This is a genomic window from Streptomyces sp. NPDC059247, from assembly GCF_042754005.1.
Classification (GTDB): Bacteria; Actinomycetota; Actinomycetes; order Streptomycetales; family Streptomycetaceae; genus Streptomyces.
On sequence record NZ_JBHYZW010000003.1, the window covers coordinates 112,154 to 341,714 of the forward strand.

The window sequence follows — 229,561 nt, forward strand, 5'->3', positions numbered from 1 at the left end:
CGGTCAGCCCCTCGACGAGCTCCTGGAGTTCCTCCAGGTCGCCGTCCGCGTCGAGCTGGGCGGCGATGGTGTCGATCGCCAGCCAGAAGACCATCGACTCCGGCGGCGCGGGCACGTCGGCCGCGCCGTGCTCGGCGAGCCAGACCCGGGCCAGGCCACCGAGTTCGGCGTCGTCCAGGACCTCCCGTACGGCGGGCTCCGCCTCGGGGCCGACCAGGGACAGCGTCTGCTGGCAGTGCAGGCGGCGCAGCGGCGATCCGGCGTCCGCGCCACGGGCGGCGTGCAGCAGCTCGCGGGCGGCGGTGAGCGCGTCCCGGCCGACCAGCCAGGCGGCGGTCTCCTCGGCCGCGGCGGCCTCCGGGTAGCTGGCGATCCCGTCGAGGAGCGCGTCGGCGCCCTTGTCGGCGAGGTCGCCGACGGCGGGCGCGTCGACCCCGGCGTCCAGCATCCGGGCCCGGACGCCGTAGAGGCCGAGCGGGGTGAGGCGGACCATGCCGTAGCGGGTGACGTCCTCGTCGTCGACGGGCGGCGCGGGCTCCTCGCCCTCCTCGGCCATCAGCGCCTCGTCGACGGGCTGGTACTCGACGAGCCCGATGGGTTCGAGCAGCTGGAACTGCTCGTCCAGCCGCATCATCGCGTCGGAGACCTGCTCCAGGACGTCGTCGGTGGGCTCGCCCATGTCGTCGGGGACGACCATCGAGGCGGCGAGGGCGGGCAGCGGCACGGGGCCGTCGTCGGGCGCGGCCTCGCTGACGGTGAGGAGGTAGAGGTTGCCGAGGACGCCCTCCAGGAACTCGGCCTCGCTCTCGGGGTCCCAGTCGAGGGCCTCGATGTCGATCTCGCCGTCCTCGCCGACGAGTGCGTCGAGGTCGTCGATGACGGGGGCGACGGCGTCGCCGAAGACCGCGTCGAAGCCGTCCAGCCAGAGCGCGAGCACGTCCTGGGGCGAGCCGCCGGTGACGACGGCGAGGTTCTCGCCGGGCGCGGCGGTGCCGGGGGTGTCGCCGTCCTCCCCCTCGGTGCCGTCCCTGACCTCCACGAGACCGGTGTCGACGGCGAGCCGCCAGGCGTCGCCCGCCGCCAGTTCGCCGTCCTCGTCGGGGGTGAGGCCGAGCAGCGCGGCGGCCTCGGGGAGCTGCTCGTCGACGAGTTCGCCGCCCGCGTCGACCCGGGTGCCGGGCCCGGCCCAGCGGGCGAGCCGCACCGCGCGCGCGAGAAGGGGTGCGGCCAGGGCGTCCCGCGCCAGCTCCGCGTCCGCACGGAGCCGAACGGGGGGAAGGGTGGGGTGCTCCGCTGACATGTGGGGGCTCCTCGACGGGGACGTACGGGGGTGGAAGGACGAAGGGGGCTCGGGGGACGGGCCCTGAGCGCCTCTCTCAGCGTAGACGCATCCGGGAGGGCGTCCGCCGGTTCATGTGCCCGTCAGCCTTCGTACACCCGTCGACCCTTGACAAGTCGGTGCCTCTGCAAAGAGATTGACGCGCGTAGATGATTCTGCCGTTCCTCCAAGCACCCCCGGAGCCCCCTGATGCCTTCCTCCATACCGAGAGCTGCCGGCCGTACCGTCGCGCGGTCCGCCGCGGTCTCCGCCGTCGTCGCCTCCGCCCTCGCCGCCGGTCTGCTCGGCGGTTCGTCGAGCGCCGCGGCGGACACCGCCGCCGGTGTCCGCGTCCACGACATCCAGGGCACGACCCGCACCTCCCCGCTCGTCGGCCAGCAGGTCACCGGGGTGACGGGCATCGTCACCGGTGTCCGGACCTACGGTTCGCGCGGCTTCTGGATCCAGGACCCGCAGGCGGACGACGACCCGGCGACCAGCGAGGGCGTCTTCGTCTTCACCAGCTCCGTCCCGACGGTCGCGGTCGGCGACGCGGTCAGTGTGAACGGCACGGTCACCGAGTACGTCCCCGGCGGTCTGGCCTCGGGCAACCAGTCGCTCACCCAGCTGTCGCGGCCGGTCGTCACGGTGCTGTCGAAGGACAACCCGGTGCCCGCCCCGGTGACGATCTCCGCCTGGTCGGTGCCGGACCGGTACGCCCCCGAGGGCGACCCGGCGGCGGGCGGCTCGGTCAACGGCCTGACCCTGAACCCGAAGAAGTACGCCCTGGACTACTACGAGTCCCTGGAGGGCACCAACGTCCGGATCGGCTCCTCGCGCGTGGTCGGCGCCACCGACCCGTACGCGGAGCTGTGGGTGACGGTGAAGCCGTGGGAGAACCGCAACGTGCGCGGCGGCACGGTCTACGGCTCGTACGACTCCCAGAACACCGGGCGGCTCCAGATCCAGTCGCTGACCCCGCTCGCCCAGCAGCCGTTCCCGGTGGCGAACGTCGGTGACCGGCTGACCGGCACCACCGAGGGCCCGCTGGACTTCAACCAGTTCGGCGGCTACACCCTGACGGCCCGCACCCTCGGCACGGTCGTCGACCGGGGTCTGGAGCGCGAGACCACGGCGAAGCAGCACCGCAACGAGCTGGCCGTCGCCACGTACAACGTGGAGAACCTGGACCCGGGCGACCCGCAGACGAAGTTCGACGCGCTCGCGAAGGCGGTCGTGGAGAACCTGTCCGCGCCCGACATCATCGCCCTGGAGGAGATCCAGGACGACAACGGCGCCAAGAACGACGGCACGGTCTCCGCCGAGCAGACGGTCAAGAAGTTCACGGACGCGATCGTCGCGGCGGGCGGTCCGGCGTACGCGTGGCGCTCGATCGCCCCGGAGAACAACAAGGACGGCGGCGAGCCCGGCGGCAACATCCGTCAGGTCTTCCTCTTCAACCCCGAGCGGGTCTCCTTCACGGACCGCGCGGGCGGCGACGCGACCACCCCCACCGGGGTGACCGGCACCAAGGGCCGGGCCGCGCTGACCCTCTCCCCCGGCCGTGTCGACCCGGCGAACACCGCCTGGGAGTCCAGCCGCAAGCCGCTCGCGGGCGAGTTCGTCTTCCGTGGCCGGACGGTCTTCGTGATCGCCAACCACTTCGGCTCGAAGGGCGGCGACGAGTCCATCGTCTCGCACCACCAGCCGCCGAACCGCTCCTCCGAGGCGAAGCGCCTCCTCCAGGCGCAGGCCGTCAACACCTTCGTGAAGCAGATCGTCGCGGTCGAGAAGCAGGCGGACGTCCTCGTCCTCGGCGACATCAACGACTTCGAGTTCTCCGGCACGACGAAGGCGCTGACCGACGGCGGCGTGCTGTACCCGGCCGTGAAGTCGCTGCCGCGCGGTGAGCGCTACTCGTACGTGTACCAGGGCAACAGCCAGGTCCTCGACCAGATCCTGACCAGTCCGGGCGTGCGTCACTTCACGTACGACAGCGTCCACATCAACGCGGAGTTCGCCGACCAGAACAGCGACCACGACCCGCAGGTCCTGCGCTTCCGCCCGTAAGGCCGGGCCGTAAGACCCGCGAGTCCCGCAAAGGCCCGTACGGCCCATCAGCACCGCCGATCATCACCGATCACCGCTGATTCTTCAGTGGTGCTTACGCCCCGGACAAAGAAGATCTAAGTAGACCTTCAGCGTCCGGGGCGCCCAGACTTTCCGGATGGACACCGCACGCCCCTTCGGCCGCGCCCTGTGCGCGATGATCACCCCGTTCACGCCCGACGGCGGGCTCGACCTCGACCGGGCGGGTGAGCTGGCCGTCCGGCTCGTCGCCGAGGGCTGTGACGGCCTGGTCCTCAACGGCACCACCGGCGAGTCCCCCACCACCACCGACGCCGAGAAGACCGCCCTGGTCCGCGCCGTCCGGGCGGCCGTCGGCCCCGGCCCGCACGTCGTCGCGGGCGTCGGCACCGCCGACACCCGGCACACCGTCGCGCTCGCCCGCGCGGCGGAGGAGGCGGGCGCCGACGGACTCCTCGTCGTCACCCCGTACTACAGCCGACCGCCCCGGCAGGCCGTCGAGGCGCACTTCCTGAAGGTCGCCGACGCCACCGGACTACCGGTGATGGTCTACGACATCCCGGGCCGCACCGGCACCCGGGTCGCGCCGGAGAGCCTGCGGCGGCTCGCCGCCCACCCCAGGATCGTGGCGGTCAAGGACTGCGCGTACGACCTGCTCGGCTCGGCCCGGCTGATCGCGGAGACCCCGCTCGCCTACTACTCGGGCTGCGAGGAGCTGAACCTGCCCCTGTACGCGGTCGGCGGCGCCGGATACGTCAGTACGGTGGCCAATGTGGCGCCCCGCCTGCTGCGGGCGGTCCTGGACGCCTTCGACGCGGGCGACACCGCGACGGCCGCCCGGCTCCACGCCCGGCTCCTGCCGCTGGCCGAGGCGATGATGGCCGCCGGGCTGCCCGGCACCGTGACGGTGAAGGCGCTGCTCGGCGGGGCGCCCCGGGAACCGCTGCTGCCCGCCGACCGGGAGACGGCCGACGGGCTGCGCGCCGCGCTCGAAGCGCTGCTCCGCGAGGATCAGGCGGAGTCGGTGGTGTCGGTCCTGCCGAGGATCGCGGCGTGTTCGAGGACGTCCTCCATCGGGTCGTCGATCTGACCGGTGGAGATCAGGGCGATGTTCGGCCCGTTGTGCGAGTTGTGGTGCGTCTCGTCCGCCGCGGCGGTCCCGGCGGGCCAGAGCACCGCCGCCATCGTGAGCACTCCGGCGACCGTGGGCTTCCTCGTCATGTCGACTCCTCGCTCGTCCACTTGCTGGGAACACTGTGCTCCGCCCTGTTAACGGCGGGTCCTCCCTTCGGTACCGTGCGCCACAGGAGTTTCACGACGTCCCCTCCGTTACTCCAAACGGATGACCGCCCCGCCGGGCCTCCGAGAGGAGTCCGACAGGGCGGTCAGGGAATCGCCGTGGATCAGTTGTGGCTGTGCAGGACCTCGTTGAGACCGCCCCAGACCGCGTTGTTCGGGCGGGCCTCGACGGCGCCGCTGACCGAGTTGCGGCGGAAGAGGATGTTCGAGGCGCCGGAGAGCTCGCGCGCCTTCACGATCTGGCCGTCCGGCAGCGTCACCCGGGTGCCCGCGGTGACGTACAGACCGGCCTCGACGACGCACTCGTCACCGAGGGCGATGCCGACGCCCGCCTCGGCGCCGACCAGGCAGCGCTCGCCGATCGAGATGACGACGTTGCCGCCGCCCGAGAGTGTGCCCATGGTGGAGGCCCCGCCACCGATGTCGGAGCCGTCACCGACGACGACCCCGGCGGAGATCCGGCCCTCGACCATGGAGGTGCCGAGGGTGCCCGCGTTGAAGTTGACGAAGCCCTCGTGCATGACGGTGGTGCCCGCGGCCAGGTGGGCGCCGAGGCGGACCCGGTCGGCGTCGGCGACGCGGACTCCGGCGGGCACGACGTAGTCGGTCATCCGGGGGAACTTGTCGATCGAGGTCACCTGGAGGTGCAGGCCCTCGGCGCGCGCGTTGAGCCGGACCTTCTCGATGTCGTCGACGGCGACCGGGCCGAGCGAGGTCCAGGCGACGTTGGCGAGCAGCCCGAAGACGCCGTCGAGGCTCTGGCCGTGCGGCTTGACCAGCCGGTGGCTGAGCAGGTGCAGGCGCAGATAGGCGTCGTGGGCGTCGAGCGGCTTCTCGTCGAGCGAGGCGATGACGGTACGGACGGCGACCACCTCGACGCCCCGGCGGGCGTCCACGCCGAGGGCCTTGACGGCGCCCTCTCCGAGGGCGTTGAGGGCCTCGTCGGGCGAGAGCAGCACGGTGCCGGCCGGGCCGGATCCGTCCGTCAGCCCGGGGGCGGGGAACCAGGTGTCGAGAACGGTGCCGTCTCCGGCGATGGTGGCGAGGCCTGCGGCGACGGCGCCGGTGGTGCGAGGAGCAGTGGTCATGACGGAAAACCTAACCGGCGGGGCCCCGCGCGGGCCAACCGGTCTCAGGTGCCGGTCGACCGGACGGGCTCGGGCACCGGTCGGACCGGGCGGCCCGGACGGGCTCGGGCGCCGGTCGGGCGCAGCACCCGGGCGAGCATCTCCCGCGCGTACTCCTCGTCGTACGCGCCGCCGGTCAGCAGGACCTGGAGGCAGACGCCGTCCATGAGCGCGACGAGGGCGCGGGCGGTGGCGGGGTCGGTGCGGGGGGCGAGGACGGCCGCGACGGTCTCGGCCCATTCGGCGGCGACGGGCCGGAGCGCGGGGCGGCGCAGGGCGGCGAGGTACAGCTCGTACTCCAGCTCCACGCGCACGCGGGAGCCGTCCAGCCACTCCCCCAGGAGGCGGGCGAGGGCCCCGGCGAGGTCGGTGCCGGGCGCGGTGAGGGCGGGGCTGTCGCGGAGCAGCCGCCCGAAGCCCTCGTTGGCCTTGCGGAGGGCGGCGACGAGGAGTTCGTCGAGGGAGGCGAAGTGGTAGGTGGTGGAGCCGAGCGGCACGTCCGCCTCGGCGGCCACGGTGCGGTGGCTGAGGCCCGCGATGCCGGAGCGCCCGGCGACCGCGAGGGCCGCGTCGACGATCCGTTCGCGGCGCTCGGGGTCGTGGCGGCGGGCGCGGGCCATCAGTGCGCGCCGCCCGTGTTGAGGACGACGACCCCGGCGACGATCAGGACGATCCCGGCGACCTTGGCGAGGCTGAGGGTCTCGCCGAGGAAGAGGACGCCGATGGTGGCGACGGCGGCGGTGCCGATGCCGGACCAGATGGCGTAGGCGGTGCCGACCTGGAGGGTCTTGAGCGCCTGGGCGAGCAGCGCGAAGGCGATGACGTATCCGGCGCCGGTGACGAGGGAGGGCCAGAGCTTGGTGAAGCCCTCGCTGTACTTCATGGAGGTGGTGGCGAGTATCTCCGCGACGATGGCGCCCGCGAGCAGTCCGTAACCCATGCGTACGAGCGTACACAACGCCGCCGGGCACCGGGTCCCCCATGACCGTTCCCCCGGGACCCGTACGGCTACGGCCGTCGTGCCGCCGCCCCCACCGCCGAAGCCCGGCGTGACACCCCTGGCACCGCCCGGTTCCAGCACGGTCCCGGTGACCGGCCCGCTCCACGGGGACCAGCGCCTCCGCGAGGAGAACCCGGCCGTCGGCCCGGCCATCGCGGCGTGACCTTCCTGACGGGCCGGTCCGGTCCGGACCGGCCCGTCAGGAAGGTCCCGGCCCCGGTCCGGGACGCGAGAACGGCCGTGCCCGCTGGGGGCACGGCCGTTCTCGGATGATCGTGGCTCAGACGTTGAAGCCGAGCGCGCGCAGCTGCTCGCGCCCGTCGTCCGTGATCTTGTCCGGACCCCACGGCGGCATCCAGACCCAGTTGATCTTCAGCTCGCTGACGATGCCGTCCGTCGCGGAACGGGCCTGGTCCTCGATCACGTCGGTCAGCGGGCAGGCCGCCGACGTCAGCGTCATGTCCAGCGTCGCGACGTTCGAGTCGTCGATGTGGATGCCGTAGATCAGGCCCAGGTTGACGACGTCGATGCCCAGCTCGGGGTCGACGACGTCGTACAGCGCCTCACGGACTTCTTCCTCGGAGGCCGGCTTCATGGTGGCCTCGGCGTTCTCGGTCATGCCGACTTCCTCACAGACTTCTGATCGTCCCCCAGTGCCTGGGCGGTCGCGTCCTTCCACGCCATCCAGCTGAGCAGCGCGCACTTCACCCGGGCCGGGTACTTGGACACCCCGGCGAACGCGACCGCGTCCTCCAGGATCTCCTCCATGGCCTCGTCCGGCTCGATCTGCCCCTTGGACTGCATCAGCTCCAGGAACGCGCCCTGGATCTTCCGCGCCTCGGCCAGCTCCTTGCCGACGAGCAGCTCGTTGAGCACGGAGGCCGAGGCCTGGCTGATGGAGCAGCCCTGGCCCTCGTACGAGACGTCCTCGACGCGCGAGCCGTCGTACTTCACCCGGAGCGTGATCTCGTCACCGCACGTCGGGTTGACGTGGTGCACCTCGGCGTCGCCGTCCCGCAGACCGCGCCCGTGGGGGTGCTTGTAGTGGTCCAGGATGACGTCCTGGTACATCGAATCCAGCTTCACGAACCCGTCCCTCAGCCGAAGAAGTTCCGGACGTGCTCCAGACCCTCGACCAGGGCGTCGACCTCGGCCGGAGTGGAGTACAGATAGAACGACGCCCGCGTGGTCGCGGGAATTCCGTACCGCAGGCAGACCGGCCGCGCGCAGTGGTGGCCGACCCGGACCGCGATGCCCTGCTCGTCGAGGACCTGGCCCACGTCGTGCGGGTGGATGTCGCCGAGCGTGAAGGAGATCGCCGCGCCCCGGTCCTCGGCCGTGGTGGGGCCGATGATCCGCAGGTCGGGGACCTCCTGGAGGCGCCGGACGGCGTACTCGGTGATCGCGTGCTCATGGCGCGCGATGTTCTCCATGCCGATCGCCGAGAGGTAGTCCACGGCCGCGCCGAGGCCGACGGCCTGGGCGATCGGGGGCGTACCCGCCTCGAACTTGTGCGGGGCCGGGGCGTACGTCGAGGAGTGCATCGAGACGGTCTCGATCATCTCGCCGCCGCCGAGGAACGGCGGCAGGTCCTCGAGGAGCTCCTGCCGTCCCCACAGCACGCCGATGCCGGTCGGGCCGCACATCTTGTGGCCGGTGAAGGCCACGAAGTCGGCCTGGAGCGCCTGGACGTCCAGCACCATGTGCGGGGCCGCCTGGGAGGCGTCGATGCAGACCAGCGCACCGACCTCCTGGGCGCGGCGGATGATCGTCTCCACCGGGTTGACCGTGCCGAGCAGGTTGGAGACCAGCGTGAACGAGACGATCTTGGTCTTCTCGGTGATGACCTCCTCGATGTTCGAGAGGTCGAGACGTCCGTCGTCGGTGAGGCCGAACCACTTCAGCTTCGCGCCCGTGCGCTGCGAGAGCAGCTGCCACGGCACGATGTTGGAGTGGTGCTCCATCTCCGTGATGGCGATCTCGGTCTCGTGGTCCACGCGGTAGGGCTCGTCGGCCCAGCCCAGCATGTTGGCCACGAGGTTGAGCGACTCCGAGGCGTTCTTGGTGAAGATCACCTCGTTGCGGCTCGGCGCGTTGATGAAGGCCGCGACCTTGTCACGGGCGCCCTCGTACAGCGCCGTCGCCTCCTCGGCGACCAGGTAGACGCCCCGGTGGACGTTGGCGTTGTGACGCTCGTAGTACGTGGTGAGCGCGTCGAGGACCTGCCGCGGCTTCTGCGAGGTCGCCGCCGAGTCGAGGTACACGATCTTCTTGCCGTCGTGGACCACGCGGTCCAGGAGCGGGAAGTCCTTGCGGATCGCCTCGGTGTCGAGGAGGCCGGAGAGCCCCTGATGGGCAGAAGTCACGCGGACGCGCCACCCTTCACGTACTTGTCGTAGCCCTCGTTCTCCAGCACGTCGGCCAGCTCGGCGCCGCCGGACTCGGCGATGCGGCCGTTCGCGAAGACGTGCACGAAGTCGGGCTTGATGTAGCGGAGGATGCGCGTGTAGTGCGTGATCAGCAGGGTGCCGACCTCACCGGTCTCGCGGACGCGGTTGACGCCCTCGGAGACGACGCGCAGGGCGTCGACGTCGAGGCCGGAGTCGGTCTCGTCGAGGATCGCGATCTTCGGCTTCAGCAGTTCGAGCTGGAGGATCTCGTGGCGCTTCTTCTCGCCGCCGGAGAAGCCCTCGTTGACGTTGCGCTCGGCGAAGGCCGGGTCCATCTGGAGCTGCTCCATCGCGGACCTGACCTCCTTCACCCAGGTGCGCAGCTTGGGCGCCTCGCCGCGGACGGCGGTGGCGGAGGTGCGCAGGAAGTTGGAGACCGAGACGCCGGGGACCTCGACGGGGTACTGCATGGCGAGGAAGACGCCGGCGCGGGCGCGCTCGTCGACCGACATCTCCAGGACGTCCTCACCGTCGAGGGTGACGGTGCCGCCGGTGATCGTGTACTTCGGGTGCCCGGCGAGGGAGTAGGCCAGGGTCGACTTGCCGGAGCCGTTGGGGCCCATGACGGCGTGGGTCTCGCCCTGCTTGATGGTCAGGTCGACGCCCTTGAGGATCTCGCGGGGGCCGTTCTCCGCGTCGACGGAGACGTGCAGGTCGTGGATTTCGAGCGTTGCCATGGGTGACTCAGGACTCCTGGGTGACGGAGACGAGCACATCGTCCCCTTCGATCTTTACGGGGTATACGGGGACGGGGCGCGTCGCGGGAAGACCGGAGGGCTTGCCGGTGCGCAGGTCGAAGCTGGAGCCGTGCAGCCAGCACTCGATCGCGCAGTCCTCGACCTCGCCCTCCGAGAGGGAGACGTTCGCGTGCGAGCAGATGTCGTTGATCGCGAACACCTCGCCCTCGGTGTGCACGACCGACACCGGCGTGCCGTCGACCTCGACCCGCTTGGGGGTGTCGGCCTCCAGCTCGCTCAGCGCGCAGACTCGGACGAAGGGCATCAGACGGAGGCCTCCAGCTCGGCCTCGATCTTGGCGAGGAGGCGCTCCTGGACGTCCGGCAGACCGATCTGCTGGACCAGTTCCGCGAAGAAGCCGCGGACGACGAGGCGGCGGGCCTCGGTCTCCGGGATGCCCCGGGACATCAGGTAGAAGAGCTGCTCGTCGTCGAAGCGGCCGGTGGCGGAGGCGTGACCCGCGCCGGCGATCTCGCCGGTCTCGATCTCCAGGTTCGGCACGGAGTCGACCCGGGCGCCGTCCGTGAGGACCAGGTTCCGGTTGAGCTCGTAGCTGTCGGTGCCCTCGGCGGCGGCCTGGATGAGCACGTCACCGATCCAGACGGCGTGCGCGCCCTGGCCCTGCAGTGCGCCCTTGTAGGCCACGTTGGACTTGCAGTGCGGGGTGTTGTGGTCGACCAGGAGGCGGTGCTCCTGGTGCTGTCCGGCGTCGGTGAAGTACAGGCCGAACAGCTCGGCCTCGCCGCCGGGGGCCGCGTACGCCACCCGGGGGTGGATGCGGACGAGGTCGCCGCCGAAGGTGACGACGACGGACTTGAAGGAGGCGTCGCGGCCGACCAGCGCGTTGTGCTGGGCGACGTGGACGGCCTTCTCGTCCCAGTCCTGGACGGAGACGACGGTCAGCCTGGCGCCGTCGCCGAGGAGGTAGTCGACGTTGGCGGCGAGCACCGCGTCACCGGTGTGGTCGATGACCACGACGGCTTCGGCGAAGGCGCCGAGCTCGATGACCTGGTGGCCGAAGGCGACGCCGCCCTGGCCGTGCACGGCGATGCGGATCGGTTCGGCGAGGACCGCGTCCTTGGCGACGGTGACGACCGAGGCCTTCTCGAAGGAGGAGTAGGCCTGGGCGGCGACGCGGTCGACGGGCACTCCGGCCTTGCGCAGGCGCTCGTCCTCGCGGCCGACGGTCTCCACGGTGACGCCCTCGGGGGCGTCGATCTCGACCTTGACGCCCTCGCCGGAGGCGACGGCGGTGCCGTCGTGGAGTCCGCGGAGCCGGGCGAGCGGGGTGAAGCGCCACTCCTCCTCGCGGCCGTGCGGGACGGGGAAGTCCGCGACGTCGAAGGACGGGGGGGCGCTCATGCGCGTGGCGACGGTGGACTCGGCGGCCACCGCGATCGAGCCGGCGGTGGTGGAGCCCGCCGCCGGGATGTTCTGCTGAGCCTCAGCCATGGCTGTCGTGTTGCTCTCTTCCTGCGTACGTGTGAGTCGGTCGCTGCGGGGGTGGGCGGCGGTCAGCCGACCGACCCCTCCATCTGCAGCTCGATCAGCCGGTTGAGCTCCAGGGCGTACTCCATCGGGAGTTCCTTGGCGATGGGCTCGACGAAGCCGCGGACGATCATCGCCATGGCCTCGAACTCGGTGAGGCCGCGGCTCATCAGGTAGAAGAGCTGGTCCTCGGAGACCTTGGAGACGGTGGCCTCGTGGCCCATGGAGACGTCGTCCTCGCGCACGTCCACGTAGGGGTACGTGTCCGAGCGGGAGATGGTGTCCACGAGCAGCGCGTCGCAGAGCACGTTGGACTTGGAGCCCGGGGCGCCTTCGCCGATCTCGATGAGACCGCGGTAGGAGGTGCGCCCGCCGCCTCGCGCCACCGACTTGGAGACGATGTTGGAGGAGGTGTTCGGGGCCATGTGGACCATCTTGGCGCCGGCGTCCTGGTGCTGGCCCTCGCCCGCGAAGGCGATGGAGAGGGTCTCGCCCTTGGCGTGCTCGCCCATCAGGTAGACGGCCGGGTACTTCATGGTGACCTTGGAGCCGATGTTGCCGTCGACCCACTCCATGGTGGCGCCCTCGTAGGCGACGGCGCGCTTGGTCACCAGGTTGTAGACGTTGTTCGACCAGTTCTGGATGGTCGTGTAGCGGCAGCGGCCGCCCTTCTTGACGATGATCTCGACGACGGCGCTGTGCAGCGAGTCGGAGGAGTAGATCGGGGCGGTGCAGCCCTCGACGTAGTGGACGTAGGCGTCCTCGTCGACGATGATCAGCGTCCGCTCGAACTGGCCCATGTTCTCCGTGTTGATGCGGAAGTAGGCCTGGAGCGGGATCTCGACGTGCACGCCCTTCGGCACGTAGATGAACGATCCGCCGGACCAGACGGCGGTGTTCAGGGAGGCGAACTTGTTGTCGCCGACGGGGATGACGGTGCCGAAGTACTCGCGGAAGAGTTCCTCGTGCTCCTTCAGCGCGGTGTCGGTGTCGACGAAGATGACGCCCTGCTCCTCCAGGTCCTCGCGGATCTGGTGGTAGACGACCTCGGACTCGTACTGGGCGGCGACACCGGCGACGAGGCGCTGCTTCTCGGCCTCGGGGATGCCGAGCCGGTCGTAGGTGTTCTTGATGTCCTCCGGCAGGTCCTCCCAGGACTCGGCCTGCTTCTCGGTGGACCGCACGAAGTACTTGATGTTGTCGAAGTCGATGCCGGAGAGGTCGGAGCCCCAGGTCGGCATGGGCTTCTTGCCGAAGAGGCGCAGACCCTTGAGCCGCAGCTTCAGCATCCACTCGGGCTCGTTCTTCTTCGAGGAGATGTCGCGGACGACGTCCTCGTTGAGACCGCGCTTGGCGGTGGCACCGGCGGTGTCGGAGTCGGCCCAGCCGTACTCGTACCGACCCAGGCCCTCGAGCTCGGGGTGGCTGATCTCGGTGGTCATGCGGGGTTCCTCCCGGCCGTGCTTACGGATGCTGATTCGGTGGTCTGCGGGGTGCCGTGCGGGATGAACGTGGTGCAGACGCCGTCACCATGCGCGATGGTGGCCAGGCGCTGGACGTGCGTTCCCAGGAGGCGGGAGAAGAATTCCGTCTCCGCCTCGCACAGCTGTGGGTACTGCTCGGCGACGTGGGCGACCGGGCAGTGGTGCTGGCAGAGCTGCTCGCCGACCGGCGCGTTCCGCGCAGTGGCAGCGTACCCGTCCGCCGTCAGGGCCTTGGCCAGGGCCTCGGCCCGTCGCGCGGGCTCGGCCGCCTCGACGGCCTCGCGGTAGGCGCCCGCCTGGGACTCGATCCGGTCGCGGGCGAAGGCGGCCACGGCCGCCTCCCCGCCCGCGTTCCGCTCGATCCAGCGGAGGGCCTCGACGGCCAGGGAGTCGTACGACTGGTCCAGGGCGTCCCGGCCGCAGTCGGTGAGCGCGAAGACCTTCGCGGGGCGTCCCCGGGTGCGGGCCCCGTAGACGCGCTGCTCGCGGGCCTCCACCACGTTCTCCCCGACCAGCGAGTCGAGGTGGCGGCGGACCGCCGCCTGGGTGAGGCCGACCCGTCCGGCGAGGTCCGCGACGGTCGAGGGACCGTGGTCCAGGATCGACCGCACGACCCGGTTGCGCGTCGAACGCTCCCGGGTCGCGAGTTCCTCCACCGGAGCCGCGCCAACGTTTTTCACAACGCCATTGTTGCGTAATTAATCTCGGCCTGACAACCCGCGCCGGACACGGCCACGGTGCCGTGCATCACTCAGGTAAGCCTTACCTGACCTGCGAAAATGATCATTCGTAGGACGAATCAGGAGTCCCGGCCGTCCTCCCCCGGCACCCTTTCCGGCCGCCCCGTGAACCAGTACGCGCAGGCCACAAGGGCTCCGCCGACCATGTTGCCCGGCACGGTGAACAGCAGATTGCGCCCCAGATCGCCGAAGCCGGCCGTCCCGTCGAGGATCGCCAGCGAGAAGAGCGCCATGTTCGCCACACAGTGCTCGAAACCCACCGCCACGAACACCAGCACCGGCAGCCACAGCACGAGGATCTTCGCCGCGTCGCCCCTCGCCCGGGAGAACATCCACACCCCGAGACACACCAGCAGGTTGCAGAGCACCGCCCGCCAGAACAGCTGCTCGCCCGCGAGGGCCTCCTTGCCCGCCACCAGCTCCGCGAGCAGCGCCTTGGCCGACGGCCCCGACAGCACCCCCGAGGCGTGCGCCATCGCCCCGAAGGCGAAGGTCCCCACCAGGTTCCCGGCCAGCGACAGCGACCAGCTCGCCACCAGGTCCCGCACCCCCGTGCGCCCCGCCAGGGCGCCGACCAGCATCACCAGCACATTGCTGGTGAACAGCTGCGCCCCGGCGAACATCACGACCGTCAGCGCGATCGGGAACACCGCCCCCTCCAGGAGCCGCGTCACCGCCGCGTGCTCGACCGCGAACGGCGACACCGCGACCAGCAGCAGCACCTCGCCGATGCCTATGTACGCCCCCGCCAGCACCGCCGACACCGCGTAGCGGCCGGGACGCCGCAGGTCCCGCGCCTTGTGCGCCGCCTGACCGGCCGTCTCCCGCAAGTTCTCCGCCACAGTGTTCACACGACGACGCTATGCCCGCCGGGCGCGGCGGAGCGCAAGGAAAAGTCCCGATTCCAGTGACCCGGGCCCCCCGCCGGGAGGACCTTCGGCCCCTCTCTAGACTTCCCCCATGCGCGGGACCCAGACCCAGAACAACGAGTCCGCCGTCCAGGTACGCGGCCTGGTCAAGCGGTACGGAAGCAAGACCGCGGTCGACGGCCTCGACCTGGACGTGCGGACCGCCACCGTCACCGCCGTCCTCGGCCCCAACGGGGCGGGCAAGACCACCACCGTCGAGACCTGCGAGGGCTACCGCAGGCCCGACGGCGGCACCGTCCGCGTCCTCGGCCTCGACCCGATCGCCGACGCGGCGGCCCTGCGCCCCCGGATCGGCGTGATGCTCCAGTCCGGCGGCGTCTACTCCGGCGCCCGCGCCGACGAGATGCTCCGCCACACCGCGAAGCTCCACGCGCATCCGCTGGACGTCGACGCCCTCGTCGAACGCCTCGGCCTCGGCTCCTGCGGTCGCACCACCTACCGGCGCCTCTCCGGCGGCCAGCAGCAGCGCCTCGCGCTCGCCATGGCGATCGTCGGCCGCCCCGAACTGGTCTTCCTCGACGAACCGACCGCCGGACTCGACCCGCAGGCCCGCCGCGCCACCTGGGACCTCGTCCGCGAGCTGCGCGCCGACGGCGTCACCGTGGTCCTCACCACCCACCTCATGCAGGAGGCCGAGGAACTCGCCGACGAGGTCGCCATCGTCGACGCGGGCCGGGTCGTCGCCCAGGGCAGCCCCGAGACCCTGTGCCGGGGCGGCGCCGAGAACACCCTGCGCTTCACCGGACGCCCCGCGCTCGACCTGGGCTCCCTGCTCAAGGCGCTCCCCGACGGCTCGGCCGCCGCCGAACCGCTGCCGGGCACGTACCGGATCACCGGTGCCATCGACCCGCAGCTCCTCGCCACGGTCACCAGCTGGTGCGCCCAGCACGGCGTCATGCCCGACGGCATCGCCGTCGAACGCCACACCCTCGAAGACGTCTTTCTGGAACTGACGGGCAAGGAACTGCGGTCGTGAGCACTGGTACGTACGCGCCGAGGCCCGGCGCCGCCCCCCTCGGCCGGATGATCGCGGCGCAGACGGCGCTGGAGACCCGGATGCTGCTGCGCAACGGCGAGCAGCTGCTGCTGACCGTGATCATCCCCTCGCTGCTGCTGGTGCTCTTCTCGACGGTCGACATCGTCGACACCGGCACCGGCGAGGCGGTCGACTTCCTCGCCCCGGGCGTCCTCGCGCTCGCCGTCCTGTCGACCGCGTTCACCGGCCAGGCCATCGCCACCGGCTTCGAGCGGCGGTACGGGGTGCTCAAGCTCCTCGGCGCCTCACCGCTGCCCCGCTGGGCGCTGATGACCGCCAAGACGCTCTCCGTGCTGGTCACCGAGATCCTCCAGATCGTCCTCCTGACGGCCATCGCGCTGGGCCTGGGCTGGTCCCCGCAGGGCAACCCCCTCGCCGTCCTGCTGCTCCTGGTCCTGGGCACCGCCGCCTTCTCCGGCCTCGGGCTGCTGATGGCGGGCACCCTCCGGGCGGAGGCCACCCTGGCCGCCGCCAACCTGGTCTTCCTGCTGCTCCTGGTGGGCGGCGGGGTGATCGTCCCGCTGGACAAGTTCCCGGACGCGGCCCGCTCGGTCCTGGAGCTGCTGCCGATCTCCGCCCTCTCCGACGGGCTGCGGGCGGTCCTCCGGGACGGCGCCGCGCTGCCCTGGGGCGACGCGGGGACCCTCGCGGTGTGGGCCGTCCTCGGGCTCGGAGCGGCGGCGAAGTTCTTCCGCTGGGAGTAGCGGACACACCCCAGAGGGTGACGTTTCCCGACAAGGCACCCCTCGTGAAAGCGTGCACAAGCACCGGCCTACGATAGGGCCCGTGCTGACCCCCCTCGCCTCCCTCGCCAGGCGCTGGACCCCGTCCCCCAGGACGCTCCGGCGCGCCGCGCTCTCCGCCGTCGTGATGAGCGTGGTCATCATCGTCACGGGCGGCGCGGTCCGGCTGACCGGTTCCGGCCTCGGCTGCGACACCTGGCCCAAGTGCACCGACGACAGCCTGTTCGTGACGCCCGAGCAGGGCTACCGCGGCGCGATCGAGTTCGGCAACCGGATGCTGACGTACGTCCTGTCGGCCGCGGTCGGCTGGGCGATCGTCTCGGCCCGGTGCACCAAGCCGTGGCGGCGCGGGCTGACCCGTACCGCCTGGGCCCAGTTCTGGATCGTGATGAGCAACGCCGTCCTCGGCGGCATCACGGTGTGGATGGGCCTCAACCCGTGGACCGTCGCGGGCCACTTCCTCGCCGCGAACGCCCTGCTCACGGTCGCCGTCATCACCTGGCACCGGACCGGCGAGGGCGACGCCCCGCCGCGTCCGCGCGCACCGCGCCCGGTGCGCGGGCTGTCCTGGGCGATCACGCTGGTCTCCGCGCTGCTGATCGTGCTGGGCACGACGGTCACCGGCTCGGGCAAGCACGCCGGCGACAGCAGCGACGTACCGCGGATGCCGTGGGACTGGACGAACGCCGCGCACCTCCACGCCGTCGCCGCCTGGGTCGTCTGCGCCCTCGCGGTCGCGATGTGGCTGGTGCTCCGGGTGGTCGACGCCCCGCCGGACACCCGGGCCCGCGCCCGCGACCTGCTGATCGTGCTGCTCCTCCAGGGCGGGGTGGGCTACGTCCAGTACTTCATGGGCGTCCCCGAGATCCTGGTCGGCCTCCACATGCTCGGCTCGTCCCTGATGTGGATCGCGGTGCTGCGGCTCGCCCTGAGTATGCGCGAGCGCACGGTGGCCACCGCCGGCATCCCGGCCCAGACGGACGCGGAGCTGACGCGGGCCTGACCTTCCCGCCCTCCGGAACGCGGAACGCGGGGGGGGGGGGCCCCCCCGGGACCGACACCGGGGGGGCCCCGTCCCCGGGGTCGGCGGGGGGGGGCCCCGGGCCGCTCCCGGCGGGGGGGCCCCCGGCCGCGCGTTCCGGCGTCGTGGGGGCCGTCGCCGCCTCAGCGGTCGGAGGGGCCGCCGATCTGGATCCCGGCCATCCGGGTCCACTCGTACGGTCCGGTGACGACCTTGGCGGCGAACTCTCCGTCGAACTCCTCGTGGAGGGTCAGTCCGGCCTTCTCGGCGGCCTGCCGGGCGATCTCGTACGTCGGGGCGACCAGGTCGCCCCAGCCGCCGTCGGTGCCGACGAGCACGATCCGGGTGCCCGCCCGGCCGATGTGCGCGAGGTGCCCCTCGGAGCCGCCGTGCTGCGCGGAGAAGGCGCGGATCTCCTTGGCGAGCCGGGTCGCCCGGCGCTCTGCCTGCTTCGTTTCTGCCATGACAGCGATGCTACCGACGCGTAGATCCACTGACGACGGCCGGGCCACGTGGTGTGTCCCACGTGGCCCGGCCGTCGGCCGGACCGCTCGTACGAGCGTGTGTCCCGGTGCGTACCGGGGTGTCCCGGTGGTGTCGGACTAGCGGAGGAAGGGGTCCACCGCGACCGCCACGAAGAGCAGCGACACATAGGTGATGGACCAGTGGAAGAGGCGCATCTCCTTGAGCTTCGCGCCGCTCACCTCGGCCTTGGCCCGGTTCAGCAGCCCGTGCGCCTCCCAGAGCCACCAGCCGCCGGTGAGCAGGGCGACGGTCGTGTAGAACCAGCCCGTGTAGCCCAGCGGGGTGAGCAGCAGCGAGACGGCGACCATCACCCAGCTGTAGGCGACGATCTGCTTGGCGACGACCTTGTTGGAGGCGAGCACCGGCAGCATGGGCACGCCCGCGCGGGCGTAGTCGTCCTTCACCTTCATCGACAGCGGCCAGTAGTGCGGCGGCGTCCAGAAGAAGATGACGAGGAAGAGGATGACCGCGGCCCAGGACATCGAGTCGGTCACGGCGGACCAGCCGATGAGGACCGGGAGGCAGCCGGCGATGCCGCCCCAGACGATGTTCTGCGCGGTGCGCCGCTTCAGGATCATCGTGTAGACCACGACGTAGAAGAGGAGCGCGCCCAGCGACAGCGCGGCGGACAGCCAGTTGACGAGCAGCCCGAACCAGAGCGTGGAGACCGCGGCGAGGGTGAGGCCGAAGATCAGCGCCGCGCGCGGCGTGAGGACTCCGGTCACCAGCGGGCGCTGCGAGGTCCGGTCCATCAGCGCGTCGATGTCGCGGTCGATGTACATGTTGAGCGCGTTGGCGCCGCCCGCCGACAGATAGCCGCCGAAGCAGGTGGCGAGCACCAGCCACAGGTCCGGCACGCCCTGCTCGGCGAGGAACATCACCGGGACGGTGGTGATGAGCAGCAACTCGATGATCCGCGGCTTGGTCAGCGCCACGAATGCCTTGACGCGGACCCCGAACGGCCGATGGCCTCCCGGGCTGGGAGTCAAGACGACCCCTGCGGGTCGGGACTCGACGGCCGTCACGCACACCCCTGACAGAGAAATTCCCAGCAAGCCACCCGGATGAGAACGGGGTGAGGCTTGCGCGTACCACGCCACTGTAGACGTTGCCCAGACACCGATCTTCGCGGGGGTGGGGTCGTGTTGAGGGGGTGTGTCCCGGGGCGTGGACACGGTTCGGGAGGCGAACTCACACGGTCGGCGGCAGTCTTGCCGTATCCGCTCATATGAGGGGCATGAACACGGAAAGAGGGGCGTCCGGCGGGGGTAGGCTCGACAACGCCGGTACACCCTCAGTCACCGGCTTCCGACATGTGGAGAGGAGCCCTGACCAGGGTGAGCATTAAGCCGACCACCACAGACCTCGAGTGGACCGAGTTGGACCAGCGCGCCGTCGACACGGCCCGCGTCCTGGCCGCGGACGCCGTACAGAAGGTCGGCAACGGCCATCCCGGTACGGCCATGAGCCTCGCGCCCGCCGCGTACACCCTCTTCCAGAAGGTGATGCGGCACGACCCGGCCGACCCCGAGTGGGTCGGACGGGACCGGTTCGTCCTCTCCGCCGGCCACTCGTCCCTGACCCTCTACACCCAGCTGTACCTGGGTGGCTTCGGTCTCGAACTGGACGATCTGAAGGCCTTCCGCACCTGGGGCTCGAAGACCCCCGGCCACCCGGAGTACGGCCACACCGCCGGCGTCGAGACCACCACGGGCCCGCTGGGCCAGGGTGTGGCCAACGCCGTGGGCATGGCGATGGCCGCCCGTTACGAGCGCGGTCTGTTCGACCCCGAGGCCGCCGTCGGCGCCTCCCCGTTCGACCACCGGATCTACGCGATCGCGGGCGACGGCTGCCTCCAGGAGGGCATCTCCGCGGAGGCGTCCTCGCTCGCCGGTCACCAGAAGCTCGGCAACCTGATCCTGCTGTGGGACGACAACCACATCTCGATCGAGGGCGACACCGAGACCGCCGTGTCCGAGGACACGATGAAGCGGTACGAGGCGTACGGCTGGCACGTGCAGCGGGTCGAGCCGCAGGCCAACGGCGACCTGGACCCGGCCGCGCTGTACGCGGCGGTCAGGGCGGCGGAGGCGGAGACGGAGCGCCCGTCGTTCATCGCGATGCGCTCGATCATCGCCTGGCCCGCGCCGAACGCGCAGAACACCGAGGCCTCGCACGGCTCGGCGCTCGGCGACGAGGAGATCGCGGCCACCAAGCGCGTCCTGGGCTTCGACCCGGAGCAGACCTTCGAGGTCTCCGACGAGGTCATCGCGCACACCCGGACGCTCGGCGACCGTGGCCGTGAGGCCCGTGCCGCCTGGGAGAAGTCGCTCGCCGAGTGGCGCACGGCCAACCCGGAGCGGGCCGCCACGTTCGACCGGATCGAGGCGAACGAGCTGCCGGCCGGCTGGGCCGAGAAGCTCCCGGTCTTCGAGGCGGGCAAGAGCGTCGCGACCCGTGCCGCCTCCGGCAAGGTCCTCCAGGCGCTGGGCGCGGTCCTCCCGGAGCTGTGGGGCGGCTCGGCCGACCTCGCGGGCTCCAACAACACGACGATCGACAAGGACTCGTCGTTCCTGCCCGAGGGCAACCCGCTGCCGGAGGCCGACCCGTACGGCCGCACGATCCACTTCGGCATCCGCGAGCACTCGATGGCCGCCGAGATGAACGGCATCGCCCTGCACGGCAACACGCGCGTCTACGGCGGCACCTTCCTGGTGTTCTCCGACTACATGCGCAACGCGGTGCGGCTCTCCGCGCTGATGCACCTGCCGGTGACGTACGTGTGGACCCACGACTCGATCGGTCTGGGCGAGGACGGTCCGACCCACCAGCCGGTGGAGCACCTGGCCGCGCTGCGCGCGATCCCCGGTCTGAACGTGGTCCGTCCGGCCGACGCCAACGAGACGTCGATCGCCTGGCGCGAGATCACCCGGCGGCACACCAAGGTCTTCGGCGAGGGCGCCCCGCACGGTCTGGCGCTGACCCGCCAGGGCGTGCCGACGTACGCGCCGAACGAGGACACCGTCAAGGGCGGCTACGTGCTCTTCGACGCCGAGGGCGGCGCCCCCGAGGTCGTGCTGATCGGCACGGGCTCCGAGGTGCACCTGGCCGTCGAGGCGCGCGAGCGGCTCCAGGCGGAGGGCGTCCCGACCCGGGTCGTCTCGATGCCGTCCGTGGAGTGGTTCGAGGAGCAGGACCAGGAGTACAAGGACGCGGTCCTGCCGCCTTCGGTCACCGCGCGCGTGGCGGTCGAGGCGGGCATCGGTCTGACCTGGCACCGGTACGTCGGTGACGCGGGCCGGATCGTGTCGCTGGAGCACTTCGGCGCCTCCGCCGACGCCAAGGTCCTCTTCCGGGAGTTCGGTTTCACGCCGGAGGCGGTCGTCGCCGCCGCCCGGGAATCGATCGCCGCCGCCACGCGCTGACGCGCATACGTACGACTCATTGGAGATGCAATTCCCATGACAGACGCTCTCAAGCGCCTCTCCGACGAAGGCGTCGCGATCTGGCTGGACGACCTGTCGCGCAAGCGGATCACGTCCGGCAACCTGGCCGAGCTCATCGACCAGAGCCATGTGGTCGGTGTGACGACGAACCCGTCGATCTTCCAGAAGGCGATCTCCTCCGGCGACGGCTACGGGCAGCAGCTCGCCGAGCTGGCGGCCCGCAAGGTCACCGTCGACGAGGCCATCCGCATGATCACGACGGCGGACGTCCGTGACGCCGCCGACATCCTGCGGCCGGTCTTCGACGCGACGGACGGCCAGGACGGCCGGGTGTCCATCGAGGTGGACCCGCGGCTGGCCCACGAGACGGTCGCCACCGTCGCCGAGGCCAAGCAGCTGGCCTGGCTGGTGGACCGCCCCAACACCCTCATCAAGATCCCGGCCACCCGGGCGGGTCTGCCGGCGATCACCGAGGTCATCGGCCTCGGGATCAGCGTCAACGTGACGCTGATCTTCTCGCTGGAGCGCTACCGCGCGGTCATGGACGCCTACCTGGCGGGTCTGGAGAAGGCCCGCGAGCGCGGCCTGGACCTGTCGAAGATCCACTCGGTGGCGTCGTTCTTCGTGTCCCGGGTGGACACCGAGATCGACAAGCGTCTGGACGGCATCGGCACCGACGAGGCCAAGGCCCTCAAGGGCAAGGCCGCGCTGGCCAACGCGCGGCTGGCCTACGAGGCGTACGAGGAGGTCTTCTCCTCGGAGCGCTGGGCCGCCCTCGACTCGGCGCAGGCCAACAAGCAGCGTCCGCTGTGGGCCTCGACCGGCGTCAAGGACCCCGCGTACAAGGACACCCTGTACGTGGTGGACCTGGTCGCCCCCGGCACGGTCAACACCATGCCGGAGTCCACCCTGGAGGCCACCGCCGACCACGGCGTGGTCTCCGGCGACACCGTGCGCGGCACCTACGAGCAGTCGCGCGCCGAGCTGGCCGCCGTCGAGAAGCTGGGCATCGGCTACGACGAGGTCGTGCAGCTCCTGGAGGACGAGGGCGTCGAGAAGTTCGCGGCGTCCTGGAACGATCTGCTCGAGTCCACCGAGGCGGAGCTCCGGCGCCTCGCACCCCCGGAGGCGTAAGCACAGTGAGCGCAGTCCACGGAGCCAACCCGCTCCGTGACGCCGCAGACCGACGGCTCCCGCGCATCGCGGGGCCGTCGGGCCTGGTGATCTTCGGCGTCACGGGCGATTTGTCCCGTAAGAAGCTGATGCCTGCCGTCTACGACCTGGCCAACCGCGGCCTGCTGCCGCCGGGCTTCTCGCTCATCGGCTTCGCGCGCCGCGAGTGGCAGGACGAGGACTTCGCGCAGGAGGTCCACGACGCCGTCGAGCAGCACGCGCGCACCCCGTTCCGCGAGGAGGTGTGGCAGCAGCTGATCCAGGGGATGCGGTTCGTCCAGGGCGACTTCGACGACGACGACGCCTTCGAGCAGCTCAAGTCCACCATCGAGGAGCTGGACAAGGCGCAGGGCACCGGAGGCAACTTCGCCTTCTACCTGTCGGTCCCGCCGAAGTTCTTCCCCAAGGTCGTCCAGCAGCTCAAGAAGCACGGGCTCGCCGACCAGAAGGACGGGTCCTGGCGCCGCGCGGTCATCGAGAAGCCCTTCGGGCACGACCTGGTCTCCGCCAAGGAGCTCAACGAGGTCGTCCACGAGGTCTTCCCGCCGCACGAGGTCTTCCGGATCGACCACTACCTCGGCAAGGAGACCGTCCAGAACATCCTGGCGCTCCGCTTCGCCAACACCCTCTTCGAGCCGATCTGGAACCGGTCGTACGTCGACCACGTGCAGATCACCATGGCCGAGGACATCGGCATCGGCGGCCGGGCCGGATACTACGACGGCATCGGCGCCGCCCGTGACGTCATCCAGAACCACCTGCTCCAGCTGCTGGCGCTGACCGCGATGGAGGAGCCCGGCTCCTTCGACGCCGACGCGCTGGCCGCCGAGAAGACCAAGGTCCTCGGCGCGGTGAAGCTGCCCAAGGACCTGGGCGAGTCCACGGTCCGCGCCCAGTACGCGGCCGGGTGGCAGGGCGGCGAGAAGGCCGTCGGCTACCTCCAGGAAGACGGCATCGACCCCAAGTCGAAGACCGACACCTACGCCGCCGTGAAGCTGGAGATCGACAACCGCCGCTGGGCGGGCGTGCCGTTCTACCTGCGGACCGGCAAGCGCCTCGGCCGTCGCGTCACCGAGATCGCGGTCGTCTTCCAGCGGGCCCCGCACTCCCCCTTCGACCACACCGCGACCGAGGAGCTCGGCCGCAACGCCATCGTCATCCGGGTCCAGCCGGACGAGGGCGTCACGGTGCGGTTCGGCTCCAAGGTGCCCGGCACCCAGATGGAGATCCGGGACGTGTCGATGGACTTCGCGTACGGCGAATCCTTCACGGAGTCCAGCCCGGAGGCGTACGAGCGGCTCATCCTCGACGTCCTGCTCGGCGACTCGAACCTCTTCCCGCGCGTCGAGGAGGTCGAGCTGTCCTGGAAGATCCTCGACCCGATCGAGCAGTTCTGGGACAAGCACGGCAAGCCCGCGCAGTACCAGTCCGGCACCTGGGGCCCGGTCGAGGCGGACGAGATGCTCGCACGAGACGGACGGAGCTGGCGCAGGCCATGAAGACCGACCTGACGGACACCACGTCCTCCAAGATCAACAAGGCGCTGGTGCTCGGGCGGCGGGCGATCGGCACCCCGGCCGTCGGCATGGTGCTCACCCTCGTCATCGTCACCGACGAGGAGAACGCCTACGACGCGCTGAAGGCAGCGAACGACGCGTCCCGCGAGCACCCCTCGCGGACCCTCGTCGTCATCAAAAGGGTCTCGCGCTCCCCGCGCGACCGGTCCAAGGCACGACTCGACGCCGAGGTCCGCCTCGGCGCCGACGCCAGCACCGGCGAGACGGTCGTCCTCCGGCTCTACGGCGAGGTCGTCGACCACGCCCAGTCGGTCGTCCTGCCGCTGCTGCTCCCGGACGCCCCCGTCGTCGTCTGGTGGCCGGTGAACGCGCCGACCGACCCGGCGAACGACCCGCTGGGCGCCCTCGCCCAGCGGCGGGTGACCGACACGTACTCCGCCGAGGAACCCATCCGGGAACTGACCGCGCGCGCGGACGCCTACACCCCCGGCGACACGGACCTCTCGTGGACCCGGATCACCCCGTGGCGCTCGATGCTGGCCGCCGCGCTCGACCAGGTCGTGTGCGAGGTCACCGCCGCGGAGGTGGAGGGCGAGGACTTCAACCCCAGTGTCGAACTGCTCGCCATGTGGCTGGCCGACCGGCTGAAGGTGCCGGTGCGGCGCTCGAAGTCGGCCGGTCCCGGCCTCACCTCCGTACGCCTGCGGACCAGCTCCGGGCCGATCGTCCTCGACCGGCCGGACGGCTCGCTCGCGACGCTCTCCATCCAGGGCCAGCCCGACCGTGCCGTGGCGCTCAAGCGCCGCGAGACGGCCGAGCTGATCGCGGAGGAGCTGCGCCGTCTCGACCCGGACGACACCTACGCGGCGGCGCTCAGGTTCGGTCTCGAACGGCTCGACGAGGAAGCGGCCGTACCCGCCGCCGAACCGGAGCAGGCCCCGGAGTCCGCGCCGGAGCCGGAGGCCGTCCCGGCGGCGAAGCCCGCCGCGAAGAAGGCCGCCAGGAAGGCGGCGGCCGGGTGAGCACCCCTCAGCTGGTCGTCCACCGCGACAAGGAACTGATGGCCGAGGCAGCCGCCGCCCGGCTGATCACGAAGATCGTCGACGCCCAGGCCTCCCGGGGCTCCGCCTCGGTGGTGCTCACCGGCGGACGCAACGGCAACGGTCTGCTCGCGGCGCTCGGCACCGCTCCCGCCCGGGACGCGGTCGACTGGGCGCGGCTCGACCTGTGGTGGGGCGACGAGCGTTTCCTGCCCGAGGGCGACCCCGAGCGGAACGTCACCCAGGCCCGCGCGGCACTGCTCGACCGGGTGCCGCTCGACCCCGCGCGGGTGCACGCCATGCCCGCGTCGGACGGCCCGTACGGCGGCGACGTCGAGGCCGCCGCGGCCGGGTACGCGGCGGAGCTGGCAGCCGCCGCCGCGCCCGGCGACCACGGCGGGGTCCCGTCCTTCGACGTGCTGATGCTGGGCGTCGGCCCGGACACCCATGTGGCCTCGCTCTTCCCCGAGCTGCCCGCGGTCCGCGAGACCGAGCGGACCGTGGTCGGCGTGCGCGGCGCGCCCAAGCCGCCGCCGCTCCGGGTCTCGATGACCCTTCCGGCGATCCGGGCGGCCAAGGAGGTCTGGCTGCTCGCGGCCGGTGCCGACAAGGCGAGGGCGGCGGCCATCGCGCTGTCGGGCGCGGGCGAGGTGCAGGCCCCGGCGGCGGGCGCCCGCGGTCGCTCGCGGACCTTGTGGCTGCTGGACGCGGCGGCGGCCTCGGAGCTGCCGAGGGACCTCTACCCGCCCGCTTCGGCCTGATCCCACCCCCCGGAGGCCCGGTTCACCCCTCGGTGGACCGGGCCTCCGGCATGGGTACGGCCTCCAGGAAGGGCGCCAGCAGTTCCGGTACGGCCTCGGCGGCGAAGGTCAGGCCCTGGTTCTGGCCCGCGTCGAGGACGGCGTACGCCCCCGCCCCGGCGGCCGTCGTGGCGGTGAGCGTCAGGAGCCCGGCGCGCCGCTGGAAGTACGACTGCTTGACCGTCCAGCCGATGACCCCGGAGCGCTGGAGGACGACGGTGGCCCGCCGGACCGTACCCGAACGGGTCACCAGCCAGGGGCCGCTGACGGTGTGCCCGAGGCCCCGGTAGGCGTCGAGGGCCAGCAGCACGGCGGCCGGGACGCCGACGACCGCGCAGCCCGCCGCCACGTACAGCAGGACCGGGGTGAGGAACGCTCCGAGCAGGGCCAGCAGCGCGACCGGGCCGAGGACGCTCCACAGCGCCCAGCGGACCCTGCGGGCGCGGGCCGCCCTCGGGTGGGCCGCGAGGCGCGCCCCGGTGGGCGGCACCGGCTCGCGCAGCACCTCGGCGGCGACCCGGTCGGCGACGGAGCGCTCCACCGGGGGCAGCAGGTTCTTGAGGTCGGCGTGCTTGTCGCCGTCGTTCTGGGCGAGTCCGGTGGCGACCGCGTCGACCCGGGCGGCCCCGAAGAGCCGGACGCCGAGCGGCTGGACCAGTTCGATGCCCCGCAGCCGCCGCTCCTCCAGGGAGACCGAGCGGGCGGTGAACAGGCCCCGGGAGACCCGGAGGGTGCCGCCCGGTTCGCGCTCCAGGCGGTAGTTCCACCACATCTCGACCCAGAGCCCGAGGGCGCCGACCGCTCCGGCGACGGTGGCGAGGAGTGCCAGGTCGACGATCATCCAGATGAGGGAGACGTCCTGGAACCGGTCCCCTATCCAGGAGATGACCCGCTCCTGGGCGCCGAACCAGTCGCTGGCCTGCATGACCGCCCCGGCGGCGGCGACACCGAGGGCGGGGGCGACGAAGGAGACCGGGGCGTAGCGGATCCAGCGGGGGTCGAGGGCGGCGAGGGTGCCGTCCGGGTCCGCGCTCCCGGTGGGCGCGGCGGCGCGGGCGAGGAGTTCGCGGCGGAGCCTCTCGCCCTCGGCCCGGGTGACCAGGTCGAGTTCGAGGGTGGATTCACCGGCGGTGTGCTCGCCGGTGCCGACGCGGACCTTGACGAGGCCGAAGAGGCGCTGGAGCAGGTTGGCGCTCAGGTCGGCGCTGCGGACGCGCTCGCGGGCGAGCGAGCGGCGCTGGACGACGAGCAGTCCGGTGTGCAGCTCGACCCGGTCGGCGCCGACCCGGTAGCGGGTGCGGCGGACCCGTACGGTCTCGGCGACGAAGGTGGCGGCGAGGGCGAGCAGGAAGCCCCCGGCGACCCAGGCGACGGCCTGTCCCAGCGGGCGCGGGCCCGCCAGGGCGAGGGCGAGGGGCACGGCGGCGCCGAAGAGGACCCCGGAGAAGAGGGCGACCCTGACGAGGACGGTCCGCGGGTCGAGCCGCAGCCAGTCGGGGCCGTACGGGGCGGTGACGGGCTCCTCGCTCATGTGGCGTCCCCGGGGGTGGCCTGGGTGATGGCGGTCAGCCGCTCGGCGAGCCCGGCCGCCGCTTCGTGGTCGAGCCCCTCGATGCGGATCGCGCCGTGGGAGGAGGCCGTGGTCACGATGACGGTGGCGAGCCGGAAGCCCTGTTCCAGCGGGCCGCGCGAGGTGTCGACGGTCTGGATGCGGGACATCGGGGCGATCCGCCACTCCTGCCAGAGGGCGCCGGTGCGGACGTAGACGGCGTCCTCGGTGACCTCCCAGCGGTGGACGCGGTACCACCACGGGGGGAGGAACGCGGTGCAGGCGAGGCCCACGGCCGCCAGGATCCCGGCCGCCAGGAGCAGCCAGAACCGGGCGGGTCCGATCAGCAGACCGAGGACGACGAGGACCAGCACCGGTACGGCGGTGGTCGTCAGGAGTCTGGTCCGCCACCAGGTGACGGCCCGCTTCTCCACCGGGTTCCTGGGCGGCCTGAGCCGCACCGCGCTCTCCCCCCTCATGCCCCTACCGTCCGCGCAGCGAGCGGTAGGCGGCGACGAGTCCGGCGGTCGAGCTGTCGAGCCGCCCGGCGTCCTCGCCGTCGGTCAGGACGGGCTCGATCCGCTTGGCGAGGACCTTGCCGAGTTCGACGCCCCACTGGTCGAAGGAGTCGATGTCCCAGATCGCGCCCTGGACGAAGACCTTGTGCTCGTACAGCGCGATGAGCTGGCCGAGGACGGAGGGGGTGAGCGCGTCGGCGAGGATCGTGGTGGTGGGGTGGTCGCCCCGGAAGGTCTTGTGCGGGACCAGGTGCTCGGGGACGCCCTCGGCGCGTACCTCCTCGGGCGTCTTGCCGAAGGCCAGGGCCTGCGTCTGGGCGAAGAAGTTGGCCATGAGCAGGTCGTGCTGGGCGACCAGACCGGGCTGGAGGTCGTCGACGGGCCGGGCGAAGCCGATGAAGTCGGCGGGGATGACCTTGGTGCCCTGGTGGATCAGCTGGTAGTAGGCGTGCTGGCCGTTGGTGCCGGGGGTGCCCCAGACGACGGGGCCGGTCTGCCAGTCGACCGGCCTGCCCTGGCGGTCCACCGACTTGCCGTTGGACTCCATGTCGAGCTGCTGGAGGTAGGCGGTGAACCTGGACAGGTAGTGCGAGTACGGCAGGACCGCGTGCGACTGGGCGTCGAAGAACGCGCCGTACCAGACGCCGAGGAGGCCGAGGAGCAGCGGTGCGTTCTCCTCGGGCGGGGCGGTGCGGAAGTGCTCGTCGACGAGGTGGAAGCCGTCGAGCATCTCGCGGAAGCGGTCCGGGCCGATGGCGGTCATCAGGGAGAGGCCGATGGCGGAGTCGTAGGAGTAGCGTCCGCCGACCCAGTCCCAGAACTCGAACATGTTCGCGGTGTCGATGCCGAACTCCTCGACCTTCCCGGCGTTGGTCGAGAGGGCCACGAAGTGCCGGGCGACGGCCTCCGGTCCGGCGCGCAGACCGGTGAGGAGCCAGTTCCGGGCGGAGGTGGCGTTGGTGAGGGTCTCGATGGTGGTGAAGGTCTTCGAGGCGACGATGAACAGCGTCTCCTCGGGGTCGAGGTCCCGGACGGCCTCGTGGAGGTCGGCGCCGTCCACGTTGGAGACGAAACGGAACGTCAGGTCCCGGCGGGTGAAGGAGCGCAGGACCTCGTAGGCCATGGCGGGGCCGAGGTCGGAGCCGCCGATGCCGATGTTGACGATGTTCTTGACGGGCCTGCCGGTGTGGCCGGTCCACTCGCCCGCGCGGACCTTGTCGGCGAAGGCCGCCATCTTGTCGAGGACGGCGTGCACCGCGGGGACGACGTTCTCCCCGTCGACCTCGATCACGGCGTCCCGGGGGGCGCGCAGGGCGGTGTGGAGGACCGCCCGGTCCTCGGTGGTGTTGATCTTCTCGCCGCGGAACATCGCGTCGCGCAGTCCGGCCACGTCGGTGGCGGCGGCGAGCTCGCGCAGCAGGGTCAGCGTCTCGTCGGTGACGAGGTGCTTGGAGTAGTCCAGATAGAGGTCGCCGACGCGCAGGGCGTAGCCGGTGCCGCGCTCCGGGTCGGCGTCGAACAGGTCGCGCAGATGGGGGTCGCCCAGCTGCTCACGGTGCTTGCCGAGGGCCGCCCACTCGGGCAGCCGGTTGAGCCTGGTGCGGCCTTCGCTGTTCATCTCGGACATCGCCCACTTCTTCTCGTACCGTTTGTCTGCCCCGCTGCGTCTCCCAACTTAATTGATCAGGGGGACGAGCGAGACGACGGCGAGCGCGGACGGCGCCGCCGCCGGGGGGACCGGGGTGAGGGGTCCCTGGGCCGGGGCCGCCGCGCCGCCGGGAGGGCCCCGCGACCGGGGGGTGTCCTCGGGGGTGCGCTCCCGCGCGAGGGCCGTGCGCCGGCCGTCGCCCACCGTCGGCGGGTGGGCGACGGTGGGGAACGGCGCCCTGCCGGGCCGGGACAGGGGGCGGTGGAAAGCCGAACGGGCCTTGCCCGCGAACCAGGTTCGCGGGCAAGGCCCGTTCGTCACACCGTCACACCGTGCTCAGATCTCGCCGCGCAGTTTCGCCAGCGCCTCGGCGAGGATCGCCTCGCCGTCGGCGTCGCTGCGACGCTCGCGCACATAGGCGAGATGGGTCTTGTACGGCTCCGTGCGCGGCGGGTCCGGCGGGTTGTCCCGGTCCTGACCTGCCGGGAAGCCGCAGCGCGGGCAGTCCCAGGTCTCCGGGACCTGCGCGTCGCTGGCGAAGCTCGGCTGGGTCTCGTGCCCGTTCGAGCACCAGAAGGAGATGCGGAGGCGCGGTGCCGACTCGCCCCGCTCGGCCTCACCCATCGGCCCCGCCCCGACCCGGCTTCCCCGGATCGCGTTGCCACTTGCCACGGTCGTAACTCCCTGCGTGATGGTGCTCGAAGATGCCCCAGTCTACGTAAGGCCCAACGCGCGTCCAGTGTTCGGAGTTACCCGTCCAACTTCATCAGCAGGCCGAGCACCACAATGCAGGCGAACCAGAGCAGACCCACCACGACGGTGATCCGGTCCAGATTGCGCTCGGCGACCGAGGAGCCTCCCACGGAGGACTGCATTCCGCCACCGAACATGTCGGAGAGGCCGCCGCCCTTCCCCTTGTGCATCAGCACGAGCAGCATCAGCAGCCCGCTGAAGACGATCAGGGCGATCGAGAACCCCATAACCACGGCTGAACCAACTTCCTCGGACTTATACGGACGGGGGCCGGGCACCTGCCCGACCCCCGCAAGGGTACGACGTAACTCCGCTACCGCATACTCACTGGTCGCGGAAGCGCACGATCTTGACGAACTCGTCGGTGTCCAGCGCCGCGCCGCCGACGAGGGCCCCGTCGACGTCCGGCTGCGCCATGATCGCGGCGACGTTGCCGGACTTGACCGAGCCGCCGTACTGGATGCGGACCTTGTCGGCCAGCTCCTGGGAGTACAGCTCGGCGAGACGGCCGCGGATCGCTCCGCAGACCTCCTGCGCGTCCTCCGGGGTGGCGACCTCGCCGGTGCCGATGGCCCACACCGGCTCGTACGCGATCACGATCGTCTCGGCCTGCTCGGCCGGGACGTCCTTCAGACCGCCGTCGAGCTGGGCGAGGGTGTACTCGACCTGCTTGCCGGACTTGCGGACGTCCAGGCCCTCGCCGACGCAGAGGATCGGGGTCACGCCGTGCCTGAACGCGGCCTTCACCTTGGCGTTGCAGACCTCGTCGTTCTCGGCGTGGTACTGACGGCGCTCGGAGTGGCCGACGGCCACGTAGGCGCACTTCAGCTTGGCCAGCATCAGGCCCGAGATCTCGCCGGTGTAGGCGCCGGAGTCGTGCTCCGAGATGTCCTGGGCACCGTACTTGATCTTGAGCTTGTCGCCGTCGACGAGGGTCTGCACCGAACGGAGGTCGGTGAAGGGCGCCAGGACGGCGACCTCGACCTCGTCGTGGTCCTTGTCGGTCAGCGCGAAGGCGAGCTTCTGGACGTGGGCGATGGCCTCGAGGTGGTTGAGGTTCATCTTCCAGTTGCCCGCCATCAGCGGGGTGCGGGTGCTCATAAAGGGGTCAGTCCTCCAGTGCGGCGAGGCCGGGAAGCGTCTTGCCCTCGAGGTATTCGAGGGAGGCGCCACCGCCGGTCGAGATGTGGCCGAACGCGTTCTCGTCGAAGCCCAGGATGCGGACGGCCGCGGCGGAGTCGCCACCGCCGACGACCGTGAAGGCCGGGGAGTCGACGAGCGCCTGGGCGACGGCCTTGGTGCCCTCGGCGAAGTCGGGGTGCTCGAAGACGCCCATCGGACCGTTCCAGAAGACGGTGGCCGCGTCGGCGAGCTTCGAGGCGTAGAGCTTACGGGTCTCCGGACCGATGTCCAGGCCCTCCTGGTCGGCCGGGATGGCGTCCGCGGCGACCGTGGTGGGGTGGGCCGGAGCCTTGGTCTTGAGGTCGGGGAACTCGGGCGAGACCAGGACGTCGACGGGGAGCACGAACTCCACTCCGCGCGCGTCCGCCCGCTTCAGGTACTCCTGGACCACCGGGACCTGGTCCTCCTGGAGCAGCGAGATGCCGACCTCGTGGCCCTGGGCCTTGAGGAAGGTGTACGCCATGCCGCCGCCGATGAGGATGCGGTCGGCCTTCTCCAGGAGGTGGTCGATCACCCCGAGCTTGTCGGAGACCTTGGCGCCGCCGAGCACGACCGCGTACGGCCGCCGGACGTCGTCCGTGAGCTTCTTCAGGACGCCGACCTCGGTGGCGATCAGGTAGCCCGCGGCGTGCGGGAGGCGCGCCGGGAGGTCGAAGACCGAGGCGTGCTTGCGGTGGACGGCGCCGAAGCCGTCGCCGACGTAGAGGTCGGCGAGGGCGGCGAGCCGGTCCGCGAAGGCGCCGCGCTCGGCGTCGTCCTTGGACGTCTCGCCCGCGTTGAAGCGCAGGTTCTCGATGACGGCGACCCCGCCGTCGGTGAGGGCGGCGACGGTGGCGGTGGCGGACTCGCCGACCGTGTCCGTCGCGAAGGCCACCGGGGCGCCGAGCAGTTCGCCCAGCCGGGCGGCGGCCGGGGCGAGGGAGAACGCCGGGTCCGGGGCGCCCTTGGGACGGCCCAGGTGGGAGGCGACGACGACCCGGGCGCCCGCGTCGGCGAGCGCCTTGACGGTGGGCACGACGGCGCGGATGCGGCCGTCGTCGGTGATGCTGGTGCCGTCGAGCGGCACGTTGAGGTCGGCGCGGACGAACACCCGCTTGCCGGAGACGCCTTCGGCGAGAAGCTCGTCGATCGTCTTCATCTGTCACAGACTCCTTGGTACGCGGTGGAGCACACAAACAGGGCTCGCACAGCGCGGCGTTGCGCTGCCCGAGCCCTGCTCACATCGAAAGCCTGTCCTGAAGCTTAGAGCTGACCGCCGACGAAGACGGTGAGGTCGACGAGGCGGTTGGAGTAGCCCCACTCGTTGTCGTACCAGCCGAGGATCTTCACCGTCGAGCCGTCCTGGACCATGGTCAGGGAGGCGTCGAAGGTGCAGGAGGCCGGGTCGCTCACGATGTCCGAGGACACGATCGGGTCCTCGGTGTAGAAGAGGAAGCCCTTGAGGTCGCCGTCTTCGGCGGCCTTCTTGAACGCGGCGTTGACCTCGTCCTTGGTGACCTCGCGGTCGAGGGTGACGACCAGGTCCGTGGCGGAGCCGGTGGGGACCGGGACGCGCATGGCGATGCCGTCCAGCTTGCCCTTGAGCTGCGGGAGGACCAGAGCGGTGGCCTTGGCGGCACCGGTCGTGGTCGGGATGATGTTCTCCGCGGCGGCGCGGGCGCGGCGCAGGTCCTTGTGCGGGAAGTCCAGGATGCGCTGGTCGTTGGTGTACGCGTGGACCGTGGTCATCAGACCCTTGACGATGCCGAAGTTCTCGTCGAGGACCTTGGCCATCGGGGCGACGCAGTTGGTCGTGCAGGAGGCGTTCGAGATGACGTCGTGCTTCGCCGGCTCGTACTTGTCCTGGTTGACGCCCATGACGATGGTGATGTCCTCGTCGGTGGCCGGAGCCGAGATGAGGACCTTCTTGGCGCCGCCCGCGAGGTGCTTCGCGGCGTCGGCGCGCTTGGTGAAGATGCCGGTCGACTCGATGACGACGTCGACGCCCAGCTGGCCCCACGGGATGTCGGCGGGGTCACGCTCGGAGAGCACCTTGATGGTGCGGCCGTCCACCGTGATGGTGTCGGCGGTGTGGGTCACCTCGGCCTTGAGGCGGCCCAGGATGGTGTCGTACTTCAGCAGGTGCGCCGTGGTCGCGGTGTCGCCCAGGTCGTTGACGGCCACGATCTCGATGTCCGCACCCTGCTCAAGGAGCGCACGGAAGTAGTTTCGGCCGATGCGGCCGAACCCGTTGATGCCTACGCGGATCGTCACGAACCGATCTCCTCGTCAGGTACGCCGGCGTGCTCGACGCCGACGAGATTTTTGTTTTTTGGGATGTCCCCGACCGCTTACGACCCTACCGCCCCGGGGGCCCGGGGGTGACATCGAGCGCATCCGTACGAGCTCGGAAAGTGAGCGGAAAAGGCCGACGGCCCGTACCTGCCAACGGGTACGGGCCGTCGTGGGACCTTTGTCCCCACTACTCTCCGTCAGCGGCGGAGCACCCCGAGGGCGCGTCCGAGGAGCTTGGCGCGCTCCCTCGCGCCGGGCACGTGCTCCAGGCCGAAGCCGAGGAGGACGGTGTCCCGGGTGGTGACCGCGGCCTGGGAGTGGAAGAGCGCGGCGGAGCGCGTCCAGTCCGAGGTGTTGCCGGGGCTTCCGGCGGGCGCGCCGGGCACGGTCCAGGCGCCGAAGGAGGTCTCGAAGCCCTCGGTGTCGGTGGTGGACCCGGTGACGAGGCGGACGTCGTCGACGAAGGCGCCGGTCTCACCGGTGCCGGGGTCGGAGACGTACGACACCGAGAGTTCGACCTTCTTGCCCGCCCAGGCGCTCAGGTCGACGGAGGCCTGCCGCCAGCCGTTGGAGGGGCCGGTGAAGGCGTGCCAGGCGCCGGTGGTGCCGGTGGTGGCGCAGCCGTCCTCGCCGACGGTGAGGTAGTGGGCGAGGAAGGGGTGGCCCTTGAGGTAGAAGCCCTCGCCGCAGTCGGCGGGGGCTTCGTCCGTGGTGCCGCCGTTGGTGTCGGGCAGGGTGGTCCAGTCGTCCTGGCCGACGGTGTGGGCCTCGACGACGAGGTTGTCGTAGCCGGGCTCGGTGTCGTAGCTGACCTGGAAGTCCAGGCGCGGTGCGGCCGTCGCGGCGACGCCGGTGAGGTCGACGGTCCTGCTGAGCCGGGCCCAGGTGTCGTCCGTGTGCTTGACGGCGGCGAAGGTGCTGCCCTCGGCGGGCTCGAAGGGGGTGCGGATGCCCGGGTAGTCACCGGCGGAGGAGCTGTCGGCGAACTGCGGGAAGTCCTTCGGCTTCAGGGTGTCCGAGGTGACGGTGTAGGCGCCCGCGTTGTCCAGCGGGTTGTCGGCGGTGGCGGCGAGACCGGCGCCGATGCCCTTGAAGGCGCCGGTTCCGGCGAAGGCGGGCGGGTTCTGGAGTCCGGCCCGGTGGTAGGCGCCGAGGTAGTACTGGGCGAAGTCGTTGGACTCGGCCTGGCCGATCCGGGTGAGGCCGCCGGTCTTCTCACCGGCGTTGACGAGCTTGCCGCCTTCGTTGAGGTAGGCGCGGACGGCGAGCTGGGTGGTCCCGGAGGGCCGCTCGGCGCCGGTGTACCAGACGACGGTGCGGAAGTGGGAGAGCACGCCGAGCGCGTCCGGGGTGCCCTGGGTGGCGACGTCCCAGACGGCGGCCTCGCGGCCGTTGTCGGCGAGCGCCTTCACATAGGCGGCGGTGTGCCGGGCGGCGGTGGTGCCGCCCTCCTCGGCGAGGACGAGGACGTCGCACCTGGGGCGCTCGGCCACCCGGTAGGTGAAGGGGGCGGCGGAGGTGGCCCGGCCCTCGCGGGTGCGGGCGGTGAACCAGACCTCGACGGAGTCGCCGGGCCGGGCGTCCTCGACCTCGGCGCGGTACTCGTCGAAGTAGACGTTGTCCTCGCCGCCGAAGGTCTCCCCGCCCTTCCAGGCGTCGAGCCGCTCGCTGTGGGTCCGGCCGCCGTTGATCCGGTACTTCAGGGTCTTGTCGCGCAGGGACTTGCGCGCGGTGACCGCGATCTCCTGGTCCCCGCCCCGGGCGTAGGAGGTGGTGAAGACCTTCGGGGTGAAGTCGGGGGCCTCGATGCCGACCGGGGAGACGGGCCGGTCGGGGTGGCCCGCGGTCTCGGCGACGGCGAGCGCGAAGGGGATGTTCTTGGCGAACTCGGCCTGGATCAGCTTCTCGTCGTCCGGGAAGGTGAAGACGGAGGCGCAGTCGGCCGGGTTCCAGGCGTCGTTCGGGTCCACCCGGGAGGCGGTGGCGCAGGTCGACATCTCCGGGGTGAACATCTGCATCCCGTTGACGTTGGCGGCGTGTCCGTCCGCCTCGCCGTTGGTGATGTACAGCTCCGAGGAGACCTGCGGCCGGTAGCCGGGGACGGCCGATTTCTGCGGGGTGCCCGCGAGGGCCTTGAGGGCCACGTCGTCGGGCGTGTCGGTGGCGATCTGCCAGCCCACGCCGTACAGCAGGAGCTGGGCGGCCGAGTGGTAGTTGACGCCGTACGTGAAGCCGATGCGCTTCTGGAAGGCGTCGAGGGCCCTGGTCTCGGGCTCCGACATGGGGCCCTTGCCCCGGAAGGTCTCGTCGGTCGGGTCGGGGGACGAGCCCTCGTTGTCGTAGCCCCACTTGTAGGAGAAGTTGCGGTTGAGGTCGACGCCGTCGGCGGACGTGATCCGCCCGTCGCCGTCGTTGTCCCGGATGTTCTTGCGCCACTGCCGGTTGCTGGGGTCGGCGTGCGTGTAGTCGTAGCCGTCGGGGTTGGCGGAGAGCACGAACCACAGCTCGGTGGAGTCGACGATCCGGGTGATCCGCTCGTCCTTGCCGTAGTTCTCCAGGTAGTGGTGGAGCAGCCGCCGGGTCATCTCGGGGGTGATCCACTCACGGGCGTGCTGGTTCGACATGTACAGCGTGGCGGGCTTCGAGCCGTCCTTGGTGCGCTGGGCGCCCCTGGTCAGCTTCAGGGCGAGGATGTCCTGGCCCTTGACCGTCTTGCCGAGGGAGACGACCTTGGTGAGACCGGGGTGGGCCCGCGCGGTGTCCAGGATCTCCTGCTTGAGGCCGTTCGGACCGCCGTACGGGCGGAAGACGCCGTCCCCGGCGGCGGCCACCCGCTTCTCGGCCTGGGCGGACAGGCTGTGCTCGGCGAGCCGGACGCCCCGGCCGCGCAGCTGTCCCGCCTGCGCGCCGGTGAGGAAGAGCTCGACCGTGGCGGAGCCCTCGGCGGGCACCCGTTCGGTCAGTTCGTGGGCGTCGGCACCGGCTTCCAGGAGCAGGGGCACCTGCGCGGCGGTGACCTGGGCGCGCCATACGGAGAGGGCGTCACCGCCGTCCCGGTCGTCCGGCTGCGCTCCGGCGACGGGTGCCGCCGCCATTCCCGCGATCAGCAGTGAAGCCGCGGCGAGGATCGATCTCGCTCTGCGTCTCATGAGCCCCCCTTGCTGTTGTCTGCCTCGAAGATGAACAGACGCCAGGCTCATGGGCACCCATGGGGCTGTCAAGGGTGCCGCACCGGGGGTACGGGAAACCGCCGGTGCCCGGGAAGGGCACCGGCGGTTTCGGGCCGACCGTTCCGTACGGGTCAGCCGACGAGGCTGTCGTCCAGTTCCTCGGTGAGGTTGGACTCGGTCCCGGGGATGCCCAGGTCCTGGGCCCTCTTGTCGGCCATCGCGAGGAGCCTGCGGATGCGCCCGGCCACCGCGTCCTTGGTCAGCGGCGGGTCGGCGAGCGCGCCCAGTTCCTCCAGGGAGGCCTGCTTGTGCTCCATGCGGAGCCGTCCGGCCGCCGCGAGGTGCTCGGGCACCTCCTCGCCGAGGATCTCCAGGGCCCGCTGCACCCGGGCCCCGGCCGCCACGGCGGCGCGGGCGGAGCGGCGCAGGTTGGCGTCGTCGAAGTTGGCCAGCCGGTTGGCGGTGGCGCGGACCTCGCGCCGCATCCGCCGCTCCTCCCAGGCCAGCACCGACTCATGGGCGCCGAGCCGGGTGAGCAGGGCGCCGATCGCGTCGCCGTCGCGGACGACGACCCGGTCCACGCCCCGGACCTCACGGGCCTTCGCCGCGATGGAGAGCCTGCGCGCGGCGCCGACCAGGGCGAGCGCGGCCTCCGGGCCCGGGCAGGTGACCTCCAGGGAGGAGGAGCGGCCGGGCTCGGTCAGCGAGCCGTGGGCGAGGAAGGCGCCCCGCCAGGCCGCCTCCGCGTCGCAGGTGGCCCCGGAGACCACCTGCGGGGGGAGGCCCCGGATGGGGCGGCCCCGGCCGTCGACCAGGCCCGTCTGCCGGGCGAGCTGGTCACCGCCCGCGACCACCCGCACCACGAAGCGCGAGCCGCGCCGCAGCCCGCCGGGGGCCATCACGATCAGCTCCGAGCTGTGCCCGAAGATCTCCAGGATGTCCCGCTTGAGGCGGCGGGCCGCCATCGCGGTGTCCAGCTCCGCCTCGATCACGATGCGGCCGCTCACCAGGTGCAGCCCGCCCGCGAACCGCAGGATCGACGAGACCTCTGCCTTCCTGCAGCAGGTCCGGGTGACGGGAAGCCGGGAGATCTCGTCCTTCACCGCTGCCGTCATCGCCATGGGCCGATCCTTCCATGCATCCGAAAAATACGGTCGTACGCGGCGGCCAACAGCTCCGGGTCGTGCTTCGCGGAGCCGTCGGGCCCGGCCACCGGCGCCAGCTCGACCGCGGCGCCGAGCCGCTTGGCGGCATCGGCGAGGGACTCTCGGTCGGGCACGGCGGCCTCGTCGGCGAGCACCACGTCCAGGGCGAGTTTAGGGGCGTGTCGTCCCAAAACCTCCAAATGACGCTGCGGTGAGAACCCCTCGGTTTCTCCGGGCTGCGGCGCGAGGTTCAGCGAGAGGACCTTCCGGGCCTTCGTCTCGGCCAGCGCGTCGAGCAGTTCGGGGACGAGCAGGTGCGGGATCACGGAGGAGAACCAGGAGCCGGGGCCGAGGACCACCCAGTCGGCGTCCAGGACGGCCGCCACCGCCTCGGGCGCCGCGGGCGGGTCGTGCGGCACGAGGTGCACGGACTGCACGTCACCGGGGGTGAGCGCCACGGTCGCCTGGCCCCGTACGGTGTCCACCTCGTCCGGGCGCTCCGGGTCGTGGCCCTTGACCAGGGCCTGGAGCTCCAGGGGCACGGCGGACATGGGCAGCACCCGGCCCTGGGCGCCGAGCAGTCTGCCCACCAGGTCGAGGGCCTGCACGGGGTCGCCGAGCTGCTCCCAGAGGGCGACGATCAGCAGGTTGCCGACGGCGTGCCCGTTGATCTCGCCCTTGGACTGGAAGCGGTGCTGGATCACCCGGGCCCAGGTCTGGCCCCAGTCGTCGTCGCCGCAGAGGGCGGCGAGCGCCTTGCGGAGGTCGCCCGGGGGCAGGACGCCCAGCTCCTCCCGGAGCCGGCCGCTGGAGCCGCCGTCGTCGGCGACGGTGACGACGGCGGTGAGGTCGCCGGTGATCCGGCGCAGGGCGGCGAGGGAGGCCGAGAGGCCCATGCCGCCGCCCAGGGCGACCACCTTCGGCTGGGCGCCGCGCCTGCGGAGCGTGCGCCGTGCCGTGAGGGTGGAGGCGCGTCGGCGGGTCGGCCTCACTCGCGCCCCATGTCCCGGTGCACGACGACGGTCTCGACCCCTTCGGCGGCGATGCGGGCGGCGAGCCGCTCGGCGGTGGCCACGGAGCGGTGCTTGCCGCCGGTGCAGCCCACGGCGATGGTCACGTACCGCTTGCCCTCGCGGCGGTAGCCCGCGGCGATGAGCTGGAGCAGTTCGGTGTAGCGGTCGAGGAACTCCTTGGCGCCGGGCTGGTTGTAGACGTAGTTCGACACCTCCTCGTTGAGGCCGGTGAAGGGGCGCAGTTCGGGGACCCAGTGCGGGTTGGGCAGGAAGCGCATGTCGACGACGAGGTCGGCGTCGACCGGCAGGCCGTACTTGAAGCCGAAGGACATGACGGTGGCCCGCAGCTCGGGCTCCTCGTCGCCCGCGAACTGGGCGTCCATCTTGGCGCGCAGTTCGTGGACGTTGAGGCTGGAGGTGTCGATGACCAGGTCGGCGTCGCCGCGCAGTTCGCGGAGCAGGTCCCGCTCGGCGGCGATGCCGTCGGTGATGCGGCCGTCGCCCTGGAGGGGGTGGGGCCTGCGGACCGATTCGAACCGCCGGACCAGGGCGTCGTCGGACGACTCCAGGAAGACGATCCGGCGGGTGACCCGCTTGGCGTCGAGGTCGGCGAGGGATTCGCGGAGGTTGTCGAAGAACTGCCGGCCGCGGACGTCGACGACGACGGCGATCCGGGCGACATTGCCCTGGGAGCGGGCGCCGAGCTCCACCATGGTGGGGATCAGCGCGGGCGGCAGGTTGTCCACGACGAACCAGCCGAGGTCCTCCAGGCACTTCGCCGCGGTGGACCGGCCCGCTCCGGACATGCCGGAGATGATCACCAGCTCGGGAATGGCCGCCTCGGCGCCGTCGTCGCCGGGGGATTCCTTCGTGCCCGTACTCACGTGTCCTGCTCCGTCTTCTCGGTCGTGCTCGTCGTGCGGGTGGTGCGCGGGCTGCCGCGCGGACACGGTCATGCCGTGCCGTCCCCGTCGTCTTCCATGATCTCTCCTGTCGCCGTGTTCACGGCGGGTGCGGCGGGGGCCGTCCGGGCGAGGGCCACGACGACCGCCTCCGCGGTCTTCCGGCCCATGCCGGGGACCTCGCAGATCTGGTCGATTGTCGCCTGCCGGAGCCGCTTGACCGAGCCGAAATGCTTGATGAGTGCTTGTTTCCGGGTGTCGCCGAGGCCGGGGACGCCGTCGAGGGGGCTGCTCCGGAGGCGTTTGGTCCGCTTGGACCGCTGGTAGCGGATGGCGAAGTCGTGGGCGGTGTCACGGACCCGCTGGAGCAGATAGAGGCCCTCGCTGGAGCGGGGCAGGACCACCGGGTCGTCCTCGCCGGGCAGCCAGACCTCCTCCAGGCGCTTGGCGAGGCCGCAGACGGCGATGTCGTCGATGCCCAGTTCGTCGAGGGCCCGCCGGGCCGCGGCGACCTGCGGCTGCCCGCCGTCGACGACGACGAGCTGCGGCGGGTACGCGAAGCGCCTGGGGCGCCCGCTCTCCTCCGGGTCCTCGAAGGGGCTCCCGGGGCCCGGCGGGGCGTCCCCGGGGCCGGTCGCGCCGGTCCCGGAGCCGGGTACGGCGTCCCGGAGGTCCCGGCCGAGGCCTTCGGGGCCGCCCGTGCCGTCCTCGGGGCCGGTCCCGTCGCCCTCGGGGCCGGTCGTGCCGGTCCCGGCCGGCGGGGCCCACTCCCCCGCCCGGTCCTTCTCCGCGAGGTAGCGGCGGAAGCGGCGGCCGATCACCTCGTGCATGGACCGGACGTCGTCCTGGCCCTCGAAGCCCTTGATCTGGAAGCGGCGGTACTCGCTCTTGCGGGGCAGCCCGTCCTCGAAGACCACCATCGAGGCGACCACGTCCTCGCCCTGGAGGTGCGAGATGTCGAAGCACTCGATCCGCAGCGGCGCCGAGGCCAGGTCCAGGGCCTCGGCGATCTCCTCCAGGGCCCGGGAACGGGTGGTCAGGTCGCTGGCGCGCTTCGTCTTGTGCAGGACGAGCGCCTGCTGCGCGTTCCGCGCGACGGTCTCCATCAGGTCCTTCTTGTCGCCGCGCTGCGGGACCCGCAGCGAGACCTGGGAGCCCCGGCGGCCGGACAGCCAGGCGGCCACGGACGCCGCGTCCTCGGGGAGCGCCGGGACGAGGACCTCCTTGGGGACCGCGTCGCCGCTCTCCTCGCCGTACAGCTGCTGGAGGGCGTGCTCGACGAGTCCGGCCGTGTCGACGGCCTCGACCTTGTCGGTGACCCAGCCGCGCTGGCCCCGGACGCGCCCGCCGCGCACGTGGAAGATCTGCACCGCGGCTTCCAGCTCGTCCTCGGCGAGGGCGATCAGGTCGGCGTCGGTGGCGTCGGCGAGGACCACCGCGCTCTTCTCCATGGCGCGGCGCAGGGCCTCTATGTCGTCGCGGAGGCGGGCCGCCCGCTCGTACTCCATGTCCTCGGCCGCCAGCGTCATCCGCTTCTCCAGCCTGCGGATGTACGCGCCGGTGCGGCCGGCCATGAAGTCGCTGAACTCCTCGGCCAGTTCCCGGTGCTCCTCGGGGGTGACCCGGCCGACGCAGGGCGCCGAGCACTTGCCGATGTAGCCGAGGAGGCAGGGGCGGCCCGCCGACGCCGCGTTCCTGAAGACGCCCGCCGAGCAGGTGCGGACGGGGAAGACCCGCAGCATCAGGTCGACGGTCTCGCGGATCGCCCACGCGTGCGCGTACGGCCCGAAGTAGCGCACGCCCTTCTTCTTCTGGCCGCGCATGACCTGGACGCGCGGGAACTCCTCGTTCATCGTCACCGCGAGGTACGGATAGCTCTTGTCGTCCCGGTACTTGACGTTGAACCGGGGGTCGTACTCCTTGATCCAGGAGTACTCCAGCTGGAGCGCCTCGACCTCGGTGGAGACCACGGTCCACTCCACGGAGGCGGCCGTGGTCACCATCGTCGCCGTGCGCGGGTGCAGGCTCGCGAGCGGCTGGAAGTAGTTCGCGAGGCGCTGGCGCAGTGACTTCGCCTTGCCGACGTAGATCACCCGGCGGTGCTCGTCGCGGAACTTGTAGACCCCCGGGGAGTCGGGGATCTGACCCGGCTTGGGGCGGTAGCTGGAGGGGTCTGCCATGCTCCCCACCCTACTGGCGGGGGCCGACACTCCGGCTCCGCCGACGGGTCGGCGGAACGGCGGCGCCCCGGGCGGGAAAGGGGTTCCCGCCCGGGGTTCGGGCCTGGTCCGGGAGGGGAGGGCCCGGGGTCAGGCCTGGTCGGTCCCGGAGGCCGCGCGGCGGCGGCGCACCACCACCGCGCCCGCCAGGGCGAGGGCCAGTGCCGCGCCCGCGCCCGCCGTGGCGGTGGTGACGGCCGTGTCACCGCCGGTGTCCGCCGCGTGGGAGACCGGCGCGGCGGCCGGGGCCCGCACCTGTGCCCGCGCCTCGGGTCCGGCCGGTGGCTGTGCCTTCGGGTCGTAGCCGCCCGCCGCGCCCTTCTTCGCGTAGGCCGAGCCGGGGAGCTTGTCGCCGTACGCCTGGGCGACCCGCTTCCCGTACGCGGCCAGCGTCGTCCCGTTGCGGCCGACGGCCCGCACCGCGTCCTCGTCCAGCGGGAGGACCTTGGTGCCCTTCTGGACGTACCACGCGTCGATCTGCGGCTCGCGGAAGACGAGCCCGCCGGGCAGCAGGCGCCCGCCCTGCTCGGCGTAGCGGATCTCGTCGTCGCCGGTGGCTATGTTCACCACCTGCCAGCCGCTCGCCTGCCGCACGGTCCACAGCGAGGCCTTCCGGCCGTCCGGGGCGACCGCCCGGGTGGCGCGGAACTCGACGCGGGCGACCGGCGCCCCCGCCTTCCCCGCGACGAAGTCCGGGGAGAGGAAGCTCACCGGCACGGAGCCGTCCTCGACGCGCGGGGCGGCTGCCGTGCGGGCGGCGGCCCCGTTCCCCGCGTCCGTCTTCGCGCCCGCCCGGCTCTGGGCGAAGAACCGGGACAGGGTGTCCACGGTCCCGGGCGCGGAGGCGGCGAGCTCCGGGGTGGGCGCGGACGGCGGCGGCGCGGCGGACGCCGCGGACGGGAACGCCCCCAGGAGGAGGAGCGCGGCGGCGCCGAGGACTCCGGCGCCCGTGGCACGTGCGTTCATGGGGTTCACGCCGTCACGCCCCGATCCGGTAGAGCGAGTGGGTCCAGGAGAACGAGTTGTTGTTGGTGTACCAGGCGTGCGAGGCCCAGCTGTACCGGTCGCTGGAGGGCCAGGGGTCGCCCCAGTAGACCCAGCTGTTCGTGTCGTCGTAGCCGTAGATCACATGCATGTGGCCGCCGCCGCTGGACCACTGGATACGGGTCTCGACGGGCCGGTCCGCGTTGATCTCGGCCTGCACGGTGGGGTACCGCAGCCAGCCGGTCACGTACGAGCCGGGGCTGATCCCGGCCCAGCTCAGGCCGGTCTGGACGTTGCCGAGGGTGGCCTGGTTGTTGGGGCAGTCGTAGCCCTGCTGGCGGTTGAAGGCGGCGTTGCAGAACTGGTTCTGGCTGTAGTTGCGGCCGTACCAGGTGGCGATGGTGTTGCCGGCCGCGGCCCAGCACCAGTTGGTCTTCAACTGGGCCTGCATGGTGATGTTCAGGCGCTTGGTGGCGAGGGCCGCCGCGGGGGCGGACTCGCCGGAGGCGGTACCCGGCGAGGCGGACGCCGAGGTGGTGGGGACGAGGAAGAGGGCAGCCGCGGCGAGTGCCGCGAGGTTCAGCATTCTTCTGCGCATCGCGTTCCTCCCTGGAGCGGGGGGTGTGGGGATGGAGGATCGCGTCCGGACGCTGGTCAGGAGCATGTTCCGTTGTCCTGAGCCGGTCAACACGCTTCAATGCGGGGTGACATCGGACTGTGAACGGTGTGACCCGGGTGTGAACGGACACCCTCGGTCCACCTGCCCGCCCACCCCTCGCGGTGCGACGGTCCGTACCACCGCCGTGAACGTTCACTGAGGAGTCCTCGTGAGCCACACCGAGGCCGATCTGGTGCAGCTCCTGCACACCGGTCCTTTCCATCTGGCCCTGCGCACCGCGTTCGCCGTGCGCGGGCTGCCGCTCCAGCGGGTCCAGCACCATCTGGCGCACCGGGGGATCAGGGTCGGCGTGACGAGCCTGAGCTACTGGCAGCAGGGCGCCCGCCGCCCGCAGCGGCCGGAGTCCCTGAAAGCGGTCCGCGCCCTGGAGGAGGTGCTCCAGCTGCCGGGGAACTCCCTGCTGCGGCTGCTCTCGGAGGACGCCGTCGCACGGTCGGAGGTGGAGCGTCCGGCGGGCCGGTCGTACCGCTCGCTCGTGGAGGCGTCCGGCTCGGTGGAGGAGCTGCTCGCGGACCTCGAATCACCGGCGGACGGCGGTCTGCACACGGTCGGACACCACGAACGGGTGCGGATCGGGCCGGGCCGGGAGCTGCTGGGGCGCGAGTCGCAGCACGTGGTGCGGGCGCACCGGGACGGGGTGGACCGCTATCTGGCGATCCACCACGGGGACCGGGGCTGCGATCCGTCGCGGGTGGCGGTGCGCGCCCTGGAGAACTGCCGGACCGGGCGGGTGCGGTGGCACGCGGAGACGGGGGTGGTGGTCGCCGAGCTGCTCTTCGACGCACGGCTGCGGGGCGGGGACACGTACCTCTTCTCGTACGGCTTCGAGGACGGTACGGCGGGGGCGAGCGGGGAGTACGTGCGCGGGTTCAGCTTCGCGGGCGGGCAGTACGTGCTTCAGGTGCGCTTCGACGAGACGGCGCTGCCGGTGCGGTGCCGGAGGTTCGCCCAGGTCTCGGCGGGTGCCCCGCGCGGCGGGCGCGCGGAGCTGACCCTGAGCGGCAGGCACCGCACGGTGCACGTCGTGGAGCAGGGCGTGCGCCCGGGGATCCTGGGCGTGGACTGGGACTGGGCGTAGGGCGGAGCCCCACGGGGGGGCGGGCCGGGCGCCGGGGTGGGGGCCGGCCCGTCCGGGGTCAGGCCTTGGGCGCGGTCTCGGGGCCCGCGATCAGTTCGCCGTTCACGACGCGGACCGGGATCTCGGGGAGCGGGACGGTGGCCGGGCCCTTGAGCGCCTTGCCGGTCGTGGTGTCGAAGCGGCTGCCGTGGCAGGGGCAGTTGCCCTCGTTCTCCTCGATCTTGTCGAGGACGCAGCCCGCGTGGGTGCACTGGGCGCTGAAGGCCTTGTACTGGCCCTTGGCGGGGCAGCTCACGAGGAGGCGCTGCTCGCGGTAGAGCTTGGAGCCGCCGACGGGGATCTCGTCGGGGGAACCGAGCGGGACCGGGGCGGTCGGGGTGGGCACCTGGGCGTGGCCGAGCTTGGAGTCGGTGGAGCAGGCGGCGACTCCCAGTCCGGCGGCACCGGCGAGGGCGGCGCCTTTCAGGACGGTGCGACGGCTGGACTGGCCGGACATGTGCGCTCCACGGTGAGATCGGGGACAAGCCCCCCAGGCGGTGACCGAACCGACGATACCGGCGCCCGCCGCCCCTCCGACGAGGGGGCCCACCCGAGGCCCCTGGAGCCGGGACGGGAGGCCCCGGGGCCCTCTCCCGGGGCCGGTGGCTCTCCGGACCGTGGCACGGGTTTCGCGGCGCCGCCCCGGTCCGCCACGCGGCTTACGCGGCGGGCGCCGGAGCCCTACGGCCCGGGAGCCGAGCCTGTGCGTACGGCACGTGGCGCCTCTCCTCCGGGCCGTCACGAGCGGGAAGCCGCCGGACTTCGCCGCACGGGGGCTGCGAGGCCTTGCGGAGGCCGCTCCCGGGCTCGCGGGCGCCTGTGGGGGGGCGGGGGGGTCTCTGGGCTCCTCGCCCGAGGCCGGTCCAGGGCCCTTGGGAGCGGGCCGGGACCCGTAGAGCCAGGGACGCCACCCCTGGGCTTCCTCGCCCGAAGGGGGCGACCCCCAGGCGCCCTGAAGCCGGGCCCGTAGAAGCCGGGGCCCACCGTCTCCGGACGTCCCGCCCGGGGACAGCGGCCACCACTGGCCCCCGGAGGCCGGAGCAGGACCTGTAGAAGGTGGGGGCGCCGCCCCGGACTCCTCGCCCGGAGAGGGCAACCCCGGGCCCCTTGAGACCGGGCCCGTAGAAGCCGGGGCCCACCGTCTCCGGACGTCTCGCCCGGGGACGGCTACCGGGTCAGGCCCCTTGAAGGCCGGGCCCGCCCGCCCCGGGTCCGTACACCTGGGGTGTCGCCCCCGGCGTCCGGGCCCGGACGCCGGGGCCGTACGCCCGTCTCAGGCCTTGCGGGATCTCGCCGTGGCCTTCTTCGCCGTGGTCCCGGTGGCCTTCTTCGCGGCCGTCTTCCGCGCCGGAGCCTCGGCTACGGTCCCGGCGGCGGACTTCCTGGCCGTCGCCTTCGTGGCGGGCGCCTTCTTGGCGGCGGTCTTCGCGGGGGTCTTCTTCGCCGCCGCCGTCTTCTTGACCGCCGTCTTCTTCGCACCGCGCGGCGCGGGCTCCGCGTCGCTGATCCGGTCCGCGCCGAGGACCTCGCGGAGGAACTTGCCGGTGTGGCTGGCCGGGACCGCCGCGACCTCCTCCGGGGTGCCCTCGGCGACGACCAGACCGCCGCCGTTGCCGCCCTCGGGGCCCATGTCGACGACCCAGTCGGCGGTCTTGATGACATCCAGGTTGTGCTCGATGACGATCACCGTGTTGCCCTTGTCGACAAGGCCGGACAGGACCGTGATCAGCTTCGAGATGTCCTCGAAGTGCAGACCGGTGGTGGGCTCGTCCAGGACGTAGACCGTGCGGCCCGTCGAACGCTTCTGGAGCTCGGAGGCCAGCTTCACGCGCTGCGCCTCGCCGCCGGAGAGCGTCGGCGCGGACTGGCCGAGCCGGACGTATCCGAGGCCGACCTCGTTGAGCGTGCGCAGATGGCGCGAGATCGTCGGGACGGCCTCGAAGAAGTCGAGGGCCTCCTCGATCGGCATGTTCAGGACTTCGGCGATGGACTTGCCCTTGTAGTGGACCTCCAGGGTCTCCCGGTTGTACCGGTCGCCGTGGCAGACCTCGCACGGGACGTACACGTCCGGGAGGAAGTTCATCTCGATCTTGATCGTGCCGTCGCCGGAGCAGTTCTCGCAGCGCCCGCCCTTCACGTTGAAGGAGAACCGGCCGGGCAGATAGCCCCTGACCTTCGCCTCCATCGTCTCCGCGAAGAGCCTGCGGACGTGGTCGAAGACACCGGTGTACGTCGCCGGGTTCGACCGGGGGGTACGGCCGATGGGCGACTGGTCGACGTGCACGACCTTGTCGACGAGGTCGTCGCCGTCCACCCGGGTGTGGCGTCCCGGCACCGACTTGGCGCCGTTCAGCTCGCGCGCCAGATGGGTGTAGAGGATGTCGTTGACCAGGGTCGACTTGCCCGATCCCGAGACGCCGGTGACGGCGGTGAGGACGCCCAGCGGGAAGGAGACGTCGATGTCCCGCAGGTTGTTCTCACGGGCCCCGTGCACGGTGAGCGCCCTGTCGGGGTCGACCGGGCGGCGGATCTCCGGTGTGGGGATGCTCCGGCGGCCGGACAGGTACTGCCCGGTCATCGACTCCTCGTTGGCGAGGAGCCCCTTCATGGTGCCGGAGTGGACGACCTTGCCGCCGTGCTCCCCGGCGCCGGGGCCGATGTCGACGATCCAGTCGGCGATCTTGATCGTGTCCTCGTCGTGCTCGACGACGATGAGCGTGTTGCCCATGTCCCGGAGCCTGACCAGGGTCTCGATGAGCCGGTGGTTGTCGCGCTGGTGGAGACCGATGGACGGCTCGTCCAGCACGTACAGCACACCGACCAGACCGGAGCCGATCTGGGTGGCGAGCCGGATGCGCTGGGCCTCGCCGCCGGAGAGGGTGCCCGCGGCGCGGTTGAGCGAGAGGTAGTCGAGGCCGACGTCGACGAGGAAGCGCAGCCGCTCGTTGACCTCCTTGAGGACCCGCTCGGCGATCTGCTTGTCCCGGGCGTTGAGCGTGAGCCGGGAGAGGAACTCGGCGCAGTCGCTGATGGACATCGCGGAGACCTCGGCGATGGACCGGTCCATGACCGTGACCGCCAGGACGATCGGCTTCAGCCGGGTGCCCTCGCAGGTGGGGCAGGGCACCTCGCGCATGTACCCCTCGAAGCGCTCGCGGCTGGAGTCGCTCTCGGCCTCGGTGTGCCGCCGCTTGACGAAGGAGACGGCGCCCTCGAAGGCGGGGGTGGTGTACGCCCGCTCCCGTCCGTACCGGTTGCGGTAGCGGACCTCGACCTGGGTCTTGTGCCCGTACATCAGGGCCTTCTTGGCGCGCTGCGGCAGTCCCGCGTACGGGATGTCCGTGCGGAAGCCGAGGGCCTGGGAGAGGCCGCCGATGAGCCGGCCGAAGTACTCCTTGGTGTGGCCGTGCGACCAGGGGTGGATGGCGCCCTCGTCGAGCGACTTGTCCTCGTCGGGGACGATCAGCTCCGGGTCGACCTCCATCCGGGTGCCGATGCCGGTGCAGTCGGGGCAGGCGCCGAAGGGGGAGTTGAAGGAGAAGGAGCGGGGCTCCAGCTCCTCGAAGGACAGGTCGTCGTACGGGCAGTAGAGGTGCTCCGAGTACATCCGCTCGCGCTCGGGGTCGTCCTCGGGGAGGTCGACGAAGTCGAGCACGACCATGCCGCCGGAGAGGCCGAGGGCGGTCTCGACGGAGTCGGTGAGGCGGCGCTTGGCGCTGTCCTTGACGGTGAGGCGGTCGATGACCACCTCGATCGTGTGCTTCTCCTGCTTCTTCAGCGTCGGCGGTTCGCTGAGCTGCACCGTCAGGCCGTCGACCCTGGCGCGGCTGTAGCCCTTGGTCTGGAGGTCCGCGAAGAGGTCGACGAACTCGCCCTTGCGCTCGCGCACGAGCGGGGAGAGCACCTGGAAGCGGCTGCCCTCGGGGAGCTCCAGGACCCGGTCGACGATGGCCTGCGGCGACTGGCGGGAGATCGGGCGGTGGCACTCGGGGCAGTGCGGCTTGCCGATGCGGGCGAAGAGGAGGCGGAGGTAGTCGTAGACCTCGGTGATGGTGCCGACCGTCGAGCGCGGGTTGCGCGAGGTCGACTTCTGGTCGATGGAGACGGCGGGCGACAGACCTTCGATGAAGTCGACGTCCGGCTTGTCCATCTGGCCGAGGAACTGCCGTGCGTAGGAGGAGAGCGACTCGACGTAGCGGCGCTGCCCCTCGGCGAAGATCGTGTCGAACGCGAGGGAGGACTTGCCCGATCCCGAGAGCCCGGTGAAGACGATCAGGGAGTCACGCGGGAGGTCGAGCGAGACGTTCTTGAGGTTGTGCTCACGAGCGCCACGGACGATGAGACGGTCGGCCACGCCGGTCCGCACCTTTCTTCAGAGAGCGGATGTGCCAGTACATCCAACGCTTCAACCATGCCGGATGCTTCCATCGAGCCTATAGCACGCACATTCGATTTCCGGCCTCCCGGAGACCTCTTCACCCGAACGAGTGGTGGCCCCCCGGTGGCGCTAGGGTCGGCGCCATGATCGACCACGAGAGTGACCTCGCCCACGTCCACCGGGCCACCGAGAAGCTGCTCGCCTCGGCCGCCTCCCTCGACGACGCCGCGGTGGCCGGGCCGTCACGGCTGCCCGGCTGGACCCGGGGCCATGTGCTCGCCCATGTCGCCCGTAACGCCGACGCCCTGGTGAACGTCCTCCGGGGCCTCCCCATGTACCCCGACGCGGCGACCCGTGACGCCGACATCGAGCGGGACGCCGGCCGTCCGCTCGACGCCCAGCTCGCCGATGTGCGCGCGAGCGCCGAACGGCTCCGGGCCGTCGCCGCCGGGCCCGCCGACTGGAGCCGTACCGTCGAGCTCCGCAACGGCGTCACCGACAGCGCCTCCCGCGTCCCCTTCCGCCGCTGGGTGGAGGTCGAGCTGCACCACGTCGACCTGGGCGTCGGCTACGACCTGGAAGATCTCTCCGAGGAGTTCACCGACCGCGAGACCGCGTTCCTCGCCGACCGCTTCACCGGTCTGGACGGGGTCCCCGCGACGACCCTCCGCTCCCCCGACGGCCGGACCCGGACGACCGGCGGCGGAAAGGGCGGGGTCGTCGTCACGGGCCCCGCGCCCGACCTGCTCGGCTGGCTCGCCGGGCGCCGCGACGGCACGGTCCTGAAGACGGAGGGCGGCCCGCTGCCGACCCTCCCGCCGCTCTAGGGCCTGTCGTCACCTTCCCGTCGTCGCCCGGAGGACGGCCCGCCCTCCGGCCGGTCCGCCGCTCCGGGGAAAGGGCCCTCGCCCCCGGGTCGCCGGGGGCCGGGCGCGATCAGGAAGGGACGGCCTAGTCTGGGCCCATGACGTACAGCGGAGTGGTGAAGGTCGGCGGACCTGCGGACGTGCACGAGCTGACGGACCTGATGATCTCGAAGGTCGCGGTCGGTCCGATGGACAACAACGCGTATCTGCTGCGCTGCCGGGCCACCGGCGAGCAGCTGCTGATCGACGCCGCCAACGACGCGGCGACGCTCCTCACCCTGATCGGCGACGACGGCGTCGGGGCCGTCGTCACCACCCACCGGCACGGCGACCACTGGCAGGCACTCGCCGAGGTGGTCGCCGCCACCGGCGCGGTGACGTACGCGGGCGCGTACGACGTGGAGGGCGTCCCGGTCCCGACCGACGTGCCCGTCGAGGACGGCGACACGATCCGGGTGGGCCGCGTGGAGCTGACCGCGCGCCGACTGGTCGGACACACCCCGGGCTCGATCGCCCTGGTCTACGACGACCCGCACGGCCACCCCCACGTCTTCACCGGCGACTGCCTGTTCCCCGGCGGCGTGGGCAACACCTGGGAGAACCCGGAGGCCTTCGCGAGCCTGATCCACGACGTGGAGACCAAGCTCTTCGCGGCCCTCCCCGACGAGACCTGGGTCTACCCGGGCCACGGCCGGGACACCACGCTCGGTGACGAGCGCCCGTCCCTCGCGGAGTGGCGCGAACGCGGCTGGTGAACCCCACGGCACCGGGAGCGCGCGGCTCAGCGGGCGCGCGCTCCCACACGCCCCCGTAACCCGGACGGCCGCGGGGTAGTTGGCGCGACATGTGTCCCAGTCACTCTCCGTCGCAGTCCGCGCCACCGGCACCACCACCGCCCACGCCCCCCTCGATGGGACGGCTCGCCACCGCCTCGCTCGTCGGCACCGCCATCGAGTTCTTCGACTTCTTCGTCTACGGGACGGCCGCCGCCCTCGTCCTCGGGCCGCTCTTCTTCCCGACCTTCTCCCCGCTCGCCGGGACCCTCGCCGCCCTCGGCACCTTCGCCGTCGGCTTCGTGTCCCGGCCGCTGGGCTCGGTCCTCTTCGGCCATGTGGGCGACCGCTACGGCAGGCGCCCGGTCCTCTTCGCCTCGCTGCTCCTGACCGGCTGCGCCACCGTCGCGGTCGGCTGCGTCCCCTCGTACGCCACGATCGGCATCGCCGCGCCCGTGCTGCTGCTGGTGCTCCGCTTCCTCCAGGGCCTGGGCCTCGGCGGCGAGTGGGGCGGGGCGGTCCTGCTGACCGCGGAGCACGCCCCCGCGCACCGGCGGGCGCTGTGGGCCAGCTTCCCGCAGATCGGCCCGGCGGTCGGCTTCCTGCTGGCGAACGGGGTGATGCTGGCCCTCTCGGCCGGGCTGAGCGACGCCGAGTTCCGCTCCTGGGGCTGGCGGGTGCCGTTCTGGGCCGCCGGACTGCTCGCGGCGGGCGGGCTGCTGCTGCGCTCCTCGCTGGCGGAGACCCCGCAGTTCGAGGAACTGTCCGCGTCCGGGCGACGGGCGGGCGCTCCCCTGGCCGAGGTGGCCCGCGACCACTGGCGGCTCGTCCTGCTGACCGCCGGGGCGCTCGCCGTCGGCTACGCCACCTTCTACGCGGTCTCCGTCTGGGCCCTGGCGTACGGCACCGAGCGTCTCGGGGTGAGCAGCACCGTGATGCTGACGTGCGTGATGGCGGCGGTGGCGATCAAGGGGGCGGTGACGCCCTTCGTGGCGCTCCTGGCGGACCGCTGGGGCCGTCGCCCGCTGTGTCTGGCGGGGTGCGCGGCCTCGGCGCTGTGGATGTTCCCGATGGTGGCCCTGCTGCACACGGCCCGGCCGCCGCTGATGTTCCTCGGCTTCCTGGGCGCGCTGCTGGCCTTCATCACGATGTTCGCCGTGGTGGCCGCGTATCTGCCGGAGCTGTACGAGCCCCGGATCCGCTGCACGGGCGCCGCGGTCGGCTACAACCTCGCGGGGGTCCTGGGCGGCGCCCTGACGCCGCTCGTCGCCACGACCCTGTCCCAGGGCGGCTCGGGCCCGCCCTGGGGTGTCGCGGCCTATCTGACGGTGGTCGCGCTCGTCAGCCTGGGCTGTTTCGCGCTGCTCCCGGAGACGCTGCCGAAGCGGGCCGAGGAGCCCGTGCCCGAGCCCGCCGCCGTCTGAGGCCCTCCGGGAACGGCGACGGCCGGCCGGGAGTGGGGTCCCCTGGCCGGCCGCTGCCGTGTGTGCCTCGTCAGGCGCCGATGCTGTCCTTCTCGGCGCCGTCGGAGTCCACGCTCTCGGCTGCAGCTCGCTCGGACTGCTTCTTGGAGGCGATCAGGCTGGTGATCGTGGTGATGACCAGAACACCGCAGATGACCGCGAGCGAGAACGGGATGGAGATCTCCGGGACGTGCACCCCGGACTCGTGCAGTGCGTGCAGCACCAGCTTCACACCGATGAAGCCGAGGATCACCGACAGGCCGTAGCTGAGGTGGACCAGCTTCTTGAGCAGGCCACCGATCAGGAAGTACAGCTGACGCAGACCCATCAGGGCGAAGGCGTTGGCGGTGAAGACGATGTACGGGTCCTGGGTCAGGCCGAAGATCGCCGGGATGGAGTCGAGGGCGAAGAGGACGTCGGTGGTGCCGATGGCGAGCATGACGATCATGAGCGGGGTCATGATGCGCTTGCCGTTTTGCCGGATGAACAGCTTCGTGCCGTGGTACTGGTCGGCGACGCCGAACTTCTTCTCGACCGACTTCAGGAGACGGTTCTCCTCGAAGTCGTCCTCGTCCTCTCCGGAGCGCGCCTCCTGGATGAGCTTCCAGGCGGTGTAGATCAGGAACGCGCCGAAGATGTAGAAGACCCAGGAGAAGTTCGCGATGATCGCGGCGCCCGCGGCGATGAAGATCGCGCGGAGCACCAGGGCGATCAGCACACCGATCAGCAGCACGCGCTGCTGGAGGTGCGAGGGGACCGCGAACTTCGCCATGATCAGGACGAAGACGAAGAGGTTGTCTACGCTGAGCGACTTCTCGGTGATGTAACCGGCGAAGAACTCGCCGGACGCCTGGCTGTTGCCGAAGACCAGCAGGCCGACTCCGAAGAGCACGGCGAGCACGATCCAGACGACGGTCCAGATTCCGGCTTCCTTGACCGACACGTCATGGGGCTTGCGCCCGATGAAGAAGTCGGCTCCGATGAGGGCGCCCAGACCAAGAATGGTCAGCACCCACAGGGTCATTGAAACGTCCACTGCGCCTCCGGCGTCGTACGGCTACTGATCAGCGTCGTCGCTGCCGGAGGTCTCTTCCACCCGAGCGACGATGTCGCCGGGCCGACGCCCCGGGATCGGATCCTCGTGGATCCGTCCGTATTGACGGGTACGCCGCGCATGGGGAGTACTCCCCTCCGCACCGAGAAGATTACCTGAAAGCCCAAGAGAAGGTAAAGGCCAGGGTAAAGAGGGTCCAAAATGCCAGGTCAGGGCTGATTCTCCGGTCGGCCGGCCGCCACCCGGGCGAGGACCTGCCGGAGGACACCGCTGCCCGGGGGAAGCACCGGCGGCTCGTACGACCAGGAGTGACCGACCCAGGGGTCGGCGAGGTGGTCGTCGGGCACGGGCGTCAGCCGCAGCAGCGAACGCCACAGCGGGTCGAGCAGCGGTCCGTACGCCGACGCGTCCTCCCGCGACGCCACCATCAGCAGGTGTACGCCGACCGAGGGCCCCTCGTCGGCCAGGTACCGCAGCCGGGTGACGGCCCGGTCGTCGAAGCCGTGCGGGAAGTCGTGCACGAGCAGCAGCTGCCGGGACGTGTCCAGACCCGGCGGCAGCGCGTCCGCCGCTCCGTTGCGCAGCGCCATCTGCACCAGGTCGACCCGCTCGGTGAGCTGCTCCAGGACGGCGGAGACCCCGGCCGCGCCCCGGGCGGGCGGGGCCGCGAGGACACCGCTGTCCACCAGGGGGGCGAGTGCGGCGGCACCCGCGCCCGCCGGGTCCACGACGTGGAGGGCGAAGCCGCCCGCCGGGTGCGCCGCGAGCAGCCGGGCCGCGTGCGCGACCGCGCTCTCCAGGGCCAGCCGCCGCAGCTCCGTCTCGTCGAGGAGGGCGGCGGCCTCGGAACGGCCCCGGTCGCCCGAGTCCACCCAGAGGCCGCGCTCCAGCGGCAGCCGGACCAGCATGGGGATGCGCAGCTCGGGGCGCTCGGGCAGGTGCAGATCGCCGAGGCGGACGGCCATCGGCTCCTCGGCCGGGACGCGGTAGGCGTGCCAGACGGGGTGGTCCCAGCGGGCGTACGCGGCGGGCAGGGCCGGTTCGACGACCTCGGACTCGGCCATGAGCTGCGCGAGGTCCCGGTCGAGGGCCTCCCGGGCCCGTGCGACCAGTTCGTCGTGCCGGGCGCGGGCGGTCGCGCGGGCCGCGTCGTTGGCGCTCCCGACCCGGGAGCGGTAGTCGGAGAGGGACTGGTCCAGCTCGCGGTCGAGGCGGGACTCCGCGAAGTCGCGGGCGCTGCGGTAGGCGGCGGTGGTCCGGGACAGGTCCTCGAACATGCCCCAGACCTGGTTGTAGAGGCGTTCGTCCATGGACCAGCCGGAGGCGTCCCCGGCGACCGGTGCGGGCGGGGTCCGGGCGGGGTCGGGAGCGGCGGCGGGCTCACGGCGACGGCGGGGGTGGGAGTAGTCGACGGGACCGCCGGACCCGATTCCGGCGGCCGGGGCGGGCGGCGGGGTCGTCGACGCGGGCGCGGCCGGGAACCGTGCCGGTGGCGGGGACGGCACCGGGGTCCCGACCGGGGTCGCCGTCGGGTCCGGGGACAGCGGCGCCGGGTGCGCGGTCCGCCCGGTCCCGGGGGTGCGCGGCGGCGCGGCGGCCTGGGCCGGTACGGTCCCGGCCGCCGCCTCCAGGATCGACGCGGCCAGGTCGGCGGGGCGGTCCAGACCCTGGTCGCCGAGGAGTTCGGCGAGCCCGCCCTCGTACCCCTGGCCCATGGCGCGGACCTTCCAGGTGCCCTGGCGGCGGTAGAGCTCCAGGGCGACGACGGCGGACTCCCGGTCGAGGCCGGTGATCGTGTAGGTGGCGATCTCGGTGCCGTCGGGGTCGGTGACGGCGACGAAGGGGGCGGCGACGGCTCCGAAGCGGGTGGCTCCGCCGGTCCGGGGGCCGGGCAGTGCCAGGAGGACGGAGAGGCGGTGGACGGTGCCGGGGACCGCGTCCAGATCGACGCCGAGGCGGTGGTCGGCGGCGGCCGGGCCGGGTACGTCGACGCCGGGACGGGAGGGGGCGCCGGGGTGGGCGATCCACTCCGCGCCGGTGACCCGGCCGCGCTCGTCGCCGAAGGTGGCGCCGAGGAGGACGGGGTGGCCTGCCGACACGCGGATCTCCAGGCGGGTGTCGGGCAGGGGGTGGTTCTGCCCCCGGACCAGCTCGGCCGTCATCGACTCTGTCCCCTCGGTGTTTCCCGGCGTGGTGCGAACGGTTCAAGGCGTGGTGCGAACGGAATGGTCGTGGTTCACGCGGACAGCTCCCGGGGCCTGCCGCCGCCGGGAGCTGTGGGTGCCGCGCGGGTCCGCCCGGTCGTCTCCCGCGCCCCGGTCGGTCTGACCGACGGGGCGCGGGAGACGGCCCGGACGGCCTAGAGGTGCGGCAGGATCGAGGGGATCAGGTCCTTGAACGTGCGGCCGTTGGCCGGGTTCCCCAGGGCGGTCATCTGCCAGCCGCCGCCGACCCGGTGCACCTTCGCCATGAGCTGCGCGGTGTAGTTGCCGCCGCCGTCCAGGGTGTAGCGCGCGAGTTCCTGCCCGGTCGTCTCGTCGACGATGCGGCAGAACGCGTTCTGCACCTCCTGGAACGTCTGGCCGGTGAAGGAGTTCACCGTGAAGACGATCTGGTCGATGTGGACCGGGACCCGCTCCAGGTCGACCAGGATCGCCTCGTCGTCGCCGCCCTGTCCGGCGCCGCCCACGAGGTTGTCACCGGTGTGCTTGACCGAGCCGTCGTCGCTGACCAGGTGCTGGAAGAAGACCACGTCGACCGGCTGCTTCTCGGCGAAGAGGACGGCGGAGGCGTCCAGGTCGACCTCCCGGGTGCGCGAGCCGAAGAGTCCGCGGCGCGGCGCGGCGCGCCAGCCGAGGCCCATCCGCACCTGGCTGAGGCTGCCTCCGCCCTTCTTCTCCAGGCTGATGGCCTGACCCTTGGTCATGTTGACCGACACGCGTCTGCCCCTCTCGTTGGCGTTCTCCGCGACCGCTGCTGTGCTGTGTGCGGTTGTCCAGCACCCTACGCAGCGGCACCGACACCGCGCCGGTACGGTCCGGTTTCGTGTCGGTCTTGCAACACACCGGACCTTCTGTCCCGCTCAGGACCGCCCCTTCAGGCGAGTCCCGCCTCCTTCATCTGGCGCAGCTCCTTCTTCAGCTCCCCCACCTCGTCGCGGAGCCGGGCGGCCACCTCGAACTGGAGGTCGGCGGCGGCGGCGCGCATCCGCTCGGTCATCTGCTCGATGATCGAGGCCAGTTCGGCGGCGGGCCGGTCGCCGAGCTGGACGGCGGAGTCCGTCCCGCCGCCCTTGCCCCTGCCCTTGCCCTTGACGCCGTGGGTGGCGAGCGCGGGGACGGGCGCCTTGGCCCCCTTGCCCTCCTTGGCCTGGCGGTAGCCGGTGCCGAGCAGTTCCTCGGTGTCGACCTCCTCGCGCGCGAGGCTGACGACGATGTCGTTGATCTTCTTGCGGAGCGGCTGGGGGTCGATGCCGTGCTCGGTGTTGTACGCGACCTGCTTCTCGCGGCGCCGGTTGGTCTCGTCGATGGCCTGCTCCATCGCGGGCGTGATCCGGTCCGCGTACATGTGGACCTGTCCCGAGACGTTGCGCGCGGCGCGGCCGATGGTCTGGATGAGGGAGGTCCCGGAGCGCAGGAAGCCCTGCTTGTCGGCGTCGAGGATGGCGACGAGCGACACCTCGGGGAGGTCGAGGCCCTCGCGGAGGAGGTTGATGCCGACGAGCACGTCGTACTCCCCGGCGCGCAGTTCGCGGAGGAGTTCGATGCGGCGCAGGGTGTCGACGTCGCTGTGCAGATAGCGCACCTGGATGCCCAGCTCCAGGAAGTAGTCGGTGAGGTCCTCGGCCATCTTCTTGGTGAGGGTGGTGACGAGGACCCGCTCGTCGCGCTCGGTGCGCAGCCGGATCTCGTGGACCAGGTCGTCGATCTGCCCCTCGGTGGGCTTGACCACGATCTCGGGGTCGACGAGGCCGGTGGGGCGGATGATCTGCTCGACGAAGCCGTCGCCGCGGGACAGCTCGTACGTCCCCGGGGTCGCGGAGAGGTAGACGGTCTGGCCGATGCGCTTCTGGAACTCCTCCCACTTCAGCGGGCGGTTGTCGAGCGCGGACGGCAGCCGGAAGCCGTGGTCGACCAGGGTCCGCTTGCGGGAGGCGTCGCCCTCGTACATGGCGCCGATCTGCGGCACGGTGACGTGGGACTCGTCGATGACGAGGAGGAAGTCCTCGGGGAAGTAGTCGAGGAGGGTGTTGGGCGCGGAGCCGGGCTCGCGTCCGTCGAAGTGCATCGAGTAGTTCTCGATGCCGGAGCAGGAGCCGATCTGGCGCATCATCTCGATGTCGTACGTGGTCCGCATCCGCAGGCGCTGGGACTCCAGGTGCTTGCCCTGCTTGTCGAGCTCGGCGAGGCGGCCCTCCAGCTCCCGCTCGATGTCGTTGACCGCGCGCTCCATGCGCTCGGGACCCGCCACGTAGTGGCTGGCGGGGAACACGTACAGCTCGCGGTCCTCGCTGATGACCTCGCCGGTGAGCGGGTGGAGGGTGGAGAGCGCCTCGATCTCGTCCCCGAACATCTCGATGCGGACGGCGAGCTCCTCGTACACCGGGAAGATCTCGATGGTGTCGCCCCGGACGCGGAAGGTGCCCCGGGTGAACGCCAGGTCGTTGCGCGTGTACTGGATGTCGACGAAGCGGCGCAGGAGCTGGTCCCGGTCCATCTCCTCGCCCACCTTGAGCGGGACCATCCGGTCCACGTACTCCTGGGGGGTGCCGAGGCCGTAGATGCAGGAGACGGAGGCGACCACGATGACGTCCCTGCGGGTGAGCAGGGAGTTCGTCGCGGAGTGGCGGAGCCGCTCCACCTCCTCGTTGATGGAGGAGTCCTTCTCGATGTAGGTGTCCGACTGCGGGACGTACGCCTCGGGCTGGTAGTAGTCGTAGTACGAGACGAAGTACTCCACCGCGTTGTTCGGCAGGAGCTCGCGGAACTCGTTCGCCAGCTGGGCGGCGAGCGTCTTGTTCGGCGCCATCACCAGGGTGGGGCGCTGGAGCTTCTCGATCATCCAGGCGGTGGTCGCCGACTTTCCGGTGCCGGTGGCGCCGAGGAGCACGACGTCCTTCTCGCCCGCGCGGACACGCCGCTCCAGGTCGGCGATGGCCGTCGGCTGGTCGCCGCTGGGCTGGTAGTCGCTGACGACCTCGAAGGGCGCCATCGAGCGTTCGATCTTGGAAACGGGCCGCATGTGACCACCGTACGACCCGGCACCGACAGTCGGCCGCCGATCACCAGTCCTGGGAGCGGTGGATCCCCCGGGGGACGCTCCCGCGCGGGCTCCGGCCACCGGGGCGGGCGGGCCGGTACGACGGCCGCCCGTAGGACGGGACGTGGCGCGGGGCGGGTATGCCGGGCCGGTGCACGATCCGGGCGGCGGACCGCTGCCGGTCCGGGTCGCCCATGACGAGCAGCGGGTCGAACATGACGACGACGGCGGCGAGGATGAGGAAGACCGCCGGGCCGATCAGCATCGGCAGCAGCAGCGAGGCGGCGGGGTCGCCGGTGCCGGGGCCCGCGCCGATGGCGTGCAGATGGACGCTGACGGCGGACATGGCGGTGTAGTGCATACCACTGACGGCCACGCCCATCACCAGGCTGGCGCCGAGACTGGCCAGAAATCCATGCACGGAGACGGCCGCCCAGAGGGCCGCGGTGGCGGCGACCACGGCGATCACCACGGAGAGGGCGACGGTGAGCGTGTCGTACTCGACGCGCCCCCGCAGCCGGATCCCGGCCATGCCCAGGTAGTGCATGGTGGCGATGCCGAGGCCGGTGACGGTACCGCCGGTGACCAGGGTGAGCGCGGTGGCGCCCCGGTAGCCGACGATGAGGATGCCGACGCCGACCATGAGGACGGCGACGGCCAGGCTGGCGAAGGTGATGGGGCGGTCGTAGGCGACGGGCGCCTGCTCGACGGAGAAACCCATCATCGCGATGAAGTGCATGGTCCAGACGCCCGCGCCGATCGAGGTGGCGCCGAGGACGAGCCAGCCCGCCTTGAAGCTGTCGCCGTGGCGGAGCGAGCGGGTGGTGCACCGCAGGCCGAGGGCTCCGCCGAGGCAGGCCATGAGGAAGGCGGCTATGGGTGTCACGAGCCCGTAGTTGAATCCGTCGATCGTGCCCTGCATGTGTGCGCCCTCCACCCCTGGTGCCACGTCGTCCGAAAACAGTCGGCACCGCTGGGTAGTACTACCGGGGCGAGATTATGGCGCGCGGCGAGTTCCACGACCATGTGACCGGGGATTTTTCAGTCGTGAGACCTGAGCGAGACCGCTCCGTGATCTCGCGGGCGGTCCGGCCCCGCGTACGGGCCTGCGGGCCGCTCGTGGCCGGAGTGCCCGTGGCGGGCCGGAGTGTCGGTGGTGGCCCGTACCGTGGGCGGCATGGACATCGAGACGGGGGCGACGGACGGCGGGCGGGCCGTACCGGCGGAGTGGACGGTCATGGCGAGCGACATCGGACCGCTCTTCCTCGCCGCGACCCCGAGGGGACTGGTGCGGGTCGAGTTCCATGCCGATACGGCGCGGCGCGCGCGAATGCTCGCCCGTCTGGCGGGGCAGCTCGGGGCGGAGCCGGTGGAGTGCGCCTCGGGGCTGCTCGCCGGGGCGATACGCCGGTTCGACCGGTACTTCGCGGGCGAGCCCGGCCCGATCGACCTGCCCCTGGACTGGAGCCTGACGGCCGGGTTCAACCGGCGGGTGCTGCGCGAGCTGGCGACCGGCGTCCCGTACGGCACGGTGGTCGGGTACGGCGAGCTGGCGCGGCGCGTGGGGCAGCCGGGGGCGGCGCAGGCGGTGGGCGTGGCGATGGGCTCCAATCCGCTGCCGGTGGTCGTGCCGTGCCACCGGGTGGTGGAGAGCGACGGCGGTCTCGGCGGCTTCGGGGGCGGTCTGGAGACCAAGCGGCGACTGCTCGCCCTGGAGGGCGTCTTTCCCGCGCCGTTGTTCTGAGGGGCGGGGACCCAGCGCCATGGGCCGTTCGGTGTGCCGAGGGGTCCGGTGGACGGAGGAGGGCCGGTGCGCCGATGGGGCCCGGTCTGCTGAGAGGGGGCCGGTCCACTGGAGGCGTCCGGGGCGCTGGGAGGGCCGGGGCGCGCCGCCTCGCGGAGGTGCGGACGTTCCGTGGGGCCAGCCCGTCCGACCGGGGCGGGCGGGCGGTGGCGCTCCGGCGGGCTTCTTCCGTGCGGGATACAGGCATTCCCCTCCGATGGGACGGCTGGCACACTCACGTAAGTGACCCACACCCCCGGCGCCCCTGACGCCACCCTGTCCGAGCGGCTCGCCGCCCCCGTCGGCGCGGCCGAACTGCCCGCGCTGCGCCGACGCGTCCAGGCCGTACTGATCACCACGCAGATACTCGGGGGCCTCGGCATAGCCATCGGTGTCGCGCTCGCCGCCGTGCTCGCCCGGGACGTCAGCGGTTCCGAAGCCCTGTCCGGTCTGGCGTCGACGGCGACGGTGGCCGGACCCGCGCTGCTCGCCATGCCGCTCGCCGCCCTGATGGCCTCGCGGGGCCGCCGGGCCGGACTCGTCCTCGCCTATCTGATCGGGGCGGTCGGCGCCGGGGTCGCGGTGCTCGGCGCGGTCGCCGACAGCTTCGTCCTGCTGCTCCTCGGGCTCGTCGGCTTCGGCGCCGGTTCCTCGGCGAACCTCGCGGCCCGGTTCGCCGCCGCCGACCTCGCCGAGCCGGACCGCAGGGCGCGGGCCATCTCCACCGTCGTCTGGGCCACCACGATCGGTGCGGTGCTCGGCCCCAACATCGCCGCCCCAGCCGGGGAGAGCGTCTCGGGCCTCGGCATCCCCGCCACGGCGGGCCCCTTCGTCTGGGCCGCCGGTGTCTTCGTGATCGCCGCGCTCGTCGTGTCCTTCCTGCTGCGGCCCGACCCGCTGCTCACCGCGCGGGCCCTGGCCGACGCCGGAACGCCGGGCGGGTCGGCCGCCGAGGGGCGCTCCCTGCGCGCCGGGATGCGGGCCGTCCGGGAGTCCCCCCGGGCCAGGCTCGCCCTGGTCACCGTCGCGGGCTCGCACACCGCCATGGTGTCGATCATGTCGATGACCCCGGTGGCGCTCACCCACCACGGCGCCGACATCCGGATGGTCGGACTCGTGATCAGCGGCCACATCGCGGGCATGTACGCCTTCTCGCCGCTGATGGGCTGGCTGTCCGACCGGCTGGGGCGGCTGTCCGTGATCGGGCTCGCGGTCGGGCTGATCGGCCTGGCGGCGCTCATCGCGGGCACGGCCGGGGCGAGCCACGGCCAGACCGCCCTGGGCCTCTTCGTCCTCGGACTCGGCTGGTCGGCGGGGCTCGTGTCCGGCTCCGCGCTGCTCACGGACTCGGTGCCGCAGGCCGCGCGGGCGGCGGTGCAGGGGCTCTCGGACTTCGTCATGAACACCGCCGCCGGGGTCGGTGGTCTCGCGGCCGGTCTGATCGTCGCCGAGGCGGGCTACGGGCCGCTGAACGCCCTCGCCGCCTGTCTGCTGCTGCCGATGGCGGCGCTGGCGCTCCGGGGCTCGTTCCGCAAGGACTGAGCGGGACGCGGTCCGGGGACAGTCGGGCCCTTGAGTACGGACCGGGGGGACGGGCGGACCGAACGGACCGCCCGGAACCCGGACCGCCCGGACCGCCCCCGGTAGCGGGCCATGGTTCAGGACGGGCGCGGGCCGGTCACGACCGTCGGGGACGAAGCCGCGGGGGCCAGCAGGCGCGGGGCGCCCGTACCGTCCGCGGGCACCGACCAGACCTCTCCCCCGTACCCGTACGCCAGGCTCCCCCCGTCCGTCCACAACGCCTGGTCGTCGATGCCGCGCCGCTCGCCGACCGGGTGTTCGCGGCCGGTGGCCAGCTCGTACACGTACAGCCGCCACGGCTCGCGCGGTCCGTCGGAGACCCGCTTCTTGAACGCGATCAGCCTGCCGTCCGGGGAGAGCGAGGGGCACTCGACGTTCTCGCGGAGGGCCCGCGCCGACCACTTGCCCATGTCCCCCTCGACGAGACGGGTGCGCCCGCCGGTCGAGACGGTGGCGTAGAACCGGTTGTCGTCGGCGGCGAAGCTGACACCCCAGTAGTTGACGTCGGGGGCGTAGTGGCGCTTGCCGTCGAGGGTCAGCGGGATCTGCTCCATGTTCTTCACCAGGTACCCGGTGCGCAGGTCGAGGATCGAGGTACGGGTGGAGAAGGACGAACGGGCGTACGAGTCGCCGGTCGCGAACATCGTCCAGGCCAGCATGTTCCCCGAGGCGGAGACCCGGGCTCGGCTGGGGATGCCCGGCATTCCCATGCGGCGCACCTCGCGCAGCCGCCGGTCGAGCACGATCACGTACGAGCGCGCCGGGACGCCGGGCCTGCGCTGGAGGCAGAGGGCGGTGCCCCCGGCGGCGTGGAAGCGGTCGCAGGCCGGGCCGCCCGCCACCCGGCCGCCGGGCGCGGACGGGTCCACGCGCGCGACGCGCCCGGTCGCGGTGTCCCGGGCGTAGAGGGTGCCGGGGCCGCTGTCGAGGGTGAAGCCGGGGTCGGCGGTGCCGGTGGCCGCGGCCTCGCGGCCGGAGGCCGCCCGCAGGGTGTAGGCGGTGGCCCCGCCGCCGAGCAGCAGGAGCGCGAGGACGATGATCCACACCCGGGTGCGGGTGGAGGTGCCGGTCAGGACGGGCATGGGTCAGTCGGTCCTCTCGGAGGGCTCGGGGACGGTGGGCCCGGCGGGGGCGGCGGCGCCCTCGGGGAGCAGGCGGGCGGAGCAGCCCACGGCGACGGCGAGCGCGACGAGGGCCGCGACGAGGGCGGTCTCCGGGCCGGTCGCGGTCCAGACGGCGCCGAACGCGACGGCGGCGCCGAGCCGGGCGAGCGCCTGCGCGGTCTGGACGAGGGCGAGGCCGCCCGCCTGCCGTCCCTCGGTCAGGAAGGGGCCGGTGAGGGCCATGAGGACGCCGTCGGTGGCGGCGTAGAAGAGGCCGAGCAGGGCGAGGACGCCCAGCAGGACCACCGTGTCGGGCAGCGGGGTCAGGAGCAGTCCGTAGGCGAGGAACAGGGCGCCGTGCCCGTACAGGAGGGGGCCGCGCCGTCCGAGGCGGTCGGCGAGCCGTCCGGCGGGGACGGCGAGCAGCAGGAAGACCGCCGCGGCGCCGAGCGGCAGGAACGGGAACCAGGTGGCGTCGAAGTCGAGCCTGCGCTGGAGCAGCAGGTAGAGGAAGGAGTCGCCGATGGTGGCGGCTCCGAGGAGCCCGGCGCAGAGCACGATCCGCCGGTACCCGGGCGAGCGCATCGCGGCGAAGAGCCCGCCGCGCGCGCGTGGCGCCGCCGGGACGGGCCGCGCTGCGAGGGCTTCGCGGGTACGGCCCGGGGCCGGAGTTCCTGGTGCGCGGCCGGGGGCCGGTACGGCGGGCTTCTCGCGGGTACGGCCGGGGACCAGCAGCAGCCACAGCAGGACGCCGAAGGCCCCGACGCAGAAGCTGACGGCGAAGACGGCGTCGTACGCGTCGGCCGTGGCCCACAGCAGGGCGAAGGCGGCCAGCGGTCCGAGGAGGGCGCCGGTGGTGTCCATGGCGCGGTGTGCGCCGAAGGCGCGGCCCAGGTCCTCGGGCGGGCTGTGCAGGGTGATGAGGGCGTCGCGCGGGGCGGTCCGGACGCCTTTGCCGAGGCGGTCGGCGGCGATGGCTCCGGCGATCCAGCCGGTGGCGCCGCCGGCGAGGAGGAGGCCGAGGCGGGAGGCGGCGGAGAGGGCGTAGCCGAGTCCGCCGACGGTCTTGTGGCGCCCGCCCCGGTCGGCGGTGGCGCCGCCGAGGAGCCGCACGAGGGCGGTGGCGCCGTTCGAGAGTCCGTCGAGCAGCCCGAACTGGAGGGGGGAGAGACCGAGTCCGAGGACCAGGTAGAGCGGCAGGACGGCGGTCACCATCTCCGAGGAGACGTCGGTGACGAGGCTGACGGTGCCGAGTGCGAGGACGGTGCCGGAGACGCGCCGCCGGAGCCCCGGGGGGCCGGGCGGCGCGTCCGGGCGACCGGTGGTCGCCAGGTACATCAGTGGCAGGTGTAGGTCGGGGCGGAGTCCTTGACCTGGTCGTCGGTGCCGACGTACTGCCAGGTGTAGGTGGTGTCGGTGAGGTCCAGCTTCAGAACGCCGTACGGGCCGCTGATCCGCTTCTGGCTGTTGGGCTGGACGGTCTCGATGGCGTAGGGCTCGGCGCCGCCCATGCCGCCGACGATCTCGACCATGCCGTCGGCGGTGGCCTTCCCGTTGGGGTCCTGCGGGGCGAAGCGCTCGTAGTGGTGGTCGTGGCCGTTGAGCACGAGGTCGGCCTTGGCCCCGTACAGGATCTGCCAGACGGGCTTGGAGACCGGGTCGTTGCCGTGGCCGCCGGAGGAGTACAGCGGGTGGTGGAAGTAGGCGGCGACGCAGCCCTTGGTGTTGCGCGCGAGGTCGTCCTTGAGCCACTGGATCTGCGCGGCGTCGTCGAAGGAGTTGGAGTCCAGGGCGACGAAGTGCCAGTTGCCCTGGTCGTAGCTGTAGTACGACTTGCCCTGCGGGTAGGCGATGGAGCCGAAGTACGCCTTGTAGCCCGCGAGCGCCCCGGCCGGGTCGTAGGTCTCGTGGTTGCCGGGGATGGGCCGGGTCTTGGCCTTGAAGGCGCCCCAGCTCTTGTCGTAGTAGTTGCGGAAGTCGGAGATCCGGGCGTCGTCGTACTGGTTGTCACCCATCGTCAGATAGAACGACGGGTTGATCCGCTGGGCGAGGGCCGCGGTCTTGGGGTGGGCGCAGGAGCTGCTGGAGGAGGTGCACTGGGCGGCGATGTCACCGGCGGCGACGACCGTGAAGGCGCCGGTGGGCGGGGTGGTCGTGCCGGTGGTGCCGTAGACCTCGGCGGTGTAGAGCGAGTAGCCGTACGAGGTGCCCCGGGCGGTCCCGTACACGCGGAGGTAGCGGCCCTGGCCGGTGAGTCCGGTCCAGTCGTCGGTGGCCCCGTTCCCGGCGGTCTCGGTGGCAAGGCGGGTCCAGGTGGTGCCGTCGGTGGAGATCTCGACGCGGTAGGCCTTGGCGTAGGCGGCCTCCCAGACGAGTTTGACGCGGGAGACGGTGGCCGAGGGGCCGAGGTCCACCTGGATCCATTGCGGGTCGACGCCCTCGGCGCTGGCCCAGCGGGTGGTGGAGACGCCGTCGAAGGCCTTCTCCGGTCCGAAGGTGCCGTCCTCCATGGAGGACGCGGTGGCCGGACGGCCCTGGGAGATCAGGGAGTCGGCGGCGGCGCCGGCCCGGTCCGGGAGGGCGAGGAGGAGTCCGCCGACGAGCAGCAGCACGGCGGCGAGGACGAGGGACAGAGGGGTGGTGGTGCGGCGAGGTGGGGCGGAGGCGAACAGGCGCATACCTGGGCTCCCTGGCCTGAGGGGTGGCGAGAGCTGGACAACCGGTACGGCGCACCACGGCACGGCTCGGCCCCGTCAGCACGGGCCGGACCGCCCGTGCCGAACGGTACGGGCACGGACGCCCGACCGCGTGGCGTCGTCTGGGGCACCGCGCGGCCGGGTGGTGCTCGGCGGCCGGGTCAGAGCTCTCACTGAGCGCGTCACGCCCGGGGAGAACGGGGCGCCGCGCCAAGCCGCTGCCCGGGATGCTATCGGACAGGAAGGTTTCCTACCAGACTCCGAACGGGCGAGGAGACCGGGGGTACCCGACGGTTCCTCACCGGCCTCCCGAGGGCCTTTCGCCGGTGGCCCGGCGGACATCTGAGGGCCGGTTCGGCGGGCGCTCGACGGGCCTCGGGGGGCGGTTCGGTGGCCGTTCTACGGGCGCTCGGGTGGCCGTTCGACGTGCGCTCGGCGGGCGCTCGGCGGGCATTCGACCGGGGGTGCCGGACCAGAAAGCCGGACCAGAAAGCCGGACCCGGAAGGCCGGACCCGGGGGCGGCTCACCCCGCCGAGCCTCCCCTCCGCGTCCCCGGGGCGTCAGAGGCTGATGTGGTACGCCTTGCGGAGGGTCTCGTGGACGGTCCAGGTCGTCCGGTCGCCCTCGCGCAGCACACAGGCGTCGCCGGGGCCGATCTCCAGGGTCCCGCCGCCCTCGACGGCGACGGTCGCCCGTCCGGAGACCACCACGAACAGCTCGTCGGCCTCGGTGTCGGTCACGACGCCGGGGGTGATCTGCCAGATGCCGCGCACCTGCTTGCCGTCGGCCGACTCCCACAGCACCTTGCCCGTCACCTCGGGCGTGCCGGAGACGATCTGGGAGGGGTCGAGGGGCTCCGCCTCCAGCTCGGCGTCGGGGATGTGCACGGCGAAGGAAGGCTGCTCATGTGTCGTCATGGGCGGTGACTGTAGCGGGGGTCCAGGACCCCTCCGAGACCGGGACCCACTGGACGCGAGGACTCCGTTTCGCCTCCCACCAGGCGCGATGCCAGAACGAGCCGGGCACGACGAAATCCGCAGGGCCCCTCCGAAGCGGTGCCCGGCGGGCCGTACCGGTCCCGGAGGACGCCGGGCCGGGTGGCCGGGGACGGATTCCGTAGGGGTGGGCGCCGGGTGGCAGGAGGTCGCCATGGAGGTTTGCGGGGTCCGTGACCGCGCCAGGAATGGGGCATGTCCACACAGGTGTCCGAAGAGGTACGGGAAGCGCTGCACGAGGGGCGTCCCGTCGTCGCGCTCGAATCGACGATCATCGCCCACGGTCTGCCGCGCCCGCGCAACCTGGCCGTGGCCCTGGAACTGGAGGAGGCGGTACGCGCCGGGGGCGCCGTTCCCGCCACGATCGCCGTGGTCGACGGCACGGCCAGAGTGGGCCTGGACCGCTCGGCGCTGACCCGCATCGCCGAGGACCCCTCGGTGCGCAAACTGGGCCATCGCGACCTCGCCCCGGCCCTGGCCGCCGGGGTGACCGGCGCGACGACCGTCTCGGCGACGGCGTGGCTCGCGGACGCCACGGGCATACGGGTGTTCGCCACCGGCGGCCTCGGCGGGGTGCACCGGGGATGGACCGAGACCCAGGACGAGTCCGCCGACCTGCGTCTGCTCGCCCGGGTCGGCATCACCGTGGTGTGCGCCGGGGTCAAGTCGATCCTCGACGTGCCCGCCACGCTCCAGCGCCTGGAGACGCTGGGGGTGACGGTCGTCGGGTACGGCACCGGGCACTTCCCCGGCTTCTATCTGGCGTCCTCGGGCGAGCCCGTCGACTGGACCCTGCGGAGTCCCGGGGAGGTGGCCGAGGTGATACGGGCGCGGGACCGGCTCGGCGGCGCCCGGGAGGCCCTGGTGGTGGCCCGTCCGGTTCCGGTGGCGGAGCAGTTGGACCCCGCGCTGCACGACCGGGTCCTGGCGGACGCCCTGGCGGCGGCGGAGGAGAAGGGAGTCACGGGCCAGGCGGTGACACCGTTCCTGCTGGAGTACCTGACGGTGCACACAGAGGGCGCCTCCCTGGAGGCCAACCTGGCGGCGGTCCGGGGGAACGTACGACTGGCGGCGGACATCGCGGTGGCGTACGGGAAGGGACTCCCGGACGGTTCGGGCGGCCGGTGAGTCCGGCGGCGGGTGCTCTGCTCGTCGTCGGGGACGTCGTCACGGACGTCGTCGCCCTGCACCGGACCCCGCTCGCCCCCGCCACGGACACGGCGGCGGAGATACGGACCCTGCCGGGTGGCGCCGGGGCCAACGCGGCCTGCTGGGCGGCCCGTTCCGGAGGCGGCGAGGTGCGGCTGCTGGCCCGGGTGGGCACGGACCCGGACAGCACCGGCTGGCACGAGCGGGCGCTGCGGCGCGCGGGCGTGCGCCCCCTGCTCGTCCCCGACCCCGAGGCGGCGACGGCCACCGTGATCGCGCTGGTGGACGCGTCGGCCGAGCGCACGTTCCTCACCGACAGCGGCGCGGCCCTGCGCCTCTCCCCCGGCGACTGGTCCGCCCGCCTCCTCGACGGTGTGGCCCGGCTGCACCTCTCCGGCTATCTGTACTTCTCCGCGCCGAGCCGCGCGACGGCCCTGCGGGCGCTGCGGGACGCCGTGGCGGCCGGGGTCCCGGTGAGCGTGGACCCGGCCTCGGCGGGGTTCCTGGCCGAGTCGGGGGCCGAACGGTTCCTGACGGCCGCGGAGGGCGCCGAGGTCCTGCTGCCCAACGCGGACGAGGCCCGGCTGCTCACCGGCCGGACCGCGCCGGAGCGGGCGGCGGAGGAGTTGAGCCGCCGTTTCCCCTGGGTGGTGGTCACGCTCGGGGCGACCGGGGCCCTGGTCGCCCAGGACGGCGTGGTGACGGCGCGCGTGACGGCGCCCGAGGCGCGGCCGGTGGACTCGACGGGGGCGGGGGACGCGTTCACCGGGGCGTTCCTGGCGGCGCGGCTCGCGGGCGCGGACCCGGTGGAAGCCGCGGAGGCGGGCTGCCGGGCGGGGGCCGAGGCGGTCACCCTGGTGGGCGGCAGACCTCCGGAGCGGGAGGAGCCGGGGGACGACGTCTGACGGTACGGGCTCCGCCCCGGTGCGCCCGTCACGCCGGACCGGACCGAGGGCGGGCCCGCGCGGGGCCGTCCGGGCGGGAGATCCGCCGCGGGAGATCCGTACCAGGAGATCCGTACGGCAGTCCGGGCTGTGGGCCCGCTACCCCGCCAGGCCCGTCCACGCCGGGTGGCGCGGGTCGTCGGTGCGGACGACGACATCGGCGGTCGCGGTGGGATCGACCTCCGTCTCGTAGCGGGCGAAGGCGGGCAGGGTCCAGGACTCCTCGGTGCGGCGGGCGAGGGCCCCGGGCGAGAGGCGCAGATGGACGCTGAGGTCGAAGGGGAACCAGTGACCGAGCAGGAAGGGGCCGTGCAGGACGAGGACCCCGCCCGGCGGCAGCGTCACGTACGGGCTGCGGGTCGCCCTGTCCCGCACCGGGTCCCACAGATCGGGCAGCACCCGCCCGGTGCCACCGGGGTCGAGCGGGCCGATGACCTCGCGCCACAGGGCCCCGGTGTCCGTCCACCCCTCGTAGTACGCGTCGGGGTCGCGCTTCCCGTGCTCGTACCGCAGCGACGCGGACCGCAGGAAGCCCGAGGTCCCGACGACCTGGACCGCGCGTCCGCGCGCCCGCAGCTCCTCGGCGAGCAGTCCGGCCAGCGCCGCGCCGGGCGCGGCGGGCGGCCCGTCGAGACCGACCCTGAGCCATGTACCGTCCCGGTCCGGCCCGGGGGCCGTCGCGGCGGCGTCGAGGTGCCCGGCGAGCGCCCCCGCCAGCCGTTCCCAGGTGATCGCCTCGTACCGTGTCCCGCTCACTCCGTACATCGCCTTCCGCTCGCTCCACCGGCCCGGCCCCAGGCGCCCCCTCATCCTGCCCTGCCCGACGACCCGCCACCGGACCCTCGCCGCCCGGCCCGCGCACGGGCTCCGCCGGTCCTAGCCGGGCGACGGGCGGACGGGCCTGACGGGCACTCACCCCGTCGTACGTCACCGCTTGACCTTGTCACTGGCGTCACTGTTCGAGCATCGATTCCATGAACACCACGGGCACCACGGGCACCACGGGGGCCACCGCCGCCCCGGGCGAGGACACCAGCGCGGCCACCAGGGTCGTCGTCGTCACCGGAGCGGGCACCGGTATCGGCCGGGCCACCGCCCGCGCCTTCGCCGGGCAGGGGGCGGCCGTCATCGCCGTCGGCCGCCGGGAGGCGCCGCTGCGGGAGACCGCCGAGGGCCACCCAGGCATCCACCCGCTGTCCGCCGACGTCACGGCGGAGGGCGCGGCCGAGGAGATCGTCCGCGCCGCCGTGAACGGGCACGGACGTCTCGACGTACTCGTCAACAACGCGGGCATCGCCACCGGGGGCCCGCTCGGCACTCTCGACCGCGCGGTGATCGGCCCGCTCCTGGAGACCAATCTGGTCGCCCCCGTCCTGCTGACCCGGGCGGCCCTCCCCGCGCTCCGGAAGTCCCGGGGCGTCGTGGTGAACGTGACGACGACGATCGGGCAGCGCGGCTGGCCGGACAACTCCCTCTACCCGGCGACCAAGAGCGCCCTGGAAACCCTGACCCGCTGCTGGGCGGTGGAGCTGGCGTCCGACGGCGTCCGGGTGGTGGCGGTCGCGCCGGGCCCGATCGAGACCCCGATCGCGGAGCACCTGGGACTCTCCGCCGAGCGGCTGGCGGCGCTGCGCGCGTGGCAGCTCGCGCACACTCCGCTGGGGCGGCTCGGCAGGCCCGAAGAGGTGGCCTGGGCCATCACCGCGCTCGCCGGGCCCGCCGCCGGATTCCTCACCGGCACGGTACTGCCCGTCGACGGAGGCGCGTTGGTCACCTGATAGGACTGTGCGCGGAGGTGACGCCTTGCGCATCGGTGAGCTGTCGCGGCGGACGGGGGCGACGCCCCGGGCGCTGCGGCACTACGAGTCGAGCGGGCTGATCGCGTCGGCCCGTGCGGCCAACGGATACCGGGTGTACGGGGAGGACGCCGTCGCCCGCGTGGCGAACATCCGGTACCTCCTCCACGCGGGGCTGGTCCTGGAGGACGTGTCGGCCTTCCGTGACTGTCTCGACGGGGACCTGTCCTCGGTGACGCCGTCCGGGCGGGGGCTGGAGATCGCCCGTGAACGGCTCGCCGTCCTCGACGCCCGGATCGCGGCGCAGACCGAGGCCCGCGACCGGCCGGCCCACGCCCTGTCCGCCCGCGCGGACTCCGTCTGACGTCCGCTCGCCCCCACGGGGTCGGCACCGTGGGCCAGCCCCGGAGAAGACCGGGCGGCGGCGAGACACCGGCCGGAAGCCCCGACGGCACCGGGAGGCCGTCCCGGTCGGCGCGCTCGCCGACGACGAGGCCCACTCCAGAACGACGGAAAGCCCACCCCGGCCAAGAGCATCCCCAGGGCCCCACAGCCCCACAGCCCCACCGGTCAGTGTGCCCCCTCCGCCCCCTCCGCCCCCTCCATCCCCGCCATCCCCACCGGCCCGTCCAGTACCGCCCGTCCCGACGCGACCGCCTCGCCGAGGGTCAGTTCACCGGCCGCGAGGGCCCGGCAGGTCGCCGTGTCCGTCCGCAGGCGCGCGTCGGGAGCCTCCGCCGCCCCGTCCCCGTACGCCACACCGCCGTCCGCGCCCACCCGTACGTGGAACTCGCCCTCGTCCAAGGTCACCTGGACGACCCCCGCGCCGAGTCCGGCGAGTTCGCCGAGCAGCGGGATCGCGTACCAGTGCGCGCGGACCGCGTCGGTGGGCCGGGGTTCGCCCAGGTCCGGCGCCCCCCAGGCGGCGAGCGCGCGCAGGACGGGCTGCAGTTCACGGCCGCGCGCGGTGAGTTCGTAGACGGACGCCGAGGCGGGCGGGGGCAGTCGGCGGCGGGTGGCCAGACCGGCGGACTCCATGTCCTTGAGGCGCCCGGCCAGCATGTCGGTGCTGACGCCGGGGAGGTCGGCGTGGAGGTCGGTGTAGCGGCGCGGCCCCGCGAGGAGTTCGCGGACGACGAGCAGGGTCCAGCGGTCGCCGACGAGGTCGAGGGCGCGCGCTGCGGCGCAGTGCTGGTCGTAGCTGCGGCGGCGTGGCTGACGTGGCATACGGCGCAGTCTAGACATGTTGTTGGACTTTCCAAGCTCGAACTTGGTAAAACCAAGCAACACTGATTCCGGGGACCAGGGGAGGTCGGACATGGAGTTCCGGCAGTCGAGCAAGCTGAACGAGGTCTGTTACGAGATCCGTGGGCCGGTCATCGAACACGCCAACGCCCTGGAGGAGGCGGGCCACAGCGTCCTGCGCCTCAACACCGGCAATCCCGCGCTCTTCGGCTTCGAGGCGCCGGAGGAGATCGTCCAGGACATGATCCGGATGCTCCCCAAGGCCCATGGCTACACCGATTCCCGGGGCATCCTCTCCGCCCGCCGCGCCGTGGCCCAGCGCTATCAGGCCATGGGGCTGCCCGAGGTCGACGTCGACGACGTGTTCCTCGGCAACGGGGTGTCGGAACTGGTCTCCATGGCCGTGCAGGCCCTCCTGGAGGACGGCGACGAAGTCCTGATCCCCGCCCCCGACTTCCCGCTGTGGACGGCGGTCACCACCCTCGCGGGCGGCAAGGCGGTGCACTACCTCTGCGACGAGTCGTCCGACTGGAACCCGGACCTCGACGACATGGCGTCGAAGATCACCGACCGCACCCGTGCCGTCGTCCTCATCAACCCCAACAACCCCACCGGCGCGGTCTATCCGAAGGAGATCGTCGAGGGCGTCCTCGACCTCGCCCGCCGCCACGGCCTGATGGTCTTCGCCGACGAGATCTACGACCAGATCGTCTACGACGAGGCCGTCCACCACCCGGCCGCGTCCCTCGCCCCCGACCTGGTCGTCCTCACCTTCGGCGGTCTCTCCAAGACCTACCGGGTGGCGGGCTTCCGCTCCGGCTGGCTGGTCGTCACCGGTCCACGCCAGCGGGCCCGGAGCTATCTGGAGGGCCTGACCATGCTCGCCTCCATGCGCCTCTGCCCCAACGCCCCCGCCCAGTACGCCATCCAGGCGGCCCTCGGCGGCCGGCAGTCCATCCAGGAGCTGACCGCCCCCGGCGGCAGGCTGCGCGAACAGCGCGACCGGGCCTGGGAGAAGCTCAACGAGATCCCCGGCGTCTCCTGTGTGAAACCGAAGGGCGCGCTCTACGCGTTCCCGCGCCTCGACCCCGCCGTGCACAAGATCCACGACGACGAGAGGTTCGTCCTCGACCTGCTGCTGCGCGAGAAGATCCAGGTCGTCCAGGGGACCGGCTTCAACTGGCCGCGACCCGACCACTTCCGCATCTTGACCCTGCCGTACGCCGACGACCTCGACGCCGCGATCAGCCGCATCGGGCGTTTCCTCAGCAGCTACCGGCAGTGACGTCCGCGCCTCCCGGCTGTCATGATCTGGGGGTCGGGAAGGCCGAGGAGAACGGGAGGGCGACCGGTCGTGGATGTGGCGCTGATAGCCGTGGCGGGAACCCTGTTGGGCGTCGTCTTCACCCACTGGTTCCAGGGGCGGGCCACCGAACGCACCGCCGCCCTCGCCCGTACCGAACAGCTCCGGCAGGAGCGGATCGCGACCTACAGCGCCTTCGCCGGTGCGGTCGTCGACTACCGGCACAGCCAGAACGACCGCTGGTTCCGGGCGGCCGAGGAGCCCGGCTCGGAGGAGGCCGAGGAGTCCCGGTACGCCTCCTACCGGCAGCGCACCGCCGCCCGCCAGGCCCTCTTCCGGGTCCAGTTGGTGTGCGACGACTCCGAGACCCGGCGTCTGGCCGAGGCCGCCTTCGAGGAGACCCACTGTATGCACGAGGCGGTGGGCTTCGAGGACCGGACCCACCGCTCGGACCGGGCGAAGCAGGCGCTGGCCCTGTTCATCACCGCCGCCGCTCCCGGCGTCCGCTGACGAGGGGGTGCCCGTGGACCTGGTCGCGCCGGTCGTCGTCGAGCCGCTCAGGCGCCGTCGCTGCTCGGAGTGCGGACAGGGGCCGCTGGAACGGATGATCGTCGAGTTCGACGCACCGGTCTGTCTCCACTGCGCCGACCTCGGACATCTGGTCTTCCTGCGGCGGGGCGACACGGCGCTCACCCGCCGGGCCCGTGAGAACAGCGAACTGTGGGCCGTCGTCGTACGGCACAACCGGCGCCGCACCCGGTACGAACGGCAGGGCCTGCTCGTCGAGGAGACGGCACTCGCCGAGGCGGAACGGTCCTGTCTGGCGGACGCGGAGGCGCGCTCCCGGCGGCGGGCCCGGGACGCGGTGCGCCGAGCCGCGCTCGACGCCGGGGTCACCGAGACCCTCCGGGCGGAGATCCTGCGGCTCTTCCCGTCCTGCCCGGCGGACCGGGCCACGGAGATCGCCGTCCACGCCTCGGCGAAGGGCAGTGGACGGGTGGGGCGCACGGCGGCGGGCCGCTCGCTCGACCGGGGTGCCGTCAGCGCCGCGGTACGGGCCTCCGTACGGCATGTGGACACGCCGTACGACACCCTGCTGATGCGAGGAGTTCCTCGGCACCAGGCCCGGACGAGGGTCGCCCCCGCCATCGAGGCGGTGCTCCGGGCCTGGCGTCGCGGCGGCGGTTGCGCCCCCGGCCGGGGGCACGGCTGACGGCTCGGGCGTCAGCCCGTGTCGGCCGGGCCGCGTGGACGGGACCTCAGGCCCCGTCTCCCGCACGGCGCGCGCGACGGTACAGCAGGGCCCCGCCGAGCAGCAGCGCGGCACTGGCGGACGCGGCGTAGCCCATGGCGTCCGAGCCGGTGGAGGCCAGCGCGGCGGAGCTGGACCCGCCCTGCGGCGCGGGCGCCGGGGCGGGCGGCTGGGACTCCGTCTGCGGAACCGGCACGTTCGGCACGACGGGGGGCTTCGGACGCGGGGTCGGCTTCTCGATCGGCTGCTGGGGCTTGCCCGGACCGTTGACCGAGGTGTTGCCGAAGACCGGGTTGAGCACCCCGACCACGCTGACCGAGTTCCCGCTGAGGTTCACGGGGAGGTCGACGGGCAGCTGCAGGCCGTTCCCCGAGATGACGCCCGGGGAACCGGCGGCATGGCTCTCGGCCGTGGCACCACCGCCGTTGGAGGAGCCGCCGTGGGAGCCGCCCGCCTGCTCGCCGCCGCGCGGGGTGCCCGGCAGGTCCTTGTGGGCCCGGCCGCCGCCCTCGGAGCCGTAGCCCTCGGGCTCGGTCCGGGGCTGGGAGGAGCGGTTGGCACAGGTGTTGCCGAAGGCCGGGTTGAGCAGCCCGACGACACTGACCGTGTTCCCGCAGACGTTGACCGGCACGTGCACCGGCAGCTGAACCGTGTTGCCGGAGCCGACGCCCGGTGAGCCGACCGCGGCGCCCTGTGCGCCGGAGTCCGCGTGTGCGGCGCCCGCGGAGAGCGCGAGCGCCCCACCCGTGACCAACAGTGTGGCCAGACCACTTCGGCGAATCTGCCTCATGGCTTCCTGCCTTCCGGAGTTGTGCACGGGCGGATGCCCGTACCGGAATCAACGCGACAAACGTATGCGCCGGATCCGCCCGTTGAAGGGTTTCACTCCATCGAGTGGAGCGGCGTTCGAGTGTCGTGTCAGCGGCCGAGGAGGCCGGTGAGGGTGCCGACCGGGTCCGGGTCGGGGGCGCCGCGCGGCCACCAGTCCTCGCGGCCGGCGTCCGACTCGTAGCCGTACCAGAGGCCGTCCCGGCCGAGCCGGAGCTGGAGGGAGCGGGTGGAGAGCCGGTTGCGCCAGGGGCGGAACGCGGGGAGGTCGGCGGCGATCAGCGCGGGTCTGGCCCGGTCGAACGGGCCCGCGGGCGGGTCCCAGGGCTCCTCCAGTACGGCGAGACCGGCGGCGCCGCCCTGCCGCCAGGCGGCGACGGCCCGCGCGAGGTCCGTCGGGGTGCGGTCGAGCGCCTGCGCCAGGTCGCGGTAGAGCGCCCGGGTGGAGGCGGTGAGTCCGGAGCCGGGGTGCGCGGCGGCCAGCCGGACGGCGTCCTGCCAGGGGGTGAGGGCGGCGACCGGGTCGTGTCCCGTGGCGAGGAACGTGTGGGCGCGGACGGCCGCTTCGGAGGCGAGGAGGTCCAGGGAGAGCGGGTCAGGGGCGGCGGGGTCGGGCGGGAACACGGCGGGGCGGCCCGGCCGGTCGGGGACCGGCAGCGGCGGGGGCGGCGGCGGTACGGGCCCGGTCGCGGCGAGCACGGCGCGGGCCGGGACGGTGGGCATGGAGGGCGCCGCGGCGGTGGTCTCGGCGGCGGACCTGGCCGCGTTGCGCCGGGTGAGTTCGGCGAGGAGTTCCTGTTCGCCCCGGCCGCGCATCAGGAAGAGGACGAAGGGGTCCGCGTCGAGCAGCCGGGCGGCCTGGTAGCAGAGGGCGGCGGCGTGCTTGCAGGGGTAACCGTCGTCCGGGCAGGAGCAGTCGGGGAGGAGGTCGCCCGGCGCGGGCAGCAGTCCGGTGACCGCTTCCAGGGCGTGCGGCACGTCCTTGTCGAGCAGGGCGGCGATGTGTTCGGGGCGGGCGGTGGCCTCGTCGAGGAACCGTTCCCAGCCCTCGTCGCGGAGGGTCCGCATCCTGATCTCGGTGCGGTAGGGGCGGGTCCGGCTGCCGTGGACGTACGCGACGACCCGGCCGGGGGTGACGGTGATCGCGTCGACGTTGCCCCGGCGCGCGTACGCCTTGCCACGGGCCAGCCGTGCCGGGTCGAGGGCGGTGTCCTCCAGGGCGTCCACCCACGCGTTCCCCCACCAGGTGGCGGCGAACCGGCCGTCGGGGGCTTCGCGGGGCGCGACCTGCGGGAAGGAGCGGCGGCGGTCGTCGTGGCGGGGCACCGCTCCGCGCGCGGCGCGTGCGCTGTTCACGAGGCCCTCCTCAGGGACACCAGGTCGGCCAGCTCCCGGTCGGTCAGTTCGGTGAGGGCGGCCTCGCCGGTGCCGAGGACGGCGTCGGCGAGGGCCCGCTTGGAGCGCAGCATCTCGGCGATGCGGTCCTCGACGGTGCCCTCGGCGACGAGCCGGTGGACCTGCACCGGCTGGGTCTGGCCGATGCGGTAGGCGCGGTCCGTGGCCTGCTCCTCCACGGCCGGGTTCCACCAGCGGTCGTAGTGCACCACGTGCCCGGCCCGGGTCAGGTTGAGGCCGGTGCCCGCCGCCTTCAGGGAGAGCAGGAAGACGGGCACCTCGCCGTCCTGGAAGCGGTCGACCATCCGTTCCCGCTCGGCCACCGGCGTGCCGCCGTGCAGGAGTTGGGCGGTGACGCCGCGCGCGGCCAGATGGTCGGCGAGCAGCCGCGCCATCGACACGTACTGGGTGAAGACGAGGACCGATCCGTCCTCGGCGAGGATCGTGTCGAGGAGTTCGTCGAGCAGCGCGAGCTTTCCGGAGCGCCCGGCGAGCCGTGCGGTGCCGCTGCCGCGCGGCGCCTCCTCCTTGAGGTACTGCGCGGGGTGGTTGCAGATCTGTTTGAGGGAGGTCAGCAGCTTCATGACGAGGCCGCGCCGGGCCATGCCCTCCGCCTCCTCGATCCGCCCCATGGTCTCCCGGACGACCGCCTCGTACAGCGAGGCCTGCTCTCGGGTGAGGGAGACGGGATGGTCGGACTCCGTCTTGGGCGGCAGCTCGGGGACGATGCCGGGGTCGGACTTGCGGCGGCGCAGCAGGAAGGGCCGGACGAGCCGGGCGAGCCGCTCGACGGCCTCGGCGTGCTCGATCTCCTCGTTGTTCTCGACGGCGCGGGCGTGGCGCGAGCGGAAGGCCTTGAGGGGGCCGAGGAGACCGGGGGTGGTCCAGTCGAGGATCGCCCACAGCTCGGAGAGGTTGTTCTCGACGGGGGTGCCGGTGAGGGCGACCCGGGCGGGCGCGGGGATCTCGCGCAGCGCCCGCGCGGTCGCGGAGAACGGGTTCTTGACGTGCTGGGCCTCGTCGGCGACGACCATCCCCCACGGGCGCGCGGCGAGTTCGGCGGCGCTGGTGCGCAGGGTGCCGTAGGTGGTGAGGACGATGCCTCCGTCGGCGCCCCCCAGGTCGCGCTCCGCGCCGTGGAAGCGGCGCACGGGCACGCCGGGGGCGAACCTGCCGACCTCCCGCTGCCAGTTGCCCAGCAAGGAGGCGGGGCAGACGACGAGGGTGGGGGCGCTGCGGGCGCGGCGCAGATGGAGGGCGATGAGGGTGACGGTCTTGCCGAGGCCCATGTCGTCGGCGAGGCAGCCGCCGAGGCCGAGGGAGGTCATCAGGTCGAGCCAGGCGAGGCCGCGCAGCTGGTAGTCGCGGAGGGTGGCGGTCAGGCCGGGCGGGGCCGGTACGTCCTCGGGTCCCGCGAGCAGCCGGTCCCGGAGCGCGGCGAGCGCGCCGACCGGCACGGCGGGCACGGTCTCGCCGTCCACCTCGGCGCTGCCGGTGAGGGCGGCGGCGAGGGCGTCGACCGGTTCGAGCAGGCCGAGCTCCCGCTTGCGCGCCTTGCGGACGAGGGCGGGATCGACGACGACCCACTGGTCGCGGAGCCGTACGACGGGCCGGTGGGCCTCGGCCAGCAGGTCCATCTCGCGCTCGGTGAGCGGGTCGCCGTCGAGGGCGAGCTGCCAGTCGAACCGGAGGAGTTCCCCGGTGTCGAGGAAGGAGGTGCCGTCGGTCGCGGAGCCGGGTGCCATGCGGGCGGGGCGGACGACGGCGGAGGCGCTGAGCGAGCGGGCCAGTTCGCGCGGCCAGTGGACGGCGACCCCGGCGTCGGCGAGGCGGGCCGCGGCGGGCCCGAGCAGTTCGTACAGCTCGTCCTCGGTGACGGCGAGGACGTCGGGCACCTCCCGCTCCAGGAGCCGGGTGAGCGGGGGCCAGACCCGGGCCGCCCGGCGCAGGGCGAGGACGGCGTCGACGCGGGCACGGGGGCCGAAGTGCTCGCCGTCCCCGGCCCACAGGGCGGCGGCGTCGATGACGAGGGTGGGGTCGGCGAGGCTGTGGACCTGGAGGAGCGCGCCCGCGGCGTGCCGCTCACCGGGCGGTACGTCCGGCTCGGGGGTCCCGGCGTCCGCGTCGAAGAGGTCGGACGCCGACAGGTCGAGGCGGAGCGAGACGCGGACGCCCGCGTCCATTCCGGCCGCCGCCTCGGCGGCCCAGGCACGCGCGCGGGGCAGGTGCTGGGGTGCGCGGGCCGCGAACGGGGCCCCGACGGCGTGGGCGGCGGCCGGGGAGCGGGGCAGGGTGTCGGCGACCGCGTCGAGGAAGGCCCGCACCAGGGCCTCCGGGTCGGGCAGCCGCAGCGGTCCCGGACCGGGGACGGGCACGGCGTGCGCCTCGTACGGCAGGGCGGCGGCGACGGCCCGCAGATGGGCGATGTCGTCGGCGTCCAGGGGCCCGGCCCGCCAGGCGTCCAGGTCCTCCGAGGTGAGCCCCGGCAGGAGTCGGCCCCGGGCCACCAGGTGCAGGGCGTGCAGCGCGGCGGCGCCCCAGCCCACGGCGGCGGGGTGGGCGGCCGGATGGTGGCGGGCGGCCACCAGGTGGGGCAGGGCGGCGTCGACGGGGAGGGCCAGCGCGGGCACCGTGCGCCTCCGGGTGCCGCTGCCGTGCAGCCGGGCGACGGTCAGCTCGACGCGCTCGGCGCCGTCGCCCGCGGGGTCGGGCAGGGGCGCGCCGTCGGGGCGCCAGAAGGCGACCCGGCCCTCGCGGGGCAGGGCGGCGGGCAGGAAGACGGCGGCGCTGCCGACCCAGCTCCGTGTCACGGCTCCGCTCCTTCCCACCGGACGGGTGCGACGGTGTGCCGGACATCCTCGGGACGGATCTCCGACCGGACCTCCGACCTTACGGGTGGGGTCTGACAACGGCCGCCGCGCCCGTTCCCCCGGGCGGCCCAGCCCCGGATGACAGGGGGTCCGGGAGCGGCGAGGGTGACGAACAGCGCAACGACCACGACAGAAGAGGTTCCGCCATGTCCGTTCGCCGGCGTCTCACGACCGCCACCGGGGCCGTGCTGCTCGCCCTCGCCGTGGCGGGGTGCTCGGGTCTGGGCCGTACGGCCGTGGGCACGCTCTCGTACGAGACGCAGCGGGAGGTGTCGCTGCGGGTGACGAGCCCTCCGGTGAAGGGCTGCCACCGGCTGGCGCCGAGCGGGGTGACCCACATCAGGAACGACACCCTGGTCGACTTCGTGATGTACACGACGCGCGATTGCCGTGGCAAGCACTCCGTCTACGTCCCGACCAGCAGCAGCAACCTGACCCCGCCGGGCACCCTGCCGTGGCGCAGTTACCGCATCATCCACTGACGCTCCCCGGGCCGGGCGCCGGTTCCCTTTCCGTCCCCCCGGGTCCATCCTGGGAAGTGTCCCCGGAGGACCCCACGGGAGACGGTGGTCGTCATGCGCAGCGGGAACGAGCCGGTGAACGCGCGCAGCGCGCTGCGCCTGCGGTTCTGGCTGAGCCTGTGGGGTCTGGTGTGGGCGGTGTTCGGCACGGCCGTGTTCGCGCTGCTCGGCAGCCCCGGCTGGGCGGCGGCCTGCGGTGCGCTGGTCCTGGTGATCCTGGTGGACCTGACAATGGTGGTGCGCCACGTCCACCAGGGCGCCCACTGGCAGCCGGACCGGACCGTTCCGCCGTACGAACCGGATCACCGCGACGGGACCGGGGGGCGCTGAGCGTCCGGTCCGCGCTCCGTCCGGCGCGGGCGGCCACCCGGGGCCGGGTGTCCGGCCGCCGCTCCGGCCCGGGTCGCGCACAGGTCTCCGGACGCCCCTGCGGACCGGGGCACGGCGGTGCGTCCGGCCGCCGCTCCCGGGGTCGTCGCCGTCCCGTCCTCGGCCCTCGCCGTGGTTCCGGGCATCGTTCCGGCTCCGGCTACTGCTGCTCCGTGTCGAAGCCCGCCGCACGGAGGTACTCGGGCTTCGGGTCGAGGGCCGCCGCGAGACGGAAGTGCCGGGTGGCCCGGTCGGTGAGGCCGGACCGCTCGAAGGTCCGGGCCAGTGCGAAGTGCGCGAAGGCGTTGTCCGGTTCGCGCTCCAGGACGAGCTCGAACTCCAGTTGCGCGGGACGAAGCTGCGCGGCGGCGAAGAACGCGCGGGCACGCAGCAGACGTGCCGCCGTGTTCTCGGGATGGGCGGCGATCACCGAGTCCAGCAGCTTGACCGCGCCACGGGGGTCGCGCGCGGCCAGCAGGTGTTCTGCGGCACGGAAGTCGATGACGTGCGTTTCCGGGTTTCTGTCGGCCACCCTGGCATCCTTCCCCTCGATCCGGTGGTTGAACACCGGACCCGGCGCCCGCATTCCGCGACCGCCGTCGCCGAGGGGCCCTTACGCGCGCTCGGCGGCCCGGCGCGCCAGGTCCTCCCAGAGCTTCCGCACCTGCGGTGCGAGCGCGTCGAGCGGACCGTCGTTGTCGATCACCACGTCCGCCACCGCGAGCCGCGCCGGGCGGGTGGCCTGGGCCGCCATCCGGGCGCGCGCCTCGGACTCGGCCATGCCCCGGAGCCGTACGAGCCGGTCCAGCTGGGTCTCGGGGGACGCGTCCACGACCACGACCAGGTCGTACAGCGGCGCCAGGCCGTTCTCGGCGAGCAGCGGCACGTCGTGGACGACGACGTCCCCGGCGCCCGCGTGGCTCTCCAGCTCCGCCGACCGGGCCCCGACCAGGGGGTGGACGATGGCGTTGAGCGTGGCCAGGCGTTCGGCGTCGGCGAAGACGACGGAGCCCAGCTTCGGCCTGTCGAGCGTGCCCCCATCGGTGAGGACGTCCTCCCCGAACGCCTCCACGACGGCCGCGAGCCCCGGGGTCCCGGGTTCGACGACCTCGCGGGCGATCCGGTCCGCGTCGATCAGCACGGCCCCGTACGAGACGAGCAGCCGTGACACTTCGCTCTTGCCGGCGCCGATCCCGCCGGTCAGGCCCACCTTCAGCATGAGCGGCAGCCTAGGGCCCGGCCCCGGCGGGTCAGGACTCGCCCTCCCGCTCCGCGAGGAAGCGCTCGAACTCGCGCCCCAGCTCGTCCGCCGACGGCAGGTCGACCGGTTCGGCGACCAGGCTGCCCCGGGTGTCCGCCCCGGCCGCCGCGTCGTACTGGTGCTCGAGGCCCTGGACGAGCGCGACCAGTTCCTCGTCACCCTCGCCGATCTGCCGGTCGATCTCGGTCTGGGTGCGGCGGGCCTCGGTCCGCAGCGAGTGGGCCACGCTCGGCAGGACCAGACCGGTGGCCGCGGTGACGGCCTCCAGGGTGGTCAGCGCCGCGTCCGGATAGGGCGAGCGGGCCACGTAGTGCGGTACGTGCGCGGCGACCCCGAGGGTGTCGTGGCCCGCCTCGGTCAGCCGGTACTCGACCAGCGACTCGGCGCTGCCGGGCACCTGCGCCTCGTCGAAGGGGCTGCGGTGGCCGGGCATGAGGTCCGTGCGGTTGCCGTGCGGGGTCAGTCCGACGGGCCGGGTGTGCGGGACGCCCATGGGGATGCCGTGGAAGTTCACCGCGAGGCGCACGCCGAGCCGCTCGACGATCTGCCGGACGGCGGCGGCGAACCGCTCCCACTCCACGTCCGGCTCGGGGCCGGACAGCACGAGGAAGGGGGCGCCGGTGGCGTCCTGCACCAGCCGGACCTCGATGGACGGCGTCTCGTACGCGGTCCACCGGTCGCGCCGGAAGGTGAGCAGGGGGCGGCGGGCCCGGTAGTCCACGAGCCGGTCGTGGTCGAAACGGGCCACGAGCTGGTGCGGGAGGGTGTCGAGCAGCCGGTCGACGATCTGCTCGCCGGTCTCGCCCGCGTCGATGTAACCCTCGAAGTGGTAGAGCATGACCAGCCCGGCCGACTCCTGCGCCAGGGCCAGGTCGACGACCGCCAGGCCCTTCGCGTCCCATTCGTACAAATCCTGGGGATCAAGCACGGCTACCGCTCCTCCTCGTGTTCTCTCTGGGAACACCACGCACGGCACACCCATTCCCGGGGCGCGCCACCTTCCCGCGAGGAGTCGTACGAACTCCGGCCACTGGTCCAGACCTTGACACGCCAGATGCCGCTCCCTACCGTCTCGGGACAGCTCCGCGTTCAGCATCACGTCCCTCGTGCACATACAGGAACACTCCCCCACTCCGCACGGAAGGCATCCCTCATGCGCACCCGAACGCCGCTCCTCACGCTGCTCCCCGCCCTCCTCGCCGTCCCCCTCGTCACCACCACCCCCGCCGCCGCCGCGACCGTCGAGGTGACGACCGCCGCCCAGCTGAAGACCGCCCTCGCCGCCGCCCGCCCCGGTGACACGATCACACTCGCGGACGGCACGTACACCGGCAATTTCAAGGCCACGGTCCCGGGCACCGCTTCGGCGCGGATCACCCTGACCGGTTCCTCGCGCGCGGTGCTGACCGCGGGCGGCGGCTACGGGCTGCATCTCAACGGCGCCTCGTACTGGACCGTGCGGGGCGTCACGATCACCGGCGGCCAGAAGGGGATCATGGCCGACAGCGCGGAGAGCGTGGTGATCGACGGGGTGACCGTGCACGGGCTGGACATGGAGGGGGTCCACTTCCGCAAGTCCAGCAAGAACGGGGTCCTGAGGAACTCGCGGATCTACGACACGGGGAACGACGGCAGGGGCATGGGCGAGGGCGTGTACGTCGGCACCGCCAACGACCTCACCGACCGCAGCGACAACGCGCAGATCCTCGACAACGTCATCGGTCCGGACGTGCGCGGCGAGGGCATCGACATCAAGGAGGGGACCACCGGGGCGCGGATCGTCGGCAACTCCTTCGACGGACGCGGGCTGACCGGCGTCCACTTCGACGATTCCTGGGTGGACGTGAAGGGCAACGACGTCCTGGTCGAGAACAACACCGGGGTGAACACGACGAACAACGGCTACGAGACCCACACCCAGCAGAGCGGCTGGGGCTGCGGCACCGTGTTCCGGGGCAACCGTTCGAATCTGACGGGCGCGACCGGGGCCCAGCGGCTCGCGATCAACGTCACCAACCGGAGTGCCTCGTGTCCGACCACGGTCCACGCGTCGAACACGGTGACCGGCGGGAACGGTCTGACGAACATCCCCGTCACGCCCTGACCGGGCAGGACGGCAGCAGGGCGGCAACGGGGCGGGGCGCGCCGGGCGGGCGCCCGGTCGGGAAACGGACCGAGGCCCGCTCCCCCGGAGGGGAACGGGCCTCGGTTCGCTAGCGGCTAGCGCTCAGCGGAGAGCCTGTTCAGCTCTGGCCGCCGGCCAGCTTCTCGCGCAGGGCGGCGAGCGCCTCGTCCGACGCCAGGGCGCCGGAGGTGTCGTCCGACTCCGAGGAGTACGAACCACCCGAGATGCCCGCACCGGCGTTGCCACCGGCGGCCGGGGCGGCAGCGCCCTCGGCAGCGGCGGCCTCGTCGGCCTCGCGGGACTTGATGACCTGAGCCTGGTGCTGCTCGAAGCGGGACTGCGCCTCGGCGTACTGGGTCTCCCACACCTCGCGCTGGGTCTCGAAGCCCTCGAGCCAGTCGTTGGTCTCGGGGTCGAAGCCCTCGGGGTAGATGTAGTTGCCCTGGTCGTCGTAGGACGCGGCCATGCCGTACAGGGTCGGGTCGAACTCGACCGAGGCCGGGTCGGCACCGAAGGACTCGTTGGCCTGCTTCAGCGAGAGGCTGATGCGACGACGCTCGAGGTCGATGTCGATGACCTTGACGAAGATCTCGTCGTTGACCTGGACGACCTGCTCCGGGATCTCCACGTGGCGCTCGGCCAGCTCGGAGATGTGGACCAGACCCTCGATGCCCTCGTCCACGCGGACGAACGCACCGAACGGAACCAGCTTGGTGACCTTACCCGGGACGACCTGACCGATCTGGTGCGTCCGGGCGAACTGCTGCCACGGGTCCTCCTGCGTCGCCTTCAGCGACAGGGAGACGCGCTCGCGGTCCATGTCCACGTCGAGAACCTCGACGGTGACCTCCTGGCCGACCTCGACAACCTCGGAGGGGTGGTCGATGTGCTTCCAGGACAGCTCGGAGACGTGCACGAGGCCGTCGACGCCACCCAGGTCCACGAAGGCACCGAAGTTGACGATCGAGGACACGACGCCGGAGCGGACCTGACCCTTCTGGAGGGTCGTGAGGAACGTCTGGCGGACCTCGGACTGGGTCTGCTCCAGCCAGGCACGGCGGGACAGGACCACGTTGTTGCGGTTCTTGTCCAGCTCGATGATCTTCGCCTCGAGCTCCTTGCCCACGTAGGGCTGGAGGTCGCGGACGCGACGCATCTCGACCAGGGAGGCCGGGAGGAAGCCGCGGAGGCCGATGTCGAGGATGAGACCACCCTTGACGACCTCGATGACGGTACCGGTGACGATGCCGTCTTCTTCCTTGATCTTCTCGATGGTGCCCCAGGCGCGCTCGTACTGGGCGCGCTTCTTCGAGAGGATCAGGCGGCCTTCCTTGTCCTCCTTCTGGAGAACCAGGGCCTCGATCTCGTCGCCGACCTTGACGACCTCGTTCGGGTCGACATCGTGCTTGATCGAGAGTTCGCGGCTCGGGATGACGCCTTCGGTCTTGTAACCGATGTCGAGCAGGACCTCGTCCCGGTCGACCTTCACGATGACGCCGTCGACGATGTCGCCGTCGTTGAAGTACTTGATCGTCTCGTCGATCGCGGCGAGGAAGGCTTCCTCGTTACCGATGTCGTTGACCGCAACCTGCGGGGTGGTGCTGGTGGCGGTGGTCTCGGTGCTGCTCGTCATGTGGGAAAGGGCTCCGGTTACGGACAGAAAGTCGTAGGTACTGCTACGCCGAGAGCCCGTATCGCACCAAGAAGCCGGACAGCCAATGAGGCACCTTTCCCGCGGACGGGTGGAGCCTCGAAAACCGAGGGGACATACAACAGGTACGAGCGCGGCCTGCTCCGTCTGAGGCGCGCAGGCCCGCAGCGCAACCTTTAGCATACGGGGGCGGCCGGACAGGGTCAATGCGCGAAGCGCACACCCGGGGCAGATCGCCTCAACTCCGGCACCAACTCGAGTCCTTCCACGCCTCATCGGCGGGATCCGCGCACAGCGGTACTGAGCGCAAACTACATCGGCGGGCGAGATGAACCAAGAGCACGAGCACGAAGTCCCCTCCGGCCCGGCCGAGGAGGAGGGTGAGGCCACCCGGCGTGACGCGGGGGAGACGGAGAGCAGCCGGGCGAACCGGGGCTGGTGGGACAGGAACGCCGACGAGTACCAGAGCGACCACGGGTCGTTCCTCGGCGACGACCGTTTCGTCTGGGGTCCCGAGGGGCTCGACGAGGCGGACGCCGGACTGCTCGGGCCCGTCTCCGGGCTCAAGGGCCTGGACGTCCTGGAGATCGGCGCGGGCGCCGCGCAGTGCTCGCGGTGGCTGGCGGCGGTGGGGGCCCGGCCGGTGGCCCTCGACCTCTCGCACCGGCAGTTGCAGCACGCGCTGCGGATCGGTGGCGGGGTACCGCTGGTGGAGGCCGACGCGGGGGCGCTGCCGTTCCGGGACGGCGCCTTCGACCTGGCGTGCTCGGCGTACGGGGCGGTGCCTTTCGTGGCCGACCCGGTGAAGGTGTTCCGCGAGGTCCGGCGGGTGCTGCGGCCCGGCGGCAGGTGGGTGTTCTCGGTGACGCACCCGATCCGCTGGGCGTTCCCCGACGAGCCCGGACCCGAGGGTCTGTCGGTCGCCGCCTCCTATTTCGACCGCACTCCCTACGTCGAGCAGGACGAGCGGGGGCGGGCCGTGTACGTGGAGCACCACCGCACGATCGGCGACCGGGTGCGGGATGTGGTGGCCGGCGGGTTCCGTCTGGTCGACCTGGTCGAGCCGGAGTGGCCCGCGTGGAACGGACAGGAGTGGGGCGGCTGGTCCCCGCTGCGGGGGAACCTGATCCCGGGAACGGCGATCTTCGTCTGCGAACGCGCGGAGTAGCGGAGTAGCGGAGTAGGAGACGCGGAGCGGGGACAGAGGGACGGGCGGGACAGAGGGGGAGCGAGGGGAGCCGCTGGTCGGTCGCGCCGGTGGTCCCCGGCCCTGGTGGGCCCCGCCCGGTCGTGTGCGGTCCGTCCTCGTGGACCGCGTACGGTCCGTGCTCGGCCGTACGTGTGGACCGCGCTCCCGGTCACATCCAGTCGTACTTATACGGCCGGTCCGGTCGTACTTATAGGTGGGTCCTGTGGACGACGGGATCCACCTTCCTCGGCTCTCGTACGAGACTGAGTGCGTGATCCGAAACGACGCACTCGACCGTCTCCCCGTCCGTCATGCCGTGCCCGAGCTGCTGGACGCGCTCGACCGGCGCGGCACGGCCGTGCTGTCCGCGCCTCCCGGCACGGGCAAGACGACCCTGGTGCCGCTGGCGCTCGCGGGGCTCATAGGGGACGGGCCGGGACGGCGGGTCCTGGTGGCCGAGCCGCGCCGGATGGCGGTGCGGGCGGCGGCCCGGCGGATGGCGTGGCTGCTCGGCGAGGAGGTCGGCGGCACGGTCGGCTTCTCCGTGCGCGGGGAGCGGCGGACCGGTCCGGCGACCCGGGTCGAGGTGGTGACCACGGGCATTCTGCTCCAGCGGCTCCAGCGCGATCCCGAGCTGGCGGGGGTGGACGTGGTGCTGCTCGACGAGTGCCACGAGCGGCATCTCGACGCCGACACCGCGATGGCGTTCCTGGTGGACGTGCGGGCCACCCTGCGGCCGGAGCTGGGGCTGATCGCCGCCTCGGCCACCGGGGACACCGCCGCGTGGGCCGACCTGCTGACGGTGCTGGAGGGTTCGGGGCCCGCGCCGGTGGTGTGCAGCAAGGGCGAGGGGTACGGCTGCCGGGTCCGCTACGCGGCTCCTCCCCCGGACGTCCGGCCGTCCCACGGCACCTGGGTGGACCCCGCGCTGCTGCGGCACGTGGCCGCGACCGTCCGGCTGGCGATGGAACGGCACGAGGGGGACGTCCTCTGCTTCCTTCCCGGTACGGGGGAGATCGCGCGGACGGCCGGACTCCTCTCCGATGTCGACGCGGAGGTCCTCCAGCTCCACGGGCGGGCTCCGGCGGCCGTGCAGGACGCGGTGCTGCGGGGCACGGAGCCCGGCGGGCGGCGCAGGGTGGTGCTGGCGACCTCGGTGGCCGAGTCCAGTCTGACCGTGCCCGGGGTGCGGATCGTCGTGGACTCGGGGCTCGCGCGGGAGCCGCGCACGGACCACGCCAGGGGGCTGGGCTCGCTGGCGACGGTGACGGTCTCGGAGGCGACCGCGACCCAGCGCCTGGGCCGGGCGGGCCGGGAGGCCTCCGGCCATGTGTACCGCTGCTGGCCGGAGGCCGGTGACGGGGGCAGGCCACGCTTCCCGTCCCCCGAGATCAAGGTCGCGGACCTGGCGGACTTCGCGCTGCGCATGGCCTGCTGGGGCGACCCCACGGCGGAGGGGCTCGCCCTGCTCGACCCGCCGCCCGCCGGGGCGCTGGCGGCGGCCCGCTCGGTCCTCGGGTCGATCGGTGCCGTGGACGAGGCGGGCCGGGCCACCGCGCGCGGGGTGCGCCTGTCCCGGCTGGGGCTCCACCCCCGGCTGGGCCGCGCCCTCCTGGACGGCGCGCCGGAGGTCGGGGCGCGGCGGGCGGCGGAGGTGGTGGCGCTGCTCAGCGAGGAGCCGCCGCGCGGGTACGGGGACGATCTGGTGGAGGCCTGGCGTGCGGCCCGGCGGGGCTCCGACGGGTACGGCGCCCGCTGGCGGACGGAGGCCCGTCGCCTGGAGCGCCTGGTGGGCGAGGCGGGCGGCGCCGGTACGGGGAAGGGGGCCGAGGTGGCACGGGCGGCGGCCGGGGTCGGCGGGCTGAACGCGGTCGGCGGGGCGGGTGGCGCCAACAGGATGGGGGGTGCCAGCAGGGCACGTGGTGCTGGTGACGGTGGTGGGGGTGGAGGTGGTGAGGACCTGGTGGCCGGGCTGGTGACCGCGTTGGCCTTTCCCGAGCGGTTGGCGCGGGCCCGGGAGCAGGGCGGTCTTCTGATGGTGTCGGGAAGCGGGGCGCGCCTTGCCGAGGGGTCGCGGCTGCGGTCCGGTCCGTGGCTGGCCGTGGCGGTGGCGGACCGTACGGCGCGGGACGCGACGGCGCGGGTGCGGCTGGCGGCCGTGGTCGACGAGGAGGTGGCGCTGCGGGCGGCCGGGCATCTGCGGGCGGCCGGGGAGGAGGTCCGCTGGGAGGACGGGGACGTGGTCGCGCGCTCGGTGGACCGGCTGGGCGCGGTCGAGCTGACGGTCCGGCCGCTCGGGACGAGGGCGGAGCCCGCGTCGGTGCGGGCGGCGCTGCTCGACGGTCTGCGGCGGGAGGGGCTGGGGCTGCTGCGGTGGAGCCGGGAGGCCGGGGAGTTGCGGGAGCGGCTGGCGTTCCTGCACCGGGAGGTGGGCGGGCCCTGGCCGGACGTGGCGGACGACGGGGCGCTTCTGGACCGGGCCGACGAGTGGCTGGAGCCCGAGCTGTCCCGGGCCTCGCGACGGGCCGATCTGGGGCGGATCGACGCGGGCGAGGCACTGCGGAGGCTGCTGCCGTGGGCGTCGGGCGAGGCGGGCCGGCTGGGGGAGCTGGCGCCGGAGCGGATCGAGGTGCCGAGCGGTTCGCGGATCCGGGTCGAGTACGGCGGTGGGCGGCCGGTGCTCGCGGTGAAGCTCCAGGAGATGTTCGGGCTCGCGGAGACGCCCAGGGTGGCGGGGGTGCCGGTGCTGGTGCACCTGCTGTCCCCCGCCGGGCGTCCGGCGGCGGTGACCGCCGATCTGGCGTCGTTCTGGCGGGACGGCTACCGGGCCGTGCGGGCGGAGCTGCGGGGGCGGTATCCGAAGCATCCGTGGCCGGAGGACCCGGCGACGGCGCCGCCGACACGGCACACGAGCGCGCGGCTCAGACGGGAGGGCTGACGGGGGCGGGGGCCACGGGCCGGGCCGCCGGGCGGCGGGAGCGGGCCTCCAGCCAGAGCGAGAGGGAGAGGAGGAGCAGGGCGAGGAGGGTGAGGCTCCAGGGGAGGTAGGAGACGAGCATCAGCACCATGAGGCGGTTGGAGGCGACCATCTCGCCGATGCTTTCCAGGTAGTCCTCGCGCATCTTCACGTGTCCCTCGAAGACCGTGACGGTGTCCCGGCCCATGAGGGCCTTGGCGTTGCGGAGTTCTTCCTTGTGGATCTCCTCGCCGTTGACCGGGGCTCCGGTGACGGGCTCGACCCAGAACATGCGCTTGGTGGTGTACCAGCGGGTGAGGCCCGAGTCGGTGAGGATCTGCGGGGTGATGCCCTTGACCGGCATGGTCTTGGGCATGGGGACCTTGGTCCAGGGGACGGTCTGCTCGAAGTAGTAGACCTCCGTGCCGCGGAAGGTGCGGGTGCCCGCGTAGTGGATGGGGGCCGAGGTACGGGTCTGGGCGTCGAAGTACTGGTAGTCGCGCTTCTCGGTCAGGAAGGGGAACTTGAACTCGATGCCGTCGCGCCGGACGGGGTCGCCGTCGACGGATTCGCCGGTGGCGTGGACGGGTTCCTGGGTGTGGGCGTCGAAGATGTACCGCTCGGGGATCTTGGAGACCATCTTCCCGTCGGGCCCCGCGACGTAGGAGAGCGCGTCCCAGACGACGACGTCCCGTCCGGCGTCGCGTTCGATGCGACGGGACTCCTCGACATTGCCCTTGAGGGTCTGGACGATCGTGATCTTGTCGACCTTCTCCGCCTTGAGGGTGGAGTAGTCGAGGAGGGTGGCGGGCCGTGCCTCCAGGACGGTCTCCTGGTACTGGTTCGCCGGGATCTTCGCCAGGCGGGGGAAGGCGTACCAGCGCAGGGTCGGGGCCAGCGCGGCGCAGAAGACGGCGAGGGAGAGCAGGACGAGACTGGCTCGGCGGCGCACGGTCGGCCCCTCCTTACTTCTTGGGGCCGGGATCGGCGGTCAGCAGGGGTCTGGGCGAGGTGGGGCCGTCGGGCGGCAGATCGGCCACGGAGAGGACGAGGAGGAGAAGGAGGACTGGGGCGAGTCCGATGGCGGCGGCGACGAGGGCGCGCATGGTCGGCCTCCCGGGTGCGATCTGATGAGTCGTCAGGGCGGGGGCACCGTAGCAACGCGACCGCGAGATGAGAACAGGTCGCACCGCCGGGAAGCCCCCCGACCGGTCGGGGATCACACCCGACCGAGACGCCTCCCGGGACGGTGCCGGGGGGAACGCACCACCGAGACGCCTGCCGGACGGTTCCGGGACCCGCGCGGGCGAGACGCTTCCCGCACGGTTCCGGAAGCGCGCCGCTGAGACACCTCCCCTACGGTTCCGGGGCCCGCGCCGCGAGTCGCCCCCGTCAGTGGCGCCCTGCGGGCGCCGCACTACCGGGCCTTCTCTCCGTATCCCTCCCGGGATCGGGCACCGCCGAGACGACTCCCGGGCGGTTCCGGGTCCCGCCACCGCGCCGCTTGGCGGAACAACTCCGGGCGCACGCACGGCCGAGACGCCTCTCGCCTGGTTCCGGGAGCGCGCGCCGCGAGCCGCCGCGCCGGTGGCGTCCTGCGGGCGCCTCACCACCAGGCCTTCCCCCGTATCCCTCCCGGGGGGCACCGCCGAGACGGCTCCCGGACGGTTCCGGGGTCGCGCCACCGCGCCGCCTGACGAACAGTTCCCGGCGCACGCACGGCCGAGACGCCTCTCGCCTGGTTCCGGGGGCCCGCGCCGCGAGCCGCCGCGCCGGTGGCGTCCTGCGGGCGGCTCACCACTGGGCCTTCCCCCCGTACCCCTCCCGGGATCACGCCCCCAAATACGGCTCCCGGAGGGTTCCGAGGTCCGCGCCCTCGCGCCGTCTGGCGGACGGTTCTGGGGCCGTTCGGCGGGTTCCCACGCCAGGCGGTTCGGGGATCACGCGTCGGCCGCTTCTCTAACGGTCCCGGGGGCGCGGGCCGCGAGTCGCCGTTCCGGTGGCTTCCGGTGGGTGGGGACCGTCGCTTCTTCTCTCCGGTTGCTCCTCGGGGGGCACACTCCGCCGAGGAGCAACCCGGGCCGCGCCGGGAGTGCGTCGTGCGTCGGCTTCGCGGTCGGTTCGGTCGCGGGCGAGGGGGGAAACGCGGAGCGCCGCCCCGACGCCTGGTGGGCGGTGGGGCGGCGCGGTGGGAACGCGGGGAGTGGTCCGGTCAGGCCGAAGGGGAGGGGGAGGCGGAACCGGAGGCCGACGCCGAGGCGGAGGGCGAGGCCGAAGGCGAGGTGCTGCCGGAAGGCGTCGGGTCCGGGGTGGACGGCGTGGTGGGCGCCGCCGTGACCGTCAGCCCGACCTCCACGCTGCCGCCGCCGGGCGAGGTCAGGCGGAGCACGTACGTGCCCGCCTCGGCGCCCGCGAACAGTTCGGGGAGGGAGATCAGACCGTTCTCGTCGGTGGTGAGGACGAGGGTCCGCAGCGGGGCGCCCGCCGCGTCCTTGAAGTACGGCCCGGCGGCGCTCTCCTCGGTGCCCGAGGGAGAGTCGACGATCTTGGCGGTGACGAGGACGCCGGGGGCGAGCACGCCCTTGTCGGTGGCCTTCACCTGGACGCGCTGGGTGTAGGCGGCGCCGGTGGCGGCCGTCAGGGGGTCTCCGGCGACCCGGGCGAGGGTGTCGGCCCGGCGTTCGGTGACGGTCGCGGTGAACCGGACCCCGTCCAGGGTGCGGCCGACGACGGTGGCCGTGATCGTGAACGGGCCGGTCTTCTCGCCCGCCCGCAGCGCGGGGGCCGTCGCGATGCCCGCCGAACCCGTGGTGACGGTCGCGGAGGTGCCGCCCCCGGTGAAACGGGCGTCGGTGCCGCCGGTGATCTCGAAACGGACGGCGACACCGGCGACCGGGCCGCCGGACGCGTCGAGCGCGGCGACCGCCGGGGACTTGGCGAAGGCGCTGCCGGTGGTCGTGGTGAGCTCCCCGGTCGCCACCGTGGTGAGGCGCGTGACCTTGGCGGTCGGGGGGACGGTCGGCTTCTCCGGCGGGGTCACCGGAGGCTTGACCGGGGGCTTCGGCACCGTCGGGGGCTTGGTGGCACCCGGCGTCGGCTTCGGCTTCGGCGCGGGGGGCGTCGGGGAGGGGACGAGCGGGGAGGTGGGCGGGCGGTTGCCCTGGCCCCGGCCGTCGCTGCGGTCGGCCGGCAGCACGCCCGTGCCGTCCGGGACCTGGTGGGTACCGCGCTGGTAGTACTCGAACCAGGACAGGACCGTGTTCAGGTACTCCCGGGAGCGGTTGTAGCTGAGGATCGCCCGGTCGAGGTCGGCCTTGAGGGCCAGATCGCGGTCGTTGGCGCAGAGGTAGAGACCGGCGGCCTGCGCCGCGTCGTAGATGTTGTTCGGGTCCTTCTTCCCGTCGCCGTTGGCGTCCTGGCCCCAGACGGCCCAGGTGGACGGGATGAACTGCATCGGGCCGACGGCACGGTCGTGGGTGCTGTCACCGTCGTAGGCGCCGCCGTCGGTGTCGGAGATGTTGGCGAACCCGACGCCGTTGAGGACCGGGCCGAGGATCGGCGAGAGCGTGGTCCCGTCGGCGTCGACCCGGCCGCCGCGCGCCTGCCCGGACTCGACCTTGCCGATGCCCGCGAGCAGCTGCCAGGGCAGCTTGCAGCCGGGGTCGGTCGAGCGGATCGACTGCTCGGCACGCTGGTAGGCGGCGAAGACGGAAGCGGGGATGCCCGCCTCGGCGGAGCCGGTCGTCACGGGCAGGTTGGGCGTGGGCGCCCCGGGCTTGTTCGGGGTGTTGAGCGGCGGCAGGTCCGTGTAGTACGGCGAGTCGCCGGTGGCCGAGCCACCGCCGGAGCCGGAGGGGGACGCGGTGTCCCCGGCGCCTATGCTGCGGTCGCCGCCCGCGTTGTCCGTGGGCGGGGCGACCGTCTCCGGAGCCTGTGAGGCGGCGAGCGCGGCGACCGCCGCCGCCACCACCGCGCCGCTGGTGGCTCCCCTGCGCAGCCTGCGGCCCAAGTGCGCTGACATGTCCGTGGTCCCCTCCCCCTCGACTCCGGCCCCGCGCTCCCCGCGCGAGACCTCTGGCGACCCTATGCCACCTCGCACCCGCCGGGCACCGGCCCCCGACCGTGTTTCACGGTTTCGTCACCTCACGGCCGCTTCCCGGGACGGGAACCCCGAGGCCCGCCCGGACATCCTGGGCGGTGACCGCCCGCGTACCGTGGCCGACATCACCGCGAGCTGGGGGAACTCCGTTGCCTTTCACACTGAGCCATGCCGCCGCCGTCCTGCCCGTACTGCGGCGGGACGGGACCGCGCGCGGGCCGCTGGTCGCCTCCGCGCTCGTCGCGGGCTCCTTCGCCCCCGACATGACCTACTTCGCCGCCACGGCCGTCCCCGGGGCGATGACCTTCGGGGACCTCACCCACGCCCCCGTCGGGATCCTCACGGCCGATGTGCTGATCACCGCCGTGCTCGTCGGTCTGTGGCTGACCGTGCGCGAGCCGCTCGCGGCGCTGCTGCCCTCCCGGTGGCGCGGGCGCGTGTACGGGCTGCTGCGGGGCCGTCCGTGGCGGGAGCGGCGCCCGGTCGCGCTCGCGGGCTGGTTCGGGCTGTCCGCCGTGCTCGGCTCGACGACGCACGTGGTGTGGGACGCCTTCACGCACCACGACCGCTGGGGCACCCGCGCGATCCCCTTCCTCGGCGAGGTCGTGGCCGGGTTCCCGGTCTACCAGTACGCGCAGTACGGGGGTTCGGCGCTGGCCCTGGCCCTGCTCTGCTGGTGTCTCGCACGGGCGCTGCGCACGGCCGGTCCGGGCGCGGAACTGCCGCAGGGGGTGCCCGTCCCGGACCGCGGGGGACGGTTCCTGGCCCTCGGGCTGATCGGCGGCTGCGTCCTCGCCGGGATCGCCCACCGGGTGCTGCGCTGGATCTCGTCCACGGGCTGGGAACGGATCGAGACGCCCCTGGACATCATCCCGACCGCCTGTTTCGGGGCGGGCGCGGGGCTCGCCCTCGGGCTCGTGCTGTACGGGACGGGGGCGCGGCTGTTCGCCGGGGCGCGGCGTCCGGGCGGTCCGGCGCGTCCGGGCGGTCCGGCTCCGGAGGAACCGGGGCGGGCTCCGCTGCCGGAGCATTCCCGTCAGGGGTCTCGCTGATCCGCTCCGGCGGGGTGGGACTCCGGTCGGCGGCGGCCTCGGAGAGCCCCCGGCGGACGGCGAGGGCGACGCCCTCCGGGCTGCGGACGCCGTGGCGCGGGGTGGGCTCGTCGTGACGGAGGAGCGCGATCCGGTAGGCGGCCACGGGCGGGCGCACCGGCCCCTGTTCCCGCGCCCGCGTCGCCGACCGTACGACCGGCTCCGCGCTCCTCCCCCGTCCGTACGAACGCCTCCGAGCCCTTCCCTCCCCTCGGTACGACCGCCCCCGCGCCCTCCCCTGTCCGTACGGCACCCCCCCGGCGGGGTTCTTCGGTGCCGGGGGGCGGGTGGTGGGCCATGCCAACGCGGTGGACGCGCCGGGCGTGGACGGTGCGGGACAGCCAGCCGTCCCCGGGCGCGCCTCGACCGTACGGGGAACGTCGTGGTGACTCCCGGGGGCTGGTCCCGGACGGCCTGGCCCATCGGTCTCAGGGCCTCGGCGCGTCGGGACAGGGCGGCGAGCAGGGCCAGTTGGTCCCGCGCGGTGGTACGGAGGAGGCCCCCGTAGCGGACGGGTGTCCTGGGACGGTGTCCCTGGCCCCGGAGTCCCGGAGCGCCCGGTTCAGGCGGGCGCGGGAGGGTCCCGCCTTCGTCCGCCGGGATTCCTGCGCGGTGGGATTCCTGCGCGGGGACTCTTGAGAGCGGGGCGGCCGGGGCGGGTTCCCGGGCGGAGGTGCGGAGCGCGGAGCGCCCGGTGCGCGGGCAGAGATGCGGAGCGCGGAGGCCCCGTGAACGAGCGGAGGTGCGGAGTGCCCCGTGTGCGGGTGGTGCCGACGGCCCCGACGAGGGCACCGAGGTCGGCCCGGACCCGGGAACGACGGCTCGTGATCATGCTCCCCGATCCCTAGGCGGAGCTGCTCCCCGGTCCCGGGGAGGGGCCGCACGGCGGAGAGCCGCACGGGCCGGGCCCGCGACCGGTGGGGGTCGCGGGCCCGGCCCGTGGGAGTGGCGTCAGTGCGCGGCGGAGTCCCAGTCGCGGCCCACGCCGACGGAGACGTCGAGCGGGGCGCGCAGGTCGGCGGCGGCCGACATCTGCTCGCGGACCAGGGTCTCGACGCGCTCCCGCTCACCGGGGGCGATCTCCAGGACGATTTCGTCATGGACCTGGAGGAGCATCCGGGAGGCGAGGCCCGCCTCGGTCAGCGCCCGGTCCACGTTCAGCATGGCGACCTTCACGATGTCGGCGGCCGTGCCCTGGATCGGGGCGTTGAGCGCCATCCGCTCGGCGGCCTCGCGGCGCTGGCGGTTGTCGCTGTTGAGGTCGGGCAGATAGCGGCGGCGGCCGAGCATGGTCTCGGTGTACCCGGTGGCGCGGGCCTCCTCGACGACCCGGTGCAGATAGTCCCGGACGCCGCCGAAGCGCTCGAAGTAGGTGTCCATCAGGACGCGGGCCTCGCCCGGGTCGATGTTCAGCTGCTGTGCGAGACCGAAGGCCGACAGTCCGTAGGCGAGGCCGTAGGACATGGCCTTGATCTTGCGGCGCATCTCGGCGTCGACGGCGGACCGCTCGACGCCGAAGACCTGGGAGGCGACGGTGGTGTGCAGGTCCTCGCCGGAGGCGAAGGCCTCGATGAGCCCCGCGTCCTCGGAGAGGTGGGCCATGACGCGCAGCTCGATCTGGCTGTAGTCGGCGGTCATGAGGGACTCGAAGCCCTCGCCGACGACGAAGCCGTGCCGGATGGCGCGGCCCTCGTCCGTCCGCACCGGCACGTTCTGCAGGTTGGGGTCGGTGGAGGAGAGACGGCCGGTGGCGGCGGTGGTCTGGCTGAAGGTGGTGTGGATGCGGCCGTCGGCGGCGACGGTCTTGATCAGGCCCTCGACGGTGGAGCGCAGCCGGGCCTGCTCGCGGTGGCGGAGCATGATGACGGGCAGTTCGTGCTCGGTCTGCGCGGCCAGCCAGGCGAGGGCGTCGGCGTCGGTGGTGTAGCCGGTCTTGGTCTTCTTGGTCTTCGGCAGGTTCAGCTCGCCGAAGAAGACCTCCTGGAGCTGCTTGGGCGAGCCGAGGTTGAACTCGTGGCCGACGGAGGAGTGCGCCTCCTTGACGGCCTGCTGCACGGCGGCGGCGAACTGCTGCTCCATGGCCTCCAGATGGTCCCGGTCGGCGGCGATGCCGTGCCGTTCCAGCCGGGCGAGCAGAATGGAGGTGGGCAGCTCGACCTCGTGCAGCAGCTCACGGGCGCCGACTTCGCCGAGGCGCTCCTCGAAGGCTCCGGCGAGGTCGAGGACGGCCCGTGCCTGGGTCATGAGGGCGTCGGCCTCGGCGGTCTCGTCGGCGCCGAAGGCGAGCTGCCCGTCGGCGGCGGCGGCCGGGGCCAGCTCGCGGCCGAGGTACTCCACGGAGAGCGCGTCGAGCGCGAAGGAGCGCCGTCCGGGCTTGACGAGGTAGGCCGCGAGGGCGGTGTCCATGGTGACGCCCGCGACGCTCCAGCCGTGCTCGGGGAAGACCCGCATGGCGCCCTTGGCGTTGTGCAGGACCTTGGGGCGGTCGGCGTCGGAGATCCACTCGGCCCAGGCCAGTTCGTCGGCCCCGTCGAGGGTGCTGGGGTCGAACCAGGCGGCGGCCCCTCCGGCCGTGGCGAGGGCGATCTCGCTGACGTTCCCCGTGCCGAGGGCCCAGCTGTCGACGGTGGCGACGCCGAGGGGCCCGGTGCCGTGCTCGGCGAGCCAGGGGGCCAGCTCTCCGGCGCCGATGACGGTGCCGTCGATCTCGACGCCCTCGGCGGGCGCGGGGGCCGCTTCCTCGGCGGCGCCGGGGTCGACGGCGAGGAGCCGCTCGCGCAGCGAGGGGTTGCGGATCTCCAGGGTGTCGAGGACGAGGGCGACGGCCGCCCGGTCGTACGGCTCGCGGGCCAGCTCCGTCACGGTCCTCGGCAGCTCGACGTCCCGGACCATCTCGGTCAGGACGCGGTTGAGCTTGACGGACTCCAGGTGGTCGCGGAAGTTCTGTCCGGCCTTGCCCTTGACCTCCTCGGCGCGCTCGACCAGTTCGGCGAAGGAGCCGAACTGGTTGATCCACTTGGCGGCGGTCTTCTCGCCGACGCCGGGGATGCCGGGGAGGTTGTCCGACGGGTCGCCGCGCAGGGCCGCGAAGTCGGGGTACTGCGAGGGCGTGAGGCCGTACTTCTCCTGGACCTTCTCCGGGGTGAAGCGGGTCAGCTCGGAGACGCCCTTGGTGGGGTAGAGCACGGTGGTGCGGTCGGTGACCAGCTGGAAGGAGTCCCGGTCGCCGGTGACGATGAGGACGTCGAAGCCCTCGGCCTCGGCCTGGGTGGCGAGGGTTGCGATGACGTCGTCCGCCTCGAAGCCCTCGACGGCGAAGCGCGGCGCGTGCATCGCGTCGAGCAGCTCGCCGATCAGCTCGACCTGTCCCTTGAACTCGTCGGGGGTCTTGGAGCGGTTCGCCTTGTACTCGGGGAACTCGTCGGAGCGCCAGGTCTTGCGGGACACGTCGAAGGCGACGGCGAAGTGCGTGGGTGCCTCGTCGCGCAGCGTGTTCGCCAGCATCGAGGCGAATCCGTAGATCGCGTTCGTCGGCTGCCCGGTCGCGGTGGTGAAGTTCTCCGCGGGCAGCGCGAAGAACGCCCGGTACGCGAGCGAGTGCCCGTCCATGAGGAGCAGGCGGGGGCGGGTGTCTGCGGGGTTCTTCGATGCTGTCTCGGCCACACGACGATCCTGCCACGGACCACTGACATTCCGGTCCACACCGGCGGGGTGCCCCGTTGTCGGTGCCGCGTGACAGGATCGGATGTGTACGCCGCAGGATTACCGCTCAAGGGAGAGCGCGATGGTCAGCAAGCCTCCGGCCGGTGACCCGGTCCAGGACGCACCGCAGGTCACGCCGCCGCAGCACGCCGCCGCCGGGCTGCCGGCCGTCGGGCACACCCTGCGGATGGCACGGGAGCAGATGGGTGCGGTGCGTACCGCGCGGACCCTGCTCAAGGTCAACCAGAAGGACGGTTTCGACTGTCCCGGCTGCGCCTGGCCGGAGGCGGACAAGCGGCATGTCGCGGAGTTCTGCGAGAACGGGGCGAAGGCGGTCGCCGAGGAGGCGACGCTGCGCCGGGTGACCCCGGAGTTCTTCGCGGCGCATCCGGTGGCGGAGCTGGCGGAGCGCAGCGGGTACTGGCTGGGGCAGCAGGGCCGGATCACGGAGCCGGTGTATCTGCCGGAGGGCGGCGACCGGTACGAGCCGGTGAGCTGGGAGCGTGCCTTCGCGATCCTGGCGGAGGAGCTGCGGGCGCTGGCCTCCCCGGACGAGGCGCTCTTCTACACCTCGGGGCGGACGAGCAACGAGGCGGCGTTCCTGCTCCAGCTCTTCGCCCGGGAGTTCGGCACGAACAATCTGCCGGACTGTTCCAACATGTGTCACGAGTCGTCGGGTTCGGCGCTCACGGAGACCATCGGCGTCGGCAAGGGCAGTGTGTCCCTGGAGGACCTGCACCGGGCGGACCTGATCGTGGTGGCCGGGCAGAATCCGGGGACGAACCATCCCCGGATGCTGTCGGCCCTGGAGAAGGCGAAGGCGGCGGGGGCGCGGATCATCTCGGTGAATCCGCTGCCGGAGGCGGGGCTGGAGCGTTTCAAGAACCCGCAGACCCCGCAGGGCATGTTGCGGGGCGCCGCGCTCACCGATCTCTTCCTGCAGATCCGGATCGGCGGCGACCAGGCCCTGTTCCGGTTGCTCAACAGGCTGGTCCTGGAGACGCCGGGGGCGGTCGACGAGGAGTTCGTGCGCGAGCACACCCACGGGTACGAGGAGTTCGCGGCGGCGGCGCTCACGGCGGACTGGGACGAGACGCTCGCGGCGACGGGGCTCGGGCGGGCCGAGATCGAGCGGGCCCTGGAGATGGTGCTGGCCTCGGAGCGGACGGTGGTCTGCTGGGCGATGGGCCTGACGCAGCACAAGCACGCGGTGCCGACCATCCGCGAGGTGGTCAACTTCCTGCTGCTGCGGGGGAACATCGGGCGGCCGGGGGCCGGGGTGTGCCCGGTGCGCGGCCATTCGAACGTGCAGGGCGACCGCACGATGGGGATCTTCGAGCGGCCGTCGTCCGCGTTCCTGGACGCCCTGGACAAGGAGTTCGGGATCGTCTCGCCGCGTCACCACGGTTTCGACGTGGTGCGGTCGATCCAGGCGCTGCGCGACGGCGAGGCGAAGGTGTTCTTCGCGATGGGCGGGAACTTCGTGGCGGCGACGCCCGACACGGAGGTGACGGAGGCGGCGATGCGCCGGGCCCGTCTGACGGTGCACGTGTCGACGAAGCTGAACCGTTCGCACGCGGTCACGGGCACGCGCGCGCTGATCCTGCCGACGCTCGGCCGCACCGACCGGGACACGCAGCGCGGTGGCAGGCAGTTCGTGACGGTCGAGGACTCGATGAGCCAGGTGCACGCCTCGCGGGGCAATCTGCCGCCCGCGAGCCCGCACCTGCTGTCGGAGCCGGCGATCGTGGCACGGCTCGCGCGGGCCGTGCTCGGTGCCGGATCGGCCACGCCCTGGGAGGAGTTCGAGGCGGACTACGGGACGATCAGGGACCGGATCGGGCGGGTGGTGCCCGGTTTCGAGGACTTCAACGCGCGTCTGGCGGCGAACCCCGGGGGCTTCACGCTGCCGCACGGTCCGCGCGACGAGCGGCGGTTCCCGACGCGGACGGGGAAGGCCAACTTCACGGCGGCGCCGGTGGAGTTCCCCCGGGTGCCCGAGGGGCGGCTGCTGTTGCAGACGCTGCGCTCGCACGACCAGTACAACACCACGATCTACGGTCTGGACGACCGCTACCGGGGCATCAAGGGGGGCCGCCGGGTGGTGCTCGTCCATCCGGAGGACGCGGAGGCGCTGGGCTTCGCGGACGGCTCGTACGCGGATCTGGTGAGCGAGTGGACCGACGGCAGCGAGCGGCGGGCGCCCGGTTTCCGGGTGGTGCACTATCCGACGCCCCGGGGGTGCGCGGCGGCGTACTACCCGGAGACGAACGTGCTGGTGCCGCTGGAGTCGACGGCCGATGTCAGCAACACCCCCGCGAGCAAGTCGGTGGTCGTCCGTCTGGAACAATCGCCCTCCGTCTAAGCGTTTGCTCAGGCGATCGAAGAGCCGTCAGGACGAACGGAGCCGGGCCATGGGTGAGCAGCAGCACGTGAAGTTCCCGCAGGAGGTCATCGAGGAGTACGCGGCGCTGGGCGTGGACCTCCCGGCGCTGTTCTCCGCCGGGCACCTGGGGAACCGGATGGGCGTCCAGATCCTGGAGGCCTCCGCCGAGCGGGTCGTCGGCACGATGCCGGTGGAGGGGAACACCCAGCCGTACGGTCTGCTGCACGGCGGCGCCTCGGCGGTGCTCGCGGAGACCCTGGGCTCGGTCGGCGCGATGCTGCACGGCGGGGTCTCCCGGATCGCGGTGGGCGTGGACCTGAACTGCACCCACCACCGGGGGGTGCGAAGCGGTCTGGTGACCGGGGTGGCGACGCCGGTGCACCGGGGGCGTTCGACGGCCACGTACGAGATCGTGATCAGCGACGAGCAGGACCGGCGGGTCTGCTCGGCGCGGCTGACCTGTCTGCTGCGCGAGGTGACCGGCAAGGACGCGGGAAATCCGCCGGAGGCGGGTGCGCCCGGGGCGGGCGCGGGCGTCTGATCGACGTCTGACCAGCGGCGGGTCCGCTGTGGATCATGGAGGGGGCGGCACCTGCGGGTGTCGCCCCCTCCGGCGTTCCCACCCCGGCGTCCGTCACTCTGCGTCACACCGGCGGGAGGGTGGACGACGGGAAGCGGAGGGGCCGGTTCGTCCGCTCAGCTTTCTGCCCCCGTCCGGTATCCGGAGAGTCCGCTCAGCGGACCGTCAGTACCAAGAATCGCTCAAGCCCCTTAGCGGAACTGCGTGTTCTCACTATGTGAACACCGCATTACAGCCCTCTATGCCCCGGTTTCACCTGCCGCCGCGCACCCACATTCCGCATCGGCATAACAAGACAGTCACATCCTGTCCTCGGCGCTCCCCGACCCTCCCCACCTGCGCTTAGAGTCACCGCCAGTCACCGCGCCGCCGGGCGCGTCCTACGGCACGGCCCTGTACCCACACCCATGTACGGCCCGGCGTTCACCACGGCACTCCTCGTTCCACAGCTCCACGGCACCACCTCGTCCGAGGGGGCCGCGCCAGGGAAAGGACCCTTCGTGCGAAACCGTTCGATGCTCATACTCACCACCGCGGTCACCGCGGGAGCACTCACCCTCACCGCCTGTGGTTCGCGCGACGACAAGGGCGGCCCCGCCGAGGGAGGCGACGGTGGCGGCGTCACCGTGACCATCGGTCTCGACGCCCCCCTGACGGGCGAGCTGTCGGCCCTCGGCCTCGGCATCAAGAACTCGGCCGACCTGGCGGTCAAGACGGCCAACAAGAAGGCCTACGTCAAGGGCGTGACCTTCAAGCTGGAGTCCCTGGACGACCAGGCCCAGCCCTCCGCCGGCCAGCAGAACGCCACCAAGTTCGTCGCCGACAAGGGCGTCCTCGGTGTCGTCGGTCCGCTGAACTCCTCCGTCGCCGAGTCGATGCAGAAGGTCTTCGACGACGCGAAACTGGCGCAGGTCTCCCCGGCCAACACCAACCCGTCCCTGAGCCAGGGCGTCAACTGGGCCTCCGGCGACAAGAAGCGCGGCTACAAGTCGTACTTCCGTACCGCCACCACGGACGCCATCCAGGGCCCGTTCGCCGCCCAGTACGTCTACAACGAGGCCAAGAAGACCAAGGCCTTCATCATCGACGACAAGAAGACCTACGGCGCGGGCCTCGCGGGCACCTTCAAGGGCGAGTTCGAGAAGCTCGGCGGCAAGGTCCTCGGCACCGAGCACATCAACCCGGACACCAAGGACTTCTCCGCGGTCGCGACCAAGGTGAAGAGCTCCGGCGCCGACGTCGTCTACTACGGTGGCGAGTACCCGGCCGCCGGTCCGCTGGCCAAGCAGATCAAGGAGGCCGGCGCGAAGGTCACCGTCGTCGGCGGTGACGCGCTCTACAGCCCCGAGTACGTGAAGCTCGCGGGTGCCGCCGCGGCCAACGGCGACATCGCCACCTCCGTCGGCGCGCCGATCGAGTCCCTCGCCTCCGCCAAGGAGTTCCTGGCCGACTACAAGACGGGTGGCTACAAGGAGGCGTACGAGGCCTACGGCGGTTACGCCTACGACTCCACCTGGTCGATCATCGAGGCCGTCAAGAAGGTCGTCGACGGCAACAGCGGCAAGCTCCCCGAGGACGCCCGCGCCAAGGTCGTCGAGGCCCTGCAGGGCGTCTCCTTCGAGGGCGTGACCGGCAAGGTCTCCTTCGACGAGTTCGGTGACACCACCAACAAGCAGCTGACGGTCTACAAGGTCGAGGGCGGCGCGTTCAAGCCGGTCAAGTCCGACACCTTCGGCGGCTGATCTCCGCACACCCCACTCAGCACCACCTCACCGCGCGGGGGGCCGCACCTGGCTCCCCGCGCGGTGTCACATCCGTCGAAAGTCTCGGAGGACAATGCGGTGAACGAACTGCCGCAGCAGCTGGTCAACGGCCTGCTACTGGGATCCATGTACGGGCTGGTCGCCGTCGGCTACACGATGGTCTACGGCATCGTCCAGCTCATCAACTTCGCCCACGGCGAGATCTTCATGACCGGCGGCTTCGGGGCCCTCACGGTCTGGCTCATCCTGCCCGGCGGCACCAGCATGTGGGTGGCGCTACCCCTCATGATCATCGGTGCCGTGCTCGTCGCCACGACCATAGCCGTCGGGGCGGAACGGTTCGCCTACCGTCCGCTCCGTGGCGGGCCACGGCTCGCCCCGCTCATCACGGCCATCGGCCTCTCGCTCGCCCTGCAGTACGCCGTATGGGTCTGGTACCCGGAGGCGAAGTCCGCGCGGCCCTTCCCGCAGATCCCCGGCGGCCCGATCGAACTGGGCCCGATCACCATCCAGACCGGTGACGTCTTCCTCCTGGTCGCGGCCCCCATCTGCATGGCCTTCCTCGCCTTCTTCGTGATGCGCACCCGGACCGGGCGCGGTATGCAGGCCACCTCGCAGGACCCGGACACCGCGAAGCTGATGGGCGTCAACACCGACCGGATCATCGTGATCGCGTTCGCCCTCGGTGCCGCGTTCGCCGCCGTCGGAGCGGTCGCCTACGGCCTCAAGTACGGCGTCGTCGACTACAAGATGGGCTTCCTGCTCGGGCTCAAGGCGTTCACCGCCGCGGTCCTCGGCGGCATCGGCAACATCTACGGAGCCATGCTGGGCGGTGTCGTCCTCGGAGTCGCCGAGACCATGGCCACGGCCTACATCAGCCACATCCCCGGTATGCAGCAGCTCGGCGGCCAGTCCTGGGCCGACGTCTGGGCCTTCGTACTCCTCATCGTCGTACTCCTCGCCCGGCCCCAGGGCCTCCTCGGCGAGCGCGTCGCGGACAGGGCGTGAGCACCATGACCACCATCTCCGAGAACCCGACGGCGCCCCCGGCCCCCGAGTCCGCGGGGGCGGCCAGCCTCCTCGGCTTCCTGCCGGTCAAGACGGCCCGCGCCCTCGCGCTGGGCGGCGGCGTCCTCACCGTCGCCAGCTGCTTCCTCGCCTGGACCTGGACCTCCCGGTTCCCCGGTGACCTCACGGTCACCGGCTACCCGGGCGGCCTCCAGCTCCAGGTCCTGGTGACCGGGCTGCTCACCACCCTCTTCGCCCTCTCCTCGTACGGCGTCAAGGGCACCCGCTGGCTGACCCCGGCCGGGGCCGACCCGGCGCTGAAGGTCGCCGCGCTGGCCTCCTTCGCCATCGCCTGGTTCACGATCGGCGCGATCAGCGTCAACCTCGGCGGACCGGTCAACCTGGAGCCCGGCGGCGTGATCGTCGCGGTCGCCACGCTGATCGCCCTGGTCGGCGCCCTCGCCCTCCCCTACGAGCGGCCGAAGGTGCTGCCCGTGGACCCCGAGGACACCGGCTGGGACCAGTTCAAGCACCGCGCGGGCAACGGCTGGACGGCCTTCAAGGCCTCCTTCTCCGCCACCGGCACCGCCCGCCGCGTCCCGCCCATGCACTCCGCCGTCGAGATCCTGATCATCACGGGCGTCCTCGCCGTGGCGCTCGGCGTCTTCACCTACGGCGTCGGCACGGAGTACGACGAGCTGTTCCTCGGCTTCCTGATCACGGCCGGCATCGGCTTCGCGGCGGTCAGCAAGTCGGGCCTCGTGGCACAGGCCACGCAGCTCACCAAGAAGCACCAGAACCTCACCATCGCGGGCGCGTTCATCGCGGCGGCGCTCTTCCCCTTCACCCAGACCGACGACCAGTACGCGACGCTCGGCGTCTACATCCTGATCTTCGCCACGGTCGCCCTGGGCCTGAACATCGTCGTCGGCCTCGCGGGCCTCCTCGACCTCGGTTACGTCGCCTTCCTCGGCGTCGGCGCCTACGCGGCGGCCCTCGTCTCGGGCGCCCCGACCTCGCCGTTCGGCATCCACCTCCCCTTCTGGGCCGCCATCCTGGTCGGCGCCGGAGCCTCGCTGGTCTTCGGTGTCCTCATCGGCGCCCCGACCCTGCGGCTGCGCGGCGACTACCTCGCCATCGTGACGCTCGGCTTCGGTGAGATCTTCCGCATCGCCGTCATGAACACCGACGGCACCTCGGGCCCGGACATCACCAACGGCTCCAACGGCATCGCGTCCATCCCGAACCTGAACATCTTCGGGTTCGACTTCGGCGCCGAGCACTCGATCGCGGGCTTCACGATCGGCCGCTTCGCCAACTACTTCTTCCTGATGCTGCTGATCATGGCGGTCGTCGTGCTGGTCTTCCGGCGCAGCGGCGACTCCCGCATCGGCCGCGCCTGGGTCGCCATCCGCGAGGACGAGACCGCCGCGCTCGCCATGGGCATCAACGGCTTCCGGGTCAAGCTCATCGCCTTCGCGCTCGGTGCCTCGCTCGCCGGTCTCGCCGGTACGGTCCAGGCCCACGTGACGTACACGGTGACCCCGGAGCAGTACCTCTTCGCCGGACCGATCCCGCCCAACTCCGCCTTCCTGCTCGCGGCCGTCGTCCTCGGCGGCATGGGCACCATGAGCGGTCCGCTGGTCGGCGCGTCCCTGCTCTTCCTCATCCCGAACAAGCTGCAGTTCATGGGCGAGTACCAGCTCTTCGCCTTCGGCGTCGCGCTGATCCTGCTCATGCGCTTCCGCCCGGAGGGCATCATCGCCAACCGGCGCAACCAGCTGGAGTTCCACGACAAGGACGAGACGCCCGCCACGCTCTCCAAGGCAGGTGCCTGAACCATGACAACCACCACGAAGCCGTCCGAGGGCACCGCGCCCGAGCCGGCCGTCCGTGAGACCGTTCTCGACGCGCGCGGGGTCACCATGCGCTTCGGCGGCCTGACGGCCGTGCAGAACGTCGACCTCACCGTCAACAGCGGCGAGATCGTCGGTCTCATCGGCCCCAACGGCGCCGGGAAGACCACCTTCTTCAACTGCCTCACCGGTCTCTACATCCCGACCGAGGGCGAGGTCCGCTACAAGGGCCAGGTCCTGCCGCCGAAGTCGTTCAAGGTCACCGCGGCGGGCATCGCGCGGACCTTCCAGAACATCCGTCTCTTCAGCAACATGACGGTCCTGGAGAACGTCCTCGTCGGACGGCACACCCGGACCAAGGAGGGCCTCTGGTCGGCCCTGCTCCGCGGCCCCGGCTTCAAGCGGGCCGAGGCCGCCTCCGAGAAGCGGGCCATGGAGCTGCTGGAGTTCATCGGCCTCCAGGACAAGGCGCAGCACCTCTCCAAGAACCTGCCGTACGGAGAGCAGCGCAAGCTGGAGATCGCCCGCGCCCTCGCGAGCGACCCCGGTCTGATCCTGCTCGACGAGCCCACCGCGGGCATGAACCCGCAGGAGACCCGGGCGGCCGAGGAACTCATCTTCGCCATCCGGGACATGGGCATCGCCGTGCTCGTCATCGAGCACGACATGCGGTTCATCTTCAACCTCTGCGACCGGGTCGCCGTGCTCGTCCAGGGCCAGAAGCTGATCGAGGGCGACAGCCAGACCGTCCAGAGCGACGAGCGGGTCATCGCCGCCTACCTGGGCGAGCCCATCGAGGCGGACGCGCCGTCGGCGGACGCCCCGTCCGCCGACGCCCCCGCGCAGGACGCGCCTTCGGAGGACACCCCGGGAGACCCCGGTTCGGGCAAGGAGAACGACGCATGACCGCACTGCTCGAAGTCGAGGACCTGCGCGTCGCCTACGGGAAGATCGAGGCCGTCAAGGGCATCTCCTTCTCCGTCGAGGCCGGTGAGGTCGTCACCCTCATCGGCACCAACGGCGCCGGGAAGACCACCACCCTGCGGACCCTCTCCGGGCTCCTCAAGCCGGTCGGCGGCCAGATCAAGTTCGAGGGCAGGTCCCTCCGCAAGATCCCCGCGTACAAGATCGTCTCGCTGGGTCTGGCCCACTCCCCCGAGGGCCGGCACATCTTCCCCCGGATGACGATCGAGGAGAACCTGCTCCTGGGCGCCTTCCTCCGGAAGGACTCCGCCGGCATCGCCAAGGACGTGCAGCGCGCGTACGACCTCTTCCCGATCCTGGGCGAACGTCGCAAGCAGGCGGCCGGCACGCTCTCCGGCGGTGAGCAGCAGATGCTCGCCATGGGCCGGGCGCTGATGTCCCAGCCGAAGCTGCTCATGCTGGACGAGCCCTCCATGGGTCTGTCCCCGATCATGATGCAGAAGATCATGGCGACGATCTCGGAGCTGAAGGCCCAGGGCACCACGATCCTGCTCGTCGAACAGAACGCGCAGGCCGCGCTCGCGCTGGCGGACCACGGTCACGTCATGGAGATCGGCAAGATCGTGCTGTCCGGCACCGGGCAGGACCTGCTCCACGACGAGTCCGTCCGCAAGGCGTACCTCGGCGAGGACTGAGTCCCGTACGGAGACGACGGACCGGGTCCCGTACGGAGACGGCGGACCCGGTTCCGGTACGGAGACGGCGGAAGGCCCGCCCCACGGTCGTGTGGGGCGGGCCTTCCGTCGTGACGAGGGGCGGCGGAGGGGCGGCCGGGCGGCTACTGGCCCTTGGCCGCCTTCTTCTCCTCGCCGTCCTCGATGACGGCCTCGGCGACCTGCTGCATCGACATCCGGCGGTCCATCGAGGTCTTCTGGATCCAGCGGAAGGCGGCCGGTTCGGTCAGGCCGTACTGGGTCTGGAGGACCGACTTGGCGCGGTCCACCAGCTTGCGGGTCTCCAGGCGCTGGGAGAGGTCGGCGATCTCCTGCTCCAGGGCGCGCAGCTCGGCGAAGCGCGAGACGGCCATCTCGATGGCCGGGACGACGTCGCTCTTGCTGAACGGCTTGACCAGGTACGCCATGGCGCCCGCGTCACGGGCCCGCTCGACGAGCTCGCGCTGCGAGAAGGCGGTGAGCATGAGGACCGGGGCGATGGACTCGGCCGCGATCTTCTCGGCGGCCGAGATGCCGTCGAGGACGGGCATCTTCACGTCGAGGATGACGAGGTCGGGGCGGTGCTCGCGGGCCAGTTCGACGGCGGTGGCGCCGTCCCCGGCCTCACCGACGACCGTGTAGCCCTCTTCCTCCAGCATCTCTTTGAGGTCGAGGCGGATGAGGGCCTCGTCCTCGGCGATGACGACACGGGTCGTCAGCGGCGGGACGTGCGACGCGTCGGCGTCGTCAACGGGCTGGGGAGACTCGGGGGCGGTCACGCGGGCTCCTCGTTCGATGGCCTCGTTCCGAGGCGGATACAGCTCCCCATGAGCGTACCCACCTCCTGTAAGGTAGGTGCACGGCGGGTGATCACCGACCTTCGTTTCGAAGGATGCCCCGGTAGCCCAGCGGAAGAGGCAGTGGTCTCAAACACCATACAGCGTGGGTTCGAATCCCACCCGGGGCACTTTACCTTTGATTCCAAGGCTTGAGACGAATCACTCTCTTCGCCGGACCCCACCGCCCGACCGTCGTCCGGCCGCCGCCCTGTCTAGTCGAGCGGCTCCCCGATGTGGTGCACCCGGACCAGGTTGGTCGAACCCGCGACTCCCGGCGGGGAGCCCGCCGTGATCACCACGATGTCGCCCTCGCGGCAGCGCCCGATCCGCAGCAGTTCCTCGTCGACCTGCGCCACCATCGCGTCCGTCGAGTCCACGTGCGGGCCGAGGAAGGTCTCGACGCCCCAGGTGAGGTTGAGCTGCGAGCGGGTCGCCGGGTCCGGGGTGAAGGCCAGCAGCGGGATCGGCGAGCGGTAGCGGGACAGGCGCCGCACGGTGTCGCCGGACTGCGTGAAGGCGACGAGGAACTTCGCGCCCAGGAAGTCGCCCATCTCGGCGGCGGCACGGGCCACCGCGCCGCCCTGGGTCCGGGGCTTGTTCCGCTCGGTCAGCGGCGACAGCCCCTTGGCGAGGACGTCCTCCTCCGCCGCCTCGACGATCCGGCTCATGGTCCGCACGGTCTCGATCGGGAAGCGGCCGACGCTGGTCTCGCCGGAGAGCATGACGGCGTCGGTGCCGTCGATGACGGCGTTGGCGACGTCGGACGCCTCGGCGCGGGTGGGCCGGGAGTTGTCGATCATCGAGTCGAGCATCTGGGTCGCGACGATGACCGGCTTGGCGTTGCGCTTGGCCAGCTTGACGGCGCGCTTCTGGACGATCGGGACCTGTTCGAGGGGCATTTCGACGCCGAGGTCGCCACGGGCGACCATGATGCCGTCGAAGGCGGCGACGATCTCCTCGATGTTCTCCACGGCCTGCGGCTTCTCGATCTTGGCGATGACGGGCAGCCTGCGCCCCTCCTCGTCCATGATCCGGTGCACGTCCTCGATGTCGCGCGCGCTGCGGACGAAGGAGAGCGCGATGACGTCGGCGCCGATGCGCAGCGCCCAGCGGAGGTCCTCGATGTCCTTCCGGGACAGGGCGGGGACGGAGACCGCGACGCCGGGGAGGTTGAGGCCCTTGTGGTCGGAGACCATGCCGCCCTCGATGACCAGGGTGTTCACCCGGGGGCCCTCGACGGAGACGACCTCCAGGGTGACGCGGCCGTCGTCGACGAGGATGCGCTCCCCCGGGGTCACGTCGGCGGCGAGACCGGAGTACGTCGTCCCGCAGCAGTGCCGGTCGCCCTCCATCGGCTCGACGCTGATGGCGAACTCGTCACCGCGTTCAAGCAGTACGGGGCCCTCGCGGAAACGGCCGAGGCGGATCTTCGGGCCTTGAAGGTCGGCGAGGACGCCGATGCTGCGGCCCGTCTCGTCGGACGCCTTGCGGACGCGCCGGTAACGCTCTTCGTGCTCGGCGTACGACCCGTGGCTGAGATTGAAGCGGGCCACGTCCATTCCGGCCTCGATCAACGCCTTGATCTGGTCGTACGTTTCGGTGGCGGGCCCAAGGGTACAAACGATTTTCGCTCGGCGCATGAGTCGAGCCTAGGGCTTACCCACCAGTAGCGAGTTGGCGGGACATGACTACTCAACAACCTTTCGGTGAAAGGCTGTTGACAAGTCTTGAATCTGTGCATGGGGGTGCTCCGATGAGCGATTCCGGGCCCCGGACCTCCTCCGCCCCGCACCCGGACACCGGGACCAGCGTCGAACACTTTCCCAGTCCGTAACCCGAAAGGTCTGTTGTCGACGTGCCCCTTGGGCCAGAATCTACGCGCGTTGTCCGGGCGATCCACGCCGGAAACAGCGCCACCGAACCAAGGAGAAGCACATGCCGTTGAACCGCCGGACCTTCCTGGGGAGCTCCGTCGCCGTCGGAGCCGGAGCCGCCCTCGCCACCGGGACCGCCGCCCCCGCCGAGGCCCACGGAGCCGGACACGGACACCGCCCCCGGCCGGCCAAGCGGTACTCCTTCACCGTGATGGGCACCACCGACCTGCACGGCAACGTGTTCAACTGGGACTACTTCACGGACCGGGAGTTCGACGACAAGGCGCGCAACGACGTCGGCCTCGCCAAGATCTCCACCCTGGTCGACCGGGTCCGCGAGGAGAAGGGCCGCCGCAACACCCTCCTCATCGACGCGGGCGACACCATCCAGGGCACCCAGCTGTCCTACTACTACGCCAAGGTCGACCCGATCACCGCCCGCCGCGGCCCCGTCCACCCCATGGCCCAGGCCATGAACGCCATCGGCTACGACGCCGCCGCGCTCGGCAACCACGAGTTCAACTACGGCATCCCCGTGCTGCGCAAGTTCGAGGAGCAGTGCGACTTCCCGCTGCTCGGCGCCAACGCCCTCGACGCGAAGACCCTGCGCCCGGCCTTCGCCCCGTACAGCATCCACCGGCTGCGCACCCCGCACGGCAGGGACGTCAAGGTCGCCGTCCTCGGTCTGACCAACCCCGGCATCGCCATCTGGGACAAGGCCAACGTCAGCGGGAAGATGGTCTTCCCCGGCCTTGAGGAGCAGGCCGCGAAGTGGGTGCCGAGGCTGCGCTCCCTGGGCGTCGACGTGGTCGTCGTCTCCGCCCACTCCGGCACCAGCGGCACCTCCTCCTGGGGCGACCAGCTCCCGCACGTCGAGAACGCCGCCGCGCTCGTCGCCGAACAGGTCCCGGGCATCGACGCCATCCTCGTCGGCCACGCGCACGCCGAGATCCCCGAGTACCGGGTGAAGAACAAGGCGACCGGCAAGGACGTCGTCCTGTCCGAGCCGCTCAAGTGGGGCCAGCGCCTCACCCTCTTCGACTTCGACCTGGTGTGGGAGAAGGGCCGCTGGACCGTCGAGAAGACCGCCGCGCGGGTCCTCAACTCCAACACCGTGGAGGAGGACCCGAAGATCACCGGGCTGCTCGTGGACGAGCACCGCAAGGTCGTCTCCTACGTCAACCAGGTCATCGGCACCTCCACCGCCACCATGACCACCGCCGACGCCCCGTGGCGCGACGAGCCGATCATCGACCTGATCAACGTCGTCCAGGCCGAGACCGTGAAGGCGGCCCTCGCGGGCGGCGCCCACGCCGCCCTGCCCGTCCTCTCCCAGGCCTCCTGCTTCTCCCGCACCGCGCGCATCCCGGCCGGACAGGTCACCATCAAGGACGCCGCCGGGCTCTACCCCTTCGAGAACACCCTGGAGGCCCGTCTGCTGACGGGCGCCCAGCTCAAGGACTACCTGGAGTACTCCGCGAAGTACTACGTCCGGACCCCGGCGGGCGCGCCCGTCGACACCGCGAAGCTGACCAACGCGGACAACACCCCGGACTACAACTACGACGCCGTCTCCGGGCTCACGTACGAGATCGACATCGCCGCGCCCGTCGGCTCCCGGATCGTGAACCTGTCCTTCGAGGGCGCGCCGCTCGACCCGGCCGCGAAGTTCGTCCTCGCCGTCAACAACTACCGGGCCAGCGGCGGCGGCGCGTTCCCGCACATCGCCGGTGCCCCGCAGCTGTGGGCCGACTCGGACGAGATCCGCAACACCATCATCCAGTGGGTGAAGGCGAAGGGGACGGTCGACCCGGCCGCCTTCGCCTCGGTCGGCTGGAAGCTGACCCGGGACGGCGTCCCGGTCTTCTGAGCCCCCGCGGGACGGACCGCTAGACGATCTGAGTGAGGGGCGTCAGCTTCTGGCCCTGGGCCGGGACGACCGGCGCCTCTCGCTCCTCCAGACCGAACCGCGTGAACGCCGTCCTGCGCGGCAGCGGATACGGCTCCTTGCCGGTCACCGCGTTGAGGATGGTCGCGCTGCGCCAGGCCGCGAGCCCCAGATCGGGGGCGCCGACGCCATGGGTGTGCCGCTCGGCGTTCTGCACGAAGACCGCGCCGGTCACCGAGGGATCGAGGACCAGCCGGTACCGCTCGTCGATCCAGGCCCGCCCGGCGGAGTCGTGCCGCAGGTACGGGTCGAGCCCGGCGAGCATCCGGTCCACCGGGCGCTCCCGGTAGCCGGTGGCCAGGACGACGGCGTCGGTGGTGAGCCGGGACCTGCTGCCCTGCTGGACGTGTTCCAGATGCAGCTCGATCCGCGTGGTGGCCACCCGGCCCGCCGTACGGACCTGGACCCCGGGGGTGAGGACGGCGTCCGGCCAGCCGCCGTGCAGGGTGCGCCGGTACAGCTCGTCGTGGACGGCGGCGATCGTGTCGGCGTCGATGCCCTTGTGCAACTGCCACTGCCGGGGCACCAGTTCGCCGCGCACCGGCTCGGGCAGGGCGTGGAAGTAGCGGGTGTAGTCGGGGGTGAAGTGCTCCAGGCCCAGCTTGGAGTACTCCATCGGCGCGAAGGCCTCGGTACGGGCCAGCCAGTGGATCCGCTCGGCCCCCAGGGGGCGGGCCCTGAGCAGGTCGAGGAAGATCTCGGCGCCGGACTGCCCCGAGCCGATCACGGTCACGTGTCCGGCGGCGAGCAGCGCCTCCCGGTGGGTGAGGTAGTCCGCCGAGTGGATCACGGGGACGCCGGACGCGTCCGCGAGCGGCCTGAGGGGCTCGGGGACGTACGGCTCGGTGCCGACGCCCAGGACCACGTTCCGGGTGTAGGCGCGGCCGAGGGCCTCCGCCTCGCCGTCCGGGTCGAGCTGGGTGAAGTCGACCTCGAACAGGCGCCGTTCCGGGTTCCAGCGGACCGAGTCGACCTGGTGGCCGAAGTGCAGGCCGGGGAGCCGCTCGCTGACCCAGCGGCAGTAGGCGTCGTACTCGGCGCGGTGGATGTGGAACTTCTCCGCGAAGTAGAAGGGGAAGAGGCGCTCGCGGGCCTTCAGGTAGTTGAGGAAGGTCCACGGGCTGGCCGGGTCGGCCAGGGTCACCAGGTCGGCGAGGAAGGGGACCTGGAGGGTGGCGCCCTCGATGAGGAGGCCCGGGTGCCAGTGGAAGGCCGCCCGCTGCTCGTAGAAGGTGGCGGCGAGACCGCCGGGGACGCCGTGCGCGAGGGCGGCCAGGGACAGGTTGAAGGGTCCGATGCCGACGCCCACCAGATCGTGGGGCCGGTCGAGTTCGTCCTGGGGGGTGCTGCCGGTCATCGGGGGGTGCCGCCTTCCACGAGGGTGATGAGCTGGGCCAGGTCGCCGGGGGTGGCGTACGGGTTGAGCAGGGTGGCCTTGAGCCAGAGGCGGCCGTCGGCCTCGGCGCGGCCGAGCACGGCCCGGCCCTCGGCGAGCAGGGTGCGGCGGATCTCCGCGACGGTGGCGTCGGGGACGCCGGACGGCCGGAAGAGGACCGTGGTGAGCGTCGGACGGGCCCGCAGGTCGAGCCCGGGGGTCTTCTCCACCAGGTCGGCCAGGTCCTGGGCCAGGTCCGCGCAGGCGTCGACGAGCGCGCCGAGCCCGTCCCGGCCCAGTGCCCGCAGGGTCACGGCGGTCTTGAGGACGTCGGGGCGGCGGGTGGTGCGCAGGGAGCGGCCGAGGAGGTCGGGCAGACCGGCCCCGGTGTCGTCGTCGGCGTTGAGGTAGGCGGCGGTGTGCCCGAGGACGTCGAGGTCGGCCGCGTCGCGTACGGCGAGGAGTCCGGCGGCGGCGGGCTGCCAGCCCAGTTTGTGCAGGTCGACGGTGACGGTACGAGCCCGGTCGAGGCCGTCGAGGAGGTGTCCTCGGGTGCGGCTGAACAGGGCGGGGCCGCCGTAGGCCGCGTCCACGTGGAAGTCGGCGGCGCGGGCCCCGCACACGTCGGCGAGGGCCCCGAGCGGATCGATCAGGCCCTCGTCGGTGGTCCCCGCGGTGGCCGCGACCAGGACGGGGCCGGTCAGCGCGGCGAGGGCGGTGCCGACGGCGGCCGGGTCGAGGGTGCCGCGCGGGGTGGGCAGCACCAGGGGAGCGGGGAGGCCGAGGAGCCAGCACGCGCGGGCGAGGGAGTGGTGGGCGTTGGCCCCGACGACGGTGCGCAGGGCGGGGCCGTGCCGTTCCCTGGCGAGGAGCAGCGCCAGTTGGTTGGACTCGGTGCCGCCGGTCGTCACCAGCGCGTCGGGGCGGGCGGCGGCCGGGAAGACCTCGGCGGCGAGGGCGGCCGTGACCCGGGCTTCCAGGGCGGAGGCGGCGGGGGCCTGGTCCCAGGAGTCCATGGACGGGTTCAGCGCGGAGGCCGCCAGATCGGCGGCGGCGGCCAGCGCGAGGGGCGGGGTGTGCAGATGGGCGGCGCAGAGCGGGTGCGCGGGGTCGGCGGCACCGGCGGCGAGGGCCCGTACGAGGGTGGTGAGGGCTTCCTCGGCGCCGGTGCCGGTGCCGGGAAGCGCCTCCCCGAGGGCGTCCACCCGGCGCGCCACCTCCTCGGGCCCACCGGCCGGGAGGGGCCCGCCGCGCTCCCCGGCCCCGGCGCGCAGGGCGTCGAGGACGGTGCTCAGCAGGGGACGGAGGGCATCGGCGCCGGTGGCGCCTCCGGCGAGAGGTGGGGGTGCGGCACGCATGGACGACAGGGTGCCGGTGCCCGGCCCGCGATGTCCGGGGAGCGGGGGGTTGTTACCCGAACGAGGGACGGAGGACGGGGCGTCCCCGGGGCGGGGGTGGGGGCGGTGCGGGCCGGTCCGGCCGGGGCGGCGGCGGGGGCGGTGCGGGCCGGGCCGCCGATGCGGTGCCGGAACGGGCCGGTGCGGGCCGGGCCGTCGACGCGGTGCCGGGCGCGGTACGGCGGGACCGGCGCGAGGTCACGTCGGAGGAGCGAAGGCCCCGCGCGCTCACGCGGGTGGACTTGGGGTGGGCTGAGAAAGGCCGGTCCGGCCGGGGCGGCGGCGGGGGCGGTGCGGGCCAGGCCACCGGCGCGGTGCCGGAACGGGACGGTGCGGGCCTGGCCGCCGACGCCGTGCCGGGCGCGGTACGGCGGGGTCGGCGCGAGGTTCACGTCCGAGGGGTGCGGGCTCGCGTGGGTGTCCCCGGCGCCGGGCGGGTGGGCCCCGCGCCGGGGGTGGTGGCTCAGGCCGTGCGGACCGCGAGGGCGCGGCGGAGGTCGTCGAGCTGGTCGACGAGCTGGCGGCGGAGGGCGGGGGTCGCGGTGTCCTCCGTCAGACAGCGCTCGCCCAGGGAGAGGGCCTCCTGGTCGATCGCGTGGGCGGGGAAGGCGTAGCGGCCCGCGGCCTCGGCGATGGCGGGGCCGCGGCGGTCGGCGAGGGCGACGGCCGCCGGGTAGAAGCGGGCCACGTACTCCCGTACCAGTGCGGCCTGCTCCGGCTGCCAGAAGCCCTGGGCGGTGGCGAGGAAGAGGTAGTTGGAGAGGCCGTCGGTGTCGAAGAGCGCCGACCAGGCCGCCGCCTTGGCCTCCTCGGTGGGCAGTGCGGCCCGGCAGCGGGCGGCGCCCTCCTGGCCGGTGGCGCTGGTGTCGCGCGCCAGTTCGGCGGCGATGGCCGTCTCGTCGGTGGCGCCGAGGACGGCGAGCCTGCGGAGGATGCGCCAGCGCAGTTCGGGGTCCAGCTCGGGCCCGCCGTGGACGGTGCCCTCGTCGAGCCAGGAGGCGATCTTGTCGGGGGTGGTGGCGCTGTCGACGAAGGCGCGGACGGCGGTCAGGCGCAGTCCGGGCGCGTCGCCGTCCTCGGTGCGGCGGAGCAGGGCGCGGGCGATCCCGGCGATGGCGGCGAGGGCGGCGGGGCGGTCGTCCTCGGGGACGAACCGGTCGGCGATCTGGGTGCGGGCGAAGGCGAGGACGCCCTGGACCACGGCGAGTTCGGTCTCCTCGGGGAGGTGCGCGCGGGCGATCTCCAGGTACTCGGCGGGGGCGAGGGCGCCGTCGCGGACCATGTCGCGGAGCGCGTTCCAGACGACGGCCCGGGTGAGCGGGTCGGGGATGCGGGAGAGACCGCGCACGGCGGACTCCTGGGACACCTCGTCGAAGCGGAGCTTGGCGTAGGTGAGGTCCTCGTCGTTGACGACGACGAGGGCGGGGCGCGGTCCGGTCAGCTCGGTGGGCCCGGTCGCCGGTACGTCGAGTTCGCGACGCTCGCGCAGGACGAGGCCGCCGGAGGCGTCGCGGTCGTAGAGTCCGACGGCGACGCGGTGGGGGCGGCTGCCGTCGCGCTCCACGGCGAGCTTCCAGTGGAGGCCCTCGCCGGTGAGGGCGGGGGTGAGGGTGTCGACGCCGGTGGTGCGGAGCCACCGGGCGGCCCAGGCGTGGACGTCGCGGTCGGTGGCGGCGGCCAGGTTGTCGATGAAGTCGGCGAGGGTGGCGTTGCCGAACCGGTGGCGCTTGAAGTGGATGTTGATGCCCGCGAGGAAGTCCTTCTCGCCGAGCCAGGTGACGAGCTGGCGGAGCGCGGAGGCGCCCTTGGCGTAGGAGATGCCGTCGAAGTTGAGGAGCGCGGAGGCGGTGTCGGGGACGGATTCCGGGTCGGGGGCGACGGGGTGGGTGGAGGGGCGCTGGTCGGCCTCGTATCCCCAGGCCTTGCGGGTGACGCCGAAGTCGACCCAGGTGTCGGGGAAGAGGTCGGCGCAGGCCTCGTTGACGGTCTGGTAGCCCATGTACTCGGCGAAGGACTCGTTGAGCCAGATGTCGTCCCACCAGCGCAGGGTGACGAGGTCGCCGAACCACATGTGGGCCATCTCGTGGGCGACGACCATGGCGCGGTGCTGGCGTTCGGTGACGGTGACGGCGGAGCGGAAGACGAACTCGTCGCGGAAGGTGACGAGGCCGGGGTTCTCCATGGCGCCCGAGTTGAACTCGGGGACGAACGCCTGGTCGTAGGAGTCGAAGGGGTACGGCTCCTCGAACTTCTCGTGGAAGCGGTCGTAGCAGGCCTTGGTGACGTCGAGGATCTCGTCGGCGTCGGCGTCGAGGTGCTCGGCGAGGGAGCGGCGGCAGTGCAGGGCGAAGGGCAGTCCGGCGTGCTCGGTGCGGACCGAGTGCCAGGGTCCGGCGGCGACGCACACGAAGTAGGTGGAGAGCGGCGGGGTGTCGGCGGCCCGCCAGGTGCCGTCGGGCCGCCGTTCGGTGATGCCGTTGGAGAGGACGGTCCAGCCTTCGGGGGCGGTGACGGAGAGGGCGAAGACGGCCTTCAGGTCGGGCTGGTCGAAGGCGGCGAAGACGCGCTGGACGTCCTCCATGAAGAGCTGGGTGTAGACGTACGTCTCGCCGTCGCTGGGGTCGGTGAACCGGTGCATCCCCTCGCCGGTGCGGGAGTAGCGCATGGTCGTGGCGATCCGCAGGACGTGCTCGCCCTCGGTGAGGCGCAGCGGGAGCCGGTTCCCGTCGAGGGCGGTGACGTCGAGGGGCTCGTCGTCCAGGAGGGCGGAGCGCAGGGTCTCGGGCTTCAGCTCGACGAAGGTGTCCCCGGCGGTGCGTGCCGTGAAGCGGATGAGGCTGTGGGACGCGAAGGTCTCGTCGCCGGTGGTGAGGTCGAGGTCCACGGTGTAGTGGTGGACGTCGAGGAGCTGGGCACGGGTCTGCGCTTCGTCGCGCGTCAGTACGGACATGGCCCTATGCTGCCCGATGCCCTCGGGGCCGGGCAGGGGTGGTCGGGCAAGGTGGACGGGCGGGCCGGTCGGGGGCGGGGCTCGCGCTCCTCAGGCGAGTCCCGAGCCGTTGAGGTGGGCGAAGGCGGCGGTGATGCGGGGGCGGTCGTAGCCCGTGGGGCCGGCGGCCCCGCCGGAGAGCAGGGCGTGGAGCAGGACGCGGGCCTTGGCCGGGTCGAGGGGACCGGCCGGGATCAGGCCCCGGTGCAGCAGGTCGTACTCGGAGCCGGGGCCCCGGTAGGTGTCCGTCAGGGTCGTGCCGCCGCCGGTGCGGGAGGCGAGGACCACGGGGACGCGGGTGGCGAGGTCGGCGAGGGGCTCGACCAGCCACCCGGGGACGTGTCCGGCGCCGAAGGCGGCGACCACGAGGCCCTGGAAGCGGTCGTCGACGGCTTCCAGGAGTTCGCCCCGGTCGCCCTGGGAGAGGGTCACCAGGGCCACCCGTACGGCGGGGTCGAGGGTGAGGGGGTGGGGCGTGGACGGGACGGCGGGCCGGAGCAGCAGGCGGGGGCCGCCCTCGACGACGACGCCGAGGGGGCCCGCGCCGGGCGAGGCGAAGGTGGCGACGGAGGTCGTGTGGGTCTTGCGGACGAACCGGGCCGCGTGGATCTCGTCGGCGAGGACGACCAGGACGCCGAGGTTCCGGCAGGCGGGGTCGGCGGCGACGGCGAGGGCCGCGGCGAGGTTGGCGGGGCCGTCGGCGCCGGGCAGGTCGGGGCGGCGCATGGCGCCGGTGACGACGACCGGCCGTTCGGTGGTGCAGAGCAGGTCGAGGAGGAAGGCGGTCTCCTCCAGGGTGTCGGTGCCCTGGACGACGACGGCGCCGGAGCCGTCGGCGACGGTGTCGCGGACCTCGGCGGCGAGGGCGGCGAGGTCCGCGTGGGTGAGGGAGGAGCTGGGGACGCGGCGGAAGTCGCGCAGGACCACGTCGTGGCCGCCGCCGAGCCCGTCGAGGACCTCCCGGCCGCTCATCCGGGACGCGTCACCGCCCCGCGCGGAGATCGTGCCCCCGAGGGTGAAGACCGTGACGCGTGCCATCAGCGTGCTCCGTCCGCCGTCGCCTCGTGGTGGCGGGCCGTCAGCGGGCCCCGCCCGCCGTCGTCCGCCGGTGGCGGGACATCGGCGGGCTCGTGGGGGGTCGTCGGCCCGGTGGCGGTCATCAGCGTGCTCCGTCCGCGATCGTCTCGTGGTGGCGGATGACCTCGGCGATGATGAAGGTGAGGAGTTTCTCCGCGAAGGCCGGGTCCAGTTTCGCGCTCTCGGCGAGTTCCCGCAGCCGGGCGATCTGGCGGGCCTCGCGGCCGGGGTCGGCGGGCGGAAGCTGGTGGCGGGCCTTGAGGACGCCGACCTGCTGGGTGCATTTGAAGCGTTCGGCGAGCATGTGGACGACGGCCGCGTCGATGTTGTCGATGCTCTCGCGCAGCCGGGTCAGCTCGGCGCCGACGGCCTCGTCGACCCCGTCCTCGGTGGGGGCTGCCGGGTCGGCGCGCACGGTCGCGTCGGTCGGTGCGTCGGTCGGCCCGGTTCGCTCGTCGGCCCGTCCGGACTCGTCGGCCGGCCGGTGCTGGGTGGAGTCGCTCATGATCTGCGAGCTTAGACGGACCTCGGGAGGATCGTGGGCGGGTGTTCGGGATCCGGGACGCGGTCGCTCCAGCCGCCGGGTACGGAGCGGCCCTGCTGCTCGCGGAAGCGGACGGGCGCGGTGCCGACCCGGCGGGTGAAGAGCCGGGAGAAGTAGGCGGGGTCGTCGTAGCCGACGCGGCGGGCGACGGCGGCGACGGGCAGTTCGGTGCCGGCGAGGAGTTCCTTGGCGCGGCCGAGGCGGACGGTGAGCAGGTAGTCCTTGGGGCTGCACCCGGCGGCGCGGCGGACGGCGGTGCGCAGTTCGGCGGCGGTCATGCCGTGCCGGGCGGCGTGTTCGGCGACGGAGAGCGGCTGAAAGGCGTCGCGGGCGAGGGCGGCGAGGACGGGGTCGCCGTCGGCGTTGATGTCGGCGCGGGCGCGGCGCAGCGCCACGAGGAGTTCGTGGACGGCGGCGCCGGTCTCGACCTCCAGGAGGGGGTTGCCGGGGCGGGCCGCGCGGGCGATGCGGCCGATGGCGGCGCGGGCGGGGGCGGCGTCGGCGAGGGGGACGACGGGCCGGTCGGGCTCGATGTAGCCGAGTTCGGTGTAGGTGGTGGTGGCGGGTCCGGAGAAGTCGACGAAGGCCTCGTCCCAGCCGGTGCCGGGGTCGGCGCCGTAGTGGTGGGGGACGCCGGGGGTGAGCCAGAGGACGGCGGGGGCGGTGACGGCGGTGCGGCGCCCGTCGGCGCCCCGGTACCAGCCGCCGCCCGCCGAGACGACGACGGCCACGTGGTGGTCGAGGGTGCGGGGGCCCACGGTGGGCAGGGTGCCGTGCTGGAGTCCGACGCCGAGGCAGACGAGGCCGAGGCGGTGGTGGACGGGGCTGGGCGTGAAGTAGCGCATCCAGGTGTGGTACATGGCCGGGTGCCTTCCTGACGTCGTCGTCCCCGTGTGTCCCGACGTCTCCCCGAGGGCCGTCCCGTGATCCCGGTGGATCGGCGCGGGGCGTCGGGCGCGGTGCGCCGCGAGGCGGAGGGGCGTCCCGATACTGGGCGTACCGGGACGTTCCGACAGCGCGGCGGGGTGCCGTGGCCGAGTCGCGCGCCCGCCGTGGATCGCGGGGCGGCCTTAACGTCCAAACTTCGACGATCTTTGTCCATGGACCGGTCCGCCGCCAGGGGGTGAGGGTGAGGCCATGAGCACGTTCACGGTGGGTGACGAGGACTTTCTGCTCGACGGGCGGCCGGTGCGGCTGCTCTCGGGCGCGCTGCACTACTTCCGGGTGCGCGAGGAGCTGTGGGGGCACCGGCTCGGGATGCTGCGCGCGATGGGCCTCAACTGCGTCGAGACGTACGTCCCCTGGAACCTGTACGCGCCGGAGCCCGGCCGGTACGGGGACGTGGCGGAGCTGGGCCGGTTCCTCGACGCGGTGGAGCGGGCCGGGATGTGGGCGGTGGTGCGGCCGGGGCCGTACATCTGCGCCGAGTGGGAGAACGGCGGGCTCCCGCACTGGCTGACGGGTCCGCTGGGGCGCCGGGTGCGGACCTTCGACCCGGAGTTCCTGGGGCCGGTGGAGTCCTGGTTCCGGCGGCTGCTGCCACAGGTGGTGGAGCGGCAGGTGGACCGGGGCGGGCCGGTGGTCCTGGTCCAGGTGGAGAACGAGTACGGGAGTTACGGCAGCGACCTGGCGTATCTGGAGTGGCTGGCGGGGCTGCTGCGGGAGTGCGGGGTGAGCGTGCCGCTGTTCACCTCGGACGGGCCGGAGGACCACATGCTGACGGGCGGTTCGGTGCCGGGGGTGCTGGCGACGGCGAACTTCGGCGCGGGGGCCCGGGAGGGGTTCGCGGCGCTGCGGCGGCACCGGGCGTCGGGGCCGCTGATGTGCATGGAGTTCTGGTGCGGCTGGTTCGACCACTGGGGCACGGAGCACACCGCGCGGGACGCGGCGGAGGCGGCCGAGGCGCTGCGGGAGATCCTGGAGTGCGGGGCGTCGGTCAATGTGTACATGGCGCACGGCGGGACGAACCTCGCGGGCTGGGCGGGCGCGAACCGGGCCGGTGACCTGCACGACGGGCCGCTGCGGCCGACGGTGACCTCGTACGACTACGACGCCCCGGTGGACGAGGCGGGGCGGCCGACGGAGAAGTTCTGGCGGTTCCGCGAGGTCCTCGCGGACTACGCGGAGGGGCCGCTGCCGGAGCTGCCGGAGCCCCCGGCGCGGCTCGCGGCGCCGGTCTCCGGGCCGCTCGACGGCTGGGCGCCGCTCGACGCGGTCCTGGAGGCGCTGGGCGGTCCCGAGCGGGTGGCGCCGGTGCCGCCGACCTTCGAGGAGCTGGGGGTGGACCGGGGTCTGGTCCGCTACCGGGTCGCGGTGCCGGGTCCCCGGCAGCCGTACCCGCTGGGGGTGACGGGGCTGCGGGACCGGGCGGTGGTGTACGTCGACGGGGCTCCGGCCGGGGTCCTCGGGACGGCGGACGGGGAGGACGTGACGCTGGCCGGGCCGGTGGCGGGTCCGGCGGTGGTGGACCTGTGGGTGGAGTCGCTGGGCCGGGTCAACTACGGGCCCCGGCTGGCGGAGCCGAAGGGGATCACCGGCGGGGTGCGCCACGAGCGGCAGTATCTGCACGGCTTCCGGACCCGGGGGCTGCGGCTCGACGCCTTCTCGGCGGAGGCGGTCGGCGGGGTGCCGTTCGGGCGGGCCGGGGAGGGCGCGGGCCCGGGGCTGTACCGGGGGGCACTGGAGGTCGCCGGGGCCGGGGACGCGTGGCTGCGGCTGCCGGGCGGCACCCGGGGCTTCGTCTGGGTGAACGGCGTCTGCCTCGGCCGCTACTGGGCGGCCGGGCCGCAGGACGCCCTGTTCCTGCCGGGCCCGGTGCTGCGGGAGGGCGCGAACGAGGTGTGGGTCCTGGAGCTGGAGGGCGCCGGGGCGGCGACGGTGGAACTGGACGTGGTCGACTGACGGACCGTCCGGACGGGCGGCCGGGCCCGGGGGCGGTGCCTGCCCGTGCGTACGGGGACGGGCGTACGGGGACGGGCGTACGGGGACGGCCACGCCCCCAGCGGACCGGCGGCAGCGTCACCGCGCCTGCCCGTGTGGGGACGTCCTGCCCGTGTGTACGGGGACGTGCGTACAGGAGTGGCCACCCATGCGGCCGTACGGGGTTTCACCCGCGCGGTCGTACGGGGACGTGGTCCCCCGTACGGGCCGTACGGGGGAGGCGGCCACGCGTACGGGTGCGGGCGAGGGAGGCGGTTCACCCGCGCGGCCGGACCCGGTGGGGGGCGGTGCGGTCCCCGCGGGGGCTCCCCGCGATGGCGCCGGGCCCGGTGGGGGCCGCCGCGCGCATGAGGGTGCCCCGGAGCCGAGGGCGCTCCGGGGCACCCGTTTCAGGGCGAGCGGCTACAGCGTGGCCGCGGCCGACGTGATCGCGGCGGCGAAGGTCGAGACCTCCGTGTAGACACCGGGATAGCCGGCCCGCGCGCAGCCCTGGCCCCAGCTCACGATGCCGACCTGGATCCAGGCACCGGCGTTGTCCTTGCGGAACATCGGGCCACCGGAGTCACCCTGGCAGGTGTCGGTGCCGCCCTGGCTGTACCCGGCGCAGATCTCCTCGCCGGGGACGAGGTCGGCGCCGTACGACGTCTGGCAGGAGGCGTCGGAGACGAACGGCACGTTCGCCTTCAGCAGGTACCGCTGCTGCGCCCCGCCCTCGCGGGCGGCGCCCCAGCCGGCGACCGTGAAGGTGCCGCTGTTGAACGCGGTGGTGTCGGCGATCTTCAGGGTGGGCACCGTGGTGATCGGGCTGGCGAGCTTGATGAGCGCCCAGTCCTTGCCCTGGCCGTTGTAGCCGGGCGCCTGGAGGACCTTGGTCGACTTGACCTTGACGGCGCTGGTGCTCTGCAGGTCCACGACACCGGCGGTGGCGGTGATGCTGGTGTTGTTGCCCGAGCCGCTGACGCAGTGGGCGGCGGTGAGCACGACCTGGGGGGAGATCAGCGAGCCGCCACAGCCCATCGACAGTCGGATCATCCAGGGGAACTCGCCCTGGGCGGCGCGGACGCCGCCGACGACGGGGGCGGGGGCCGCGGCGGCGTTGGTGGTGGGCTGGAGGCTGACGGCCGCCAGGACGACGGCGCCGGCCGCGGCGAGCCTCTGGAGTGCGCGGACCATGCGGTTCTGCTTCATGTGCCTGCCTTCTCTCATGGGGGGTGGACCTCCACGGGCGCACTGACATGAGCCCGTCAAGGCATGTCCGGATTATGGACAGGACGCAACTGACGCCACAAGGAAGTGTTTTCGGCCAGTCCCGGGGACGGGACCGTACAGTGGGAGGAAGGGGGAAAACGGGTATGACGCACCGTCAGGAGAGTGATCGGGTCGCCCACGGGTTCCCGCACCGCGCGGCGGTCGGGGCCTCGCTCACCGCGCTCTACCGGCGCCTCTCCCCCGACGGGGTGCACCGCTACCCGTCGAGCGTGCCCGCCGCCGACGTCGCCCTCGCCGACGACGAGGACCTCCACCTCGGCGCCCAGCGGGTGGCCGGGACGCTCGTCCGGCACCTGCGGCTGCCCGAGGCCCGCATGGTGGTCGGCTTCCGGGCGATGGAGCACGCGGCGACCGTCGAGCTGACCTCGGGACCCGAGTACTTCGTCGAGCTCAACGACCGGTTCAGGACCCGCCGCCGGGACATCGGCGCGGCCCTCGCCCACGAGATCACCCACGTCCTGCTGCACCGGCTCGGCCTGGGCTTCCCCGGCACCGCCGAGAACGAGATCCTCACCGACGTCACCGCCTCCTACCTGGGCGCGGGCTGGCTCCTCCTCGACGCCTACCGGCGGGACGGCGTGGAGAGCCAGAAGCTCGGCTACCTCACCCCGGAGGAGTTCGGGTACGTCCTCGCCAAACGGGCCGAGCTGTTCGGCGAGGACCCCTCGCCCTGGTTCACCAGCGCCGTCGCGTACGAGGCGTGGACCCGGGGCAGGGCCGAGGCCGACCGGGAGCGGACCGCGCCGCCGCTCGCCGGGGCGGGCTGGGCCGCCGCACGCCGGTACGCCTGGGAGCGGCGCAGGGGGCGGGCCGGGGAGGACGCCCCGTACGCCTTCCACGAGGGCGCCCCGGCCGGTGCCGTCTCCTTCTCCTGCCCGGTCTGCCGCCAGCGCCTGCGCGTCCCGGCGGGCCGGACGCTGCGGGCCCGCTGCGCGGTCTGCCGGACGGTCCTGGAGTGCGCGGGCTGACCGCCGCCCGGGAACCGATTTGCGCCGGGACCCGACGACGGGTCAGGGTCGGCCCATGAGCACGCTGTTCGACGCGATCCTGGACGGGGACGAGGACGGGGTCGTACGCGCCCTGCGGGAAGGGGCCGGACCCGACTCCCGGGAGGACGGCGAGACCGCCCTGTACCGGGCGGCCGTCGGCGACGAGGCCGCGATCGTACGGATCCTGCTCGCCGCCGGGGCCGATCCCGGCCGGAACAGCGGCGAGGACGGCGGGGACCTGCCCCTGTGCGGCGCGGCCTGCGGCGGGCACGCCGAGGTCGTCCGCGCCCTGCTCGCGGCGGGCGCGGCGGCCGACCAGGAGGAGGCCTACGGCTTCACGGCCCTCGCCTGGGCCCTGCGGCTCGGGCACGCCGAGACCGCCCGGGTGCTCCTGGAGCACGGCGCCGACCCCGACCGGCCGGGACCCGACGGGGTCCTCCCCCTCGTCGCCGCCGCCCGGCGCGGCTCCACCGGCTGCGTACGGGCGCTCCTCGACCACGGGGCCACGGCCCGGGAGGCCGCGCTGCGGGAGGCGCGGCGCTGGATCGGCGCGGACATCGCGGCCGAGCTGCGGCGCGGCCTCGTCGCGGGCCACGACGGCGGGGAGACCTACGAGGCGGTCGTCCGGCGGGTCCGGGAGGACGGCGGGCTGACGGTCGTCGTCGAACTGCTGCGGGAGAACGGGGCGCCGGGCCGCGGCGACGACCGGCAGACCGGGCACGCGGCCATCGCCACGCTCCTGGAGGCGGCGCTGGGGCTGCGCACCCCGCACGAGGAACTGGCCGCGCGGGCGCTGCGCTGCGGCGAGCCGGAGTTCGACGACTGGACGACGGCGGTGGCCGAGCTGACGGCCCGTGGCGACGAGGAGACGTTCGTGACGGCGGCGGCCTGGTGCGCGTACCGCGATCCGCTCCGGCGCGCCCTCGGCGCCCGGGTCCTCGGCGCCCTGCCGGGCTTCGGGGCGGGCGCGGTGCCGGTGCTGCGGCGGCTCGCGGCGGAGGCGGGCGGCCCGGCGCGGGAGCCCGCCCTGTCGGTGGTGACGGCCCTGGGCACCTGCGCCGAGCCGTCGGCCGTGCCCGAGCTCCTGGCGCTCGCCGGGCATCCCGATCCGGTGGTGCGGCGCTCGGTGGCGGGGGCGCTCGCCGGGATCGTGCCCGCCGGGCACGTCGAGGCGCTGGGGGTGCTGCTCGCGCTGAGCCGGGACGGTGACGCGCGGGTACGGGACTGGGCGACGCTCGCCCTCGCCGAACTGCCCGACGACACCCCGCTCGTACGGGAGGGGCTCGCGGAGCGGCTCGCCGACAGCGACCCGGAGACGGCGGCGGAGGCGGCGCGCGGGCTCGCGATCCGTCAGGACCCGCGCGCCGTGGACGCCCTGGCCTCGGTCCTCGCGGACGGCGACCCGGAGGGCCCGGCCCGCGAGACGGCCCTGGCGGCCCTGGAGTACCTCCACGACCCCCGGGTCAGGACCCGCCTGGAGTGGATGCGGCCACGACGCTCCTGAGGGGCCGGGGAGGAGCTCCGCGCTTCCGATCCCGCCCGGCGGGGGCCAGCTGTCCCGCCTGCGGCCCGCGCGGCTCCCCGCGTGGAGCCGACGCGGGGCGGTGCGCCTCCGTCAGGTCCCGGTTTCCGGCCATGGCTCCGGGCTCCGGGGAGCTGAGGCGGCCCCCGTGCGGCCACGCGGCCCCCACATGGACCCGACGCGGGGCAGTGCGCCTCCGTCCGGTCCCGGTTTCCGGTTTCCGGCTCCCGACTCCGGGCTCCGGGCTCCGGGGAGCCACAGCCCGGTGGCCCCCGTGCGGCCACGCGACACCCCGCGTGGACCCGACGCGGGGCGGTGCGCCTCCATCAGGCTCCGGCCACGGCCCCGGGCTCCCGGCTCCCGGCTCCCGGCTCCCGGCTCCGGGGAGCTGAGGCCCAGCGGCCCAGCCCGCCCGTGCTCAGGCCCCGTACACCGGGTGGGGCGGTGTCGCCGTCGCCAGGAGACGGCGGGCCGTCTCGCCCGCTTCCGCCGGGGTGCGGCGGGCGCCCTTGTCGGCCGTGGGGCCCGGACGCCAGCCCTCCATGACGGTGAGACGGCCGCCCTCGGCCTCGAAGACCCGGCCGGTGACGCCCTCCGACGCGGCCGAGCCCAGCCACACCACCAGCGGCGACACGTCCTCGGGCAGTGCGTCGAGGCCCTGGAAGACCTGCTCGGTCATCCGGGTCCTGGCCGCCGGGGCGACCGCGTTGACCTGCACCCCGTACCGGGCCAGTTCCGCCGCCGCGACCAGGGTGAGGCCGACGATCGCGGCCTTGGCCGCGGTGTAGTTTCCCTGTCCGACGCTGCCGAGCAGCCCCGCGCCCGAGGTGGTGTGGACGATCCGGGCCACCGGGGTCCGGCCCGCCTTCGCCTCCGCCCGCCAGTGCGCGGCGGCGTGCCGGAGCGGCAGGAAGTGGCCCTTGGCATGGACCCGCATGACGGCGTCCCAGTCGTCCTCCTCCAGGTTGACCAGCATCCGGTCGCGGAGGAAGCCCGCGTTGCTGACGAGGGTGTCGAGCCGTCCGTAGGCGTCGAGGGCGGCGGCGACCAGGGAGGCGGCGCCCTCGACGGTCGCGACGTCCCCGCCGTGGGCGACGGCCTCGCCGCCCAGGGCCCTGATCTCCTCCGCGACCGCCGTCGCCGGACTGTCGGGGCCGGGGCGGCCGTCGAGGCCGACCCCCAGGTCGTTGACGACGAGCCGGGCGCCCTCGGCGGCGAAGGCGAGCGCGTGCGCCCGGCCGAGCCCCCGGCCCGCCCCGGTCACGACGACGACCCGGCCGTCGCACAGCCCCGGGCCGGTGGAGGCGCCCGTGCCCGTACCGACGCCTGTCTCCGTACCCGTACGCGTACCCGTGTCCGTACCGATGTCCATGTCAGCTCTCCTTGTTCGCGGTGGCGGCGTCGAGGAAGGCGGGGCGTTCGCCGCCCCCGTGCACGAGGAGCGAGGCTCCCGAGACGTAGGCGGCCCGGCCGGAGGCGAGGAAGACGGCGGCCTCCCCGATCTCGTCGGGTTCGGCGAGCCTGCCGAGCGGTACGGTCCGGCCGACGGCGGCGATCCCGGCCGCGTCGCCGTAGTGCAGGGCGGACAGCTCGGTCCGCACCATGCCGAGGACGAGGGTGTTGACCCGCACCTCGGGGGCCCATTCGACCGCCATCGAGCGGGCCAGGTTCTCCAGGCCCGCCTTGGCCGCGCCGTAGGCGGCGGTGCCGGGGGACGGGCGGGTGCCGCTGACGCTGCCGATCATGACGACCGCGCCGCGCGAGGCCCTGAGCAGCGGGCGGGCGGCGAGACTGACGACGAGGGGCGCGGTGAGGTTGAGCGCGAGCACGCGCGCGTGGCGCTCGGCCTCCCCTTCGTCCAGGGGCCGGTACGGGCTGCCGCCCGCGTTGTTGACGAGGACGTCGAGCCGTCCGTACCGCGCGGCGAAGGCGGTGAGGAACTCCTGTACGGCGGTGGGTTCCCGCAGGTCGAGCGGGTGGAAGTCGGCGGCCCGGCCCGCCGCTCCGACCGGCGCCTCCGGGGGTCTGCGGGCGCAGACGGCGACCCGGGCCCCGGCCCGCAGGAAGGCGCGGGCGATGCCCGCCCCGACGCCCCGGGTGCCGCCGGTGACGAGCACGACCCTCCCGTCCAGCTCCATCGGCTGCTACCTTCCTCCTCAAGAGTTACCTAACAAACGTTTGGTGGAAAGGTAGCTGATCCGCCCATGGGTGTCTGCACCTCTCGCCCCGCTCCCGGCGTGGCCCTGGTCACCGTCGACTTCCCACCCGTCAACGCCCTGCCCGTCAAGGGCTGGTACGCGCTCGCCGACGCCGTCCGCACCGCGGGGCGCGACCCGGAGGTCCGCTGTGTCGTCCTGACCGCCGAGGGCCGCGGCTTCAACGCGGGCGTCGACATCAAGGAGTTGCAGCGCGATCCCGGGCACACCGCCCTGATCGGCGCCAACAGCGGCTGCGCCGAGGCCTTCGCCGCCGTGTACACGTGTGAGGTCCCGGTCGTCGCGGCGGTCGCGGGACACTGCCTCGGCGGGGGTGTCGGACTCGTCGGGAACGCCGACGCGATCGTCGCCGCCGACGACGCAGTCTTCGGACTGCCCGAGCTGGACCGGGGCGCGCTCGGCGCCGCCACCCATCTGGCCCGGCTGGTGCCGCAGCATCTGATGCGGACGCTCTACTACACGGCGCGGACCGTGACCGCCGCCGAACTGCGGGCCCACGGCTCGGTGTGGGAGGTCGTCCCCCGGGCCGGTCTCCTCGACGCGGCCCTCGCCCTCGCCGGGGAGATCGCCGCCAAGGACGGCGGTCTGCTGCGGCTGGCCAAGGCGGCGCTCAACGGCATCGACCCCGTGGACGTGCGGCGCAGCTACCGCTTCGAGCAGGGCTTCACCTTCGAGGCCAACCTCAGCGGGGCCGCCGACCGGGTCCGCGCTTCCTTCGGCAAGGAGAACTCCCCGTGACGGACAAGACCATGACCCCGGAGGAGGTCGTCGGCCGGCTCCGCTCCGGCATGACGGTCGGGATCGGCGGCTGGGGCTCCCGGCGCAAGCCGATGGCCCTGGTGCGAGCGCTGCTCCGGTCCGAGATCACCGATCTCACGGTGGTGTCGTACGGCGGCCCTGACGTCGGCCTGCTCGCCGCGGCGGGCCGGATCCGACGGCTCGTCGCCCCCTTCGCCACCCTGGACTCCATCCCCCTCGAACCCCACTTCCGGGCCGCCCGCGAGCAGGGCCGGATCGCGATGACCGAGTACGACGAGGCCATGTTCATGTGGGGGCTGCACGCCGCCGCCAACCGGCTGCCCTTCCTGCCCGTCCGGGCCGGACTCGGCTCCGACGTGATGCGGGTCAACCCGGAGCTGCGGACCGTCACCTCGCCGTACGCCGACGGCGAGGAGTTCGTCGCCGTCCCCGCCCTGCGCCTCGACGCGGCCCTCGTCCACCTCAACCGCGCCGACCGGCTCGGCAACGGCCAGTACCTGGGCCCCGACCCCTACTTCGACGACCTGTTCTGCGAGGCCGCCGACACCGCGTACGTCTCCTGCGAGCGGATCGTCGACCGCTTCGGCCCCGGCACCGTGCCCCAGACCCTCCTGGTGAGCCGCCACAGCGTCACCGGGGTCGTGGAGACCCCGAACGGCGCCCACTTCACCTCCTGCGTCCCCGACCACGACCGGGACGAACCGTTCCAGAGGCTCTACGCCACCACCCCCTGGCCCGAGTTCGCCGCCCGCTTCCTGTCCGGCAAGACCGAGGACGACTACCAGGCCGCCGTCCGCGCCTGGCACGACGAGCGCGAGGAGCAGCGGTGACCAGCCGAGCCGAGTACTGCGTGATCGCCTGCGCCGAGGCCTGGCGCGACAACGGCGAGGTCCTCGCCAGCCCGATGGGGCTCGTCCCCTCCTTCGGGGCCCGTCTCGCCCGGCGCACCTTCTCCCCCGACCTCCTCCTCACCGACGGCGAGGCCCTGCTCGTCGGCCCCGAGGGGGAGCCCGAGGGCTGGCTGCCGTACCGCAGGCATCTGGCCATGGTCACCGGCGGCAGGCGGCACGTGATGATGGGCGCCAGCCAGATCGACCGGTACGGCAACCAGAACATCTCCTGCGTCGGCGACTGGGAACGGCCCACCCGCCAGCTCCTGGGGGTGCGCGGGGCTCCCGTGAACACCCTGAACAATCCGGTGAGCTACTGGGTGCCGAAGCACTCGCGCCGGGTCTTCGTCGAGCGCGTCGACATGATCTGCGGCGTCGGGTACGACCACGCCGTCGGCCCCTACCACCGGCTCCCCCGGGTCGTCACCGACCTCGCCGTCCTCGACTTCGAGACCCCCGACCGCTCCATGCGGCTGGTCTCCGTCCACCCCGGCGGCACCGTCGCCGAGGTCCGGGCGGCCACCGGCTTCCCGCTCGCGGCCGACGGCGACGTCCCGTACACCCGCGAGCCCACCGACGAGGAACTGCGGCTGATCCGGGAGGTCATCGACCCGCGCGGGCTGCGGGACCGGGAGGTCGCGCCCCGATGAGGACCGCCCTCACCGAACTCACCGGCGTCCGCCATCCGATCGTGCAGACCGGCATGGGGTGGGTCGCGGGACCCCGGCTCGTCTCCGCCACCGCGAACGCGGGCGCGCTCGGCGTCCTCGCCTCCGCCACCATGACCACGGACCAGCTGCGCGCCGCCGTCCGCGAGGTGCGCTCCCGCACCGACCGGCCCTTCGGGGTCAATCTGCGCGCGGACGCGGGCGACGCCCGCGAGCGGGTCCGGATCATCGTGGACGAGGGCGTACGGGTCGCCTCCTTCGCCCTCGCCCCGACCCGCGACCTGATCGCCGAGCTGAAGGACGCGGGGGTCGTCGTGATCCCCTCGGTCGGCGCCCGGCGGCACGCCGAGAAGGTCGCGGGCTGGGGCGCGGACGCGGTCCTCGTCCAGGGCGGGGAGGGCGGCGGCCACACCGGCGAGGTCGCCACGGGGGTGCTGCTGCCGCAGGTGGTCGACGCCGTCGGCATCCCGGTGATCGCGGCGGGCGGCTTCCGCGACGGACGCGGGCTGGTCGCCGCGCTCGCCCACGGGGCGGCGGGCATCGCCATGGGCACCCGGTTCCTGCTGACCTCCGACTCGACCGTGCCGGACGCCGTCAAGGCCCGCTATCTGGCCGCCACCGTCCAGGACGTCACCGTCACCACCGCCGTGGACGGGCTGCCGCACCGGATGCTCCGCACCGAGCTGGTGGCGTCCCTGGAGAACGCCGGACGGGCCCGCTCCCTGGTCCGGGCGGTACGGCGGGCGGCGGGCTTCCGCCGTCTCTCCGGGCTCTCCTGGCCCGCGATGGTCCGCGACGGGCTCGCCCTGCGGCACGGCAAGGACCTGACCTGGAGCCAGATGCTGCTCGCCGCGAACACCCCGATGCTGCTGCGGGCGTCGATGGTCGAGGGGCGCCCGGACCTGGGCGTGATGGCCGCCGGGCAGGTCGCGGGCCTGATCGACGACCTGCCGAGCTGCGCGGAGCTGGTCGACCGGATCATGGCCGAGGCGGACGAGGTGCTGCGGGCGCTGCCGCGCCCGGCCCCCGCCCCGGCCGGACCCTGACCCGAGGGCCCGGGGGCGTCCGCCCGGTCCGGGCGGTCCGAGCGGACGCGTGAGGGCCCGGCGCGCCTGGTGCGCGCCGGGCCCTCACGAGTGGCTCGTGCCTACGGATGGCTCGTGCCTACGAGTGGCTCGTGCCTACGGGTGCTCGTGCCTACGAGTCGGACTGCCTCGGCCGGGAGGGCCGGGAGCCGCCGCCCGCGCCGCGCGAGCGGCCCGTGCCCGTGGCCGGGCGTCCGCCGCGCGCCGTACCGGCCGACGCGGACGCGCCGCGCCCGCCGCCCGTGGCGGAGCCCCGGCCGCCGCCCGTACCCCGTCCCGTACCCCCGGCGGAACCGGAGGTACGGCCGGTGGCCGCGCCGGAGCCGCCGGTGCCACCGGTGGCGGGGCGACGGCGGCGGCGGTTGCCGGAGGCGGCACCGCCCGCGCCGCCGGAGCCCGCGGGCCTGCGCGGCGGGGTCGGCTGCGGGGTCTCGATGACGATCGGGACGCCCGAGGGCTCCCGCGCGCCGGTCAGCTCGACGAGCTGCTCGTCGCTGGACTTGATCTGCGCGGTCCGGGGGCTGATGCCCGCGTTCGACATCAGACGGCCCATGTCGCGCTTCTGCTCGGGCAGCACCAGGGTGAAGACGCTGCCGGACTCACCGGCACGGGCCGTACGGCCGCCCCGGTGCAGATAGTCCTTGTGGTCCATCGGCGGGTCCACGTTCACGACCATGTCGAGGTCGTCGACGTGGATGCCGCGCGCCGCCACGTTCGTCGCGACGAGCGCGGTGACCTGCCCGTTCTTGAACTGGTCCAGGGTCCGGTTGCGCTGCGGCTGCGAACGGCCGCCGTGCAGTCCGGAGGCCCGTACGCCGTTGGCGAGGAGCCGCTTGACCAGCCGGTCCACGGACCGCTTGGTGTCCAGGAAGAGGATGGTCCGGCCGTCGCGGGCCGCGATCCGCAGCGTGACGGCCTTCTTGTCGGTCTCGTCCATCACGTACAGGACGTGGTGCTCCATGGTGGTGACCGCACCGGCCGACGGGTCGACGGAGTGCACGACCGGGTCGTCGAGGAACATCTTGACCAGCCGGTCGATGTTCCGGTCGAGGGTGGCCGAGAACAGCAGCCGCTGCCCGCCCGGCTCGACCTGCTTCAGGAGCTTCGTGACCTGCGGCAGGAACCCCATGTCGGCCATCTGGTCGGCCTCGTCGAGGACGGTCACGGCGACCTGGTCGAGACGGCAGTCGCCGCGCTCGATCAGGTCGTGGAGACGGCCGGGGGTGGCGATGAGGACCTCGACGCCGCGCCGCAGCGCGGAGGACTGGCGGGTGATCGACATGCCGCCGACGACCGTGGCGATCCGCAGCCGCAGCGGGTTGGCGTACGGGGTGAGCGCGTCGGTCACCTGCTGGGCCAGCTCGCGGGTGGGCACCAGGACCAGGGCGAGCGGCGCGGTCGGCTCGGCGCGGCGGCCCGCCGTCCGGCCGAGGAGCGCGAGCCCGAAGGCGAGGGTCTTGCCGGAGCCGGTACGGCCCCGGCCCAGCACGTCGCGGCCCGCCAGCGAGTTCGGCAGGGTTGCGGCCTGGATCGGGAACGGCTCCGTGACTCCCTGCTCGCCCAGGGTCCGCAGCAGCGCCTCGGGCATGTCGAGGTCGGCGAAGGCGGCCACCGGCGGGAGCGCGGGCGTCACCGTCTCCGGCGGCGTGAACTCGCTGGGCGGCGGGGGCGCCGTGGGACGGCGACCGCCCCGGGAGGCCTTCGGCTGGGACGTGGAATTCGCCCGGTCGGGGCGGGGGCTGCGCTTGCGGGGGCGCTCGGAGCGGGTCATGCGTGCCTTTCTGGCCGGTGCTCGCGGCACAGCCGGGGCCCGCACCCTGCAGGTGCGGGCCCCGGCTGTGTCACCCGGAACACGCGACACGAGCCCCGGACGTCTCTACCGGAACAATAGTGCGCCTCGGGACCTTCCCGCCCCGCCCGCCCGATGCCCGGACGGATCGCACCTGACCAGGACGGTGCGACGTGGGCGAGGTCACACGTCCGGGACGGTCACGGACCGTCGGCGGCCGGTCACGGGCGGTCGGCGAGGGGTGCCGCGACCCGTCACGGGCAGGTCGGTCACGAGGTGGCGCGACCCGTCACGGGCGGTCGGTCACGAGGTGGCGCGACCCGTCACGGGCAGGTGGCGGCGGCCCCGTCGCCGTGGCCCTTCGCGGGCGCACCGGCGGCCGTCAGAGCCGTTCGACGATCGTCACGTTCGCCTGGCCGCCGCCCTCGCACATGGTCTGGAGGCCGTACCGGCCGCCCGTGCGCTCCAGCTCGTGGAGGAGGGAGGTCATCAGCCTGGCCCCGGTCGCGCCGAGGGGGTGGCCCAGGGCGATGGCGCCGCCGTTGACGTTGACCCGGTCGGGGTCGGCGCCGGTCTCCTTGAGCCAGGCGAGGACGACCGGCGCGAAGGCCTCGTTGATCTCGACCAGATCGATGTCGTCGATGGTCAGTCCGGTCTTCTTGAGGGCGTGGGCGGTCGCCGGTATCGGCGCGGAGAGCATCCGGATGGGGTCCTCGCCCCGGGCGGAGAGGTGGTGGATCCGGGCCCGGGGGGTGAGCCCGTGCTCCCGTACGGCCCGCTCACCGGCCAGGAGCAGGACGGCGGCGCCGTCGGAGACCTGGGAGGAGCAGGCGGCGGTGATGGTGCCGCCCTCGACGACGGGCCGCAGTCCGGCCATCTTCTCCGCGCTGGTGTCCCGGCGGGGCCCCTCGTCGACGGTGACCTCCCCGTACGCCACGGTCTCCCGTACGAAGCGGCCCCCGTCGATCGCGCGGAGCGCCCGCAGGTGCGAGCGCAGGGCGAACTCCTCCTGGTCGCGGCGGGTGATCCGCCACTTCTCGGCGATCAGCTCGGCGCCGTGGAACTGGTTGACGGGCGCGTCGCCGTACCGGGCGCGCCAGCCCTCGCTGCCGTGGAAGGGGCCGCCGGTGAGGCCGAGGGGTTCGGCGGCCTGCCGGGAGGCGAAGGCGATGGGGATCATCGACATGTTCTGGACGCCGCCCGCGACGACCAGGTCCTGGGTGCCGGAGAGGACGGCCTGGGCGGCGAAGTGCACCGCCTGCTGGGAGGAGCCGCACTGCCGGTCGACGGTGACGCCGGGGACCTCCTCGGGGAGCCCGGCGGCCAGCCAGGCCGTGCGGGCGATGTCGCCCGCCTGCGGTCCGACGGTGTCGAGGCAGCCGAGGACGACGTCGTCGACGGCCGCCGGGTCGATGCCCGCGCGGGCGACGAGCTCCTTCAGCGCGTGGGCGCCGAGGTCGGCCGGGTGCACGGCGGCGAGGCCGCCGCCCCGGCGGCCGACGGGGGTGCGGACCGCTTCGACGATGTAGGCCTCGGGCATGGCGACTCCTCCGGTGGGACGGCTGGGGCCCGCCCGATCGTCCTGGTCGGGTCAGGCGGGGTGTCCGGTGCGTACGGCGATCCCGTCCAGGACCATCGACAGGTACTGGCGGGCGATCTCCTCGGGGCTGTGCAGTCCGCCCGGCCGGTACCAGGAGGCGGCGACCCAGACGGTGTCGCGGACGAACCGGTAGGTGAGGCGGACGTCGAGGTCGGCGCGGAAGGCCCCGGAGGCGACGCCGCGCTCCAGGGTGCCGAGCCAGGCCTTCTCGAACTTGCGCTGCGAGTCGGTGAGGTAGTGGAAGCGGGGCTGGTCGGTGAGGTGCCGGGACTCCTTCTGGTAGATGGCGACGGCGGCGCGGTGCCGGTCGATCTCCCGGAAGGACTCGGTGACGAGGGCCTCGATGGTCTCGCGGGGGCCGAGTCCGGCGTCGAGGACGGTGTCGTACCCCTGCCAGAGCTCGGTCAGGAAGGTGGAGAGGATCTCGTCGAGCATCGACTCCTTGGAGTCGAAGTGGTAGTAGAGGCTGCCGGCGAGCATTCCGGCGGCGTCCGCGATCTTGCGGACGGTGGTGGCGTTGTATCCCTGGGCGGCGAAGACCTCGGCGGCGGTGTCGAGCAGTTCGCGGCGCCGTTCGGGCGCGGCGGCGTTCATCCGCTTCTTCCCGCCGGTCGTCGGCCCGCCCGCGTCGCCGCGGTCGCCGCGACCGCTCCGGTCGCTGAGGTCGCCCCGGTCGCCCGTCGGCTGGTTCTTCTTGTCGGTGGTCGGCACGCCTCCATTCTGGTCCTACGGGTGCTGGCTGCTGACGGAGACCGTCTCGCCGGTCATGTAGGAGGAGTAGCCGGAGGCGAGGAAGACGATGACGTTGGCGACCTCCCAGGGTTCGGCGTAGCGCCCGAAGGCCTCCCGCTCGGTGAGTTCGTCGAGGAGTTCGGCGGTGGTGACCTTGGCCAGGTGGGGGTGGAGGGCGAGGGACGGGGAGACTGCGTTGACGCGGACGCCGTACGCGGCGGCCTCGACGGCGGCGCAGCGGGTGAGGGCCATGACCCCGGCCTTGGCTGCGGCGTAGTGGGACTGTCCCGCCTGGGCGCGCCAGCCGACGACGGAGGCGTTGTTGACGACGACGCCTCCGGTGCCGGACGCGCGGTAGCGGCGCAGCGCGGCGCGGGTGCAGCGGAAGGTGCCGCCGAGGGTGACGCCGAGGACGCGGTCCCACTGGTCGTCGGTCATGTCGGCGAGCTCGGCGGTGCCGCCGAGTCCGGCGTTGTTGACGAGGACGTCGAGGCGTCCGTGGAGGCGTACGGCGGTGTCGAGGAGGGCCTGGACCTGGGTCTCGTCGGTGACGTCGCACGGCTGGGCGGCGACGGCCCCGGGGCCGAACTCGGCGGCGAGGGCGGTCTCGGTCTCCTTGAGGCGCCGGGTGTGGGCGTCGCTGAGGAGGACGCGGGCGCCTTCTTCGAGGAGGCGGCGGGCGGTGGCGCCGCCGATGCCGGCTCCGGCGGCGGCGGTGACGACGGCGGTGCGGCCGGTGAGGAGGCCGTGGCCGGGTTCGTAGGGGGGCGGGGGCTGTCTCGGGGTCACGGCCGCGGCTCCTTCGGGAGGCCGAGCACCCGCTCGGCGATGATGTTCCGCTGGATCTCGCTGGATCCGGCGTAGACGGTGTCGGCGCGGGAGAAGAGGAACAGGCGCTGCCGGTCGTCGAGTTCGTAGGGGGCGGCGGTGGCGAGGGTGGCGGCGGGGCCGCCAATCTCCAGGGCGAGTTCGCCGAGGTCGCGGTGCCAGTGGGACCAGCCGAGCTTGGCGGCGGAGGGGTCGGTGCCGCACAGGGCTCCGGCGCGCAGGGCTTCGAGTCCGGCCCAGGCGTGGACGAGGCGGTCGCGGACGGCGGGGTCGGCGGCGGCGCCGTTGCGGCGGGCGAGGGCGACGAGGGCGTCGAGTTCGCGGCGGAAGCCGACCTGCTGGCCGAGGGTGGAGACGCCCCGCTCGTAGCCGAGGGTGGCCATGGCGATCCGCCAGCCGTCGCCGGGGGCGCCGACGACATGGGCCGCTTCGGTGGTGGCGCCGTCGAAGAAGACCTCGTTGAACTCGCTGGTGCCGGTGAGCTGGACGATGGGCCGGATGTCGACGCCCGGCTGGTCCAGCGGGACGAGGAGGTAGGAGAGTCCGGCGTGCCGCCGGGAGCCGGGGGTGGTCCTGGCGAGGACGAAGCACCACTGGGCCTCGTGGGCGAGGGAGGTCCAGATCTTCTGGCCGTTCACCACCCACCGGCCGTCCTCCAGGGTCGCGCGGGTGCGGACGGCGGCGAGGTCGGATCCCGCGTCGGGTTCGCTGTAGCCCTGGCACCAGAGTTCCCGGGCGGCGCGGACCGGGGGCAGGAAGCGGGCCTTCTGTTCCTCGGTGCCGTGGTCGATGAGGGTGGGGCCGAGGAGCTGTTCGCCGATGTGGTTGACGCGGGCGGGGGCGTCGGCGAGGGCGTACTCCTCGTGGAAGGCGATCTGCTGCTCGATGCTCGCGCCGCGTCCGCCGTACTCCTCCGGCCAGCCGACGCAGGTCCAGCCGTGGTCGGCCATGTGCCGTTCCCAGGCGAGCCGTTCGGCGAAGACCTCGTGCTCGCGGCCGGGTCCGCCACGGCCCCGGAGGGCGCCGAAGGAGCCGCTGAGATGGGTCTTCAGCCAGCCCCGTATCTCCGTCCGGAACTTCTCGACGCTGCTCATGGCCGTACGTTAACCTACCAAACACTTGTTAGGGAACGGGTGAGGGCGGGGTGACCGATGGACCTCTCGTGCACACGGGCCGAGGAGGAGTTCCGGGCGGAGGCGCGGGAGTGGCTGCGGGCGCGCGTGCCCGCCGTCCCGCTGCCCTCCCTGGAGACGGCCGAGGGCTTCGCCGCCCATCGCGCCTGGGAGGCCGAACTGGCCGCCGCCCGCTGGTCGGTGGTCTCCTGGCCCGAGGAGTACGGGGGCCGGGGCGTCGGCCTCGACCGGTGGCTGGCCTTCGAGGAGGAGTACTGGGCGGCCCGGGCGCCCGGCCGGGTCTCGCAGAACGGCGTGCAGCTCCTCGCCCCCACCCTCTTCGACCACGGCACCGCCGAGCAGCGCGCCCGGGTGCTGCCGTCGATGGCGACCGGCGCGACGGTCTGGGCGCAGGCGTGGTCCGAGCCGGGGGCCGGGTCCGATCTGGCGGCGCTCACCTCCCGGGCGGTGCGCGCGGACGGCGGCTGGCTGCTGTCCGGGCAGAAGACCTGGTCGTCCCGGGCCGCCTTCGCCGACCGGGCCTTCGGCATCTTCCGCAGCGATCCGGCGGCGGCGCCGCACCGGGGGCTCACGTACCTCATGTTCGATCTGCGGGCGCCGGGCGTGACCGTGCGGCCGATCGGCAGGCTCGACGGGAAACCGGCCTTCGCCGAGCTGTTCCTCGACGAGGTCTTCGTACCCGACGAGGACGTGATCGGGGAGCCGGGGCAGGGCTGGCGGATCGCGATGTCCACCACCGGCAACGAGCGCGGTCTGATGCTCCGCTCCCCCGGCAGGTTCCTCGCCGCCGCCGACCGGCTCGTCCGGCTGTGGCGGGCGGAGGGCGATCCGGCGGACTCGGCGCTGCGGGACCGGGTGGCGGACGCGGTGATCGGGGCGCGGGCGTACCGGCTGTTCACGGCGGGCGCGGCGGCCCGGCTCGCGGCGGGTGCCCCGGCGGGGGCGGAGTCCAGCCTCAACAAGGTCTTCTGGTCGGAGTACGACCTCGCGCTGCACGAGACGGCGCTCGATCTGCTGGGCGCGGAGGGCGAACTGGCGGACGGGCCGTGGGCGGAGGGGTACGTCTTCGCCCTCGCGGGCCCGCTGTACGCGGGGACGAACGAGATCCAGCGCGACATCATCGCCGAGCGGCTGCTCGGCCTCCCGAAGGGGCGCCGCTGATGGCCTTTCTGCCGACCGGTGAGCAGCGGGCGTTCGTCCGTTCCCTGGACGCGATGCTGGGTGCCTCGGACACTCCGGCGGTGGTCCGCGCGTGGGCGGGCGGCGATCCGGGGCCGGGTCTGGCCCTGTGGGGGCGGCTCGCGGAGGCGGGGGTGTGGGCGCTCGCGGTGCCGGAGGCGTACGAGGGCGTGGGGCCGCTGCCGGTGGAGCTCGCGCACGCCTTCGTGGAGCTGGGGCGGCACGCGGTGCCGGGTCCGGTGGCCGAGACGGTCGCGGCGGCGGCCCTGCTCGGCGAGCTGGCCCGGCGGGGCGCGCCGGACCCGGCGAAGCGGCTGCTGCCCGCCCTGGCCTCGGGCGGGCGGACCGCGACGCTGGCGGTGGCGGACGCCGGGACGGGCCGGGCGGCGCGCGCGCTGGACGCGGACCGGGCCGGTCTCGTGCTTGTCGTGCGGGGCGAGGAGCTGTGGCGGGCGCCCGGTCACGGGCCGGTCCGGGTCTCCGCCGATCCGGCCCGCAGGCTGGCCCGGCCCGCGCCCGGCGGGGAACTCCTCGCGCGGGGCCCGGCGGTGGTGGCGGCGGCGCACCGCGCCCGGCGGTGGGCGGCGCTGGCGACGGCCGCGCAGTCGCTGGGCGTGGGTCTGACCCTGCTGGACAGGACGGTGGAGTACGCCCTCGGGCGCACCCAGTTCGGGGCCTCGATCGGCACGTTCCAGGCGGTCAAGCACCGCTTGGCCGACACGCTGCTCGCCCTGGAGTTCGCCCGGCCGCTGCTGTTCGGGGCCGCGGTGGGTCTGGCGGCGGCGGAACGGGAGGACGGGTGGTGGGGGGAGGCGGAGGGCGCGGCCGGGCCGCCCGCCTCCGCCTCCGGGCTCACCGTGGACGGGGAGCTGGCCGCGGCGAAGGTCACCGCGGGCGAGGCGGGGTACGCGGCGGCCCGTACCGCCCTCCAGATCCACGGCGCGATCGGCTACACCGAGGAGCTGGACCTGTCCCTGTGGCTGCGCAAGGCCCGGCCGCTGCGGGACGCCTGGGGCGACCCGGCGTCCTGCCGGGCCGCCGTCCTCGGCGCGTACCGGGGCACCGGCTCATGACTCCCGGCGCGGCGGCGACTCGTCGTTGCCGCGCCGCAGGGTGCGGGCCGGGCGGCCGGGGGTCCAGATCCGCAGGACGAGTTCCTCGCCCTCGACCGAGGTCCGTACGACCTCGGACGGCTCCACCCGGAAGAGGTGGAACGGCTGGGGCGCGCCCGCCTCGGCCGCGTACCGCGCCAGGGCTCCGGGGTCGGTGATCTCGACGGCGCGTCCGGAGACCCGGACGTCCCCGCCGCCCATGCCGGTGCCGTCGCCGGGGTTGGCGAGCAGCGAGAGGCGGGGGTCGCGGCGCAGGTCGAGGGCCTTGCGGGAGTTCGGCATCATGCCGAGCCACAGTTCGCCGGAGCGGAAGTCCGCCTCGATGCCGCTGAGCCGGGGCGAGCCGTCGGCGCGGAGGGTGGCGAGGGCGTGGTGGGTGTACTGCCCGAAGCGCTCGCGGACGGTCGTCGCGAAGCCGGGTTCGGCGGCCTCGAAGGACGGCCAGGTGGTGGTGTGTCCGGTGTCTCCCATGCGTCCAGGAAACACCGGATACCCGACATCTCCTGTCCGGATTGCTCCGGACAGGCGCGGACGTCGGCGGCTCAGGAGGTGGTGACGCGCTCCGCCTGGCTGCGCTCGACGCAGAATTCGTTCCCTTCGGGATCGGCCAGGGTCACCCAGCCGGTGCCGTCCGGGTTCCGGCGGTCGTCGAGGAGGGCGGCGCCGAGGCCGATCAGCCGGTCGACCTCCTCGTCCCGGGTGCGGTCCTGCGGCTGGAGGTCGAGGTGGACGCGGTTCTTGACGGCCTTCGGCTCGGGGACCTGGATGAAGAGCAGGTTCGCGCCGGGCGTCTCGACGAGCGCCTCCGGGTCCCCGGGCAGGTCGTCGTCGGACAGCCGGGCGTCCAGGGCCTCCGCCCAGAAGGACGCCAGTGTGTGGGCGTCGGCGCAGTCGATGGTCACATGGCGTACGAGAGAGGTCATGGCGCCATGCTCCCCGGCCCGGCCCTGCGGAGGCCACCGGGTTTCCCGCCGGAGGGAGCCCCCTTGCTCCCTGGCCGGGGACAGGACTTCGCGTTTCAGACGCCGAGCCGTCCGCCCTTGACGCTCTCGATGAACGCGGAGAACGCACCGGCAGATATGCCCAGGGCGGGACCGTTCGGGGCCTTCGAGTCGCGGACGGGAACCAGGCCGAGGGTCGGCGCCATGGTGGGGGCGACCTCCACGCAGTTACCACCGGTGTCGCTGTAGGAGGACTTCAACCACTGCGGATCCTCGGTCACGGGTAGCCCTTTCGCAGCTTGCGGATCATGTCAACCGTCGCGCTCTGGGAGAGAGATTCGGCCTACGACTGGTGGTAGGCCGCTGCCGAGTCCCACTCCCTGGCCGGGGCAGGACGGGATCGCCCTACCGGGCCTTCCGGTCCTCGGTGACGCCCGCGACGAACGTCGTGAACGCGGCGGCGGAGAGCGTGAGGACGGGGCCCGTGGGGTTCTTCGAGTCCCGGACGGGGACGACGCCCCGCGTGGCCACGAGGTGGGTGGTGACTTCCACGCACTGGCCTCCCTGTCCGCTGTACGAGGACGCGAACCAACGTGGGGGAAGTTCGATCACTGCATTCCCTTTCGTACGTCTTCGATCATGGCCACGGACTCCGCCCGGGTGAGCGACTCAGCCTGTAGGTGATGGTAGGCGGTCAGCGTGGGGACGACCGAAGGGATTTCCCGATCCAGATGGCCGCGTTGAGCCGATTCCGCGTAGGCCATGAGCGCACGGTCCCGCATGGTCAGGATCGTGATCGGCAGGGTGAAGGGCCGACGGGCGCCCATCGCGAAGGGAGCGACCTGCAGGAGCGTGTTCGGCTGTTCCGCGATGTCGAGCAGGCGGGCTAGCTGGGCGGCCATGACGCGCGGCGGACCCATGGGACGCCGGATGCAGCTCTCGTCCAGCACCACGAAGAGCAGCGGGGCCGGTGACCGTGCGAGCGACGCCTGCCGCTCCTCGACCAGGGCCACGCGCTCGTCGGCCTGGGCCTGTGTGGCGGCGGCACGCCGTACCGCATCGGCCTCCAGGGTCGCCGCGTACTCCGACGTCTGCAACAGGCCGGGGACGACTCCGACTTCGTACAGCCGGATCTCGACCGCCCGCGCCTCGTACTCCAGATACTCGGGGAACCCTTCCAGCAGGGACCCCTGACGCATCTCGCGCCACTCCTGCTCGAACGAGTTGCCGGTCTCCAGGGCGGTGTCCGCTCTCCGCGCGAACCGCAAGGTCGGCAGCTTGCGCCCGGTTTCGACAGCCGAGACGTGCGTCCCGGAATACTCCATCCGCCCGCCCAGATCCTCCTGCGGCCACCCCTTCTCCTCCCTCACCCTGCGCAAGCGGGCCCCGAAGGCCGCCTGGGGCGAGGCATCGGGGTTCAGATCCTTGCGGTTCACCGGTCATCACCAACCTGTCGTGCGCTTCTGACATGTTGAAAGGATCCAGACTCTAGGCCACGCTGGCGACCCCTGGTAGCGGAATCGCTACGGAGAGGAGCGAGCGCGTGCTTGATCACGGTGATGCGGACGCACAGGAGGAGGCGCCCCCGCACCTCCTCGGGTCCTTCGTGGTGGACGAGCGGAATCGCCGGTTCGGCCGGGTGTTCGGCCTGACCGACGGGACGTTGACCCTGCGTCGGCCCGGCGGTGGCGCGGAGTGGTCCGCGCCGGCCGCCTGCGTGCGGAGGCCGACCGCCGAGGAGTGGGCGAGCATCCGCCTGCTGATCACGCCGGTCCGGAGGGAGGGGCCGTGACGGGCCCATGGACGGTGATACTGCCCGCCTACGTCGCCGAGGTGTACGCGGTGGGGCCCGTCGCCGGGACCTGGCTTCCCACGACGTACAGCCTGGCCTCGTTCGAGAGCATCTCCCCCAAGCTCGTCCTGCGCTGGCTCCGGGGCGAGGCCCTGCGGCTGGCCGACCGGCTCGACCCCGACCCGTCGCAGGTGGACTGGCTCCCACCCCTCACCTACTGCCTGACCCCTCCTGATCACAACTGCTGCGAGGAAATGCGGAGTTGGGCAGTGAGCGACGACGCGGAGGCGTACGCCCGGGAGACCCTGCGGGCCCGTCAGCCGTTCCGTACGGAGTTCGCCGACCGGGACTGCACCTACGTCCTGAGCATCTGGCTCAGCACCGCGCGCACCGAGGACGTCCGGGCCCCTCCGTCCCCGGTGGCACATCGCGTCGGCACTCTCGCGGCGCCCCCGTACGCGAGCACCCCCTGATCTCCCGCCCCCGCCACAAGGTCCCCGGACAGAAGGACAGCACGGGGACCGCGATCCGCTCTGTGGCCGGGGCGGGGCACCACCCCCGCACCCGGGGATTCTCCGGGACCGCCCGTACAGATCACGGTCGGCGGTCCGACGGGTGCGGTCCTCGGCCTGACGGAGCGACGGGCCGAGCACACTTCCCCGTACCCGCCCGGGTCCGGGGCCGACGAGAGAACCGACGAGAGGACACCCTCATGGGTTGGGGAACTGGCAGCGGCGCGAGCGGTGGCGACGGGAAGCACAGTGGGGACAGGGATCCGAGTACGGCGAAGCCGAGTCCGGACACGAACAAGCCGCAGGACCCGCCGAAGCACCGGAAGGAAGAGAAGCAGTGACCTCTGATTCGAGTGATTCGAGCGGAATCCTGCTGCGCGCGCTTCTCGATGAGGTGAGCGGGGAACTCGGGGCGCTGGACCCGCAGACGGTCGGGGCCGCATGGGCGGTCCGGCGACATCGGTTCCTCCCTCCCCGGATCTGGGTCGGCGACGGGTACGAGGTGTGCGACCGGGCGGAGTCCCCGGAAGCGTGGCTGCGTGCCGCGTACGCCGACGCACCCGCCGTGACCCAGGTCAACGACGGCGAGGACCCCGGGGACGGGGACCGGTGGCCGTCCAGCTCCGCGAGCGCCCCGGAGATCGTGTTCCGGATGTTGAACATGCTGGACGTGCGGCCCGGACACAGGGTCCTGGAGATCGGCACGGGGACCGGGTGGAATGCCGGGTTGCTGGCCTACATCGCCGGAGCGGGCAAGGTGACGAGCGTGGAAGTCGATGCCGCTCTCGCGGCGGAGGCCCGTGACCGGCTGCGCGCGGAAGGGCTCGGCGCGGCCGTCGTCGCCGGGGACGGGGCGGAGGGGTACGCGGCCGACGCCCCGTACGACCGGCTCATCGCCACCTGCGCCGTGCGGACCGTCCCCCGTCCGTGGCTCACGCAGGTGAAGCCGGGGGGCGTCATCCTCACCCCGTGGGACACGCCGTGGACCTGCTACGGGCTGCTCCGCCTCACCGTGGACGACACGGGCACGTCGGCGTCAGGGCCGTTCTCCCCCCACTCGGCGTTCATGCTCATGCGGAACCAGCGCGCGCACCTGCGGCTGTTCCGGGACGTCGTGCGCGACGAGCACCAGCCCGACGAGTCCGAGACGTCACGGGCCCCCTGGGACGTGGCCCGTGACGATCTCAACGCGCAATTCGCCCTCGGCCTGCAACTCCGGGACGTGTGGCACACGTGGCACGAGAACCCCGGCGTGGACGGGGTGGAAACCCGGCTGTGGGTCGCCACCACCGACGCCACGTCATGGGCCGCCGTGGACTTCGACGGAAAGAACGAGAACCGGTTCACCGTCTGGCAGCACGGCCCCCGCCGCCTGTGGAACGAAGTGGAAGCCGCGTACGCCTGGTGGCTGCTGCACGACCGACCCGGTCCCGAGCGGTTCGGACTCACCCTGACCACCACGGGAGAGACGCCCTGGCTCGACTCACCGGAACAACCCGTCCCGGCGGGCGGACCCGAGTAGCGACACCCACCCCACCCCGGTACGGCACCCTCCCCCGCTTCCGCCGTACCGGCCGTGGCACCCCGCCCGACCCCGCAGAACGGCGAGGGCGCCGCACTCCCGCGCCCGGACGCGCCACGGCGCCCGCCCAGTCGTCCGGTCGGGGACATTCGGGGGGCGCCGTGCTCAGTTCCGTACGTCGTTGTACGGGACGTTCTCGGGGGGTCAGACCGTGAGGGAGCGGTCCGTCGGGCGGATCGGGGCCGGCAGGGAGCTGGCTCCGGTCAGGTAGCGGTCCACGCCCCGGGCGGCGGAGCGGCCCTCGGCGATGGCCCAGACGATCAGGGACTGGCCGCGACCGGCGTCACCGGCGACGAAGACGCCGTCGACGTTGGTGGCGAAGTCCGCGTCCCGGGCGATGTTGCCGCGCTCGTCGAGGTCCAGACCGAACTGGGCGACCAGCCCGTTCTCCACGTCCGTGCCGGTGAAGCCCATCGCGAGGGTGACCAGCTGGGCGGGGATGCGGCGCTCGGTGCCCGGCTTCTGGGTCAGCCTGCCCTCGACGAACTCGACCTCGACGAGGTGGAGGAACTGCACGTTGCCGTCCTCGTCGCCCTCGAAGTGGGTGGTGGAGACGGAGTAGACCCGCTCGCCGCCCTCCTCGTGCGCGGAGGTGACCTTGTACAGCATGGGGAAGGTCGGCCAGGGCTGTCCCGCGGACCGCTCCTCGCCCGGCCGGGGCATGATCTCCAGCTGGGTGACCGAGGCGGCGCCCTGGCGGTGGGCCGTGCCGACGCAGTCGGCGCCGGTGTCGCCGCCGCCGATGACGACGACGTGCTTGCCCTCGGCGGTGATCGGCGGGGCCACGAAGTCGCCCTCGACGACCTTGTTGGCCAGCGGCAGGTACTCCATCGCCTGGTGGATGCCGGACAGTTCGCGGCCCGGCACGGGCAGGTCGCGGGCGGTGGTGGCGCCCGCGGCGACGACGACCGCGTCGTAGCGGTTGCGCAGCGCCGTGGCGGGCAGGTCGCGGCCGATCTCGACCCCGGTGCGGAACTTGGTGCCCTCCGCGCGCATCTGCTCGATGCGGCGGTTGATGTGCCGCTTCTCCATCTTGAACTCGGGGATGCCGTACCGCAGGAGGCCGCCGACGCGGTCCGCGCGCTCGTAGACGGCGACGGTGTGTCCGGCCCGGGTCAGCTGCTGGGCGGCGGCGAGACCGGCGGGGCCCGAGCCGATGACGGCGACGGTCTTGCCGGAGAGCCGGTCGGGTGCCTGCGGCTTGACGTCGCCGCCGTCCCACGCCTTGTCGATGATGGAGACTTCGACGTTCTTGATGGTGACGGCCGGCTGGTTGATGCCGAGCACGCACGCGGCCTCGCACGGGGCGGGGCAGAGGCGGCCGGTGAACTCCGGGAAGTTGTTGGTGGCGTGGAGCCGTTCCGACGCCGCCGTCCAGTCCTCGCGGTAGGCGTAGTCGTTCCACTCGGGGATGAGGTTCCCGAGGGGACAGCCGTTGTGGCAGAACGGGATGCCGCAGTCCATGCAGCGGCCTGCCTGCTTGCTGATGATCGGCAGCAGGGAACCGGGAACGTAGACCTCGTTCCAGTCCCTGAGGCGCTCGCCCACCGGACGGGTCCTGGCGACTTCGCGGCCGGTGGTCAGGAAGCCCTTGGGGTCAGCCATGGGTCGCCGCCTCCATCATCTTCTCGGTGGTCTCGGCCTCGGAGAGACCGGCGAGCTCAGCGGCGTCCTTGGCGGCGAGCACGGCCTTGTACGTGGTGGGGATGATCTTGCTGAACCGGTCCGCGTTCGTGTCCCAGCCGGCCAGCAGCTTCTCGGCGACCGTGGAGCCGGTCTCCTCGTGGTGGCGGCGCACGACGTCGTGCAGCCAGTCCTTGTCGGCGTCCGACGGGGCTTCGATCGCGCCCAGGTTGCCGGAGTTGACGTTGTCCCGGTCGAGGTCGACGACATAGGCGACGCCGCCGGACATGCCCGCCGCGAAGTTGCGGCCGGTCTCGCCGAGGACGACGGCCGTACCGCCGGTCATGTACTCGCAGCCGTGGTCGCCCACGCCCTCCGAGACGACCAGGGCGCCGGAGTTGCGGACGCAGAAGCGCTCGCCGGTACGGCCGCGGAGGAAGAGTTCGCCGCCGGTCGCGCCGTAGCCGATGGTGTTGCCCGCGATGGTGGAGTACTCGGCGAGGTGCTCGGCGCCCCGGTCGGGGCGGACCACGACCCGGCCGCCGGAGAGGCCCTTGCCGACGTAGTCGTTGGCGTCGCCCTCCAGGCGGAGGGTGACACCGCTCGGCAGGAAGGCGCCGAACGACTGGCCCGCGGAGCCGGTGAAGGTGATGTCGATGGTGTCGGCCGGGAGACCGGCGCCGCCGAACCGCTTCGTCACGTGGTGGCCGAGCATCGTGCCGACCGTGCGGTTGATGTTGCGGATGGCGACCTGGGCGCGGACCGGCTGGGCCTCCTCGGCGGAGGCCGCGTTCAGGGCCTCGGCGGCCAGCTCGATCAGCTGGTTGTCGAGGGCCTTCGCCAGACCGTGGTCCTGCTCGACGAGGGCGTGGCGGACCGCGCCCTCGGGCAGCTCGGGCACGTGGAACAGCGGTTCCAGGTCGAGGCCCTGCGCCTTCCAGTGGGTGACCGCGCGGCTGGTGTCGAGGAACTCGGCGTGGCCGACGGCCTCCTCCAGGGTGCGGAAGCCCATCTCGGCGAGGATCTCGCGGACCTCTTCGGCGATGAACTCGAAGAAGTTGACGACGAACTCGGGCTTGCCGGAGAAGCGGTCGCGCAGGACCGGGTTCTGGGTGGCGATGCCGACCGGGCAGGTGTCCAGGTGGCAGACGCGCATCATGACGCAGCCGGAGACGACGAGCGGCGCGGTCGCGAAACCGAACTCCTCGGCGCCGAGCAGCGCGGCGATGACGACGTCCCGGCCGGTCTTGAGCTGGCCGTCGGTCTGGACGACGATCCGGTCGCGCAGCCCGTTGAGCAGCAGGGTCTGCTGGGTCTCGGCGAGGCCCAGCTCCCAGGGGCCGCCCGCGTGCTTGAGCGAGGTGAGCGGGGAGGCGCCCGTACCGCCGTCGTGGCCGGAGATGAGGACGACGTCCGCGTGGGCCTTGGAGACACCGGCGGCGACCGTGCCGACGCCGACCTCGGAGACCAGCTTCACATGGATGCGGGCGACCGGGTTGGCGTTCTTGAGGTCGTGGATGAGCTGGGCGAGGTCCTCGATGGAGTAGATGTCGTGGTGCGGCGGCGGCGAGATGAGGCCGACGCCGGGCGTCGAGTGACGCGTCTTCGCGACCCATGGGTAGACCTTGTGGCCGGGCAGCTGGCCGCCCTCGCCGGGCTTGGCGCCCTGGGCCATCTTGATCTGGATGTCGTCGGCGTTGACCAGGTACTCGCTGGTGACGCCGAAGCGGCCGGAGGCGACCTGCTTGATCGCGGAGCGGCGGGCCGGGTCGTAGAGGCGGTCCGGGTCCTCGCCGCCCTCACCGGTGTTGGACTTGGCTCCCAGCTGGTTCATGGCGACGGCGAGGGTCTCGTGGGCCTCGCGGGAGATGGAGCCGTACGACATGGCGCCGGTGGAGAACCGCTTGACGATCTCGGAGACCGGCTCGACCTCGTCGACGGAGATCGAGGGGCGGCCGGAGTCGAGGCCGAAGAGGCCGCGCAGCGTCATCAGCCGCTCGGACTGCTCGTTCACCCGGTCCGTGTACTTCTTGAAGATGTCGTACCGCCTGGCGCGCGTGGCGTGCTGGAGGCGGAAGACGGTGTCCGGGTCGAACAGGTGCGGCTCGCCCTCGCGGCGCCACTGGTACTCGCCGCCGATGTCCAGGGCGCGGTGCGCCGAGGGGACGCCGGAGACGGGGTACGCCTTGGCGTGGCGGGCGGCCACCTCCTTGGCGACGACGTCGAGCCCGGCGCCGCCGATCTTGGTGGCGGTGCCCTGGAAGTAGGTGGCGACGAAGGTCTCGTCGAGGCCGATGGCCTCGAAGACCTGGGCGCCCCGGTAGGAGGCGACCGTGGAGATGCCCATCTTGGACATGACCTTGAGGACGCCCTTGCCGAGGGCGTAGATCAGGTTCCGGATGGCCTGCTCGGGCTCCATGCCCTCGATGAACGTCCCGGCGCGGACCAGGTCCTCGACGGACTCCATGGCGAGGTACGGGTTGACGGCGGCGGCGCCGTAGCCGATGAGCAGGGCGACGTGGTGGACCTCGCGGACGTCTCCCGCCTCGACGAGGAGGCCCACCTTGGTCCGCTGCTTGGTGCGGATGAGGTGGTGGTGGACGGCGGCGGTGAGCAGCAGCGAGGGGATCGGGGCGTGCTCGGCGTCGGAGTGCCGGTCGGAGAGCACGACGATGCGGGCGCCGCCCTCGATCGCGGTGTCGGCCTCGGCGCAGATGGCGTCGATGCGGGCGGCGAGGGCCTCGCCGCCGCCGGAGACCCGGTAGAGGCCGGAGAGCGTCGCGGCCTTCATGCCGGGCATGTCGCCGTCGGCGTTGATGTGGACGAGCTTGGCCAGCTCGTCGTTGTCGATCACCGGGAAGGTCAGGGTGACGCTGCGACACGATCCGGCGGTGGGCTCCAGGAGGTTGCCCTGGGGGCCGAGGGAGGAGCGCAGCGAGGTCACCAGCTCTTCGCGGATCGCGTCCAGCGGCGGGTTCGTGACCTGCGCGAAGAGCTGGGTGAAGTAGTCGAAGAGCAGCCGGGGGCGGGCCGAGAGGGCCGCGATCGGCGAGTCCGTGCCCATGGAGCCGAGGGGCTCGCCCGCGGTGCGGGCCATCGGCGCGAGGATGACGCGCAGCTCTTCCTCGGTGTAGCCGAAGGTCTGCTGGCGGCGGGTGACCGAGGAGTGGGTGTGCACGATGTGCTCGCGCTCGGGGAGGTCGGAGAGCTCGATCTCGCCGGTCTCCAGCCACTCCTCGTAGGGCTGCTCGGCGGCGAGGGCGGCCTTGATCTCGTCGTCCTCGACGATGCGGTGCTCGGCGGTGTCGACGAGGAACATCTTGCCGGGCTGGAGGCGGCCCTTGCGGACGACCCTGGAGGGGTCGATGTCGAGGACGCCGACCTCGGAGGAGAGGACGACGAGGCCCTCGTCGGTGACCCAGTAGCGGCCGGGGCGCAGACCGTTGCGGTCGAGGACCGCGCCGACCTGGACGCCGTCGGTGAAGGTGACGCACGCCGGGCCGTCCCAGGGCTCCATCATCGTGGAGTGGTACTGGTAGAAGGCGCGGCGGGCCGGTTCCATCGTCTCGTGGTTCTCCCACGCCTCCGGGACCATCATCAGGACCGCGTGGGGCAGGGAACGGCCGCCGAGGTGGAGCAGCTCCAGGACCTCGTCGAAGGAGGCCGAGTCGGAGGCGTCGGGGGTGCAGACCGGGAAGATCCGGTCCAGCGAGCCCGCGCCGAAGACGTCGGAGGAGAGCTGCGCCTCGCGGGCGGTCATCCAGTTGCGGTTGCCCTTGACCGTGTTGATCTCGCCGTTGTGGGCGACGAAGCGGTACGGGTGGGCGAGCGGCCAGCTCGGGAAGGTGTTGGTGGAGAACCGGGAGTGGACCAGGGCCACGGCGGTGGCGCAGCGGCGGTCCGACAGGTCCGGGAAGAAGGGCTCCAGCTGACCGGTGGTGAGCATCCCCTTGTAGACGAGGGTGCGGGCGGAGAGCGACGGGAAGTAGGTCGCCGCCTCGCGCTCGGCGCGCTTGCGCAGGACGAAGGCCTTGCGGTCGAGCGCGATGCCGGTGGCGGCGCCGTCGGCGTCGGCCACGAAGAGCTGGCGGAAGACCGGCATGGTGGAGCGGGCGGAGGCGCCGAGCAGCTCGGGGGTGACGGGGACGGCGCGCCAGCCGAGGACGGTGAGGCCCTCTTCGGCGGCGATCTCCCCGATCCTCGCGGCGGTCTCGTCGGTGCCGTCCTCGGGGAGGAAGGCGATGCCCACGGCGTACGCGCCCGCCTCGGGCAGCTCGAACCCGGCGACCTCGCGGAGGAAGGCGTCGGGGACCTGGAGCAGGATGCCGGCGCCGTCGCCGGAGTCGGGCTCGGAGCCGGTGGCGCCGCGGTGCTCGAGGTTGCGCAGTACGGTGAGCGCCTGCTCGACCAGCGCGTGGCTGGCCACACCGGTGAGGGTGGCCACGAACCCGACACCGCAGGCGTCGTGTTCGTTGCGGGGGTCGTACATCCCCTGAGGAGCGGGGCGACCGTCCATGGGCGACCAGGCGTCGGAACGCATCGGCTCTCCCGTCGTCGTCGTGGCATATGCAACTGCCGAGGGACGACGTTGGCCCTCCGCGAAATTTGGTGCAGGTTACATGATGGACGGCTTCTCGATAAGTGGATAGCGCATTCCAACATGCGGACATCACCGACACGGAGCGGTGCTGTCCGGTTCATCTGTGGGGTGCGGCGACAGGGACTGTCCCGCGGGGACGGATCGGATGGTCCGGAGGGTCTGCGGGGCTCCGGCGACCCGTCACTTGATCGGGCTTCGTTGCCCGGCGACGCTCATGCCTCATTCCCGTTGGTCACAGGTTCGAAACCGCCGGGTAACCGGCTACATATGTGGCGTCCTGCATAGTGTCTCATCGAGACGGCCGATCGGCCCAGGGAGATACGTCACAACCCGTACGGGGCTTTCGTCCCTGAATGGGCACCGCACGAAGACGGCGGGCCCCGGGCCGGAGGGCCCGCCGTGGGGCGTACGGGGTCCGCGGGGGCGTACGGGCGGGATTCGGCGCCCGTGTGGGGCCGGGGGGGTCCCGGGGATTCGGCGCCGTGGGGTCGAGGGGCTCTCAGGGCTTCGCGAGGGGCCTACGGGGCTCGCGTGGGGGTCGACGTGTGCTCGCGGGCCCGCGAGGACACGGGGCTGGGCGGAGCCCCGGGCGAAGGGACACGGGGCTGCGGAGCCCCGGCCGAAGGCGCGCGGGGCGAAAGGGCGTGGCGGCGAGGCCCGGGGCCCGTTCCCGAAAGACCACGGGCCCGCGCGAAAGATCGCGGGGCCCGGCCGAAGGGTCGCGGGGCCACCGGGCCCCGGGGGCTACAGCGCCGCCCCGAAGAGCATCCCGAGTCCGTACGTGACCGCCGCCGCCGCGCCACCGAGCAGCAGCTGGCGCAGTCCGCTGAAGAGCCAGCCCCGGGCCGTCACCCGGGCCACGAGCGCGCCGCAGGCGAAGAGACCGAGGAGGGCGAGGAGCACGGCGGGCCAGAGCGAGGTCGCGCCCAGCAGGTACGGCAGCAGCGGCAGCAGCGCGCCGAGCGCGAAGGAACCGAAGGACGAGACGGCGGCGACCGTCGGCGACGGCAGGTCGTCCGGGTCGATGCCCAGTTCCTCGCGGGCGTGGATCTCCAGCGCCTGCTCGGGGTCCTTCGACAGCTGCATCGCGACCTCGCGGGCGAGCGCGGGCTCGACGCCCCGGGAGACGTAGAGCGCGGCCAGCTCCTCCATCTCGTCGACGGGGTGCTTGCGCAACTGGCGCCGCTCGACGTCCAGTTCCGCCTGGACGAGTTCCCGCTGCGAGGCGACGGAGGTGTACTCGCCCGCCGCCATCGAGAAGGCACCGGCCGCGAGACCGGCGAGCCCGGTGATGACGACGGTCTGCGAGGAGACCGCGCCGCCCGCGACACCGGTCATCAGGGCGAGGTTGGAGACGAGACCGTCCATCGCGCCGAAGACGGCGGGACGGAGCCAGCCGCCGTTCACGTCGCGGTGCGTGTGGTTGTCGCGGTGGGCCTCGTGCAGTGGCGCGTGCGCCTCGATGATGGACATGGATCTCCCCTTCGTTCCGGCGGGCCGGGTCTCGCACCCGCCGCCCCCAACGCCTTCGAAAATACGCGCGATGTAAGGGTCGCGCCAGCAAGGCAGGCCGTACTTACTAAGGCGTGCCTTGCTGTGCGCGGCAGTGCGCGGAGCCGGGTGCCGCACCGCGCGAAGCCGTACGCCGCACTGCGCGGACCGGATTCCGGCGGGGCGTCAGGCGGGTGACAGAGACGTTTCTTCGGCGAGTTCCCGGCCCGAAGTGGCAGAGATCCAGGCACCGGGCGCCATCGGCGCGCCCCCACCGAGGAGGGGCCTCGTGATGGTGACCACCACGACATGCGACACGCGCGAACGCGCGAGGGGGGCGCTCCTCGGGCTCGCCGTCGGCGACGCGCTCGGCGCGCCCGCAGAGAACATGCGGCCCTCCGAGATCCGCGGCCGCTGGGGCCGGATCGAGGGCTTCGTGACGGAGCGTCCGGCGGGCACCGACGACACCGAGTACGCCGTCTTCTCGGCGCTGCTGCTGGCCCGGCACGGCTCGGCCCTCACCGTCCACCACGTCGAGGAGGCCTGGCACCGCTGGATCGCCGACCTCGACGAAGGCCCTTTCCGGGGTGCGGGGTTCTCGGAGCGCGGCACCCTGGAGAACCTGCGGCGGGGCCTCGCCGCGCCCATCTCCGCCCAGCACCGGCACGCGTGGAGCGACGGCCTCGCCATGCGCGCGGCGCCGTTCGGGGTGTTCGCGGCGGGACGCCCGGCGGAGGCGGCCCGGCTGGTCGCGATCGACGGCAGCGTCAGCCACGAGGGCGAGGGCATCTACGGCGGCCAGGCGGTCGCGGCGGGCGTCGCGGCGGCGATGGGCGGCGCGGGGGTGACCGGGGTGATCGCGGCGGCCCTCTCGGCGGTTCCGATGGACTCCTGGACGGCCCGTTCGCTGCGCCGCGCGGTGGTCGCCGCCCAGCGGGTCCAGCCGGACCCGCTCGTCCGCGAACGCCAGGTCCGCTCGGCGGTCGTCATCGGCGGCTACCCGTGGACGGACCTGGCCCCGGAGGCGGTGGGCCTGGCCTTCGGAGCCTTCGCCGCCGCCCGGGGCGACTTCCGTACGGCGGTCCTGACGGCGGTCAACATGGGCCGCGACGCGGACACGACGGCGGCGGTCGCGGGCGCCCTGGCGGGAGCCCTCTCGGGCGCGTCGGCGATCCCGGAGGAATGGTCCTCGGCGATCGGCCCGGTGACGGGCAGCTGCCTGCCCTCGATGCGCGGCCACCACGTCTTGGACGTCGCGGACCTGCTGACCCCGGAGGGGGACACCCGATGAACCCGAACGGAACGACCCCGGATACGAGTACGCCCCCGGCGGCCCGACGCACGAAGCCCCCCACCACGGACGGCACACCACCGGGAACGACCGGGCCGACCACCCGCATGGATACGGCCAGTGGCAGCGGCAGCGGCAGCGGCAGCGGCAGCGGCAGCGGCAGCGGCAACGGCAACGGCAACGGCAACGGCAACGGCGCAGACAACTCGCGCCCGACCGCACTGGTCACCACCGGACCCGTCACCACCGGACCTATCACCACCGGACCCGTCACCATCGGCCCGGTCACCACCAGCCCGGCCACCACCGGGCCGGTCACCACCAGCCCGATCACCACCGCGAGCGGCCCCGCGGCCGACGCGGGCCGTTTCCCTCCCCCGGCCGCCGCGGGCAGTCGGCCCGCGGGGCGGGACGGGTGGGCACAGCACCCGGTGCGGGGCGCCGCTTCCGTCTCCGGCGTCCGGCAGGACCCGGCCCCGGCCCCGGTGCGGGGTGCCGTCTCCGCGACCGGCGCCCGGCAGGACCTCGCCGCCGTGACCGGCGTCCTCCGGCGGCCCGCCCCCGTGCGGGGCACCGGTTCCTGGCGGGGTGCGGACGCGCCCCCGGCCCGGGACGGCACTGGTCCCGACGGGGCGGCGCCCCGCGTGCCGGGCAGGGACGCGGTCGAGGGCCTGCTCCTCGGCATCGCGGCGGGCGACGCCGCCGGATGGCCCGCCGCCCGGCACCGCGCGGCCCGGATGCCCGAGTGGACCCGCCGTCTCACCCGCGAACTCGACACCTTCGCCGAACAGAACGCGACCACCACCCTCCCCGTACCCCTCGCGCTCAACCAGCCCCCTGAGCCGCTGCGGCTCGGCCCCTCGGACGACGCCGAGTGGGCGGCGTTCACCGCCGAGGCCCTGCTCGCCGCCGGAGGCCCGGTCTTCGCCGGGCTCCCCCCGGAGCGCAGGCTCCGGGCCGCCGTCGACCTCGCCTGGAACGCCCTCGCCGGACAGGTCGCCGCCGCCGCCGACCGCGCCCCCGAGGTGGAGTCCGCCGTGCTCCCGCTCCGGGCCCGGATCTCGGTCCGCGCGGGCCTCGGCAACCTCGCCACCGGCCTGCGCCCCCCGGCCACCGGCCACGACAACCCGCACTACTTCGACGACGCGGCCTGCGTACGGGCCGCCGTCCTGGCCCTCGCCCACCCGGGCGACCCGCGCGCCGCCGCCGAACTGGCCGAGTTCGACGCCCGGTACACCCAGGACGGCGACGGCGTCCACGGCGCCCGCGCCATGGCCGCGGCGATCGCCGCCGCGCTCGGCGGGGCGACGGTGGAGGGGGCCGTGGCGGCGGCCCTCGCCGAACTCCCCCCGGTCACCGAGATCGGCCGCAACGCCCGGTACGCGGTGGAGCTCGCGCGGACCGCCGGTTCGGCCTTCGCACTGGTCCCGCTCCTGGAGCACCGGATCGTGGACCACGTCTACAGCTACGGCATCGCCGCCGCCGAGACCGTCCCGGTGGCCCTGGCCCTCGCGACCGCCGCCGGGGGCGGGATGACGGCCGCCGTACCGGCCGCCGCCTGTCTGTCCCGGGTCGCGGACTCCGCCCCCGCCCTCGTGGGCGCGCTCACCGGGGCGCTGGGCGGCGGCCGTTCGGTCCCGGCGACCTGGCGGGACGCCTGCCGGACACTGGCGGGCTGCGCGCTGCCCCGGCTCGCGGGGACGGACCTCGTCGAACTCGCCGGGCTGCTGACAACCACGGAACCGGCCACCCCAGGTGGACAATTCCGACATGACACCCACTCTGGATGACCGGATCACCGGCAGCCTCCTCGGGGCCGCCGTCGGCGACGCGCTCGGCGGCCCCGTCGAGGGGTACACCCCCGAGCAGATCGTGGAGCGCCACGGCGGCCGGGTCACCGGGATCGTCGGCCCCTGGAACGGCGACGGCTGGCGCACCGCCCGCCCCATCGCCCCGTACCACAAGGGCGACGGGCACGTCACCGACGACACCTTGATGACCCACGCCCTGATCCGGGTGTACGCGAAGGTCCGCGGGCACCTCGACGCGTACGCGGTCGCGGACCGGCTGGTCCCCGAACTCATGGACGCCCCGGTGTGGATCCCGGAGCTGGAGGCGGAGGCGCTGCCGCTCCAGCGGATCTTCCTCGCCGAGAAGTGGATCGTGACCCGGCTGCACTACGCCCACGCGGATCCGCGCGAGGCCGGGAACGGAAACATCGTCAACTGCGGCGCCGCGATGTACATGGCGCCGGTCGGACTGGTCAACGCGGCCCATCCGGAGGCCGCGTACGCCGAGGCCCTCGACGTGGCGGGCGCGCACCAGTCCTCGTACGGGCGGGAGGCGGCGGGCGTCTTCGCGGCGGCGGTCGCGGCGGCGTGCGCGCCGGGCGCCACACCGTCCTCGGTGCTCGGGACGGCGCTCTCGCTGGCGAAGGACGGCACCCGGGCGGCGATCGAGGCGGTCGCGGAAGTGGCCTCGGGACAACGGGACTTCGAGTCGGCGCTCGCTCCGCTGCGGGCGGCGGTGGCGCCCTTCGACTCCGTCGGCCCCGACTACCGCACACCGTCCCTCGGCGCCCGCCGCCCGTCCCGGCTGCACGCGATCGAGGAACTGCCGGTCGCCCTGGGCATGTTGCTCGTCGGCGAGGGCGACTTCCGGCGTACGGTCCTGGGCGCCGTCAACTACGGCCGCGACTGCGACTCGACCGCCACGATGGCGGGGGCGCTCGCGGGCGCGCTGGGCGGGGAGTCCGCGGTGCCGGCCGACTGGGCGAAACGGGTGGCGGAGGCCAGCCGTCTCGATCTGCACGCCCCGGCGCGGGCCCTGGCCGAGGTCGCGCACGAGGTCTTCGCGCGGGACACCGCGCGCCGCCGGGCCCACGAGGCGGCGTTCACCGCGCTGACCGGCGCGGCCCGGTGAACCTCCGGCTGACCTGGGTGCAGCCGGAGGACCTGGTGGGGCACGAGCTGCGGCAGGCGCGGGAGGACGGCCGCGACGCCCGCGCGCTCGCGGCCCGCTGGTACGCGGCGGGCGGCGCCCCGGCTCCGGAGACGGCGGGCGCCTCCGGGGTGCCGCGCCCGGAGCTGCGCCCCCTGGCGGAGGAGATCCTGGACGCCCTGGCGGCGCTCCCCACCCCCCTCGCCGTCCACGAGCCGACCTCCCTGCCCGCGATCCACGCCCTGACGGCCACCCCCACCACCGGGACCGCGCCCACCGGACCCGCCCCCGTCCGGCCCGTACGCCCCGGCCGGTCCGGCGCTCCGGCCCGACGGACGACCCCACCGCCCCACGAACACGGGCATCCGCACGGGCAGCACGCCCCCGACGAGGACACCACCCGCCCCGGTTCCGCGTACGGCCACGGGGCCGCCCGCCCCGACGCGCACCCGGACGCCCGCACCCCCGGCGGACCCCCCGGCCGCCACCAGCCGGTGGACGGGCCCGACGCCCCCCGCGCCACGTACGACCACGGGGACCACCACGGGCACGACCACGGGTACGACCACGGGTACGACCACGGGGACAACCCCAGGGACGCCCACCCGGACACGCGCCCCCGCCCCCACACCCCCGGCCACCACCGACCGGCGGACGCGCGCGGTCATCCCCGCGCCGCGTACGGCCAGGAATCCGCCGCCCGCGACGCCCTCCGGGACCGGCTGCACGCCGCCTGGCTGGGGCGCGCGATCGGCTGTCTGCTCGGCAAGCCCGTCGAGAAGCTGCCCCTCTCCGCCCTGCGCGCCCTCGCCCGCGCCACCGGCAACTGGCCCCTCACCACCTGGTTCACCGCCCGGGGCGTCCCGCCGGAGCTGCTCGCCGCGCACCCCTGGAACCGGCGCTCCGCCACCACCTCCCTCGCCGAGAACATCGACGGTATGCCCGAGGACGACGACCTCGACTACGCCCTGCTCAACCTGCTGCTCCTGCGGCGGCACGGCCGGGGCTTCAGCACCGCCGACGTCGCCCGTCTCTGGCTCGACGCCCTCCCCGCGGGCCGCGCCTTCACCGCCGAACGCGTCGCCTACCGCAACCTCCTCGACGGGGTGGAGCCCCCGCTGACCGCCCTCCGCCGCAATCCGTTCCGCGAGTGGATCGGCGCCGGGATCCGCGCCGACGTGCACGGCTGGACCCATCCGGGCGACCCGGTGGCCGCCGCCGCGCAGGCGCACCGGGACGCGGTCCTCACCCACACCGCGAACGGCGTCTACGGCGCCATGTTCGTCGCCGCCACCCTCGCCACCGCCGCGAGCGGCACCGCCGACGTGCACCGCTCGCTGGCCTCGGGCCTCGCCGTGGTCCCGCCGCGCTCCCGGCTCGCGGAGGCGGTCCGCCGGGGCATCGCGTACGCCCGCGAGGCCCCGCCGGGACCGGACGGCTTCGATCCGGTCGTCGACCGGCTGCACGCCGAACTCGGCGGGTACCACTGGGTCCATGCCGTCCCCAACGCCGCCCTGCTCGCCGCCGCCCTCACGCACGCGGAGGGCGACTTCTCCCGCTCGATCTGCGCGGCGGTCTCCGGCGGCTGGGACACCGACTCCAACGGCGCCACCGCCGGTTCGGTCGCCGGGCTGCTCGCCGGTCACCCCGACCGGCTGCCCGGACACTGGACCTCTCCCCTCAAGAACCGGCTGTCGACCTCCGTCCCGTCCTTCGACGGCACCGGCTTCGACACCCTGGCCGAACTGACCCTCCTGGAGGCCGTACGCCCATGACCGGCATCGTCGTACTCGGCAGCACCAACATGGACCTCGTCGCCTACGTCCCGAGGGCGCCCGCCCTCGGCGAGACCGTCACCGGCCGTTCCTTCCGCACCGTCCCCGGCGGCAAGGGTGCCAACCAGGCCGTCGCCGCCGCCCGCGCCGGGGGCGGGGTGTCGATGATCGGCGCGGTCGGCACGGACGACTTCGGGGCGCGGCTCCGGTCCGCGCTCGACCACGCCTCGGTCGACACCGACCTGCTGCGCACCGTCGAGGGTGCCTCCGGCACCGCCCACATCGTCGTCGACGACCGGGGCGGCAACGCGATCGTCGTCGTCCCCGGCGCCAACGGCACCGTCACCGCCCTCACCCACGGCGACGAGGCCCTCATCGGCACCGCCGACACCCTGCTCCTCCAGCTCGAACTCCCCCTCTCCGTCGTCGTGGAGGGCGCGGTGACCGCCCGCCGCCTCGGCGTCCGCACCGTCCTCACCCCCGCTCCCGCCCGGCCGCTGCCCGCCGAACTCCTCGCCGCGACGGATCTGCTGGTGCCCAACGAGCACGAGGCCGCCGCGCTCACCGGCCGGGCCGACCCCCGCGAGGCGGCGCTGGCCCTGCTCCGGGACGTCCCCGAGGTGATCGTCACCCTCGGGGCGGCCGGCGGTCTCCACGCGGTGCGCGGCGCCGAACCGGTCCTCGTCCCCGCCCCCCGGGTACGGGCCGTGGACACCACCGGCGCGGGCGACACCCTCGTCGGGGCGCTCGCGGTCGCCCTCGGTGAGGGCCGTCCCCTCCCCGAGGCGCTGGCCTGGGCGCAGACCGCCGCCGCGCTCTCCGTGCGGCGCGAGGGCGCCTCGACGTCGATGCCGTTCCGCACGGAGATCGAGGCGGCCTTCGGGCCCCTCGGCAACAGGGAGACCGACCGCGTATGACCACCGCACCCGACGCCACCGCGTCCGCCCGCCCGGACCCCGCCCCCGGGCCCCCGCTGGAGGGGCTGCGGGTCCTGGATCTGGCGACCCTCTTCGCCGGTCCGCTCGCGGCCATGATGCTCGGCGACTTCGGCGCCGACGTCGTCAAGGTCGAGCACCCCCGCAAGCCCGACCCGTCCCGTGGCCACGGCCCCGCCAAGGACGGCGTCGGTCTGTGGTGGAAGGTCCTCGGCCGGAACAAGCGGACGATCACCCTCGATCTGTCGTCGCCCGGCGGCCGTGACACCCTCCTGGCGCTCGCCGCCGACGCCGACGTGGTCGTCGAGAACTTCCGCCCCGGCACCCTGGAGCGCTGGGGTCTCGGCTGGGAGGAGCTGTCCGCCGTCAACCCGCGGCTGGTGCTCGCCCGGGTCACCGGCTTCGGCCAGTTCGGCCCGTACGCCCACCGGCCCGGCTTCGGCACCCTCGCCGAGGCGATGAGCGGATTCGCCGCCCTCACCGGTGAGCCCGAGGGCCCGCCGACCCTGCCCCCCTTCGGTCTGGCCGACTCGATCGCCGCCCTGGCCACCGCGTACGCCGTGCTGACCGCGCTCACCGCGAGGACCACGACCGGCCGCGGCCAGGTCGTCGACATGGCGATCATCGAACCGATGCTCGCCGTCATCGGACCCCACCCCCTCTGGTACGACCAGCTCGGCTACGTCCAGCCCCGGACCGGCAACCGCTCCCGCAACAACGCCCCGCGCAACACCTACCGGACCGCCGACGGCTCCTGGGTCGCCGTCTCCACCTCGGCCCAGTCGATCGCCGAGCGGGTGCTGCGGCTCGTCGGGCGGCCGGAGCTGATCGACGAGCCGTGGTTCGCGGACGGCACCGGACGGGCGGCGCACTCCGACGTCCTCGACGAGGCGGTCGGCTCCTGGATCGCCCGCCGCACCCGCGACGAGGCGATGGCCGCCTTCGAGAAGGCGGAGGCGGCCATCGCGCCCGTCTACGACGTGCGGGACGTCGTGGACGACCCCCAGTACCGGGCGCTCGGCACCGTCACCGAGGTGCACGACCCGGAGCTCGGCCCGATCAGGATGCAGAACGTCCTCTTCCGGCTCTCCGAGACGCCCGGCGCGATCCGCTGGCCCGGCCGCCCGCACGGCGCCGACACCACCGCCGTCCTCGGTGAACTGGGCCTCGGCCCCGCCGAGATCGACGCCCTGCGCGCCCAGGGGGCGGTATGAGCGCCGCCCGCAGGAACGGCACGGACCGCTCCCCCACCCCGCTGACCTGGCTGTACGCCCCCGGCGACCGGCCCGAGGTGGTCCGCAAGGCGCTGCTCTCCGGCGCCGACGTGGTGATCGTCGACCTGGAGGACGCGGTCGCCCCGCACCGCAAGGCGTACGCCCTGGACGCCACGGCGGATCTCCTCGCGGACCCCTCCCCCGTCCCGGTGCACGTCCGCGTCCACTCCCCGTACGACATCCCCACGCTGGCCCCCCTCCCCGGACTCCACGGTCTCCGTCTCCCCAAGGTGACACACGCCACCGACATCCACCGGATCGCCGCCCTCGCCCCCGGTCTCCCCCTCTACCCGCTCCTGGAGAGCGCCCTGGCCGTGGAGCACGCGTACGCCATCGCCACCGCCCATCCGGCCGTACGGGGCGTCGCGCTCGGTGAGGCGGACCTCCGCGCCGAGCTGAACGTGCGCGAGGACGGGGGTCTGGACTGGTCGCGCGGCCGGGTGGTGGTGGCGGCCCGCGCGGCGGCCCTCCCGCCCCCGGCGCAGTCGGTCCATCCCGACGTCGGCGATCTGGAGGCGCTGGCCGCCGGGTGCGCCCGGGGCCGGGCGATGGGCTTCTTCGGGCGGGCCGCCATCCACCCCCGGCAGCTCCCGGTCATCGAGCGGGCCTATCTGCCGACCCCGGCGGAGATCGACGCGGCGCGGGAGGTCGTCGCGGCGGCGGACGCCGAGCGGGGCGCGCAGGCCCTGCCGGACGGGCGGTTCGTCGACGCGGCCGTGGTGGCGGGCGCCCACCGGCTCCTCGCCCTGGCGTCCCGCACGGCCTGACCCGCACGGCCTGACCCGTACGCCCCGGCCCGCCCCGGCCCCGGCCGACGGGCCCGGACAAGCGGAAGGGCCACCGGAACCCATGGCTCCGGTGGCCCTTCCGTCGTGGGTGGGGGGGGTCAGCCCTTGGCCGTCGATCCCGCGCCGTGCCCGACGTCCTCGCCGGACCGTCCCGACTTCCCGGACTCCCCGGCGTCCTCTTCGGCACCGTCCCTGACGGCGTCCCCGGACTCCTCGGCCCCGGCCTTCTCATCGGAACCGGCCTCCGCGTCGGCGTCCTTCACGGAACCGTCCTCGGCGCCCTCCTCGGTACCGGCGGCTTCCTTCGCCGCGGCCCTCGGCTCCACGATCTCCTCGCGGCCCGGACGGACCCGGGCGGAGATCACCATGTAGAGCACGGCGAGCAGGAAGACGACGATCGCCGTCCACACGTTCAGCCGCACGCCCAGGATGTGGTGGGCCTCGTCGACCCGCATGTACTCGATCCAGGCGCGGCCCGCGCAGTAGGCGGCGACGTAGAGCGCGAAGGCGCGTCCGTGGCCGAGCGTGAAGCGGCGGTCGGCCCAGACGACCAGGACGGCCACGCCGACGCACCACAGCGACTCGTACAGGAAGGTCGGGTGGTACAGCCCGGCCTCGCGGTTGGCGCTCGCGGTGATCTTCAGGGCCCAGGGCAGATCGGTCGGCTTCCCGTAGAGCTCCTGGTTGAACCAGTTGCCCCAGCGGCCGATGGCCTGGGCGAGGACGATGCCGGGGGCGATGGCGTCGGCGTACGCCGGGAGCGGGATGCCCCGGCGGCGGCAGCCGATCCAGGCGCCCACCGCGCCGAACGCGATGGCGCCCCAGATGCCGAGGCCGCCCTCCCAGATCTTGAAGGCGTCGACCCAGTCCTGACCGTCGCTGAAGTACAGCTGGTAGTCGGTGATGACGTGGTAGAGGCGTCCGCCGACGAGGCCGAAGGGCACCGCCCAGACGGCGATGTCGGCCACGGTGCCGGCGGTGCCGCCCCGGGCGATCCAGCGCTTGTTGCCGTACCAGACGGCGACGAAGACACCGAGGATGATGCAGAAGGCGTAGCCGCGCAGCGGGATCGGTCCGAGGTGGATCACGCCGGTCGACGGGCTGGGGATGTAGGCAAGTTCCATGGCAGGTCCGACGCTACCCTGCCGGACGGGCGCGGCGGCAGCCCGTCCGGCAACTTCTGGATAACCAATCCGCCGGGGAAGCGGCTCAGCCGGCCGGGGGCGAGGCCGTTCCGGGCTTCTTGCCCTTGTTGGCCTCGGCGACCCACTTCTTCAGGTTCGCCGGGGAGATCTGCTCGTTGCCCTTGGTCGGGAAGACCGACTCCCCGTTGAGGAGGACGGACGGCGTGCCCCGGAAGCCGCCGTTCTGGAAGGCCTTGTTCGACTCGGCCACCCAGCTGTCGTGGGTGCCGTCGTTCACACAGGAGCGGAAGGCGGGGGTGTCGAGGCCGGGGACCTTCCCCGCCAGCTCGATCAGCCTGTCGTTCTTGCCGAAGGCGTCGTCCGTCTCCTGCGGCTGGTTGATGTAGAGCGTGTCGTGGTACGCGGTGAACTTCCCGGCGTCCTGGGAGCACGCCGCCGCGTTCGCCGCGCGCAGCGAACCGCTGCCGCCCATGTTCCCGTCGATGAGGGTGGCGAGGTGGTACTCGGCCTTGAGGGCTCCGGCGGCCTCCAGCTCATGGATGCTGTCCCGCATCACGTTCTCGAACTGGGCGCACGCCGGGCAGCGGAAGTCCTCCCAGATCGCGAGGGTCGAGGGCGCGTCCGGCTTCCCGGTGGGGATGGCGGGCTTGCCGTCCTGGTCGGTCGCCCCGGTGGGCGCGACCACCGGACCCGCCTTGTCGGAGCCGCCGCCCTTGTCGACGTTGGCGGCGATCACCCCGACGACCGCCGCCAGGCCGAGGACGCCGACCACCGCGGCGGTCACGATCAGGACCCGCCGCTTCCTCTCCTGGCTCTTCTCGCGCTCGCGCTGCTGCTGAAGGCGCTCCCGCGCGCTCCGGTTACCGTCACCACGGTTCTTCTCGCTCACGTCCGGGGAACGAACCGGGGAGGCACGTCCGCGCCTCCCCGGTCACTTATCCACCCGAACGGGTTACGGAAGGCGTCGCACGCCCTCGGCGAGTTCGGCCGCCAGTTCCCTTACGGCGGCGAGTCCCGCCGCCTCGTCGCCGTCGGCGTCGAGGATGCGCTTGACGAAGGCGGAGCCGACGATGACGCCGTCGGCGAAGGCCGCGACCTCCTTGGCCTGGGTGGCGTTGGAGACGCCGAGGCCGACGCAGACGGGGAGCTCCCGGCCGGACGCGGTGGCGGCCCGGGTGCGGCGGACGAGGTCGGCGGCCTGTTCGCCGACCGACTCGCGGGTGCCGGTGACTCCCATGAGGGAGGCGGCGTAGACGAAGCCGGAACCGGCCGCGGTGATGGTGCCGAGGCGCTCGTCCCTGCTGCTGGGCGCGACGACGAAGACGGTGGCGAGACCGTGCTTGTCGGCGTGGTCGCGCCAGAGTCCGGACTCCTGGACGGGCAGGTCGGGCAGGATGCAGCCCGCGCCGCCCGCCGCCGCGAGCTCCTCGGTGAAGCGCTCGACGCCGTACCGGTCGATCGGGTTCCAGTACGTCATGACGAGGACCGGCTTCCCGGTGGCCTCGTGGGCCTCGCGGACCGTCCGCATGACGTCGGCGATCTTGACTCCACCGCGCAGGGCGATGTCGTCGGCGGTCTGGATGACCGGGCCGTCGAGGACCGGGTCGCTGTGCGGGAGGCCGACCTCGACGATGTCGGCGCCGCCCTCGAAGACGGCCTTGATCGCGGCGATGCCGCCGTCGACGGTCGGGAAACCGGCGGGCAGGTAGGCGATGAGCGCCGCCCGGTCCTCGGCCTTCGCCTTGGCCAGGGTGTCGCCGAGCAGCTGGATGTTGCCGTTCGTCACCGGGAGCCCTCCCCGTCGTAGAGGCCGAAGTAGCGGGCGGCCGTGTCCATGTCCTTGTCGCCGCGCCCCGAGAGGTTGACCAGGATCAGGCCGTCCTCGCCGAGTTCCCTGCCGACCTCCAGGGCTCCGGCGAGGGCGTGCGCCGACTCGATCGCCGGGATGATGCCCTCGGTGCGGGAGAGCAGGCGCAGGGCCTGCATGGCCGCGTCGTCGGTGACGGCGCGGTACTCGGCGCGTCCGGTGTCCTTGAGGTAGGCGTGCTCCGGGCCGATGCCGGGGTAGTCGAGGCCCGCCGAGATCGAGTACGGCTCGGTGATCTGGCCCTCCTCGTCCTGGAGGACGTACGACCGCGAGCCGTGCAGGATGCCGGGCTCGCCCGCCGTGAGGGTGGCCGCGTGCTCGCCGGTCTCGACGCCGTGCCCGGCGGGCTCGCAGCCGATCAGGCGCACGTCCGCGTCGGGGACGAAGGCGTGGAAGAGGCCGATGGCGTTGGAGCCGCCGCCGACGCAGGCGACCGCCGCGTCGGGGAGGCGTCCGGCGCGCTCCAGGATCTGGCGGCGGGCCTCGACGCCGATGACCCGGTGGAAGTCGCGGACCATGGCGGGGAAGGGGTGCGGTCCAGCGACCGTGCCGAAGAGGTAGTGGGTGCGGTCGACGTTGGCGACCCAGTCGCGGAACGCCTCGTTGATGGCGTCCTTGAGGGTGCGGCTGCCGGAGGTGACGGCGACGACCTCGGCGCCGAGCATCCGCATCCGGGCCACGTTGAGGGCCTGGCGCTGGGTGTCGACCTCGCCCATGTAGATGGTGCAGTCGAGGCCGAAGAGGGCGCAGGCGGTGGCGGTGGCGACGCCGTGCTGACCGGCGCCGGTCTCGGCGATGACCCGGGTCTTGCCCATCCGCTTGGTCAGCAGGGCCTGGCCCAACACGTTGTTGATCTTGTGCGAGCCGGTGTGGTTGAGGTCCTCGCGCTTGAGGAAGACCCGGGCGCCGCCCGCGTGTCCGGCGAAGCGGGACACCTCGGTGAGGGCGCTCGGGCGGCCGGTGTAGTTGACCATGAGGTCGTTGAGCTCACGGGCGAAGGCGGGGTCGGACCTGGCCTTGTCGTACTCGACGGCGACCTCGTCGACGGCGGCGACGAGCGCCTCCGGGATGAACTTGCCGCCGTAGGCGCCGAAGTAGCCCTCGGCGGTGGGGACCTGGCCGTCCGGGTCCGGGATGAAGAACTCGCTGGACATGCGGTTGCTCCTCGCGGGGCGGATGCCCCGTGCGACGTGGTGGGTGGTCACGGATGCGCGCGACGGCCGGCGCCCCCTGCCGTGCCGGAGCGTCCGGACCCGCGCGGGCGCCACGGACGCGGTGCGTCCGAGGGGCGGGCGGGTACGGCGGCGGAGGCATCCACGGGGATGCCCTGGGGGGTCGTCAGAAGGCGCGCGCGGGGCGCGGGCGCCATCGCATTCCGTTGACCTGGCCGGGCTCGTCGCCGATGACGTACCGCACCCGGCGGCCGTGGACACGGCGGGCGGGGGCGCGGCAGCCACGCGGGCGGCAGCCCCGGGCCAGCGGGGCGTGCGGTGCGGGGACGGAGGCGGCGGCGCCGCAGGACCGGCGACCGCGACCGGGGGTGACCGACGGCACGCCGACGTTCCCCCGGGCGGGGCCCGGAGGGGTCGGCACGGCGCGGCGGCGGGTCATGGCGGAGTCAGCTCCGGCCGTGCCGCAGGGCGGGGTGGGCACCGGCGGCGACGAGGTCGGCGACGGCGGCCTTCGGGTCGCGGCCGGTGACGAGGGACTCGCCGACCAGGACCGCGTCGGCGCCCGCGTTGGCGTACGCGATGAGGTCGTGCGGGCCGCGGACGCCGGACTCGGCGATCTTGACGATGGTGTCCGGGATCTCCGGGGCGACGCGCTCGAAGGTGGAGCGGTCCACCTTGAGGGTCTTCAGGTTGCGCGCGTTGACGCCGATGATCCGGGCGCCCGCGTCGACGGCCCGCTCGACCTCGTCCTCGTCGTGGACCTCGACCAGCGGGGTGAGTCCGATGGACTCGGCCCGCTCGATGAGGGAGACGAGGGCCTCCTGCTCCAGCGCGGCCACGATGAGGAGCGCGAGGTCCGCTCCGTAGGCGCGGGCCTCCCAGAGCTGGTAGGCGGTGACGATGAAGTCCTTGCGCAGGACCGGGATGTCGACCTTGGCGCGGACGGCCTCCAGGTCCGCGAGCGAGCCGCCGAAGCGGCGCTGCTCGGTGAGGACGGAGATGACGGCGGCGCCGCCCGCCTCGTAGTCCGCGGCGAGTCCCGCCGGGTCGGCGATCGCGGCGAGTGCCCCCTTGGACGGGCTGGAGCGCTTGACCTCGCAGATGACCTTGACGCCTTCGCCGCGCAGTGCGGCGACGCCGTCCTTGGCCTGCGGTGCCTTGGCGGCACGCTCCTTGAGCTCGTCGAGGGTGACCCGCGCCTGTCGCTCTGCGAGGTCGGCGCGCACGCCTTCGATGATCTCGTCGAGCACACTCACGCGAGGGGCCCCCTTCCGGGACGGTGATGGTGATGAGGAACCAGGTTCAGCCACATCGATCCTATCCGCAGGACGGCCCCGGACCCGCATCGGCCGGAGTGGTGTCCCATCTGATGGGACTCCCTTCGGGGTCCCCCGGGTGCCGGTACGGGCCTCAGGGGGCCAGCGCGGAGCCGAAGGGAAGGTTCCGGACCAGGGTGAACAGGGCGAGCACGGCGCCGGTCACCCACCACCAGACCGGGGCGACGGCGAGGCGCTGGGGGACTCCCCGGACGGCGCGAATCAGCCAGACGGCCAGGAGCACGCCGAAGATTCCGTAGCCGACGACCGCGAGGGCGTTGGCGCCGAGGGCGGCGGGGAGGTCGCCGTGGACGAAGGCGTGGGCGCTGCGGAGGCCGCCGCAGCCGGGGCAGTAGATCCCGGTGAAGCGGAGCAGCGGGCAGACGGGGTAGTGCCCGGGTTCGTTGGGGTCGACCGTCCCGACGTACGCGAAGGCGGCGGCGACCCCGGCGAGGGTGCCGAGGGGCGCGAGAAGGCGCCGGGGCAGCGGGCGGGGCGGGGGCGGACCGGGCCACGCGCGCGCGTGCGGCGGTACGGGCCCGGCGGGCCACCCGGGCGGATGCGGGGGCGGTACGGGCCCGGCGGGCGGGGGTCCCGGCACCGGTCCCGGTCCTGCTTGCGGTCCGGGCCCTGCTCCCGGTCCGGGCCCTGCTTGCGATCCCGGTCCTGCCCGCGGTCCCGGTTCCTGCGGGACCGGGCGGTCGTTCCCGGGCCGCGCGGGCGCGGGCGGGGTCCCGGCCGCCGTGCCGTCGCCCCGGTGGTCCCCGACCGGCCGTGCGGGCGCGGGCGGGTGCGCGGGGGTTCCGCCGGGTTCACCCGGTCGGGCGAGGGGGTCCTCGGTCGCGGCTCCGGCCGTCGGCTGCGTGTCCACCCGGTGATTCTCGCCCCGGACGCGCGTGAGCGCAGCCCGGCGGGGCCGGGCTGCGCTCACGGGGTCTCCGGACCGCGTCAGGACGACGAACGGGCCTGGAGGGTGGCGGCCTCGCGGGCGGCGACGACCTCGGCCGACTGCTTCGGCATCCCGAGACCGGCGGCCTTCATCGCGAGGCCGACGATGCCGCCGAGCACGATGACGCCCATACCGGCCCAGAAGCCGGGGATGTTGGCGGCCACCATGAAGACACCGGCGATGCAGAAGCCGATGAAGGCGATGATGACACCGGTCCAGGCGGCCGGGGTGTGTCCGTGGGCGCTGCCCGCCATGAGTTGCTCCTCGTTGCAGTTGCTCGATGGTGAGGGTCTCGCGTGCGCGGACACTCTGCGCTCATTGTCCCGCACGTGGGCGCGCGAGGATGAATCGGGGGTGCCGGGACGATCACGCGTCGCGGTGGACTCCCCCGTCGTGCCGGTCGTCAGACCGTCCCGGTGGGGTCCTCGCCCCGGTCCAGGGCCTTCCACAGGTCCTCGGGCCGGTCCGGGTCGGTGCTGGGGGCCTTGCGGGCGCGCGGGGCGCCGGAGCGCTCGTAACGGCCGCCCATCCCGGGCCAGGTCTTGCCGAAGCGGAGCGCGAGGAGGCCCGCGAGGAGGATGAGGAGGGCGCCCGCCGCGGTCACGTACGGCCAGACGGTGTAGGCGGGTCCGGCGACGGCGGCGGCGGTGTCGCCGCTGATGCGGGCGGCCTCGGCGTTCAGGGCGGCGCTGTCGGAGGCGCCGAGGAAGGCGGCCAGCGCGGCGCCCGCGCCGCTCAGCGCGAGGAGCGCGGAGACGAGGGTGCGGCCGGTGCGGCGGACGGCGAAGACCGCGAAGAGCGCGGCCAGACCGACGATCGCGAGGGCGGTGGGGACACCGGTGACGGCTCCGCCGTCGGCTTCGACGGGGACGGTGCCGCCGCCGACGGACGCGGTGCCCTCCGCCCAGATCTGTCCCGCCGAGAGCAGGACGACGGTGGCGCCGGCGGCGCCGAGCAGGAGGGCCGCGGCCAGGCTGCGGCGGCCACCGGGAACGGCCGCTCGGGCGGCCCGGGGCTGGGGTACGGATACGGCACTCACGTACCCCACTATCCCCTACCCGCTCAGCGGCCGTTCATCCGGTTGGCGGTGTGGACCGCGCGGAGGACGGCCGCGGCCTTGTTGCGGCACTCGTTGTCCTCGGCGACGGGGTCGGAGTCGGCGACGACACCCGCTCCGGCCTGCACGTACGCGGTTCCGTCGCGGAGCAGGGCGGTGCGGATGGCGATGGCGGTGTCCGCGTCCCCGGCGAAATCGAGATAACCGACACATCCGCCGTACAGCCCGCGCCGGGAGGGTTCGAGCTCCTCGATGATCTGCATCGCGCGCGGCTTGGGCGCGCCGGAGAGCGTCCCGGCGGGGAAGCAGGCGGTGAGGACGTCGAAGGCGGTGCTGCCCTCGGCTACCTCGCCGGTCACGGTGGAGACGATGTGCATGACGTGGGAGTAGCGCTCGACCGACATGAAGTCGACGACCTCGACGGAGCCGGGGGTACAGACCCGGCCGAGGTCGTTGCGGCCGAGGTCGACGAGCATGAGGTGCTCGGCGCGTTCCTTGGGGTCGGCGAGGAGTTCCTCGGCGAGGTCGTGGTCCTCCTGCGGGGTGGCGCCCCGGTGCCGGGTGCCCGCGATGGGGTGGAGCATCGCGCGGCCGTCCTCGACCTTGACGAGGGCCTCGGGGCTGGAGCCGACGACGTCGAAGCCGTTCTCGAACCGGAAGAGGTACATGTACGGGGAGGGGTTGGTGGCCCGCAGGACCCGGTAGACGTCGAGCGCGGAGGCGGTGCACGGGGTCTCGAACCGCTGGGAGGGCACGACCTGGAAGGCCTCGCCCGCCCGGATGCGCTCCTTGATGTCCTCGACGGCGTCCTGGTAGGCGGGGCCGCCCCAGAGCGCGGAGAACTCGGGGAGCGCGGAGTCGGGCAGGGCGGTGGGGGCGGTGGCGACCGGGCGGGCGAGGTCGGCCTCCATCGCGTCGAGGCGGGCGACGGCGTGCCCGTACGCCTCGTCGACGCCGGTCTCCAGGTCGTTGTGGTTGATCGCGTTGGCGATCAGCAGGACCGAGCCGTCCCAGTGGTCGAGGACGGCGAGGTCGCTGGTGAGGAGCATGGTCAGCTCGGGCAGGGCCAGGTCGTCCCGGCCGTGCTCGCCGATCTTCTCCAGGCGGCGGACGATGTCGTAGCCGAGGTAGCCGACCATGCCGCCGGTGAACGGCGGCAGGCCGCCGCCGAGGTCGCGGGGGGTGTGCAGGGTCTCGACGGTGGCGCGCAGGGCCTGGAGCGGGTCGCCGTCGGTGGGGACGCCGACGGGCGGGGTGCCCAGCCAGTGGGCCTCGCCGTCCCGCACGGTCAGGGTGGCGTCGCTGCGGACTCCGATGAAGGAGTACCGGGACCAGCTCCGGCCGTTCTCCGCGGATTCGAGGAGGAAGGTGCCGGGCCGTTCGGCGGCGAGCTTGCGGTAGAGCCCGACCGGGGTGTCGCCGTCCGCGAGCAGCCTGCGGCTGACGGGGATGACACGGCGGTCGGCCGCCAGCTTGCGGAAGGTGTCGAGATCCATGGCGCCAGACCCTACTCGGATACGGGGAGCACGTCGGTGTCGAAGCAGGTCCGGGTGCCGGTGTGGCAGGCGGCTCCGACCTGGTCGACCTTGACGAGGACGGTGTCGGCGTCGCAGTCGAGGGCCACGGACCTGACGTGCTGGACGTGCCCGGAGGTGTCCCCCTTGACCCAGTACTCCTGGCGGCTGCGGGACCAGTAGGTGCAGCGGCCGGTGGTGAGGGTGCGGTGGAGGGCCTCGTCGTCCATCCAGCCGAGCATCAGCACCTCGCCGGTGTCGTACTGCTGGGCGACGGCGGGGAAGAGTCCGTCGGGGCCGCGCTTGAGCCGGGCGGCGAGGGCCGGGTCCAGATTGCTGGTCATGACGCCATTGTGCCGCGCCCGGGAGCGGTGTCCGGCGGGGCGTCCACTGGGCGGACCGGGGGCGTCCGCCGTACGCTGGCCGACATGTCGACCCATGCCACACGTGAACGGCTTCTGCTCGCCGACCTGTTGGAGACCGCGGGCCCGGACGCCCCGACGCTCTGCGAGGGCTGGCTGACCCGGGACCTCGCGGCCCATGTGGTGGTGCGGGAGCGGCGCCCGGACGCGGCGGCCGGTTCCCTCGTACCGGCGCTGCGCGAGCGCGGGGACCGGGTGCGGGCCGAGTTCGCGGAGAAGCCGTACGAGGAGCTGATCCAGCTCATCAGGACGGGGCCGCCCCGGTTCTCGCCGTTCGCCGTGAAGCAGGTGGACGAGGGGGCGAACACGGTCGAGTTCTACGTGCACGCCGAGGACGTGCGGCGGGCGCAGCCGGACTGGTCGGCGCGGGCGCTCGATCCGGTGTTCTCGGACGCCCTGTGGTCCCGTCTCGAACGCGCCGCGCGGCTGCTGGGCCGGAAGGCTCCGGTGGGTCTCGTGCTGCGCCGTCCGAACGGGCAGACGGTGGTCGCCCACCGGGGCACGCCGGTGGTGACGGTGTCCGGGGAGCCGGGCGAGCTGACGATGTACCTCTTCGGGCGGCAGTCCTCGGCCGAGGTGGATCTGGAGGGGGAGCCGGAGGCGATCGAGCGGCTGCGGGAGGCGAAGCAGCTGGGGATCTGAGTCCGGCGGCGGGAAAGGGCCCCCGAGGGGGCCCTTTCCGTGGGGTGCGGCGGCGGTCAGCGGACCGGGTGGCCCGCCTCGCGCAGCGCTTCCTTGACCTGGGAGATCCGCAGGTCGCCGAAGTGGAAGACGGAGGCGGCGAGCACCGCGTCGGCGCCCGCGGCCACGGCGGGCGCGAAGTCGGCCGGCCCGCCCGCGCCGCCGGAGGCGATCACCGGGACGGTGACGTGCCGGCGGACGGCCGTGATCATCTCGGTGTCGTAGCCGTCCTTGGTGCCGTCGGCGTCCATCGAGTTGAGCAGGATCTCGCCCGCGCCCAGTTCGGCGGCCCGGTGCGCCCATTCGACGGCGTCGATGCCGGTGCCCTCCCGGCCGCCGTGGGTCGTCACCTCGAAGGAGCCCGAGGGGGTGCGGCGGGCGTCGACCGACAGGACGAGGACCTGCCTGCCGAAGCGCTCCGCGATCTCCCGGATCAGTTCGGGGCGGACGATGGCGGCGGTGTTGACGCCGACCTTGTCGGCTCCGGCCCGCAGGAGCTTGTCGACGTCGTCGGCGGAGCGGACGCCGCCGCCGACGGTGAGCGGGATGAAGACCTGTTCGGCGGTGCGGCGCACCACGTCGTAGGTGGTCTCCCGGTTGCCCGAGGAGGCGGTGATGTCGAGGAAGGTCAGCTCGTCGGCGCCCTCGGCGTCGTACAGCTTGGCCATCTCGACGGGGTCGCCCGCGTCCCGCAGGTTCTGGAAGTTGACGCCCTTGACGACCCGGCCGTTGTCGACGTCCAGGCAGGGGATCACCCGTACGGCGAGGCTCATCCGGCGGCCTCCCGGTGGGCTTCGATCTCGACCTCGACGACCAGGCGGGGGTCGACGAAGCCGGAGACGATGATCATGGAGGCGGCGGGCCGGACGGCGTCGAACAGTTCCTTGTGGGCGCGGCCGACCTCGTCCACGTCCCGGGCGTGGGTGAGGTACATGCGGGTGCGCACGACGTGTTCCGGGCCCAGACCGAGCTGCTCCAGGGCGCCGAAGGCCACCCGGAAGGAGTTGACGGCCTGGTCGTACGGGCCGCCGTCGGCGATCTGGCCGTCGACCACCGAGGTGCAGCCGGAGACCAGGACCAGGCCGTTCGGCAGTTCGACGGCGCGGGAGTAGCCGAACTGCTCCTCCCAGGGCGCCCCGGTGACGACCTTGCGGACCCCGGAGGTCACGGCTTCACCGCCGCGAGCGCCTCTTCCAGGGTGAACGCCTTCGCGTACAGCGCCTTGCCGACGATCGCGCCCTCGACGCCGAGCGGGACGAGGCCGGACAGGGCCCGCAGGTCGTCCAGGGAGGAGACGCCGCCGGAGGCGACGACGGGCTTGTCGGTGGCCGCGCAGACGTTCTTCAGGAGTTCCAGGTTGGGGCCCTGGAGGGTGCCGTCCTTGGCGATGTCGGTGACGACGTAGCGGGAGCAGCCCTCGGAGTCGAGGCGGGCGAGGGTCTCGTACAGGTCGCCGCCGTCGCGGGTCCAGCCCCGGCCGCGCAGGGTGGTGCCGCGGACGTCGAGGCCGACGGCGATGCGGTCGCCGTACTCGGCGATGACCTTGGCGACCCACTCGGGGGTCTCCAGGGCGGCGGTGCCGAGGTTGACGCGGGTGCAGCCGGTGGCGAGGGCGGCGGCGAGGGAGGCGTCGTCGCGGATGCCGCCGGACAGCTCGACCTTGATGTCCATGGCCTGGGCGACCTCGGCGATCAGCTCGCGGTTGTCGCCGGTGCCGAAGGCGGCGTCGAGGTCGACCAGGTGGAGCCATTCGGCGCCGGAGCCCTGCCAGGCGAGCGCCGCTTCGAGCGGGGAGCCGTAGGAGGTCTCGGTTCCGGACTCGCCGTGGACGAGGCGGACGGCCTGGCCGTCGCGGACGTCGACGGCGGGGAGGAGTTCGAGCACGCTTCCAGACACAGTCACAGGGTTCCGATCCAGTTGGTGAGGAGCTGGGCTCCGGCGTCGCCGGACTTCTCGGGGTGGAACTGGGTCGCCCACAGGGCGCCGTTCTCGACGGCGGCGACGAACGGCTCGCCGTGGGTGGACCAGGCGACCTTGGGGGCGCGGATGAGGGGGTTGCCCACCTCCAGGCTCCACTCGCGGACCGCGTAGGAGTGCACGAAGTAGTACCGGGCGTCGGCGTCGAGCCCGGCGAACAGTTCGGTGCCCTCGGGCGCGTCGACGGTGTTCCAGCCCATGTGGGGGACGACGGGGGCCTTCAGCGGTTCGACCGTACCGGGCCACTCGTCGAGGCCCTCGGTCTCGACGCCGTGCTCGATGCCCTGGGCGAAGAGGATCTGCATCCCGACGCAGATGCCCATGACGGGTCGGCCGCCCGCGAGCCTGCGGCCGACGATCCAGTCGCCGCGGGCCTGCCTGAGGCCGCTCATGCAGGCGGCGAAGGCGCCGACGCCGGGGACGAGGAGTCCGTCGGCGTTCATCGCGGTGTCGTAGTCGCGGGTGATCTCGACGTCGGCGCCGACCCGGGCGAGGGCGCGCTCGGCGGAGCGGACGTTGCCGAAGCCGTAGTCGAAGACGACGACCTTCTTCGTCCCGGTCATGACCACACGTCCAGCCGGAGCACTCCGGCGGAGAGGCACATGGCGGCGCCGATGGAGACGAGCACGACGAGGCTCTTGGGCATCTGCTGCTTGACGAAGGAGTAGATGCCGCCGAGCAGGAAGAGCCCGACGACGATGAGGATGGTGGAGAGGCCGTTCACGACTAGAGCGCGCCCTTCGTGGAGGGGAGGATTCCGGCGGCGCGCGGGTCGCGCTCGGAGGCGTAGCGGAGCGCGCGGGCGAATGCCTTGAACTGGCACTCCACGATGTGGTGGGCGTTGCGCCCGTACGGGACGTGGACGTGCAGCGCGATCTGGGCCTGTGCGACGAAGGACTCCAGGATGTGCCGGGTCATCGTCGTGTCGTACGAGCCGATCATCGGCGCCATGTTCTCGGGCTCGGTGTGCACGAGGTAGGGGCGTCCCGAGAGGTCCACCGTGACCTGGGCCAGCGACTCGTCCAGCGGGACGGTGCAGTTGCCGAAGCGGTAGATGCCGACCTTGTCGCCGAGGGCCTGCTTGAAGGCGGCGCCGAGGGCGAGGGCGGTGTCCTCGATGGTGTGGTGGGAGTCGATGTGGAGATCGCCGTCGGTCTTGACGGTGAGGTCGAACAGACCGTGCCGGCCGAGCTGGTCGAGCATGTGGTCGAAGAACCCGACCCCGGTCGACACATCGACCTTCCCGGTGCCGTCCAGGTCGATCTCGACGACGACGGAGGTCTCCTTGGTGGTGCGCTCCACGCGTCCTACGCGGCTCATGCGCTCTGCTCCTTCTTCAGTTCACGGACCGCGTCGAGGAACGCGTCGTTCTCGTCGGGGGTGCCCGCGGTGACCCGCAGCCATCCCGGTACGCCGTTGTCCCGGACCAGGACGCCCCGGTCGAGGATCGCCCGCCAGGCCGCGTGGGTGTCGGGGAAGCGCCCGAACTGCACGAAGTTGGCGTCCGACTCGGTGACCTCGTAGCCGATCCCGCGCAGCTCGGTGACGAGCCGGTCCCGCTCGGCCTTGAGCTGCTCGACGTACCCGAGGAGGGTGTCGGTGTGCTCCAGGGCGGCGAGCGCGGTCGCCTGGGTGACGGCGGAGAGGTGGTACGGCAGCCGGACGAGCTGGACGGCGTCGACGACCGCGGGGTGCGCGGCGAGGTAGCCGAGGCGCAGTCCGGCGGCGCCGAAGGCCTTGGACATGGTCCGGGAGACCACCAGGTTCGGGCGGCCCTCGAGGAGCGGCAGCAGCGAGTCCCCGTGGCTGAACTCCACGTACGCCTCGTCGACGACCACCATCGACGGCCGGGCCGCCTGGGCCGCCTCGTAGAGCGCGAGGACGGTGTCAGCGGAGACGGCGGTGCCGGTGGGGTTGTTGGGCGAGGTCACGAAGACGACGTGCGGGCGGTGCTCGGCGACGGCGCGCTCGGCGGCGGGCAGGTCGACGGTGAAGTCCTCGGCGCGGGGGCCGGAGATCCAGCCGGTGCCGGTGCCCCGGGAGATCAGGGCGTGCATCGAGTACGAGGGCTCGAAGCCCATCGCGGTGCGGCCGGGTCCGCCGAAGGTCTGCAGGAGCTGCTGGAGGACCTCGTTGGAGCCGTTGGCCGCCCAGACGTTCTCGGTGGCGACCGGGTGGCCGGTGGTGCGGGTGAGGTAGCGGGCCAGCTCGGTGCGGAGTTCGACCGCGTCCCGGTCGGGGTAGCGGTTGAGGTGCCGGGCCGCCTCGGTGACCCGCTCCGCGATCCGGGCGACCAGGGCCTCGGGCAGCGGGTAGGGGTTCTCGTTGGTGTTCAGCTGGACGGGGACGTCGAGCTGCGGCGCGCCGTACGGGGACTTGCCGCGCAGCTCGTCCCGTACGGGGAGGTCGTCGATGCCGGTCACTTGCTCTGGGGAACCTTCCATCCGAACCTCGCCTTGATCGCGGCGCCGTGCGCGGGCAGGTCCTCGGCCTCGGCGAGGGTGACCACGTGGTGGGCGACCTCGGCGAGGGCGTCCCGGCCGTAGTCCACGATGTGCACCCCGCGCAGGAAGGACTGCACGGAGAGGCCCGAGGAGTGGCAGGCGCAGCCGCCGGTGGGCAGTACGTGGTTGGAGCCCGCGCAGTAGTCGCCGAGGGAGACCGGGGACCAGGGGCCGACGAAGATCGCGCCCGCGTTGCGGACCCGGTCGGCGACGGCGGCGGCGTCGCGGGTCTGGATCTCCAGGTGCTCGGCCCCGTAGGCGTCGACGACCTTGAGGCCGTCGTCGAGGTCGCGGACCAGGACGATCGCGGACTGGCGGCCCGCGAGGGCGGGGGCGATCCGGTCGTCGACGTGCTTGGAGGCGGCGACCTGGGTCTTCAGCTCGGCCTCGGTGGCGGCGGCCAGCTCCTCCGAGTCGGTGACGAGGACGGAGGCGGCCATCGGGTCGTGCTCGGCCTGGCTGATCAGGTCGGCGGCGACGTGCACCGGGTCCGCGGTGGAGTCCGCGAGGACCGCGATCTCCGTCGGTCCGGCCTCGGCGTCGATGCCGATGCGGCCCTTGAGGAGGCGCTTGGCGGCGGCCACGTAGATGTTGCCGGGGCCGGTGACCAGGTTGACGGGGGCGCAGCCGGGCTCGTCGGCGGTGCCGGTGTCCTCGGTGCCGTACGCGAACATGGCGATGGCCTGGGCGCCGCCGGCGGCGTAGACCTCGTCCACGCCGAGGAGGGCGCAGGCGGCCAGGATCGTCGGGTGGGGCAGGCCGCCGAAGTCGCGCTGCGGGGGCGAGGCGACGGCGATGCCCTCGACTCCGGCCTCCTGGGCCGGGACGACGTTCATCACGACGGAGGACGGGTAGACGGAGCGACCGCCCGGTACGTACAGGCCGACGCGCTCGACCGGGATCCACTTCTCGGTGACCGTGCCGCCGGGGACGACCTGGGTGGTGTGGGTGGTGCGGCGCTGGGCGCGGTGGACGAGCCGGGCGCGCCGGACGGACTCCTCCAGGGCGGCGCGGACGGCCGGGTCCAGCTCGTCGAGGGCGCGGCGGATCGCCGCGGCGGGGACGCGCAGGCCGGGCACGCGGACGCCGTCGAACTTCTCCCCGTAGTCGATCACCGCGGCCGCGCCATGATGCCGGACGTCCTCACAGATCGGCCGCACCTTCTCCAGGGCGGCTTCCACGTCGAACTCGGCACGGGGCAGCAGGTCACGCAGTGCGGAACCCTCGGGGAGGGTCTCGCCGCGCAGATCGATTCGAGAGATCACGGGTCAATTCTCGCAGACGGCCCACAGCGCCGGACGCCCGTATCAGTGGCTGATACACACCACACTGGCGTCTAGTCGCCACTCCTGACCGTTAGCGTTCAGCCCGTCACTCAGCGGGAAGAACGGCTGTACGAATCCACAAGCCCGGGAATCCGGGGGCGGGGAATCGTGGGAACGGATCGTGGAGAGCGAGGGGGCGGCGTTGACCGAGCCGCATGAGGACGGGATGCCGGACGGTCTCACGGCACCGGAGCGGGCCGTGTGGCGGGCGTTCCGGATCGGCAGGACGTGCGATCTGACCGAGGGCGTGCCGGAGCTGGACGACCCCTTCGGGGGGCGGGAGTGGGGGGAGGGCAGGACCGTCCGGGCCGAGGTGGTGGCGCTGCTGCTGCTCGCCGGGCCGCAGGCCCGCTCCGGGCGGGTCGCCGCGCTGAAGCTGCGCGGGGTGCGGATCACCGGCGTGCTGAACCTGGCGGGCGGGACGATAGCGCCGTACGTGGAGCTGCACGGCTGCCGCTTCGACGGCGAGGTCGTGCTGCCCGAGGCCCGGTTCGGGACGCTGCGGCTGGTCGGCTGCGCGCTGCCCCGGCTGGAGGCGGCCCGGCTGCACACCGAGGGCGATCTGCACCTGCCGCGCTGCCGGGTGCGGCACGGCATCCGGCTGACCGACGCGCAGATCGGCACCGATCTGCTCATGAACCAGATCCAGGTGTGGCCGGACCGGCGCGGACGGGCCATCACGGCGGACGGCATGGTCGTCGCCCAGGACCTCCAGGCCGAGCTGATCGAGGCGCACGGGGAGCTGAGCCTCCGCGGCGCGCGGATCGGCGTCTCGCTCAGCCTGCGGGGCAGCGTGCTGCGCGGCGCCCAGGGCCGCCGCGCGCTCAACGCGCCGCAGCTGACCGTGGAGCGCTCCCTCTATCTGAACGCCGCCTGGGTGTACGGGGAGACGGCGGGCGTCCCCGACCACTCCACGGCCACCCCGCCCTACGGGGTGACGCCCGCCCAGGGCGCCCGGCGCAAGCCGGTGGAGTGCCACGGCGGGGTGCGGCTCGACGACGGGCGGTTCGGGGACGCGGTGGACCTGCACCACGCCCGCTTCCTGCTCGACGGCGCGCGCCGGGAGGAGGTCTCGCTGCGCCGGATCGTCACCCCTGAGCTCCGGTTCAACGGGGAGCGGCCGGAGGAGGGCCGCGTGGTGCTCAACGGCGCGAAGGTCGTCACCCTCATCGACCTGTCCACGAGCTGGCCGGGGCCCGGCGGTCTCGCCATGGGCGGCTTCGCCTACGAGAACCTGGTGCCGTACGGGCACTTCCCGCTGGCCCGGCGCCTGGAGTGGGTGGCCGCCGCGACCCCGGAGTACGCGCCGGAGCCGTACGAGCGGCTGGCCACCGTGCTGCGCAACAGCGGGGAGGACGCCGACGCCCGGGAGGTGCTGCTCGCCAAGCAGCGGCGCCGCCGGGAGACGCTGCCGCTCGCGGGGAAGCTCTGGGGGTACATCCAGGACTGGACGGTGGCCTACGGCTACCGGCCCGGCCGGGCGGCGCTGTGGATGGCGGTCCTGTGGGCGGCGGGCACGGCGGCCTTCTCCCACTACCGGCCGACACCGCTGAAGGCGGACGAGGCCCCGGAGTGGAACGCCACGCTGTTCGCCCTCGACCTGCTGATCCCCGTGATCAACCTGGGCCAGGACGGCGCCTGGCGCCTGCACGGCCTGTGGCAGTGGGCGGCGGCGATCCTGATCATGCTCGGCTGGATCCTGGCGACGACGGTCGCGGCGGGCGCGACGAGACTGCTGAGCCGGGGCTGAGGGGGCCGGGGCCCGGAAGGGGCGAGGCCCGGCCCGGCGCGTGGCCCGTCTGGCGCGTGGCCCGTTCGGCGCGTGGCCAGCGCGTGCCCGGTCCGGGGCCTGTGTGCCCGCTCCGGGGCCTGCGCGTGCCCGGTCCGGGCCGGTTCCGGGGCCAGCGTGCCCTGCGCGGCACGTGCCCGGTCCGGGGCCTGCGTGCCCGGTCCTGGCCGGTCCTGGCCCGTCCGGGCCCGCCCCCTGCGCGGCGCGCGCGGCTCGTGGCGGCCCGGCGGGCCGAAGTCCTCGTCCGGCGCCCGGCCGGAGGCGGGCGGCCGGGTGCCGTCCTCCCGGCCGTCCCCAGGCCGTCGGGAGACCCGCGCGGTGGTCCGGCGGGGCTGCGGCCCGGGGGCGGCCCCCGGCTCCGGGGGTGCCGCTCGGGCGGGGTGCTCCGGCCGGGCGGGGCCGCCCGGCGGCCTCGTGGCGGCGCCGTGGCGGGACGGACCGTGGCCGGGAGGTGGCGGGTCGGGGACGGGGGGTGACCACCGTGTGAGAGAGCTGTGGGGCAGGGGTGAGACGGGCTGCCGAGGAGGCGGTGCGGGGAGAGAATATGTCGCACCATGTCCTTGCTCCGCGCCCTGTTCGGCGCCGTCCGACCGGCCCGGCCCGGCCCCGGGCCCACCGCCCGGTCCGTGCCGGACGACGACGTGCTGCTCGACGCCCCGGACGAGCGGCTCGCCCCGGCCCTGGTCGCCGCCGCCCTCGCCGACCCGGAGCCCGCGGCGAAGCTGCTCGCCACCACCCGGGACGCGGGCGAGTGGGAGGACCGCGACCGGTACGTCGTACGGCTCGCGACCTTCGCGTACAGCAGGGACGACTGGCTGACCCACTGGCTCACCGCCGCGCCCCACGACCCCGACGCCCTGCTCGTCACCGCGCAGCTCGCCGTGCGCCGGGCCTGGGGATCGCCCGCGCGGGCCGAGCGGCTCCGCGAGCTGGGCCCGCTGGTCCGGGACGTCGCCGAGGCGGCACCCCACGACCCGGTGCCCTGGCGCCTCGCCCTGGACCACGCGCGCGGGGCGCACGCCGGGCACGCCCTCTTCGAGTCGCTCTGGGAGCAGGCCGTGCGCCGCTCCCCGCACCACTACGGCAGTCATGTCGCGGCCCTGAAGTACCTCTCGGCGCAGTGGTACGGCTCACACCTCGCCGCCTTCGACTTCGCCGAGCAGGCGGCCGACGACGCCGCCCCGGACTCGCTCGTCCGGGCGCTGCCGGTCCGCGCCGCCCACGACCGGCTGCGGCTGCCGCCCCTGCGGGACCCCTCGGTGTCCGAGGCCAGGATCGACCGGGCGGCGGACCGGGCCCTCGTGCTGTCCGGCGGCTTCCCGGCGGGCGACCCGTGGCCGGCCGAGGTCCGCAACCTCCTCGCGTACGTCCTGGTCGAGCGGGCCCGGTGGGAGGAGGCGCGGGAGGAGTTCGGGCGGATCGGCGCCCACGCGACCTCGTTCCCGTGGGGCGCCGGGCGGGAGGATCCGCTGCGGGCCTTCCTGGCCGCGCGGGACCGGGCGGGGGGCGAACCGGCCCGTCGTGACCGGCCGCGGGGCGCCGGACGCGGCAGGACAGGGCGGGGCGGGCCCGGCGGCCATTAGTCTTGGGCGCTGTGACCACCGCTCGCCTGCCCCTCTTCCCGCTCAACGCGGTGCTGTTCCCCGGCCTCGTGCTGCCGCTGAACGTCTTCGAGCAGCGTTATCGCGCCATGATGCGCGAACTGCTGACCGTGGACGACGCGGAGCCGCGCCGGTTCGTCGTCGTCGCCATCCGCGACGGCCGCGAGGTCGCGCCGACCGGGTCCGGGATGCCGGACCGGGCCGCGCTGCCGGAGAAGGGCCCGGCGGCGGGCTTCGGCCCCGACCCCGTCCAGGCCTTCCACCGGGTCGGCTGCGTCGCCGACGCGGCGACGATCCGGGAGCGCGCGGACGGCAGCTTCGAGGTGGTCGTCACCGGCACGACCCGGGTGAGGCTGCTCTCGGTCGACGCGAGCGGACCGTTCCTGGTCGCCGAGGTCGAGGACGTCCCGGAGGAGCCGGGCGAGGAGGCCGAGGCCCTCTCCGAGGGGGTGCTGCGGGCCTTCCGCGCCTACCAGAAGCGGCTGGCGGGGGCCCGGGAGCGCTCGCTGACCACCAGTGAGCTGCCGGACGACCCCTCGGTGGTGTCGTACCTGGTGGCCGCCGCGGCCATCCTCGACGTCCCGTCGAAGCAGCGGCTGCTCCAGGCGCCGGACACCGCGACCCGGCTGCGCGAGGAGCTGTCGCTGCTGCGCGCGGAGACGGCGGTGCTGCGGCACCTGCCGTCGCTGCCCGCGGTGGACCTCACGCAGGCGCCGACGTACCCGAACTGACCGCCCCGGGCCCGTACGGCCCGCCGAGGAGGAGCACGTGGCGAAGAAGCAGAAGAAGAACACCGGCGGCACCCCGGCGACGGTGGCCCTGACGACCGCGGGCACCCCGTTCACGCTGCACGCCTACGAGCACGACCCGGCCTCCCCCTCGTACGGCGAGGAGGCGGCCCAGGCCCTCGGCGTCTCCCCCGACCGGGTCTTCAAGACGCTGGTCGCGGACGTCGACGGCGAGCTGACCGTAGCGGTCGTCCCGGTGGCGGGCCAGCTCGACCTGAAGGCGCTGGCCTCGGCGGTCGGCGGCAAGCGGGCCGCGATGGCGGACCCGGCGGCGGCGGAGCGCACCACCGGATACGTCCGGGGCGGCATCTCCCCGCTCGGCCAGCGCAAGCGGCTGCGCACGGTCCTGGACTCGTCGGCCTCGGACCACGCGACCGTCTGTGTCTCGGCGGGCCGCAGGGGCCTCGAAGTGGAGCTCTCCCCCGCCGACCTGGCCGCGCTCACCTCGGCGGTGGTGGCCCCGATCGGCCGTGTCTGACGGCCGCCGGGCGCGGGCCCGGCGGCCCGTTCAGCCGCCGTACGGCTTCGGCTCGCCCCACGGTCCGGGCTCCGGGTCGCGCGGGCCGAAGACGGCCGTGAGGCCCAGGTGGACGATCATCGCGGCGAGCGGCCAGGCCAGCATCGCGGCGGCCCCCAGGTTCAGTTCGAGGGGCGCCTCGAAGGAGATGTTGGGGCCGACGGCCTTGGCGTGGGCGACCACGTCGCTCGTCGGGCCGAAGTACGTCCCCAGGCCCCAGGCGAGCAGCGAGCCGAGGCCGCCGCCGAGCGCGAGCCCCAGCACCAGCGGCACACCGCCCTTGCGGCGCAGCAGGAAGACGACGAGCGCGGCGACCGCGCCGAAGGCCAGGGCGAGCAGGACGAACGTTCCGTCCGAGCCGATCGCCGCCTCCCCCTCGGAGTCGCGGAGGTAGACCCCCTTGCCGTCCGAGATGAGCAGGACGCGGGGGGCGAGATTCAGCCACAGGACCCCGAGGACCGCGCCCGCGATCGTCGAGACGAGGGTCACCAGAACGCCCTGGAGCACCTCGGTGCCCGTGATCGGGTCCCCGGCCGGGCCGGGGATCGACGGGGGCGGCGGGGGCCAGTCCGGGTCGTGCGACGAGGGCTGGTGAGGCGGAGTAAGGGGTGCGGTCACCTCGCCATCGTGCCAGGTGTCCCTGTGGCCCGCCTCAGCGGACGGCGGCCCGCCGGTAGGCCCAGGTGGCGACCGCGAGGGAGACCACGCCGACCACCGCGCACACCCCGAGGTCGAGGGAGACGGCGGCCCAGTCGGGGCGCGCCTCGAAGGTGCGGGCGAGGGCCTCGACGCCGTACGTGGACGGCAGCAGGTCCCGGGCCCAGCCGATCGGCTGGGGCAGTCGTTCGGCCGGGAGCACACCGAGGAGCAGCGCGGCCGACATGCCGAGCTGACCGAGGAGGGTGGCGAGTTCCTGGCGGGGGGCGAGGAGGCCGAGGGCGGCGCCGAGACCGGCGAGGGCCGCCCCGGCGAGCGGGACGACGGCGACGAGGATCCAGAGGTTGCCGAGCGGGAGCCCGAAGAGCACGGAGCCGGTGACGGCGGTGACGGCGGTGCCGGGAACGGTGAAGGAGGCGTACGCGCCGGCCGCGCCGAGGACGACGGCGGCGGGCGGCACGGGCAGGGTGGCGTAGTGGTCGAGGCCGCCGGTGGCCCGGAGCTGCCCGAAGTACTGGGCGAGCAGGTTGAGCGCGACGAAGGCGACGACGAGGACGGTGGAACCGGCCACGACGGCGCGCGCCTCGGACCCGCCGTCGACCACTCCGCGCATCAGGATCATGATCCCGACGGACTGGAAGGTGGCCACGAAGAGCAGCGGGATGCGGGCGACCCGGGCGCGGGAGAGCTGCGCGCGGTAGACGGCGGCCAGGGACGGCAGCAGCCGGGCGCGGGGGGCGAGGGGCGAGGGGGCGTCCTCGTCCTCGCGGGTCCGGACGGTGGGCGCGCCGGTCGGCAGGACCTCGGCGGGCACGGTGCTCACTGCGGACAGCTCCTGGGGTTCACGGACACGGGCAGGGCGGAGGGACCGGGCCCCGGCCCGGACAGGAACACCCTACGGCTCGCGCACGGACACGGGCTCCCGCACGGGCACGGGCCCACGCACGGACGAGGCCGCCCGTACGGGCACGGCCGCGGACCCGGGCGCGGACCTCGGCTCGGGCCCCCCGCCGGACGCGGAACCGGTCACGGCCGGGATCGTCCCCCGTACGGGACCGGACACGGGCCCCCGCGCGGGTGCGCGACCGGTCGGCGCCGAGCCCAGCCGCACGGGCGCGGCCCCTCGTACGGGCACGGGCGCGGCCCCCCGTACCGGCGCGGCGCCGGATGCGGGGCGCGGGGTGCTTCCCGTCATGCCTTCACCAACCCCTCCGTCGCGCCGCCGAGGGCCAGGTAGACGTCCTCCAGGCTGGGCGTGGCCAGGGTGAAGTCGTCGAGCGCGGCGAAGGCGGCGCCGCCGGTGACGGTGGCGACGGCGCCACGGGCCTCGTCGGGGGCGAGCCGGAGGGCCCAGCGGCGCCCGGTCTCCTGGGCGAGGTCGCGCAGGGCGGCGATCTCGGGCAGGTGGACGGGGGCCGACTCGCGCCAGACCAGTTCGACGCGGATCTCGCCCGCGACGCGCTCCTTGAGTCCGGCGGGCGTGTCGCAGGCGATGACCCGGCCGTGGTCGAGGACGGCGACGCGGTCGAGGACGGTCTCGGCCTCGATGACGTTGTGGGTGACGAGCAGCACGGTGGTGCCGTGCTCGGCGCGCCGCCGGTCGACGGCCGCCCAGACCGCGCGGCGGGCGACGGGGTCCATGCCGGTGGTGGGCTCGTCGAGGACGAGGACGGGGCGGTGGCCGACGAGGGCGGTGGCGAAGCAGGCGAGCCGCCGCTGTCCGCCGGAGAGCTTCTTCAGGGGCCGGGAGGCGAGCGGGCCGAGGCCCAGCTCGTCGAGGACGGCGTCGCGCTCGGCGCGGGCTCCGGCGGCGGTGAGGCCGCGCAGCCGTCCGGTGGTCTCGGCGGCGAGGGAGACGGTCAGCTCGTCGAGGGCGGTGGACTCCTGGCCGAGGTACGCGAGGAGGCGGGAGGCCCGCTCGGGGTGGCGCACCAGGTCGTGGCCGAGCATCCGGACGGTTCCGGAGTCGGGCCGCAGCAGACCGGTCAGCTGGCGCACCAGGGAGGACTTGCCCGCCCCGTTGGGGCCGAGCAGCCCGAAGACCTCGCCGCCGCGCACGTCGAGGTCGATCCCGTCGGTGGCCCGCACCTCGGGAGTCGCGGGCACACCCCGTCCGCCGCGCGTGGCGGGGTACGTCTTGACCAGGTCCCGCACCGCGCACACCGTACTCACGGGGGAAGAGCCTACGGGGTCGCCGGGCCCGCTCCGGGCGCGGGGGCGGGTTCGGCGGCGGCCCGGACGTCGATCTCGCGCCAGAACCCGGCCCTGATCGCGTACCGGTCGTGCTCGTCGATCTGGTCGTCCTTGTGGGCGAGCAGACCGAACCGGGCCGCGTAGCGGAGGAGTTCGCCGTCGATGCGGTGCGGGATGCGGGGGTAGAGGGTGGAGAGCTTCTGGACGTGGCCCTGCTCGGGGAGGCGTTCCATCCACCGGCGGGCGAACACCTGTCCGACCTCGAAGGGGTCGCCGCCGACGGTGGTGATGTCCTCCTCGCGGTCCGCCCAGCGCTGCTCCGCGCTGGTGAGGGTGGCGAGGGTCGGCAGGGAGGCGGTCTCGGGCGGTTCGCCGACCGTGGAGACCGGGCGCTCGACCCAGCCCCGGTCGGAGGACCAGCGGAGCGCGCTGGTGCCCTGCGGCGCGAGGGCGGGGGCGGGGGCGCTGCCGGGGGCGCGCAGTCCCGCCAGGTCCTTGGGGGTGGGGACGCCCTTGGCCGCGGGGACGGGGACGCCGGTGCCGTCCGGGTGGGCGCCGTCGCGGTCGTGCGCGGGGCCGGTGCCGTCGTGGGCCGGGGCGGCGGCGCGGGCGGCGGGGCCCCCGGCGGCGGCCTCCGCGGCCCGTTCGGCGGAGGCCGCGAGGGCCGCCTCGGGGAGCGGGGCGGAGAGGATGGCGGCGATCTCGGGGCGGGGCGCGGGCGGCGGGGCACAGAGGCCGCTGAGGTCCCTGGCGCGGACGGCCCGGGTGATCCAGGCGCGGTCGAGGACCCGCCGCTCGTCGGCCTCGGCGACGAGGTCCTCGGACTGGTTGTAGTCGCCGTCGGCGGCCTGGACGGCCCAGAGGTGGACGGCGACGCCGTGCTCCTTGGCCGACATGAGGCCGGGCAGCAGGTCGCCGTCGCCGGTGACCAGCACGATGTCGGAGCAGGCCCGGTTCCTGGCCAGCTCGGTCAGTTCGGTGTGCATGGCCGCGTCGACGCCCTTCTGGGCCCAGCGTCCGTCGCTCCTGGTCAGGGCACCGAGCCGGACGGTGACCCGGGGCATCACCCGGAGTCTGCGGTGCTCCGGCTGGGGGACGCGGTCGGGGGCGCCGTCGAACCAGTAGATCCGCAGCAGGGGCAGCGCCGTCTCGGCCTCGGCGCGCTGGCGCAGCTGCTGGATGAGCCCGGCGTGGTCGACGGTGATCCGGGAGCGGGCCGGCTCCCCGGCGAGAAGGCTGGCGGCGGCACCCAGCAGGTAGCCGGCGTCCACCAGGACGACGCAGCGGTCCACGTGTTCCACCCTCTTTCGGGAACCTCGGGATCGGATTTGCTTCGGATTTCCTTCGAGTCTGCCCGAAGGCCGGGGGCTCGACGGCCGGAACTGGATCATCGGCGTGGCGGATGTCACTTCCGGGCACCCGTTACGCTCCGTAATGATCCAACATGCGGCGGTTAGCACCGTATGTGAGTCTGACAGCGGCCCTGGCCCCTAGGTCCCCTTTGGAGGTAATCCCATGGCCAAGAACCGCAACCAGAACCGTGCCCAGAAGCAGTCCCCGGCCGAGCGCGGCACCCAGCAGGCACAGCAGTCGTCCCTCGAGTCACAGGCGGAACAGCGTTCCAGCCAGGTCACGCCAGGTGACGTGGCGCGCAAGGGACGTCAGAAGCGCTTCGGCCACAACTGACGGCACCCGCCACACCCATGGCAAAGGGGCGCGCCCGTGACGACGGGCGCGCCCCTTGCGCGTGGGTGCGGGGCCCCTCGGCGGGGCCCCGGGCGGTCGGCCGGGCGCGGGCGCTCCGGCCCCTACCGCCCCGGACGGGCTAGCCGGCCAGGCAGGACGGGCCGAGGAGCACCTTCAGGTCGCCGAAGAGCGCCGGGTCGGCCTGCACCCGGTGCCGGTCGAGCCGGAGCACGGTGGTGGTGCGGGGGCCCTGGAGCTTGATCCGGACCTCGGTGTTGCCCCGGTGGTGGCCGAGGATCTCGCCGAGCCGGGTGATCATCGGCGGGGTGACCTTCACGGTGGGGATGGTGAGGATCACGGGGGCGTTGGTCCCGGCGTTCGACAGGTCGGGGACCATCAGTTCCATGGCGACGAGCCGGGGCACGTCCTCGCGCTTGTCGAGCCGTCCCTTGACGAAGACGACCGTGTCCTCGACGAGCTGGGTGGAGACCAGCTGGTAGGTGGCGGGGAAGAACATGCACTCGATCGATCCGGCCAGGTCCTCGACGGTGGCGATGGCCCAGGCGTTGCCCTGCTTGGTCATCTTGCGCTGGAGGCCGGAGATGATGCCGCCGATGGTGACGACCGCGCCGTCGGCGTGCTCGCCGCCGGTGAGCTGGGAGATCGCCGCGTCCGTCTTGTCGGACAGGACGTGCTCGATGCCGAAGAGCGGGTGGTCGGAGACGTACAGGCCGAGCATCTCGCGCTCCTGGGCGAGCAGGTACGACTTCTCCCACTCCACGTCGGAGAACTCGACGTCGAGGCCGAAGCCGGGCTCGTCGCCGCCGCCGTCGTCGTTCATGCCGCCGAACAGGTCGAACTGTCCTTCGGCCTCCTTGCGCTTGACCGCGACCACGTTGTCGATCATGGGTTCGTGGTGGGCGACCAGGCCCTTGCGGGTGTGGCCCATCTCGTCGAAGGCGCCCGCCTTGATCAGCGACTCGACGGTCCGCTTGTTGCAGACGACGGCCTCGACCTTGTCGAGGAAGTCGGGGAACGTGGAGTACTTCCCCTTGGCCTTGCGCGACTTGATGATCGACTCGACGACGTTGGTGCCGACGTTGCGGACGGCGGAGAGGCCGAAGAGGATCACGTCGTCGCCCTGGGCGGCGAAGTTCGACTCGGACTCGTTGACGTTCGGCGGGAGCACCTTGATGCCCATGCGGCGGCACTCGTTGAGGTAGACCGCCGACTTGTCCTTGTCGTCCTTGACGGAGGTGAGCAGTCCCGCCATGTACTCGGCCGGGTGGTTGGCCTTGAGGTAGGCGGTCCAGTAGGAGACCAGGCCGTACGCGGCGGAGTGGGCCTTGTTGAAGGCGTAGCCGGCGAAGGGGACCAGGACGTCCCAGAGGGCCTTGATGGCCGCGTCGCTGAAGTCCTTCTTCTTGGCTCCCGCCTCGAAGATGACGAAGTTCTTCGCCAGTTCCTCGGGCTTCTTCTTGCCCATCACCCGGCGGAGGATGTCGGCCTCGCCGAGCGAGTACCCGGCGATGATCTGGGCGGCCTTCTGCACCTGCTCCTGGTAGACGATCAGGCCGTAGGTGACCGCGAGCACCTCTTCGAGCGGCTTCTCCAGCTCGGGGTGGATCGGGGTGATCTCCTGCTGGCCGTTCTTGCGGAGCGCGTAGTTCGTGTGCGAGTTCATGCCCATCGGGCCCGGCCGGTACAGGGCGGACACGGCGGAGATGTCTTCGAAGTTGTCGGGCTTCATCAGCCGCAGCAGCGAGCGCATGGGGCCGCCGTCGAACTGGAAGACGCCGAGGGTGTCGCCGCGCTGGAGCAGTTCGAAGGTCTTCGGGTCGTCGAGCGGCAGGGCCAGGAGATCGAGGTCGATGCCCTTGTTGGCCTTCACCATCTTGACGGCGTCGTCCATGATCGTGAGGTTGCGCAGGCCCAGGAAGTCCATCTTGAGCAGGCCGAGCGACTCGCACTGCGGGTAGTCCCACTGCGTGATGGTGACGCCGTCGGTGTGCCGCACCCAGATCGGGGCGTGGTCGACGATCGGCTCGCTGGACATGATCACACCGGCCGCGTGCACGCCCATCTGGCGGACCAGGCCCTCGACGCCCCGGGCGGTGTCGATGACCTTCTTGACGTCCGGCTCGTTCTCGTACATCGCACGGATCTCACCGGCCTCGCTGTAGCGGGGGTGGGAGGGGTCCGTGATGCCGTTGAGGTCGATGCCCTTGCCGAGGACGTCGGCGGGCATGGCCTTGGTGAGCCGGTCGCCCATGGCGTACGGGTAGCCGAGGACGCGCGCGGAGTCCTTGATGGCGTTCTTGGCCTTGATCTTGCCGTAGGTGCCGATCATGGCGACCTTGTCGGAGCCGTACTTCTCCGTCACGTACCGGATGACCTCGACGCGCCGACGCTCGTCGAAGTCGATGTCGACGTCGGGCATCGAGATGCGCTCGGGGTTGAGGAAGCGCTCGAAGATCAGTCCGTGCGGGATCGGGTCGAGGTCGGTGATGCCCATGGCGTACGCGACGATCGAGCCGGCCGCGGAGCCCCGGCCGGGGCCCACGGCGATGCCCTGGCTCTTCGCCCACATGATGAAGTCGGCGACGACGAGGAAGTAGCCGGGGAAGCCCATCGAGATGATGGTGTCCATCTCGTACTCGACCTGCTTCATGCGGTCCTCGGGGATGCCGCCGGGGAAGCGCCGGTCCATGCCCTTCATGGTCTCCGCGCGGAACCAGGTGACCTCGGTGTAGCCCTCCGGGATGTCGAACTTCGGCATGAGGTTCTTCTCGACGAACATGCCGTCGGTGGAGATCTGCTCGGCGACCAGCAGGGTGTTGCGGCAGCCCTCCTGCCAGGCGTCCGAGGAGTCCACGGCGTACATCTCGTCGGTGGACTTCAGGTAGTAGCCGGTGCCGTCGAACCGGAAGCGGTCCGGGTCGGAGAGGTTCTTGCCGGTCTGGATGCACAGCAGGGCGTCGTGGGCGGTGGCCTCGTGCGCGTACGTGTAGTGCGAGTCGTTGGTGACCAGCGGCGGGATGCCGAGCTTCTTGCCGATCTCCAGGAGCCCGTCCCTGACCCGGCGCTCGATCTCGATGCCGTGGTCCATCAGCTCCAGGAAGTACCGCTCCTTGCCGAAGATGTCCTGGTACTCGGAGGCCGCCTTCAGGGCCTCGTCGAACTGACCGAGGCGCAGCCGGGTCTGGAGCTCGCCCGAGGGGCAGCCGGTGGAGGCGATGAGCCCCTCCGACCACTGGGAGATGGTCTCCTTGTCCATCCGGGGCCACTTCTGGAGCCAGCCCTCGGCGTAGGCGTCGGAGGAGAGCTTGAAGAGGTTGTGCAGTCCGGTGGCGTTGGCCGCCCAGATCGTCTTGTGGGTGTAGCCGCCGGAACCGGAGACGTCGTCGCGCTTCTGGTGCGGCTGGCCCCACTGGATCTTCCGCTTGTTGCGGCGGGACTCGGGGGCGACGTACGCCTCGATGCCGATGATCGGCGTCACACCGGCCTTCTTGGCCGTGTGGAAGAAGTCGTACGCGCCGTGCAGGTTGCCGTGGTCGGACATGGCGATGTGCGTCATGCCCATCTCGTTGCACGCGTCGAACATGTCCTTCAGCCGCGCGGCACCGTCCAGCAGCGAGTACTGGGTGTGGACGTGGAGGTGCGTGAAGGGCGGCTTGGTCACGACGGGAGGCCTCCGGGAAACGACGGACTACAGGCTGCGGACAGTCTGGGGGGACAGCGCCGAAGTCTACGTCCCGCGAGTGACAACCGGCGGGCACTCGCGACTAGGGTCGCGCGTTGGGAGACAGGGAACACCTGTCCCAATTGTCGTGAACATTCTCTGAGCGCGCCCGGTACCAGGAGGCATCTCGATGTCGGTCCCCCAGCCCACCGCAGCGGAGCGCGGTGAGCACGTCCTCGCCGTCTTCGACACCGCCTTCGGCGAACTGCTCGCCGCCGACCCCGCGGCCTTCCGCGTGAAGTTCCGGAAGATGGCCGGTTCCGCCTTCGCGTTCTACCGGGGCACCGCCTGCCTCTTCTACGCGGACCTGGCCGACGAGGCCGAGGGCGGCCCCTACCTGGACGAACGCACCGGCCGGGTCTGGATCCACGGCGATCTGCACGCCGAGAACTTCGGCACGTACCTGGACGCCAACGGGCGCCTGGTCTTCAACGTCAACGACTTCGACGAGGCGTACGTGGGCCCCTTCACCTGGGACCTCAAGCGGCTCGCCGCCTCCCTCGCCCTCATCGGGTACGCGAAGGCGCTCAGCGACGAGCAGATCACCCACCTGGTCCGGATCTTCGCCGCCTCCTACCGGGAGCGGATCCACGCGCTCGCCCTCGGCCCGGGCGAGGAGCTGCCGCCGTTCACCCTGGACACCGCCGACGGCGCGCTGCTCGCCGCGCTCCGCGACGCCCGCGCCCTGACCCGCTTCGGGCTGCTCGACTCGATGACCGAGATCCGGGACTTCGAGCGCCGCTTCTCCCCCGGCGGCGGGGCGATCGAGCTGGACGCCGCCGCCCGCTACAAGGTCCTCGCCGCCTTCGACGGCTATCTGGAGACCCTGCCGGAGTCCAGCCTCGCCCGCCCCGACTCGTACCGGGTGAAGGACGTCGTCGGGCGGCGCGGCATCGGCATCGGCTCGGCCGGTCTCCCCTCGTACAACATCCTCCTGGAGGGCCCCAGCGACGCCCTGGAGAACGACGTCGTGATCTACCTCAAGCAGGCGCAGACCCCGGCGGTCTCCCGGCACGTGACGGACCCGGCGGTACGGGGGTACTTCCGGCACGAGGGGCACCGCACCGTGATCTCGCAGCGGGCGCTCCAGGCGCACGCCGACCCGTGGCTGGGCTGGACCGAGCTGGACGGCGCCGGTCAGCTGGTCGCGGAGGTCTCGCCGTACGCCGTGGACCTGGACTGGTCGGACATCGACGACCCCCGGGACATCGCGCTCACCGTCGCCGACCTGGGCCGGGCGACGGCGACCATGCACGCGGCGGCGGACGAGTCCAGCGGCCACTCCCTCGTGCCGTTCTCCACCGAGCGGGCCATCGACGCGGCCATCGCCGCCGACGAGGAGGGCTTCGGCGCCCTCCTGGTGGACTTCGCGCACGCCTACGGGGCACGGGCGCGGGCCGACCACCAGATCTTCGTGGACCTCTTCCGCAACGGCCGGATACCGGGGCTCTGAGCGGCGGGGACCGGGCCCGTGGGGTTCCCACAGGGGCGGGGACCGGTCCCGTGGGGTTTCCCACAGGGGCGGGGACCGGTCCCGTGGGGTTTCCCACAGCTTCCCCTTAGGCACGCCCTACCGCCCGGCGTGGGAGACTCGCCGACGATGGACATGGCAGGGACGCAGCTGAGGGCGCTGCGGGCGGCGCTCTTCACGGCAGTGGTCGTGACGCTGTCCGTGGCGTCCCACGTGCTGCTCTCCCGCGTGCCGCTGCCGCTCGGCACGGTCGTCCCGGTCGCGGTCGGCGTCTTCGCCGTGGCGTACCTGCTGGCGGGCCGCGAGCGGGGGTTCGGCCCGATCGCCGGGCTCCTGGTCCCGCTGGAGCTGGCCGCCGACACGCTCTTCACCAGCGGTCAGGCGATCTGTTACGGCCCCGCCGGCGGACCGGTCGCCGGTTCGCTGCGCTCGGTCGGCGTGGAGGTCTTCTGCGGCGGCGCCCTCGGCGCCCCGCTGCCCGGCGTGGCGGGTCCGGAGGGCGGCGGCGCGGCAGCCGTGCTCGCCTCCCCCGACCCGGCGCTGCCCTGGCTGCTGCTCGGCGTCCACGTGGGCGTCGGCCTCGCGGCGGCGCTCTGGCTGCGCGGCGGGGAGCGGGCGCTCGCCCGGCTGCTGGACGCGGTGGGGGCCTTCGCCTTCCGGCCGCTGCTGCTCGTGACCGCGCTGCTGCGCGCCGGAGGTCCGGCGCCCCGGCGCGCGGGACGGCCCTCGGCGCGCCCCCGGGCCTCCCTGGCCCGGTTCCTCACCCACTCCGTGGGTCGGCGGGGACCGCCGTGCCCGCGCCTCGCACTCGTCTGAGCGCGGCGCACGCGCACGCAGTCCCCCTTCTTTCCTCACCTTCACGGAGATCATCGCCATGAGCGCACGCAACAACCAGTCCAACAAGGCCGCCGCCCGCGAGCGGCTGCGCGTCGAGCGCGAGCAGCAGGCGAAGAAGGACCGCGTCCGCCGCCAGGTGGTCGTCGGCGTCTCGGCGGTGGCGGTGCTGGCCGTCGCCGGAGGCATCGGCTACGCGGTCGTCCAGGCCAACAAGCCGTCCGCCTGGCAGGCCGCCGCCGACGCGAAGACCGTCGTCGCGCCGAAGAACACCTCGGGCACCGACGGCACCACGGTCGTCATCGGCAAGGACTCCGCGGACAAGACCCTGGAGCTGTACGAGGACTCGCGCTGCCCGATCTGCGCGACCTTCGAGCAGTCCGTGGGCGCGATCGTCGAGAAGGACGTCGCCGAGGGCAAGTACAAGGTCAAGTACGTGGGTGCCACCTTCCTCGACAACGGCGCCGGGGGCGAGGGCTCGAAGAACGCCCTGTCAGCGCTCGGCGCGGCCTTGGACGTGAGCCCCGAGGCGTTCCTGAAGTACAAGGCGGCGCTGTACTCGGCGGAGTTCCACCCGGAGGAGAACGACGACAAGTTCAGCAAGGACTCCTACCTCCTGAAGGTCGCCGACTCGGTTCCGGCGCTGAAGGGGAACGCGGCCTTCAAGAAGAACGTCGAGGAGGGCACCTTCGACGCCTGGACGCTGAAGATGTCGAAGGCCTTCGACGACAGCGGGGTCACGGGCACGCCGACCCTGAAGATGAACGGCAAGACGCTGACGGTGGAGGGCAGCCAGAACCCGCCGCTGACGGCGGAGCAGTTCGAGACGGCGATCACCGCCGCGCTGAAGGGCTGACGGCCGCGCTGAGGGGCTGACGCCCCGGCAGAACCCTCACCCGGCCCCGGTCCGCCCGCTCCACGCGGTGCGGACCGGGGCCGTGGTGCTGGAGGGCGGTGCGTCCCGGCCGGGGTCCGGCGAGCCGGGCCCAGGCCCGTACCCAGGCCCGGGTACGCGTACGGCCGGGGCCGGGGCCAGGAGTACGGAGCACAGGCACGGGGACGGCCCGAGAGCCGCCCCGCCGACTCGGCGCGGCCCCGACCCGACGTACTTCCGGGCCTCGGCACGACCTCGACCCGACGAACTTCCGGGCCTCGGCGGCCCCGACCCGACAGACTTCCGGGCGCCAGGTGCCACCTCCCCTTACTCATCAGTAATCTGACTGACCGTGACCAGTCAGTCCCCCTCCACCGCCCCCACGCGGCGCACGGTCGTCAAGGCCGCCGCCGTCACCGCCGTCATCGCACCGGCCCTCCTGGGCACGGCCGCCACGGCCCACGCCGCACCCACGGCACCCGCCTTCCTCCACGGCGTCGCCTCCGGCGACCCGCTGCCCGACGGCGTCCTGCTCTGGACGCGCGTCACCCCCGCCCCCGGGGCCGTGCCCGGCTCCGGTCTCGGCCCCGACGTCCCCGTCGGCTGGGAGCTGGCCGAGGACCGGGCCTTCACCCGTCCCGTCGCCTCCGGCACGACCACGGCGACCGCCGCGTCCGACCACACGGTGAAGGCGGACGTGCGGGGGCTGCGCCCGGCCACCTCCTACTGGTTCCGCTTCACCGCGGGCCCCGCCGTCTCCCCCGCCGCCCGCACCCGCACCGCCCCCGCGGCCGACTCCGCCGGGCCCGGCGTCCGCTTCGGCGTGGTGTCGTGCGCGAACTGGGAGTCCGGCCACTTCTCCGCGTACCGCCATCTCGCCGGACGCGCCGACCTGGACGCGGTCCTGCACCTCGGCGACTACGTGTACGAGTACGGCAGCGGCGTCTACCCGGACGCGAAGTACACCGTCCGGCGGCACGAGCCGCGCCACGAGACCGTCTCGCTCGCCGACTACCGCGTCCGGCACGGCACGTACAAGACGGACCCGGACCTCCAGGCGCTGCACGCGGCGCACCCGTTCGTCGCCATCTGGGACGACCACGAGTTCGCCAACGACGCCTGGCCGGGCGGCGCCGAGAACCACACGCCGGGCGCCGAGGGCGACTGGGCGGCCCGGTTCGCCGCCGCCAAGCAGGCGTACTTCGAGTGGATGCCGGTACGCGCCTCCACCGAGGGCACGGTCTTCCGGCGGCTGCGCTTCGGCAAGCTGGCCGAGCTGCACCTGCTGGACCTGCGGTCCTTCCGCTCCGCCCCGGCGAAGACCGGCAGCGGCACGGTGGACGACCCGGAGCGGACCGTCACCGGCCGCGCCCAGCTGGACTGGCTCAAGTCCGGCCTCGCCGCGTCGGACGCGTCCTGGCAACTGGTCGGCACCTCGGTGATGATCTCGCCGGTCGCCTTCGGCGCGCTGCCCGCCCATCTCCTGGAGCCGCTCGCCGAGCTGATCGGGCTGCCGAAGGAGGGCCTCGCGGTCAATGTGGACCAGTGGGACGGCTACACCGACGACCGCGGGGAGCTGTTGGCGCACCTGACGTCCCGGTCCATCCGGAACACGGTCTTCCTGACCGGTGACATCCACATGGCCTGGGCCAACGACGTACCGGTGAGGGCGGCGACGTACCCGCTGTCGGCGTCCGCCGCGACCGAGTTCGTGGTCACCTCGGTGACCTCGGACAATCTGGACGACATGCTGCGCGTGGCACCGGGGACGCTCTCGGCGGTGGCCGCGGGCGCGATCAGGACCGCCAACCGGCACGTGCACTGGGTGGACATGGACCACCACGGCTACGGGGTGCTGGACGTGACCGCCGAGCGTTCGCAGATGGACTACTACACGGTCTCCGACAAGGCGGACCCGGCCGCGACGACGTCCTGGACGCGCTCCTACCGGACACTGAGCGGGACGCAGCGCGTCGAGCGGGTGTACCAGCCGGTGCACTGAGGCCCCCGGTCGCGGGCGGGGAACGGGCCCGGGGAAGAGACGGAAGAGGTACGGCTCCGAACCCCCGGGTCACCCCCTCGAAAAGGCCCCACCGAGGGCCGCACCGCCCCCCTCCCTCCCCACACCCCGCCCCGGGCGGCGAGCGCCCCGACGCCGAGGACGGCCACGCGGACCAGCGGGACCAGCGGGACCAGCGGGACCAGCGGGACCAGCGGGACCAGCGGGACCACGGAACGACGACCGCTGGGACGACGTGACGCGCCCGCCGGACCGTCCCGCGCACGGAAGCGGCCCCGGGGATCTCCTCCCCGGGGCCACCCCCGTGTCTCCGCGCCGGTACTAGGCCGCGTCCTTCAGCTCCTCCAGGAACGACAGCGCCACCGACCAGGTCCGCTCGGCCGCCTCCTCGTCCCAGTCGGGCAGCTCCGGGTCCGTGTAGAGGTGCCCGGCGCCCCGGTAGCGGTGGACCTCCACGTCCGCCCCCGCCCGGCCCATCTGGAGGTACCAGGAGGACAGCCAGTCGTCCGTCTCGAACGGGTCGGGCTCCGCCACGTGCAGCTGTACGGGCAGCTCGTCCACCGACGCGTTCGGCGCGAGGTCCGAGGTGCCGTGCAGCAGGAGCAGTCCGCGCGCCCGCTCGTCGCCGAGGGCCAGGGTCTGCGCGACCGAGGCGCCGAGGGAGAAGCCCGCGTAGACCAGACCGCGCTCCGAGTACGGGGCGGCGGCCAGGATCGCCCGCTTCAGCAGCTCGTCCTTGCCGATCTCGTCCCGCTTCGCCATGCCCTCCTCCACCGACTCGGTGGTCCAGCCGTCGAAGAGGTCCGGCACCCGCACCTGGTGCCCGGCGGCCCGCAGCCGCTCGGCGGCGGCCTCGACGGCCGGGCGCAGCCCGTAGACCGAGTGGAAAAGCATGATGTCCATACGGGCCATCCTGCCACCCACCAGCGACGACCGGGACGACACCCGCGCCGCACAGCCCCGGGTGTCCCGGCCGCGCCTGACTCCCGGCGCACCACCACCCGGTACGGCCCGCGCCCCGCGCCTCACCTCATGCTGCGCACGTCCAGCTGCCGCAGCACCCGGTCCACCACCTCCGGGTCGGCGCCCGGTTCGTTGCGGGCCGCGAGCACCTCGTGCCGGGCGGCCGACATCAGCTCCCGCTGGATCCGCTGCACCGCCTTGAACCGCTCCGTCCGCTCCACGAACGCGGCCCTCCGCTCCTCGTCGACGACGTCCGGGCTGATCCTGGCCCCGATGTCGTACGCCCCCCGGTGCAGCCGCTCCTGCACCTCCTCCGGCAGGTCCTCGACCTCCTCGATCTCCTTGAGCCTGCGCTTGGCCGCCTTCGCCGCCCGGATCGCCAGATCGCGCTCCAGGGCCCGCTCGGCGTCCGCGTCGGCCCGCACGCCGAGCCGCCGGACCAGCCAGGGCAGGGTGAGGCCCTGGAGGACCAGGGTGCCGATGATCACGCAGAAGGCGATGAAGACGATCTCGTCGCGGCCGGGGAACGGCGCCCCGTCGTCGGTGCGGAGCGGAATGGCGAGCGCGAGCGCGACCGAGGCCACCCCGCGCATCCCGGCCCACCACATGACGATGGTCTCCCGCCAGCTCGTCGGGATCTCCTCGTCCACGTCCCGGCGCGTGTGCAGCCGTTTCGCCAGCCAGGTGGCGGGCAGCAGCCACAGCAGCCGGACCACGACCACCACCCCGACGACGGCGGCGCCCCAGCCGAGCATCCGCAGGCCGCGGCCCTCGGCCACCCCGAAGACATGGATCATCTCCAGGCCGATGAGCCCGAACGCGATGCCGGTGACCAGGGTGTCGACGACCTGCCAGAAGGTCTGTCCGGCGAGCCGCCCCATGACGTCGTCCGCGTCCGCCGCGTGCTCGGCCAGGAAGAGGGCGGTGACCAGGACGGAGAGGACCCCGGAGCCGTGCAGCTCCTCGGCGAGCACATAGCTCACGAAGGGCACGAGGAGGGTGAGGCCGGTCTGGAGGGTGACGTCGCCGAGGAGCCCGATGAGCTTGTTGCAGAGCCAGCCGAGCAGCAGTCCGACGACCAGGGCGACCACGGCGGACAGCACCAGCGCCCCGACCGCCTCGGGCCAGGAGAACGTTCCGCTGACGGCCGCCGCGATGGCCACGTGGTAGAGCACGATCGCGGTCACGTCGTTGAAGAGGCCCTCGCCCTCCAGGATCGACACCAGCCGTCTCGGGAGCCCGAGCGAGCCCGCCACGGCGGTCGCCGCGACCGGGTCCGGCGGGGCGACGAGGGCGCCGAGCGCGATGGCGGCGGCCAGCGGCAGACCCGGCACCAGGGTGTGCGCGACCGCGCCGACGGCCGCCGTGGTGACGAAGACGAGGGCGACCGCGAGGAGGAAGATGGGCCGCTTGTTCGCCGCGAACTGACGCCACGAGGTGCGCTGCACGGAGGCGTAGAGCAGCGGGGGGAGCACCAGCGGGAGGATGAACTCCGGCGGGATCTCGACGTTCGGCACGAAGGGCAGGAAGGCCAGCACGATCCCGACGAGGGTCATCAGGACGGGCGCGGGCAGTCCGAGCCGGTCGCCGAGGGGCACCGTGAGCAGGGCGCCGAGGAGCAGCAGGAACAGCAGGGCCAATTGATCCACGGGCACACCCTGCCACGTATGCCCGTTTTAGCCGCGACTGCCCCCTGTGTACGTCTCCGCGCGGCGGGTGCGCCACGGGGGCGGCGGGCCGCGCCGGAAAGGACCGGACGGCGCCGCCGGTCCGCTACAGGGCCCTGCGCATCGCCCGGTGCGGCATGTCCGCGTCCGGGAACTCGGGGCCGTACGCGGTGTAGCCGAGCCGCTCGTAGAAGCCGAGGGCATGGGTCTGGGCGTGCAGGTCGACGGCGGCGAGACCGCGCTCGCGCGCCGCGTCCTCGATGCCCCGCACCAGCGCCGCGCCGACGCCGAGGCCACGGGCCGCCCGGACGACCGCGAGCCTGCCGAGCGAGCCCACCGAGGCGTCGGCGCCGGTCCTCCCGGCGGCGTCCGCGCCGTGCAGCAGGCGTCCGGTGCCCAGGGGCAGTCCGTCGGCGCCGACCGCGAGGACGTGCACGGCGGTCGCGTCGAACGCGTCGTACTCCAGTTCGCCCGGCACGCCCTGTTCCTCGACGAAGACCTCACGGCGCACCGCGAAGCACGCCTCGCGGTCCCCGGCGCCGACCGCCTCGCGCACGGTGCACGCGCCGGTGGTGGTCACCGGCTCTCCGAGGCGATCCGGTCCAGGGCCCGCTGGAGGTCCTCGGGGTAGGTGCTGGCGAACTCGACCCACGAGCCGTCGCCGGGGTGCTCGAAGCCGAGCCGGACGGCGTGCAGCCACTGCCGGGTCAGCCCGAGGCGCTTGGCGAGCGTCGGGTCGGCGCCGTAGGTCAGGTCGCCGACGCAGGGGTGCCGGTGGGCGGACATGTGCACCCGGATCTGGTGGGTGCGGCCGGTCTCCAGCTTGATGTCGAGCAGCGAGGCCGACCGGTACGCCTCGATGAGGTCGTAGTGGGTGACGGAGGGCTTGCCGTCGGCGGTGACCGCCCACTTGTAGTCGTGGTTCGGGTGCCGCCCGACGGGGGCGTCGATGGTGCCGCTCATCGGGTCGGGGTGCCCCTGGACCAGCGCGTTGTAGCGCTTGTCGACCGTGCGCTCCTTGAACTGGCGCTTGAGCGAGGTGTACGCGTACTCGGACTTGGCGACCACCATCAGACCGGAGGTGCCGACGTCGAGGCGGTGCACGATGCCCTGGCGCTCGGCGGCGCCGGAGGTCGAGATGCGGTACCCGGCGGCGGCGAGGCCACCGATGACCGTGGTGCCGGTCCAGCCGGGGCTGGGGTGCGCGGCGACTCCGACCGGCTTCATGATCACGACGATGTCGTCGTCGTCGTGGACGATCTCCATGCCCTCGACGGGCTCGGCGACGATCTGCACGGGGGCCGCGGCCCCCGGCATCTCGACTTCGAGCCACGCGCCGCCGCTGACCCGCTCGGACTTGCCGACGACGGCGCCGTCGACCTGGACCTTCCCGGCGGCGGCCAGCTCGGCCGCCTTCGTACGGGAGAAGCCGAACATACGGGCGATGGCGGCGTCGACGCGCTCGCCTTCCAGGCCATCGGGAACGGGCAGGGTGCGGATCTCGGGACTCGTGCTCACCCGTCGAGTATGCCTTGTGCGGAAGGTGCCGCGTTCTGCGTCAGTCCTTGTGGACGGTGCCGTCCGGGTCCAGACCCCGGAAGGACAGGATCACGATGAGGATGCCGCCGCAGACGATCGCGGAGTCCGCGAGGTTGAAGACGGCGAAGTGCGCGGGCGCGATGAAGTCGACGACGGCGCCCTTGAAGACGCCCGGGGAGCGGAAGATGCGGTCCGTGAGGTTGCCGAGCGCGCCGCCGAGCAGCAGTCCGAGCGCGATGGCCCAGGGCAGGCTGTAGAGCTTCCGGGCCAGCCGGATGATCACGACGATCACGGCCGCCGCGATGCAGGTGAAGATGATCGTGAAGGCCTCGCCCATGCCGAACGCGGCACCCGGGTTGCGGATGGCGTCGAAACGGAGCAGATCGCCGATCACCTCGATCGGCTCGCGGCCCTCCAGCTTCTCGACCACCAGCATCTTGCTGCCCAGGTCGAGCAGGTAGGCGAGCAGCGCCACCACGAAGAGCGCGAAGATCTTCCGGCGGCCCTTGGGACGCTCCTCGACGGCCTCGACGGCCTCGCCGCCGTCGGCCTCCGCCGCGCCGCCCGGGACGTCCGCGCCCCCGGCTCCCGGCGCGGCCGTGCCGCCACCGGCCGCCGTCGCGTCCGAGGCGGCCGGGTCGTCGGCCCCTGCTGAATCCGGCGTACCGATGATGCGCTCCGCCTCTGCCACGTGAGTGAGTCCCTCGACCTCGATGCCTGACCGTGCCCCGAGGGTACGGCACAGGCGTACGAGACCCGCAGCCGAGACCTCAGCCGCGCCGCTCCTGCCGCTGCTTGTCCTCGACGCAGAGCGTGGCCCGGGGGAAGGCCTGCATCCGCGCCTTGCCGATCGGCTTCCCGCACACCTCGCACAGGCCGTACGTGCCCGCGTCGAGCCGTTCCAGGGCGTGCTCGGTCTGTTCCAGCATCTCGCGGGCGTTGGCGGCGAGGGCCAGCTCGTGCTCCCGGGTGATGTTCTTGGTGCCGGTGTCGGCCTGGTCGTCCCCTGCGCCGTCGCCGGAGTTCCGCATGAGACCGGTCAGCTCCTCCCGCGAGTGCGCCAGCCCGCTGCGCAGCCGGAGCACCTCGGACTGGAGGGTGGTACGGGCCTCGGTGACCTCGGCCGGGGTCCACGGCTCCTCGCCGGGCCGCACCGCCAGCCCGCCGGTACGGGCCGTGGGCACCACGGCCCCGTCCCCTCCGGCCGTGACGCCACCCGCGGTCTTCTTCGCTGCCACCGTCCTGGCTCCTGTCCGCTGCTCGGCCGCGGGCGCCTTCCCGGCGTCCGCCTTCTTCGCCCGGGTCCTCCCGGCGGGCTTCTCATCGGCGGCGCCGGTGTCCCCGGGACCCGCCACCGCCGCCTTCTTCGCGGCGGTCCGCTTCGCCGCGCTCTTCCCGGCCACCGCCTTCTTCGCGGCGGTCTTCTCCGGGGCGCTCTTCTTCGCGGCGCTCTTCTTCGCGGCGGGCGTCTCCGTGACGTCCGCCGCGCCCGGGTCCGCCGGCGGTTCCCCGGCCGGTGGCGGCGCCCCGGACACGCCCTCGGCGCCCCCGGCCGGACCGGTGGAACCGGCGGCCGAGGTCTTCTTCGCGGCGGTCTTCTTCGCCACCATGTCGCGGCCCCTTCACATTTTGTGATCTTGCTCGCGCACCGTGGTGGGACGATAAATCGGCCCGGGGCCCGCGGCAACGGGGCACGCCGCCGTTCCCGCCCCGCCCCCGCCTCCCCCGGGGCGGACCTGCCTCCGTTGTTCCCAGCTCCCCGCCGGGTAATCCGGCCCGCCCTCCCCCACATGGCCGCATCCCGGGTCCGGCCGCCGCGTGTGGCCATTCGGGTCACGGGAAATCCGGTCCGCCGTCTCCGCCCCGGGCCCTTACACTGGGCGGAGCGAAAGGCTTGGATGGGGACGAGTAGCGTCGTACGCGGCCATGAGCGACCCGGGGACGGTGAGAGCCCGGGGGTCAGCCCGATGTGAAGCATCACCCCGGAGCCGTCGGAAGAAAGCCGCAGCACAGCGCGGTGACTAGACCCGGCGTCGCACCCCAATGAGGGGGCTCGGGGCGTGCCCGCCCTGGGCCAAGGAGGGTGGTACCGCGGGAGCAGTGCTCTCGTCCCTCCGACGGAACGACACCAGTCCGCCGGAGGAACCGATGACAGCGCCGCAGTACCGCCAGGTGCCCGCCCAGGTCGACCTGCCCGCGATGGAGCACGCCGTGCTCGATCTCTGGCAGGAGAACAAGATCTTCGCCAAGAGCCTGGAGCGGTCCGAGGGCCGCCCCGAGTGGGTCTTCTACGAAGGACCGCCCACCGCCAACGGTATGCCCGGCGCGCACCACATCGAGGCCCGCGTCTTCAAGGACGTCTTCCCCCGCTTCCGGACCATGCGCGGCTACCACGTGGCCCGCAAGGCGGGCTGGGACTGCCACGGCCTGCCGGTCGAGCTGGCCGTCGAGAAGGAGCTGGGCTTCTCCGGCAAGAAGGACATCGAGGCGTACGGCATCGCCGAGTTCAACGACAAGTGCCGCGAGTCCGTGACCCGGCACACCGACGCCTTCGCCGAGCTGACCACCCGCATGGGCTACTGGGTCGATCTCGACGACGCGTACCGGACCATGGACCCCTCGTACATCGAGTCGGTCTGGTGGTCGCTGAAGCAGATCTTCGACAAGGACCTGCTCGTCCAGGACCACCGGGTCGCCCCCTGGTGCCCGCGCTGCGGCACCGGTCTGTCCGACCACGAGCTGGCGCAGGGCTACGAGACGGTCGTCGACCCCTCGGTGTACGTGCGCTTCCCGCTGACCTCCGGCCCGCTGGCCGGGAAGGCGGCGCTCCTCGTCTGGACGACGACCCCGTGGACCCTGGTGTCCAACACGGCGGTCGCCGCCCACCCCGAGGTCAGCTACGTGGTCGCCACCGACGGCGACGAGCGGGTCGTCGTCGCCCAGCCGCTGCTGGAGAAGGCGCTCGGCGAGGGCTGGGTCACCACCGGCGAGTCGTTCACCGGCGCGGAGATGGAGCGCTGGACCTACCGGCGCCCCTTCGACCTCATCGAGTTCCCCGAGCCCGCGCACTACGTCGTCAACGCCGAGTACGTGACGACCGAGGACGGCACCGGTCTGGTCCACCAGTCCCCCGCCTTCGGCGAGGACGACCTCAAGGTCTGCAAGGCGTACGGCCTGCCGGTCGTGAACCCGGTCCGCCCCGACGGCACCTTCGAGGAGGGTCTGCCGCTGGTCGGCGGCGTCTTCTTCAAGAAGGCCGACGAGGCGCTCACCGCCGACCTGGACGCGCGCGGACTGCTCTTCCGGCACATCCCGTACGAGCACAGCTACCCGCACTGCTGGCGCTGCCACACGGCCCTGCTCTACTACGCGCAGCCGTCCTGGTACATCCGTACGACCGCGGTCAAGGACCGGCTGCTCGCGGAGAACGAGCGGACGAACTGGTTCCCCGACTCGGTCAAGCACGGCCGCTTCGGCGACTGGCTCACCAACAACGTCGACTGGGCGCTCTCCCGCAACCGCTACTGGGGCACCCCGCTGCCGATCTGGCGCTGCGAGGACGACCACCTGACCTGCGTCGGCTCCCGCGCCGAGCTGACCGGGTTGACCGGCACCGACCAGTCCGGGCTCGACCCGCACCGCCCGTACATCGACGCCGTGACGTTCGGCTGCCCTGCCGAGGGGTGCGGGAAGACCGCGACCCGCGTCCCCGAGGTCATCGACGCCTGGTACGACTCGGGCTCGATGCCGTTCGCGCAGTACGGCTACCCGTACGAGAACAAGGAGCTGTTCGAGAGCCGGTACCCGGCGCAGTTCATCTCCGAGGCGATCGACCAGACCCGCGGCTGGTTCTACACCCTGATGGCCGTCGGCACCCTGGTGTTCGACAGGTCCTCGTACGAGAACGTGGTCTGCCTGGGCCACATCCTCGCCGAGGACGGCCGCAAGATGTCCAAGCACCTGGGCAACATCCTCCAGCCGATCCCGCTGATGGACCAGCACGGCGCCGACGCGGTCCGCTGGTTCATGGCGGCCGGCGGCTCACCGTGGGCGGCCCGCCGGGTCGGCCACGGCACGATCCAGGAGGTCGTCCGCAAGACCCTCCTGACGTACTGGAACACGGTCGCCTTCCAGGCCCTGTACGCGCGGACCGCGGGCTGGGCGCCGAGCGCCGCCGACCCGGCGCCCGCCGACCGCCCGGTCCTCGACAAGTGGCTGCTGTCCGAGCTGAACACCCTGGTCGCCGAGACGACCGAGGCGATGGAGTCGTACGACACCCAGCGCACCGGCAAGCTCGTCTCGGCGTTCGTCGACGACCTGTCGAACTGGTACGTGCGCCGGTCCCGCCGCCGTTTCTGGCAGGGCGACAAGGCGGCCCTGCGCACCCTCCACGACGTGATCGAGACGGTTACGCGGCTGATGGCCCCGCTGACCCCGTTCATCACGGAGCGGGTCTGGCAGGACCTCGTGGTGCCGGTGACGCCGGACGCCCCGGAGTCGGTACACCTGTCCACCTGGCCGGAGGCGGACCCCGCCCGGATCGACCGGACGCTCTCCGAGCAGATGCTGCTCGTCCGGCGCCTGGTCGAGCTGGGCCGTGCCACCCGCGCGGAGTCCGGGGTGAAGACCCGTCAGCCGCTCTCCCGGGCGCTGGTCGCGGCGAACGGCTTCCCGGCCCTCTCCGAGGAGCTCCGGGCGCAGATCACCGAGGAGCTGAACGTCAGCTCCCTGGCCTCGCTCTCCGAGGTCGGCGGTTCGCTCGTCGACACCACGGCCAAGGCGAACTTCCGTTCCCTGGGCAAGCGGTTCGGCAAGGGCGTCCAGGACGTGGCGAAGGCCGTGGCCGCGGCCGACGCGGCGGCGCTCTCCCTGGCCCTGCGGTCCGGCGAGGCGAGCCTGGAGGTGAACGGCGAGACCATCACCGTCACCCCCGAGGAGGTCATCATCACGGAGACCCCCCGCGAGGGCTGGTCGGTCGCCTCGGACGCGGGCGCCACGGTCGCCCTGGACCTGGAGATCACCCCGGAGCTGCGCAAGGCCGGTCTGGCCCGTGACGCGATCCGGCTCATCCAGGAGGCCCGCAAGAACAGCGGCCTGGACGTGGCCGACCGGATCGCCCTGCGCTGGCTGACGGACTCCCCGGAGACGGCGGAGGCCCTGACGGCCCACGCGGAACTGATCGCGGACGAGGTCCTGTCGACGGACTACGCCCAGGCCGAGGCCGACGAGTCCTACGGCACACCGTTCACGGACGAGTCGCTGTCCCTGACGTTCCGCCTCCGCAAGGCGTGACACCCCCGGAAGGCCCGGCTCCCCTCCAGGGGGGCCGGGCCTTTCGCCTGCCCGCTCCGGAACGGCACGGGAACCTCCGCACCCCGCCCCGCACTTGGACACGGCACACGGGCCCGGCACGAACCACCGCGCCCCTGGCGACGCGAAGCCACCCCTGACGGGGCCGGACGCCTCCGGGGCACAGAGCGGAACCCCTGCTCCGGGCAAGGGCGGGGCGGGCGAGGGCGGGCAAGGGAAGGCCCACCGCGGACGCCCGCGCCACCGGCCGTCGACCGGCCCCGCCCACGACAAAGGGCCGGGCCCCCGGTTTCCCGGGGGCCCGGCCCTTCAGCCTGCCGACGGCTACGCGCTCATCGCGCGACCGCCCGCCGTCAGTTGTCGTCCTCGTCGATGAGGAAACCGCGCATCGGCGCGGGCGCCTGCTGCATCGGCTGCGGAGCCTGCGGACGGACCGGAGCCATCGGCTGGGTCATCGCCGGAGACATCTGCTGCTGACCGCCGTAGGAGGGGGCACCTCCCATGGACGGCGCACCGCCCATCGCGCCGGTGCTGCCGTAGGACGGCGCACCCGCACCGGCCGAGGCCATCGACGGGGCCGGCGGCAGGGAAGCCGCCGCCGGGGTCCGCGGCGGGGCCAGCGAGTCGTCGGCCTGGGTCTCCAGCTGGCGCAGCTGCGACTCCAGGTACGACTTCAGCCGCGTGCGGTACTCGCGCTCGAAGCCCCGCAGGTCCTCGACCTTGCGCTCGAGGGTGGCGCGGGCGGACTCCAGGGAGCCCATGGCGACACGGTGCTTCTCCTGCGCGTCCCGCTCCAGGGCGTCCGCCTTGGAACGGGCGTCCCGCTCCAGACCCTCGGCACGCGAACGCGCCTCGCCGACGATCTTGTTGGCCTCGGAACGGGCCTCCGCGATCGCCTGGTCGGCGGTCTGCTGGGCCAGCGAGAGGACACGGGCGGCGCTGTCGCCACCGGGGCCCTGCTGCGGCTGCTGCTGCATCTGCGGCGGCATCTGCTGCTGCATCTGCTGCGGGTGCCCCATGGGGCCGCCCTGCATCTGGCCGGGGCCCATCGGTCCGCCCTGCATGGGACCGCCCTGCATCGGGCCGCCCTGCATGGGACCACCCTGCATGGGACCACCCTGCATCTGGCCGGGGCCCATCGGTCCGCCCTGCATGGGACCGCCCTGCATCGGGCCGCCCTGCATCTGGCCGGGACCCATCGGTCCGCCCTGCATGGGACCGGCGGGAAGCTGGGGGGCACCGGACGGCAGCTGCGGCGGGCCCATCTGCGGCGGCTGCTGCTGGACCGGCGGTCCGGATATGGCGGCGGGCACCGGCGCGCCGGGTCCGACGGGACGGTCCTGCGGCTCCGGGGGCTTGCGCATACCCTGCTGCTGCTGGTTCTGCGCGGCGGCACGCGTCGCGGCGGCCAGCTTGGCGCGCAGGTCCTCGTTCTCGCGGAGCAGGCGGGTCAGTTCGGACTCGACCTCGTCGAGGAAGGCATCCACCTCGTCCTCGTCATAGCCTTCTCGAAGGCGGACGGTCGTGAACTGCTTGTTCCGCACATCCTCGGGAGTCAGCGGCATCTCTTCTTCACCTCTACGTAGTCGTCGGCAGTCGGCAAGACCGTATCGTCCACATTCACCTCGCGAAGCTGCTCACGAGGGAGATCAGGATGTAGACGATGATCATCAGAACGAAGAAGGACAGGTCGAGTGCCACGCCCCCGAGACGCAGCGGCGGGATGAGTCGCCGCAGGAGCTTGAGCGGTGGATCGGTGACAGTGTAGGTGGCCTCAAGGACGACCACCATCGCCTTACCGGGTTGCCATGAACGGGCGAACTGGAAGACGTAGTCCATGACGAGCCGGACGATCAGTAGAACCAGGAAGCACATCAGCGCGATGTAGACCACTTGTAGTGCGACGCCCATCCCGCGCTTCCCTCTCCCCTGGCTTTCGTGCTCTCAACTTGTTCCGGCCGCTTCGCGACCGGTCCGTCCGGTTCTCGTGTTCTCAGCTCTGGTTGAAGAATCCGCCCTCTGCGATCCGGGCCTTGTCCTCCGCCGTGACATCGACGTTAGCAGGCGACAACAGGAACACCTTCTGCGTCACGCGCTCAATGCTGCCGTGGAGCCCGAAGACGAGTCCGGCGGCAAAGTCGACAAGTCGCTTCGCGTCCGTGTCGTCCATCTCCGTGAGATTCATGATCACCGGAGTGCCCTCACGGAAGTGTTCCCCGATGGTACGGGCCTCGTTGTAGGTCCGGGGGTGCAGCGTGGTGATGCGGTAGGGCTCCCGCTCGGACACGACCTTGGGCATGATCACCGGCGCGTTCTTCTCCAGGCTCGGGCGTTCGGGTGTGATGGATGCCACGGGGGCAATTCGGGCCGGACGTCCGCTTTCGGCGAGTACCGGGACGGAATGGGCGATCGGCTCCCGGGGGGCCGGAGGCTGCACCACTCGCACCGGTTCCTCGCGCTCCACCTGGCGCGGAGGGGTGTGCCGCCGGTCGCGCTCGGGCTCCGGCTCCAGCTCGGGTTCGAAGTCGTCGTCGGGGTCGAACCCCCGGCCGTCGTACCCATCGTCCTCCACGAGGCCGAGGTAGACCGCCATCTTGCGCATCGCGCCGGCCATTCTCTGAGTCCTCCGCTCTGTGGTGGATCGGCCTCGTCACCAAGTGTGCGATCCACGGGTCGTTCCGCCTGTTTTACGGAATGACCATATTTTCTGCTGTGGTCCGACTTGCTTGGCGACGTTACCCGAGCTTCGGGCGGACTCCGAGTACCGCAGTACCGACGCGTACGTGTGTCGCCCCGGCCGCCACGGCCTCATCGAGGTCCGCACTCATCCCTGCTGACACCATGTTCGCAGCCGGACGGGTCGCGCGCAGGACAGTCGACAGATCCACCAGCCGGTCGAAGGCGGCGCGTTGCCTCCCGGCGTACGGACCGGCCAGCGGGGCCACGGTCATCAGTCCGTCGAGCCGCAGCGCGGGAGCCGCGTCGACCGCCGCCGCCAACTCCTCGATCCCGTCCGGGGCGATCCCGCCCCGGTCGCCCCGCTGACCGGACTCCGCGTCGAGCGCCACCTGGAGGAGGCAGCCGAGTTCACGGCCCGCCCGCTCCGCGGCGGCGGAGAGCGCGGAGACCAGCTTCAGCCGGTCGACGGACTGGACCACATCGGCGTAACCGACCACGGACCTGACCTTGTTGGTCTGCAACTGGCCCACGAAGTGCCAGGTCAGGTCGAGGTCGGCGCAGGCCGCCGCCTTGGGCGCGGCGTCCTGGTCCCGGTTCTCGGCGACGTGCCGCACCCCGAGCCCGTGCAGGATTCTGACGTCGCTCGCGGGGTAGGTCTTGGTGACGACGACGAGCGTCACCTCCTCCCGCGCGCGACCGGCGGCGGCACAGGCGGCGGCGATGCGTGCCTCCACCCGGGCCAGGTTCTCGGCGAGTTCCGACGTGCGGTCCGTCATGTCTCTTCTCAGTCCAGCCAGACATATCCCGCGAGTCGCCCCGTGGTGCGATCGCGGCGGTACGAGTAGTGGTCAGCGGATTCCAGGGTGCAGATCCCGCAGGACCGCCGGTCGGTGACGCCCAGTCGGTCGAGCTGGGCGAGCACTCCGGCGGTGACGTCGACGGCGGGGGTGCCCCAGCTCGTCTCGGCGCCCGCCGCGGGTTCGGTCTCCGCGACCTCGGCGCGCATCGCCCCGGGCACCTCGTAGCAACGCCCGCAGACGGCGGGGCCGGTGCGGGCGACGACACGGGCGGGATCGGCGCCGAGCCGGACCATGGCCGCGAGGGCGGCGGGGACGATCCCCGCCACCATCCCGGGGCGCCCGGCGTGGGCGGCGGCCACGACCCCGGCGACGGGGTCGGCGAGCAGGACCGGGACGCAGTCCGCGGTGAGCACGGCGAGGGCGAGGCCGCGCCGGGCGGTGACGAGCGCGTCCACCGGGGGAATCTCCCCGGTGGACCAGGGGCCGTCCACCTCGGCGACGTCGGCGCCGTGGACCTGGTTCATCCAGACCACCCGCGCCGGGTCGAGGCCGAGGGCGTCCGCGGCGAGCGCCCGGTTGGCGAGCACGGCCCCGGGGTCGTCCCCCACCGCGCCGCCGAGGTTGAGCTCCTCGTACGGAACGGCGCTCACCCCGCCCCACCGGTCGGTGAAGGCGAAGTGCGCGCCGTTCGCGTCGAAGCGTCGACCTATCACTTCAGGAAGTCCGGGACGTCCAGCTCCTCGGCCTGGGAGTCCGCGTACGGGCGGGCCGGGGGGACGACCGGCGGGGCGGGCGGCAGCGGGATCTCGTTGACGGCCGGGGACGGCTCGATCGGAGCGCGTACCGGCTCCTCGCGCGGGGCGACGGTGCCGAGTCCGCCCATCGGGCGGGAGGTCTCGGCGTGGCGGGGCGCCGGAGCCGGCTCCTCGCGCTTGGCGGAGGCCGAGCCCATGATGTTGTCCCGGCGGGCGGGCGGCTGGCCGCCGTCGAAGCCGGCCGCGATGACGGTGACCCGGACCTCGTCGCCCAGGGCGTCGTCGATGACGGCGCCGAAGATGATGTTGGCCTCGGGGTGGGCGGCCTCGCTGACCAGTTGCGCGGCCTCGTTGATCTCGAAGAGACCGAGGTCGCTGCCGCCGGAGATGGAGAGCAGCACGCCACGGGCGCCGTCGATGGAGGCCTCCAGGAGCGGCGAGGAGATCGCCATCTCCGCGGCGGCCACCGCGCGGTCGTCGCCCCGGGCGGAGCCGATGCCCATGAGGGCCGAACCGGCCTCGGACATGACCGACTTGACGTCGGCGAAGTCGAGGTTGATCAGGCCGGGGGTGGTGATGAGGTCCGTGATGCCCTGGACGCCGCTCAGCAGCACCTGGTCGGCCGACTTGAAGGCGTCGAGCACGGAGACCTGACGGTCCGAGATCGACAGGAGCCGGTCGTTGGGGATGACGATGAGGGTGTCGACCTCTTCGCGGAGTTCGGCGATGCCGTCCTCCGCCTGGTTGGCGCGACGGCGTCCCTCGAAGGTGAACGGCCGGGTGACCACACCGATCGTCAGGGCGCCGAGCGAGCGCGCGATGTTGGCCACGACGGGGGCGCCGCCGGTGCCGGTGCCACCGCCTTCGCCTGCGGTGACGAAGACCATGTCGGCCCCCTTGAGGACCTCCTCGATCTCCTCACGGTGGTCCTCTGCCGCCTTGCGACCGACGGCCGGGTTGGCCCCGGCCCCGAGGCCGCGGGTGAGTTCACGGCCGACGTCGAGCTTGACGTCGGCGTCGCTCATCAACAGCGCTTGCGCGTCGGTGTTGATCGCGATGAACTCGACGCCCTTGAGACCGACCTCGATCATTCGGTTGATGGCATTGACACCACCGCCGCCGACACCGATGACCTTGATGACTGCGAGGTAGTTCTGCGGTGCTGCCACGTCGAAGGCCTCTCGCCTCGAGTTACGTGTCGTCGCCGCGCGTTGGTCGCGCCGCTCCGACGGATGCCGATTGGGACGGTCCGAAACGCCGACCCAAACCCTAACGTTCAAGTTTAGGGTTACCAGTGTCGCTGTTCGCTGGACTCTTCCGAACAGGACACTAAGTCGACAAGTGGCGCACGTTCAACGAACACGCCGAACCTCCCGTTTTTCTTTTCACCCTATGTGATCACCCGTAGCGCTGGCCAACCAGGGTGCTGGCCAGGGGTGATGTGCGTCAACTCCCGGACGAGGCGGGCGCCGTGGGGGCACTTACATCGAAGTGCCCCGCTTTGGGAGTGGCCTTCATGAGCGCGGCGAGGACCCGGACCTTGACCGGACCGTGCTCCCCGCTGCCCCAGTAGACGGTGCGCCCCCCGCTCAGCTCCAGAGTGACGGAGTCGTACGAGGTGACGCGCACGACACGAGTGTCCCGGGCGATTCGGGGCGGGAGTTCACCCCGTACGCGCACCGCCTCGTCCAGCAGCCGGTCCGCGCCGAAGCGGCGGAGGCTGGGCGAGGAGGCGACGTCCAGGACGAGCCGGGGGACGCCCTTGGGGGCGGTGGGCACCGTGGCGAACCGCATTCCGGTCCTGTCCACTTCGGTGAACTTCCCGCCCTTCTCCATCACGAGAACGGGCTGCCGTTCCGTCACCTTCAGCCCGATTCCGTGCGGCCACGACCGGACCACGTCCACCGATTCGACGCGCGGCAGCCGGGCCCTGAGCCTGGCCTCGATGCCGTCGGTGTCGACGGAGACGAGGGGGGCGCCCACCGGCACGGCGGCGACCGCCTCGACCTCACGCGGGGTCAGCACCACCGTGCCGTAAGTCTTCACACGTTCCACACGGAACCAGGAGGAGCCGTAGAGCGCCCAGACCCCGGCGACCACGAGGACGAGAACGCCGAACGCGATGAGGAGCGTTCGGGTGCCGGGTGCCCGGAACCCACGGTTCCGGGCACCCTCGCGGGACGGACCGTCCGACGGCCCCTTCGACCCGCTCCTGCCGCTCTTCTCGGCCGTCGTCGGTCCGGCTGCCATCCGGCGCCTCCTGCCCTCAGCCGCCGCGCTACGCCTGACGGCGGGCGGCGATCGCCTCGTACACCATGCCGACGAGCAGGTCGTCGGCGTCCCGGCGGCCGAACTCGGCGGCGGCGCGGGACATCTCGTACAACCGGTGCGGATCGGCCAGTACGGGCAGGACGTTGCCCTGCACCCACTGCGGCGTCAGCTCCGCGTCGTCGACGAGGAGTCCGCCGCCCGCCTTCACCACCGGCTGGGCGTTGAGCCGCTGTTCGCCGTTGCCGATCGGCAACGGGACGTACGCGGCGGGCAGCCCGACGGCGGAGAGCTCGGCGACGGTCATCGCGCCCGCGCGGCAGAGCATCATGTCGGCGGCGGCGTACGCGAGATCCATCCGGTCCACGTACGGTACCGGCACGTACGGCGGCATACCGGGCATGTTGTCGACGCGCGGCATTTCGTTCTTCGGGCCGACCGCGTGCAGGATCTGGATGCCCGAGCGCTGGAGCACCGGAGCGACCTGCTGGACGACCTCGTTGAGCCGCCGGGCGCCCTGCGAGCCGCCCGAGACCAGCAGGGTCGGCAGGTTCGGGTCGAGACCGAAGGCGGCGCGCGCCTCGGGCCGTACCCGGGCCCGGTCCAGGGTGGCGATGGTGTACCGCAGCGGGATGCCGATGTAGCGGGAGTTGCGGAGCTTGCTGTCCGGGGTGGCGACGGCGACCCCGGCGGCGTACCGCGAACCGATCTTGTTGGCGAGTCCGGGCCTGGCGTTGGCCTCGTGGACCACGATCGGCACCCCGAGGCGCTTGGCCGCGAGATAGCCGGGCAGGGCCACGTAACCGCCGAAGCCCACCACGCAGTCCGCCCTGGTGCGCTCCAGGACCTGCTCGGCGGCCTTGATCGTGCCGCGCAGCCGCCCGGGGACGGTGATCAGTTCGGGGGTGGGCCTGCGGGGCAGCGGTACGGCCGGGATGAGAGCCAGCTCATAGCCCCGCTCGGGCACCAGCCGGGTCTCCAGACCCTTCTCCGTGCCCAGCGCCGTGATCCCCACGGTGGGGTCCTGCCTGCGCAGGGCGTCCGCGAGGGCCAGCGCGGGCTCGATGTGGCCGGCGGTCCCCCCGCCGGCGAGTACGACATGCACCGAAATTCACCGCTCTCCGGACGGGCGCTTCTTGACGCGCCGTCGCATCGACTTCCATCTCACCCCGGCCCGCTTGCCCCAGCCGGGGCGGCGCATGGCCAGGGCCGCTTTCGCGGCGGGTTCCTGTCGCGCGAAGGCGATGAGGAGCCCGACGGCGAACATGGTCGGCAGCAGGGCCGACCCACCGTAGGAGAACAACGGGAGCGGGACACCGGCGATCGGCAGCAGACCGAGCACCGCACCGATGTTGATCACGGCCTGCGCCGTGATCCAGGTGGTCACACCTCCCGCGGCGAACCTCACGAAGGGGTCCTCCGTGCCTCCGGCCACGCGGATACCCGCATAGCCTAGGGCCGCGAACAGGGCGAGTACCGACAGCGTCCCCGCCAGCCCCAGTTCCTCACCGGTGACCGCGAAGATGAAGTCGGTGTGCGCTTCGGGCAGTTGGCCCCATTTCTCGACGCTCGCGCCGAGTCCGGAACCGAACCAGCCGCCCGAGGCCAGCGCGTAGATTCCGTGCGCGGCCTGGAGGCAGGGGGCCCCCTCGCCGCCGGGATCGGTCGCGCCGATGCAGTCGAAGCGCCGCATCCGGTTGTCGCTCGTCTTGATCAGCAGGAAGCCGATCGCACCGGCCACGGCGAGCACCCCGGCGAAGAGCCGGGTGGGCGCGCCCGCGGTCCACAGCAGGCCGAAGAGGATCGCGGCGAGGATGATCGAGGTGCCCATGTCGCCGCCGAGCATGATCAGGCCGAGCAGCATGAAGGTGCCGGGTACCAGGGGCACCAGCATGTGCTTCCACTGTGTGAGCAGTCTCATGTCGTGCTTGCGCGCGAGCAGGTCGGCGCCCCAGAGGATGAGCGCCAGTTTGCCGAACTCGCTGGGCTGGAGCTGGAAGGGGCCGCCGAGGGAGATCCAGTTCTGGTTGCCGTTGACCGCGTGCCCTATCCCGGGGATCTGTACGAGCACCATGAGGAAGACCGCGCCGACCAGGATCGGGTAGGCGAGGGCCCGGTGCAGTTTGATCGGCATCCGGGAGGCGAGCAGGAGGAGTCCGGTGCCGAGCAGGGCGGCGAAGAACTGCTTGCGGAAGAAGTAGGAGGGCACCAGGTCGTAGGTGAGTGCCGTGATCATCGAGGCGGAGTAGACCATCACCATGCCGAGCGTGGTGATGAGCATCCCCGCGCCGATGATCACGTAATAGGCCGTGAGGGGCCGGTCCCAGGCCTTCCTGGCCCGCTCGTGGAGGCCCCTCAGGCCGCCGCGGGACCGCCCCGGCGGTGCGGGGGCCCGCCCCCCGCCGCGTGCGGCGGAGGGCCTGCGAGTCCCGACGATCTTGCTCGGCATGGTCGCTGCCCCCTCCGGTCGTGCCCGGTACGGCCGGACCCTCCCCGTCGGGCGGGTCAGGCGTCCCCGGTGGCGGCGAGGGCGCGGACGGCGTCCGCGAAGGCCTCGCCCCGCTCGTTGTAGTTGGTGAACATGTCCATCGAGGCGCAGGCCGGGGCGAGGAGGACCGTGTCCCCCGGGCGGGCGAGCCGGGCCGCTTCGCGGACCGCCTCGGACATCGCCCCAGTGTCGGTCCGGTCGAGGTCCACCACCGGGACTTCCGGGGCGTGTCGCGCGAGGGCTTCGCGGATCAGGGCCCGGTCGGCGCCGATCAGGACGGCCGCGCGCAGGTGCTTCGCCGACTTCCGGACGAGCTCGTCGAAGGTCGCGCCCTTGGCGAGGCCTCCGGCGATCCAGACGATCGGGTCGTAGGCGGCCAACGAGGCTTCGGCGGCGTGGGTGTTGGTGGCCTTGGAGTCGTCGACGTACGCGACTCCGCCGATCTCCTCGACCAGTTCGATGCGGTGCGGGTCCGGCCGGAAGGCCTTCAGTCCGTCCCGTACGGCCTTGGCGTCCACGCCGAAGGCGCGGGCGAGGGCGGCGGCGGCGAGCGCGTTGGCGATGTTGTGCGGGGCCGGTGGCTGGACGTCGGATACCTCGGCGAGCTCCTGGGCGTTCTCCCGCCGGTTGTCGACGAAGGCCCGGTCGACGAGGAGTCCCTCGACGACGCCGAGTTCGGACGGGCCGGGGGTGCCGAGGGTGAAGCCGATCGCCCGGCAGCCCTCCTCGACGTCGGCCTCGCGGACCAGGTCCTCGGTCACCGGGTCGGCCCTGTTGTAGACGCAGGCGACCTGGTTTCCCTCGTAGATCCGGCCCTTGTCGGCGGCGTACGCCTCCATGGAGCCGTGCCAGTCGAGGTGGTCGGGCGCCAGGTTGAGCACGGCGGCCGAGTGGACCCGGACCGAGGGGGCCCAGTGCAGCTGGTAGCTGGAGAGCTCCACGGCGAGGACGTCGTACGGTTCCTCGCCGAGGACCGCGTCGAGGAGCGAGACGCCGATGTTGCCGACGGCGGCGGTCCGCAGACCGGCCGCCTCCAGGATGGCGGCGAGCATCCGCACGGTGGTGGTCTTGCCGTTGGTGCCGGTGACCGCGAGCCAGGGGGCCGCGTCCGGGCCCCGCAGCCGCCAGGCCAGCTCGACGTCGCCCCAGACCTCCACGCCCGCCTCGGCGGCGGCCGTGAAGAGCGGCTTGTCGGGCCGCCAGCCCGGGGTGGTGACGATCAGCTCGGTGCCGGACGGCAGGGTGGCCCCGTCGCCGAGGCGGACGGTGACGCCCGCCGCCTCCAGCTCCGCGGCCTGGGCCCGGGAGCGCTCGTCGTCGCCGTCGTTGACGACGGTCACGTGCGCGCCCCGGGCGGCCAGGACGCGGGCGGCCGGGATGCCGGAGACGCCGAGGCCCGCGACGGTGACCCTCTTGCCGGTCCAGTCGAGCTGTTCTGTCACTTGTCCGCTGCCCATCCCGCGTAGAAGAGGCCCAGGCCCACGATCACGCACATGCCCTGGATGATCCAGAACCGGACGACGACCAGGACCTCCGACCACCCCTTGAGTTCGAAGTGGTGTTGGAGCGGGGCCATCCGGAAGACGCGCTTGCCGGTCATCTTGAACGAGCCGACCTGGATGACCACGGACATGGTGATCAGCACGAACAGGCCGCCGAGCAGCGCGAGGAGCAGCTCCGTGCGGGAGCAGATGGCGAGACCGGCGAGCGCGCCGCCGAGGGCGAGGGAGCCGGTGTCACCCATGAAGATCTTGGCGGGCGAGGTGTTCCACCAGAGGAAGCCGAAGCAGGCGCCCATCAGGGCGGAGGCCACCACCGCGAGGTCGAGCGGGTCGCGGACCTCGAAGCAGGCGCTGGGGTTGGTGAGGGTCAGCGCGTTGGCGCAGGACTCCTGGAACTGCCACAGGCCGATGAACGTGTAGGCGCCGAAGACCATCACGGAGGCGCCGGTGGCCAGGCCGTCCAGACCGTCCGTCAGGTTCACGCCGTTGGACATGGCCAGGATCATGAAGAGCGCCCAGACCACGAACAGCACCGGCCCGATGGCCCAGCCGAAGTCGGTGATGAAGGAGAGCTTCATGGAGGCCGGGGCGAGACCGCGCGAGTCGGGGAACTGGAGCGCGAGCACCGCGAAGGCGATGCCCACGATCAGCTGTCCGGCCATCTTCGCCTTGGCCCGCAGGCCCAGCGAACGCTGCTTGACGATCTTGATGTAGTCGTCGAGGAAGCCGACCAGGCCCATGCCGGTCATCAGGAAGAGCACCAGCAGGCCCGAGTACGAGACGGGCTCGCCGGTGATGACCTTGGCCAGGGCGTACGCGATGATCGTCGCCAGGATGAAGGAGATGCCGCCCATGGTGGGCGTGCCCTTCTTCCCGGCGTGGCCCCGGGGGCCGTCGTCGCGGATGAACTGCCCGTATCCCTTGCGGGCGAGCAGCTTGATCAGCAGCGGGGTACCGATCAGCGTCAGGAAGAGCCCGATGGCTCCCGCGAAGAGGATCTGCCTCATCGGCCGGTGACCTCGCCCTCGGTGTCGAGGAGAGCCAGGGCGACCTGTTCGAGACCGACCGACCTGGAAGCCTTCACAAGGACGACGTCCCCCGGTCGCAGCTCACTGCGCAACAGGTCGACCGCCGCCTGCGCGTCGGACACGTGCACCGACTCCTCACCCCACGAACCCTCGTTATATGCGCCCAGTTGCAGCCAGGACGCTTCCCTGTCCCCGACCGCGACGAGCTTGCTGACGTTGAGCCGGACGACCAGCCGTCCGACCGCGTCGTGCTCGGCGAGCGATGCGTCACCGAGCTCGGCCATCTTGCCGAGCACCGCCCACGTACGGGCCCCTCGGGCCTGTGCGGCCCTGCCCATGGACGCGAGCGCGCGCAGGGCGGCTCGCATGGACTCGGGATTCGCGTTGTAGGCGTCGTTGACGATCGTCACGCCGTCCGGACGCTCGGTGACCTCCATGCGCCAGCGCGACAGGGTGCCCGCCCCGGAGAGCGCGGTGGCGATCTCTTCGACGGACATTCCCAGCTCGTGCGCGACGGCGGCCGCGGCGAGCGCGTTCGACACGTGGTGCTCACCGTACAGGCGCAAGGTCACGTCGCTGCACCCGGTGGGTGTGTGAAGCCGGAAAGAGGGCTGTCCGGTCTCCGTGAGGCGGACGTTCTCGGCCCGTACGGCCGCTTCGTCCGCTTCGCCGAACAGGGTCACGCGGGCCTTGGTGCGGCTCGCCATGGCGCGGACGAGCGGGTCGTCGGCGTTGAGGACCGCGACACCGCCCTCCTCGGCCGACGGCAGCGCCTCGACCAGTTCGCCCTTGGCCCGGGCGATCTGTTCCCGGCCGCCGAACTCCCCGATGTGGGCGGTGCCCACGTTGAGGACGAGGCCGATGCGGGGCGGGGTGAGGCCGGTGAGGTAGCGGATGTGGCCGATGCCCCGGGCGCCCATCTCCAGGACCAGGTGCCGGGTCTCGTCGCCCGCGCGGAGCGCGGTGAGCGGCAGGCCGATCTCGTTGTTGAGCGAACCGGGCGTCCACACCGTGGGGGCGTGCCGGTCGAGGACCTGGGCGATCAGGTCCTTGGTGGAGGTCTTGCCCGCCGAGCCGGTGAGGGCGACGACATCGGTGCCGAGCCGGGCGACGACCGCGCGGGCGAGGGCCCCCAGCGCGGTCTGGACGTCGTCGACGACGAGGGCGGGTACGCCGACGGGCCGGGCGGCCAGTACGGCCACCGCACCGGCGGCGACGGCGCGTTCCGCGTAGTCGTGGCCGTCGACGTGCTCACCGGCGAAGGCCGCGAAGAGGCTGCCGGCCCGCACTTCTCGGGAGTCGATGACGACGGGCCCGGTGATCCGGGCGGCCGGATCCGGTATGTCGTGCGCCTGCCCGCCGACGATTTCGGCGATCTCGGCGAGGGAGAGGGCGATCACTGCTTCATCCCTGACTGTTCTGGTGGCTGTCTGTTCCGCTCGGCGCGGCGGCCTGGGTGTGCAAGCGGTCGGCGATGGCCGCGCGCAGGACCTGACGGTCGTCGAAGGGGCGTACCGTTCCGGCGGCCTCCTGGCCCTGTTCGTGGCCCTTGCCCGCGACGAGGACGGTGTCGCCCGCTTCGGCGCGGGCGACGGCCGCGGCGACGGCCGCGGCCCGGTCGGCGAGGACGAGCACCTCGCCGCGTTCCTCCGCGGGCACCTCGGCGGCGCCCGCGAGCATGGCGGTGAGGATCACGAGCGGATCCTCGGAGCGGGGGTTGTCCGAGGTGAGGACGGCGGTGTCGGCGAGCCGGGCGGCGGCGGCGCCCATCGGTCCGCGTTTGGTGGTGTCCCGGTCGCCGCCGCAGCCGATGACCACGTGCAGACGGCCCTCGGTGACCTCGCGCAGCGAGCGCAGGACCGATTCGACGGCGTCCGTCTTGTGGGCGTAGTCGACGACGGCGAGGTACGGCTGGCCCGCGTCGACGCGCTCCAGCCTGCCCGGTACGCCGGGGACGGCGGCGACGCCCGCCGCCGCGGCCTCGGGGTCGGCGCCCGCGGCGGCGAGGGTGGCGAGGGCGGCGAGGGTGTTGGCGACGTTGAACGGGCCGGGCAGCGGGGCGGTGGCGGGGATCCGCTCGCCCCGGGGGCCGACGGCGGTGAACGTCGAGTCGTGGGAGCCGAGGACGAGGTCCTCGGCGCGCCAGTCGGCGTCGGCGCGGCCCTCGGCGGAGAAGGTGACGACCGGGACGGTCGCCTCCCCCGCGAGCCTGCGGCCGTACGCGTCGTCGAGGTTGACCACGCCCAGGCGGCTGCGCTCCGGGGTGAAGAGCGAGGCCTTGGCCCGGTAGTAGTCCTCCATGCCGGAGTGGAACTCCATGTGCTCCGGGCTGAGGTTGTTGAAGACGGCGACGTCGAAGACGCAGCCGTCGACCCGGCCGAGCACCAGGGCGTGGCTGGAGACCTCCATGGTGACGGCGTCGACGCCCCGCTCGCGCATGACGGCGAAGAGGGCCTGGAGGTCGGTGGCCTCGGGGGTGGTGCGCTCGGACTTGATGCGCTCGTCGCCGATCCGCATCTCGACGGTGCCGACGAGTCCGGTGCGGTGTCCGGTGCCGCGCAGTCCGCCCTCGACGAGGTAGGCGGTGGTGGTCTTGCCGGAGGTGCCGGTGATGCCGATCTGGAGGAGGTCGTCGCCGGGCCGTCCGTAGATCCGGGCGGCGAGTTCCCCCATCCGGCCGCGCGGGTCCTCGACGACGAGGACCGGGAGGCCGGTCGCGGCGGCGCGGTCGGCGCCCGTCGGGTCGGTGAGGACGGCGGCGGCGCCGAGCCCGGCTGCCTGGGCGGCGAAGTCGGCGCCGTGGACGCGGGCGCCGGGCAGGGCCGCGTAGAGGTCGCCGGGGCGCACGGCCCGGGAGTCGTGGGTGATGCCGGAGATCACGGCGGTCCCGGGGGTGTCGGCCCCCAGCTGCGCGGCCAGGTCGCCCAGGGGTGTCGGGCGGGCCTGTTCCGGCCGGGGCGGGGCGGTTCGGTACTGATCAGCGTGTGGCACGGCGGTGAGCGTACCGGGCACACCCTGTGGGGGGCCAAAAGAGCCCGGGGCCTCGCCGGAGTTCGATTTCCGGTTCCCGGATCGGGGGGTGATCGTTGTCACTGGTGCTCCCGGAGTGTCACGGGGTGGGGTCGAAGGTGACCGGCAGTCGGGCCGGTGCGACGCCCGTGGGGGCGATGTGGAGGGTCTTGAGGGCGAACTCCATGACCTTCTTGTAGATGGGTCCGCAGATCTGGCCGCCGAAGTAGCTGCCCTTGGTGGGGTTCTGGATGGCGCAGTAGACGGTGATCCGCGGCTCGTCGGCGGGGGCGAAGCCCGCGAAGGAGGCGGTGTAGCCCTTGTAGCGGCCGAGTTCGGGGTCGACGCGGTTGGCGGTGCCGGTCTTGCCCGCGACGCGGTAGCCGGGGATGGCGGCCTTGGTGCCGGTGCCCTCCTCGTTCCCGACGACGGACTCCAGCATGGTGGCGAGGGTGCGGGCGGTCTTCTCGCTGACGACCCGTGATTCCTCCGGTTTGGGGCCGGGGGCGAACCGTCCGTCGGGGCCTTTGCTGCCCCGGACGAGGGTGGGTTCGACGCGTACGCCTCCGTTGGCGATGGTCGAGTAGACGGAGGCGGCCTGCATGGCGTTGAGGGAGAGGCCCTGGCCGAAGGGGATCGTGTACTGCTGGGAGGTGGACCAGTCCTGGGGTTCGGCGAGGATGCCCGGGGTCTCGCCCGGGTAGTCCAGGCCGGTGGGGCTGCCCATGCCGAACTTGCGCAGGTAGGTGTGGAGGACCCGGTTGGACTCGGGCTGGGTGGCGCCGAGCTGGCCGGTGGCGAGGATGGTGCCGATGTTGCTGGACTTGGCGAGGACGCCGTTGAGGGTCAGGTACCAGGTCGGGTGGTCGATGTCGTCCTTGAAGAGCCGGTCGCCGCGGTGGAGCCGGTTGGGGACGGTGACATGGGTGTCGGGGGCGGCCTTGCCCTCCTCCAGGACGGCGGCCATGGACATGACCTTGCTGGTGGAGCCCGGCTCGTAGGCGTCCTGGAGGGCCGCGTTGCCCATGGAGGCGGCGTTGGCGGCGGAGAGGTCGTTGGGGTCGAAGCCGGGGGCGTTGGCCATGGCGAGGACCTCGCCGGTCCTGGTGTCCTGCACGACGACGTAGCCCCGGTCGGCCTTGGACGTGCGGACCTGGTCGGTGATGGCCTGCTGGGCGGCCCACTGGATGTCCCGGTCGATGGTCAGCTCGATGTCGGAGCCGGGGACGGCGGGGGTGCCCTGGGAGCCCGCGGTGGGCACCTGGCGACCGCCGGACTGGGTGAAGCGGATCTTGCCGTCCTTGCCCGCGAGCTCGGGGTCGAGCATGGACTCGACGCCGCCCGCGCCCTTGCCCTCGGCGTTGACGTATCCCAGTATCCCGGCGGCGAGTTCCCCGTTGGGGTAGACGCGCTTGGTGCTGGGCTCGCTGAGGACGCCGCCGAGGAGGTTGACGCCGTTGCCGCCCGCGGAGCGCTGGGCCTTCTGGCCGTAGACCCGCTTGAGGTCCCTGATCTGGTTCCACACCTGAGGGGTCTGCTTGCGGGCCAGCAGGGTGTAGCGGGACTTGGGGGTGCGGAGCTTCTTCGCCAGTTCGGCGGGCTCCTTGCCGAGGAGGGGGGCGAGGAGGGCGGCGGCCTGTTCGGGGGCGTCGGTGACCTTGGACTCCTCGGGCGTGAAGAGCTTGGGGTCGGCGGTGATGTCGTACGCGTCGACGCTGACGGCGAGCGCGATGCCGTTGCGGTCGGTGATCTCGCCCCGCTCGGCGGAGAGCGTGTACTCCTGGAAGCGGTACTTGTCGGCCTTGGCCGCGTACGCGCTGGCGTCGACGGCCTGGACCTGGAGCAGCCGCACCACGAAGACCAGCATGACCAGCGTCAGGCCGAAGGAGATCAGCCGCAGCCGGGGCCGGGGGCTGCCGAGCCGGATGGTGCGGGGCCTGCGGGCCGGGGCGCGCGGGGGGGTCCGCTGCGCGGCCGGGCGGGGCGCGGGGCGGGACGGGCGGGCTCCGGCGGAGGCGGGCCGGGGGCGCGCGGGCCCGGCGGGGCCGGGGACGCGGCGGCGCGGGGGCTCCTTGGGGGGCACTGCTCGGTCACCTGCCGGAGGTCGTGGGGTCGGGCGCGGGCGCGGTCGTCTTCGGTGCGGTGGTGCCGGTGGTGCCGGGTGCGGTGGGCGGCTTCGCGGTGCCGGTGGTGCCCGAGCCGGTGGCGGGGGGCGGGGTCGCGGGGGCCGTGGTGTGCGCGGGGACCGGCGGGGGTGTGGGGGTCGGCGTGGGGGCCGGGGTGGGGGTGGGGCCGGGCTTCGGGGCGACCGCCTCGGACGGTTCGCCGAGCACCTTGCCGTCCGGGCCGAGGAAGGCGGGGCTGCCGCCGGGCACCATGCCCAGCTCGCGGGCCCGGCGCTCCAGGGCGTAGGGGGCCGCGTAGTCGTCGACGTCCCGCTGGAGCGCCTGTTCCTCGTCGGTGAGCTCGGTGGTCCTGTTCTTGAGCTCGTTCAGCCGGAAGGAGCCCTGGTTGAGGGCCGAGTTCAGGACCAGCAGGCTGATCAGGCCGCCGCCGAGGAGCACCACGACGAGCAGGACGAAGGGGGTGCGGGCCGCCGAGCTGGGCCCGGACGGCATCAGCCGTCCGAGCCGGGCGGCCCGCCCTTTGTGGGGCCCCTTCGCCGTGCTCACCGGACGTCCTCCCGGATGCGTTCGACGCCGCGGAGCCGGGCCGGGGCGGCGCGCCGGTTCTCGGCGACCTCCTCCTCGGTGGGCAGTTCGGCGCCCCGGGTGAGCAGCTTCAGCCGGGGCTGGTACTTCTCGGGGACGACCGGCAGACCGGGCGGGGCGGTGTTGGCGGCGCCCGCCGCGAACACCTGCTTGACCAGCCGGTCCTCCAGCGAGTGGTAGGAGAGGACGGCGATCCGGCCGCCGACGGCGAGGGCCTTCACGGCGGCCGGGACGGCCCGCTCCAGGACGGACAGCTCGCCGTTGACCTCGATGCGCAGGGCCTGGAAGGTGCGCTTGGCCGGGTTGCCGCCGGTGCGCTTGGCGGCCTGCGGGAGCGCGTCGCGGATGAGCTCGACGAGCCGGGCGCTGTGGTCGAACGGCTCCTTCTCCCGTTCGCGGACGATCGCGGAGACGATCCGCTTGGCCTGCTTCTCCTCGCCGTACGCGCGCAGGATGCGGACCAGCTCGCCCGGCGGGTAGGTGTTGAGGACCTCGGCCGCGCTGATGCCGGTCGTCTGGTCCATGCGCATGTCGAGCGGGGCGTCCTGGGCGTAGGCGAAGCCCCGGTCGGCCTCGTCGAGCTGCATCGAGGAGACGCCGAGGTCGAAGAGGACGCCGTCGGCGGCGGGGATGCCGAGCCGGTCGAGGACCTCGGGCAGTTCGTCGTAGACGGCGTGCACGAGCGTGGCGCGCTCTCCGTACGGGGCGAGCCGCTCGCCGGAGAGCCGCAGGGCCTCCTTGTCCCGGTCGAGGGCGACGAGCCGCGCCTCGGGGAACCGCTTCAGGAGTGCCTCGCTGTGGCCGCCCAGGCCCAGGGTGCAGTCGACGACGACCGCGCCGGGGCGCTCAAGGGCGGGGGCCAACATGTCCAGGCACCGCTGGAGCATGACCGGGACGTGTCGGTCGTTGCTCAATGCGCCCTCTCAGATCGGGCGCGGAGGTCACCGGCGAGCGGGAGGAGGCCGAGCCGTAGGTACCGCCGCACACACGGGGGAGAAACCGCGGAAAATCGCTCGTTGTCTCCAGGAACTCCGCGTCACTTTAGTCCACGGCACGCGCCGGTCAATCAACCCGCTCGCGCGTCGCCCGGCGGTGGACGTTCCGGGTGGGTCACTCGTTCGGGGCCACGCCGCCGGCTCCTGTGGGTTAGCTCACAACAAGGCTGGATGCGGTTCTTTGTCCGCTCTCACAGCGGGCCCGGAGGGCCTCCGGCCGTTAACGTCGGAACCATGTCGACCTCCACGCACCCCTCTGCCGACGCCATACGCAACGGCGGCACGGTCACCGACCGTCTCGTCGAGGCCAACGTCGCCTACGCCTCCGGCTTCACCGACCCCGGAATGGACGCGCGGCCGGTGCGGCGCGTCGCCGTCGTCGCCTGCATGGACGCCCGTCTGGACCTGCACGCGGCCCTCGGCCTCCAGCTGGGCGACTGCCACACGATCCGCAACGCGGGCGGGGTCGTCACGGACGACGTCATCCGTTCGCTCACCATCAGCCAGCGCGCCCTGGGCACCCGCAGCGTGATGCTCGTGCACCACACGAACTGCGGTCTGGAGTCGCTGACCGAGGACTTCCGGCACGAGCTGGAGGACGAGGTCGGGCAGCGTCCGGCGTGGGCGGTCGAGGCCTTCCGCGACGTGGACCAGGACGTGCGGCAGTCGATGCAGCGGGTGCGGACCTCCCCCTTCCTGCTGCACTCCGACGACGTCCGGGGCTTCGTCTTCGACGTGACGACGGGCCTCCTGCGGGAGATCGACCCGTCGGACGAGACGGAGACCGACCCGGCGTAACCCACCAAACCCCGGCATAACGGCCGCACTTGTCCACCCCCGAGTGACACGGCCCGGCCCCGCGAACAAGAATGCCCGTGGACACCCCCCGACGATTCCACGGGGGCAGGTGTCCCTGTTCCTGAAGGCCGAGGAGGGCCGGGGTGACGACCTATGACGATCGAGCGAGCCTCACTGATCTGACCACCACCGTCGAGCGTGTCCGCAGGTCGGTGGAGAGCGTGATCGAGGGCAAGCCCGAGGTCGTACGGCTTTCGCTGACCGTGCTGCTCGCCGAGGGGCACCTCCTCATCGAGGATGTCCCCGGCGTCGGCAAGACCATGCTCGCCAAGACCCTGGCCCGGTCCATCGACTGTTCCGTGCGCCGCATCCAGTTCACCCCCGACCTGCTGCCGTCCGACGTCACCGGCGTGTCGATCTTCGACCAGCAGCAGCGGGACTTCGAGTTCAAGCCGGGCGCGATCTTCGCGCAGATCGTGATCGGCGACGAGATCAACCGCGCCTCGCCGAAGACCCAGTCGGCGCTCCTGGAGTCCATGGAGGAGCGCCAGGTCACCGTCGACGGCCAGACCTACGAGCTGCCCAGCCCGTTCATGGTGGTCGCCACGCAGAACCCGGTCGAGATGGAGGGCACCTATCCGCTGCCCGAGGCCCAGCGCGACCGCTTCATGGCCCGGGTCTCCATGGGCTACCCCAGCGCCGAGGCCGAGCTGCGGATGCTCGACGTGCACGGCTCGGCGTCCCCGCTGGACGACCTCCAGCCGGTGGCCCACGCCCATGACGTCCTGAAGCTGGTCGAGGCGGTGCGCGCGGTGCACGTCGCCGACTCCGTGCGCCGGTACGCGGTGGAGCTCGTCGCCGCCACCCGCACCCACCCCGACCTGCGGCTCGGCGCCTCCCCCCGGGCCACCCTGCATCTGCTGCGGGCCGCCAAGGCCTCGGCCGCGCTCAGCGGCCGGGAGTACGTGCTGCCCGACGACCTCCAGGCGCTCGCCGCGCCCGTCCTCGCCCACCGGCTGCTGCCGACGGCGCAGGCGCAGCTCAACCGGCGCACCGCCGAGCAGGTCGTCCAGGACGTCCTCCAGCGCACCCCCGTCCCGGCCGCGGCCCCGCCCGCCGGACCGCTCCACGGCCAGCGGCCCGGCGCCCGGCGGCTGTGATGGGAGCCGCCGCCGCACCGGACGGACAGCGGGGCGAGGAGGACGACCGGGGCGGTCTGCGGGCCGCCCTCGGCGGTCTCACCACCCGGGGCCGCTCCTTCCTCGCCGCGGGGGTGGCCGCCGCCGTCTGCGCGTACGTCCTGGGTCAGGCCGATCTGCTCCGGGTCGGGCTGCTGCTCGCCGCGCTGCCGCTGCTCTGCGTCCTCGTGCTGCACCGCACCCGCTACCGGGTCGCCACCTCCCGCAGGCTCACCCCGCAGCGGGTGGAGGCGGCCACCGAGGCCCGGGTGCAGCTGCGGATGGAGAACGTGTCCAAGCTGCCCACCGGGCTGCTGATGCTCCAGGACCACGTGCCGTACACGCTCGGGCCCCGGCCCCGCTTCGTCCTGGACCGGGTCGAGGCGGGCGGGCGGCGCGAGGTGTCCTACCGGGTCCGCTCCGACCTGCGCGGCCGTTTCCCGCTCGGGCCGCTCCAGCTGCGGCTGGGCGACCCCTTCGGCATGTGCGAGCTGACCCGGTCCTTCCAGGCGTACGACACCCTCACGGTGGTGCCCAGGACCGAACCCCTGCCGCCGGTGAAGCTCACCGGGGAGGCCTCGGGCCACGGCGACGGGCAGCAGCGGGCCCTGGCCCTCGCGGGCGACGACGACATCATCCCGCGCGCCTACCGCCACGGGGACGACCTGCGCCGGGTGCACTGGCGCTCCACCGCCCGCTACGGCGAGCTGATGGTCCGGCGCGAGGAGCAGCCGCAGCGGGCCCGCTGCACGGTCCTCCTCGACACCCGGGGGATCGCCTACCAGGGCTCGGGCCCCGACTCGGCCTTCGAGTGGGCGGTCTCCGGGGCCGCGTCCTCGCTGGTGCACATGCTGGAGCGCGGCTACGCCGTCCGGCTGGTCACCGACACCGGCAGCCGCGTGCCCGGCGAGGGGTCCGACGGCTTCGCCGCGGCCCAGGACGCGGCCGAGTCGGCCGGGCTCCTGATGGACTCCCTCGCGGTCGTCGACCACTCCGAGGGCGCCGGTCTGTCCCGTGCCTCCGACGCGCTGCGCGGCGGCGGCGAGGGCCTGCTGATCGCCTTCCTCGGCGACCTCGACGAGGAGCAGGCCGCGCTCACCGCGCGGATGCGGGGCCGGACCGGCGCGGCCGTCGCGTTCGTCCTGGACTCCGGGTCCTGGCTGACCGGCGGCGCCGTCACCGGGGCCGTGGAGGAGCGGCTGCGGCTGCTCCGGGAGGCGGGCTGGACGGCGCTGGCCGTACCGCCCGGGGCGCGGCTCGCCGAGCTGTGGCGGACGGCCGCCGGGATGCGCGCCGAGTCCGCCGCCGACACCTACGGAGGATGGGCATGAGCGGGCGCACCCGGCTGACCCTGGCCGCCTGGGCCGCCACCCTGATGGGCTCGGGGGCCCTGCTGCCGCTGGTGAGACCGGCGACCTGGATCTTCACCGCGGCCTTCGTCCTCGCCCTGGTGAGCGGGGCGGGCGCGGTGGCCCGGCGGATACCGCTGGCCCGGCCGCTGACCCTGCTCGCCCAGCTGGCCGTGGCACTGCTCGCGCTGACCGCGCTCTTCGCCGGGGATCAGGCGGTGCTGCTGTTCCTGCCCGGCCCGGAGGCCCTCGCGCACGCCGCCGAGCTGTTCCGGTCGGGCGCCGCGGACGTCGGGCACTACGCGGTGCCCGCCCCGGACACCGAGGGCATCCGGCTGATGCTGGTCTGCGGGGTCGTCGCGATCGGCCTCCTGGTGGACGGCCTGGCCGTCACCTTCCGCCGGGCCGCCCCGGCCGGTCTGCCGCTGCTCGCCCTGTACTCGGTCGCCGCCGGGCTCTCCGGCGGCGGCGCGGGCTGGCTCTGGTTCCTCCTCGCGGCCTCCGGCTATCTGGTGCTGCTCCTCGCCGAGAGCCGCGACCGGCTCGCCGCGTGGGGGCGGGTCTTCGGCGGTGCGCCGCGCCCGGCGCGCTCCGGGTCCGCCGCGACGGCCGGCGGTACGACCGCGTCCCCGGCCCGCACCGGCCGTCGGATCGGCGCGGTGGCCATGGGCGTGGCGCTGGTCGTGCCGCTGGCGCTGCCCGGCTTCAGCGGCGGTCTGTTCGGCGAGGGCGGCGGCGAGGGGGACGGGGACGGCGGCGGGGGCGGCACGATCTCGGCCGTGAACCCGCTGGTCTCCCTCCAGAACAACCTGCGCCAGCCGGAGGACCGGGAGGTCCTGCGCTACCGGACCAACGCCCTCGACACCTCCGGCCTGTATCTGCGGCTGGTGGCCCTCGACCAGTTCGACGGCACCTCCTGGAAGTCCTCGGTCCGCCCCATCGAGGACGTACCGAAGCGGCTGCCCCGGCCGCAGGGGCTCGACCGGGCCGTCGCGACCACCGAGGTGACCACCAACTTCGTCGCCTCCGACGGGTACGAGCAGAAGTGGCTGCCGATGCCGTACCCGGCCTCCCGGGTCGACGTCGACGGACGCTGGCGGTACGAGCCGGCCGGGCGGACGCTCGTCGGCGACGACCGGCAGACCACCCGGGGCACCCGCTACCAGGTGGTCAGCCTGGACGTGCGTCCGACGGCCGAGCAGCTGGCGACGGCCCCGCCCGTCCCGGAGAAGCTGCGCCGCGAGTACACCCAGGTACCGCCGTCGCTGCCGGAGGACGTACGGACGACCGCCCTGGAGGTCACCAAGGGCGCCCGGGGCAACTACGAGCGGGCCGTGCGGCTCCAGGACTGGTTCGCCCGGGACGGCGGCTTCCGCTACGACGTCGAGGTCGAGTCGGGCACCGGTGTGCAGGCGATCTCCCGCTTCCTGAAGGACAAGGAGGGCTTCTGCGTCCACTTCTCCTTCTCGATGGCGGCGATGGCCCGGACGCTGGGCATCCCGGCGCGGGTGGCCGTGGGCTTCATGCCGGGCACCCCGAAGGCCGACGGCTCGGTCTCGGTCGGCATCCGTGACGCGCACGCCTGGCCCGAGCTGTACTTCGAGGGGGCCGGGTGGACCCGGTTCGAGCCGACGCCCTCGCGGGGCTCGGTCCCCTCGTACGCCCGGCCCGACACGCCGTCCGGTACGGCCACCGGGACCGCGCGGCCCCAGCAGAGCGCCTCGGCGCAGCCGTCCGCCGGGCCGAGCGCCTCGGAGTCCTGCACGGCGCAGATGCGCAGGCAGGGCGACTGCGGCCCGGAGGCGTCGGCGGCCGGGGCGTCCTCGGGCGGCTCGGGGCCGGATGCGGGGACGGTGCTCCTGTGGAGCCTGGGGGCGCTCGTGGTTCTCGCCCTGCCCTTCGGGCCGCTGCTCTGGCGCGGCCGGGTGCGGGCCCGGCGGCTCGGTCCCGCGGGGGCGCGGAGCCCGGCGGGGACGGCCGCCCGGACGCTCGCGGTCTGGCAGGAGGTGGTGGACACCGCCTGGGACCACGGGGTCGAGCCCGACGAGTCGAGGACGCCGAGGAACACGGCGGACCGGATC

199 protein-coding genes and 1 tRNA gene (2 of these 200 cut by a window edge) are annotated in these 229,561 nt (G+C 72.9%); 73 read left to right on the forward strand and 127 right to left on the reverse strand.

Going from position 1 to position 229,561, the window contains the following annotated elements; translation table 11 throughout:
- On the reverse strand, positions 1-1,300 hold the 5' portion of the coding sequence (locus ACFXGN_RS07585; RefSeq protein ID WP_384854803.1) for a hypothetical protein. Its footprint begins 155 nt before the window's first position; 1,300 of the gene's 1,455 nt are visible here — the first part of the coding sequence; it begins with the start codon at positions 1,298-1,300; its stop codon lies off the left edge, out of view.
- 228 nt (positions 1,301-1,528) lie between these two features.
- Between ACFXGN_RS07585 and ACFXGN_RS07590 the strand changes: the two genes are divergently transcribed.
- Both ACFXGN_RS07590 and dapA read left to right on the forward strand, forming a co-directional pair.
- Complete coding sequence (locus ACFXGN_RS07590) at positions 1,529-3,388, forward strand: endonuclease/exonuclease/phosphatase family protein (protein WP_384854805.1); 1,860 nt, start codon at positions 1,529-1,531, stop codon at positions 3,386-3,388.
- A 157-nt stretch (positions 3,389-3,545) separates the two neighbouring features.
- Entirely contained in the window at positions 3,546-4,496 is a 951-nt protein-coding gene (dapA, locus tag ACFXGN_RS07595) for a 4-hydroxy-tetrahydrodipicolinate synthase (protein WP_384854808.1), read from the forward strand.
- On the opposite strand, the gene ACFXGN_RS07600 is transcribed toward dapA, so the two are convergent.
- The 4 genes from ACFXGN_RS07600 to ACFXGN_RS07615 form a co-directional block, all read right to left on the reverse strand.
- Positions 4,418-4,627: a hypothetical protein gene (locus tag ACFXGN_RS07600; protein ID WP_384854811.1), complete on the reverse strand. Its 210-nt coding sequence runs from the start codon at positions 4,625-4,627 to the stop codon at positions 4,418-4,420. The genes dapA and ACFXGN_RS07600 overlap by 79 nt on opposite strands.
- Before the next feature lie 182 nt (positions 4,628-4,809).
- Positions 4,810-5,793: a 2,3,4,5-tetrahydropyridine-2,6-dicarboxylate N-succinyltransferase gene (gene dapD, locus ACFXGN_RS07605; RefSeq protein ID WP_384854814.1), complete on the reverse strand. Its 984-nt coding sequence runs from the start codon at positions 5,791-5,793 to the stop codon at positions 4,810-4,812.
- A 44-nt stretch (positions 5,794-5,837) separates the two neighbouring features.
- Positions 5,838-6,452, reverse strand: a complete 615-nt coding sequence (locus ACFXGN_RS07610) for a TetR/AcrR family transcriptional regulator (RefSeq protein ID WP_384854816.1) — start codon at positions 6,450-6,452, stop codon at positions 5,838-5,840.
- A complete protein-coding gene (locus tag ACFXGN_RS07615) occupies positions 6,452-6,772 on the reverse strand; it encodes a DMT family transporter (protein ID WP_384854818.1) in 321 nt (106 codons plus the stop codon). Before ACFXGN_RS07615 ends, ACFXGN_RS07610 begins: the two co-directional genes overlap by 1 nt.
- Here ACFXGN_RS07615 and ACFXGN_RS07620 point away from each other — a divergent pair.
- Complete coding sequence (locus ACFXGN_RS07620) at positions 6,771-6,995, forward strand: hypothetical protein (protein WP_384854820.1); 225 nt, start codon at positions 6,771-6,773, stop codon at positions 6,993-6,995. The genes ACFXGN_RS07615 and ACFXGN_RS07620 overlap by 2 nt on opposite strands.
- A gap of 117 nt (positions 6,996-7,112) precedes the next feature.
- Here the strand turns inward: ACFXGN_RS07620 and ACFXGN_RS07625 are convergent, their stop codons facing one another.
- The 9 genes from ACFXGN_RS07625 to ACFXGN_RS07665 all read right to left on the reverse strand — a co-directional run bounded on the left by ACFXGN_RS07625 (position 7,113) and on the right by ACFXGN_RS07665 (position 14,582).
- On the reverse strand, positions 7,113-7,451 hold the full coding sequence (locus tag ACFXGN_RS07625) for a metal-sulfur cluster assembly factor (protein ID WP_366443031.1): 339 nt from the start codon (positions 7,449-7,451) through the stop codon (positions 7,113-7,115).
- A complete protein-coding gene (gene sufU / locus ACFXGN_RS07630) occupies positions 7,448-7,918 on the reverse strand; it encodes a Fe-S cluster assembly sulfur transfer protein SufU (RefSeq protein ID WP_384854824.1) in 471 nt (156 codons plus the stop codon). The genes ACFXGN_RS07625 and sufU overlap by 4 nt, the downstream gene beginning before the upstream one ends.
- 11 nt (positions 7,919-7,929) lie before the next feature.
- The gene (locus tag ACFXGN_RS07635; protein WP_384854826.1) at positions 7,930-9,198 is read right to left on the reverse strand and encodes a cysteine desulfurase; all 1,269 of its coding nucleotides are present in this window, start codon (positions 9,196-9,198) and stop codon (positions 7,930-7,932) included.
- The gene (gene sufC / locus ACFXGN_RS07640) at positions 9,195-9,959 is read right to left on the reverse strand and encodes a Fe-S cluster assembly ATPase SufC (protein ID WP_351794759.1); all 765 of its coding nucleotides are present in this window, start codon (positions 9,957-9,959) and stop codon (positions 9,195-9,197) included. Before sufC ends, ACFXGN_RS07635 begins: the two co-directional genes overlap by 4 nt.
- Before the next feature lie 7 nt (positions 9,960-9,966).
- Complete coding sequence (locus ACFXGN_RS07645; RefSeq protein ID WP_366443028.1) at positions 9,967-10,284, reverse strand: bifunctional 3-phenylpropionate/cinnamic acid dioxygenase ferredoxin subunit; 318 nt, start codon at positions 10,282-10,284, stop codon at positions 9,967-9,969.
- The gene (gene sufD / locus ACFXGN_RS07650; protein ID WP_384854830.1) at positions 10,284-11,471 is read right to left on the reverse strand and encodes a Fe-S cluster assembly protein SufD; all 1,188 of its coding nucleotides are present in this window, start codon (positions 11,469-11,471) and stop codon (positions 10,284-10,286) included. The genes ACFXGN_RS07645 and sufD overlap by 1 nt, the downstream gene beginning before the upstream one ends.
- A 62-nt stretch (positions 11,472-11,533) precedes the next feature.
- Positions 11,534-12,949 (reverse strand): Fe-S cluster assembly protein SufB, encoded by a 1,416-nt coding sequence (sufB, locus tag ACFXGN_RS07655; RefSeq protein ID WP_351794767.1) that lies wholly within the window; start codon positions 12,947-12,949, stop codon positions 11,534-11,536.
- Positions 12,946-13,671 (reverse strand): helix-turn-helix transcriptional regulator, encoded by a 726-nt coding sequence (locus tag ACFXGN_RS07660; protein WP_384854833.1) that lies wholly within the window; start codon positions 13,669-13,671, stop codon positions 12,946-12,948. Before ACFXGN_RS07660 ends, sufB begins: the two co-directional genes overlap by 4 nt.
- Positions 13,672-13,790: 119 nt before the next feature.
- A complete protein-coding gene (locus tag ACFXGN_RS07665) occupies positions 13,791-14,582 on the reverse strand; it encodes a formate/nitrite transporter family protein (RefSeq protein WP_384854835.1) in 792 nt (263 codons plus the stop codon).
- A gap of 109 nt (positions 14,583-14,691) precedes the next feature.
- On the opposite strand from ACFXGN_RS07665, the gene ACFXGN_RS07670 reads away from it, so the two are divergent.
- From ACFXGN_RS07670 to ACFXGN_RS07680, 3 genes are all read left to right on the forward strand, one after another.
- Positions 14,692-15,636: an ABC transporter ATP-binding protein gene (locus tag ACFXGN_RS07670; RefSeq protein WP_384854838.1), complete on the forward strand. Its 945-nt coding sequence runs from the start codon at positions 14,692-14,694 to the stop codon at positions 15,634-15,636.
- Positions 15,633-16,400, forward strand: coding sequence for an ABC transporter permease (locus tag ACFXGN_RS07675; RefSeq protein WP_384854840.1), 768 nt, complete (start codon positions 15,633-15,635; stop codon positions 16,398-16,400). Before ACFXGN_RS07670 ends, ACFXGN_RS07675 begins: the two co-directional genes overlap by 4 nt.
- A gap of 73 nt (positions 16,401-16,473) precedes the next feature.
- Positions 16,474-17,442: a heme A synthase gene (locus ACFXGN_RS07680; protein WP_384855875.1), complete on the forward strand. Its 969-nt coding sequence runs from the start codon at positions 16,474-16,476 to the stop codon at positions 17,440-17,442.
- Positions 17,443-17,603: 161 nt separating this feature from the next.
- On the opposite strand, the gene ACFXGN_RS07685 is transcribed toward ACFXGN_RS07680, so the two are convergent.
- Entirely contained in the window at positions 17,604-17,924 is a 321-nt protein-coding gene (locus ACFXGN_RS07685) for a hypothetical protein (RefSeq protein ID WP_384854843.1), read from the reverse strand.
- Positions 17,925-18,062: 138 nt separating this feature from the next.
- A complete protein-coding gene (locus tag ACFXGN_RS07690) occupies positions 18,063-19,016 on the reverse strand; it encodes a heme o synthase (RefSeq protein WP_384854845.1) in 954 nt (317 codons plus the stop codon).
- A gap of 306 nt (positions 19,017-19,322) precedes the next feature.
- Between ACFXGN_RS07690 and tkt the strand changes: the two genes are divergently transcribed.
- The 5 genes from tkt to pgl are packed head-to-tail and all read left to right on the forward strand — an operon-like array spanning position 19,323 to position 25,922.
- Positions 19,323-21,410, forward strand: coding sequence for a transketolase (tkt, locus tag ACFXGN_RS07695; protein ID WP_384854848.1), 2,088 nt, complete (start codon positions 19,323-19,325; stop codon positions 21,408-21,410).
- A gap of 36 nt (positions 21,411-21,446) precedes the next feature.
- Positions 21,447-22,565, forward strand: a complete 1,119-nt coding sequence (gene tal, locus ACFXGN_RS07700) for a transaldolase (RefSeq protein WP_384854851.1) — start codon at positions 21,447-21,449, stop codon at positions 22,563-22,565.
- Between the two features lie 5 nt (positions 22,566-22,570).
- Complete coding sequence (zwf, locus tag ACFXGN_RS07705) at positions 22,571-24,103, forward strand: glucose-6-phosphate dehydrogenase (protein ID WP_384854854.1); 1,533 nt, start codon at positions 22,571-22,573, stop codon at positions 24,101-24,103.
- Positions 24,100-25,143, forward strand: a complete 1,044-nt coding sequence (opcA, locus tag ACFXGN_RS07710; RefSeq protein ID WP_384854856.1) for a glucose-6-phosphate dehydrogenase assembly protein OpcA — start codon at positions 24,100-24,102, stop codon at positions 25,141-25,143. The genes zwf and opcA overlap by 4 nt, the downstream gene beginning before the upstream one ends.
- Complete coding sequence (gene pgl / locus ACFXGN_RS07715) at positions 25,140-25,922, forward strand: 6-phosphogluconolactonase (protein WP_384854859.1); 783 nt, start codon at positions 25,140-25,142, stop codon at positions 25,920-25,922. Before opcA ends, pgl begins: the two co-directional genes overlap by 4 nt.
- A 22-nt stretch (positions 25,923-25,944) precedes the next feature.
- Here pgl and ACFXGN_RS07720 read toward each other — a convergent pair whose 3' ends face one another.
- From ACFXGN_RS07720 to ACFXGN_RS07795, 16 genes are all read right to left on the reverse strand, one after another.
- Positions 25,945-27,492, reverse strand: coding sequence for a PH domain-containing protein (locus ACFXGN_RS07720; protein WP_384854862.1), 1,548 nt, complete (start codon positions 27,490-27,492; stop codon positions 25,945-25,947).
- Positions 27,489-27,989: a PH domain-containing protein gene (locus tag ACFXGN_RS07725; RefSeq protein WP_384854865.1), complete on the reverse strand. Its 501-nt coding sequence runs from the start codon at positions 27,987-27,989 to the stop codon at positions 27,489-27,491. The genes ACFXGN_RS07720 and ACFXGN_RS07725 overlap by 4 nt, the downstream gene beginning before the upstream one ends.
- A 4-nt stretch (positions 27,990-27,993) precedes the next feature.
- A complete protein-coding gene (pgi, locus tag ACFXGN_RS07730; RefSeq protein WP_384855878.1) occupies positions 27,994-29,646 on the reverse strand; it encodes a glucose-6-phosphate isomerase in 1,653 nt (550 codons plus the stop codon).
- Positions 29,647-29,703: 57 nt separating this feature from the next.
- Entirely contained in the window at positions 29,704-29,997 is a 294-nt protein-coding gene (locus ACFXGN_RS07735; RefSeq protein WP_384854868.1) for a hypothetical protein, read from the reverse strand.
- A 15-nt stretch (positions 29,998-30,012) separates the two neighbouring features.
- On the reverse strand, positions 30,013-30,348 hold the full coding sequence (locus tag ACFXGN_RS07740; RefSeq protein ID WP_003976875.1) for an RNA polymerase-binding protein RbpA: 336 nt from the start codon (positions 30,346-30,348) through the stop codon (positions 30,013-30,015).
- Between the two features lie 77 nt (positions 30,349-30,425).
- A complete protein-coding gene (secG, locus tag ACFXGN_RS07745) occupies positions 30,426-30,656 on the reverse strand; it encodes a preprotein translocase subunit SecG (protein ID WP_017238647.1) in 231 nt (76 codons plus the stop codon).
- A 97-nt stretch (positions 30,657-30,753) separates the two neighbouring features.
- Entirely contained in the window at positions 30,754-31,530 is a 777-nt protein-coding gene (gene tpiA, locus ACFXGN_RS07750) for a triose-phosphate isomerase (RefSeq protein WP_384854871.1), read from the reverse strand.
- A 7-nt stretch (positions 31,531-31,537) separates the two neighbouring features.
- A complete protein-coding gene (locus ACFXGN_RS07755) occupies positions 31,538-32,749 on the reverse strand; it encodes a phosphoglycerate kinase (RefSeq protein ID WP_384854873.1) in 1,212 nt (403 codons plus the stop codon).
- Positions 32,750-32,853: 104 nt separating this feature from the next.
- Positions 32,854-33,864, reverse strand: a complete 1,011-nt coding sequence (gene gap, locus ACFXGN_RS07760; protein ID WP_384854876.1) for a type I glyceraldehyde-3-phosphate dehydrogenase — start codon at positions 33,862-33,864, stop codon at positions 32,854-32,856.
- A gap of 218 nt (positions 33,865-34,082) precedes the next feature.
- Positions 34,083-37,034: a M14 family zinc carboxypeptidase gene (locus ACFXGN_RS07765; RefSeq protein WP_384854879.1), complete on the reverse strand. Its 2,952-nt coding sequence runs from the start codon at positions 37,032-37,034 to the stop codon at positions 34,083-34,085.
- A 152-nt stretch (positions 37,035-37,186) separates the two neighbouring features.
- Positions 37,187-38,176, reverse strand: a complete 990-nt coding sequence (gene whiA, locus ACFXGN_RS07770) for a DNA-binding protein WhiA (RefSeq protein ID WP_030205188.1) — start codon at positions 38,174-38,176, stop codon at positions 37,187-37,189.
- Positions 38,167-39,192 carry a uridine diphosphate-N-acetylglucosamine-binding protein YvcK gene (gene yvcK, locus ACFXGN_RS07775; protein WP_351794812.1) on the reverse strand — a complete coding sequence of 342 codons (1,026 nt, stop codon included), beginning with the start codon at positions 39,190-39,192 and terminating at the stop codon, positions 38,167-38,169. The genes whiA and yvcK overlap by 10 nt, the downstream gene beginning before the upstream one ends.
- A complete protein-coding gene (gene rapZ / locus ACFXGN_RS07780; RefSeq protein WP_384854881.1) occupies positions 39,189-40,169 on the reverse strand; it encodes an RNase adapter RapZ in 981 nt (326 codons plus the stop codon). The genes yvcK and rapZ overlap by 4 nt, the downstream gene beginning before the upstream one ends.
- Positions 40,166-42,295 (reverse strand): excinuclease ABC subunit UvrC, encoded by a 2,130-nt coding sequence (uvrC, locus tag ACFXGN_RS07785; RefSeq protein WP_384854883.1) that lies wholly within the window; start codon positions 42,293-42,295, stop codon positions 40,166-40,168. Before uvrC ends, rapZ begins: the two co-directional genes overlap by 4 nt.
- Before the next feature lie 129 nt (positions 42,296-42,424).
- Entirely contained in the window at positions 42,425-43,300 is an 876-nt protein-coding gene (locus ACFXGN_RS07790) for a hypothetical protein (RefSeq protein ID WP_384854886.1), read from the reverse strand.
- A gap of 13 nt (positions 43,301-43,313) precedes the next feature.
- A complete protein-coding gene (locus ACFXGN_RS07795) occupies positions 43,314-43,916 on the reverse strand; it encodes a papain-like cysteine protease family protein (RefSeq protein WP_384854889.1) in 603 nt (200 codons plus the stop codon).
- 229 nt (positions 43,917-44,145) lie between these two features.
- Here ACFXGN_RS07795 and ACFXGN_RS07800 point away from each other — a divergent pair, with 229 nt between their 5' ends.
- Complete coding sequence (locus ACFXGN_RS07800) at positions 44,146-45,075, forward strand: hypothetical protein (protein ID WP_384854892.1); 930 nt, start codon at positions 44,146-44,148, stop codon at positions 45,073-45,075.
- Positions 45,076-45,133: 58 nt separating this feature from the next.
- On the opposite strand, the gene ACFXGN_RS07805 is transcribed toward ACFXGN_RS07800, so the two are convergent.
- Both ACFXGN_RS07805 and uvrA read right to left on the reverse strand, forming a co-directional pair.
- Complete coding sequence (locus ACFXGN_RS07805; protein WP_384854894.1) at positions 45,134-45,571, reverse strand: Rieske (2Fe-2S) protein; 438 nt, start codon at positions 45,569-45,571, stop codon at positions 45,134-45,136.
- An 816-nt stretch (positions 45,572-46,387) separates the two neighbouring features.
- Positions 46,388-49,468: an excinuclease ABC subunit UvrA gene (gene uvrA, locus ACFXGN_RS07810; RefSeq protein WP_384854897.1), complete on the reverse strand. Its 3,081-nt coding sequence runs from the start codon at positions 49,466-49,468 to the stop codon at positions 46,388-46,390.
- Positions 49,469-49,635: 167 nt separating this feature from the next.
- Between uvrA and ACFXGN_RS07815 the strand changes: the two genes are divergently transcribed.
- From ACFXGN_RS07815 to ACFXGN_RS07825, 3 genes are all read left to right on the forward strand, one after another.
- On the forward strand, positions 49,636-50,319 hold the full coding sequence (locus ACFXGN_RS07815; RefSeq protein ID WP_384854899.1) for a maleylpyruvate isomerase family mycothiol-dependent enzyme: 684 nt from the start codon (positions 49,636-49,638) through the stop codon (positions 50,317-50,319).
- A gap of 137 nt (positions 50,320-50,456) precedes the next feature.
- On the forward strand, positions 50,457-51,113 hold the full coding sequence (locus tag ACFXGN_RS07820) for an MBL fold metallo-hydrolase (RefSeq protein ID WP_384854901.1): 657 nt from the start codon (positions 50,457-50,459) through the stop codon (positions 51,111-51,113).
- Between the two features lie 155 nt (positions 51,114-51,268).
- On the forward strand, positions 51,269-52,555 hold the full coding sequence (locus ACFXGN_RS07825; RefSeq protein ID WP_384854904.1) for an MFS transporter: 1,287 nt from the start codon (positions 51,269-51,271) through the stop codon (positions 52,553-52,555).
- A gap of 70 nt (positions 52,556-52,625) precedes the next feature.
- Here the strand turns inward: ACFXGN_RS07825 and ACFXGN_RS07830 are convergent, their stop codons facing one another.
- The 5 genes from ACFXGN_RS07830 to ACFXGN_RS07850 all read right to left on the reverse strand — a co-directional run bounded on the left by ACFXGN_RS07830 (position 52,626) and on the right by ACFXGN_RS07850 (position 59,829).
- Entirely contained in the window at positions 52,626-53,630 is a 1,005-nt protein-coding gene (locus tag ACFXGN_RS07830; protein WP_384854906.1) for a TerC family protein, read from the reverse strand.
- Positions 53,631-53,857: 227 nt separating this feature from the next.
- Positions 53,858-55,810: a TerD family protein gene (locus ACFXGN_RS07835; RefSeq protein WP_384854909.1), complete on the reverse strand. Its 1,953-nt coding sequence runs from the start codon at positions 55,808-55,810 to the stop codon at positions 53,858-53,860.
- Positions 55,811-56,007: 197 nt separating this feature from the next.
- Entirely contained in the window at positions 56,008-56,586 is a 579-nt protein-coding gene (locus ACFXGN_RS07840) for a TerD family protein (RefSeq protein ID WP_384854912.1), read from the reverse strand.
- Positions 56,587-56,744: 158 nt separating this feature from the next.
- Positions 56,745-58,889, reverse strand: a complete 2,145-nt coding sequence (uvrB, locus tag ACFXGN_RS07845; RefSeq protein ID WP_384854914.1) for an excinuclease ABC subunit UvrB — start codon at positions 58,887-58,889, stop codon at positions 56,745-56,747.
- A 40-nt stretch (positions 58,890-58,929) separates the two neighbouring features.
- Positions 58,930-59,829 (reverse strand): MHYT domain-containing protein, encoded by a 900-nt coding sequence (locus ACFXGN_RS07850; protein WP_384854917.1) that lies wholly within the window; start codon positions 59,827-59,829, stop codon positions 58,930-58,932.
- 255 nt (positions 59,830-60,084) lie between these two features.
- On the opposite strand from ACFXGN_RS07850, the gene ACFXGN_RS07855 reads away from it, so the two are divergent.
- Both ACFXGN_RS07855 and ACFXGN_RS07860 read left to right on the forward strand, forming a co-directional pair.
- The gene (locus ACFXGN_RS07855; protein WP_384854919.1) at positions 60,085-60,651 is read left to right on the forward strand and encodes a methylated-DNA--[protein]-cysteine S-methyltransferase; all 567 of its coding nucleotides are present in this window, start codon (positions 60,085-60,087) and stop codon (positions 60,649-60,651) included.
- A 282-nt stretch (positions 60,652-60,933) separates the two neighbouring features.
- Positions 60,934-62,232, forward strand: coding sequence for an MFS transporter (locus ACFXGN_RS07860; protein WP_384854922.1), 1,299 nt, complete (start codon positions 60,934-60,936; stop codon positions 62,230-62,232).
- Between the two features lie 116 nt (positions 62,233-62,348).
- On the opposite strand, the gene ACFXGN_RS07865 is transcribed toward ACFXGN_RS07860, so the two are convergent.
- From ACFXGN_RS07865 to ACFXGN_RS07880, 4 genes are all read right to left on the reverse strand, one after another.
- Positions 62,349-63,353: a hypothetical protein gene (locus tag ACFXGN_RS07865; protein ID WP_384854924.1), complete on the reverse strand. Its 1,005-nt coding sequence runs from the start codon at positions 63,351-63,353 to the stop codon at positions 62,349-62,351.
- 3 nt (positions 63,354-63,356) lie between these two features.
- Positions 63,357-64,712, reverse strand: a complete 1,356-nt coding sequence (locus ACFXGN_RS07870) for an MFS transporter (RefSeq protein WP_384854926.1) — start codon at positions 64,710-64,712, stop codon at positions 63,357-63,359.
- A complete protein-coding gene (locus ACFXGN_RS07875) occupies positions 64,712-66,052 on the reverse strand; it encodes a discoidin domain-containing protein (protein WP_384854928.1) in 1,341 nt (446 codons plus the stop codon). Before ACFXGN_RS07875 ends, ACFXGN_RS07870 begins: the two co-directional genes overlap by 1 nt.
- A 579-nt stretch (positions 66,053-66,631) precedes the next feature.
- Entirely contained in the window at positions 66,632-66,988 is a 357-nt protein-coding gene (locus ACFXGN_RS07880; RefSeq protein WP_384854930.1) for a cupin domain-containing protein, read from the reverse strand.
- Between the two features lie 273 nt (positions 66,989-67,261).
- Here ACFXGN_RS07880 and ACFXGN_RS07885 point away from each other — a divergent pair, with 273 nt between their 5' ends.
- Positions 67,262-68,194, forward strand: coding sequence for a pseudouridine-5'-phosphate glycosidase (locus ACFXGN_RS07885; RefSeq protein WP_384854933.1), 933 nt, complete (start codon positions 67,262-67,264; stop codon positions 68,192-68,194).
- Positions 68,191-69,120, forward strand: coding sequence for a carbohydrate kinase family protein (locus ACFXGN_RS07890; protein ID WP_384854936.1), 930 nt, complete (start codon positions 68,191-68,193; stop codon positions 69,118-69,120). Before ACFXGN_RS07885 ends, ACFXGN_RS07890 begins: the two co-directional genes overlap by 4 nt.
- 138 nt (positions 69,121-69,258) lie before the next feature.
- Here the strand turns inward: ACFXGN_RS07890 and ACFXGN_RS07895 are convergent, their stop codons facing one another.
- Positions 69,259-69,924 carry a uridine kinase gene (locus tag ACFXGN_RS07895; protein WP_384854937.1) on the reverse strand — a complete coding sequence of 222 codons (666 nt, stop codon included), beginning with the start codon at positions 69,922-69,924 and terminating at the stop codon, positions 69,259-69,261.
- 209 nt (positions 69,925-70,133) lie between these two features.
- On the opposite strand from ACFXGN_RS07895, the gene ACFXGN_RS07900 reads away from it, so the two are divergent.
- Together ACFXGN_RS07900 and ACFXGN_RS07905 are read left to right on the forward strand one after the other, a co-directional pair.
- Complete coding sequence (locus tag ACFXGN_RS07900; RefSeq protein WP_384854939.1) at positions 70,134-70,937, forward strand: SDR family NAD(P)-dependent oxidoreductase; 804 nt, start codon at positions 70,134-70,136, stop codon at positions 70,935-70,937.
- 25 nt (positions 70,938-70,962) lie between these two features.
- On the forward strand, positions 70,963-71,319 hold the full coding sequence (locus tag ACFXGN_RS07905) for a MerR family transcriptional regulator (RefSeq protein WP_384854941.1): 357 nt from the start codon (positions 70,963-70,965) through the stop codon (positions 71,317-71,319).
- A gap of 206 nt (positions 71,320-71,525) precedes the next feature.
- On the opposite strand, the gene ACFXGN_RS07910 is transcribed toward ACFXGN_RS07905, so the two are convergent.
- Positions 71,526-72,182: a winged helix-turn-helix transcriptional regulator gene (locus tag ACFXGN_RS07910; protein ID WP_384854944.1), complete on the reverse strand. Its 657-nt coding sequence runs from the start codon at positions 72,180-72,182 to the stop codon at positions 71,526-71,528.
- A 91-nt stretch (positions 72,183-72,273) separates the two neighbouring features.
- On the opposite strand from ACFXGN_RS07910, the gene ACFXGN_RS07915 reads away from it, so the two are divergent.
- From ACFXGN_RS07915 to ACFXGN_RS07925, 3 genes are all read left to right on the forward strand, one after another.
- On the forward strand, positions 72,274-73,485 hold the full coding sequence (locus ACFXGN_RS07915; protein ID WP_384854946.1) for a pyridoxal phosphate-dependent aminotransferase: 1,212 nt from the start codon (positions 72,274-72,276) through the stop codon (positions 73,483-73,485).
- A gap of 69 nt (positions 73,486-73,554) precedes the next feature.
- Positions 73,555-74,013: a hypothetical protein gene (locus tag ACFXGN_RS07920; RefSeq protein WP_384854948.1), complete on the forward strand. Its 459-nt coding sequence runs from the start codon at positions 73,555-73,557 to the stop codon at positions 74,011-74,013.
- Positions 74,014-74,026: 13 nt separating this feature from the next.
- Positions 74,027-74,716 (forward strand): DUF2293 domain-containing protein, encoded by a 690-nt coding sequence (locus tag ACFXGN_RS07925; RefSeq protein WP_384854951.1) that lies wholly within the window; start codon positions 74,027-74,029, stop codon positions 74,714-74,716.
- A 46-nt stretch (positions 74,717-74,762) separates the two neighbouring features.
- Here ACFXGN_RS07925 and ACFXGN_RS07930 read toward each other — a convergent pair whose 3' ends face one another.
- The 3 genes from ACFXGN_RS07930 to ACFXGN_RS07940 form a co-directional block, all read right to left on the reverse strand.
- Complete coding sequence (locus tag ACFXGN_RS07930) at positions 74,763-75,545, reverse strand: chaplin (RefSeq protein ID WP_384854953.1); 783 nt, start codon at positions 75,543-75,545, stop codon at positions 74,763-74,765.
- A gap of 128 nt (positions 75,546-75,673) precedes the next feature.
- Positions 75,674-76,939 carry an SWIM zinc finger family protein gene (locus tag ACFXGN_RS07935; protein WP_384854956.1) on the reverse strand — a complete coding sequence of 422 codons (1,266 nt, stop codon included), beginning with the start codon at positions 76,937-76,939 and terminating at the stop codon, positions 75,674-75,676.
- Entirely contained in the window at positions 76,936-79,788 is a 2,853-nt protein-coding gene (locus ACFXGN_RS07940; RefSeq protein ID WP_384854959.1) for a DEAD/DEAH box helicase, read from the reverse strand. Before ACFXGN_RS07940 ends, ACFXGN_RS07935 begins: the two co-directional genes overlap by 4 nt.
- Positions 79,789-79,994: 206 nt before the next feature.
- Here ACFXGN_RS07940 and ACFXGN_RS07945 point away from each other — a divergent pair, with 206 nt between their 5' ends.
- Together ACFXGN_RS07945 and ACFXGN_RS07950 are read left to right on the forward strand one after the other, a co-directional pair.
- Complete coding sequence (locus ACFXGN_RS07945) at positions 79,995-80,330, forward strand: hypothetical protein (RefSeq protein ID WP_384854961.1); 336 nt, start codon at positions 79,995-79,997, stop codon at positions 80,328-80,330.
- 93 nt (positions 80,331-80,423) lie between these two features.
- Positions 80,424-80,699, forward strand: coding sequence for a DUF6343 family protein (locus ACFXGN_RS07950; protein ID WP_384854964.1), 276 nt, complete (start codon positions 80,424-80,426; stop codon positions 80,697-80,699).
- A 199-nt stretch (positions 80,700-80,898) separates the two neighbouring features.
- Here ACFXGN_RS07950 and ACFXGN_RS07955 read toward each other — a convergent pair whose 3' ends face one another.
- From ACFXGN_RS07955 to ACFXGN_RS07965, 3 genes are all read right to left on the reverse strand, one after another.
- Positions 80,899-81,270: a tetratricopeptide repeat protein gene (locus tag ACFXGN_RS07955; RefSeq protein WP_351779053.1), complete on the reverse strand. Its 372-nt coding sequence runs from the start codon at positions 81,268-81,270 to the stop codon at positions 80,899-80,901.
- 81 nt (positions 81,271-81,351) lie between these two features.
- On the reverse strand, positions 81,352-81,957 hold the full coding sequence (gene coaE, locus ACFXGN_RS07960) for a dephospho-CoA kinase (protein ID WP_384854967.1): 606 nt from the start codon (positions 81,955-81,957) through the stop codon (positions 81,352-81,354).
- 31 nt (positions 81,958-81,988) lie between these two features.
- Complete coding sequence (locus ACFXGN_RS07965) at positions 81,989-82,927, reverse strand: PAC2 family protein (RefSeq protein ID WP_384854970.1); 939 nt, start codon at positions 82,925-82,927, stop codon at positions 81,989-81,991.
- A gap of 225 nt (positions 82,928-83,152) precedes the next feature.
- On the opposite strand from ACFXGN_RS07965, the gene ACFXGN_RS07970 reads away from it, so the two are divergent.
- Positions 83,153-84,103 carry a right-handed parallel beta-helix repeat-containing protein gene (locus tag ACFXGN_RS07970; RefSeq protein WP_384854972.1) on the forward strand — a complete coding sequence of 317 codons (951 nt, stop codon included), beginning with the start codon at positions 83,153-83,155 and terminating at the stop codon, positions 84,101-84,103.
- Positions 84,104-84,242: 139 nt separating this feature from the next.
- Here ACFXGN_RS07970 and rpsA read toward each other — a convergent pair whose 3' ends face one another.
- Positions 84,243-85,757 (reverse strand): 30S ribosomal protein S1, encoded by a 1,515-nt coding sequence (rpsA, locus tag ACFXGN_RS07975; RefSeq protein ID WP_384854975.1) that lies wholly within the window; start codon positions 85,755-85,757, stop codon positions 84,243-84,245.
- Between the two features lie 346 nt (positions 85,758-86,103).
- Between rpsA and ACFXGN_RS07980 the strand changes: the two genes are divergently transcribed.
- Positions 86,104-86,943 carry a class I SAM-dependent methyltransferase gene (locus ACFXGN_RS07980; protein ID WP_384854978.1) on the forward strand — a complete coding sequence of 280 codons (840 nt, stop codon included), beginning with the start codon at positions 86,104-86,106 and terminating at the stop codon, positions 86,941-86,943.
- Between the two features lie 292 nt (positions 86,944-87,235).
- Positions 87,236-89,902 carry an ATP-dependent RNA helicase gene (locus ACFXGN_RS07985; RefSeq protein WP_384854980.1) on the forward strand — a complete coding sequence of 889 codons (2,667 nt, stop codon included), beginning with the start codon at positions 87,236-87,238 and terminating at the stop codon, positions 89,900-89,902.
- Here the strand turns inward: ACFXGN_RS07985 and ACFXGN_RS07990 are convergent.
- The 3 genes from ACFXGN_RS07990 to ACFXGN_RS08000 form a co-directional block, all read right to left on the reverse strand.
- On the reverse strand, positions 89,886-90,872 hold the full coding sequence (locus ACFXGN_RS07990; protein ID WP_384854983.1) for a DUF3068 domain-containing protein: 987 nt from the start codon (positions 90,870-90,872) through the stop codon (positions 89,886-89,888). The two genes, ACFXGN_RS07985 and ACFXGN_RS07990, sit on opposite strands and share 17 nt — an antisense overlap.
- Positions 90,873-90,885: 13 nt before the next feature.
- Entirely contained in the window at positions 90,886-91,026 is a 141-nt protein-coding gene (locus ACFXGN_RS07995; RefSeq protein ID WP_351779075.1) for an SPW_0924 family protein, read from the reverse strand.
- 1,106 nt (positions 91,027-92,132) lie between these two features.
- Complete coding sequence (locus ACFXGN_RS08000) at positions 92,133-93,941, reverse strand: lytic transglycosylase (RefSeq protein WP_384854986.1); 1,809 nt, start codon at positions 93,939-93,941, stop codon at positions 92,133-92,135.
- 227 nt (positions 93,942-94,168) lie between these two features.
- Between ACFXGN_RS08000 and ACFXGN_RS08005 the strand changes: the two genes are divergently transcribed.
- Positions 94,169-95,071, forward strand: a complete 903-nt coding sequence (locus ACFXGN_RS08005) for a DUF4184 family protein (RefSeq protein ID WP_384854988.1) — start codon at positions 94,169-94,171, stop codon at positions 95,069-95,071.
- A gap of 990 nt (positions 95,072-96,061) precedes the next feature.
- Here ACFXGN_RS08005 and polA read toward each other — a convergent pair.
- Positions 96,062-98,773 carry a DNA polymerase I gene (polA, locus tag ACFXGN_RS08010; protein WP_384854991.1) on the reverse strand — a complete coding sequence of 904 codons (2,712 nt, stop codon included), beginning with the start codon at positions 98,771-98,773 and terminating at the stop codon, positions 96,062-96,064.
- A gap of 121 nt (positions 98,774-98,894) precedes the next feature.
- On the opposite strand from polA, the gene ACFXGN_RS08015 reads away from it, so the two are divergent.
- The 7 genes from ACFXGN_RS08015 to ACFXGN_RS08045 all read left to right on the forward strand — a co-directional run bounded on the left by ACFXGN_RS08015 (position 98,895) and on the right by ACFXGN_RS08045 (position 108,024).
- Complete coding sequence (locus tag ACFXGN_RS08015; protein ID WP_384854994.1) at positions 98,895-101,177, forward strand: FdhF/YdeP family oxidoreductase; 2,283 nt, start codon at positions 98,895-98,897, stop codon at positions 101,175-101,177.
- 49 nt (positions 101,178-101,226) lie between these two features.
- Positions 101,227-101,739 (forward strand): PaaI family thioesterase, encoded by a 513-nt coding sequence (locus tag ACFXGN_RS08020; protein ID WP_384854997.1) that lies wholly within the window; start codon positions 101,227-101,229, stop codon positions 101,737-101,739.
- A gap of 554 nt (positions 101,740-102,293) precedes the next feature.
- Positions 102,294-103,520, forward strand: coding sequence for a branched-chain amino acid ABC transporter substrate-binding protein (locus tag ACFXGN_RS08025; RefSeq protein WP_384855880.1), 1,227 nt, complete (start codon positions 102,294-102,296; stop codon positions 103,518-103,520).
- A 99-nt stretch (positions 103,521-103,619) separates the two neighbouring features.
- Positions 103,620-104,549, forward strand: a complete 930-nt coding sequence (locus ACFXGN_RS08030) for a branched-chain amino acid ABC transporter permease (protein ID WP_351779095.1) — start codon at positions 103,620-103,622, stop codon at positions 104,547-104,549.
- A 5-nt stretch (positions 104,550-104,554) separates the two neighbouring features.
- Positions 104,555-106,387 carry a branched-chain amino acid ABC transporter permease gene (locus tag ACFXGN_RS08035; protein ID WP_384854999.1) on the forward strand — a complete coding sequence of 611 codons (1,833 nt, stop codon included), beginning with the start codon at positions 104,555-104,557 and terminating at the stop codon, positions 106,385-106,387.
- A gap of 3 nt (positions 106,388-106,390) precedes the next feature.
- Complete coding sequence (locus tag ACFXGN_RS08040) at positions 106,391-107,311, forward strand: ABC transporter ATP-binding protein (RefSeq protein WP_351779098.1); 921 nt, start codon at positions 106,391-106,393, stop codon at positions 107,309-107,311.
- Positions 107,308-108,024 carry an ABC transporter ATP-binding protein gene (locus ACFXGN_RS08045; protein WP_366442966.1) on the forward strand — a complete coding sequence of 239 codons (717 nt, stop codon included), beginning with the start codon at positions 107,308-107,310 and terminating at the stop codon, positions 108,022-108,024. Before ACFXGN_RS08040 ends, ACFXGN_RS08045 begins: the two co-directional genes overlap by 4 nt.
- A 143-nt stretch (positions 108,025-108,167) precedes the next feature.
- On the opposite strand, the gene ACFXGN_RS08050 is transcribed toward ACFXGN_RS08045, so the two are convergent.
- Positions 108,168-108,821, reverse strand: coding sequence for an ANTAR domain-containing response regulator (locus ACFXGN_RS08050; protein WP_384855004.1), 654 nt, complete (start codon positions 108,819-108,821; stop codon positions 108,168-108,170).
- A gap of 115 nt (positions 108,822-108,936) precedes the next feature.
- On the opposite strand from ACFXGN_RS08050, the gene ACFXGN_RS08055 reads away from it, so the two are divergent.
- Positions 108,937-109,009, forward strand: a tRNA-Leu gene (locus tag ACFXGN_RS08055).
- 84 nt (positions 109,010-109,093) lie between these two features.
- On the opposite strand, the gene pyk is transcribed toward ACFXGN_RS08055, so the two are convergent.
- Positions 109,094-110,521 carry a pyruvate kinase gene (gene pyk / locus ACFXGN_RS08060; protein WP_384855006.1) on the reverse strand — a complete coding sequence of 476 codons (1,428 nt, stop codon included), beginning with the start codon at positions 110,519-110,521 and terminating at the stop codon, positions 109,094-109,096.
- 295 nt (positions 110,522-110,816) lie between these two features.
- Here pyk and ACFXGN_RS08065 point away from each other — a divergent pair, with 295 nt between their 5' ends.
- Complete coding sequence (locus tag ACFXGN_RS08065; RefSeq protein WP_384855009.1) at positions 110,817-112,625, forward strand: bifunctional metallophosphatase/5'-nucleotidase; 1,809 nt, start codon at positions 110,817-110,819, stop codon at positions 112,623-112,625.
- A 19-nt stretch (positions 112,626-112,644) separates the two neighbouring features.
- On the opposite strand, the gene ACFXGN_RS08070 is transcribed toward ACFXGN_RS08065, so the two are convergent.
- The 7 genes from ACFXGN_RS08070 to ACFXGN_RS08100 all read right to left on the reverse strand — a co-directional run bounded on the left by ACFXGN_RS08070 (position 112,645) and on the right by ACFXGN_RS08100 (position 120,945).
- Positions 112,645-114,060, reverse strand: a complete 1,416-nt coding sequence (locus ACFXGN_RS08070; RefSeq protein WP_384855012.1) for a lysine N(6)-hydroxylase/L-ornithine N(5)-oxygenase family protein — start codon at positions 114,058-114,060, stop codon at positions 112,645-112,647.
- Positions 114,057-115,436 (reverse strand): pyridoxal phosphate-dependent decarboxylase family protein, encoded by a 1,380-nt coding sequence (locus ACFXGN_RS08075; RefSeq protein ID WP_384855015.1) that lies wholly within the window; start codon positions 115,434-115,436, stop codon positions 114,057-114,059. Before ACFXGN_RS08075 ends, ACFXGN_RS08070 begins: the two co-directional genes overlap by 4 nt.
- Positions 115,437-115,938: 502 nt before the next feature.
- Positions 115,939-118,425: an aminopeptidase N gene (gene pepN, locus ACFXGN_RS08080; RefSeq protein WP_384855018.1), complete on the reverse strand. Its 2,487-nt coding sequence runs from the start codon at positions 118,423-118,425 to the stop codon at positions 115,939-115,941.
- A 90-nt stretch (positions 118,426-118,515) separates the two neighbouring features.
- A complete protein-coding gene (locus tag ACFXGN_RS08085) occupies positions 118,516-119,502 on the reverse strand; it encodes an asparaginase (RefSeq protein ID WP_384855020.1) in 987 nt (328 codons plus the stop codon).
- The gene (locus ACFXGN_RS08090; RefSeq protein ID WP_384855022.1) at positions 119,502-119,624 is read right to left on the reverse strand and encodes a hypothetical protein; all 123 of its coding nucleotides are present in this window, start codon (positions 119,622-119,624) and stop codon (positions 119,502-119,504) included. The genes ACFXGN_RS08085 and ACFXGN_RS08090 overlap by 1 nt, the downstream gene beginning before the upstream one ends.
- Positions 119,624-119,956, reverse strand: coding sequence for a chorismate mutase (locus tag ACFXGN_RS08095; RefSeq protein ID WP_384855883.1), 333 nt, complete (start codon positions 119,954-119,956; stop codon positions 119,624-119,626). The genes ACFXGN_RS08090 and ACFXGN_RS08095 overlap by 1 nt, the downstream gene beginning before the upstream one ends.
- A gap of 101 nt (positions 119,957-120,057) precedes the next feature.
- Entirely contained in the window at positions 120,058-120,945 is an 888-nt protein-coding gene (locus ACFXGN_RS08100; protein ID WP_384855025.1) for a helix-turn-helix domain-containing protein, read from the reverse strand.
- Positions 120,946-121,222: 277 nt separating this feature from the next.
- Here ACFXGN_RS08100 and ACFXGN_RS08105 point away from each other — a divergent pair, with 277 nt between their 5' ends.
- Positions 121,223-122,986, forward strand: coding sequence for a beta-galactosidase family protein (locus tag ACFXGN_RS08105; RefSeq protein ID WP_384855028.1), 1,764 nt, complete (start codon positions 121,223-121,225; stop codon positions 122,984-122,986).
- A 441-nt stretch (positions 122,987-123,427) separates the two neighbouring features.
- Here ACFXGN_RS08105 and ACFXGN_RS08110 read toward each other — a convergent pair whose 3' ends face one another.
- The gene (locus ACFXGN_RS08110; protein WP_384855030.1) at positions 123,428-124,213 is read right to left on the reverse strand and encodes a S1 family peptidase; all 786 of its coding nucleotides are present in this window, start codon (positions 124,211-124,213) and stop codon (positions 123,428-123,430) included.
- Between the two features lie 164 nt (positions 124,214-124,377).
- On the opposite strand from ACFXGN_RS08110, the gene ACFXGN_RS08115 reads away from it, so the two are divergent.
- On the forward strand, positions 124,378-125,262 hold the full coding sequence (locus ACFXGN_RS08115) for a hypothetical protein (protein WP_384855033.1): 885 nt from the start codon (positions 124,378-124,380) through the stop codon (positions 125,260-125,262).
- A 55-nt stretch (positions 125,263-125,317) separates the two neighbouring features.
- Entirely contained in the window at positions 125,318-126,787 is a 1,470-nt protein-coding gene (locus ACFXGN_RS08120) for an ankyrin repeat domain-containing protein (RefSeq protein WP_384855035.1), read from the forward strand.
- Between the two features lie 436 nt (positions 126,788-127,223).
- On the opposite strand, the gene ACFXGN_RS08125 is transcribed toward ACFXGN_RS08120, so the two are convergent.
- Both ACFXGN_RS08125 and ACFXGN_RS08130 read right to left on the reverse strand, forming a co-directional pair.
- A complete protein-coding gene (locus tag ACFXGN_RS08125; RefSeq protein WP_384855036.1) occupies positions 127,224-128,177 on the reverse strand; it encodes an SDR family oxidoreductase in 954 nt (317 codons plus the stop codon).
- A 1-nt stretch (position 128,178) separates the two neighbouring features.
- On the reverse strand, positions 128,179-128,943 hold the full coding sequence (locus ACFXGN_RS08130) for an SDR family oxidoreductase (protein ID WP_384855038.1): 765 nt from the start codon (positions 128,941-128,943) through the stop codon (positions 128,179-128,181).
- Between the two features lie 66 nt (positions 128,944-129,009).
- Between ACFXGN_RS08130 and ACFXGN_RS08135 the strand changes: the two genes are divergently transcribed.
- Genes ACFXGN_RS08135 through ACFXGN_RS08150 form a run of 4 tightly spaced genes read left to right on the forward strand, consistent with a single transcriptional unit; the run spans position 129,010 to position 132,384 of the window.
- A complete protein-coding gene (locus tag ACFXGN_RS08135) occupies positions 129,010-129,759 on the forward strand; it encodes an enoyl-CoA hydratase family protein (RefSeq protein WP_384855041.1) in 750 nt (249 codons plus the stop codon).
- Positions 129,756-130,610 (forward strand): CoA transferase subunit A, encoded by an 855-nt coding sequence (locus ACFXGN_RS08140; protein ID WP_384855044.1) that lies wholly within the window; start codon positions 129,756-129,758, stop codon positions 130,608-130,610. The genes ACFXGN_RS08135 and ACFXGN_RS08140 overlap by 4 nt, the downstream gene beginning before the upstream one ends.
- Positions 130,607-131,320 carry a CoA-transferase subunit beta gene (locus ACFXGN_RS08145; RefSeq protein ID WP_384855046.1) on the forward strand — a complete coding sequence of 238 codons (714 nt, stop codon included), beginning with the start codon at positions 130,607-130,609 and terminating at the stop codon, positions 131,318-131,320. Before ACFXGN_RS08140 ends, ACFXGN_RS08145 begins: the two co-directional genes overlap by 4 nt.
- A complete protein-coding gene (locus ACFXGN_RS08150; RefSeq protein WP_384855048.1) occupies positions 131,317-132,384 on the forward strand; it encodes an NAD(P)H-dependent flavin oxidoreductase in 1,068 nt (355 codons plus the stop codon). The genes ACFXGN_RS08145 and ACFXGN_RS08150 overlap by 4 nt, the downstream gene beginning before the upstream one ends.
- 151 nt (positions 132,385-132,535) lie before the next feature.
- On the opposite strand, the gene ACFXGN_RS08155 is transcribed toward ACFXGN_RS08150, so the two are convergent.
- The 5 genes from ACFXGN_RS08155 to ACFXGN_RS08175 all read right to left on the reverse strand — a co-directional run bounded on the left by ACFXGN_RS08155 (position 132,536) and on the right by ACFXGN_RS08175 (position 138,466).
- Positions 132,536-134,194: a DEAD/DEAH box helicase gene (locus ACFXGN_RS08155; RefSeq protein ID WP_384855051.1), complete on the reverse strand. Its 1,659-nt coding sequence runs from the start codon at positions 134,192-134,194 to the stop codon at positions 132,536-132,538.
- Positions 134,195-134,594: 400 nt separating this feature from the next.
- A complete protein-coding gene (locus ACFXGN_RS08160; protein ID WP_384855054.1) occupies positions 134,595-135,752 on the reverse strand; it encodes an acetyl-CoA C-acetyltransferase in 1,158 nt (385 codons plus the stop codon).
- Positions 135,753-135,803: 51 nt separating this feature from the next.
- Positions 135,804-136,406, reverse strand: a complete 603-nt coding sequence (locus ACFXGN_RS08165) for a TetR/AcrR family transcriptional regulator (protein ID WP_366443118.1) — start codon at positions 136,404-136,406, stop codon at positions 135,804-135,806.
- 132 nt (positions 136,407-136,538) lie between these two features.
- Positions 136,539-137,333 (reverse strand): SDR family oxidoreductase, encoded by a 795-nt coding sequence (locus ACFXGN_RS08170; RefSeq protein WP_384855057.1) that lies wholly within the window; start codon positions 137,331-137,333, stop codon positions 136,539-136,541.
- Complete coding sequence (locus tag ACFXGN_RS08175; RefSeq protein ID WP_384855059.1) at positions 137,330-138,466, reverse strand: acyl-CoA dehydrogenase family protein; 1,137 nt, start codon at positions 138,464-138,466, stop codon at positions 137,330-137,332. The genes ACFXGN_RS08170 and ACFXGN_RS08175 overlap by 4 nt, the downstream gene beginning before the upstream one ends.
- A 57-nt stretch (positions 138,467-138,523) precedes the next feature.
- Between ACFXGN_RS08175 and ACFXGN_RS08180 the strand changes: the two genes are divergently transcribed.
- Together ACFXGN_RS08180 and ACFXGN_RS08185 are read left to right on the forward strand one after the other, a co-directional pair.
- Entirely contained in the window at positions 138,524-139,666 is a 1,143-nt protein-coding gene (locus ACFXGN_RS08180) for an acyl-CoA dehydrogenase family protein (RefSeq protein WP_384855061.1), read from the forward strand.
- Positions 139,666-140,757, forward strand: a complete 1,092-nt coding sequence (locus ACFXGN_RS08185) for an acyl-CoA dehydrogenase family protein (protein ID WP_384855064.1) — start codon at positions 139,666-139,668, stop codon at positions 140,755-140,757. Before ACFXGN_RS08180 ends, ACFXGN_RS08185 begins: the two co-directional genes overlap by 1 nt.
- On the opposite strand, the gene ACFXGN_RS08190 is transcribed toward ACFXGN_RS08185, so the two are convergent.
- From ACFXGN_RS08190 to ACFXGN_RS08210, 5 genes are all read right to left on the reverse strand, one after another.
- The gene (locus ACFXGN_RS08190; protein ID WP_384855067.1) at positions 140,752-141,267 is read right to left on the reverse strand and encodes a pyridoxamine 5'-phosphate oxidase family protein; all 516 of its coding nucleotides are present in this window, start codon (positions 141,265-141,267) and stop codon (positions 140,752-140,754) included. The two genes, ACFXGN_RS08185 and ACFXGN_RS08190, sit on opposite strands and share 6 nt — an antisense overlap.
- 71 nt (positions 141,268-141,338) lie before the next feature.
- Positions 141,339-141,719, reverse strand: coding sequence for a VOC family protein (locus ACFXGN_RS08195; RefSeq protein ID WP_384855070.1), 381 nt, complete (start codon positions 141,717-141,719; stop codon positions 141,339-141,341).
- A 95-nt stretch (positions 141,720-141,814) separates the two neighbouring features.
- Positions 141,815-142,018 carry a DUF397 domain-containing protein gene (locus ACFXGN_RS08200; protein WP_384855072.1) on the reverse strand — a complete coding sequence of 68 codons (204 nt, stop codon included), beginning with the start codon at positions 142,016-142,018 and terminating at the stop codon, positions 141,815-141,817.
- A gap of 124 nt (positions 142,019-142,142) precedes the next feature.
- Complete coding sequence (locus tag ACFXGN_RS08205; RefSeq protein WP_384855075.1) at positions 142,143-142,349, reverse strand: DUF397 domain-containing protein; 207 nt, start codon at positions 142,347-142,349, stop codon at positions 142,143-142,145.
- Entirely contained in the window at positions 142,346-143,173 is an 828-nt protein-coding gene (locus ACFXGN_RS08210; RefSeq protein WP_384855078.1) for a Scr1 family TA system antitoxin-like transcriptional regulator, read from the reverse strand. Before ACFXGN_RS08210 ends, ACFXGN_RS08205 begins: the two co-directional genes overlap by 4 nt.
- 107 nt (positions 143,174-143,280) lie before the next feature.
- On the opposite strand from ACFXGN_RS08210, the gene ACFXGN_RS08215 reads away from it, so the two are divergent.
- The 3 genes from ACFXGN_RS08215 (at position 143,281) to ACFXGN_RS08225 (ending at position 145,563) form a co-directional block, all read left to right on the forward strand.
- Positions 143,281-143,529, forward strand: a complete 249-nt coding sequence (locus ACFXGN_RS08215) for a hypothetical protein (protein ID WP_384855081.1) — start codon at positions 143,281-143,283, stop codon at positions 143,527-143,529.
- Entirely contained in the window at positions 143,526-144,002 is a 477-nt protein-coding gene (locus ACFXGN_RS08220; RefSeq protein ID WP_384855084.1) for a hypothetical protein, read from the forward strand. The genes ACFXGN_RS08215 and ACFXGN_RS08220 overlap by 4 nt, the downstream gene beginning before the upstream one ends.
- A 376-nt stretch (positions 144,003-144,378) precedes the next feature.
- A complete protein-coding gene (locus ACFXGN_RS08225) occupies positions 144,379-145,563 on the forward strand; it encodes a methyltransferase domain-containing protein (RefSeq protein WP_384855086.1) in 1,185 nt (394 codons plus the stop codon).
- A gap of 204 nt (positions 145,564-145,767) precedes the next feature.
- On the opposite strand, the gene ACFXGN_RS08230 is transcribed toward ACFXGN_RS08225, so the two are convergent.
- From ACFXGN_RS08230 to ACFXGN_RS08240, 3 genes are all read right to left on the reverse strand, one after another.
- Entirely contained in the window at positions 145,768-147,228 is a 1,461-nt protein-coding gene (locus ACFXGN_RS08230; RefSeq protein ID WP_384855089.1) for a glutamate synthase subunit beta, read from the reverse strand.
- Positions 147,221-151,786: a glutamate synthase large subunit gene (gene gltB / locus ACFXGN_RS08235; RefSeq protein WP_384855092.1), complete on the reverse strand. Its 4,566-nt coding sequence runs from the start codon at positions 151,784-151,786 to the stop codon at positions 147,221-147,223. The genes ACFXGN_RS08230 and gltB overlap by 8 nt, the downstream gene beginning before the upstream one ends.
- Positions 151,787-152,590: 804 nt before the next feature.
- Entirely contained in the window at positions 152,591-153,319 is a 729-nt protein-coding gene (locus ACFXGN_RS08240) for a VIT1/CCC1 transporter family protein (protein WP_351779188.1), read from the reverse strand.
- Between the two features lie 310 nt (positions 153,320-153,629).
- Here ACFXGN_RS08240 and ACFXGN_RS08245 point away from each other — a divergent pair, with 310 nt between their 5' ends.
- The 7 genes from ACFXGN_RS08245 to ACFXGN_RS08275 all read left to right on the forward strand — a co-directional run bounded on the left by ACFXGN_RS08245 (position 153,630) and on the right by ACFXGN_RS08275 (position 162,319).
- Positions 153,630-154,628: an ADP-ribosylglycohydrolase family protein gene (locus tag ACFXGN_RS08245; protein WP_384855885.1), complete on the forward strand. Its 999-nt coding sequence runs from the start codon at positions 153,630-153,632 to the stop codon at positions 154,626-154,628.
- Between the two features lie 644 nt (positions 154,629-155,272).
- Positions 155,273-156,418 (forward strand): ADP-ribosylglycohydrolase family protein, encoded by a 1,146-nt coding sequence (locus ACFXGN_RS08250; RefSeq protein ID WP_384855888.1) that lies wholly within the window; start codon positions 155,273-155,275, stop codon positions 156,416-156,418.
- Positions 156,399-157,550 carry an ADP-ribosylglycohydrolase family protein gene (locus ACFXGN_RS08255; protein WP_384855096.1) on the forward strand — a complete coding sequence of 384 codons (1,152 nt, stop codon included), beginning with the start codon at positions 156,399-156,401 and terminating at the stop codon, positions 157,548-157,550. The genes ACFXGN_RS08250 and ACFXGN_RS08255 overlap by 20 nt, the downstream gene beginning before the upstream one ends.
- A gap of 242 nt (positions 157,551-157,792) precedes the next feature.
- Positions 157,793-159,343: an ADP-ribosylglycohydrolase family protein gene (locus ACFXGN_RS08260; protein WP_384855889.1), complete on the forward strand. Its 1,551-nt coding sequence runs from the start codon at positions 157,793-157,795 to the stop codon at positions 159,341-159,343.
- Positions 159,340-160,260 (forward strand): ribokinase, encoded by a 921-nt coding sequence (gene rbsK / locus ACFXGN_RS08265; RefSeq protein ID WP_384855098.1) that lies wholly within the window; start codon positions 159,340-159,342, stop codon positions 160,258-160,260. The genes ACFXGN_RS08260 and rbsK overlap by 4 nt, the downstream gene beginning before the upstream one ends.
- Positions 160,257-161,492, forward strand: a complete 1,236-nt coding sequence (locus tag ACFXGN_RS08270; RefSeq protein ID WP_384855101.1) for a CaiB/BaiF CoA transferase family protein — start codon at positions 160,257-160,259, stop codon at positions 161,490-161,492. Before rbsK ends, ACFXGN_RS08270 begins: the two co-directional genes overlap by 4 nt.
- Entirely contained in the window at positions 161,489-162,319 is an 831-nt protein-coding gene (locus ACFXGN_RS08275) for an HpcH/HpaI aldolase/citrate lyase family protein (protein ID WP_384855104.1), read from the forward strand. The genes ACFXGN_RS08270 and ACFXGN_RS08275 overlap by 4 nt, the downstream gene beginning before the upstream one ends.
- Before the next feature lie 119 nt (positions 162,320-162,438).
- Here the strand turns inward: ACFXGN_RS08275 and lgt are convergent, their stop codons facing one another.
- The 11 genes from lgt to hisI all read right to left on the reverse strand — a co-directional run bounded on the left by lgt (position 162,439) and on the right by hisI (position 171,704).
- The gene (gene lgt, locus ACFXGN_RS08280) at positions 162,439-163,464 is read right to left on the reverse strand and encodes a prolipoprotein diacylglyceryl transferase (RefSeq protein WP_384855105.1); all 1,026 of its coding nucleotides are present in this window, start codon (positions 163,462-163,464) and stop codon (positions 162,439-162,441) included.
- 85 nt (positions 163,465-163,549) lie between these two features.
- Positions 163,550-164,374 (reverse strand): DsbA family protein, encoded by an 825-nt coding sequence (locus ACFXGN_RS08285; protein WP_384855108.1) that lies wholly within the window; start codon positions 164,372-164,374, stop codon positions 163,550-163,552.
- A gap of 63 nt (positions 164,375-164,437) precedes the next feature.
- Positions 164,438-165,271: a tryptophan synthase subunit alpha gene (gene trpA, locus ACFXGN_RS08290; RefSeq protein ID WP_384855110.1), complete on the reverse strand. Its 834-nt coding sequence runs from the start codon at positions 165,269-165,271 to the stop codon at positions 164,438-164,440.
- Positions 165,268-166,506, reverse strand: a complete 1,239-nt coding sequence (trpB, locus tag ACFXGN_RS08295) for a tryptophan synthase subunit beta (RefSeq protein ID WP_384855113.1) — start codon at positions 166,504-166,506, stop codon at positions 165,268-165,270. The genes trpA and trpB overlap by 4 nt, the downstream gene beginning before the upstream one ends.
- A 184-nt stretch (positions 166,507-166,690) precedes the next feature.
- Positions 166,691-166,963 carry a tryptophan biosynthesis modulator TrpM gene (trpM, locus tag ACFXGN_RS08300; protein WP_384855115.1) on the reverse strand — a complete coding sequence of 91 codons (273 nt, stop codon included), beginning with the start codon at positions 166,961-166,963 and terminating at the stop codon, positions 166,691-166,693.
- Positions 166,964-166,970: 7 nt separating this feature from the next.
- Positions 166,971-167,780 carry an indole-3-glycerol phosphate synthase TrpC gene (trpC, locus tag ACFXGN_RS08305; RefSeq protein ID WP_384855118.1) on the reverse strand — a complete coding sequence of 270 codons (810 nt, stop codon included), beginning with the start codon at positions 167,778-167,780 and terminating at the stop codon, positions 166,971-166,973.
- Between the two features lie 154 nt (positions 167,781-167,934).
- Positions 167,935-168,441 (reverse strand): DUF2752 domain-containing protein, encoded by a 507-nt coding sequence (locus ACFXGN_RS08310; RefSeq protein WP_384855121.1) that lies wholly within the window; start codon positions 168,439-168,441, stop codon positions 167,935-167,937.
- A gap of 347 nt (positions 168,442-168,788) precedes the next feature.
- Complete coding sequence (locus tag ACFXGN_RS08315) at positions 168,789-169,043, reverse strand: HGxxPAAW family protein (RefSeq protein WP_384855122.1); 255 nt, start codon at positions 169,041-169,043, stop codon at positions 168,789-168,791.
- 149 nt (positions 169,044-169,192) lie between these two features.
- Positions 169,193-169,837 (reverse strand): TIGR02234 family membrane protein, encoded by a 645-nt coding sequence (locus tag ACFXGN_RS08320; protein ID WP_384855124.1) that lies wholly within the window; start codon positions 169,835-169,837, stop codon positions 169,193-169,195.
- Positions 169,838-169,851: 14 nt separating this feature from the next.
- The gene (locus tag ACFXGN_RS08325) at positions 169,852-171,342 is read right to left on the reverse strand and encodes an anthranilate synthase component I (RefSeq protein ID WP_384855127.1); all 1,491 of its coding nucleotides are present in this window, start codon (positions 171,340-171,342) and stop codon (positions 169,852-169,854) included.
- 11 nt (positions 171,343-171,353) lie between these two features.
- Positions 171,354-171,704: a phosphoribosyl-AMP cyclohydrolase gene (gene hisI / locus ACFXGN_RS08330; RefSeq protein ID WP_384855129.1), complete on the reverse strand. Its 351-nt coding sequence runs from the start codon at positions 171,702-171,704 to the stop codon at positions 171,354-171,356.
- 84 nt (positions 171,705-171,788) lie between these two features.
- Here hisI and ACFXGN_RS08335 point away from each other — a divergent pair, with 84 nt between their 5' ends.
- Positions 171,789-172,424 carry a TIGR03085 family metal-binding protein gene (locus tag ACFXGN_RS08335; protein ID WP_384855132.1) on the forward strand — a complete coding sequence of 212 codons (636 nt, stop codon included), beginning with the start codon at positions 171,789-171,791 and terminating at the stop codon, positions 172,422-172,424.
- A gap of 56 nt (positions 172,425-172,480) precedes the next feature.
- Here the strand turns inward: ACFXGN_RS08335 and hisF are convergent, their stop codons facing one another.
- From hisF to hisD, 8 genes are read right to left on the reverse strand one after another with little or no spacing between them, the layout of a single operon-like run.
- Positions 172,481-173,236, reverse strand: coding sequence for an imidazole glycerol phosphate synthase subunit HisF (gene hisF / locus ACFXGN_RS08340; protein WP_384855134.1), 756 nt, complete (start codon positions 173,234-173,236; stop codon positions 172,481-172,483).
- Complete coding sequence (locus tag ACFXGN_RS08345; RefSeq protein ID WP_384855137.1) at positions 173,233-173,631, reverse strand: RidA family protein; 399 nt, start codon at positions 173,629-173,631, stop codon at positions 173,233-173,235. The genes hisF and ACFXGN_RS08345 overlap by 4 nt, the downstream gene beginning before the upstream one ends.
- Entirely contained in the window at positions 173,628-174,359 is a 732-nt protein-coding gene (gene priA, locus ACFXGN_RS08350; RefSeq protein ID WP_384855140.1) for a bifunctional 1-(5-phosphoribosyl)-5-((5-phosphoribosylamino)methylideneamino)imidazole-4-carboxamide isomerase/phosphoribosylanthranilate isomerase PriA, read from the reverse strand. Before priA ends, ACFXGN_RS08345 begins: the two co-directional genes overlap by 4 nt.
- A gap of 2 nt (positions 174,360-174,361) precedes the next feature.
- On the reverse strand, positions 174,362-175,003 hold the full coding sequence (hisH, locus tag ACFXGN_RS08355; protein ID WP_384855143.1) for an imidazole glycerol phosphate synthase subunit HisH: 642 nt from the start codon (positions 175,001-175,003) through the stop codon (positions 174,362-174,364).
- Positions 175,000-175,164 (reverse strand): hypothetical protein, encoded by a 165-nt coding sequence (locus ACFXGN_RS08360; RefSeq protein ID WP_384855146.1) that lies wholly within the window; start codon positions 175,162-175,164, stop codon positions 175,000-175,002. The genes hisH and ACFXGN_RS08360 overlap by 4 nt, the downstream gene beginning before the upstream one ends.
- A 2-nt stretch (positions 175,165-175,166) precedes the next feature.
- A complete protein-coding gene (hisB, locus tag ACFXGN_RS08365) occupies positions 175,167-175,760 on the reverse strand; it encodes an imidazoleglycerol-phosphate dehydratase HisB (protein ID WP_351779238.1) in 594 nt (197 codons plus the stop codon).
- Positions 175,757-176,863: a histidinol-phosphate transaminase gene (locus ACFXGN_RS08370; protein ID WP_384855148.1), complete on the reverse strand. Its 1,107-nt coding sequence runs from the start codon at positions 176,861-176,863 to the stop codon at positions 175,757-175,759. Before ACFXGN_RS08370 ends, hisB begins: the two co-directional genes overlap by 4 nt.
- Entirely contained in the window at positions 176,860-178,209 is a 1,350-nt protein-coding gene (gene hisD / locus ACFXGN_RS08375; protein ID WP_384855151.1) for a histidinol dehydrogenase, read from the reverse strand. The genes ACFXGN_RS08370 and hisD overlap by 4 nt, the downstream gene beginning before the upstream one ends.
- A 202-nt stretch (positions 178,210-178,411) precedes the next feature.
- Here hisD and ACFXGN_RS08380 point away from each other — a divergent pair, with 202 nt between their 5' ends.
- The 4 genes from ACFXGN_RS08380 (at position 178,412) to ybaK (ending at position 182,925) form a co-directional block, all read left to right on the forward strand.
- On the forward strand, positions 178,412-180,019 hold the full coding sequence (locus tag ACFXGN_RS08380) for an oxidoreductase (RefSeq protein WP_384855154.1): 1,608 nt from the start codon (positions 178,412-178,414) through the stop codon (positions 180,017-180,019).
- Positions 180,020-180,612: 593 nt separating this feature from the next.
- On the forward strand, positions 180,613-181,641 hold the full coding sequence (locus tag ACFXGN_RS08385; RefSeq protein ID WP_384855156.1) for a hypothetical protein: 1,029 nt from the start codon (positions 180,613-180,615) through the stop codon (positions 181,639-181,641).
- Between the two features lie 11 nt (positions 181,642-181,652).
- Complete coding sequence (locus ACFXGN_RS08390; protein ID WP_384855158.1) at positions 181,653-182,390, forward strand: LON peptidase substrate-binding domain-containing protein; 738 nt, start codon at positions 181,653-181,655, stop codon at positions 182,388-182,390.
- 37 nt (positions 182,391-182,427) lie between these two features.
- Complete coding sequence (gene ybaK / locus ACFXGN_RS08395; protein ID WP_384855161.1) at positions 182,428-182,925, forward strand: Cys-tRNA(Pro) deacylase; 498 nt, start codon at positions 182,428-182,430, stop codon at positions 182,923-182,925.
- Between the two features lie 30 nt (positions 182,926-182,955).
- Here the strand turns inward: ybaK and ACFXGN_RS08400 are convergent, their stop codons facing one another.
- The 4 genes from ACFXGN_RS08400 to ACFXGN_RS08415 form a co-directional block, all read right to left on the reverse strand.
- A complete protein-coding gene (locus tag ACFXGN_RS08400) occupies positions 182,956-183,582 on the reverse strand; it encodes a DUF2567 domain-containing protein (RefSeq protein ID WP_384855163.1) in 627 nt (208 codons plus the stop codon).
- Between the two features lie 34 nt (positions 183,583-183,616).
- Positions 183,617-184,435, reverse strand: coding sequence for an ABC transporter permease (locus ACFXGN_RS08405; protein WP_384855892.1), 819 nt, complete (start codon positions 184,433-184,435; stop codon positions 183,617-183,619).
- Between the two features lie 377 nt (positions 184,436-184,812).
- On the reverse strand, positions 184,813-185,793 hold the full coding sequence (locus ACFXGN_RS08410) for an ABC transporter ATP-binding protein (RefSeq protein ID WP_384855166.1): 981 nt from the start codon (positions 185,791-185,793) through the stop codon (positions 184,813-184,815).
- 11 nt (positions 185,794-185,804) lie between these two features.
- A complete protein-coding gene (locus tag ACFXGN_RS08415) occupies positions 185,805-187,115 on the reverse strand; it encodes an NYN domain-containing protein (RefSeq protein ID WP_384855168.1) in 1,311 nt (436 codons plus the stop codon).
- A gap of 214 nt (positions 187,116-187,329) precedes the next feature.
- Here ACFXGN_RS08415 and ACFXGN_RS08420 point away from each other — a divergent pair, with 214 nt between their 5' ends.
- Positions 187,330-187,500: a hypothetical protein gene (locus tag ACFXGN_RS08420; protein ID WP_384855171.1), complete on the forward strand. Its 171-nt coding sequence runs from the start codon at positions 187,330-187,332 to the stop codon at positions 187,498-187,500.
- 139 nt (positions 187,501-187,639) lie between these two features.
- Here the strand turns inward: ACFXGN_RS08420 and dnaE are convergent, their stop codons facing one another.
- Complete coding sequence (gene dnaE, locus ACFXGN_RS08425; RefSeq protein WP_384855174.1) at positions 187,640-191,182, reverse strand: DNA polymerase III subunit alpha; 3,543 nt, start codon at positions 191,180-191,182, stop codon at positions 187,640-187,642.
- A gap of 190 nt (positions 191,183-191,372) precedes the next feature.
- Between dnaE and ACFXGN_RS08430 the strand changes: the two genes are divergently transcribed.
- The 4 genes from ACFXGN_RS08430 (at position 191,373) to ACFXGN_RS08445 (ending at position 196,423) form a co-directional block, all read left to right on the forward strand.
- Positions 191,373-192,695 (forward strand): DUF2252 domain-containing protein, encoded by a 1,323-nt coding sequence (locus ACFXGN_RS08430; protein ID WP_384855177.1) that lies wholly within the window; start codon positions 191,373-191,375, stop codon positions 192,693-192,695.
- A gap of 147 nt (positions 192,696-192,842) precedes the next feature.
- Positions 192,843-193,529 (forward strand): hypothetical protein, encoded by a 687-nt coding sequence (locus tag ACFXGN_RS08435; RefSeq protein WP_384855180.1) that lies wholly within the window; start codon positions 192,843-192,845, stop codon positions 193,527-193,529.
- 58 nt (positions 193,530-193,587) lie between these two features.
- Entirely contained in the window at positions 193,588-194,403 is an 816-nt protein-coding gene (locus ACFXGN_RS08440) for a thioredoxin domain-containing protein (RefSeq protein ID WP_384855183.1), read from the forward strand.
- A gap of 370 nt (positions 194,404-194,773) precedes the next feature.
- Positions 194,774-196,423, forward strand: a complete 1,650-nt coding sequence (locus ACFXGN_RS08445) for an alkaline phosphatase D family protein (protein WP_384855185.1) — start codon at positions 194,774-194,776, stop codon at positions 196,421-196,423.
- A gap of 339 nt (positions 196,424-196,762) precedes the next feature.
- Here ACFXGN_RS08445 and ACFXGN_RS08450 read toward each other — a convergent pair whose 3' ends face one another.
- From ACFXGN_RS08450 to ACFXGN_RS08475, 6 genes are all read right to left on the reverse strand, one after another.
- Positions 196,763-197,344 (reverse strand): dienelactone hydrolase family protein, encoded by a 582-nt coding sequence (locus ACFXGN_RS08450; protein ID WP_351779281.1) that lies wholly within the window; start codon positions 197,342-197,344, stop codon positions 196,763-196,765.
- 122 nt (positions 197,345-197,466) lie between these two features.
- Complete coding sequence (locus tag ACFXGN_RS08455) at positions 197,467-199,053, reverse strand: Na+/H+ antiporter (protein WP_384855187.1); 1,587 nt, start codon at positions 199,051-199,053, stop codon at positions 197,467-197,469.
- A gap of 124 nt (positions 199,054-199,177) precedes the next feature.
- Entirely contained in the window at positions 199,178-199,651 is a 474-nt protein-coding gene (locus tag ACFXGN_RS08460; RefSeq protein WP_384855190.1) for a GNAT family N-acetyltransferase, read from the reverse strand.
- Positions 199,648-200,589: an RluA family pseudouridine synthase gene (locus tag ACFXGN_RS08465; RefSeq protein WP_366441626.1), complete on the reverse strand. Its 942-nt coding sequence runs from the start codon at positions 200,587-200,589 to the stop codon at positions 199,648-199,650. The genes ACFXGN_RS08460 and ACFXGN_RS08465 overlap by 4 nt, the downstream gene beginning before the upstream one ends.
- A 40-nt stretch (positions 200,590-200,629) precedes the next feature.
- Entirely contained in the window at positions 200,630-201,301 is a 672-nt protein-coding gene (gene lspA / locus ACFXGN_RS08470) for a signal peptidase II (protein WP_384855192.1), read from the reverse strand.
- A 79-nt stretch (positions 201,302-201,380) separates the two neighbouring features.
- Entirely contained in the window at positions 201,381-202,220 is an 840-nt protein-coding gene (locus ACFXGN_RS08475; RefSeq protein WP_384855196.1) for a TraR/DksA family transcriptional regulator, read from the reverse strand.
- A 538-nt stretch (positions 202,221-202,758) separates the two neighbouring features.
- Here ACFXGN_RS08475 and ileS point away from each other — a divergent pair.
- On the forward strand, positions 202,759-205,902 hold the full coding sequence (ileS, locus tag ACFXGN_RS08480; protein WP_384855198.1) for an isoleucine--tRNA ligase: 3,144 nt from the start codon (positions 202,759-202,761) through the stop codon (positions 205,900-205,902).
- 371 nt (positions 205,903-206,273) lie between these two features.
- Here ileS and ACFXGN_RS08485 read toward each other — a convergent pair whose 3' ends face one another.
- The 16 genes from ACFXGN_RS08485 to rsmH all read right to left on the reverse strand — a co-directional run bounded on the left by ACFXGN_RS08485 (position 206,274) and on the right by rsmH (position 224,074).
- Complete coding sequence (locus tag ACFXGN_RS08485) at positions 206,274-207,485, reverse strand: DivIVA domain-containing protein (RefSeq protein WP_384855200.1); 1,212 nt, start codon at positions 207,483-207,485, stop codon at positions 206,274-206,276.
- 55 nt (positions 207,486-207,540) lie between these two features.
- The gene (locus ACFXGN_RS08490) at positions 207,541-207,831 is read right to left on the reverse strand and encodes a YggT family protein (protein WP_351779305.1); all 291 of its coding nucleotides are present in this window, start codon (positions 207,829-207,831) and stop codon (positions 207,541-207,543) included.
- 82 nt (positions 207,832-207,913) lie between these two features.
- Positions 207,914-208,534: a cell division protein SepF gene (locus tag ACFXGN_RS08495; RefSeq protein ID WP_030693462.1), complete on the reverse strand. Its 621-nt coding sequence runs from the start codon at positions 208,532-208,534 to the stop codon at positions 207,914-207,916.
- A 121-nt stretch (positions 208,535-208,655) separates the two neighbouring features.
- On the reverse strand, positions 208,656-209,375 hold the full coding sequence (locus ACFXGN_RS08500) for a YggS family pyridoxal phosphate-dependent enzyme (RefSeq protein WP_384855204.1): 720 nt from the start codon (positions 209,373-209,375) through the stop codon (positions 208,656-208,658).
- Positions 209,376-209,383: 8 nt separating this feature from the next.
- On the reverse strand, positions 209,384-210,112 hold the full coding sequence (gene pgeF, locus ACFXGN_RS08505) for a peptidoglycan editing factor PgeF (RefSeq protein WP_384855207.1): 729 nt from the start codon (positions 210,110-210,112) through the stop codon (positions 209,384-209,386).
- The gene (ftsZ, locus tag ACFXGN_RS08510; protein WP_384855210.1) at positions 210,109-211,323 is read right to left on the reverse strand and encodes a cell division protein FtsZ; all 1,215 of its coding nucleotides are present in this window, start codon (positions 211,321-211,323) and stop codon (positions 210,109-210,111) included. Before ftsZ ends, pgeF begins: the two co-directional genes overlap by 4 nt.
- A 277-nt stretch (positions 211,324-211,600) precedes the next feature.
- The gene (locus ACFXGN_RS08515) at positions 211,601-212,404 is read right to left on the reverse strand and encodes a cell division protein FtsQ/DivIB (RefSeq protein ID WP_384855212.1); all 804 of its coding nucleotides are present in this window, start codon (positions 212,402-212,404) and stop codon (positions 211,601-211,603) included.
- Positions 212,405-212,432: 28 nt separating this feature from the next.
- Entirely contained in the window at positions 212,433-213,527 is a 1,095-nt protein-coding gene (gene murG / locus ACFXGN_RS08520; RefSeq protein ID WP_351779320.1) for an undecaprenyldiphospho-muramoylpentapeptide beta-N-acetylglucosaminyltransferase, read from the reverse strand.
- Positions 213,528-213,533: 6 nt separating this feature from the next.
- Positions 213,534-214,871 carry a putative lipid II flippase FtsW gene (ftsW, locus tag ACFXGN_RS08525; RefSeq protein ID WP_384855215.1) on the reverse strand — a complete coding sequence of 446 codons (1,338 nt, stop codon included), beginning with the start codon at positions 214,869-214,871 and terminating at the stop codon, positions 213,534-213,536.
- 56 nt (positions 214,872-214,927) lie between these two features.
- The gene (gene murD / locus ACFXGN_RS08530) at positions 214,928-216,367 is read right to left on the reverse strand and encodes a UDP-N-acetylmuramoyl-L-alanine--D-glutamate ligase (RefSeq protein ID WP_384855217.1); all 1,440 of its coding nucleotides are present in this window, start codon (positions 216,365-216,367) and stop codon (positions 214,928-214,930) included.
- Positions 216,349-217,419 carry a phospho-N-acetylmuramoyl-pentapeptide-transferase gene (mraY, locus tag ACFXGN_RS08535; protein WP_384855219.1) on the reverse strand — a complete coding sequence of 357 codons (1,071 nt, stop codon included), beginning with the start codon at positions 217,417-217,419 and terminating at the stop codon, positions 216,349-216,351. The genes murD and mraY overlap by 19 nt, the downstream gene beginning before the upstream one ends.
- Positions 217,416-218,840, reverse strand: a complete 1,425-nt coding sequence (gene murF, locus ACFXGN_RS08540) for a UDP-N-acetylmuramoyl-tripeptide--D-alanyl-D-alanine ligase (protein WP_384855222.1) — start codon at positions 218,838-218,840, stop codon at positions 217,416-217,418. Before murF ends, mraY begins: the two co-directional genes overlap by 4 nt.
- A 4-nt stretch (positions 218,841-218,844) precedes the next feature.
- Positions 218,845-220,533 (reverse strand): UDP-N-acetylmuramoyl-L-alanyl-D-glutamate--2,6-diaminopimelate ligase, encoded by a 1,689-nt coding sequence (locus ACFXGN_RS08545; RefSeq protein WP_384855225.1) that lies wholly within the window; start codon positions 220,531-220,533, stop codon positions 218,845-218,847.
- Between the two features lie 16 nt (positions 220,534-220,549).
- Positions 220,550-222,532 (reverse strand): peptidoglycan D,D-transpeptidase FtsI family protein, encoded by a 1,983-nt coding sequence (locus ACFXGN_RS08550; protein WP_384855227.1) that lies wholly within the window; start codon positions 222,530-222,532, stop codon positions 220,550-220,552.
- A gap of 7 nt (positions 222,533-222,539) precedes the next feature.
- Positions 222,540-223,121 (reverse strand): hypothetical protein, encoded by a 582-nt coding sequence (locus ACFXGN_RS08555; RefSeq protein ID WP_384855230.1) that lies wholly within the window; start codon positions 223,119-223,121, stop codon positions 222,540-222,542.
- The gene (gene rsmH / locus ACFXGN_RS08560) at positions 223,118-224,074 is read right to left on the reverse strand and encodes a 16S rRNA (cytosine(1402)-N(4))-methyltransferase RsmH (RefSeq protein WP_351779343.1); all 957 of its coding nucleotides are present in this window, start codon (positions 224,072-224,074) and stop codon (positions 223,118-223,120) included. The genes ACFXGN_RS08555 and rsmH overlap by 4 nt, the downstream gene beginning before the upstream one ends.
- A gap of 315 nt (positions 224,075-224,389) precedes the next feature.
- On the opposite strand from rsmH, the gene ACFXGN_RS08565 reads away from it, so the two are divergent.
- From ACFXGN_RS08565 to ACFXGN_RS08580, 4 genes are all read left to right on the forward strand, one after another.
- Positions 224,390-224,953, forward strand: a complete 564-nt coding sequence (locus ACFXGN_RS08565) for a beta-class carbonic anhydrase (protein ID WP_384855233.1) — start codon at positions 224,390-224,392, stop codon at positions 224,951-224,953.
- Positions 224,954-225,096: 143 nt separating this feature from the next.
- Positions 225,097-226,113, forward strand: coding sequence for an AAA family ATPase (locus ACFXGN_RS08570; protein WP_384855235.1), 1,017 nt, complete (start codon positions 225,097-225,099; stop codon positions 226,111-226,113).
- Positions 226,113-227,462 (forward strand): DUF58 domain-containing protein, encoded by a 1,350-nt coding sequence (locus tag ACFXGN_RS08575; protein WP_384855238.1) that lies wholly within the window; start codon positions 226,113-226,115, stop codon positions 227,460-227,462. Before ACFXGN_RS08570 ends, ACFXGN_RS08575 begins: the two co-directional genes overlap by 1 nt.
- On the forward strand, positions 227,459-229,561 hold the 5' portion of the coding sequence (locus ACFXGN_RS08580; protein ID WP_384855240.1) for a DUF3488 and DUF4129 domain-containing transglutaminase family protein. It continues 324 nt past the right edge of the window; 2,103 of the gene's 2,427 nt are visible here — the first part of the coding sequence; the start codon lies at positions 227,459-227,461; its stop codon lies beyond the right edge, outside the window. The genes ACFXGN_RS08575 and ACFXGN_RS08580 overlap by 4 nt, the downstream gene beginning before the upstream one ends.

Bases quoted from the DNA above. Each gene is read 5' to 3' on its own strand.
- ACFXGN_RS07590 (WP_384854805.1), top strand. From the start codon at position 1,529: ATGCCTTCCTCCATACCGAGAGCTGCCGGCCGTACCGTCGCGCGGTCC.
- dapA (WP_384854808.1), top strand. From the start codon at position 3,546: ATGGACACCGCACGCCCCTTCGGCCGCGCCCTGTGCGCGATGATCACC.
- ACFXGN_RS07600 (WP_384854811.1), bottom strand. From the start codon at position 4,627: ATGACGAGGAAGCCCACGGTCGCCGGAGTGCTCACGATGGCGGCGGTG.
- dapD (WP_384854814.1), bottom strand. From the start codon at position 5,793: ATGACCACTGCTCCTCGCACCACCGGCGCCGTCGCCGCAGGCCTCGCC.
- ACFXGN_RS07610 (WP_384854816.1), bottom strand. From the start codon at position 6,452: ATGGCCCGCGCCCGCCGCCACGACCCCGAGCGCCGCGAACGGATCGTC.
- ACFXGN_RS07620 (WP_384854820.1), top strand. From the start codon at position 6,771: ATGCGTACGAGCGTACACAACGCCGCCGGGCACCGGGTCCCCCATGAC.
- ACFXGN_RS07615 (WP_384854818.1), bottom strand. From the start codon at position 6,772: ATGGGTTACGGACTGCTCGCGGGCGCCATCGTCGCGGAGATACTCGCC.
- ACFXGN_RS07625 (WP_366443031.1), bottom strand. From the start codon at position 7,451: ATGACCGAGAACGCCGAGGCCACCATGAAGCCGGCCTCCGAGGAAGAA.
- sufC (WP_351794759.1), bottom strand. From the start codon at position 9,959: ATGGCAACGCTCGAAATCCACGACCTGCACGTCTCCGTCGACGCGGAG.
- ACFXGN_RS07645 (WP_366443028.1), bottom strand. From the start codon at position 10,284: ATGCCCTTCGTCCGAGTCTGCGCGCTGAGCGAGCTGGAGGCCGACACC.
- sufD (WP_384854830.1), bottom strand. From the start codon at position 11,471: ATGGCTGAGGCTCAGCAGAACATCCCGGCGGCGGGCTCCACCACCGCC.
- sufB (WP_351794767.1), bottom strand. From the start codon at position 12,949: ATGACCACCGAGATCAGCCACCCCGAGCTCGAGGGCCTGGGTCGGTAC.
- ACFXGN_RS07670 (WP_384854838.1), top strand. From the start codon at position 14,692: ATGCGCGGGACCCAGACCCAGAACAACGAGTCCGCCGTCCAGGTACGC.
- ACFXGN_RS07685 (WP_384854843.1), bottom strand. From the start codon at position 17,924: ATGGCAGAAACGAAGCAGGCAGAGCGCCGGGCGACCCGGCTCGCCAAG.
- tal (WP_384854851.1), top strand. From the start codon at position 21,447: ATGACAGACGCTCTCAAGCGCCTCTCCGACGAAGGCGTCGCGATCTGG.
- opcA (WP_384854856.1), top strand. From the start codon at position 24,100: ATGAAGACCGACCTGACGGACACCACGTCCTCCAAGATCAACAAGGCG.
- ACFXGN_RS07720 (WP_384854862.1), bottom strand. From the start codon at position 27,492: ATGAGCGAGGAGCCCGTCACCGCCCCGTACGGCCCCGACTGGCTGCGG.
- ACFXGN_RS07725 (WP_384854865.1), bottom strand. From the start codon at position 27,989: ATGAGGGGGGAGAGCGCGGTGCGGCTCAGGCCGCCCAGGAACCCGGTG.
- pgi (WP_384855878.1), bottom strand. From the start codon at position 29,646: ATGAACAGCGAAGGCCGCACCAGGCTCAACCGGCTGCCCGAGTGGGCG.
- secG (WP_017238647.1), bottom strand. From the start codon at position 30,656: ATGGGGTTCTCGATCGCCCTGATCGTCTTCAGCGGGCTGCTGATGCTG.
- tpiA (WP_384854871.1), bottom strand. From the start codon at position 31,530: ATGAGCACCCGCACCCCGCTGATGGCGGGCAACTGGAAGATGAACCTC.
- ACFXGN_RS07755 (WP_384854873.1), bottom strand. From the start codon at position 32,749: ATGAAGACGATCGACGAGCTTCTCGCCGAAGGCGTCTCCGGCAAGCGG.
- ACFXGN_RS07765 (WP_384854879.1), bottom strand. From the start codon at position 37,034: ATGAGACGCAGAGCGAGATCGATCCTCGCCGCGGCTTCACTGCTGATC.
- whiA (WP_030205188.1), bottom strand. From the start codon at position 38,176: ATGGCGATGACGGCAGCGGTGAAGGACGAGATCTCCCGGCTTCCCGTC.
- rapZ (WP_384854881.1), bottom strand. From the start codon at position 40,169: ATGACCGTGTCCGCGCGGCAGCCCGCGCACCACCCGCACGACGAGCAC.
- uvrC (WP_384854883.1), bottom strand. From the start codon at position 42,295: ATGGCAGACCCCTCCAGCTACCGCCCCAAGCCGGGTCAGATCCCCGAC.
- ACFXGN_RS07790 (WP_384854886.1), bottom strand. From the start codon at position 43,300: ATGAACGCACGTGCCACGGGCGCCGGAGTCCTCGGCGCCGCCGCGCTC.
- ACFXGN_RS07795 (WP_384854889.1), bottom strand. From the start codon at position 43,916: ATGCGCAGAAGAATGCTGAACCTCGCGGCACTCGCCGCGGCTGCCCTC.
- ACFXGN_RS07805 (WP_384854894.1), bottom strand. From the start codon at position 45,571: ATGTCCGGCCAGTCCAGCCGTCGCACCGTCCTGAAAGGCGCCGCCCTC.
- ACFXGN_RS07815 (WP_384854899.1), top strand. From the start codon at position 49,636: ATGATCGACCACGAGAGTGACCTCGCCCACGTCCACCGGGCCACCGAG.
- ACFXGN_RS07820 (WP_384854901.1), top strand. From the start codon at position 50,457: ATGACGTACAGCGGAGTGGTGAAGGTCGGCGGACCTGCGGACGTGCAC.
- ACFXGN_RS07825 (WP_384854904.1), top strand. From the start codon at position 51,269: ATGGGACGGCTCGCCACCGCCTCGCTCGTCGGCACCGCCATCGAGTTC.
- ACFXGN_RS07835 (WP_384854909.1), bottom strand. From the start codon at position 55,810: ATGACGGCCGAGCTGGTCCGGGGGCAGAACCACCCCCTGCCCGACACC.
- uvrB (WP_384854914.1), bottom strand. From the start codon at position 58,889: ATGCGGCCCGTTTCCAAGATCGAACGCTCGATGGCGCCCTTCGAGGTC.
- ACFXGN_RS07850 (WP_384854917.1), bottom strand. From the start codon at position 59,829: ATGCAGGGCACGATCGACGGATTCAACTACGGGCTCGTGACACCCATA.
- ACFXGN_RS07855 (WP_384854919.1), top strand. From the start codon at position 60,085: ATGGACATCGAGACGGGGGCGACGGACGGCGGGCGGGCCGTACCGGCG.
- ACFXGN_RS07865 (WP_384854924.1), bottom strand. From the start codon at position 63,353: ATGCCCGTCCTGACCGGCACCTCCACCCGCACCCGGGTGTGGATCATC.
- ACFXGN_RS07870 (WP_384854926.1), bottom strand. From the start codon at position 64,712: ATGTACCTGGCGACCACCGGTCGCCCGGACGCGCCGCCCGGCCCCCCG.
- ACFXGN_RS07875 (WP_384854928.1), bottom strand. From the start codon at position 66,052: ATGCGCCTGTTCGCCTCCGCCCCACCTCGCCGCACCACCACCCCTCTG.
- ACFXGN_RS07880 (WP_384854930.1), bottom strand. From the start codon at position 66,988: ATGACGACACATGAGCAGCCTTCCTTCGCCGTGCACATCCCCGACGCC.
- ACFXGN_RS07885 (WP_384854933.1), top strand. From the start codon at position 67,262: ATGTCCACACAGGTGTCCGAAGAGGTACGGGAAGCGCTGCACGAGGGG.
- ACFXGN_RS07895 (WP_384854937.1), bottom strand. From the start codon at position 69,924: ATGTACGGAGTGAGCGGGACACGGTACGAGGCGATCACCTGGGAACGG.
- ACFXGN_RS07900 (WP_384854939.1), top strand. From the start codon at position 70,134: ATGAACACCACGGGCACCACGGGCACCACGGGGGCCACCGCCGCCCCG.
- ACFXGN_RS07910 (WP_384854944.1), bottom strand. From the start codon at position 72,182: ATGCCACGTCAGCCACGCCGCCGCAGCTACGACCAGCACTGCGCCGCA.
- ACFXGN_RS07915 (WP_384854946.1), top strand. From the start codon at position 72,274: ATGGAGTTCCGGCAGTCGAGCAAGCTGAACGAGGTCTGTTACGAGATC.
- ACFXGN_RS07930 (WP_384854953.1), bottom strand. From the start codon at position 75,545: ATGAGGCAGATTCGCCGAAGTGGTCTGGCCACACTGTTGGTCACGGGT.
- ACFXGN_RS07945 (WP_384854961.1), top strand. From the start codon at position 79,995: ATGTCCGTTCGCCGGCGTCTCACGACCGCCACCGGGGCCGTGCTGCTC.
- ACFXGN_RS07950 (WP_384854964.1), top strand. From the start codon at position 80,424: ATGCGCAGCGGGAACGAGCCGGTGAACGCGCGCAGCGCGCTGCGCCTG.
- coaE (WP_384854967.1), bottom strand. From the start codon at position 81,957: ATGCTGAAGGTGGGCCTGACCGGCGGGATCGGCGCCGGCAAGAGCGAA.
- ACFXGN_RS07970 (WP_384854972.1), top strand. From the start codon at position 83,153: ATGCGCACCCGAACGCCGCTCCTCACGCTGCTCCCCGCCCTCCTCGCC.
- rpsA (WP_384854975.1), bottom strand. From the start codon at position 85,757: ATGACGAGCAGCACCGAGACCACCGCCACCAGCACCACCCCGCAGGTT.
- ACFXGN_RS07980 (WP_384854978.1), top strand. From the start codon at position 86,104: ATGAACCAAGAGCACGAGCACGAAGTCCCCTCCGGCCCGGCCGAGGAG.
- ACFXGN_RS07995 (WP_351779075.1), bottom strand. From the start codon at position 91,026: ATGCGCGCCCTCGTCGCCGCCGCCATCGGACTCGCCCCAGTCCTCCTT.
- ACFXGN_RS08000 (WP_384854986.1), bottom strand. From the start codon at position 93,941: ATGTCAGCGCACTTGGGCCGCAGGCTGCGCAGGGGAGCCACCAGCGGC.
- ACFXGN_RS08015 (WP_384854994.1), top strand. From the start codon at position 98,895: ATGGTCAGCAAGCCTCCGGCCGGTGACCCGGTCCAGGACGCACCGCAG.
- ACFXGN_RS08020 (WP_384854997.1), top strand. From the start codon at position 101,227: ATGGGTGAGCAGCAGCACGTGAAGTTCCCGCAGGAGGTCATCGAGGAG.
- ACFXGN_RS08025 (WP_384855880.1), top strand. From the start codon at position 102,294: ATGCTCATACTCACCACCGCGGTCACCGCGGGAGCACTCACCCTCACC.
- ACFXGN_RS08035 (WP_384854999.1), top strand. From the start codon at position 104,555: ATGACCACCATCTCCGAGAACCCGACGGCGCCCCCGGCCCCCGAGTCC.
- ACFXGN_RS08040 (WP_351779098.1), top strand. From the start codon at position 106,391: ATGACAACCACCACGAAGCCGTCCGAGGGCACCGCGCCCGAGCCGGCC.
- ACFXGN_RS08045 (WP_366442966.1), top strand. From the start codon at position 107,308: ATGACCGCACTGCTCGAAGTCGAGGACCTGCGCGTCGCCTACGGGAAG.
- pyk (WP_384855006.1), bottom strand. From the start codon at position 110,521: ATGCGCCGAGCGAAAATCGTTTGTACCCTTGGGCCCGCCACCGAAACG.
- ACFXGN_RS08065 (WP_384855009.1), top strand. From the start codon at position 110,817: ATGCCGTTGAACCGCCGGACCTTCCTGGGGAGCTCCGTCGCCGTCGGA.
- ACFXGN_RS08070 (WP_384855012.1), bottom strand. From the start codon at position 114,060: ATGACCGGCAGCACCCCCCAGGACGAACTCGACCGGCCCCACGATCTG.
- ACFXGN_RS08075 (WP_384855015.1), bottom strand. From the start codon at position 115,436: ATGCGTGCCGCACCCCCACCTCTCGCCGGAGGCGCCACCGGCGCCGAT.
- pepN (WP_384855018.1), bottom strand. From the start codon at position 118,425: ATGTCCGTACTGACGCGCGACGAAGCGCAGACCCGTGCCCAGCTCCTC.
- ACFXGN_RS08085 (WP_384855020.1), bottom strand. From the start codon at position 119,502: ATGGCACGCGTCACGGTCTTCACCCTCGGGGGCACGATCTCCGCGCGG.
- ACFXGN_RS08090 (WP_384855022.1), bottom strand. From the start codon at position 119,624: ATGACCGCCACCGGGCCGACGACCCCCCACGAGCCCGCCGATGTCCCG.
- ACFXGN_RS08100 (WP_384855025.1), bottom strand. From the start codon at position 120,945: ATGTACCACACCTGGATGCGCTACTTCACGCCCAGCCCCGTCCACCAC.
- ACFXGN_RS08105 (WP_384855028.1), top strand. From the start codon at position 121,223: ATGAGCACGTTCACGGTGGGTGACGAGGACTTTCTGCTCGACGGGCGG.
- ACFXGN_RS08110 (WP_384855030.1), bottom strand. From the start codon at position 124,213: ATGAAGCAGAACCGCATGGTCCGCGCACTCCAGAGGCTCGCCGCGGCC.
- ACFXGN_RS08115 (WP_384855033.1), top strand. From the start codon at position 124,378: ATGACGCACCGTCAGGAGAGTGATCGGGTCGCCCACGGGTTCCCGCAC.
- ACFXGN_RS08120 (WP_384855035.1), top strand. From the start codon at position 125,318: ATGAGCACGCTGTTCGACGCGATCCTGGACGGGGACGAGGACGGGGTC.
- ACFXGN_RS08125 (WP_384855036.1), bottom strand. From the start codon at position 128,177: ATGGACATCGGTACGGACACGGGTACGCGTACGGGTACGGAGACAGGC.
- ACFXGN_RS08130 (WP_384855038.1), bottom strand. From the start codon at position 128,943: ATGGAGCTGGACGGGAGGGTCGTGCTCGTCACCGGCGGCACCCGGGGC.
- ACFXGN_RS08135 (WP_384855041.1), top strand. From the start codon at position 129,010: ATGGGTGTCTGCACCTCTCGCCCCGCTCCCGGCGTGGCCCTGGTCACC.
- ACFXGN_RS08150 (WP_384855048.1), top strand. From the start codon at position 131,317: ATGAGGACCGCCCTCACCGAACTCACCGGCGTCCGCCATCCGATCGTG.
- ACFXGN_RS08155 (WP_384855051.1), bottom strand. From the start codon at position 134,194: ATGACCCGCTCCGAGCGCCCCCGCAAGCGCAGCCCCCGCCCCGACCGG.
- ACFXGN_RS08160 (WP_384855054.1), bottom strand. From the start codon at position 135,752: ATGCCCGAGGCCTACATCGTCGAAGCGGTCCGCACCCCCGTCGGCCGC.
- ACFXGN_RS08165 (WP_366443118.1), bottom strand. From the start codon at position 136,406: ATGAACGCCGCCGCGCCCGAACGGCGCCGCGAACTGCTCGACACCGCC.
- ACFXGN_RS08175 (WP_384855059.1), bottom strand. From the start codon at position 138,466: ATGAGCAGCGTCGAGAAGTTCCGGACGGAGATACGGGGCTGGCTGAAG.
- ACFXGN_RS08180 (WP_384855061.1), top strand. From the start codon at position 138,524: ATGGACCTCTCGTGCACACGGGCCGAGGAGGAGTTCCGGGCGGAGGCG.
- ACFXGN_RS08185 (WP_384855064.1), top strand. From the start codon at position 139,666: ATGGCCTTTCTGCCGACCGGTGAGCAGCGGGCGTTCGTCCGTTCCCTG.
- ACFXGN_RS08190 (WP_384855067.1), bottom strand. From the start codon at position 141,267: ATGGGAGACACCGGACACACCACCACCTGGCCGTCCTTCGAGGCCGCC.
- ACFXGN_RS08195 (WP_384855070.1), bottom strand. From the start codon at position 141,719: ATGACCTCTCTCGTACGCCATGTGACCATCGACTGCGCCGACGCCCAC.
- ACFXGN_RS08230 (WP_384855089.1), bottom strand. From the start codon at position 147,228: ATGGCTGACCCCAAGGGCTTCCTGACCACCGGCCGCGAAGTCGCCAGG.
- gltB (WP_384855092.1), bottom strand. From the start codon at position 151,786: ATGCGTTCCGACGCCTGGTCGCCCATGGACGGTCGCCCCGCTCCTCAG.
- ACFXGN_RS08240 (WP_351779188.1), bottom strand. From the start codon at position 153,319: ATGTCCATCATCGAGGCGCACGCGCCACTGCACGAGGCCCACCGCGAC.
- ACFXGN_RS08245 (WP_384855885.1), top strand. From the start codon at position 153,630: ATGGTGACCACCACGACATGCGACACGCGCGAACGCGCGAGGGGGGCG.
- ACFXGN_RS08255 (WP_384855096.1), top strand. From the start codon at position 156,399: ATGACACCCACTCTGGATGACCGGATCACCGGCAGCCTCCTCGGGGCC.
- rbsK (WP_384855098.1), top strand. From the start codon at position 159,340: ATGACCGGCATCGTCGTACTCGGCAGCACCAACATGGACCTCGTCGCC.
- ACFXGN_RS08270 (WP_384855101.1), top strand. From the start codon at position 160,257: ATGACCACCGCACCCGACGCCACCGCGTCCGCCCGCCCGGACCCCGCC.
- ACFXGN_RS08275 (WP_384855104.1), top strand. From the start codon at position 161,489: ATGAGCGCCGCCCGCAGGAACGGCACGGACCGCTCCCCCACCCCGCTG.
- lgt (WP_384855105.1), bottom strand. From the start codon at position 163,464: ATGGAACTTGCCTACATCCCCAGCCCGTCGACCGGCGTGATCCACCTC.
- trpB (WP_384855113.1), bottom strand. From the start codon at position 166,506: ATGTCCAGCGAGTTCTTCATCCCGGACCCGGACGGCCAGGTCCCCACC.
- trpM (WP_384855115.1), bottom strand. From the start codon at position 166,963: ATGACCCGCCGCCGCGCCGTGCCGACCCCTCCGGGCCCCGCCCGGGGG.
- ACFXGN_RS08315 (WP_384855122.1), bottom strand. From the start codon at position 169,043: ATGGCGGGCAGCGCCCACGGACACACCCCGGCCGCCTGGACCGGTGTC.
- ACFXGN_RS08325 (WP_384855127.1), bottom strand. From the start codon at position 171,342: ATGGATCTCGACACCTTCCGCAAGCTGGCGGCCGACCGCCGTGTCATC.
- hisI (WP_384855129.1), bottom strand. From the start codon at position 171,704: ATGACCAGCAATCTGGACCCGGCCCTCGCCGCCCGGCTCAAGCGCGGC.
- ACFXGN_RS08335 (WP_384855132.1), top strand. From the start codon at position 171,789: ATGTCGACCCATGCCACACGTGAACGGCTTCTGCTCGCCGACCTGTTG.
- hisF (WP_384855134.1), bottom strand. From the start codon at position 173,236: ATGAGCCTCGCCGTACGGGTGATCCCCTGCCTGGACGTCGACAACGGC.
- hisH (WP_384855143.1), bottom strand. From the start codon at position 175,003: ATGACCGGGACGAAGAAGGTCGTCGTCTTCGACTACGGCTTCGGCAAC.
- hisB (WP_351779238.1), bottom strand. From the start codon at position 175,760: ATGAGCCGCGTAGGACGCGTGGAGCGCACCACCAAGGAGACCTCCGTC.
- ACFXGN_RS08385 (WP_384855156.1), top strand. From the start codon at position 180,613: ATGTCCTTGCTCCGCGCCCTGTTCGGCGCCGTCCGACCGGCCCGGCCC.
- ACFXGN_RS08420 (WP_384855171.1), top strand. From the start codon at position 187,330: ATGGCCAAGAACCGCAACCAGAACCGTGCCCAGAAGCAGTCCCCGGCC.
- ACFXGN_RS08430 (WP_384855177.1), top strand. From the start codon at position 191,373: ATGTCGGTCCCCCAGCCCACCGCAGCGGAGCGCGGTGAGCACGTCCTC.
- ACFXGN_RS08435 (WP_384855180.1), top strand. From the start codon at position 192,843: ATGGACATGGCAGGGACGCAGCTGAGGGCGCTGCGGGCGGCGCTCTTC.
- ACFXGN_RS08440 (WP_384855183.1), top strand. From the start codon at position 193,588: ATGAGCGCACGCAACAACCAGTCCAACAAGGCCGCCGCCCGCGAGCGG.
- ACFXGN_RS08450 (WP_351779281.1), bottom strand. From the start codon at position 197,344: ATGGACATCATGCTTTTCCACTCGGTCTACGGGCTGCGCCCGGCCGTC.
- ACFXGN_RS08475 (WP_384855196.1), bottom strand. From the start codon at position 202,220: ATGGTGGCGAAGAAGACCGCCGCGAAGAAGACCTCGGCCGCCGGTTCC.
- ileS (WP_384855198.1), top strand. From the start codon at position 202,759: ATGACAGCGCCGCAGTACCGCCAGGTGCCCGCCCAGGTCGACCTGCCC.
- ACFXGN_RS08485 (WP_384855200.1), bottom strand. From the start codon at position 207,485: ATGCCGCTGACTCCCGAGGATGTGCGGAACAAGCAGTTCACGACCGTC.
- ACFXGN_RS08490 (WP_351779305.1), bottom strand. From the start codon at position 207,831: ATGGGCGTCGCACTACAAGTGGTCTACATCGCGCTGATGTGCTTCCTG.
- ACFXGN_RS08495 (WP_030693462.1), bottom strand. From the start codon at position 208,534: ATGGCCGGCGCGATGCGCAAGATGGCGGTCTACCTCGGCCTCGTGGAG.
- ACFXGN_RS08500 (WP_384855204.1), bottom strand. From the start codon at position 209,375: ATGACGGACCGCACGTCGGAACTCGCCGAGAACCTGGCCCGGGTGGAG.
- ACFXGN_RS08515 (WP_384855212.1), bottom strand. From the start codon at position 212,404: ATGGCAGCCGGACCGACGACGGCCGAGAAGAGCGGCAGGAGCGGGTCG.
- ftsW (WP_384855215.1), bottom strand. From the start codon at position 214,871: ATGCCGAGCAAGATCGTCGGGACTCGCAGGCCCTCCGCCGCACGCGGC.
- murD (WP_384855217.1), bottom strand. From the start codon at position 216,367: ATGGGCAGCGGACAAGTGACAGAACAGCTCGACTGGACCGGCAAGAGG.
- mraY (WP_384855219.1), bottom strand. From the start codon at position 217,419: ATGAGGCAGATCCTCTTCGCGGGAGCCATCGGGCTCTTCCTGACGCTG.
- ACFXGN_RS08565 (WP_384855233.1), top strand. From the start codon at position 224,390: ATGTCGACCTCCACGCACCCCTCTGCCGACGCCATACGCAACGGCGGC.
- ACFXGN_RS08575 (WP_384855238.1), top strand. From the start codon at position 226,113: ATGGGAGCCGCCGCCGCACCGGACGGACAGCGGGGCGAGGAGGACGAC.